This window comes from Paenibacillus sp. PK3_47, assembly GCF_023520895.1.
Lineage (GTDB): Bacteria > Bacillota > Bacilli > Paenibacillales > Paenibacillaceae > Paenibacillus_AQ.
The window spans coordinates 2,939,611-3,170,296 of the sequence record NZ_CP026029.1; the positions used below are offsets into that span (position 1 = coordinate 2,939,611).

Annotated in this window: 189 protein-coding genes, 1 tRNA gene and 3 riboswitches (2 of these 193 running past the window's edge); of the genes, 132 read left to right on the plus strand and 58 right to left on the minus strand. The window is 52.8% G+C overall.

Annotation, left to right across the window (positions count from 1 at the left end; translation table 11 throughout):
• A protein-coding gene (locus C2I18_RS13135; RefSeq protein ID WP_249901588.1) for an AraC family transcriptional regulator crosses the window boundary here: on the plus strand, nt 1–662 show its 3' portion. The gene continues 256 nt to the left of window position 1, outside the view; only the last 662 of its 918 coding nucleotides appear in the window; the start codon falls outside the window, past its left edge; its stop codon occupies nt 660–662.
• A 104-nt stretch (nt 663–766) separates the two neighbouring features.
• Here the strand turns inward: C2I18_RS13135 and C2I18_RS13140 are convergent, their stop codons facing one another.
• Entirely contained in the window at nt 767–2,557 is a 1,791-nt protein-coding gene (locus C2I18_RS13140) for a helix-turn-helix domain-containing protein (RefSeq protein ID WP_249901589.1), read from the minus strand.
• A 194-nt stretch (nt 2,558–2,751) separates the two neighbouring features.
• Here C2I18_RS13140 and C2I18_RS13145 point away from each other — a divergent pair.
• Nucleotides 2,752–2,835 (plus strand) — tRNA-Leu (locus tag C2I18_RS13145).
• Nucleotides 2,836–3,085: 250 nt separating this feature from the next.
• Complete coding sequence (locus C2I18_RS13150; protein WP_249901590.1) at nt 3,086–4,510, plus strand: VanZ family protein; 1,425 nt, start codon at nt 3,086–3,088, stop codon at nt 4,508–4,510.
• 82 nt (nt 4,511–4,592) lie between these two features.
• Here C2I18_RS13150 and C2I18_RS13155 read toward each other — a convergent pair whose 3' ends face one another.
• Nucleotides 4,593–5,501 (minus strand): helix-turn-helix transcriptional regulator, encoded by a 909-nt coding sequence (locus tag C2I18_RS13155; protein WP_249901591.1) that lies wholly within the window; start codon nt 5,499–5,501, stop codon nt 4,593–4,595.
• A 157-nt stretch (nt 5,502–5,658) separates the two neighbouring features.
• On the opposite strand from C2I18_RS13155, the gene C2I18_RS13160 reads away from it, so the two are divergent.
• The 16 genes from C2I18_RS13160 (at nt 5,659) to C2I18_RS13235 (ending at nt 30,861) form a co-directional block, all read left to right on the plus strand.
• Nucleotides 5,659–8,799 carry an alpha-mannosidase gene (locus C2I18_RS13160; RefSeq protein ID WP_249901592.1) on the plus strand — a complete coding sequence of 1,047 codons (3,141 nt, stop codon included), beginning with the start codon at nt 5,659–5,661 and terminating at the stop codon, nt 8,797–8,799.
• Nucleotides 8,800–8,818: 19 nt separating this feature from the next.
• The gene (locus C2I18_RS13165; protein WP_249901593.1) at nt 8,819–9,961 is read left to right on the plus strand and encodes a glycoside hydrolase family 88/105 protein; all 1,143 of its coding nucleotides are present in this window, start codon (nt 8,819–8,821) and stop codon (nt 9,959–9,961) included.
• Between the two features lie 238 nt (nt 9,962–10,199).
• On the plus strand, nt 10,200–11,246 hold the full coding sequence (gene iolG / locus C2I18_RS13170; RefSeq protein WP_249901594.1) for an inositol 2-dehydrogenase: 1,047 nt from the start codon (nt 10,200–10,202) through the stop codon (nt 11,244–11,246).
• A gap of 38 nt (nt 11,247–11,284) precedes the next feature.
• Nucleotides 11,285–12,097, plus strand: coding sequence for a 5-deoxy-glucuronate isomerase (gene iolB / locus C2I18_RS13175; RefSeq protein WP_249901595.1), 813 nt, complete (start codon nt 11,285–11,287; stop codon nt 12,095–12,097).
• A gap of 561 nt (nt 12,098–12,658) precedes the next feature.
• A complete protein-coding gene (locus C2I18_RS13180) occupies nt 12,659–13,672 on the plus strand; it encodes a LacI family DNA-binding transcriptional regulator (protein WP_342760343.1) in 1,014 nt (337 codons plus the stop codon).
• 1,521 nt (nt 13,673–15,193) lie between these two features.
• Entirely contained in the window at nt 15,194–16,219 is a 1,026-nt protein-coding gene (gene iolC / locus C2I18_RS13185; protein WP_249901596.1) for a 5-dehydro-2-deoxygluconokinase, read from the plus strand.
• A gap of 57 nt (nt 16,220–16,276) precedes the next feature.
• A complete protein-coding gene (locus tag C2I18_RS13190) occupies nt 16,277–17,737 on the plus strand; it encodes a CoA-acylating methylmalonate-semialdehyde dehydrogenase (RefSeq protein ID WP_249901597.1) in 1,461 nt (486 codons plus the stop codon).
• A 24-nt stretch (nt 17,738–17,761) separates the two neighbouring features.
• A complete protein-coding gene (gene iolD / locus C2I18_RS13195) occupies nt 17,762–19,717 on the plus strand; it encodes a 3D-(3,5/4)-trihydroxycyclohexane-1,2-dione acylhydrolase (decyclizing) (RefSeq protein WP_249901598.1) in 1,956 nt (651 codons plus the stop codon).
• A 115-nt stretch (nt 19,718–19,832) separates the two neighbouring features.
• Complete coding sequence (iolE, locus tag C2I18_RS13200) at nt 19,833–20,729, plus strand: myo-inosose-2 dehydratase (protein WP_249901599.1); 897 nt, start codon at nt 19,833–19,835, stop codon at nt 20,727–20,729.
• A 490-nt stretch (nt 20,730–21,219) separates the two neighbouring features.
• Nucleotides 21,220–23,421 carry a helix-turn-helix domain-containing protein gene (locus C2I18_RS13205; RefSeq protein WP_249901600.1) on the plus strand — a complete coding sequence of 734 codons (2,202 nt, stop codon included), beginning with the start codon at nt 21,220–21,222 and terminating at the stop codon, nt 23,419–23,421.
• A gap of 484 nt (nt 23,422–23,905) precedes the next feature.
• Complete coding sequence (locus tag C2I18_RS13210; RefSeq protein WP_249901601.1) at nt 23,906–25,522, plus strand: extracellular solute-binding protein; 1,617 nt, start codon at nt 23,906–23,908, stop codon at nt 25,520–25,522.
• Nucleotides 25,523–25,598: 76 nt separating this feature from the next.
• On the plus strand, nt 25,599–26,501 hold the full coding sequence (locus C2I18_RS13215) for an ABC transporter permease (protein ID WP_249901602.1): 903 nt from the start codon (nt 25,599–25,601) through the stop codon (nt 26,499–26,501).
• Between the two features lie 25 nt (nt 26,502–26,526).
• Nucleotides 26,527–27,399: a carbohydrate ABC transporter permease gene (locus C2I18_RS13220; protein ID WP_249901603.1), complete on the plus strand. Its 873-nt coding sequence runs from the start codon at nt 26,527–26,529 to the stop codon at nt 27,397–27,399.
• 37 nt (nt 27,400–27,436) lie between these two features.
• On the plus strand, nt 27,437–28,387 hold the full coding sequence (locus C2I18_RS13225; protein ID WP_249901604.1) for a sugar phosphate isomerase/epimerase family protein: 951 nt from the start codon (nt 27,437–27,439) through the stop codon (nt 28,385–28,387).
• Nucleotides 28,387–29,049, plus strand: a complete 663-nt coding sequence (locus C2I18_RS13230; protein WP_249901605.1) for a hypothetical protein — start codon at nt 28,387–28,389, stop codon at nt 29,047–29,049. The genes C2I18_RS13225 and C2I18_RS13230 overlap by 1 nt, the downstream gene beginning before the upstream one ends.
• A 54-nt stretch (nt 29,050–29,103) precedes the next feature.
• Nucleotides 29,104–30,861, plus strand: a complete 1,758-nt coding sequence (locus tag C2I18_RS13235) for a hypothetical protein (protein ID WP_249901606.1) — start codon at nt 29,104–29,106, stop codon at nt 30,859–30,861.
• Nucleotides 30,862–31,321: 460 nt separating this feature from the next.
• Here C2I18_RS13235 and udk read toward each other — a convergent pair whose 3' ends face one another.
• A complete protein-coding gene (udk, locus tag C2I18_RS13240) occupies nt 31,322–31,963 on the minus strand; it encodes a uridine kinase (protein ID WP_249901607.1) in 642 nt (213 codons plus the stop codon).
• A 194-nt stretch (nt 31,964–32,157) separates the two neighbouring features.
• Here udk and C2I18_RS13245 point away from each other — a divergent pair, with 194 nt between their 5' ends.
• Nucleotides 32,158–33,255, plus strand: coding sequence for a threonine aldolase family protein (locus tag C2I18_RS13245; protein ID WP_249901608.1), 1,098 nt, complete (start codon nt 32,158–32,160; stop codon nt 33,253–33,255).
• 67 nt (nt 33,256–33,322) lie between these two features.
• On the opposite strand, the gene C2I18_RS13250 is transcribed toward C2I18_RS13245, so the two are convergent.
• The 4 genes from C2I18_RS13250 to C2I18_RS13265 all read right to left on the minus strand — a co-directional run bounded on the left by C2I18_RS13250 (nt 33,323) and on the right by C2I18_RS13265 (nt 38,083).
• Entirely contained in the window at nt 33,323–34,837 is a 1,515-nt protein-coding gene (locus C2I18_RS13250) for an oligosaccharide flippase family protein (protein WP_249901609.1), read from the minus strand.
• A 44-nt stretch (nt 34,838–34,881) separates the two neighbouring features.
• Nucleotides 34,882–35,988: a polysaccharide pyruvyl transferase family protein gene (locus tag C2I18_RS13255; protein ID WP_249901610.1), complete on the minus strand. Its 1,107-nt coding sequence runs from the start codon at nt 35,986–35,988 to the stop codon at nt 34,882–34,884.
• Nucleotides 35,985–36,974, minus strand: a complete 990-nt coding sequence (locus C2I18_RS13260) for a glycosyltransferase family 2 protein (protein ID WP_249901611.1) — start codon at nt 36,972–36,974, stop codon at nt 35,985–35,987. The genes C2I18_RS13255 and C2I18_RS13260 overlap by 4 nt, the downstream gene beginning before the upstream one ends.
• Nucleotides 36,975–37,207: 233 nt before the next feature.
• Complete coding sequence (locus tag C2I18_RS13265) at nt 37,208–38,083, minus strand: aldose 1-epimerase family protein (RefSeq protein WP_249901612.1); 876 nt, start codon at nt 38,081–38,083, stop codon at nt 37,208–37,210.
• Nucleotides 38,084–38,297: 214 nt separating this feature from the next.
• On the opposite strand from C2I18_RS13265, the gene C2I18_RS13270 reads away from it, so the two are divergent.
• The 5 genes from C2I18_RS13270 to C2I18_RS13290 all read left to right on the plus strand — a co-directional run bounded on the left by C2I18_RS13270 (nt 38,298) and on the right by C2I18_RS13290 (nt 46,340).
• Nucleotides 38,298–39,521: a Zn-dependent hydrolase gene (locus tag C2I18_RS13270; protein WP_249901613.1), complete on the plus strand. Its 1,224-nt coding sequence runs from the start codon at nt 38,298–38,300 to the stop codon at nt 39,519–39,521.
• 191 nt (nt 39,522–39,712) lie between these two features.
• Complete coding sequence (gene ald, locus C2I18_RS13275) at nt 39,713–40,846, plus strand: alanine dehydrogenase (RefSeq protein WP_249901614.1); 1,134 nt, start codon at nt 39,713–39,715, stop codon at nt 40,844–40,846.
• Between the two features lie 1,062 nt (nt 40,847–41,908).
• Entirely contained in the window at nt 41,909–43,180 is a 1,272-nt protein-coding gene (locus tag C2I18_RS13280) for a PucR family transcriptional regulator (protein WP_249901615.1), read from the plus strand.
• A gap of 149 nt (nt 43,181–43,329) precedes the next feature.
• Nucleotides 43,330–44,052, plus strand: a complete 723-nt coding sequence (locus tag C2I18_RS13285; RefSeq protein ID WP_249901616.1) for a protein-glutamine gamma-glutamyltransferase — start codon at nt 43,330–43,332, stop codon at nt 44,050–44,052.
• A 248-nt stretch (nt 44,053–44,300) separates the two neighbouring features.
• Nucleotides 44,301–46,340 carry a collagen-like protein gene (locus C2I18_RS13290; protein WP_249901617.1) on the plus strand — a complete coding sequence of 680 codons (2,040 nt, stop codon included), beginning with the start codon at nt 44,301–44,303 and terminating at the stop codon, nt 46,338–46,340.
• Between the two features lie 88 nt (nt 46,341–46,428).
• On the opposite strand, the gene hflX is transcribed toward C2I18_RS13290, so the two are convergent.
• The 3 genes from hflX to C2I18_RS13305 form a co-directional block, all read right to left on the minus strand.
• Nucleotides 46,429–47,697: a GTPase HflX gene (gene hflX / locus C2I18_RS13295; RefSeq protein ID WP_249901618.1), complete on the minus strand. Its 1,269-nt coding sequence runs from the start codon at nt 47,695–47,697 to the stop codon at nt 46,429–46,431.
• Between the two features lie 540 nt (nt 47,698–48,237).
• Nucleotides 48,238–51,267, minus strand: a complete 3,030-nt coding sequence (locus tag C2I18_RS13300; RefSeq protein ID WP_249901619.1) for a DEAD/DEAH box helicase — start codon at nt 51,265–51,267, stop codon at nt 48,238–48,240.
• Nucleotides 51,264–52,910, minus strand: a complete 1,647-nt coding sequence (locus C2I18_RS13305) for an SWIM zinc finger family protein (RefSeq protein ID WP_249901620.1) — start codon at nt 52,908–52,910, stop codon at nt 51,264–51,266. Before C2I18_RS13305 ends, C2I18_RS13300 begins: the two co-directional genes overlap by 4 nt.
• Before the next feature lie 183 nt (nt 52,911–53,093).
• Here C2I18_RS13305 and C2I18_RS13310 point away from each other — a divergent pair, with 183 nt between their 5' ends.
• From C2I18_RS13310 to C2I18_RS13345, 8 genes are all read left to right on the plus strand, one after another.
• The gene (locus tag C2I18_RS13310; protein ID WP_249901621.1) at nt 53,094–55,445 is read left to right on the plus strand and encodes a helix-turn-helix domain-containing protein; all 2,352 of its coding nucleotides are present in this window, start codon (nt 53,094–53,096) and stop codon (nt 55,443–55,445) included.
• A 170-nt stretch (nt 55,446–55,615) separates the two neighbouring features.
• Nucleotides 55,616–56,647, plus strand: a complete 1,032-nt coding sequence (locus tag C2I18_RS13315) for a tripartite tricarboxylate transporter substrate binding protein (protein ID WP_481857940.1) — start codon at nt 55,616–55,618, stop codon at nt 56,645–56,647.
• Nucleotides 56,648–56,820: 173 nt separating this feature from the next.
• Nucleotides 56,821–57,825, plus strand: a complete 1,005-nt coding sequence (gene kdgT / locus C2I18_RS13320; protein WP_249901622.1) for a 2-keto-3-deoxygluconate transporter — start codon at nt 56,821–56,823, stop codon at nt 57,823–57,825.
• A gap of 186 nt (nt 57,826–58,011) precedes the next feature.
• Nucleotides 58,012–58,854, plus strand: a complete 843-nt coding sequence (locus tag C2I18_RS13325; protein ID WP_249901623.1) for a hypothetical protein — start codon at nt 58,012–58,014, stop codon at nt 58,852–58,854.
• Nucleotides 58,855–58,947: 93 nt separating this feature from the next.
• The gene (locus C2I18_RS13330) at nt 58,948–59,271 is read left to right on the plus strand and encodes a hypothetical protein (protein WP_249901624.1); all 324 of its coding nucleotides are present in this window, start codon (nt 58,948–58,950) and stop codon (nt 59,269–59,271) included.
• A 73-nt stretch (nt 59,272–59,344) separates the two neighbouring features.
• Nucleotides 59,345–59,920, plus strand: a complete 576-nt coding sequence (locus tag C2I18_RS13335) for an Ada metal-binding domain-containing protein (RefSeq protein ID WP_249901625.1) — start codon at nt 59,345–59,347, stop codon at nt 59,918–59,920.
• The gene (locus tag C2I18_RS13340) at nt 59,913–60,464 is read left to right on the plus strand and encodes a methylated-DNA--[protein]-cysteine S-methyltransferase (RefSeq protein ID WP_249901626.1); all 552 of its coding nucleotides are present in this window, start codon (nt 59,913–59,915) and stop codon (nt 60,462–60,464) included. Before C2I18_RS13335 ends, C2I18_RS13340 begins: the two co-directional genes overlap by 8 nt.
• On the plus strand, nt 60,445–61,344 hold the full coding sequence (locus tag C2I18_RS13345) for a DNA-3-methyladenine glycosylase family protein (protein ID WP_249901627.1): 900 nt from the start codon (nt 60,445–60,447) through the stop codon (nt 61,342–61,344). Before C2I18_RS13340 ends, C2I18_RS13345 begins: the two co-directional genes overlap by 20 nt.
• Before the next feature lie 29 nt (nt 61,345–61,373).
• Here C2I18_RS13345 and C2I18_RS13350 read toward each other — a convergent pair whose 3' ends face one another.
• Nucleotides 61,374–62,318 (minus strand): hypothetical protein, encoded by a 945-nt coding sequence (locus C2I18_RS13350; protein ID WP_249901628.1) that lies wholly within the window; start codon nt 62,316–62,318, stop codon nt 61,374–61,376.
• The gene (locus C2I18_RS13355; protein WP_249901629.1) at nt 62,275–62,868 is read right to left on the minus strand and encodes an RNA polymerase sigma factor; all 594 of its coding nucleotides are present in this window, start codon (nt 62,866–62,868) and stop codon (nt 62,275–62,277) included. Before C2I18_RS13355 ends, C2I18_RS13350 begins: the two co-directional genes overlap by 44 nt.
• A gap of 323 nt (nt 62,869–63,191) precedes the next feature.
• On the opposite strand from C2I18_RS13355, the gene C2I18_RS13360 reads away from it, so the two are divergent.
• On the plus strand, nt 63,192–64,088 hold the full coding sequence (locus tag C2I18_RS13360) for an alpha/beta fold hydrolase (protein ID WP_249901630.1): 897 nt from the start codon (nt 63,192–63,194) through the stop codon (nt 64,086–64,088).
• Between the two features lie 138 nt (nt 64,089–64,226).
• Here the strand turns inward: C2I18_RS13360 and C2I18_RS13365 are convergent, their stop codons facing one another.
• A complete protein-coding gene (locus tag C2I18_RS13365; protein ID WP_249901631.1) occupies nt 64,227–64,652 on the minus strand; it encodes a VOC family protein in 426 nt (141 codons plus the stop codon).
• Nucleotides 64,653–64,766: 114 nt separating this feature from the next.
• Here C2I18_RS13365 and C2I18_RS13370 point away from each other — a divergent pair, with 114 nt between their 5' ends.
• On the plus strand, nt 64,767–65,726 hold the full coding sequence (locus tag C2I18_RS13370; RefSeq protein WP_249901632.1) for a helix-turn-helix transcriptional regulator: 960 nt from the start codon (nt 64,767–64,769) through the stop codon (nt 65,724–65,726).
• 5 nt (nt 65,727–65,731) lie between these two features.
• Here the strand turns inward: C2I18_RS13370 and pdxR are convergent, their stop codons facing one another.
• The gene (gene pdxR, locus C2I18_RS13375) at nt 65,732–67,141 is read right to left on the minus strand and encodes a MocR-like pyridoxine biosynthesis transcription factor PdxR (protein ID WP_249901633.1); all 1,410 of its coding nucleotides are present in this window, start codon (nt 67,139–67,141) and stop codon (nt 65,732–65,734) included.
• 103 nt (nt 67,142–67,244) lie between these two features.
• Here pdxR and C2I18_RS13380 point away from each other — a divergent pair, with 103 nt between their 5' ends.
• The 4 genes from C2I18_RS13380 (at nt 67,245) to clpB (ending at nt 72,331) form a co-directional block, all read left to right on the plus strand.
• Nucleotides 67,245–67,799: a GNAT family N-acetyltransferase gene (locus C2I18_RS13380; protein WP_249901634.1), complete on the plus strand. Its 555-nt coding sequence runs from the start codon at nt 67,245–67,247 to the stop codon at nt 67,797–67,799.
• A 198-nt stretch (nt 67,800–67,997) separates the two neighbouring features.
• Nucleotides 67,998–68,462, plus strand: a complete 465-nt coding sequence (locus C2I18_RS13385; protein ID WP_249901635.1) for an Hsp20/alpha crystallin family protein — start codon at nt 67,998–68,000, stop codon at nt 68,460–68,462.
• Nucleotides 68,463–68,669: 207 nt separating this feature from the next.
• Nucleotides 68,670–69,641: a DnaJ C-terminal domain-containing protein gene (locus C2I18_RS13390; protein WP_249901636.1), complete on the plus strand. Its 972-nt coding sequence runs from the start codon at nt 68,670–68,672 to the stop codon at nt 69,639–69,641.
• Between the two features lie 47 nt (nt 69,642–69,688).
• Nucleotides 69,689–72,331 carry an ATP-dependent chaperone ClpB gene (gene clpB, locus C2I18_RS13395; RefSeq protein ID WP_249901637.1) on the plus strand — a complete coding sequence of 881 codons (2,643 nt, stop codon included), beginning with the start codon at nt 69,689–69,691 and terminating at the stop codon, nt 72,329–72,331.
• Between the two features lie 635 nt (nt 72,332–72,966).
• Here clpB and C2I18_RS13400 read toward each other — a convergent pair.
• Nucleotides 72,967–74,613 (minus strand): glycosyltransferase, encoded by a 1,647-nt coding sequence (locus tag C2I18_RS13400; RefSeq protein ID WP_249901638.1) that lies wholly within the window; start codon nt 74,611–74,613, stop codon nt 72,967–72,969.
• A gap of 209 nt (nt 74,614–74,822) precedes the next feature.
• Between C2I18_RS13400 and C2I18_RS13405 the strand changes: the two genes are divergently transcribed.
• The gene (locus tag C2I18_RS13405) at nt 74,823–75,269 is read left to right on the plus strand and encodes a hypothetical protein (protein WP_249901639.1); all 447 of its coding nucleotides are present in this window, start codon (nt 74,823–74,825) and stop codon (nt 75,267–75,269) included.
• Nucleotides 75,270–75,402: 133 nt separating this feature from the next.
• Here the strand turns inward: C2I18_RS13405 and C2I18_RS13410 are convergent, their stop codons facing one another.
• Nucleotides 75,403–76,242 carry an SDR family oxidoreductase gene (locus C2I18_RS13410; RefSeq protein WP_249901640.1) on the minus strand — a complete coding sequence of 280 codons (840 nt, stop codon included), beginning with the start codon at nt 76,240–76,242 and terminating at the stop codon, nt 75,403–75,405.
• A gap of 204 nt (nt 76,243–76,446) precedes the next feature.
• Here C2I18_RS13410 and C2I18_RS13415 point away from each other — a divergent pair, with 204 nt between their 5' ends.
• On the plus strand, nt 76,447–77,493 hold the full coding sequence (locus tag C2I18_RS13415) for an AI-2E family transporter (protein WP_249901641.1): 1,047 nt from the start codon (nt 76,447–76,449) through the stop codon (nt 77,491–77,493).
• 75 nt (nt 77,494–77,568) lie between these two features.
• On the opposite strand, the gene C2I18_RS13420 is transcribed toward C2I18_RS13415, so the two are convergent.
• Nucleotides 77,569–77,958, minus strand: coding sequence for a hypothetical protein (locus tag C2I18_RS13420; RefSeq protein ID WP_249901642.1), 390 nt, complete (start codon nt 77,956–77,958; stop codon nt 77,569–77,571).
• Nucleotides 77,959–78,208: 250 nt separating this feature from the next.
• Between C2I18_RS13420 and C2I18_RS13425 the strand changes: the two genes are divergently transcribed.
• The 9 genes from C2I18_RS13425 to C2I18_RS13465 all read left to right on the plus strand — a co-directional run bounded on the left by C2I18_RS13425 (nt 78,209) and on the right by C2I18_RS13465 (nt 93,309).
• Nucleotides 78,209–84,049: an S-layer homology domain-containing protein gene (locus C2I18_RS13425; RefSeq protein WP_249901643.1), complete on the plus strand. Its 5,841-nt coding sequence runs from the start codon at nt 78,209–78,211 to the stop codon at nt 84,047–84,049.
• A 152-nt stretch (nt 84,050–84,201) separates the two neighbouring features.
• Complete coding sequence (locus tag C2I18_RS13430) at nt 84,202–84,897, plus strand: response regulator transcription factor (RefSeq protein WP_249901644.1); 696 nt, start codon at nt 84,202–84,204, stop codon at nt 84,895–84,897.
• Complete coding sequence (locus tag C2I18_RS13435) at nt 84,894–86,360, plus strand: sensor histidine kinase (RefSeq protein WP_249901645.1); 1,467 nt, start codon at nt 84,894–84,896, stop codon at nt 86,358–86,360. The genes C2I18_RS13430 and C2I18_RS13435 overlap by 4 nt, the downstream gene beginning before the upstream one ends.
• Before the next feature lie 117 nt (nt 86,361–86,477).
• Entirely contained in the window at nt 86,478–87,602 is a 1,125-nt protein-coding gene (locus C2I18_RS13440; protein ID WP_249901646.1) for a TolB family protein, read from the plus strand.
• 824 nt (nt 87,603–88,426) lie between these two features.
• Entirely contained in the window at nt 88,427–88,972 is a 546-nt protein-coding gene (locus C2I18_RS13445; protein WP_249901647.1) for a MarR family winged helix-turn-helix transcriptional regulator, read from the plus strand.
• 215 nt (nt 88,973–89,187) lie between these two features.
• A complete protein-coding gene (locus tag C2I18_RS13450) occupies nt 89,188–90,642 on the plus strand; it encodes an aryl-sulfate sulfotransferase (RefSeq protein WP_249901648.1) in 1,455 nt (484 codons plus the stop codon).
• Nucleotides 90,643–90,672: 30 nt separating this feature from the next.
• Nucleotides 90,673–91,707, plus strand: coding sequence for an ABC transporter substrate-binding protein (locus tag C2I18_RS13455; protein WP_249901649.1), 1,035 nt, complete (start codon nt 90,673–90,675; stop codon nt 91,705–91,707).
• Between the two features lie 30 nt (nt 91,708–91,737).
• Nucleotides 91,738–92,514, plus strand: coding sequence for an ABC transporter ATP-binding protein (locus C2I18_RS13460; protein WP_249901650.1), 777 nt, complete (start codon nt 91,738–91,740; stop codon nt 92,512–92,514).
• Nucleotides 92,515–92,532: 18 nt separating this feature from the next.
• Nucleotides 92,533–93,309, plus strand: a complete 777-nt coding sequence (locus C2I18_RS13465; protein ID WP_249902112.1) for an ABC transporter permease — start codon at nt 92,533–92,535, stop codon at nt 93,307–93,309.
• Nucleotides 93,310–93,398: 89 nt separating this feature from the next.
• Here C2I18_RS13465 and C2I18_RS13470 read toward each other — a convergent pair whose 3' ends face one another.
• Complete coding sequence (locus C2I18_RS13470) at nt 93,399–93,776, minus strand: hypothetical protein (protein WP_249901651.1); 378 nt, start codon at nt 93,774–93,776, stop codon at nt 93,399–93,401.
• A gap of 160 nt (nt 93,777–93,936) precedes the next feature.
• On the opposite strand from C2I18_RS13470, the gene C2I18_RS13475 reads away from it, so the two are divergent.
• Nucleotides 93,937–94,173 carry a DUF6953 family protein gene (locus tag C2I18_RS13475; RefSeq protein ID WP_249902113.1) on the plus strand — a complete coding sequence of 79 codons (237 nt, stop codon included), beginning with the start codon at nt 93,937–93,939 and terminating at the stop codon, nt 94,171–94,173.
• Nucleotides 94,174–94,257: 84 nt separating this feature from the next.
• On the opposite strand, the gene C2I18_RS13480 is transcribed toward C2I18_RS13475, so the two are convergent.
• The 3 genes from C2I18_RS13480 to C2I18_RS13490 form a co-directional block, all read right to left on the minus strand.
• Nucleotides 94,258–96,585: a UvrD-helicase domain-containing protein gene (locus C2I18_RS13480; RefSeq protein WP_249901652.1), complete on the minus strand. Its 2,328-nt coding sequence runs from the start codon at nt 96,583–96,585 to the stop codon at nt 94,258–94,260.
• Between the two features lie 460 nt (nt 96,586–97,045).
• Nucleotides 97,046–97,501, minus strand: a complete 456-nt coding sequence (locus C2I18_RS13485) for an Imm30 family immunity protein (protein ID WP_249901653.1) — start codon at nt 97,499–97,501, stop codon at nt 97,046–97,048.
• Nucleotides 97,498–98,385, minus strand: a complete 888-nt coding sequence (locus C2I18_RS13490; protein ID WP_249901654.1) for a Cof-type HAD-IIB family hydrolase — start codon at nt 98,383–98,385, stop codon at nt 97,498–97,500. Before C2I18_RS13490 ends, C2I18_RS13485 begins: the two co-directional genes overlap by 4 nt.
• Nucleotides 98,386–98,691: 306 nt before the next feature.
• Here C2I18_RS13490 and C2I18_RS13495 point away from each other — a divergent pair, with 306 nt between their 5' ends.
• The gene (locus C2I18_RS13495) at nt 98,692–99,933 is read left to right on the plus strand and encodes a DUF445 domain-containing protein (protein ID WP_249901655.1); all 1,242 of its coding nucleotides are present in this window, start codon (nt 98,692–98,694) and stop codon (nt 99,931–99,933) included.
• Nucleotides 99,934–100,041: 108 nt separating this feature from the next.
• On the opposite strand, the gene C2I18_RS13500 is transcribed toward C2I18_RS13495, so the two are convergent.
• From C2I18_RS13500 to C2I18_RS13510, 3 genes are all read right to left on the minus strand, one after another.
• Nucleotides 100,042–100,368 carry a P-II family nitrogen regulator gene (locus tag C2I18_RS13500; protein WP_249901656.1) on the minus strand — a complete coding sequence of 109 codons (327 nt, stop codon included), beginning with the start codon at nt 100,366–100,368 and terminating at the stop codon, nt 100,042–100,044.
• Nucleotides 100,369–100,519: 151 nt separating this feature from the next.
• The gene (locus C2I18_RS13505) at nt 100,520–101,638 is read right to left on the minus strand and encodes a glycosyltransferase family 4 protein (protein ID WP_249901657.1); all 1,119 of its coding nucleotides are present in this window, start codon (nt 101,636–101,638) and stop codon (nt 100,520–100,522) included.
• 86 nt (nt 101,639–101,724) lie between these two features.
• On the minus strand, nt 101,725–102,543 hold the full coding sequence (locus C2I18_RS13510; protein WP_249901658.1) for a hypothetical protein: 819 nt from the start codon (nt 102,541–102,543) through the stop codon (nt 101,725–101,727).
• Nucleotides 102,544–102,831: 288 nt separating this feature from the next.
• On the opposite strand from C2I18_RS13510, the gene C2I18_RS13515 reads away from it, so the two are divergent.
• From C2I18_RS13515 to yfcE, 7 genes are all read left to right on the plus strand, one after another.
• Nucleotides 102,832–106,368, plus strand: coding sequence for a PAS domain-containing hybrid sensor histidine kinase/response regulator (locus C2I18_RS13515; protein ID WP_249901659.1), 3,537 nt, complete (start codon nt 102,832–102,834; stop codon nt 106,366–106,368).
• A complete protein-coding gene (locus C2I18_RS13520; RefSeq protein ID WP_249901660.1) occupies nt 106,365–106,988 on the plus strand; it encodes a C39 family peptidase in 624 nt (207 codons plus the stop codon). The genes C2I18_RS13515 and C2I18_RS13520 overlap by 4 nt, the downstream gene beginning before the upstream one ends.
• 128 nt (nt 106,989–107,116) lie before the next feature.
• Entirely contained in the window at nt 107,117–109,072 is a 1,956-nt protein-coding gene (pulA, locus tag C2I18_RS13525; protein WP_249901661.1) for a type I pullulanase, read from the plus strand.
• Nucleotides 109,073–109,579: 507 nt separating this feature from the next.
• The gene (locus C2I18_RS13530) at nt 109,580–109,906 is read left to right on the plus strand and encodes a PadR family transcriptional regulator (protein WP_249901662.1); all 327 of its coding nucleotides are present in this window, start codon (nt 109,580–109,582) and stop codon (nt 109,904–109,906) included.
• Nucleotides 109,906–110,889 (plus strand): permease prefix domain 1-containing protein, encoded by a 984-nt coding sequence (locus C2I18_RS13535; RefSeq protein WP_249902114.1) that lies wholly within the window; start codon nt 109,906–109,908, stop codon nt 110,887–110,889. Before C2I18_RS13530 ends, C2I18_RS13535 begins: the two co-directional genes overlap by 1 nt.
• Nucleotides 110,890–111,164: 275 nt before the next feature.
• Nucleotides 111,165–112,649, plus strand: a complete 1,485-nt coding sequence (locus C2I18_RS13540) for a glutamate synthase subunit beta (RefSeq protein ID WP_249901663.1) — start codon at nt 111,165–111,167, stop codon at nt 112,647–112,649.
• A 129-nt stretch (nt 112,650–112,778) separates the two neighbouring features.
• Nucleotides 112,779–113,321 (plus strand): phosphodiesterase, encoded by a 543-nt coding sequence (yfcE, locus tag C2I18_RS13545; protein WP_249901664.1) that lies wholly within the window; start codon nt 112,779–112,781, stop codon nt 113,319–113,321.
• A gap of 146 nt (nt 113,322–113,467) precedes the next feature.
• Here the strand turns inward: yfcE and C2I18_RS13550 are convergent, their stop codons facing one another.
• Complete coding sequence (locus C2I18_RS13550) at nt 113,468–114,871, minus strand: transcriptional regulator (protein ID WP_249901665.1); 1,404 nt, start codon at nt 114,869–114,871, stop codon at nt 113,468–113,470.
• 216 nt (nt 114,872–115,087) lie between these two features.
• On the opposite strand from C2I18_RS13550, the gene C2I18_RS13555 reads away from it, so the two are divergent.
• From C2I18_RS13555 to C2I18_RS13650, 20 genes are all read left to right on the plus strand, one after another.
• Complete coding sequence (locus tag C2I18_RS13555) at nt 115,088–116,119, plus strand: agmatine deiminase family protein (protein WP_249901666.1); 1,032 nt, start codon at nt 115,088–115,090, stop codon at nt 116,117–116,119.
• Nucleotides 116,120–116,160: 41 nt separating this feature from the next.
• Nucleotides 116,161–117,036, plus strand: a complete 876-nt coding sequence (gene aguB, locus C2I18_RS13560) for an N-carbamoylputrescine amidase (protein WP_249901667.1) — start codon at nt 116,161–116,163, stop codon at nt 117,034–117,036.
• Nucleotides 117,037–117,245: 209 nt separating this feature from the next.
• Nucleotides 117,246–118,061, plus strand: coding sequence for a basic amino acid ABC transporter substrate-binding protein (locus tag C2I18_RS13565; RefSeq protein WP_249901668.1), 816 nt, complete (start codon nt 117,246–117,248; stop codon nt 118,059–118,061).
• Between the two features lie 85 nt (nt 118,062–118,146).
• Nucleotides 118,147–118,794, plus strand: a complete 648-nt coding sequence (locus C2I18_RS13570) for an amino acid ABC transporter permease (RefSeq protein WP_249901669.1) — start codon at nt 118,147–118,149, stop codon at nt 118,792–118,794.
• Between the two features lie 14 nt (nt 118,795–118,808).
• Nucleotides 118,809–119,531 carry an amino acid ABC transporter ATP-binding protein gene (locus C2I18_RS13575; protein ID WP_249902115.1) on the plus strand — a complete coding sequence of 241 codons (723 nt, stop codon included), beginning with the start codon at nt 118,809–118,811 and terminating at the stop codon, nt 119,529–119,531.
• A gap of 152 nt (nt 119,532–119,683) precedes the next feature.
• Nucleotides 119,684–120,130 carry a tellurite resistance TerB family protein gene (locus tag C2I18_RS13580; RefSeq protein ID WP_249901670.1) on the plus strand — a complete coding sequence of 149 codons (447 nt, stop codon included), beginning with the start codon at nt 119,684–119,686 and terminating at the stop codon, nt 120,128–120,130.
• Between the two features lie 128 nt (nt 120,131–120,258).
• Nucleotides 120,259–120,855, plus strand: coding sequence for a TerD family protein (locus C2I18_RS13585; RefSeq protein WP_249901671.1), 597 nt, complete (start codon nt 120,259–120,261; stop codon nt 120,853–120,855).
• Nucleotides 120,856–120,892: 37 nt separating this feature from the next.
• Nucleotides 120,893–121,468 carry a TerD family protein gene (locus C2I18_RS13590; RefSeq protein WP_249901672.1) on the plus strand — a complete coding sequence of 192 codons (576 nt, stop codon included), beginning with the start codon at nt 120,893–120,895 and terminating at the stop codon, nt 121,466–121,468.
• A 38-nt stretch (nt 121,469–121,506) separates the two neighbouring features.
• Nucleotides 121,507–122,088, plus strand: a complete 582-nt coding sequence (locus tag C2I18_RS13595; RefSeq protein ID WP_249901673.1) for a TerD family protein — start codon at nt 121,507–121,509, stop codon at nt 122,086–122,088.
• Between the two features lie 141 nt (nt 122,089–122,229).
• A complete protein-coding gene (locus tag C2I18_RS13600) occupies nt 122,230–123,543 on the plus strand; it encodes a TerD family protein (RefSeq protein WP_249901674.1) in 1,314 nt (437 codons plus the stop codon).
• Nucleotides 123,544–123,571: 28 nt separating this feature from the next.
• Complete coding sequence (locus C2I18_RS13605; protein WP_249901675.1) at nt 123,572–124,321, plus strand: TerC family protein; 750 nt, start codon at nt 123,572–123,574, stop codon at nt 124,319–124,321.
• Nucleotides 124,322–124,524: 203 nt separating this feature from the next.
• Nucleotides 124,525–125,739: an HpcH/HpaI aldolase/citrate lyase family protein gene (locus C2I18_RS13610; RefSeq protein ID WP_249901676.1), complete on the plus strand. Its 1,215-nt coding sequence runs from the start codon at nt 124,525–124,527 to the stop codon at nt 125,737–125,739.
• Nucleotides 125,740–125,815: 76 nt separating this feature from the next.
• A complete protein-coding gene (locus tag C2I18_RS13615; RefSeq protein ID WP_249902116.1) occupies nt 125,816–127,111 on the plus strand; it encodes a phosphoribosyltransferase family protein in 1,296 nt (431 codons plus the stop codon).
• Nucleotides 127,108–128,256: a cysteine protease StiP family protein gene (locus C2I18_RS13620; RefSeq protein ID WP_249901677.1), complete on the plus strand. Its 1,149-nt coding sequence runs from the start codon at nt 127,108–127,110 to the stop codon at nt 128,254–128,256. The genes C2I18_RS13615 and C2I18_RS13620 overlap by 4 nt, the downstream gene beginning before the upstream one ends.
• A 2-nt stretch (nt 128,257–128,258) precedes the next feature.
• Nucleotides 128,259–129,092 (plus strand): HAD family hydrolase, encoded by an 834-nt coding sequence (locus tag C2I18_RS13625; RefSeq protein WP_249901678.1) that lies wholly within the window; start codon nt 128,259–128,261, stop codon nt 129,090–129,092.
• Nucleotides 129,089–130,144 (plus strand): ATP-grasp domain-containing protein, encoded by a 1,056-nt coding sequence (locus tag C2I18_RS13630; protein ID WP_249901679.1) that lies wholly within the window; start codon nt 129,089–129,091, stop codon nt 130,142–130,144. The genes C2I18_RS13625 and C2I18_RS13630 overlap by 4 nt, the downstream gene beginning before the upstream one ends.
• A 32-nt stretch (nt 130,145–130,176) precedes the next feature.
• A complete protein-coding gene (locus tag C2I18_RS13635) occupies nt 130,177–130,902 on the plus strand; it encodes a hypothetical protein (RefSeq protein ID WP_249902117.1) in 726 nt (241 codons plus the stop codon).
• A 12-nt stretch (nt 130,903–130,914) separates the two neighbouring features.
• Entirely contained in the window at nt 130,915–132,009 is a 1,095-nt protein-coding gene (locus C2I18_RS13640) for a toxic anion resistance protein (protein WP_249901680.1), read from the plus strand.
• Nucleotides 132,010–132,236: 227 nt separating this feature from the next.
• Nucleotides 132,237–134,699, plus strand: coding sequence for an S-layer homology domain-containing protein (locus C2I18_RS13645; RefSeq protein ID WP_249901681.1), 2,463 nt, complete (start codon nt 132,237–132,239; stop codon nt 134,697–134,699).
• A gap of 335 nt (nt 134,700–135,034) precedes the next feature.
• Nucleotides 135,035–135,832 carry a formate/nitrite transporter family protein gene (locus tag C2I18_RS13650; protein ID WP_249901682.1) on the plus strand — a complete coding sequence of 266 codons (798 nt, stop codon included), beginning with the start codon at nt 135,035–135,037 and terminating at the stop codon, nt 135,830–135,832.
• 93 nt (nt 135,833–135,925) lie between these two features.
• Here the strand turns inward: C2I18_RS13650 and C2I18_RS13655 are convergent, their stop codons facing one another.
• Nucleotides 135,926–136,372: a rhodanese-like domain-containing protein gene (locus C2I18_RS13655; RefSeq protein WP_249901683.1), complete on the minus strand. Its 447-nt coding sequence runs from the start codon at nt 136,370–136,372 to the stop codon at nt 135,926–135,928.
• Nucleotides 136,373–136,499: 127 nt separating this feature from the next.
• Here C2I18_RS13655 and C2I18_RS13660 point away from each other — a divergent pair, with 127 nt between their 5' ends.
• Nucleotides 136,500–137,372: a LysR family transcriptional regulator gene (locus tag C2I18_RS13660; protein ID WP_249901684.1), complete on the plus strand. Its 873-nt coding sequence runs from the start codon at nt 136,500–136,502 to the stop codon at nt 137,370–137,372.
• A gap of 120 nt (nt 137,373–137,492) precedes the next feature.
• On the opposite strand, the gene C2I18_RS13665 is transcribed toward C2I18_RS13660, so the two are convergent.
• Complete coding sequence (locus tag C2I18_RS13665) at nt 137,493–139,778, minus strand: TPM domain-containing protein (RefSeq protein ID WP_249901685.1); 2,286 nt, start codon at nt 139,776–139,778, stop codon at nt 137,493–137,495.
• A gap of 198 nt (nt 139,779–139,976) precedes the next feature.
• Nucleotides 139,977–140,120 carry a hypothetical protein gene (locus tag C2I18_RS13670; protein ID WP_249901686.1) on the minus strand — a complete coding sequence of 48 codons (144 nt, stop codon included), beginning with the start codon at nt 140,118–140,120 and terminating at the stop codon, nt 139,977–139,979.
• Nucleotides 140,121–140,425: 305 nt separating this feature from the next.
• Here C2I18_RS13670 and C2I18_RS13675 point away from each other — a divergent pair, with 305 nt between their 5' ends.
• Nucleotides 140,426–143,530 (plus strand): EAL domain-containing protein, encoded by a 3,105-nt coding sequence (locus tag C2I18_RS13675; protein ID WP_249901687.1) that lies wholly within the window; start codon nt 140,426–140,428, stop codon nt 143,528–143,530.
• A 49-nt stretch (nt 143,531–143,579) separates the two neighbouring features.
• Here the strand turns inward: C2I18_RS13675 and C2I18_RS13680 are convergent, their stop codons facing one another.
• Nucleotides 143,580–144,596: a GGDEF domain-containing protein gene (locus C2I18_RS13680; RefSeq protein WP_249901688.1), complete on the minus strand. Its 1,017-nt coding sequence runs from the start codon at nt 144,594–144,596 to the stop codon at nt 143,580–143,582.
• Nucleotides 144,597–144,886: 290 nt separating this feature from the next.
• A riboswitch (purine riboswitch) is annotated at nt 144,887–144,986 on the plus strand.
• A gap of 115 nt (nt 144,987–145,101) precedes the next feature.
• Here C2I18_RS13680 and C2I18_RS13685 point away from each other — a divergent pair.
• Entirely contained in the window at nt 145,102–146,538 is a 1,437-nt protein-coding gene (locus C2I18_RS13685; protein ID WP_249901689.1) for an NAD(P)/FAD-dependent oxidoreductase, read from the plus strand.
• Nucleotides 146,539–146,747: 209 nt separating this feature from the next.
• Nucleotides 146,748–148,238: a methyl-accepting chemotaxis protein gene (locus C2I18_RS13690; RefSeq protein WP_249901690.1), complete on the plus strand. Its 1,491-nt coding sequence runs from the start codon at nt 146,748–146,750 to the stop codon at nt 148,236–148,238.
• A gap of 341 nt (nt 148,239–148,579) precedes the next feature.
• Here the strand turns inward: C2I18_RS13690 and C2I18_RS13695 are convergent, their stop codons facing one another.
• Nucleotides 148,580–149,155 carry a nucleotidyltransferase family protein gene (locus C2I18_RS13695; protein WP_249901691.1) on the minus strand — a complete coding sequence of 192 codons (576 nt, stop codon included), beginning with the start codon at nt 149,153–149,155 and terminating at the stop codon, nt 148,580–148,582.
• Nucleotides 149,156–149,303: 148 nt separating this feature from the next.
• Between C2I18_RS13695 and C2I18_RS13700 the strand changes: the two genes are divergently transcribed.
• The 8 genes from C2I18_RS13700 (at nt 149,304) to C2I18_RS13735 (ending at nt 156,232) form a co-directional block, all read left to right on the plus strand.
• Nucleotides 149,304–150,965 (plus strand): sensor histidine kinase, encoded by a 1,662-nt coding sequence (locus tag C2I18_RS13700; protein WP_249901692.1) that lies wholly within the window; start codon nt 149,304–149,306, stop codon nt 150,963–150,965.
• Nucleotides 150,962–151,690, plus strand: a complete 729-nt coding sequence (locus tag C2I18_RS13705) for a LytR/AlgR family response regulator transcription factor (protein ID WP_249901693.1) — start codon at nt 150,962–150,964, stop codon at nt 151,688–151,690. The genes C2I18_RS13700 and C2I18_RS13705 overlap by 4 nt, the downstream gene beginning before the upstream one ends.
• A 125-nt stretch (nt 151,691–151,815) precedes the next feature.
• A complete protein-coding gene (locus tag C2I18_RS13710) occupies nt 151,816–153,093 on the plus strand; it encodes an L-lactate MFS transporter (RefSeq protein WP_249901694.1) in 1,278 nt (425 codons plus the stop codon).
• A 255-nt stretch (nt 153,094–153,348) separates the two neighbouring features.
• The gene (locus C2I18_RS13715) at nt 153,349–153,909 is read left to right on the plus strand and encodes an RNA polymerase sigma factor (protein WP_249901695.1); all 561 of its coding nucleotides are present in this window, start codon (nt 153,349–153,351) and stop codon (nt 153,907–153,909) included.
• Nucleotides 153,870–154,832, plus strand: coding sequence for a hypothetical protein (locus tag C2I18_RS13720; RefSeq protein WP_249901696.1), 963 nt, complete (start codon nt 153,870–153,872; stop codon nt 154,830–154,832). The genes C2I18_RS13715 and C2I18_RS13720 overlap by 40 nt, the downstream gene beginning before the upstream one ends.
• 175 nt (nt 154,833–155,007) lie before the next feature.
• Nucleotides 155,008–155,283 (plus strand): hypothetical protein, encoded by a 276-nt coding sequence (locus C2I18_RS13725; RefSeq protein ID WP_249901697.1) that lies wholly within the window; start codon nt 155,008–155,010, stop codon nt 155,281–155,283.
• A 91-nt stretch (nt 155,284–155,374) separates the two neighbouring features.
• A complete protein-coding gene (locus tag C2I18_RS13730) occupies nt 155,375–155,671 on the plus strand; it encodes a hypothetical protein (RefSeq protein WP_249901698.1) in 297 nt (98 codons plus the stop codon).
• Between the two features lie 417 nt (nt 155,672–156,088).
• Nucleotides 156,089–156,232, plus strand: coding sequence for a hypothetical protein (locus tag C2I18_RS13735; RefSeq protein WP_249901699.1), 144 nt, complete (start codon nt 156,089–156,091; stop codon nt 156,230–156,232).
• Nucleotides 156,233–156,313: 81 nt separating this feature from the next.
• Here C2I18_RS13735 and odhB read toward each other — a convergent pair whose 3' ends face one another.
• Complete coding sequence (gene odhB / locus C2I18_RS13740; RefSeq protein ID WP_249901700.1) at nt 156,314–157,618, minus strand: 2-oxoglutarate dehydrogenase complex dihydrolipoyllysine-residue succinyltransferase; 1,305 nt, start codon at nt 157,616–157,618, stop codon at nt 156,314–156,316.
• A 53-nt stretch (nt 157,619–157,671) separates the two neighbouring features.
• A complete protein-coding gene (locus C2I18_RS13745) occupies nt 157,672–160,542 on the minus strand; it encodes a 2-oxoglutarate dehydrogenase E1 component (protein ID WP_249901701.1) in 2,871 nt (956 codons plus the stop codon).
• Nucleotides 160,543–161,011: 469 nt separating this feature from the next.
• Nucleotides 161,012–161,096: riboswitch (cyclic di-GMP riboswitch) on the plus strand.
• Between the two features lie 28 nt (nt 161,097–161,124).
• Here C2I18_RS13745 and C2I18_RS13750 point away from each other — a divergent pair.
• Complete coding sequence (locus C2I18_RS13750; RefSeq protein ID WP_249901702.1) at nt 161,125–161,277, plus strand: anti-repressor SinI family protein; 153 nt, start codon at nt 161,125–161,127, stop codon at nt 161,275–161,277.
• 96 nt (nt 161,278–161,373) lie between these two features.
• Here C2I18_RS13750 and C2I18_RS13755 read toward each other — a convergent pair whose 3' ends face one another.
• Nucleotides 161,374–161,706: a helix-turn-helix domain-containing protein gene (locus C2I18_RS13755; RefSeq protein ID WP_249901703.1), complete on the minus strand. Its 333-nt coding sequence runs from the start codon at nt 161,704–161,706 to the stop codon at nt 161,374–161,376.
• Between the two features lie 438 nt (nt 161,707–162,144).
• Between C2I18_RS13755 and C2I18_RS13760 the strand changes: the two genes are divergently transcribed.
• The 4 genes from C2I18_RS13760 (at nt 162,145) to C2I18_RS13775 (ending at nt 165,349) form a co-directional block, all read left to right on the plus strand.
• Complete coding sequence (locus C2I18_RS13760; RefSeq protein WP_249901704.1) at nt 162,145–163,221, plus strand: hypothetical protein; 1,077 nt, start codon at nt 162,145–162,147, stop codon at nt 163,219–163,221.
• Between the two features lie 18 nt (nt 163,222–163,239).
• Nucleotides 163,240–163,836, plus strand: a complete 597-nt coding sequence (locus C2I18_RS13765) for a signal peptidase I (protein ID WP_249901705.1) — start codon at nt 163,240–163,242, stop codon at nt 163,834–163,836.
• An 86-nt stretch (nt 163,837–163,922) separates the two neighbouring features.
• Entirely contained in the window at nt 163,923–164,429 is a 507-nt protein-coding gene (locus C2I18_RS13770) for a TasA family protein (RefSeq protein ID WP_249901706.1), read from the plus strand.
• A 98-nt stretch (nt 164,430–164,527) separates the two neighbouring features.
• Nucleotides 164,528–165,349, plus strand: a complete 822-nt coding sequence (locus tag C2I18_RS13775; protein WP_249901707.1) for a TasA family protein — start codon at nt 164,528–164,530, stop codon at nt 165,347–165,349.
• Nucleotides 165,350–165,437: 88 nt separating this feature from the next.
• On the opposite strand, the gene C2I18_RS13780 is transcribed toward C2I18_RS13775, so the two are convergent.
• From C2I18_RS13780 to C2I18_RS13805, 6 genes are all read right to left on the minus strand, one after another.
• A complete protein-coding gene (locus C2I18_RS13780) occupies nt 165,438–166,415 on the minus strand; it encodes an aldo/keto reductase (protein ID WP_481857908.1) in 978 nt (325 codons plus the stop codon).
• Nucleotides 166,416–166,467: 52 nt separating this feature from the next.
• Nucleotides 166,468–166,701 carry a hypothetical protein gene (locus C2I18_RS13785; RefSeq protein WP_249901708.1) on the minus strand — a complete coding sequence of 78 codons (234 nt, stop codon included), beginning with the start codon at nt 166,699–166,701 and terminating at the stop codon, nt 166,468–166,470.
• Nucleotides 166,702–166,813: 112 nt separating this feature from the next.
• Nucleotides 166,814–167,368 (minus strand): PadR family transcriptional regulator, encoded by a 555-nt coding sequence (locus C2I18_RS13790; protein ID WP_342760344.1) that lies wholly within the window; start codon nt 167,366–167,368, stop codon nt 166,814–166,816.
• A 12-nt stretch (nt 167,369–167,380) separates the two neighbouring features.
• Nucleotides 167,381–168,895 carry an MDR family MFS transporter gene (locus C2I18_RS13795; protein ID WP_249901710.1) on the minus strand — a complete coding sequence of 505 codons (1,515 nt, stop codon included), beginning with the start codon at nt 168,893–168,895 and terminating at the stop codon, nt 167,381–167,383.
• A gap of 203 nt (nt 168,896–169,098) precedes the next feature.
• Nucleotides 169,099–170,937: a bifunctional diguanylate cyclase/phosphohydrolase gene (locus tag C2I18_RS13800; protein ID WP_249901711.1), complete on the minus strand. Its 1,839-nt coding sequence runs from the start codon at nt 170,935–170,937 to the stop codon at nt 169,099–169,101.
• A 262-nt stretch (nt 170,938–171,199) separates the two neighbouring features.
• Nucleotides 171,200–171,787: a DUF5317 domain-containing protein gene (locus C2I18_RS13805; protein WP_249901712.1), complete on the minus strand. Its 588-nt coding sequence runs from the start codon at nt 171,785–171,787 to the stop codon at nt 171,200–171,202.
• Between the two features lie 177 nt (nt 171,788–171,964).
• Between C2I18_RS13805 and C2I18_RS13810 the strand changes: the two genes are divergently transcribed.
• From C2I18_RS13810 to C2I18_RS13835, 6 genes are all read left to right on the plus strand, one after another.
• Nucleotides 171,965–172,303: a metal-sensitive transcriptional regulator gene (locus C2I18_RS13810; protein WP_249901713.1), complete on the plus strand. Its 339-nt coding sequence runs from the start codon at nt 171,965–171,967 to the stop codon at nt 172,301–172,303.
• A gap of 23 nt (nt 172,304–172,326) precedes the next feature.
• Nucleotides 172,327–172,527, plus strand: a complete 201-nt coding sequence (gene copZ / locus C2I18_RS13815; RefSeq protein ID WP_249901714.1) for a copper chaperone CopZ — start codon at nt 172,327–172,329, stop codon at nt 172,525–172,527.
• A gap of 111 nt (nt 172,528–172,638) precedes the next feature.
• Nucleotides 172,639–175,092 (plus strand): heavy metal translocating P-type ATPase, encoded by a 2,454-nt coding sequence (locus tag C2I18_RS13820; RefSeq protein WP_249901715.1) that lies wholly within the window; start codon nt 172,639–172,641, stop codon nt 175,090–175,092.
• A gap of 121 nt (nt 175,093–175,213) precedes the next feature.
• Nucleotides 175,214–175,933, plus strand: coding sequence for an oxygen-insensitive NADPH nitroreductase (nfsA, locus tag C2I18_RS13825; protein WP_249902119.1), 720 nt, complete (start codon nt 175,214–175,216; stop codon nt 175,931–175,933).
• Between the two features lie 366 nt (nt 175,934–176,299).
• Nucleotides 176,300–176,446 carry a hypothetical protein gene (locus C2I18_RS13830; RefSeq protein WP_249901716.1) on the plus strand — a complete coding sequence of 49 codons (147 nt, stop codon included), beginning with the start codon at nt 176,300–176,302 and terminating at the stop codon, nt 176,444–176,446.
• A 6-nt stretch (nt 176,447–176,452) separates the two neighbouring features.
• The gene (locus C2I18_RS13835) at nt 176,453–176,659 is read left to right on the plus strand and encodes a hypothetical protein (RefSeq protein WP_249901717.1); all 207 of its coding nucleotides are present in this window, start codon (nt 176,453–176,455) and stop codon (nt 176,657–176,659) included.
• Between the two features lie 1,435 nt (nt 176,660–178,094).
• On the opposite strand, the gene C2I18_RS13840 is transcribed toward C2I18_RS13835, so the two are convergent.
• The 7 genes from C2I18_RS13840 to C2I18_RS13870 form a co-directional block, all read right to left on the minus strand.
• The gene (locus tag C2I18_RS13840) at nt 178,095–178,673 is read right to left on the minus strand and encodes a DUF5823 family protein (RefSeq protein WP_249901718.1); all 579 of its coding nucleotides are present in this window, start codon (nt 178,671–178,673) and stop codon (nt 178,095–178,097) included.
• A gap of 6 nt (nt 178,674–178,679) precedes the next feature.
• Nucleotides 178,680–179,561 (minus strand): helix-turn-helix transcriptional regulator, encoded by an 882-nt coding sequence (locus tag C2I18_RS13845; RefSeq protein WP_249901719.1) that lies wholly within the window; start codon nt 179,559–179,561, stop codon nt 178,680–178,682.
• A 137-nt stretch (nt 179,562–179,698) separates the two neighbouring features.
• Nucleotides 179,699–180,472 carry an ABC transporter ATP-binding protein gene (locus tag C2I18_RS13850; protein WP_481857941.1) on the minus strand — a complete coding sequence of 258 codons (774 nt, stop codon included), beginning with the start codon at nt 180,470–180,472 and terminating at the stop codon, nt 179,699–179,701.
• Nucleotides 180,473–180,569: 97 nt separating this feature from the next.
• On the minus strand, nt 180,570–181,331 hold the full coding sequence (locus C2I18_RS13855; RefSeq protein ID WP_249901720.1) for an ABC transporter permease: 762 nt from the start codon (nt 181,329–181,331) through the stop codon (nt 180,570–180,572).
• The gene (locus tag C2I18_RS13860) at nt 181,328–181,618 is read right to left on the minus strand and encodes an MTH1187 family thiamine-binding protein (RefSeq protein WP_249901721.1); all 291 of its coding nucleotides are present in this window, start codon (nt 181,616–181,618) and stop codon (nt 181,328–181,330) included. Before C2I18_RS13860 ends, C2I18_RS13855 begins: the two co-directional genes overlap by 4 nt.
• Before the next feature lie 62 nt (nt 181,619–181,680).
• Nucleotides 181,681–182,748: an ABC transporter substrate-binding protein gene (locus tag C2I18_RS13865; protein ID WP_249901722.1), complete on the minus strand. Its 1,068-nt coding sequence runs from the start codon at nt 182,746–182,748 to the stop codon at nt 181,681–181,683.
• A 119-nt stretch (nt 182,749–182,867) separates the two neighbouring features.
• Nucleotides 182,868–182,979, minus strand: a riboswitch (TPP riboswitch).
• Between the two features lie 72 nt (nt 182,980–183,051).
• Complete coding sequence (locus C2I18_RS13870; RefSeq protein ID WP_249901723.1) at nt 183,052–184,512, minus strand: hypothetical protein; 1,461 nt, start codon at nt 184,510–184,512, stop codon at nt 183,052–183,054.
• A 246-nt stretch (nt 184,513–184,758) separates the two neighbouring features.
• Between C2I18_RS13870 and C2I18_RS13875 the strand changes: the two genes are divergently transcribed.
• From C2I18_RS13875 to C2I18_RS13910, 8 genes are all read left to right on the plus strand, one after another.
• Nucleotides 184,759–185,193: a pyridoxamine 5'-phosphate oxidase family protein gene (locus tag C2I18_RS13875; RefSeq protein WP_249901724.1), complete on the plus strand. Its 435-nt coding sequence runs from the start codon at nt 184,759–184,761 to the stop codon at nt 185,191–185,193.
• 143 nt (nt 185,194–185,336) lie between these two features.
• Nucleotides 185,337–186,374 (plus strand): EAL domain-containing protein, encoded by a 1,038-nt coding sequence (locus C2I18_RS13880; RefSeq protein ID WP_249901725.1) that lies wholly within the window; start codon nt 185,337–185,339, stop codon nt 186,372–186,374.
• A gap of 131 nt (nt 186,375–186,505) precedes the next feature.
• A complete protein-coding gene (locus C2I18_RS13885; protein ID WP_249901726.1) occupies nt 186,506–187,180 on the plus strand; it encodes a response regulator transcription factor in 675 nt (224 codons plus the stop codon).
• Nucleotides 187,177–188,607, plus strand: coding sequence for a sensor histidine kinase (locus C2I18_RS13890; RefSeq protein ID WP_249901727.1), 1,431 nt, complete (start codon nt 187,177–187,179; stop codon nt 188,605–188,607). The genes C2I18_RS13885 and C2I18_RS13890 overlap by 4 nt, the downstream gene beginning before the upstream one ends.
• Nucleotides 188,608–188,672: 65 nt before the next feature.
• The gene (locus tag C2I18_RS13895; RefSeq protein WP_249902121.1) at nt 188,673–189,584 is read left to right on the plus strand and encodes an ABC transporter ATP-binding protein; all 912 of its coding nucleotides are present in this window, start codon (nt 188,673–188,675) and stop codon (nt 189,582–189,584) included.
• Nucleotides 189,581–190,297, plus strand: a complete 717-nt coding sequence (locus C2I18_RS13900) for an ABC transporter permease (RefSeq protein ID WP_249901728.1) — start codon at nt 189,581–189,583, stop codon at nt 190,295–190,297. The genes C2I18_RS13895 and C2I18_RS13900 overlap by 4 nt, the downstream gene beginning before the upstream one ends.
• 2 nt (nt 190,298–190,299) lie before the next feature.
• Complete coding sequence (locus C2I18_RS13905; RefSeq protein WP_249901729.1) at nt 190,300–191,037, plus strand: ABC transporter permease; 738 nt, start codon at nt 190,300–190,302, stop codon at nt 191,035–191,037.
• A 135-nt stretch (nt 191,038–191,172) separates the two neighbouring features.
• On the plus strand, nt 191,173–191,538 hold the full coding sequence (locus tag C2I18_RS13910; RefSeq protein ID WP_249901730.1) for an ArsR/SmtB family transcription factor: 366 nt from the start codon (nt 191,173–191,175) through the stop codon (nt 191,536–191,538).
• A gap of 77 nt (nt 191,539–191,615) precedes the next feature.
• Here C2I18_RS13910 and C2I18_RS13915 read toward each other — a convergent pair whose 3' ends face one another.
• The 3 genes from C2I18_RS13915 to C2I18_RS13925 form a co-directional block, all read right to left on the minus strand.
• Complete coding sequence (locus tag C2I18_RS13915; protein ID WP_249901731.1) at nt 191,616–192,386, minus strand: CPBP family intramembrane glutamic endopeptidase; 771 nt, start codon at nt 192,384–192,386, stop codon at nt 191,616–191,618.
• The gene (locus tag C2I18_RS13920) at nt 192,367–192,912 is read right to left on the minus strand and encodes a PadR family transcriptional regulator (RefSeq protein WP_249901732.1); all 546 of its coding nucleotides are present in this window, start codon (nt 192,910–192,912) and stop codon (nt 192,367–192,369) included. The genes C2I18_RS13915 and C2I18_RS13920 overlap by 20 nt, the downstream gene beginning before the upstream one ends.
• A gap of 173 nt (nt 192,913–193,085) precedes the next feature.
• Nucleotides 193,086–194,096, minus strand: coding sequence for a cation diffusion facilitator family transporter (locus tag C2I18_RS13925; protein ID WP_249901733.1), 1,011 nt, complete (start codon nt 194,094–194,096; stop codon nt 193,086–193,088).
• 294 nt (nt 194,097–194,390) lie between these two features.
• Between C2I18_RS13925 and C2I18_RS13930 the strand changes: the two genes are divergently transcribed.
• Both C2I18_RS13930 and C2I18_RS13935 read left to right on the plus strand, forming a co-directional pair.
• Nucleotides 194,391–196,667: a heavy metal translocating P-type ATPase gene (locus tag C2I18_RS13930; protein ID WP_249901734.1), complete on the plus strand. Its 2,277-nt coding sequence runs from the start codon at nt 194,391–194,393 to the stop codon at nt 196,665–196,667.
• 183 nt (nt 196,668–196,850) lie between these two features.
• Nucleotides 196,851–198,920, plus strand: coding sequence for a methyl-accepting chemotaxis protein (locus C2I18_RS13935; RefSeq protein WP_249901735.1), 2,070 nt, complete (start codon nt 196,851–196,853; stop codon nt 198,918–198,920).
• A 70-nt stretch (nt 198,921–198,990) separates the two neighbouring features.
• Here C2I18_RS13935 and C2I18_RS13940 read toward each other — a convergent pair whose 3' ends face one another.
• The 3 genes from C2I18_RS13940 to C2I18_RS13950 all read right to left on the minus strand — a co-directional run bounded on the left by C2I18_RS13940 (nt 198,991) and on the right by C2I18_RS13950 (nt 201,251).
• Nucleotides 198,991–199,953 carry an L-lactate dehydrogenase gene (locus tag C2I18_RS13940; protein WP_249901736.1) on the minus strand — a complete coding sequence of 321 codons (963 nt, stop codon included), beginning with the start codon at nt 199,951–199,953 and terminating at the stop codon, nt 198,991–198,993.
• Nucleotides 199,954–200,266: 313 nt separating this feature from the next.
• Nucleotides 200,267–200,773: a CcdC family protein gene (locus C2I18_RS13945; protein ID WP_249901737.1), complete on the minus strand. Its 507-nt coding sequence runs from the start codon at nt 200,771–200,773 to the stop codon at nt 200,267–200,269.
• 217 nt (nt 200,774–200,990) lie between these two features.
• Nucleotides 200,991–201,251: a GlsB/YeaQ/YmgE family stress response membrane protein gene (locus tag C2I18_RS13950; RefSeq protein WP_249901738.1), complete on the minus strand. Its 261-nt coding sequence runs from the start codon at nt 201,249–201,251 to the stop codon at nt 200,991–200,993.
• Between the two features lie 279 nt (nt 201,252–201,530).
• Between C2I18_RS13950 and C2I18_RS13955 the strand changes: the two genes are divergently transcribed.
• Entirely contained in the window at nt 201,531–202,580 is a 1,050-nt protein-coding gene (locus C2I18_RS13955) for a lactonase family protein (RefSeq protein ID WP_249901739.1), read from the plus strand.
• Nucleotides 202,581–202,657: 77 nt separating this feature from the next.
• On the opposite strand, the gene C2I18_RS13960 is transcribed toward C2I18_RS13955, so the two are convergent.
• On the minus strand, nt 202,658–204,970 hold the full coding sequence (locus tag C2I18_RS13960; RefSeq protein ID WP_249901740.1) for an alpha/beta hydrolase family protein: 2,313 nt from the start codon (nt 204,968–204,970) through the stop codon (nt 202,658–202,660).
• 418 nt (nt 204,971–205,388) lie between these two features.
• Between C2I18_RS13960 and C2I18_RS13965 the strand changes: the two genes are divergently transcribed.
• From C2I18_RS13965 to C2I18_RS13980, 4 genes are all read left to right on the plus strand, one after another.
• On the plus strand, nt 205,389–206,513 hold the full coding sequence (locus tag C2I18_RS13965; protein WP_249901741.1) for a sulfate ABC transporter substrate-binding protein: 1,125 nt from the start codon (nt 205,389–205,391) through the stop codon (nt 206,511–206,513).
• 125 nt (nt 206,514–206,638) lie between these two features.
• The gene (cysT, locus tag C2I18_RS13970) at nt 206,639–207,490 is read left to right on the plus strand and encodes a sulfate ABC transporter permease subunit CysT (protein ID WP_249901742.1); all 852 of its coding nucleotides are present in this window, start codon (nt 206,639–206,641) and stop codon (nt 207,488–207,490) included.
• A gap of 204 nt (nt 207,491–207,694) precedes the next feature.
• Nucleotides 207,695–208,558, plus strand: a complete 864-nt coding sequence (cysW, locus tag C2I18_RS13975) for a sulfate ABC transporter permease subunit CysW (RefSeq protein ID WP_249901743.1) — start codon at nt 207,695–207,697, stop codon at nt 208,556–208,558.
• A gap of 104 nt (nt 208,559–208,662) precedes the next feature.
• A complete protein-coding gene (locus C2I18_RS13980) occupies nt 208,663–208,884 on the plus strand; it encodes a YezD family protein (RefSeq protein WP_249901744.1) in 222 nt (73 codons plus the stop codon).
• 117 nt (nt 208,885–209,001) lie between these two features.
• On the opposite strand, the gene C2I18_RS13985 is transcribed toward C2I18_RS13980, so the two are convergent.
• Nucleotides 209,002–209,310: a hypothetical protein gene (locus tag C2I18_RS13985; RefSeq protein WP_249901745.1), complete on the minus strand. Its 309-nt coding sequence runs from the start codon at nt 209,308–209,310 to the stop codon at nt 209,002–209,004.
• Nucleotides 209,311–209,576: 266 nt separating this feature from the next.
• On the opposite strand from C2I18_RS13985, the gene C2I18_RS13990 reads away from it, so the two are divergent.
• The 3 genes from C2I18_RS13990 to C2I18_RS14000 all read left to right on the plus strand — a co-directional run bounded on the left by C2I18_RS13990 (nt 209,577) and on the right by C2I18_RS14000 (nt 213,214).
• The gene (locus tag C2I18_RS13990) at nt 209,577–209,981 is read left to right on the plus strand and encodes a GNAT family N-acetyltransferase (RefSeq protein ID WP_249901746.1); all 405 of its coding nucleotides are present in this window, start codon (nt 209,577–209,579) and stop codon (nt 209,979–209,981) included.
• Between the two features lie 177 nt (nt 209,982–210,158).
• Entirely contained in the window at nt 210,159–210,791 is a 633-nt protein-coding gene (locus C2I18_RS13995; RefSeq protein ID WP_249901747.1) for an NAD(P)-dependent oxidoreductase, read from the plus strand.
• Nucleotides 210,792–211,579: 788 nt separating this feature from the next.
• Nucleotides 211,580–213,214: an NAD(P)H-hydrate dehydratase gene (locus C2I18_RS14000; protein WP_249901748.1), complete on the plus strand. Its 1,635-nt coding sequence runs from the start codon at nt 211,580–211,582 to the stop codon at nt 213,212–213,214.
• 10 nt (nt 213,215–213,224) lie between these two features.
• On the opposite strand, the gene C2I18_RS14005 is transcribed toward C2I18_RS14000, so the two are convergent.
• Nucleotides 213,225–213,683: a hypothetical protein gene (locus tag C2I18_RS14005; protein WP_249901749.1), complete on the minus strand. Its 459-nt coding sequence runs from the start codon at nt 213,681–213,683 to the stop codon at nt 213,225–213,227.
• Nucleotides 213,684–213,744: 61 nt separating this feature from the next.
• Nucleotides 213,745–214,644, minus strand: coding sequence for an SDR family oxidoreductase (locus C2I18_RS14010; protein ID WP_249901750.1), 900 nt, complete (start codon nt 214,642–214,644; stop codon nt 213,745–213,747).
• Nucleotides 214,645–215,134: 490 nt separating this feature from the next.
• Here C2I18_RS14010 and C2I18_RS14015 point away from each other — a divergent pair, with 490 nt between their 5' ends.
• The 3 genes from C2I18_RS14015 to sdaAA all read left to right on the plus strand — a co-directional run bounded on the left by C2I18_RS14015 (nt 215,135) and on the right by sdaAA (nt 217,281).
• The gene (locus C2I18_RS14015; protein WP_249901751.1) at nt 215,135–215,551 is read left to right on the plus strand and encodes a GNAT family N-acetyltransferase; all 417 of its coding nucleotides are present in this window, start codon (nt 215,135–215,137) and stop codon (nt 215,549–215,551) included.
• 144 nt (nt 215,552–215,695) lie between these two features.
• Complete coding sequence (gene sdaAB, locus C2I18_RS14020; protein ID WP_249901752.1) at nt 215,696–216,406, plus strand: L-serine ammonia-lyase, iron-sulfur-dependent subunit beta; 711 nt, start codon at nt 215,696–215,698, stop codon at nt 216,404–216,406.
• Nucleotides 216,403–217,281: an L-serine ammonia-lyase, iron-sulfur-dependent, subunit alpha gene (gene sdaAA, locus C2I18_RS14025; RefSeq protein ID WP_249901753.1), complete on the plus strand. Its 879-nt coding sequence runs from the start codon at nt 216,403–216,405 to the stop codon at nt 217,279–217,281. The genes sdaAB and sdaAA overlap by 4 nt, the downstream gene beginning before the upstream one ends.
• A gap of 13 nt (nt 217,282–217,294) precedes the next feature.
• On the opposite strand, the gene C2I18_RS14030 is transcribed toward sdaAA, so the two are convergent.
• Complete coding sequence (locus C2I18_RS14030; RefSeq protein WP_249902122.1) at nt 217,295–217,597, minus strand: hypothetical protein; 303 nt, start codon at nt 217,595–217,597, stop codon at nt 217,295–217,297.
• A gap of 93 nt (nt 217,598–217,690) precedes the next feature.
• On the opposite strand from C2I18_RS14030, the gene C2I18_RS14035 reads away from it, so the two are divergent.
• Nucleotides 217,691–217,888: a YwbE family protein gene (locus C2I18_RS14035; protein ID WP_249901754.1), complete on the plus strand. Its 198-nt coding sequence runs from the start codon at nt 217,691–217,693 to the stop codon at nt 217,886–217,888.
• A 122-nt stretch (nt 217,889–218,010) separates the two neighbouring features.
• Here C2I18_RS14035 and C2I18_RS14040 read toward each other — a convergent pair whose 3' ends face one another.
• Nucleotides 218,011–218,832, minus strand: coding sequence for an HNH endonuclease (locus C2I18_RS14040; RefSeq protein WP_249901755.1), 822 nt, complete (start codon nt 218,830–218,832; stop codon nt 218,011–218,013).
• Between the two features lie 205 nt (nt 218,833–219,037).
• Here C2I18_RS14040 and C2I18_RS14045 point away from each other — a divergent pair, with 205 nt between their 5' ends.
• The 8 genes from C2I18_RS14045 to C2I18_RS14080 form a co-directional block, all read left to right on the plus strand.
• Nucleotides 219,038–219,520, plus strand: a complete 483-nt coding sequence (locus C2I18_RS14045; protein ID WP_249901756.1) for a hypothetical protein — start codon at nt 219,038–219,040, stop codon at nt 219,518–219,520.
• A gap of 53 nt (nt 219,521–219,573) precedes the next feature.
• Nucleotides 219,574–220,596, plus strand: coding sequence for a LacI family DNA-binding transcriptional regulator (locus tag C2I18_RS14050; protein WP_249901757.1), 1,023 nt, complete (start codon nt 219,574–219,576; stop codon nt 220,594–220,596).
• A 76-nt stretch (nt 220,597–220,672) separates the two neighbouring features.
• Complete coding sequence (locus C2I18_RS14055; protein ID WP_249901758.1) at nt 220,673–222,010, plus strand: glycoside hydrolase family 30 protein; 1,338 nt, start codon at nt 220,673–220,675, stop codon at nt 222,008–222,010.
• A 98-nt stretch (nt 222,011–222,108) separates the two neighbouring features.
• A complete protein-coding gene (locus C2I18_RS14060) occupies nt 222,109–225,336 on the plus strand; it encodes a cellobiose phosphorylase (protein WP_249901759.1) in 3,228 nt (1,075 codons plus the stop codon).
• A 184-nt stretch (nt 225,337–225,520) separates the two neighbouring features.
• Complete coding sequence (locus tag C2I18_RS14065; RefSeq protein WP_481857909.1) at nt 225,521–226,513, plus strand: ABC transporter permease; 993 nt, start codon at nt 225,521–225,523, stop codon at nt 226,511–226,513.
• Between the two features lie 19 nt (nt 226,514–226,532).
• Nucleotides 226,533–227,423, plus strand: coding sequence for a carbohydrate ABC transporter permease (locus C2I18_RS14070; protein WP_249901760.1), 891 nt, complete (start codon nt 226,533–226,535; stop codon nt 227,421–227,423).
• A gap of 106 nt (nt 227,424–227,529) precedes the next feature.
• Nucleotides 227,530–229,227 carry a type 2 periplasmic-binding domain-containing protein gene (locus tag C2I18_RS14075; RefSeq protein WP_249901761.1) on the plus strand — a complete coding sequence of 566 codons (1,698 nt, stop codon included), beginning with the start codon at nt 227,530–227,532 and terminating at the stop codon, nt 229,225–229,227.
• Between the two features lie 108 nt (nt 229,228–229,335).
• Nucleotides 229,336–230,686 carry the 5' portion of a cache domain-containing sensor histidine kinase gene (locus C2I18_RS14080; protein ID WP_249901762.1) on the plus strand. It continues 548 nt past the right edge of the window, so 1,351 of the gene's 1,899 nt are visible here — the first part of the coding sequence; its start codon is at nt 229,336–229,338; the stop codon falls past the right edge of the window.

Below are 230,686 nucleotides of genomic sequence, written 5' to 3' on the forward strand. Positions count from 1 at the left end.
AGGAAGCGTTCTCGCGGGCTTTTGTCAAAGCCTTCAGGGTCACGCCCGGTGCTTACCGTAAGTCACCAAGGCCCATTCCGCTGGCCATCCGTGCTGAAGTATTCTCGCCTTATCACTATCTGATCAGGGAGCGCGATAAAATGAGGGAAGTTCATCTGCAGGAAGCGGAGATCAAGCTTGAATTCATACCTGCCCATAAGTTCATTGGGATATGGGATCTGAATTCGCACAACTACGGCGGGTTCTGGAATAACGGTCATGACTGTGACGAGATTGCCGGCACGCTTGAGAGTATGTCCCATCATACGCTTGCCGGACAATTGGGGCAGACAGCCGGATGGTTTTATCAGAATGGGCAAAAGGGGTATTTATACGGCATCCCGGTACCGGCAGATTACAGCGGAGAGATTCCTGAGGGCATGGAATGCAAAGAGATCCCGGCTTCGGAATATCTGGTCTTTTTTCATCCGCCGTTTGATTATCTCAAGGATAACGGTGCCGTGATGCGGACAGTGGAGCAGGTCGCCTGGAGCTATGATCCCGGGGTGATGGGATATGCCTGGGACGAGGAGAATAAGCAGGATTACCAGCGCCATTTTCCCGAGGGCTACGGCTATGCGGTGCTGCGGCCGGTGAAGAAGCTTAGCGGGATCGCGGAGTAAGCCGGCGGTTGTGGCTGGCTTTTAAGGAATGAACACCAGGTAGTAACAGAAACCCGTCCTTTATTCTTCAGTGTACTGCTGTGGAGGACGGGTTCAATGTATGTTTAACTTTCGGTAGGGATATTCAGGATCTGAGCGGCCAACTCATCCCCTCTGCGTTCTAAATTGGTTACGGTGTGCAGTAGTCCGGCCTGCTCCTCCCGGTGTTCCCGGTTCCAAAGCTGCTTGGCTGAAGAACTTCCCTGCAGGACAGCCGGTTCAGTCATATTTCTATAAAAATGATCAAGCAGCATATAAATTTGCCGATATATACCACCCAGTTCTTCCAGTACGGGGTGGGCGGAAGGGTTTTGTACATGCTGCAGTGACGCCTGCAAGTAAGCGGCAGCACTTCTGCGTGCATCGGTCAGTGCCATCATGCAAAAGTGATTCACACCGCCTCTGCGCGCGAAGGTCTCGTCATCAGCAGATTGGTACCATTGGTGATCTAGAAGCCCCTCCCGCCAGATCCTAAAAGCTGCATACCCCAGAGTATAGCTGTTGTTCACCGGGATCTGCATGGAGTCCAGCTTAATCCGAAGTGAAGCATATAAATTGTCCAGTGCAGAGGGAGCAGGGCTTAGGTCGTTTATCCGAATTAGCTTATACGGCCATTGGTCCACATACAGATAGCCTTTACTGATGTTCATATCTTCCTGAAACTCAGGATCATTCTTAAGTTCGTTAAAGGTCTCGTCATCAAAATAGCTCCGGCATAACAGGGTGCTGCCGTTGTCCAAATATCCGGTAATAACCCCCCACTCCGGCGCAACCCTAAGATTGATAGCAATCGGCAGTCGCCCCCCGCGGATACACTCCATGATTTTCTGCTTCTCCAGTTTACGTTCTTCCGGCGTAGGATGGCCTGCAAAGCTGGCATCAATCCCGAAGGCGCTGAATGCAGGGGTGGCATAGTCATAGGCAACAAGAGCATCGGCTGAGCTGTAATCCCATACCGGATCAAAGGCAATTCTCCAGCAAGCTCCCGAAACACCCATCACCTCTTCATAATTGGTCTCCACACCCATAGAGGACAATGATGTATAAAGAGCACCTGCCCAGGAACAATCCATACCTTTGCCAAAACTTAAACTTCCGATATTTTCGACAATATAATGATTATGGAGAGCTGCGCCTGTAAATAGATGGCTCTGATCCGGATTATAATGCATCACTCCACCCTCTGCACAGCTTACGGTATAGATACCTTCTGCATTCAAATAGACGAGCAGGAGATATTCATTGCCCTGATGATCAATCCGGCCAGGGAAAAACTCCTGGCTGACCGTGAATTGCTTCCACTGAAAATATGCATAGTGCTTCATTTTACTCAGAACATCGCGGCAGGCCAGATCATTACCGTAAGCGGCATAGATAATTTCTAATTTGTTGCTGCCAGTTTGGTATCCTTTTGAATGAGTATCTATAACGAGATGCTGGTCCATTAGTACATAATTGGAGTAGATGCCCGATGGTGTCTCGTATTTGACTATGAGCAACTTAGGTCTGTCGCTGTGAAGGTTGTAAGGAAAGGTCTGATCGCTGATGGTTAAAGAGAGCTGGTTACCGGTAATAAACTGGTTTATAAAATGGGTCACATCCAGATGCTCGTTTCCATCCGTGTAGACTGCAGAGAGGACAGCGAGCTCCTGCGGCAGCAGAATACTGTCAATGGAATGACCCAGAATACTGGAGAGCAGCGGCAAAGTAGCCGTTTCAGGAAGTGATCTGCCGGTTTCCCATTTCGATACCGCCTGGGCACTGACATGTAATTGTTCAGCCAACTGTTCCTGTGACAGATGTTTTTCTTTACGCAGCATGGCGATCCTTTTACCTACATTTTCAACATTGATCATATTTTCGTCTCCTGGATTAAAATTCGACGTCGTAATTTCATTATAATTCCATATGGCTTGATGACCAGCGATTAAAAGCGGTAAAAGCATCACTATACCTCAACCGCTAGTTGAACCAGTTTTTTTATAAAACCCCTTGCCATCCTCCAAAATTCATGATATATTATTTCTTGTGCTGCAAGAGATTTAAATTTGCGGTCGTGGCGGAATTGGCAGACGCGCACGGTTCAGGTCCGTGTGGTAGCAATACCGTGGAGGTTCGAGTCCTCTCGACCGCATCCTAATGAAGAAAGCTTCCGAGTTGTCCGTAAGGGCAGCCGGAAGCTTTTTTGTTGTAATGCGGGTAAAACAAAACATGCCATTACAGATCCTGAAGGGCTCCGTTCTTGCCTTATTGAGGCATGTCGCATATAGAAAATTCATTCAAATGCTGATACATAATGCGGGTTAGCTCCGTCTTTTATACAGTAGGCTTCTTAATTAGGAATATCATACAACCTGTCCTACGTAAAATGGGGGTAATATAACATGGATTTTCAAGGTGTAATCAGCGCGCTGCTGCCTATTCTGTCTAAGGTATTGATTGTTGGGCTGGCGGTTTTAGGAGCTCTGGGTCTCTCTTATACTTTATACCGCAAGAAGGGCGGGCAAAGAAGGCTACCGCTAAAAAAGTGCATAACCGCTCTATTGCTCATCATGTGGTTCGGTATCGTAATGGTGTTGACCACCTTTAGCAGGGGCCAGAACTTTGAAGGGTGGGTTAATTTCCGGCTGTTCAGCGGTTATCTAAGTGCCTGGCATCAATGGTCGCTAAGCGAGTTTCAGCTAATTATTTTTAATATGCTGATGTTCATGCCGCTTGGATTTCTAATTCCGCTTCTTGGGATGAGAACCCGGCGTTTTACTCGTGTGCTTTTGACTTCTCTGTTTGTCACCATCGGTATTGAGCTTTTCCAAATGATTAGCCGCAGAGGCATATTTGAGCTGGACGATATCCTGCACAACACGATTGGCAGTATAGCAGGCTACCTGATGATGAACGCCATATTAGACAGTGTAAAGCAGCGAAAGCTGGCTTTTCGTTCAGCAGGGCTTGCGCTATGCATTCCGCTGGTTTTTGTTCTATTGTTCACTGGTGCAATAGCCGTTTATCAGAATAAAGAGCTTGGCAATCTGTCCATCCGTCCGGCCATTAAGCAGGATATGCGCGAAGTCGGGGTTGAACTTAAGGCCGAGCTTCCGGAAGAGGCAGAGCCGGCGTCACTTTATGTCAGCGAAAGGATCTATGATTTGGAGTATGGAAAGGAGATGGCGGCACTTGTCGAGCGGTCCTTCGATCTGCAGCGTAAGGAGGAGAACCGGATTGATGGAATGAACCGGATCTGGTCATTCGTGGACCGTGACGGGAATCCGTACACCTTCAACTATAACTTAAAGGACGGCGGGTGGCAGTTGTATATCGAGGGCGACCGGAATCTCACGATGAGTGAAGCAGAAACAGCAGAGCATAAAGAATTCTATGAAAATTGGATGCGGTCCAACGATATTCTTCCGGAGGGCGCCGTCTTCAGCATACAGAGCGGGGATACGCTGAGATGGGATATTAGCCAACCTGTGGCCGCGATTGCGGAGAACGAGAAGGATTTTGCAGAGGGGATGATTATGTTGATTCCGTCTTCTGAGGGTCAGAAGGCTCCCCTCGATTTGTTCCATGCTATGAACGAGAATAAATACGTACGTAAAGCAGAGTTAATCAGCCCGGCACAGGCTTATGAGGAAGTCCTTCAGGGGAACTTCTATATATATAACGATTTGAAGAAAGGCGATTTGCTGCGCATTGAGCAAGTTGAGCTTGAGTACACCTATGATTCAAAAGGGTATTACCAGCCGGTCTACAACTTCAGCGGAACGGTGAACGGAGAAGATTGGAATACTCAAATACCGGCCATATAGAATTCATTGGATTCTAAAGGATAAAACTGCCCTAAGCTGTCATGGTTACTCATGGCAGCTTTTTTGTTCGGAGGTGTACGACTTAGTAAGATAACAGGGCTGAAGCCGGACTTGCGCTCTGCCCTTTGCGGAACTGTGAGGGGGACATGCCGCTGAGCTTATTGAATACTCGGTTGAACTGGGAGAAGCTGTTGAATCCGCACTGCCCGGCAATCACGGTAATCTTGAGCTTGCTGTAGATCAGCATCTGCTGGGCATTGCGCACCCGGGTCATCTGAATGTAGTCGGTCAGGGTGAAGCCGGTGATTGCCTTGAACTGATGCGATAAATAATAGGAGCTGATGTAAAATTTTCTGGAGATCGAATCGAGCGTCAGCTCCCCGCTGTAATTGCTGTGGATGTAACCGGTGATTGAATAAATTTTCTGTGTAAGGCTGTCCCCGATTTCCTCCTGCACATAGCTGTTCCGGCTCCGCTGCTGGTATAAAGCGCACAAAAACTGCTGGAACAGGCTGTGAATCAGCACAGGGTTCAGCGGGGAAGCGCTGTGGGACATCGTGAAAATAGCGTTAAGAGGCTCGAACACAGTTCTGCGGGGTTCACGGGTCAGGCGGTAAATCGGCACTTCTTCTTTAAAAGAGAGGAACATTTCTTTGTAGGCGGACTCAAGGCCCGGGATGTTTTTGGGCATGGCAAAGTTAATGATCAGCCGCTTATGCGGAGGGCCCACAGGATATTGGGTTTTATGCAGCAGATGCGGACGGAGCAGCACAATGTCGTACTGCCGGAGGGCATACATATTTCCCTCGATAACGTGGGTGGCCCTGGAATCCAGCAGAATATGAATTTCGTAAAAATCATGAAAATGCTGAAACTCCATATTGATGTCATGGGAGCGCTCGTCATAATCAAAATAATAAAACAGAGGATCGCCCGGAGCGTTGATGCGTACGCTATATCCTTGCTCATACAAAAGGTCGCTTTCAAGCATAACCGCACCGCCTTGTTTGTGGATTCCAACCCAATTATATGCCCCCAAAAGCAAGATTTGCAATAATCAGGGGATACAATAGCAAAAACAACGTAGTTTTTGAGCCCTGTTGTTTGTTATAGTCCAAGGTGAAAGCGGATACAGGAGGTGGAGTCGGATGTTTTGGACAGAGGAAAAGCTGGTGCGGCGTCAGGCTGAAATCGGAAAGTTCAGATACCGCAAGGTAATGGAGATTACAGAGCTGGAGTTTGCCGAGGATGAGGCTGGAGCGAATGGTGTATATCCCCGGGAGATTTCTTTCCATGATACCATCAGGCTGCAGGAGCGCTGGGCCGGACGGGATCTGTATATCTGGCTGCGGGCGGTGGTGAAGCTGCCTCCAAGCCAGAAGGGCTGCAAAATCGCCGGAATCTTTGACTTCGGCAAATCCGGAAGCTTCAATAATTCCGGGTTTGAAGCGCTGCTGTTTGTGAACGGAGAGCCCTACCAGGGCGTGGATAATAATCATAGAGAGGTTATTTTTAGCCAGGAATTAGGCGGGCAGACGGTGGAGCTGGTCTTTCGGCTGTGGTCGGGTCTGGAGGGCGGCGGGCCACCCGTTATCCAGGAGCATAAAATCAGCGAAGCCATGATCGGCTATCTGGACGAAGCCATTGATGATCTGTTCTTTATGTCCCAGGCGGCGCTTGACACCTGCCGGTATCTGGGCAGCGACCAGCCGGAGAAGCAGTGGCTCACAAAAGCGCTGAACGACGCCTTCCGCGAAATTGACTGGTCAGAGCCGGGATCGCTAGAACATAGACTCTCGCTGTACCGCGCGGGTGACAGCCTTAACCGGGCGGTTGAAGCCATGCCCAAAACCTTTGATGTTACGCTCACGGCACTCGGCCATACACATATTGATGTAGCCTGGCTGTGGCAGCTGAAGCATACACGGGAAAAGATTGCCCGTTCCTTCTCCACCGCGCTGCGGCTGATGGAAGAGTATCGGGAGTATCAGTTCATGCAGCCCCAGCCCCAGCTGTACGACTATCTGAAGAAGGACTATCCTGACCTGTACACACGGATCTCGGAGAAGATCAAGGAAGGCCGCTGGGAGGCGGAAGGCGCGATGTGGCTGGAAGCGGACTGCAATATTCCGTCAGGCGAGTCGCTGGTGCGCCAGATTCTGGCGGGCAAACGCTTTTTCCGGGAAGAGTTCGGTATCGAGAGCAAATATTTATGGCTGCCGGATGTGTTCGGGTACAGCTGGGCTTTGCCGCAGATTTTGCGCAAGTCAGGCATCGACACCTTCATGACGACCAAAATCAGCTGGAACCAGTTCAACCGGATGCCGCATGACACCTTCTGGTGGCGGGGAATGGACGGATCGGAGATCCTGACCCATTTTATTACAACCTCGGAGAAGAACGGGGCTCCTTATACGTATAACGGACGGATGACTGCAGGCCTGCTGCGGGGAATCTGGAACTCGTACCAGGACAAGGAGGTCAATGATCACCTGCTGTTTGCTTACGGCTGGGGTGACGGCGGCGGCGGACCTACACGGGAAATGCTGGAGCTGAGAAGGCGGTTTGATAAGCTTCCGGGAATGCCTGCAATCAAGACGGGCAGCGCCGGCGAGTATTTTGCGGGGCTTCAGGAGCGAATCCGGAATACAGACGGCTATGTGCATACATGGAACGGCGAGCTGTACTTTGAATACCACCGGGGCACCTATACCTCCCAAGCCCGCAATAAAAAATATAACCGGCGCCTTGAGCTCCTGCTGCGGGATGCCGAGTGGCTGCATACGCTGGCCGGTGTAAGAAAGGGAAATCTGGAAACTGCCTATCCGGCGGAGGAGCTGCGGGGCATCTGGGAGATCCTGCTGCGCAACCAGTTCCATGACATTATTCCGGGATCCTCGATCAAAGAGGTCTATGAGGACAGTGACCGGGAATACGCGGAAGGAGAAGAGCGGGCGCTGGTGCTGATTCACGGCAGCGGTCAAGCCGGGGATGATCATGTCAGCCGGAAGTATCTCACGCTGCTGAACAGCTCAGGCTGGGACCGTCCGCGTTATGTGGAGCTGCCGGCAGAAATGGCGGGCGGGGAGGCAGAGATCATCCGCGATGCAGATGGAATGCCTCTGGAGCAGCAGCGGACGGCGGACGGCGGCAGGCTGCTGTATGTCACCTCGGTGCCAGCACTTGGTACGGCGGTGCTGCAGGCCCAGGCGGAGGAGCAGGACAACACCGGAGCGGAGCACGGGGCAATGCTGGCAGATGCCGATGGCAGCAGCCTGAAGACACCTTTAATTGAGGTGACCTGGAACGAACAGGGGCATTTCACGTCCATACGCGACCGCGTTAACAGCCGCGAGCTTTTGGCGCCCGGGCAGCGCGGCAATGTGCTTCAGGTGTTTGAAGACAAGCCGCTGGACTTTGAGGCCTGGGATATAGATCTCTTTTACCAGGAGAAAATGAAGGAAATTACGCAGCTCGATGAATGCGCCCTGGTTGAAAACGGCCCGCTGCGCGCTGTTCTGCGCATGACCTGGAGCTACCACCGCACGTCGGTTACCCAGCACATCATATTTTACCGGGATACGGCCCGGATTGATTTCCGCACGGTCATGGACTGGCACGGGCATAACCAGCTGCTGAAGGTAGCCTTCCCGGTAGATATTCATGCGCTGGAAGCGACCTATGATATCCAGTTCGGCAACGTGAAGCGTCCGACGCACTGGAATACAAGCTGGGACTATGCCAGGTTTGAGACGGTGGGGCACCAGTGGGCGGATGTCAGTGAAACCGGGTATGGTGTAGCGCTGCTCAATGACTGCAAATATGGCTATGACATTAAGGACAGTGTGCTGCGGCTGACGCTGCTGAAATCGGCTGTCCATCCGGATCCGGAGCAGGATCAGGGTCTGCACAGCTTCACTTATGCGCTTTATCCGCACACCGGCGGTTTTGTCGAGGGCAGGGTGGTCCAGGAGGCCTGGGAGCTTAACAATCCGCTGCGTACGGTGGCCGGGAATCTGGGCGGAGCGCCGCTGTTCTCCATCAAGGGCAGCAATGTGCTGATCGATGCCGTAAAACGCTCGGAGGACGGCAGCCATGTCGTACTGCGCCTGCACGAATATGCCGGATCGCGTACACAAGTGCGGGTGGAGAGCGCCTATCCGCTCACAGCCTGGCAGGAATGCAATCTGATGGAAGAGCCGCAGGGAGAGTGGCGGGAGGATGACTTTGAGTTTCCGATCAAGCCTTATGAGATCAGGACATTCAGAATACAGATGGGGAAAGCATAGCCTTTAAAGGCAATCCAATATGGCTGAAGAAGGGACGGGGCGGCAAATGGACAACAGCTTGATTAACAAGGCGGAAATAACCGGGAAGCTGGATAAAGTGACGGAAAAGCTGCTGAGACTTGCGCGGCCGGACAACGAAGCGGAGATGCAAAGCCTGGGCGGGGATGCGGAACGGCGGGGCTATTTTGCCCGTGATTTCGGAATGGATGAATGGGACTGGCCGCAGGGCGTGGGGCTGTACGGGCTTCAGAAGCTTGGGCGGCTGTTCGGAGATGACCGTTACCGTGAATATGCCAAGCCGTGGATGGAGCGGCAGCTGAAGCTGGGGCTGCCCAGCCGGAACATTAATACAACAGCCCCGCTGCTGTCGTTAATGGAGCTTGCGGAGGCGGAGGAGCTGAGCCTGGACTGGGTCAACTGGCTGATGCAGGACCTGCCGCGGACGAAGGAGCAGGGCTACCAGCATGTCACCACAGGCGCTGTCAAACAGGAGCTCACGCTTCATGAGCAGGAAATCTGGATTGATACGCTGTTCATGGCAATTCTGTTCACGGCGAAGATGGGTGTAAAGTACGACAATGCCGGGTGGCGGGAAACTTCGCTGCACCAGCTGCTGCTGCACATTAAATACCTATATGACAAAAAGACGGGGCTGTTCTTCCACGGCTGGCATTTTGAGGAGCGGCATAATTTCAGCGAAGCCTTCTGGTGCCGCGGCAACGGCTGGTTCGCGCTCGGCCTGCCGGAGTACCTTGACCTGATGCGCCCGTATATTTCGGACGGCGTATTCATTTATCTCCAGCAGGTGCTGCAGGCCCAGGCTGAGGCGCTGCTGGCCTGCCAGAGCGGGGACGGGCTGTGGCATACACTGCTGGATGACCAGGACAGCTATACGGAGACGTCCGGCTCTGCGGCGATTGCTGCAGGCATTCTGCACGGTTCGCGCAAGGGGCTCCTCCCGGAAAGTTATGCAGAGCCTGCGCTCCGGGCCATCCGGGCGGTGCTGGGCAGAATAGATGATGAAGGCACAGTGCTTGGCGTATCCGGCGGCACCCCGATCGGTGTCCGGAAAGAGGACTACAAGGAAATTCTGATCGCCCCTATGGCCTATGGCCAGGCGATGGCTCTGGTAGCGCTCGGTGAAGCGCTGTATTACTGCTGAGGCTGAACACGGGAGGCTGCGGCTGTGTGCAAATCGTACAGAACATCGCGGTTGAGGTGGGTCTGATGAAATGCTGCGTAAGGCTATTTGCGATGGAATAATTATGGCCGGAATGTACTTTCAGTATAGCTGCATGCCACGGCAAAAGTATAAAAAATAATGCTTGTAGCTTTGGCACGGCTTGAAGTATACTGATCTCGGGATGGTTAAGCGCTTACTCCTGGGAGGATAAGCGAACATGGTAAATCCAATCGTAGTTGGCATTATCGGGGCTGGCCGGATCGGCCGCCTGCATGCGGATAATCTGCGTCTGATGCCGTCATTTAAGCTGAAATCTATTGCTGAGGCTATGGTCACTGAAGATTTGCTGGCCTGGGCAGAGAGCCGCGGCCTTGGTTCTATATTTGTAGACGGGGAAGAGCTGCTGCAGGACCCCGAGATTAACGCAGTGTTCATCTGCACGCCGACGGACTCGCATGCTTACTGGATTGAGCGGGCGGCCCGTGCGAAAAAGCATATTTTCTGCGAGAAGCCGATCAGCCTGTCTTCAGAGCAGACCAGCCAGGCGCTGCGTGTGGCAGAGGAGGAAGGCGTGCTGCTCCAGGTAGGCTTCAACCGCCGGATGGATCCGAGCTTCCGCAGGCTTAAGCAGCTGGTAGAAGCCGGAGAGCTGGGCAGTCCGCAGGTCGTAAAGATCACCTCCCGTGATCCTCAGCCGCCAAGTGAGGCATATGTGCTTTCTTCCGGGGGCATGTTCATGGATATGACGATTCATGATTTTGATATGGCCCGTTACCTGATGGGTGAAGAAGTGGTGGAGGTATATACCCGGGGTGCCAATCTGGTCGATCCGATGTTCGGCCGCTGCGGGGATGTGGATACAGCCGTTATTACGCTGACTTTTGAGAGCGGGGCTATCTGCGTCATTGATAACTGCCGGAAAGCTGTCTACGGCTATGACCAGCGTGTGGAGGTGTTCGGCTCCCTTGGTTCGGCCACCGCAGACAACTGCCGGGCGACCACAGTGGAGGTGTCCACCGCATCTTCGGTCACCCGCGATCAGCCGCTGCATTTCTTTCTGGAGCGGTACAACCAGGCCTTTACCGATGAGATTGCCGCTTTTGCCCGGTCGGTCAGTCTGAATGAGCCTGTGATCTGCAGCGGCCATGACGGGCAGCAGGCGGAGCGGCTTGCCGAAGCGGCCAGACAATCGCATCTGACCGGCCTTCCGGTCAAGCTGTCCAATGCTGCGAGCGGGGAAGTCGCAGCAGCACAAGCACTGTAAGCGTGTGCATAACCAGAGGACCGAGGAGGCCGATAACAATGTGCGATTTACTCATTAAGGGAGGGCAGCCCGGCAAAGACGGGCTTGTCGCGGCAGTGAGCAAGGAAAGTGCCGGATGGAAATACGTCGGCTTTGAAGTGTACCAGCTGCAGTCCGGCGGTGTGCTGAACCGCCGGGATGAAGAGAATGAAATCTGTCTGGTGCTGCTGGCCGGCAGGGCAGATGTGAGCGTGGACGGCCAGCGGTTCGAAGGCATTGGCGAGCGCATGTCCGTGTTCGAGGATATAGCCCCGTATGCGGTATATGTTCCAGCCGGGAAGGACTACGAGGTTAAAGCGTTATCCGAGCTGGAGCTTGCCGTCTGCCTTGCGCCGGGGAGCGGCAAATACGGAGCAAGGCTGATCGCTCCGTCTGATGCCGTGCCTGAAGACCGCGGCTTCGGCAGCATGTCGCGCCGGGTAGTGAACATTCTGCCTGAGCAGAGTGAAGCTGAAAGCCTGCTGGTGGTGGAGGTGCGCACAGGCGGCGGCAACTGGTCCAGTTATCCTCCGCACAAGCATGACCGGGATAACCTGCCTGCGGAGTCTTATTTGGAGGAGACGTATTACCACAGGGTAAATCCTGCTAACGGCTTTATTGTGCAGCGGGTGTACAATGACGACCGCAGTCTTGACGAGACGCTGGCCGTGCCCGACCGCAGCATTGTGCTGGTGCCTGAAGGCTATCATCCGGTATCTGCGCCCCCGGGCTATGATTCGTATTATCTTAACGTAATGGCCGGACCGGTCCGCACCTGGGTATTTCATAACGATCCGGATCACGAATGGCTGTTTGGAACACGCCCGGAGTAAGTCAGCCGGCAATAACGCAAATGCAGTGGCAGGGGGGCTTCCGGATACGGAGGCCTCTTTTGCGCAGTTGCCTGGGCAAATTGCCAGGCAGGTGTTGAGTTACCTGTGTCCGGCTGGTAGTGCGGACGGCCCGGAACTGCCTGAAACTGCCTGGAACTGCCTGGTGGCCGAGAGGGGGAGGCTTAGGCAGGCGGCTGGACTGAAGCTGTAACTGACTGAGGCTAACTGTGACTAAATGTAACTGAATGTGATGAGTGTAGTTGAATGTGACTGAGTGTAGCTGAATGTGACTGACTGCAAATGGCTGCAACTGACTGTAATTGGCTGTAACTGACTGCAACTAACTGACTGTAATTGGCTGTAACTGATTGCAACTAACTGACTGTAACTGGCTGTAAATGACTGCGGCTAGCTGTAACTGACAACTGGCTATAACTGATGTGACTAACTATAATTGACTACTAACTATAACTGACGTGACTCTGTGCTGCATAGACACTGCCGGACTAGTTCCCTATAATCGAGTTATACAACGGCAAGAACGTAAAGGCGGGCTTACAGATGATGAAACCTACCATATATGATGTGGCACGGGAGGCGGGCGTCTCTATTGCTACAGTGTCCAAAGTGCTCAACAATAACGGGAGAATCAGCGAGAAAACGCGGGAGAAGGTCCAGCGGATCATGGAGGAGCTGAATTATCAGCCAAGTCTGGTCGCTTCTGCGCTGACCAGCCGCCGGACAGGTACGATTGGCCTGATGATTCCGGATATCGCCAATCCTTTTTTTGCCGAGGCGGCCCGCGGTATAGAGGATTATGCCCAGGAACAGGGCAGCGATCTGATTGTGTGCAGTACGGACCGCAATGACGAGAAGGCGGAGCGGTATATCTCGCTGCTTCTGCGCAAACGGGTGGACGGCCTGATTATTGCTTCGCATATCGGAGAGCCGGATATGATCCGCCGCCTGCTGGCCGACAGGGTGCCGCTCGTGCTGTTTTCCGCAGATCTGCGGATGATCGAGAGCCACAGTGTCACGGTAGATGACTATAAGGGCGGATACCAGGCGACAGAATATCTGCTGTCCCTGGGGCACCGCAGGCTGGGCATCATTTCCGACAATCTGCCGGGGAGCAAGCTGCGCTCGGAGGGCTTCCTGGATGCGCTGAAGGATGCCGGAGTACCCTTCGGCAATCCGGCCAATATCACCCATACGTCGGCTACACTGGAGAACGGGCGCACAGCGGCTGCAGCTATGCTGGGCCAGGATGAGGAGCATCGGCCGACTGCGATCTTTGCCTGCAATGATCTGCTGGCAATCGGCGTGCTGAAGGAGGCACGCAGCAGAGGCCTGTCCATCCCCCGCGACCTGTCTGTCATCGGCTTCGACAATACGATGCTGGCCGAAATCTGCCACCCGGCACTGACCAGCATCGCCCAGCCCCTCCGCGAGATGACGGATCAGGCGATGGTGCTGCTGAACGAATCCATCGACAATCCGGACAGCCCCAAGCGCAAAATCATGCTGATGCCGGAGCTGGTTGTCCGCCACTCTACGGGCCCGGCACCGGATTGAAGTAATTGGCAGTGCTTTTCCTGCTGGAAGATGGAGCTTGGATGGCTTGAATAGCATGAGTAGCTTGAACAGCTTGAATGACTCGAATAGCTTGAGTAGCTCGAACAGCTTGCACAGCTCGAATAGCTCGAATAGCTCGAATAGCTCGAACAGCTCGAACAGCTCGGATAGCTTGAATAGCTGGCGCCGGATCGCTATGGCCCCTTACTTACACGAACGGGTGATCCAAATTGCGTTCTAATTAGGTTCAGCTTTGGGGATTCGTCAGAAAATAGTAATGGGGTGTGGCAAAGTCTGCATCAGCGAGAGAGCTGCAGCGCTTAATTGGATTTCCTCCACCTAATTCTGCTGTTTTTCATCATTTATGAGCTTTAGTTGGAAATTCTCCAGTTATTTGGGCGGATAAAGGCCTCGAAGGACTCATTCGGTACTTTTAAGTGGAGTTTTTCCAACAAGAATTGTAATACCGGGATTTATCGGAGGATTAGATGGAGAATTTCCACTTAGCTTAATCTATACGCGCTCCCAGAGACCATTTTCCATAACGCGGCTAATCAACAAGTCTGTATTTTCTGCAATATACGTACAGCACTTGGACTAATTTTATCTTAGCTATCAACATAACTGCACTCCATGCAACTAAAAGCCTCTATTCGCGCGCCGGGAGGCTTTTAATTGCATTTTCTGCAGTTAAAAAACGGCTTGAACGGGAAAAGGGGGCTTTGCCCCATTTTTAGCTGCACAGACTACAGTTAAAATCTCAAATCCGGCCGCTCACCTTGGTATAAGTGCAGAAAATACAATTAAACGCTGTGCATCCCCCCGCAGAGGTTGCCAGTTACTCCTAATAGGGGGCCAGTAACTCTTTGGTTGCCGGTTACTCCGTTTAGGAAGCCGGTAACTCTTATCATGCTGCTGATAACTCCTGGTAGTTTGCTAGCATCATAATTTCTGGTGATGGCCTGTTTCCCGTATAGCGGCGGGGGAACAGGCCTTTTTATGCGTGGCTGACCGTTTGTATACAGTATAAATAAAATTTTTAGTTAACGCTTTCAAAATTGTGATTGCCAAATCATAATTTCTGCACTATACTGAGAAAGAAAATTAGGTTAAGCGCTTACCCCACCCCACTGCTATTTAACAAATTAACTCTCAACACAAAGAGAATTCCACGGATTCTTTTTCGCTCAGTCTCTTCATTCGCGGCTATACTATTCCAGGTTTTTTGAGCAGCTGTTATATCAGATATTGCCCCGTAGGGCACGAGTAGTCCCGTTCACTGGAATTTATTCTCCTAATCAGGTTGAATTTGAAAACTCTGTTAATCTTTAAAAAACTCCAGATTTTTGGCGGTTGCGATGCTGATCCAGCGGATTAAGGGGAAGGAGAAGAAAACGAAAACAGCGGAATAAGGATTGCAAAAAGTGAAATAAAACGTCCCCGACCCTTAATACCTGGCTGAAGCTCCACAAACACTCATAATCGACACACTCACTGAAGCTTTGCTTAAGGAGGCTTATTATGAACGGTTTACAGTTTGATCCTGCCCGGCCCATGGATTTAATCGCCGTCGGAAGGCTCTGTATAGATTTAAATGCCAACGAAACCGGAAGACCGATGGAAGAGACGATGACGTTCACGAAATATGTCGGCGGCTCTCCTGCGAATATTGCGATTGGTGCGGCCCGGCTCGGAATGCGCACCGGGTTTATCGGCAAAATCGCCGATGACCAGATGGGCCGCTTCATCCGGACCTATCTGCAGAAGAACGGCATTGACGACAGTCAGGTAAGTATTGACCGTACCGGTGCAGTGACCGGGCTTGCTTTTACCGAAATACGGAGCCCGCAGGAATGCAGCATTCTGATGTACCGGGATAATGTGGCGGATCTGCTGCTTGATACGGAGGAGATCTCGGAAGACTACATCCGCCAGTCGAAGGCACTGCTGATCTCAGGCACGGCACTGGCCCAGAGCCCATCCCGCGAGGCGGTGTTCCTGGCGCTGGAATTTGCCCGCAAGCATAACGTTACCGTATTCTTCGATCTGGATTACCGCCCATATACCTGGAAATCGGCTGCAGAAACAGCTGTCTACTATAATCTGGCCGCAGAGAAATGCGACTGCATCATCGGAACACGCGAGGAATTTGACATGATGGAGAATCTGTACCATGCGGAGGGCGGAGATGATAAGGCAACGGCCGGCCGCTGGTTCTCGCATCAGGCGAAGCTGGTTGTGATCAAGCACGGCGGAAGCGGTTCGATCTCTTATACGGCGGATGGGCAGAGCCACCGGAGCGGTATTTTCCCGGCCAAGGTGCTGAAGACGTTCGGAGCAGGTGATTCCTATGCATCGGCTTTTATACACAGCCTTATGCAGGGCGCAACCGTAACGGAGTCCATGCGCCGCGGAAGCGCATCGGCCTCCATCGTAATTTCCCGCCACAGCTGCTCGGATGCCATGCCGACCCTGGAAGAGCTGGAGAATTTCCTGCAAGCCAACGAAGAAGTGGACTCTGCAGCGGACATTCGTGCCGCTCTGTAGCGGCAGCAGAACAGCTGCAATACATCATACATCATTAGAGCCGAAGGAGTGGTCAGGATGGAACAGCAAACGGTGCAGGTATTGAAGAATTATATCAACGGGCAATGGGAGGAGGCGGCTTCGGAGCAGACGGAAACGGTATATAACCCCGCCACAGGGAAGGAACTGGGCAGAGTGCCGCTGTCCGGCAAAGAGGATGTGGACAGGGCGGTTGCAAGCGCGAAGGCGGCTTTTGCAGACTGGTCCAAAACACCGGTACCGCGCAGAGCGCGGATCCTGTTCAAGTATCAGCAGCTGCTGGTGGAGCACTGGGATGAGCTGGCGGAGACCATTACGATGGAGAACGGCAAAAGCTTCAAGGAAGCCTACGGTGAAGTGCAGCGCGGCATCGAGTGTGTGGAGTTTGCAGCCGGTGCGCCGACGCTCATGATGGGCCGGCAGCTGCCGGATATCGCCACAGGCATGGAATCAGGCATGTACCGCTATCCGATCGGTGTGGTCGCCGGGATAACCCCGTTTAATTTCCCGATGATGGTCCCCTGCTGGATGTTCCCGCTAGCGATCGTCTGCGGCAATACCTTTGTGCTAAAGCCTTCGGAGCGGACTCCGCTGCTGGCGGCGCGCCTTGCCGAGCTGATGGAAGCGGCCGGACTGCCGAAGGGTGTGCTGAATGTGGTGAACGGTGCGCATGATGTAGTCAATGGCCTGCTGGAGCATCCCGATGTCAAAGCGGTCTCCTTCGTCGGGTCGCAGCCGGTTGCCGAGTACGTATACAAGAAGGGGACGGCCAACCTGAAGCGGGTTCAGGCGCTGGCAGGCGCGAAGAACCACTCCATTGTGCTGGCAGACGCGAATCTCGAAGCCTCGGCAGCGCAGATTGTGAGTGCAGCCTTCGGCTCTGCAGGCGAGCGCTGCATGGCCTGCTCGGTAGTTACGGTGCAGGAGGAAGCCGCAGATGAGCTGGTCTCGATCCTGCTGCGTGAATGCGACCGGATGAAGATCGGCAACGGCCTTGCGGAAGACACGTTCCTGGGACCGGTAATCCGTCAGGGCCACAAGGACAAAACCGTTGGATATATTGAGCAGGGTGTAGCCGAAGGGGCGAAGCTGCTCAGAGACGGCCGGGAGGATGCCGCGGTACGGGGAGAGGGTTATTTTATTGGACCGACGGTGTTTGACGGTGTTACGCAGGAAATGAAAATCTGGCAGGAGGAGATCTTTGCCCCCGTTTTGTCCGTGATCCGCGTTAAGGATGTGGAAGAGGCGGTGGAGATTGCCAATGCGTCACGGTTTGCTAACGGGGCCTGCATTTTTACAAATGACGGCGGCAAAGTGCGCTACTTCCGGGAGCATATCGAATCAGGCATGCTTGGCGTCAATGTCGGCGTACCTGCACCTATGGCCTTCTTCCCGTTCTCCGGCTGGAAGGATTCCTTCTATGGCGACCTTCACGCGAACGGCAGCGACGGTATCGAATTCTATACGCGCAAAAAAGTAGTCACTGCCCGCTGGCAGTAGAGATACGGGGAAGGAGGCAGTCATGTGGAAACGATCAGACTAACAACGGCGCAGGCGCTGGTGAAGTTTCTGGAGCAGCAGTATGTAGACTTCGGCGGCGGACCGGAGCGCTATGTACACGGGGTATTTACAGTGTTCGGCCATGGCAATGTGCTCGGCCTGGGGCAGGCACTGCAGGAAGCATCGGGGGCACTTACGGTCTACCAGGGAAGGAACGAACAGGGGATGGTCCATGCGGCGACTGCGTTTGCCAAGCAGAGCCGCAGACGGCGGATTATGGCCTGCACAGCTTCGGTCGGACCGGGTTCGGCCAATATGCTGACTGCTGCCGCTACGGCAACAGCGAACCAGATTCCTGTACTGCTGCTGCCGGGCGACACTTTCGCCACCCGGCAGCCTGATCCGGTGCTGCAGCAGATGGAGCATACTTACAATCTCTCGATTACCGTCAACGACGCCTTCAAGGCGGTGAGCAAATACTGGGACCGGATCTACCGGCCGGAGCAGCTGATGACAGCACTGCTGAATGCGATGCGCGTACTGACGGATCCGGCAGATACCGGTGCAGTGACCATTGCGCTGCCTCAGGATGTGCAGTCGGAAGCCTGGGACTATCCGGCCGAATTTTTCCGTAAGCGCGTTCACCGCGTAGCTCCGCGCCTTCCGCGGCCGGATGAAATTGCGGCCGCGGCGGAGCTGATTGCCGGCAAGCAGCGGCCGCTGCTGATCTGCGGCGGCGGTGTGCGCTATGCCGGTGCGGGAGCGGACCTGCGCGCTTTTGCCGAGAAGTTCGCGATCCCGTTCGGGGAGACGCAGGCCGGAAAAAGTGCAGTGGAAAGCAGCTGTGCCTTCAATCTTGGAGGCATAGGCGTAACGGGGAACGGCAGTGCCAATACGCTCGCTAAGGAAGCCGATCTGGTCATCGGAGTCGGTACGCGGTTTACTGATTTCACTACGGCCTCAAAAAGCCTGTTCGCCCATCCCGAAGTGGAATTTGTCACCCTCAATGCTTCCCCTTACCATGCTGCGAAGCTGGATGCGCTGGCGGTGGTCTGCGACGCTGCGGAAGGTCTCCGGGCGCTGTCTGCAGCTCTGGAGGAACGCGGATACCGCTCAGCTTATACTGATGAAATCGTATCGGCTCAGGATGCCTGGAATACGGAACGTCAGCGGCTGTGCGGTGTGGAATATAACATAAAGACCGAGGAGAACGGCAATGCGGCGCCGTTCGTGCCAGAGGTTGCCGGTCATCTCGATGAGAAGCTTCCAGAATATGCGGCTAAGCTGGATACCACGCTGGCCCAGACCCGTGCGCTCGGCATTATCAATGAATATATCCCGCAGGATGCCATTGTCATCGGGGCAGCGGGTTCGCTGCCGGGCGATATGCAGCGGATGTGGAAGGCGGCTGTGCCGGATACGTACCATATGGAATACGGCTTTTCCTGCATGGGATATGAAATCTCCGGTGCACTTGGCGTGAAACTGGCGGAGCCGGAGCGCGAGGTCTATGCACTGGTAGGCGACGGCAGTTATCAGATGCTGCACTCGGAGCTTGTGACCAGCCTGCAGGAGAACAGGAAGATCAACGTGATTCTGCTCGACAATGCTGGCTTCGGCTGTATCAACAACCTGCAGATGGAGCAGGGCCTGAACAGTATGGCGACTGAATTCCGCCACCGCGGCCCCGACGGGCGGATGAGCGGTGAACTGATGCGGATTGATTATGCAGCCAGTGCTGCCGGATATGGCGTGAAGACCTTCACTGCATCGACAGCTGAAGAGCTGCGCAGCGCTCTGGAGGGAGCCTTGAAGGAAGAGCATTCTACACTGATTGACGTCAAGGTGCTGCCAAAGACCATGACTCACGGCTATGGAGCCTGGTGGCATGTCGGTGTGCCGGAAGTGTCCGGCAGTGAAGCGGTGCAGGCTGCTTACGAGCAGAGAACCGGACAGCTGGAGAAGGCGCGCAGCTACTAAACGGAACGCTATGACGAAGAAGCTGCGGGTCGGGCTGCAGCGTTTGACGGGCAGGCGGGAATGCTGCAGTATTCCCGCCTGCCATATTTGTGAGAGATGGAAGGGGTAAATTCATATGTTCAAAGAGCATACGGTAAAGCTGGCGATCGCGCCCATCGCCTGGACCAATGATGATATGCCTGAACTGGGAGGCGGCAACACCTTTGAGCAATGCATCAGTGAGATGGCACTGGCCGGGTTCCAGGGAAGCGAGGTAGGCAACAAATATCCGCGGTCCCCTGAGCTTCTGCACCGGGCACTGAAGCTGCGCGGTCTGGAGATAGCCAGTGCCTGGTTCAGTGCATTTTTGACGACGCGCCCGTACGGGGAGACGGCTGCAGCCTTTTGCGCCCACCGTGATTTTTTGCATGCTATGGGGGCTAAGGTGATCGTGGTCTCTGAGCAGGGCCGGAGCATCCAGGGACAGATGGAAACCCCGCTGTTCGCCGGCAAGCCTGTATTCACGGACCCGGAATGGGCTCTGCTTGCTGAAGGCCTGGGCGGGCTCGGCCGCCTGGCGGCCGAGAAGGATATGTCGCTTGTATATCATCACCATATGGGAACCGGGGTACAGACGGCGGCTGAAATCGCCCGGCTGATGGAGCTTACCCATCCTGCTGAGGTTTCTCTGCTGTTTGATACCGGACACCTGGCCTTCTCGGGCGAAAATCCGCTGGAGGTGCTTACTGCCCATTTGCCGCGGATCAAGCATGTGCACCTCAAGGATATCCGTCCGCAGATCGTGGCGCGTGTCTCGGAGGAACAGCTCAGCTTCCTGCAGGCAGTCAAGGCAGGCGCATTCACAGTGCCCGGCGATGGGGCTATCCAGTTTGCCGAGATTTTTGCAGAGCTGGCCCGGTCCTCCTACACAGGCTGGTTTGTGGTGGAAGCCGAGCAGGACCCGGCGCTTGCTGATCCGCTTGAATATGCAATCAAGGCACGCCGGTATATCAAGGAAGTCAGCGGGTTGTAAAAGCAGCAAAGGCTTGTGCCTTGCAGCTGCCGGAATATACATGCGGGGCCGGCACAGCAGGGCTGTGTGCGCTCCGCCTTTTTACATGATGGCCGGCCATAGGTTGGATTCCCGCCAGTTCATTCGCTGTTTCAGCAACCGTCCGCCGGCGGAATCAGCAGAATGAAGTGGCGATAATCCAACCCGTAGCGAAATACTGGGAATCCGCCGCAGCCCGCTGATACACCTAACAACGGAAATCCCTGAACGGGGAAAAACGCAGTGAAAATCACTGATTTTCCCATGCCAGTTCGTTGGCCCGTTCCCTGTCCCATATGCTATAATGGCAGAAATTATTGACGCAATGCCCATTAATCCACGCTTGATCCTGTAAGCAGATGTATACTATGCGGCCGGACTGCGGCCTGTATTTTGACGGTTGTATAGAGGGGGTTGTCTATTGTTCCGTACCTGGTATCGCCGGTTGCTGCTATCCTACTTTCCAATTTTTTTGCTTACTGTAACGATTCTGATTTTTGCCTCCTTTGTGTTCATCAATGACATTTCACGTATGGAAACGAAGAAAGCGGACCGCATCTCCGCCAGCTACCTTGTAGATAATGTGGACAAAACGATCAGGGAAGTCGAGCTCGCGGTACTGGAGGCGGCCGAGCGCAGCGAAGCGTATAAGCTGTACTTCAACAACCAAAGTGAACCCGACCCGGGTGCTGTGTACGCTGTGGCCCAGAACCTGCGCAGTATGCTCCGTGAATCGTCCTACATTCAATCTATCTATCTCTATGACAAAAGGAATGAAAGCGTTTTAACAGAAACTGGATTAAAAGAGCTGTCCGGCTTTGTGGATGAAGACTGGATTCGCCGTATCAACTCCGGTTCTCTGCAGGAGGGCTGGCAGCCAGTCAGGGAGTATGACGATGAATTTATCGAGCGCACAGCTATCCGTGTGCTGACCATCAATAAAAATATGCCGCTGCCCTTCGGCTCGGAGGGTGTCCTGGTCATTAACATCAAGATGAGCGGGATTGAACAAATCGTTGACAGCATGGTCAATTCGCAGTTGTCTTTCCTGACCATTCTCGGCAGCGATGGAGAGGTTGTATACCAAGCCCATTCAGACAGTGAGGCCGCAAGGCAGGGCAAACCGCTGAACACGCTCTATCTGGACAGGCTCGGCTGGACCTTCTCCAGCGGGATTAAGGCGGGGAACCTGTTCGGCTGGGTATCGGTCATTTCCTATCTCTGGGTGGCGATTGCGCTTGGTACCGTCATCTGTGCGATTTTTTATCTGGTATATGTTACACGGCGCAACTATAAGCCTATTCAGGTCATTATGAACAGAATTGAAGGCCACCAGATCCGGAGCATGGACAACTCTACATACAGGCCGGATGAAATGAAGCTCATTGACGGTGTGCTGGAAGATTTGATTAACCATATGACCGATTATGATAAAAAAAGCAAGGAGAACCTGCTGCTGCAGCGCAGCCAGCTGTTCACCGACCTGCTTCACAGCGAGCGGCTGGAGCATGCCGCACAGCGGATGCAGGAGCTGTCACCGCTTACCGGTGCCCGTGATTCCTCACGGTTCATTGTAGTGCTCAGTGAAATTAACCGGTATGAGCAGGTTTTTCAGGACCGTTATACCCGGGGGGACCAGAACACGCTGAAGTTCGCCCTGATGAATGTCTTTCAGGAGCTTGCGCGAAGCAGCGAGCTTCAGGCCTGGGCGGAATGGATCGGTACGGACCGGGCGGCCATTTTGTTCCTGTCTGCGGACAGTGATGAAGAGATGCTGGAGAAGGTCCGCATGTTTGCTGCCGACTGCCGCTCCTGGGTAGAGCAGAATCTGCGGATTTCGCTCAGCTTCGGGATCGGGCCGGCGGCAGCCGGACCGGGCGCTATCCGGGATTCTTATGCCGCTGCGCAAAATGTGCTGCAGCATAAGCTGCTGATGCATGAGACCATCGCCCTGGCGGAAGGCGGCGAGAAACGAAAGCCGCTGCTTGAGACGTATAAGTACCTGCAGATGATCGCAGAGTTCGTCAAGCAGTTCCGGATGTCGAGCGGCCAGTGGCGCGAGCGGCTGGAGGAGATTTTTACGGCGTTCGAACGGGATTATCTGCAGGATGATGATATCCGCTCCCTCATTCAGGCCATGCTGCAGATGCTGAGCCGGGAGGTTGCCGTCATGTCGGAGCAGCTGCAGGACGAGCTGTCCGAGGAGAACGCCAGGGCCCGGCTGCAGCAGCTGGAGAAGGCGGAGTCTTTTGACGAAATGAAGGCTGTCCTCTCCGAGTATTTGACCGATCTGTTCCGCACATACGTCTCTGCCAGCGAGAACAAAAGCTACCGGGCTATGGTTACCGAAATGAAGAATTACATTGAAGAGAATTTCACCAACCCGGATCTATCGCTGAAGCACCTCAGCGACCGGTTTCAGGTGTCAGGCAAATATGCCAGCTATCTGTTCAAAATCGAATTTAACATGAAGTTCGTGGATTTTGTTACAGAGCTGCGGATGAAAGAAGCCGAGAGGCTGCTGCTCGAGACGGAAATGTCACTCCAGGATATCGCGCTTGAAGTGGGTTATGCCAATGCCATTACATTCGGAAGAGTATTCAAACGGGTTGCCGGAATTACACCGGGCGATTACCGTTCGTCCAGACGCGGCCGTACCAACATCAAGACATAGACTGGAGCACACGGGTTTCGGCTTGCGGATGAATCTGCATGGTTATTTTTTTGCTGTGATGTACAAGACCGTTTTCCGGTTCGTCAGACGCCTCCTTTGCAGGGCGCCAACACGGAAGCGGTCTTTATTTTAGAGCTGGAGGTATAAGGCCTGAAGACCTCTGACCTCCGGTACCAATTCATGCGAAAACAGTGCAGATTCCTGTAATGACGCGGGTTTTCGCACTTTGGAAAACGGTTTATTCTACGAAAACGGTTGGTCCGATAAACAGGAAGTCAGAAATTCCGGGGAGCAGGACATCCGAAACAGGTTTATTGTCAAGGTGCCGGCTTTCATGAAATACTGTGGTCATCCCGAACGGCAATCGGCCAGGCACCAGCCGGAAGGAACAGTTGATGAGAGAGCCGTACCGGGGATAGGTGGATAAGGTTGGGGGATTCATAAAGTCACCATTAAAGCCGACAAAGGCGAAGGAGATGGAACAATGACAGTGAATGTACAACAAAGAACGCTGAAGAAAGCAATGGGGATTGGATTAACCGCCGTAATGGGTGCTGCCCTGCTGGCTGGTTGCGGATCGGATTCAAATGGTAACACATCGGCAAGCGGAGGTTCCGCAGGAGAAGGAGGCAGCGGTAAGCGTGTCACCTTAAAAGTGGAGGTGTTTGACCGGGGGAACAGTCCGGCGCCTCATACGATCACCAACAACTTCCTGACTCAGTTTGTACAGGAAAATTTCGGTGATCCGAACAATATTGATGTCGAGTTTGTACCGGTTCAGCGCTCCGAGGAAGTTACGAAGCTGAACGTTCTGATGGCGAGCAAATCGGATGTACCCGATATCGTATTTACGTATGATTCCAGTGTGTTCTACCGATACGCCCAGCAGGGCGGTCTGACTGATGTCGGAGAGATCCTCGATGAACACGGGCCTAATCTGAAGAAATTCCTCGGTGAGGAGACGCTTTCCTACGGACAGATTGATGGCAAGCAGCTTTCCATTCCGGGCAAACGGGCAGTCACCGGGCGCTACAGCTCCTATATCCGTCAGGATTGGCTGGATAAGCTGGGCTTGCCTGTACCAACCACCACGGATGAGCTGTATACAACCTTGAAAGCGTTTAAGGAGAAGGACCCGGGCAATCTTGGAAGCAAAAATATCCCGATGGGTATGGCGCTCGCTCCGGCCCAGTTTGAAACCATAATTTATTCCTTCATAAAGCCGGTCAGAGGCGATCTGACCTATGGACAGCGTTATGAGCTTCCTCTGCACGAGGGCTTTAAGGATTCCATGCAATTTCTCAACAAGCTCTATAATGAAGGCCTGATCAGCAAAGATTTCAGCCTGGACGAAGATAAAACCCAGCTGGGCAAGGATCTGAATAACGGTTATATAGGTTACTGGTCAGATGATGTTGGTAACCTGGCTTATGCTGACGGAACGCTGGATGTCCTCTATGAAAATGTGGAGGGAAGCAAGATTACTGCTGTGGATGCTTATACCAATGCTAACGTTGACAACAAGCACATTAAATCCCGTTATGCCTCGAACGGCATGTACATCATGATTCCCAAGAGCAGCGAGCGGGCTGTGGAAGCTGTGAAGTATCTGGACTGGATGGCTTCGGACGACAATTTGATTACCATTTACAGCGGGGTTGAAGGCGAGAACTATGATATGGTTGACGGTATTCCGGTTGTTAAACCCGATGTGTCTAAAGAGTTTGCAGACCGGCTCTTCAACGGCGGCGACATGGCGATCATCTCCAACGGTAAAAACCTCGGAGACCAGGAGCTCAATCAGAAAGCATGGATCAGCGGTTTCCCGGAACGTCATAAGGAAATCCTTGAGCAGTCTTATGCCATCGCCAATACCGATACAGTCGGTCCGATTGTTTTTAACAATCCGATTGAAGCGGAGTCCAAGTATGGTACCACACTCAATGACAAGCTCGACGTAATTATCGTGAAGACAGCAATGGCTAAACCGGAGCAGTTCGAAGCGGTGTATGAGCAGGAAATGAAGGATTTCATGTCTCTCGGCGGAACCCAGCTTCAGGAAGAGCTGGAAGCAGCGCTGCAGGAACTGCCGGCACAATAAACAAATATAAAAGTGAGAACCGGAGGGAGCTGGCACGCCGCTTCGTCCGGTTTTTCTTCCCAAGGAGGGAACCGACTTGAGCAAAGCGAGCTATCTGAAGAGATATTGGCAACTGTACGCGCTGCTTTCGCTGCCTCTGATCTACTTTTTTATCTTCCGGTACGGTCCAATGTACGGTGTGCAGATTGCCTTCAAGGATTTCAATCTGTTTCAGGGCATCGGCGGCAGTGAATGGATCGGCTTTGATGCCTTCCGTGAAGTTTTTAACATGAGAGAGTTCTACACTGCACTGCGCAATACATTTATGCTGAACTTCCTGGATTTGCTGGTCTCCTTTCCGGCACCGATTATTCTGGCGATTATGCTGTATGAAATCAAGGGAGTCTGGTTCAAAAAAATCTCGCAGACCATTCTCTACATCCCCCATTTTATTTCCTGGGTTATCATCGGGGGGATTGTCTATCAATTGTTCGGCAACCAGTCCGGTATGGTGAACGGGGTGCTGGAAAGCCTCGGGCTGAACCCGATTCCGTTCCTGACTGAAAACAATCCGTGGCTTGTCACCTACCTGTTCACAGGGGTCTGGCAAAGTGCAGGATGGGGAACCATTCTCTATTTGGCAGCGCTTACAGGCGTGAACAGGGAGCTGTTCGAAGCGGCAGAGGTTGATGGTGCAACAAGAATGAAAAAGATCTGGTATATCACCCTTCCGAGCATCAAGCCGACGATCGTAACTCTGCTTATTCTCAATCTCGGCAAAATGGTCAGCATCGGCTTTGACCGCCCTTACATTATCGGGAATACAGCTGTACGTGAATATTCCGACGTGCTGAGTACTTTTGTCTACCGGGTCGGTCTGGAATCCGGCCAATACACACTGGCTACTGTAGTCGGTTTGTTCCAGGCTGTGGTCGGTCTGGTATTTATCCTCGGCTCCAACTATATTTCGAAAAAAATGACCGGCAACGGCATTATCTGATAAAGAGGGAAGGAGGCGGAGTACAATGAGTGAGCGTACTTCTAACCGGATATTCGATATCGTCAATATTACCTTTGTGGCCTTGTTCGTTTTGTTCTGTCTGGCTCCGTTCTTGCATGTTATTGCAGTATCGCTAAGCTCTAACCGGGCGATTACTTCCGGAGAGGTGACGATTTTCCCGATTGAAGTGAACTGGGATTCCTATGTTCAAGTGTTCTCGGACAGCGCAATGATCCGCTCTCTCGGTTATACGATTTATCTGACGGTGGCGACCACCTTGCTGAGTTTGCTGTTCACGATTGCCGCAGCCTATCCGCTGACCAAGGGCTACCTGAAAGGCCGCAAGACGTTTATGGTTATCATCATTATTACGATGTTCTTCAGCGGGGGGATTATTCCTGAGTATTTGCTGATGCGCGATTTAAGCCTGCTTGATTCGTCTTGGGCACTCATCCTGCCCGGCCTGGTCAGCCCGTTTAACCTGATCATCTTGATTTCCTTCTTTAATAATATTCCCCCAAGTCTGGAGGAATCGGCTGAAATTGACGGCAGCTCCTTCCTCCGTACACTTACTGGTATCGTCCTGCCGCTGTCCATGCCTGTGCTTGCCACGCTGGCGCTCTTCTATGCGGTAGGAAGATGGAACGGCTTCCAGGATGCCCTGATGTATATCAACAACCCGGATCTGTACCCGCTTCAGCTGAAGCTGTTCCAGATGGTCCAGAACAACATGGTCTCCGAGCTGACACAAATGGAAGGCGCAAACCGGACTCCGCTTACACCGGAGAGCCTCAAGGCGGCGACGGTAGTATTCGCTACAGTGCCGATTCTCCTGGTCTATCCATGGCTGCAGAAATATTTCGTCAGCGGTGTCATGCTGGGCGCAGTCAAGGGCTAAGCCCGGCAAGGTACATCTGCAGACAGGAGGGACTGGTATGGAGGACAAAGGGACATTCTCGTTCTCAAACTGCTGGAACATTAAGCGGCACACTGCCGGAGATGAGATGCTGAGGGAAATCCTCGGGCTCGGCTTCCGGCGGGTAGAGCTCAACTACAATGTGACTGAAGAGATGCTGGCGGCGATTGAGCCGATGATTGAGCGGGGGGAGATCGGAGTCTCCAGTGTCCATAATACCTTCCCCCATAACCCGGATCCCGATTACGGCACGGATTCCGTGCTCCTCGGGTTCGAGGACAAGGGCAAACGGCAGCGGGCGGTAGAGCTGCTGGTCCGCTCTGCCGGATACGCACAGCGTTACGGCGGTGAAGCTGTGGTTGTGCATCCGGGCGAAGTGCCGTTTCCGGGTAACGTCGCCAAAGAGCTGGAGCAAATCTATAGCGGACAGGGCAAAGAATCCGAAGCCTACCGGAGCAAATGGGCTGAGCTTATGGAACGCCGGTCGGCTTACAGCGCCGGTTATGTAAAGACCATTACCGAGAGCCTCTACGAAGTATGCGACAAGGCCGCTGCCCAAGGGCTGAACATCTCCTTCGGGATTGAGACGCGCTCCAGACCGCAGCAGATTCCCACGCTTGCGGAGGCGAAGACAATTATCGGAGCGCTGAAGGGGGCGCCTGTCGGCATCTGGTATGATACCGGCCATGCGATCATGATGGACCGGATGGGGCTGTATGACAGCGTCCGGGAAATGGAAGGGCTGATGGATGATATTGTCGGTGTACACATCCATGAGACCATCGGCCTCTCGGATCACTGGTGCCCTTATGTGAACAGCGGGGATATGAATTTTTACGATGCCTATCTGCCGATGATTGCGAGGGCGCGGGTCAAAGTGTATGAGCTGAAAGCAGCCTGCCGGCCGGAGGAAATTCATGAAAGCCACCGGCTGCTCACAGCCAAGCTTGCGGACAGGAGAAAGGCCTGATGCTGAATGCCGAAGACCGCCTGTTTGCCGTAAAGTATGCTCCGCGCCTTTTCTTTGATCTGAACGAGCCGTTCTTTCCGGTGCGTTTCGGCATCACGGTGCTGCGGGAGGATGGCGGTTCACCTTCCTTCCGGCGGCGTCTTTCCGTTAACCGGCCTGATGTGGAGGCAGTTGTAGAATATGCCATTTATTATGATTACGATATTCAGCATTTGTATGATCTGGAGCACGTATGGGTGTACATCGGCAGAAACGGCGAAGTGGCGGATGCGGAAGCAAGCTTTCACGGGAAATACCTGAAAAGCCTGCTGCACGGGTCCGCAAATCTTGAGGGCACGCGTGTCTCTCTGTATGTTCAGCCCGGCAAACATGCCCTTTCCCCGTTAGCCGAGGTTTTTGAGCTGCTGCCCGGGTTTGCCTCCTGTACGGAGGAGGGCGCCGGTGCGGACGGTCTGATCTACGGCGATTTTCTGCGCGGCATACTCACTACAGATGAGGACACGGACCGCCGGGTCCGCAGCTATCTCCAGACCTGCCGGTTCACGCCTTCCCTGTCTTATACGTTATGGGAGTATGGTGACAGGGAGGAATTGTTCGTCTCTTGGGAAGAGCTGCTTGCGGAAATTCCCGGCCGTATCCGGCGGGAGCTGGCACGGCTGTAGCGCAGCCCGACTATCACCCGGACTTGGAGCAGAATGCATATAGGAGGAATAGTAATGTACAAGCAACTGGTGGACAGCAACGACAGAGCGGTAGAGGCAGGACTGCCCCGGCAGGTGCTTGATCCGCAGAGCCGGTATTATGGAGGTACCATTGACCCGTATACGGGTGTGTCCTGGGTGAATCATACGACCGGCACGCCGACCGAGATGTGTTATTGGGGAGCTGCACTGGCGAACCCGGATTCTGCCTATTACCGTGATGAGCAGCTGCTGTCCAGGCTTCTGCTGGCGACAGAGTTCGTGCTGCGCATGCAGCATGCAGACGGCACAATCTCCCCGGGCTGGACGAATTATCACTCTCCGCCGGATACAGCTTTCGTCATTGTGGGCTATGCCCAGCTGTACCAGCTGCTGTCCCGGCAGGACTGGGCTCTGCTTCAGCCCGTGCTGGACAATATGCGGCTGTTCCTGGAACGAACGATTCCCGCGATGCTTACCGGCGGAGGGCATACCCCGAATCACCGCTGGGTTATTTGTGCGGCGCTTGGCTATCTTCATGAGCTGTTCGGCTTAGAGGAATTGTCCCTGCGGGCGGATCAATGGCTGGCGGAAGGCATGGATATTACACCGGACGGGGAATGGACGGAGCGCAGCAACGGCATTTACAGTGCAGTCAGTGATATTATGCTGATTCATGCCGCCCGTCTGCTCGGCCGCCCGCAGCTGCTGGATCCGGTGCGCCTGAACCTGCGGATGATGGTCTACCTGGTGCATCCTTCCGGCGAGGTTGTCACCGATTACTCCGGGCGGCAGGATCTGGGTGTCTATCATGATTTGTCCCCTTATTATCTGCCGTACGCCATTCTGGCCCGTCTGGATAACGACGAAATCTTCGCCGGCATGGCGGAATGGGCCGGACAGTCGCTAAGCAACCCGGGGGTCTGCTCCGTGAACGTGCTTGTACGGATGCTGCTGGAGCCGGAGCTGCAGCAGCCGCCTGCAGTGGCATCTGCACTTCCGGTAAATTATGAGACTGTTCTGAACGGTGATTTTCTGCGGAATGATTATCTGCTGGGGATGGAGGCAACTGGCCATTACGGGCGGATATCCCACAGCCGGCTGCATACGGATTTCGGGGCGCCGGTGGCCCGCTATAGGGATGGGGATACCAGCATGACGCTTATTACCGAGACGCCGTCCTTCCTGGCACTCCGCCACGGTTCTGTAAGGCTGCTGGCTGTGCAGCTGGCGTCTTACTTTAATCCGGGATATGTGCCGATGCAGGAGATGACCCGGCTGCCGGACGGTTACCGCCTGGCCGGTGAGCAGAAGAAAGGGTATTACGGGCCTGTGGAAGCTGCGCAATTGCCGAAGACCTCCGGATCCCCGGTCAGTCCCTGGTATCTGCTTCCCCACCAGAGCCGTCTGCTGACTCATGAGCAGATATTCCGTGCAGAGGCGCAGGTGCAGCGGACGGATTCAGGCTGGACGCTTCATCTGCATGCTGAGGAGCCGGCTGAAGTGATGACACAGCTGTCCTTCATTTTCGGCAAGGAGGGAAGCTTCACTTCAGGAGAGCTGCAGCCTGCCGGAGACGATTGTTACCTCTGGAGCGGCGGCAGGCTCCGCTATACCTGCGGGGAGGACTGGATTGAACTGACAGGAGGGGAGCTGGGCCATCTGGCAACCACGGTGCGCGAAGCCAGACTGCAGGATAACTGCAAGGCGGTGCTGGTCAATATGATGACCCCTTTTGACAAGACGGTCACCATCACGCTGTCGCCTTCATTGTCTAAAGGGCAGACACTCTAAACAATGAATTCATTTATGATGACTCCGCCGTTCTGAATCTAAATTATAATCCCCTTTTACCCGAAAACCGCCGGCATCTCCGATGCCGGCGGTTTTCGGCTTACTAATAATCTCTGATGCTGCTCCCTATTGGTACAGGTCAAGCGAAGTGGAATTTCTCCATTTAATTCCCGGGAAAACAACAGGATTATAAAACTAGTGGGAAAATCTCCACTTAAATGTACTAGATTAGCCTCCAAAGGCACGGTTTCATCGAAATAACGGGAGTATTTCCAACTAAATCTCATAAATAATGAAAAGTGGAAGGTTTTAATGGAGGAAATCCAACTAAGTTTTTAGCACCCTTTATGAAACAAAATGTAGTTCCATCAACGTTTAAACCAAGCTGCCGGATGATCCGGAGCGCACCAAAAAGACTGCCCGGGGAGCGGACAGCCTTGGTATGACGCACTATAACAGTTTAACGGTTGCTTCCGCTCCACTGCTGATCACCTGACAAGTATTTGGCAGTTAATACAGACAGCAGCTCGATGCCGACTTCATTCTGTCCGCCTTCAGGGATGATAAGGTCTGCATATTTTTTGGACGGCTCGATAAAAGCCTCGTGCATCGGCTTGACGGTCGTCAAATATTGCGTGTGGATCGAACGGATGGTCCGGCCGCGTTCTTCAATGTCCCGCAGCACCCGGCGCAGGATGCGCACATCCGGATCGGTATCCACGAATACCTTGATGTTCAGCTTCTCGCGAAGCTTCTCATCGGAAAGCACATGCAGCCCCTCTACAATAACGATGTGATTGGGCTTTAGCTCGACCGTTTTGTCCGTAAACCGGGCATGTACCGTAAAATCGTACACAGGTGCAAACGCAGCTTGTCCGGATTTCAGGCAATCCAGATGCTCAATCAGCAGCTCGGTGTCGAAAGCCAGCGGATGATCGTAATTAATCGCACTGCGTTCATCCATGCTCAGATAGGAGTGGTCTTTATAGTAGTTATCCTGAGATATGAACGTCACTTTGTCAGTTCCAAGACGGTCAATGACGGAGCGAGCTACCGTCGTTTTACCGGAGCCGGTCCCGCCGGCGATACCAATAATAAGCATGGTGTGTACATAAACCTCCCTAAGCAATTGCCTTTGCAATTCCAATATTGTAGCACAGCGGTTAACTTATTTCACCCCGAAAAGGCGGGAATAAACCGTGAACTTTTAAAAAAATGAGGATTGCCGGCGGAAAATGATATAATTTGCTTAATTCGAACAGTTTTAGCGGAATGCGAAAGGGGAATATTACCACGATGGACCATAAGACAACACTGCAGGAAGCCTTTAATGAAACTTCAGTTCAGCTGGCCGGACATGGCAAAAGGGATGCCGGAGTCCTAAAAAAAGCTTTTGTAGATATTGAAGACACTCTCAGCAGCGATATGTACGGAGAGGGCAAGGTAATCAGTGATTTCGAAGCGGAAATGGCGGAGGTGCTGGGCAAGGAAACAGCGGTATTTTTCCCCAGCGGTACGATGGCCCAGCAGATTGCTCTCAGGATCTGGTGTGACCGCAAAGAGCTGAAGACGGTGGCTTACCACCCTTTGAGCCATCTGGAGATTCATGAGCAGGACGGGCTTAAGGAGCTTCATCACATCCGGACTGTACTGCTTGCGGACAAGGACCGTTTAATTACACTGGATGATGTAAAAAATATGGAGACGAATATCGCCTGTCTTCTGCTGGAATTGCCGCAGCGTGAAATTGGCGGACAGCTGCCGGAATATGACGAGCTGGAGGCCATTTCCGCCTACTGCCGCAAGCAGGGAATTATCCTCCATCTGGATGGTGCCCGCCTGTTCGAGGTGCTGCCGTACTACGGAAAGACAGCAGCTGAAGTATGCAGCCTGTTCGACAGCGTGTATATCTCAGTGTACAAGGGCATTGGCGGGATTGCCGGCGCGGTTCTGGCGGGAAGCAGAGACTTTACAGCGGAATCGAAGATCTGGAAACGGCGGCATGGCGGAGATCTGATCAGCCTGTATCCGTACATTATCCCGGCCAGACACTATTTCCGGCAGAGAGTGGATAAGATGGGGCAGTATTATGAGGAAGCCATGGAGCTGGCAGTCTTGTTCAACAGCTGTGCCAAAGTATCTACACTGCCTGAGGTGCCGGTATCCAACATGTTTCATGTGCGCTTTGCCCTCCCGGCGGAGGCCGTGGAGCCGCTGCTGATCAAGCTTTATGAGGAGACCGGGGTAGGGTTGACCGGCCGGCTGAAAAATACCGGTGACCAGTCCTGCTCCTTCGAACTGAGCACAGGCGACCTGTACGGCAGCATTCCCAAAGACAAAGTGAAAGCGGCCTTTGCACTGCTGGACAAGTTGATGCAGGAAGCGCAACACTGAAATACGGCACCGTCCCTGGTATAGGACGGTGCCGTATTTTTTACATACCGGGAGGTCTTCAAACCCCCTAGGTCTGGCTCCGCAGAACCGCTTTTCTCATCGGACCCTTGACGATCAGCTTCTCGTCCGCATTCATGCTGAAGGTCCACATGGTGGCCGCGTACAGCACCGAATACAGGATCACATACAGGCCAAGCTGGAGATAGGAGCTGATGCTCACATAGGTCAGCAGGAATCCGCACACACCAGAGAGCAGTACAACCGGAATGAAAACTTTAATGATTTCCTTCCAGAAATAAGCGATGTCGAATTTCAATTTATATCTGTAATAGATATTGTTCAGGATGACATTGACGATCATCCCTGCAGCAGTTGCAATCGCACAGCCGGTAATTCCCCAGACCCGGATAAATATCAGGGTCAGGATTATTTTCAGAACGGCAATCGAGAAATAGATCAGGGCTTTCACCTTGTGCCTGTTCATGGCTTCCAGCATCGTGGCGAACAGTGACTGGACGATCGAAGTGATCTGCGGAATGATGATGATCAGGGCGATCGTGTATGCATACCGGTACCCTTCACCCAGCCAGATCAGAATAAAAACCTGTCCGAACAGCACGAACCCCGACACAATATACCCTACAATAAGCGCCTGGATTCTGCCGATCCGGACGAGCTCAATCATGAGTGTAGCCTGATTAGCGCCTTTGACAATCATCTTCGTAAGCTTGGGCAGATAAAAGCTGGACAGCACATTGGAAAAGTTCATGATGTACGTATTCAGCTGGGTGGAAATTGCATAGATCGCAATCGGCGTCGCCCCGAGGAACATACCGATGATCAGCGGATCGGCATTCGTATACAGCTGAAAGGCGATGGACGACAGTAATATGTAGGAAGAATAACTGAACACTTCCTTGAACAGCTTGGAATCGAATTTGCTGAATTTCACAACAAGCTTCATTTTATATCTGCAGACAAAGTAGTTGGCCAAGCCGATGATAATATTCAGTCCAAGGGCTACGGACACCATTCCTACCGATCTGAAGCCCATAATCAGGACCAGCACCATCATCGCCGGAGAAATAACGACCCGCAGCAGATTGATGATCTTAAGATAAACAAACCGTTCATAAGCGGTTATGATGGAACTGTAAATGTTCATCGGGAATGAAATAGCCACATTGACCGCGGCAATGATGAATATGGTCCTGAGGATGCCAAGCTCCGATTCATTCAGACTGGTAAAAATAGATTCGAAATTAAACACCAGAATCAGGCTGGCGAGCAATGAAATGAGGCCGATCCCTGAGAACAGAATCAGAAACATCCCGTTGATGTTCCGCTGGCCAGTGGTATCATTCTCGGAAATATACTTGGAATTGAACCGGACGACCGCACTGCCGAAGCCGAGGTCCAGCAGGACAATATAGGCAATAATCGAGTTTACCAGTGAAAATAGCCCGTATTCCGATTTCCCCAGGGTCGAGACGATAAACGGCGTCGAACCCAGGGAGATGATTACACCCAGAAAGACAGAGAGGTAGGTGATAATCGCAGCAAGTCTAATATTGGTTTTCAAGGGTACATCGCTTCCTCGCTACAGAAAATGTCGTGGTGGACGCTCTAAGCCGTCACGATGGATGAAGGATTGAATTCATCTTTTTTAGCCGACATGGCTGCAATGATCTGGTTATAATGCTCAGTGGAGAAATCATTATTGTATCTCGGAGCCGGAATCTTGCTCAATTCTTCAATTAATTGCGGAATATCATTGATGTCATGAGTGAATTTGATATACCCGAGATGTTTGATCCATTCGTAGCTGCCCACGACTTTATAGTTATAATTGCCGAGCGCAATGCACGGAGTGGAAGTAATAGCCGCAAAAATCATCCCGTGCAGCCGGTCTGTAATGACAAGCTCCGCCTCTTTGAACTGGTTCCACAGATCATACAGTTCCTTTTCCCGCTCCTCAACCGAGATATAGCGGATGATGCAGGTATCGGAAGACGTAATCCGGTCAAAAGCTTTGGAGACGCTGTCCTGAATAATCTGCTTCTCCGTCTCGTTGAAGATACTTTCTTTATCCGCTCTGATGCACAGGAGGGCTCCTTCGCGTTTACGGGTCGGCTCAGTAATATCCAGCGACATTACAATGTCCGGAGTCAGCAGCACATCGTTGTTTTTGAAGTTTTCTTTCATGATCTCGTACGATGTTCTTTCTCTGGCTACCAGCGTCAGGTCCTTGTGGGCACTGTAAAGGCTTTGTGTTTTCTTGAACTCCTTGCGGCCGAGCTCGGTATCTCCAAAGAAGATGGTCTGAGGGAAAAGGATGATTTTGTTGTTGGGGAATTTGGTGATGATCTTTCTGCGGACTTCTTCTTCTCTGAAATATTCAATACCGAAATTTCCGCCGCCCTGGAGGACAAAGATGTCATCCGGAGTGGAGTATTGCTCAAGGCACTTTAAATTATAAGTCAGCCTGTCAGCTACAATCTCGATCAGGGTGTAATCAGGAAAAGCCTTCTTGAGGAATTCCATCTGACCCATGGTGATTGCATGATCGCCAAGATTATCGTGTTCGGGAGAGCCGACTACAAAAATGGCTTTGGATTTGCTCTTGTACATCTCCCGGTTGACTAAAAAGCCTTTATAGTATCGGTAGACTTCATTATTGCTCACATAATTCCGGAAGGATAACGGCAGCATTTTGTGAATAATTTTGGTCATGTCAGGTTACTTCCCTTCAAACGAAGTTTTGATTGATACAGCATCCGGTAGGCTTTAGAACTTGTGAGGATCAGTAAAGAAGCTATTTTCATTTGTCTGCTGATGCTGTTGTTACGTCTGATTTCTTTTATATGTCTGCTGAAGAAGCTTCCCAGCTCTGCAAGAAACTCTTTATTGACTTGGGTTTCTCCGGCGATCATCTGGAGATTGCACAGCTCGATGCCTTCAGTTACATTCCGGGCCAGGGATTTTTCAACAGCTTCGGGATAGTCTTTATCCTTAATTGCCTCGTATAATTCCTGCCAGGCGCAGATCCGGTCATAATATTTGGCATTATTCATTTCGCCGGTGATGCTGTCGCCCCTACGCAGGTACAGATATTTGGGTGAATCGAGGGATACGACCTTGTCCGCCTGAAGGAACAGCTTGAATGTCGCAAACATGTCTTCAAAATATCTGCCGACCGGGTATCTTACCTTCTTGAAAAGCTCAGCCCGGTACAGCTTATCCCAGGCAAGATTTTTGATTTCGGTATCTTCCAGCAGCTTTTTAAAGGCTTCCTGGTTGTTATATACACGCACTTCGTGGGTAAATTCCTTATCAAGATAGACGCCGTCCTGTACCTCATAATGGCCGCACACGACAATATCTGCTTTATGGGCTGTTATCAGTCCATGCATGGACTCGTACATATCGGGTTCGATCCAGTCATCACTGTCTACAAAGCCGATGTACTTTCCTTTGGCAATCTCAATCCCGTAGTTCCGGGCATCCGACAGTCCGCCGTTTTGTTTATGGATTACCGTGACGCGCGGATCCAGTTCCTTGTAATAATCGCAAATCTCACCACACTTGTCAGGAGAGCCATCGTTTACAAGAATCAGTTCGAAGTCTCTGAAGGTCTGTGACAGGATGGAATCGACGCATTTCTTTAAATACATTTCAACTTTATAGATAGGCACGATGATGCTTATCTCCGGTTTCATGCAACAATCACTTCCTTTCAAAATAACAGTCGACTAAAATCAGAGACGGGCGCATAAATAGGAGTGTGCAGACGTATGTAGTCAACTCGGCACAATGATTTGTTATCATATTACTATCTGGGTGAAAAGATTGTATATACTACTTTAGTTTACTTATAGATACAAAAAAGGGGTGCTGCAAAAGCCGGAAAACGGCTGATTACAGCACCCCTTCTATCTTTTACAGGGCTGATTTACACGATTGCAATGTTCAGCGAGCTGGTGTGCACACTGCCTTCCGGCAGGGCAATTACTCCGGTTTTGTCCTGCAGCCGGCCGGTGAACTCCTCCCCGTCCGCGATACCCTGCCATGGCTCGATGCACACAAAAGGTGCGTTTTTAGGCTGCCAGATTCCCAGGTCAGGGAAGCCGCTGGAAGTAACCGTAACACTCCTGTCCGTAAGCTTGCTCCGGAGTGCGATGCTGCGGGATTGGACGTTCCGGAAGACCAGTGCACCTTCCAGAAACATCTCGTGCGAAAGCGGGAGAATGTTCTCGCCGCCCAGAACCGGTTCGCTTTTGCCGCTGACCACAAGTCCCGCATCGGTCAGGAACAGCCGCTCGAGCTTCTCCTGCTCTGAGAATTCCAGATAGTAATCCGTGATCGTTCCCTGTCCGTCCAGCGGGCAGTTGAAGGCCGGATGGGTGCCCAGCTGGAAGAAGATTTCCTGATCATCTGTATTCTCTACGCGGTAGCTGATTTCAAGGGTGCTGCCAGTCAGCGTGTAAGTGAGCAGCAAGTTGAACTTGTACGGATAGCTGGACAGGGTATGCTCATTCTCAGAGAGCAGGAATACAGCACGCGTGCCGTCAGCTTCTACCACTTTGAATTCGCTGCGCCGGGCAAAGCCGTGATTGCCGATTGTATAGGTATGGCCGCCGGTCCGGATCTCGCCGTCCCGGGCTGCGCCGATAATCGGGAACAGTACCGGAGAACGGCCTGTCCAGAATTCTGCATCCCCGCTCCACATGTATTCGTTGTTCGTGTCCAGTGTCTTGAAGCTGATCAGCTCCGCTCCAAGCGGGCTGATCACAGCTTCGGCGGTTTCGCTGCGTAATATGGTATTCATTTGTCAGTACCCCTTCCATCCTAACTTAAATATGATTCAGGTTTCACATCGTGGCAGCTCATATTCTACCAAACTCTTCCGCAGTGTTCTAACAGAACGTGAACATTTAACAAAAATAATTATGACAGACTGTACAATGACTCTGAAAAGGATTGGTATAACATATAAAGAAAGCAATAATCACACGATCGTCCGATGCGGAGGGGGATATGACATGCAGGTGCAGAAGGTATTGGTGAACGGCGAAAGGCTGAAGAATACGATTGAGGCTTTTGCTGACTTTGGACGTACGGAGAAGGGCGGCGTAACGAGGCTGTCCCTGTCGGAGCAGGATGTGCTGGCGCGGAATTACTTCCGTTCCTGCTGTGAGGAGCTTGGCATGTCTGTGCGGATAGACGACTTGGGGAATATGTATGGCACATATGCCGGGACGGAAGACGCACCGCCTGTCGTGATCGGCTCCCATCTGGATACTGTCAAGAAGGGCGGCAGGTTCGACGGTGTGCTTGGTGTCATTGCCGGACTTGAAGTGGTAAGGACGCTGGCGGATCACGGGATACAGCCGCGTCTCCCGGTAACCGTTATGAATTTCACCAATGAGGAGGGCGCACGCTTTGAGCCTTCCATGATGGCCTCCGGGGTGCTATCCGGCAAATTCGACAAGGAGGAGATGCTGAAGAAGAGGGACACGGAAGGCACTGCCTTCGGTGAAGCGCTGGAAGCGGGTGGTTATGCAGGTGAAGCCGGGAACCGGATCAAGGAGGCGGCGGCCTATCTGGAACTGCATATCGAGCAGGGCCCGGTGCTGGAACGGGAAAAGCTCGACATCGGGCTTGTGGACTGTGTGGTCGGCATGGCCTGCTACGAAGTCGAAGTCACGGGCGAATCGGACCATGCCGGCACGACACCGATGGATATGCGCAGGGATGCCTTGTTCGCTGCGGCTGACCTTATTACAGAGCTGCGGCGGAAGCTGGGTGTGCTTGATCCGGAACTGGTGTACACCATGGGCAGAATGAACGTGCTTCCGAACATCCATACGGTCATTCCGAACAAGGTGATCTTTACCGTCGAAGCCAGACACAAGAACATGGATATTGTCCGCGAGGTCGAAGAGATCATCAACAGTCTGCCGGAAGAGCTGCTGGAATGTACAGTTTCCAAGAGAAAGCTGTGGGGCCGTGAGACGGTATGGTTTGATGAGAGCATATGCGCCAAGGTAGAGGAAGCGGCAGTCGCTTTAGGTTATTCCCATAAAAAAATGGCCAGCGGCGCAGGGCATGATGCCCAGTTCGTGGCCGGATTTCTGCCGTCAGCGATGATCTTTGTGCCAAGTGTGAACGGTAAAAGCCACTGCGAAGAGGAGCTGACCTCATACGGCGATTGCGAAAAAGGTGTAAATGTAGTGCTGGAAACCGTATTGTCGCTTGCTCTCTAAAGCCGGGTTTAGCCGGGAGACACCAGAAATGGTGTCTTTTTTGCTGTGGTTATGGGGTGCGGTCATTAAGTGCATTGTGTAAAAACACAATCATGGCAGATAAAGTTTTTAAATTTACCCAAAATGGCAAAAGAAGCCTTATGTTATTATTCTTAACATAAGAGATGTACACAAGACGGGAGAGATGAACAATGATTATTGGAGTGCCGAAGGAAATCAAAAACAATGAGAACCGCGTGGCCATTACACCGGCCGGAGTGGTCAGCCTGACAGCAGAAGGACATAAGGTGCTGGTAGAAGCCGGAGCGGGACTCGGCAGCGGATTTCCGGACGAAGAATATGCCGCCGCCGGTGCGGAACTGGTAGAAGAGGCCTCTTCCGTATGGGCTTCCGCCGAGATGGTCATGAAGGTCAAGGAACCGCTGGAGAGCGAATACGCCTATTTCCGTCCGAATCTGATTCTCTTCACGTACCTGCATCTTGCACCGGAGCCGGCACTTGCGGCGGCACTGAAGAACAAGGGTGTCTTCGCCATCGGATACGAAACCGTTGTGGATGGACGTACACTGCCGCTGCTGACGCCGATGAGTGAAGTGGCCGGCCGGATGTCCGTCCAGCTTGGCGCGCAGTTTCTGCAAAAGAACTACGGCGGACAAGGCATTCTGCTCTCAGGTGTTCCCGGTGTCAGCAGAGGCAAGGTCAGCATTATCGGCGGCGGTGTAGTGGGCACCAATGCGGCCAAGATGGCGATCGGACTTGGAGCTGAGGTGACCATTATTGACCTGAGTGCAGACAGACTCCGCCAGCTGGACGATATCTTTGGCACACAGATCAGCACCCTGATCTCGAACCCGTACAATATCGCCAAAGCGGTAGCTGAAGCGGATCTGCTGGTCGGTGCAGTGCTGATTCCGGGCGCAAAAGCGCCGAAGCTGGTAACGGAGGAAATGGTCAAGACCATGAAGCCCGGCTCCGTCATTGTCGACGTAGCCATTGACCAGGGCGGAATTGTCGAGACAATTGACCGTGTTACCACCCATGACCAGCCGGTCTTCGAGAAGCATGGCGTGCTGCATTACTCGGTCGCCAATATGCCGGGCGCGGTTGCCAAAACTTCAACCATTGCCTTAACAAATGTCACCGTTCCTTACGCGCTGCAAATTGCGAACAAAGGGGTATTTCAGGCCATCGAGGACAACGCCGGCCTGAAGAGCGGCGTGAATGTAGCCGGCGGCAAAATCACCTGCCAGGCCGTGGCCGAAGCTCTTGGGGAAGAGTACTTCACGGTTGAGCAGGCCGTGGAGCAGGAGTTTACGCTGATCTAGTGGGTACTGCCCAAAGACAGCTGGTTAACTTACAGAGAACAGAGAAAAAGCGTGCTGCGATAGAGGGAAGAGCTGCTAAAGCACATAGATGAATAGCCAAGCAGACGGGCTGGGGCGGATAATTTAACTGCTGCAAGGGCAGTGGACAGAGAGCAGCGGGTAGAGAGTAGAGAGTAGAGAGTAGAGAGTAGAGAGTAGAGAGCAGCGGGTAGAGAGTAGAGGTCAGAGAGTAGAGAGTAGAGGGCAAAGGGCAGAGGGCAGAGGGCAAATATAGCGGGGTCCGGTGAGTAATCACCGGGCTTTTTTTATCGTGCAAATATGCTCTCTTCCCCCGCTGCGAAGGCTCACGGCTGGAGGGAGAGGTATAAGTACCTCTGAAATCAGCAGAACCAGGCAACTGGGCGAAACGAGAGGTATAAATACCTCTAAATTCAGCAGAACCGGGCAACTGGGCGAAATGAGAGGTATAAATACCTCTGAATTCAACGGAACGGGGTAAATGGGCGAAATGAGAGGTATAAATACCTCTGAATTCAGCAGAACCGGGCAACTGGGCGAAACGAGAGGTATAAATACCTCTGAATTCAGCAGAACCGGGCAACTGGGCGAAATGAGAGGTATATATACCTCTGAATTCAACGGAACGGGGTAAATGGGCGAAATGAGAGGTATAAATACCTCTGAATTCAACGGAACGGGGTAAATGGGCGAAATGAGAGGTATAAATACCTCTGAATTCAGCAGAACCGGGCAACTGGGCGAAATGAGAGGTATAAATACCTCTGAATTCAGCAGAATCGGGCAACTGGGCGAAATGAGAGGTATAAATACCTCTGAATTCAGCAGAACCGGGCAACTGGGCAAAATGAGAGGTATAAATACCTCTGAATTCAGCTAAGCGTGGCGGGCCGGATGGGCCCAGTTCATAATTGCTTTTACAGTAAAGAGATCCTAAACCATGTCAGGTTTCATCTCATATAACAGTAGCCAGCCGCGTTCAGGAGTAATATAATGTAAACTACGATACAAGATTCGGCTATTCTGCGGGTTGGGGTGGGAATAATGACAGTTTCAGAGCCAACATTTGACCGTTTTTTTGACAGCATGGAATCCCTGGCGGACACCATCAGTGAATCCTTGCAGGCCCAGGTAACCATAGAGGACAGCAACCATCATGTCATCGGCTACAGCTCCCATCAGTTTGAGAGTGACCCGGCCCGCATTTCCACGATTATCGGCAAACGTGTACCCAATACAGTAATCATTGGCCTCCGCAAAAAAGGCGTGATGCAGCAGCTGGAGAATGCCGCCCATCCTATCCGTATTCCTGCAGTAATGGAGGTTGGACTAGGGCCGAGGCTGGCGGTGTGCATCAGACATCAGCAGGAGATTCTCGGCTACATCTGGGTGGTGGACAGAGGGAATCTCACTGCCGGGCATGCGGAGAAGGTAGTGGAAAAGGCAGCAGCCATCGCCGCACGTTATCTCCTGAAGCAGCGCGGCTGGAAGCTGAAGCAGGACAAAACGCATGAGGATTTTTTCTGGAAGCTGCTGACCTCGCATTACGAAAGTGAGCTGCGCATCCGCCAGGAAGCAGAAGACTGCTCTATTGTGCTGCCGGAGAGCTATTACATAGCAGTGCTGGAGAGCAGCCGGACCGCAGATGACCGTTTCCTGCTGAAGCTCCGCCAGACGATAGATGCCAGCTCCGGCTACCGGCTGCTGCTGCTGACCGCTGAGCATAACCGGGTGATTCTCCTGTTTACATCAGTTTTTCCGGGAGAAGGGAGACAGCAGCTGTCTTCCTTTCTGCACAAGCTGGTTCAGGATATGGGAGGTGAAGGCTTCGCAGCAACTGCGGGCTGCAGTTATTTGTACAGGGAGTATACATGCGCCGCAGCGGCTTATCATGAAGCGCTGGCGATCCCGGAGCTCAAAAAGCTGCTGCCCTACCACACCCGGGAGCTGCTGCTGTATGAAGAGCTTGGGTTCTGGGCGTTTATTCCCGTCATGCTGGAGCAAAAACGCAAACAATCCCGCCGCAGTCCGCTGCTCTATCCGCTGTGGATGCATGACCGCGAACATAAAAGTGATTTGCTCAAGACCGTCGCCGTCTATCTGTCACTGAACGGCAGCCTGAAGGAATCCGCCGCCTTTCTGCACATCCACACCAACACGCTGATGTACCGGCTGAACCGGATCACCGAGATTACAGGAAAAAGCCTCAAAGAGACAGACTACCGGACTTCGGTATACCTCGATATTTTGACTGAGGAGACCGCGCAGCTGAACCGCTGGTTTCAGGGAATTCCGGAAGATACAGAGCAGATATAAGAACAGCCTTCAATCAGCCTTCAGTCAGTCCCTGATACGGGGCTGATTTTTTTTGTACATAAACCTTGCCGCTGCCCCGCACCAACCGCGGGCCCGACACGTACAATAACCTATATTTTATGGATGGATTATGAAAGGGGGAAGCGCAAGTGGGGATTGGATATGGCATACCCGCTGCTTCAGAGTTTGAGCGGAATATGCGTGAGGAAATTCTATCGACAGCCAGAGTGATGGATGCTGGCGGCACAACCTTTTCCTCGTTTAAGAACTCCCGCTGCAATCCGAAGTACTGGATCCGGACGAACAATGGAGGATTTCAGCTAAGGAATGATGTAAGACCTTCGGATGCAATCAGCGATATTTTTGAGAATGGAAGACTGTATGCCTTTGAATGTGCAATGGCCATGGTGATGATCCTTTATAAAGCAACAATTGAAGCCATCGGGGAGAACGCCTTCAACCGGCATTTTACGGATCTTTTTCTGTGGGACTGGAATTATGACAGCAATCTGAGGATGATTACAACCTTTGAAAAGTCGGATATGCAGCCGGGGGACATCGTCTATTTCAAGAATCCGGACCATGATCCGGAGAAGCCGGAGTGGCAGGGAGAGAATGCTGTAATGCTGGGGTATGGCCTGTATTACGGGCATGGGCTGGGCATCAAGGACTCCGAGCAGATGATTGCCGCACTGAATAGAAAAAGGGTGCCGGGTAGCCGGATCTCCGCCTATTTAACGGATGAAGCGCTCCACCCCGATTTTGCATACATTCAGTCACTGGCGACCCGCTCCGGCGGGCCTGGTTTGCAGAAGAGAAGTGCACAGCATGCGATTTTCTCGCGCATTGGCGTGAAATCATACATTAAATAACCGGAAGCTGCTTCAGCTGCAGACCGGACCGGAAAGGGTGATCACCTGGCAAAGGGTGGTTGCCTTTTTTGCGTAAATGCCGGGCGGGAGGTCTGGGCGGAAGGGGTTACTTTGTGCGAAGAAAGGTTGTCTTACGTCCACACCGGAAGGGGAAGAACGGAATATTACTATATTAAATCTTTTGACACCTTAGTGTGCTGCTAGATTTGAGACTGTTCATAATCTAAGTTAGAAGGAGAGTTGATGGAATGAGCTTTTTATCCACGGGTCCTATCGAAAACAGCATCTCATCAGCAACAGGCCTGAGATCGACCCAGCAGGTTACCATCAAAATTGACAACCTGAGTGATGCCGCGGAATCCACTGTTCTGATTCAGGGATATTATATGAACGGAACGCGGACGCTGTATGTCAGCCAATTTTTGAATGTGGCTCCGAATCAGGTGATTACCAGTGATTATTTTGCCGATTTTGACGCTTTTGAGTTTCTGTTCACAACTCAGGCTGTCAACCCGGCTGAAGATCCGATCCAAATTTCCTTCTGGGGGAAAGACGGCTCCGGCCAGCTCGTTTCAGCCCACCGGCTCGTTTCCTCTGAATTGCTCGGAGAGATTCCCGGCATTACCGGCCCGGCCGGGCCAACCGGCGCGACTGGAGCGCCTGGAGTCACCGGTGCAACGGGAGCCACGGGCGCAGGTGTAACCGGCGCGACTGGAGCAACCGGTGCAACGGGAGCCACGGGGGCGACGGGCTTAGGTATAACAGGTGCAACGGGAGCAACCGGTGCAGGCGTAACTGGTGCAACTGGGGCAACAGGTGCAGATGGTGTGACGGGAGCAACGGGAGCCACCGGTGCCACCGGTGCGACAGGAGCAGGCGTCACTGGTGCCACCGGAGTGACTGGTGCAACGGGAGCGACGGGCGTTGGGGTAACAGGAGCAACGGGTGCAACCGGTGCAGGCGTAACTGGTGCAACTGGGGCAACAGGTGCAGATGGTGTGACGGGAGCAACGGGAGCCACCGGTGTCACAGGGGCGACTGGAGCAGGCGTCACTGGTGCCACCGGAGTGACTGGTGCAACGGGAGCGACGGGCGTAGGTGTAACAGGGGCCACGGGGGCAACTGGCGCAGGCGTAACTGGTGCAACTGGGGCAACAGGTGCAGATGGTGTGACGGGAGCGACCGGTGCCACCGGTGCGACTGGAGCAGGTGTAACTGGTGCCACCGGAGTGACTGGTGCCACCGGAGCGACGGGCGTAGGTGTAACAGGGGCAACGGGTGCAACAGGTGTAAGCGTAACTGGTGCAACAGGAGCGACTGGTGCAGATGGCGTGACGGGAGCAACGGGAGCTACCGGTGCGACTGGAGCAGGTGTAACTGGTGCCACCGGAGTGCCTGGTGCCACCGGAGCGACGGGCGTAGGTGTAACAGGGGCAACGGGTGCAACAGGTGTAAGCGTAACTGGTGCAACAGGAGCGACTGGGGCAAATGGCGTGACGGGAGCAACGGGAGCTACCGGGGCGACTGGCGTAGGTGTAACTGGTGCCACCGGAGTGACTGGTGCAACGGGAGTGACTGGTGCAACGGGAGCGACGGGCGTAGGTGTAACAGGTGCAACGGGTGCAACTGGTGTAGGCGTAACTGGTGCAACAGGAGCGACTGGTGCAGATGGTGTGACGGGAGCAACAGGTGCCACCGGTGTAGGCGTAACAGGAGCAACAGGCGCAACAGGAGTAGGCGTAACAGGTGCAACAGGCGCAACAGGAGTGGGCGTGACAGGTGCCACCGGTGCGACCGGACCGGATTTTGCCTCTGAAGGATTCTCGGCATTCCTGCCTGCCTTGTCAGTTACAACCAGCCAACAGCTCACTGGCTGGAGTGTGGCCTCCCCGTATTATGACAGTGCTACATTTGACCAAGCTGCAGGGAATTACACTGTCCCGGCAACCGGCAGATATTCAATTGAAGCGACAATCAATTACTCGACAACAGCGGCAATTTCACTCAGCTTGGGCGCGGGGGTGGATCCGGCTTTCGTCGTGCGGAGAACTTCCCCTGTGACAACGGATTTGGTGAGCGGGTTATTCCCGCTGCTGAACGTTAACGTAGCACTTGTACTGACGCTGCGGACGATCCTGGGCAACGGGACGGTGACCATGAACGGCGAATTCGAACTAAACGCAGGCGATGTGATTGGTCTGTTCTATGCTGCCGACGGTTTAACTATTCCGATTGACCTGGGAAGCAGTTCTGCGGGTATCGTATGGTCTGTCCATAGAATCGCTTAAGTCCGGTTGCGTGTTTTTATAATAATAAACAAAGGAGCTGCGCCCTGGTCATCAGACCTCTGGGCCAGCTCCTTTGCTGCATCATTTTTTATTGCTGAAGCTCAACGAAGTCCCCGCGGAATCTTTCGTAGTCGGCAGCTCTGCATTCCAGCAGCAGCCTGGTGCCCTGCTCTTCGTAGCTGATCTTCTGCACATGCGCATGTTCGTTAAAATACGAAACAATGCTGCCGCGGTCGAATGGAACCAGAATTTCACACTGGACATAATCATTGAACACATGCTTGCGGATCAGGCCGGTCAGCTCGGCGATTCCGCTATTTTTTTTGGCCGAAAGCGTGACCGAATCTCCCTCAACAACCGGGTAGGTTTTATCAGTCAAATCAGCCTTGTTATAAGCGTATACGGTCGGAATCCCGTCTGCGCCAAGCGCCTTCAGCGTTTCAGCGGTAACAGCCATATGCTGCTCATGCTGCGGGTCGGAAATGTCGACCACATGAATAAGCAGATCGGCTTCAGTCACTTCTTCAAGTGTCGAGCGGAATGCTTTGACCAGATGATGGGGCAGCTGGCTTACAAAGCCTACAGTATCTGTTAACAGAAACGTCTTCTGATCCGGCAGCTTAATGCTGCGTACCGAAGTTTCGAGGGTGGCGAACAGCATATCCTTGGCAAAAACCTGCTTGCCGGTTCCAGGGTGATAGGTCTCTACCATAACATTCATCAGGCTGGACTTGCCGGTGTTGGTATAACCTACGAGACAGATAACAGGTACCTCGTTCTTATGCCGCTGCTTACGCTGAATCTGGCGTCTGGCAACCTGGGTCTGCAGCTCGGTCTGCAGGGCAGAGATTCGTTCCTCAATCCGTCTGCGGTCGAGCTCCAGCTTGGTTTCACCGGCGCCTCTATTCTTGAGGCCGGCTCCGCCGCCCTGTCTGCCGAGCGATTCACGGAGTCCGGTCAGCCGCGGAAGCATATACTGGAGCTGGGCTACTTCCACCTGAAGCTGGGCTTCCTTGGTTTTTGCCCGTTCTGCAAAAATGTTCAGAATCAGGATTGTCCGGTCAATCACCTGACGGTCCAGCGACGACTCCAGGTTACGGATCTGGGAGGGTGTCAGCTCATCATTAAAAATCACAATCGTATCTTCGTCTTCCAGCAGCAGGGACAATTCCTGGATTTTCCCCGTGCCGATATAGTGTGAAGGGTTGATCCGGCTGGCCTTCTGGCTTAATTCGCCGATGACCCTGATATTGCAGGCTGCTGCCAGATTGCGCAGCTCCTCCATAGAATAGGCAAAGTTCGTTTCTTTCTGCAGCTCCACGCCGACAATAATTGCTTGTTGTTGTACAGATTCCATATATTTTTCTACCTCCTGAAAGTTGGATTAGGGCATAGGGATACTTTGCAGCAGGATTCGTACATCGCAGGCTCCAGGCTCATGATCACCGGATAATGAACATGGGAATACAAAAAAACACAGGCAGGCTGCCTGTGCTTATATTAGAGGACAACAGAATAGGGGATGAACATGAAAAGCCATCTTCCCTAAGGCATTCCATAGAAGAGGAGGACAATAGACCGGTAGTAACAGCGTAAATGAAACAACAGAAAAAAGCTGCTCCTGCTGCTGCGGTAACCGGGTTCCTGTTCCTATGGATGTACATATTCCTAAAGGCGTATGCGGCGAAATCAAGTGTCCGCCGGTTAAATTGCATTTGCGGGTTGCCTTTGAAAATGGACAGACCTATCCTGAGTCCTCTGCACAGGGCAGAGCTTTAGCGCTATTCGAATCGATTAGCCGCGTAAAGTACGAATCCGGATAAAATCTATCACGAGCAACCCTCCGTTCCTAAAAGTTGAGTACAGTGTACCACATCAGTAAAATGTTGGCAACCGGTTAACCCATCCACTCCCGCCGCAGCGTGAACAGATCCTTCAGGGCATCCGTGGACAGCTCGGTAATCCAGCCCTCGGAGCTTGAAATCACATCATCGCTGAGCTGCTGCTTGCTCTCCAGCATCTCGTCAATGCGTTCCTCCAGCGTCCCCAGCGAGATGAACTTGTGCACCTGCACATCCCGCGTCTGGCCCATGCGGTAAGCGCGGTCTGTGGCCTGGTTCTCCACAGCGGGATTCCACCAGCGGTCGAAATGGAAGACATGATTGGCAGCGGTCAGGTTCAGTCCGACGCCTCCCGCCTTAAGTGACAGGATGAACACATTCGGCTGACCGGAAAGGTCTGAGGCCGCCGGAGAACCGGCAGGCGGTGCCGGCGTCTGGAACTGTTCGATCATGCGGTCGCGGGCACTTTTGGAAGTGCTGCCGTTCAGGTACAGCACCGGCTCCTGCAGCTCCTGCTGGAGTACAGCCTGCAGCATCTTGCCCATGCCGACATATTGGGTAAAAATCAGGCAGCGCTCGTTCTCCTCGCGCAGCTCACGCACCATGGCGACCAGCCGCTCAAGCTTGGCGGAACGTTCAATCAGGGCAGCGGTATCCAGCGCGCCCTCCTGATCAGGATCAGACAGGGCCTCCTTGGTCAGCAGCAGCGGATGATCGCAGAGCTGCTTCAGACTGGTCAGTGCTGCCAGTATAGCCCCTTTACGTTCAATACCCTCCAGCTTCTGCATCCGTTCCAAGAGACCGTTAACGTTCTGGTCATACAAGGCGGCCTGTTCAGCCGTGAGGTGGACATAGGTTTTCATCTCGTTCTTATCCGGCAGATCCAGCTGAATCGACGGGTCCTTCTTCTTGCGGCGGAGCATGAAGGGCTTGACCAGCTTTTGCAGATCAGCAGTCTTCTCGGCATTGCGTTCCTTCTCAATCGCATTTGCGAACCGGTCCTGGAACGCCTTGGAGCTGCCCAAATAGCCGGGGTTAGTGAAATCATAGATCGACCACAGCTCGGAGAGCCTGTTCTCAATCGGCGTGCCGGTCAGGGCGATCCGGTGCAGTGCAGGGAAGCTGCGGACTGCCGCCGACTGCTTCGTTCCGGCGTTCTTGATATTCTGCGCTTCATCCAGGCAGACGGCCGCCCAGGTGAACTGCTTCAGCAGCTCCTGGTCGAGCGCGGCCGTGGCATAGGAGGTCAGGACCACATCAGCCTGTGATGCGGCGCCGTAGAAATATCCGGCATCCAGCCTGCGGCTTCCGTAGTGCAGCATCACATTCAGGGACGGAGCAAAACGCCGCAGCTCCTTCTGCCAGTTGCCGAGTACGGAGGTCGGGCAGATGATCAGCGCGGGCCAGTCCGGCGGGTCTGTCTGCCGCACTGCTGATTGGGCGCTTCCGTCCAAGGCAGCAGTGGTCTGCAGCTCCTTCAGATGAAGAAGATAGGAGATCAGCTGTACGGTTTTGCCGAGGCCCATATCGTCGGCCAGACAAGCACCGAGGCCAAATCGGCGGAGGAAGGCCAGCCAGGCGAAGCCTTCATGCTGGTAGCTTCTCAGCTCGGCATGCAATCCGGCCGGAACCTGCGGCTTCGGCCATTCGGAACGCTGGCCGAGCTGGCCGATGAGCCGGACGAGATGCTCGTTCAGCTCGACCTCCAGCCGGAAGCGGACGGCCTTTTCCTCTGCGTCCTCCGCTGCGGCTTCCGCGGCCTCCTGTTCATCGCCGCTGCCGAGCAGGTGCAGCTGCAGCACATCCTGGAAGGACAGGCCCTGCGACTTGTCCATGCCGGCCATGGCCCGCTGGATCTGGGCCAGGAGGGCCGGGTCAAGCGGGATCCACTTGCCCCTGAAGCGCACGAGCCGCTCGCCGCGCGCGACCAGCTCGGCGAACTCCGCCTCCGAGAGGTCGGCGTCGCCGATGGAGATGCGCCAGTCGAAGTCGACCAGCGCATCCAGCCCGAACAGCGATGCGCCGCCGCGGTTGCCCTCGCCGGAGCTGATCTTGGCGCGCAGGCGCGGCTTTTTGCGGCTGGCGGCTTCCCACCACGCCGGCAGCAGCACCTGCCAGCCGGCTTCCAGCAGGCGCCGGCTGTCCTGCGTCAGGAACCGCCAGGCGATGTCATCGCCGAGCGGTTCGCCCAGCACATCGTGCCCCTGGCCGATGTGCCCGGGCAGGCTGTCGCGCAGACGCGACAGCCACCCGGAGGCGCGCTCGTGGACGTGGGGCGTCCACGCTGCGGGCCACTGGCCATGCGGCTCGCCGTCCCCGGTGAGCCGCAGCGGCACAAGCGCGGATTCATCGCGCTTGTCCTGCAGGAGCAGGCGGAGCCGCCAGTGGCCGACGGCCTCGTCCGGCTCCAGCAGCTGCAGGGCGGGGCGGAACGGCGCCATGTCCGCCTTCCACCCGATGGACATCAGCCAGCTGTCATCGTCCATGCCGGCTGAGGCGGCGCTGCCGCTGCTGCTGAACAGCAGCGGATATTCGCTGCGCAGGTCTGCGGCTTCGGCCTCCGTGCCGTAATAGCGCTGGAACACCGCCGCCGAGAAGGCGGAACGCAGCCCTTTGGACAGGGCCGGACGCTGCTGCAGGCCCAGCAGCGCCGCCTGCACATTCCCGCGTCCTTCGGCCAGGAGCGCAAGTGCCTTGTCATCCCAGTTCCACTGCAGCTGGCCTTCGCGGTAGGCCTCCAGGCTGGGCGCATAATCTCTCTCCTCCAGGAGCCCGGCGATTACAGGTGCCAGCTCTGTCAGCAGGGCCGCATCCCCCTGCCAGCTCCAGCTGACATGCCGCAGCAGCTTCAGCTCAGCGAAGAACGGAATAACCTGCTCGGCAGGCAGAATGACGAGATCGACACCGTCGGCATTCTGGAGCGTCAGCTCTGTTCCATAGAAGGATTCTTCATGCCACGAAAACAGCCGTTGTTTAAGCTGGACACCGGGCACATAATCATCCCTGTCATCGATACCGTAGATCAGTGCATCGCCGTACTGGCTTAAGGCAAGCTGAACGGTGATGTTGCGCATCGCTTTGCTCATGGGATCAGCTTTCCTTTCCGCAGCTCTTCCAGCAGGGCGCGCAGCCTGCTGTATTTGGCGGTGAAGGATTCCAGAAATTCCTCCCACCGCTCCTCGCGCTTCAATTTTTTGTACAGCTTGGCCAGACGCTTGAGCAGCTTCACAGCCGCTTTGTAGCTGTGCCGGTTCTTCTCCAGCACGAACCGCTCGACGGCCTGGTGATAGAACGGCAGCAGCAGCTGCGGCGCATTCTTCTCCACCGGCTGCAGATCGCTGACCCGGAAATCGGAAGGCGCCTTGCCGGAGGACAGCTGAAAGTCCATCCATTCCTGCCATTTCTCATAGGCAAGCAGCCTGTCATCGTAAATCTCCCGGGACAAGGGCAGCATGCCGGCCAGCGTATCCCACATCATGGGCTCGGCCTCCGGCATGTGCCGTACCGTTTCATCCCAGTAGCCGGCATACTCCCGCAGATTATAGAGGCGGCTGGTCAGCAGCGGTCCGGTTTCCCTCAGCCAGGCTGCAAGCCGGGACCACTGCCCGGCTTGCTTCAGCGGAGCGAGGAAGCCCATAAGCTCGCCCGGGTATACGCCGGGCCGCTCGCCCGCCTGTCCCAGCAGCTCCAGGGCTGCCCGGTCATCCTGCAGATAGTAATGCATCCGGCTCTCTGCCAGCAGCAGGGCATGGCGGGAGCCGGCCGCGCCCAGCTCATCTTCCATCAGGCGCAGCGCCTGCAGCTCTTCTGTATAGATGGTCTGGTCCTCTGCATTCGGAACAATCCAGTTACACCAGACCAGATCATAACACAGGGAGTAATAGGGCTGTTCGCGTGAACGTTCACGCGGTTCAGTCAGCATCTCCCGCCGCAGATAGGTTAAAGTATCCTTGACCACCGGCCAGCTTTCCGGTTCTTCAGGAAGCGGCAGCGCGCGATTCACGAGGCCGGTTATGGATTCCTGCAGTTCAGCGACAGCGATGGAAGTGTAGTAACCAAGTGAGGAGTAGCCTGTATTTGAGACCGCTCCGGGAATATGGAGTGTATTAGGCTTCAGAAGACTCTCCAGTACAAAGAGATGGGCATGCAGTTCAAATAGGAGCATGGCTGCAGAAGAGAGCCGGGGCGCGTTCGCCAATATGTTCTCCAGCGCCTTGCCGGTATAAGACGGATTACGTACAGACTGGGCCAGCGGGGCTGTTGCCAGAGTCATATATTCCCGCCACTTTTCCAGATCTGTTCCCTCACGGATAAGAAGGGAGAGCTGCTGCAGCCGCTCCTTCCGCGAGCTTCCTTGAACAGCTGCTCCGGAGGCTTCTTCGGCCTTAAGCCGGCTTGCGGCCGACTTGGCGTTGGCAATCAGATGCAAAGGCCGCTCCTGGGACTCGGCATAGCCCATCAGTACGGCTGCCATGTGCTTGCAGGGCTTGGGCTCTGTACAGCTGCACTCGCTGCCGGAGAGGCTGTCCGTTTCCATGACTACACTGTAGTCCTCTTTGCCTTCAACCAGTGCCATAACGGTCTGTGCCGAGACCATCCGCAGAGCCCGGACTTTTTTCTGTTTATAATATTGAAACCCCCGTTTGAGGGTCAGATCGTCAAAAAGATAGGCCACGTCCGCAATGAGCTTGTCCCATCCGGCATCATTCATGGCATAGTTAGGCTGCATGTCAATTCTTCTCCTGTGGCAAAAATGTTCTTGAAACGGGTACTGTCCTGTAAAGGCCAGCAGGGCCGTTCATCTTGCAATTATACCATCTATGACAAGTATATCCCGCTTTCTGTGAAAAGTTAGCAGGTATGACGTGCTGCATATTGAAGTAATGAGAGACATGATACGCTAAGGACTTGCATGAAAAGAGAACTGCGGAAGGATGAAGCTGCACCCATGCTGCGATTTCAATTAAAATATCTGCTTAACAACAGACAGACCCGGCTGATCCTGTTCCTGACCGTCAGTGTGTCCCTGCTGATTACGATGATCGGCCTGTTTTCTTATAGAGAATACCGCAAAGCGCTTGATACCGAGCTGAACACGCCGAATGTCGAGCTGCTGCAGATTAATATGGATGTGCTGGGCCGGGCATTCCGGGAATCGGACGATAAAGCGGTGGATTTGTCGTTTCATCCGGCGGTCCACAAATTTATGGATGCAGATACGGCGGATAACGAAGGCATTGCTGCCGAGCCGCATAATTACCTGACTACGCTTGCTACCGAGCCGGAGGAGCGCTCCATCAGTGTCATCAAATTCCGGGACCAGTCCGTTCTCTCCAGCCGCTACGGCTACCGGGCAGACTGGGAAGAAGCGCCGGAGCATGAGTGGAGCGGGTGGATCAAGGAGCTTGAAGACAAGCCGCTTCTGATCAAAAGAAGGCAGTATGCCGGAAAAGACTCCCGGCTCAGGGGCACGGAGCTGCTCTCGCTGGCCCGGCCGATTGTCCGGGACGGTGAAGTGGCCGGTGCGGTACTGATCGACCTGGACTATGACCGGCTGTTCTCCAAAATGTACACTCATCTGTCCAGCTATCAGCTGGTGTACGATCTGGAAGGGGCGCTGATTTATCCCAAGCTCAATCTTCCTTTTCCGGAAGAGGATATGGATGAGGTGCTGACCCGGATTGATGTCAGTCCCTTTGCACACGTGGAGATCGAAGGGCAGGCATATATGGCCAACCAGACCTTTTCCAATGTTACCGGCTGGCGGATGGTCTCCCTGGTGCCGATGGAGCAGCTGCTCAAAAATGTCAAAATCGCCCGCAACATTATGCTGATGCTGTCATTGATCTCCATCGCTATCGGCTGTTCTGCCATCTATTATTACAATTTCGCCGCCTTCCGGCCGCTGAAGCGGATCAACAAGCTGCTGATTCCCGACCCGGCAAGAGCGGCACAGGGCAATCTGTACGATCTGGAGCCGGTGATCAGCAAGCTGGTCGGTGATTTCCAGAGCAAATCTCTGGTGGCAGAGTGGAGTCTGCCGGAGCTGCGCTCCAAATTCGTGAACGATCTGATTACCCGCAGCATCGGAACCCAGGAGACGCAGACCAAATGGCAGCATTACTTCAATGACTGGTCGGACGGGCCGTTTGAGTGCCTGCTGATCTCCATAGACCGCCATTCTCAGTGGACATCCGCTTATATGGAGGAAGATCAGCTGCTGCTGAAATATGCAATGAACAATATCGTATTTGAGCATTTTGAGCCGGGCTGGCGTACAGTGACGGCTTCTCCCGGAAAAGACAGCCTGTTCGTGCTGCTGCAATCCAAAACGGGCGGAGAACACGGGCTCACTGAAGATGCCGGCAGGCTGATTAGTATCTTGCAGGAAGTGCTGAAAATTTCGGTTTCCATCGGGACCGGCGAACCGGCAGCTTCGCTGGCCCAGGTTGCCCGGTCATATACAGGGGCTGAACTGGCTTTATCCTACCGTCTTTATGAAGGGTACGGACGAGTGCATGAATTTGCGTCAAAGTCTGACCCATGGGATGAAAGCGGTGCGGCCGATGATGTCTGGAAGCAGGAAGTGCTGCATGCGCTGAAATCCCCGGATGCGGATACAGCGCTGCAGTGGGTGCACAGATGGTCGGCAGATACCCGCAAGAAGGCGGTGCCGCCGCAAAAGGTTTTCCGTTCCGTAGATGATCTGCTGGAGGAAATCCTGAATATATCAGCAGCGGGCGGCCACAGGCTTCCTCCGGAGTTGGCGGATTATACACGGCACCAGGTAACGACTATGGACTTGTCAGATATTGAAGGTATGCTGTGCAGTATAGTTGTTCATATGGCGGAGGTTCTTGGTGTGCACCGGCAGTCCAAGGAGTATCTGATGACCCAGGAACTGATCAAATATATGGAAGATAATCTGCAGCATAATATCGGCCTGCAGGATATCGCAGCGCATGTGAATATGGGAGTATCATCGGTCAGCACAATTTTTAAGGAAGAGACAGGAACAACCGTCTATGATTATCTGACCAGTCTGAGAATTGATAAGGCATGTGAACTTCTGCAGGGAACCGGTCTGAAGATTGCGGAAATTGCCCAGCTCGTAGGCTACCAGAATGAGAACAGCTTTATCCGGGCCTTCCGGAAGGTGAAATCGATCACACCGGGCAGGTTCCGGGAGAGCAGCAAATATCCCAATGAGTATGCAGATCAGCCAAAACCGCGCCATTCCGGCGTTTTTGAGGACCCGGAGTAAGATTATACGATTGAACGGGACCCCCCGATAAGCTAATGTTCTACTTAAGAAAACATTCACAGCTGGTGACATCCGGCTGGCATTGAACAAAAGTTCGGGGGTGACAAATTAAACCTGAGGCCGCTTTTTATCTACATGGTTCTGACCGGCCCAAGGTTACATTTCTTAATATCAGGGAAGAGGGATGGTCTGTGAAACGGACGACAAAACTGGGAATCGGAATAGCATTTTCCCTTGCAGCATTGTTCATCGTGCTTCTATCCGGCCGTCTGACCGGCACGGATCACAGCGGAAACAGCGGAAGCGGTGATTTTCCCAAAAAGCCGGTTACCTTAATCGTGCCTTATGCTGCAGGAGGGGGAACGGATACCACGGCAAGAGCCTTGGCCAAAGCGACAGAGAAGTTTCTGGGACAGCCGATTGTTGTGGTTAACCGCACCGGCGGCGGGGGTTCCGTGGGGCTTATGGAAGGGGCGAATGCCAAAAGTGACGGATATACGGTCACGTTTCTTCCGGCGGAGCTGACGATTTTACCGCATCTGGGGCTGCTGCCGATTACCTATGAGAAGTTCAAGCCGATCGCCCAGACGAATTTTGACCCTTCTGCCATTACCGTGAGAGCTGAAGCGCCATGGCAGAACGTAAATGAGTTTCTCGACTTTGCGAAAGCGCATCCAGGGGAATTGAAAATGGGGAACGCAGGAACGGGAAGCATCTGGCACCTGGCTGCTGTAACACTTGAGCGGGAATCAGGCGTGGAGTTCGCACATATTCCTTTTGAAGGCGCCGGACCTGCTGTATCCGCACTTATGGACGGGTTCGTCGATGCAGTCCCTGTAAGCCCTGCCGAGGTGAAAAGGTATGTGGATGAAGGGAAGCTGCGGACGCTCGCGGTCAACGCGGATAAACGTTCCGAAGCGCTGCCCGGTGTACCGACGCTGGAGGAAGAGACCGGGATCCATGTGAACTTCACCAGTACATGGCGCGGCATCGCCGTACCGAAGGATACACCGGACCGGATCGCATCACTGCTGACAGAAGCATTTATCAAAGGAACCGAGGACAGATCCTTCCGCGAGTATATGCGGGTGAACGGGCTGGGGCTGCAGGTAACGGACGGCAAGGCTTTTTCAGGGCAATTGAAGGAAAGCAATGACTTGTTCTCCAAAATGATCCCCGAGCTTGGACTGAGCCGTAAGTGATCTGAAAGCGCCGTCAAAATCAAGCAAACATTCTTCTTATGAGTCCGCTGCCTGCGGTTTGGCTGCAGGAGCGTGTACACTCATAGGCCGGTTTGCTGTGCCCTCTTGCGGAAAAAAGTTCAATTTTATGCAGGAAATATTAATTTTTTTAAGAAGAAAGGCTGGAGACAACTATGAAAATTAAAAAAGCGTTAGACCGGATTCCCGGAGGGATGATGCTGGTACCACTGTTCCTGGGGGCCATCATTCACACTGCTTTTCCGACTGCAGGCGATTATTTCGGCGGTTTTACCAAAGGACTGATGACAGGAACTGTACCGATTCTCGCAGTCTGGTTCTTTTGTATGGGAGCCGCAATTGATGTGAGAGCTACAGGAGCAGTGCTGCGTAAATCGGGTACTCTGGTGCTGACCAAGATCGCCGTAGCCTGGGTAGTCGCGATGATTGCGATCCAGTTCCTGCCGGAGGGCGGAGTGCAGACCGGATTTTTTGCCGGCTTGTCGGTGCTTGCGCTGGTCTCTGCAATGGATATGACGAACGGCGGACTGTATGCTTCCATTATGCAGCAGTACGGCACCAAAGAAGAATCCGGCGCATTTGTCCTGATGTCACTGGAATCCGGACCGCTGGTGACCATGCTGATTCTCGGAAGTACCGGCGTAGCCGTGTTTGAACCGCATGTATTTGTCGGCGCTGTGCTGCCGTTCCTGATCGGTTTTATTCTGGGTAACCTCGACCACGATCTGCGGACTTACTTCGGCAAAGCTACACAGACGCTCATTCCTTTCTTCGGCTTTGCGCTGGGAAGCTCCATTGACCTTGGCGTCATTCTGGACACGGGCCTGCTGGGTATTCTGCTGGGCGTACTGGTAATTATAATCACCGGTATTCCGCTCATTCTGGCTGATAAATTCATTGGCGGAGGCAACGGAACCGCCGGAATTGCCGCCTCCAGTACCGCCGGAGCAGCTGTTGCCAACCCGATGCTGGTAGCGAACATGAAGCCTGAATTCCTGCCGGCCGCCGAGACGGCGACTGCGCTTGTAGCAGCAGCGGTTATTGTCACCTCCATTCTGGTGCCGATCATCACCGCCTACTACTCAGACTTTATGAAGAAAAAGAACCCGCCTGCAGCCGACAGCCCGTCAGATGCTGCTGCTCAGAAAGCAGCGATTTAATAACATCCTTTAACAACGCAAGTTAGTGGATTTATAAATATATATTGCTTACCCTTGCGGGACTTTCCGGATGCCTTTTACGGCTGCTCCGGAGGGTCCTTTTTTAGTGGACTGCCAGGCTTTTGTCCGGGACCATTTTCATGCGGGCTGGCGCGTCGGTGGATGAAGTGTATAAGTACCTTTGAATTGAGCAAAAGTGGCCTGATGGCGCGAATGAAAGGTAAAAGTACCTTTGAATTCGGCGAAAGCGGGCTGATGGCGCGAATGAAAGGTAAAAGTACCTTTGAATTCGGCAAAAGTGGCCTGATGGCGCGAATGAAAGGTAAAAGTACCTTTGATTTGGCCAGAAGTGGGCTAGTGGTGCGAATGAAAGGTAAAAGTACCTTTGATATCGTCGAAAGCGGGCTGATGGCTCGAATGAAAGGTAAAAGTACCTTTGATTTGGCCAGAAGTGGGCTAGTGGTGCGAATGAAAGGTAAAAGTACCTTTGAATTCGGCAAAAGTGGCCTGATGGCGCGAATGAAAGGTAAAAGTACCTTTGATTTGGCCAGAAGTGGGCTAGTGGTGCGAATGAAAGGTAAAAGTACCTTTGATATCGTCGAAAGCGGGCTGATGGCTCGAATGAAAGGTAAAAGTACCTTTGATTTGGCCAGAAGTGGGCTAGTGGTGCGAATGAAAGGTAAAAGTACCTTTGAATTCGGCAAAAGTGGCCTGTTGGCTCGAATGAAAGGTAAAAGTACCTTTGAATTCGGCAAAAGTGGCCTGATGGCGCGAATGAAAGGTAAAAGTACCTTTGATATCGCCAAGAGTGGGCTGATGGCGCGAAGGAATTGTAAAAGTACCTTTGATATCGCCAAAAGTGGGCTGGTAGCGCGAATGAAAGGTAAAAGTACCTTTGATATCGCCAAAAGCGGCCTGATGGCTCGAATGAAAGGTAAAAGTACCTTTGAATTCGGCAAAAGTGAGCTGATGGCGCGAATAAAGTGTAAAAGTACCTTTGATATCGCCGAAAGCGGGCTGTTGGCGTGAATGAAGTGTTAAAGTACCTTTGATTTGGCCAGAAGTGGGCTGGTAGCGCGAATGAAAGGTAAAAGTACCTTTGATTTCAGCAAATGTAGCCTGATGGCGCGAATGAAAGGTAAAAGTACCTTTGAATTCGGCAAAAGTGGGCTGATGGCGCGAATGAAGTGCAAAAGCACCTTTGATATCGCCAAAAGTGGGCTGATGGCGCGAATGAAAGGTAAAAGTACCTTTGAATTCGGCAAAAGTGGCCTGATGGCGCGAATGAAAGGTAAAAGTACCTTTGAATTCGGCGAAAGTGGGCTGATGGCGCGAATGAAAGGTAAAAGTACCTTTGATATCGCCAAAAGCGGGCTGATGGCGCGAATGAAAGGTAAAAGTACCTTTGATATCACGTCACTCAGCCGCGCACCCCGGCTGTCGTAATCTTGCTCTCCTATTCCAGAGTGCTGCATAAGCGATAATGAATCGTTTATACTGGCGGTAAGAGGTGATAGGCATGGAGCAGGCGTTATTTGAGCGGATTTATGAATCGGTTGTGCGGCGGGAGCCGACCTATGATGGCGTCTATTATACAGCGGTGCTGACGACACATATTGTCTGCCGCCCGTCGTGCCGGGCGCGGACGCCCAAGGCCAGTAATGTTGTATTCTACGGATCTTTGGAGGAGGCGACAGAGGCCGGATTCCGGCCCTGCAAACGGTGCCGTCCCGAGGCGGGCGGTGTGCTCCGGCCGGACGCGGTGCTGGCAGCGGAAGCAGACAGGCTGATGGAGATGCAGTTCGGGCAAAAGCTCACGCTCCAGATCCTTGCCGGACAGCTGAAGGTCAGCCCGTTCCATCTGCAGCGCACCTACAAGCGGGTCACCGGGCGGTCGCCCGCTGAGCAGATGGACCGGCTGCGTATCGAGAAAGCCTGCGCCCTTCTGGCAGATTCAGCGTTAACCGCTGCAGAAGTAGGACAAGCGGTAAGCTTCCGCGGGCCGTCCCATTTTACAGCCTGGTTTACGCGCAAAACCGGCCTCCCGCCCACAGAATACCGCATTCAAACCCAAGGAGGGACTTCTCATGAGTGAAGTTACGATATATCATCATACCCTGAACCTGGGGAACAGGGACTGGACACTCTGGGCTACAGATAAAGGCCTGATCCGCCTGTCCTTTGGGCGGGAACAGGAGCTGGCGGCATCCTGGCTGAAAAGCTATGCTCCGCTGTACCGTTATCAGGAAGCCCCCGAAGTGTTTGAACAGATTGGAATTGCCCGGGAAATGGAGAACTATTTTGCCGGAGCACGGGTTACCTTTACGGGTATTCCTCTGGATGTCTGGGGAACCCCGTTTCAGCGTGAGGTCTGGACCGGGCTGTCCACAATTCCGCATGGAGAGGTTATTACTTACCGCGAGCTTGCCGGGAGAATCGGCAGGCCGCTGGCGATGCGGGCAGTAGGGACGGCGAACGGGCAAAATCCGCTGCCGCTCATTCTGCCCTGCCACCGGGTCATCGGCACGAATGGAACATTGACGGGCTACCGCGGCGGACTCAAGCTGAAGCAGGAGCTGCTGTCATTGGAAGGGATTACTCATGTGGGGGATAAGGGACATGAACGATTTGCTTTTTGAGCTGCCGCTGCCGGAATATTTTGATTTTGGCGTGTGCCTGGAATATCTGAACCGCTCACCGCTGGAGTGTCTCTACCTGACCGATCAGGAGGGGATCACACGTTATTTCAGCCTGGAAGAGGGGCCTGTCCTAATCCGGCTTACTGTGCCTGCAGGAGACAAGCTGCGGGTAACACTGCTGCATGGGGAGCGTCCCGGACCTGACGCTGCGGCATGGCTGGCCCGCTATATCAGGGAATGGTTCGATTTGGACCGGGATCTCGCCCCCTTTTACCGGATAGCTGCTGCTGATCACCTGCTGCAGTCCTTGGCAGAGCTTCACCGCGGCCTGCGGATTGTCGGTATTCCCGACCTGTTCGAGGCGCTGTGCTGGGCCATTCTCGGCCAGCAGGTCAATCTGGCGTTTGCCTACAGGCTCAAAAAGCAGCTGACTGCCGCTTACGGTAAATCGCTGGAGTGGGAAGGGCATATCTACTATGAGTTCCCGGCTCCGAAGGCGTTCGCGGATGTGCAGCTTGAGGAGCTCTGCGCCCTGCAGCTGACCCGCAGCAAAGCGCGGACGGTGCTGGAAGTAGCTGCACTGATTGCAGGCGGACATCTCAGCCGCGAAGAGCTGCTGGCCATGCCTTCGCCGGAGGCTGCCGAGCAGCGGCTGCTTCAAATCCGCGGAATCGGCCCCTGGACCTCACAATACGTACGGATGCGCTGTCTGGACGATACTACTGCGTTCCCGGTAGGAGATGTCGGGCTGCAGAATGCGGTCAAATTCCTGACCGGCATGGACCGGAAGCCGACCGCTGCCGAGCTACTGGAGCTGGCAGAGCCTTGGCGCGGGTGGGAAGCTTACGCCACCTTCTATCTGTGGCGGGCCTTGTATTAAAAGTATATCCACGGCAGCACTATTCCGGCTTACTTCAGAAACGGTGCTGCCATCCCGAGCATCTCTTCTTTACTGAAATACTGCCCGCTCATCTCGTGCATCTCATACAGGATATTCTCCTGCCGGCCCGGAATCCCGGCTGACCATGCCAGGCTGTTGCCGCCTTTATATTTGGTGTAGACCATTTCTACGCCCTGGAAGACCAGCTTTTCTGCGGTGAATTCAACCTGTTCATCCATATAGGCCGTAACTGGTCCTTTGGTTCGTGATATGTGTACAGTAATTTCTTTATCTCCCTGCCGGTAGGCTGCTGTAAGGTTATCAATTTGATCTGACAGCTCCACCGGAAGCATGGCATAATCCTTGCCGGATTGCTCTGTCTGCTTACGCAGCTTGTCCGCTGTAGCTGCCGCTTCTTCTGGAGCAGGAGGATTCACCAGATTAACCGGCATATACCGGACTGATGCGCTGTGGAAGGAATACCCGCCGGCAAGCTGCTCTGCAATCTTCACGGATTGTCCTGACAGCTTAGACTGCAGTACAGACCAGTCGCTGTAGGTTACCGGCTTCAACCGGGTATCTGTCACACCCTCAGGATTGTGGGGGATAACATAAAAGATGGCCGCTGTACCTTCTTCCAGCAGCTTTTCCCCTAATTCCCTGCTGAAATCAAGCCGCTGTATCTCTTCCTCTTGCATTGCCGGAAACTCTGCGGCGGGCTTAACCTGATAAGTAACATCCCCGTTCTTGTTGCTCAAGCTCTGATAGTGTACTGCGGCAAAGCCGGAGGAGGCTGTCAGCAGCATTCCCGTAATAACCATAACTCCAACCTTGTACCGGTACCGCATATTCACACGCTCCTTTTGCTGTTGTTCCGCATATAGCTGTTTCATTACACGCCCGGACAAATCGACATCTCCAATATCCTTCTTAAGAAGGATTTCTTTCAATTCCTTTTCTTTGTAAGGCAGCATAATGATCCTCTCCTTTAGCATCCATATAGTATTTCCGGAATTTTTTAGCGCTCCGTTCGTACCTTTTCCGCAGACGGGTGCTGCTCTGATGCAGAATCAGGCTGATATCCTGATAGCTCATTTCCTCCACGCTGCGCAGGATTAGCAGGTTCCGTTCTTCCGCCGACAGCTTTGCCATCGCCCGCTGGACCTTTTCATCAGGGTACTTCGCCTCGATCTGCTGATCGACCGGCCTGTACTCCTTCTCATCCTGATAGAAAAGGCTCAGAGCTTTCGCCAGCTTCCGTCTGCGGAGCACATCAATACACTGATGGTAGGCTATCTTGTACATCCAGGCTGCGAACGGCACAGCAGGATTATAGGCGGCTAAGGAACGGTAGGCTTTAAGAAAAACCTCCTGGGCACTGTCCTCTGCTTCCGGATACGAACCAAGCATATGGCAGCAGTAGAGAACAATCGGTTTCTGATAGAACAGCAGGATGTCTTCGAACTTATCAATATCACCAGCCAGCACCTCGCTAATGGTCTTCTGCAGAACTGCATCCTCCAAGGCTGTTCACCTCCTTTCAATCTGTACAACGGATGGCCGTCCGGGGATGTGACATTTTTTTATTGAAAGGAAATCGGAATGTAATAGATCGGGCTGAATCCGGATTTGCCGCCGGCAGGCACTTTATTAAGTTTAAACGAAATTTAAACAGGCACTGCCCCTAATTTTAACCTGCACTTTTTACAATGGGGAAAGGTTGAGAGAAGGGGGCTGTACATGTAATGAAAACAAAGAAGAAGCCTGGCCCGGTAAAGAGGTTCATCAGGAGTATCATAGTATTATTAGGGGCAGTTGTACTTTTAACCGTATCTTTTAACAGTATAATGACCATGTATGAGCACAGGCAGTATCCGGCGTGGGGCAGGTATGTGGAAGTGAAAGGCAAGAAAATGCATATCTACACCAAAGGGACAGAGGGCAATACCATCGTGATGTTACCCGGATTGGGGACGGCGGCGCCCGTGCTCGATTTTGAACCTTTGGCAGACAGGCTGGCTGTACATAATAAGGTAGTGGTCGTGGAACCCTTCGGGTACGGCTGGAGTGATCTGACGGATGAAGAGCGGACGGTGGATCATATCGTGGAGGAGCTCAGAAGCGCGCTGCAGCAAGCGGACATTCCAGGCCCGTACACGCTGCTGCCCCATTCAGCTTCCGGCATTTACAGCCTGTATTACGCCAATAAATATCCTGACGAAATCCAGGCCGTTATCGGGATTGACATCACCCTGCCGCAGGCAGTGGAGTATTTCGGGGAAACCGTTCCGCAGATGCCAAAGTATATGAGCTGGATCGCACCCAGCGGTGCAGCAAGGCTTGCAGCGTATATCATTCCGTCAGATCTTCTGCCGGCCGCCGATAAGGGTACGTATTCTGACGAGAACCTGAAGCTGACCAAAATGATCACCGCCTGGAAGGCCTACAACAAAAGCGTGGTAAATGAAGCGGGAGAACTCCGGAATAACATTGAGGCCACCAAGGATATGGCTTTTCCGTCCGGTTTGCCTGTGATGATATTTGCTGCAGAAAGGGATAAAGCCAGCACAGACGGCAGGACCAACATTACCTTCTACGATGAACAGCTCCAGCATGTGCAGAGCCATCAGCTCATTCCGTTAAAAGGCCATCATTATCTGCATTGGACGCATTTTCAGAAAATGGCTGAGGATATAGATGCATTCCTGCAAGCAGCCCGGGCGCAAAAAGACGGCGTTTCATAATGAAACACCGTCTTCCGGTTGTCCCCACAGCAGACATTCATGCCGCTCCTTTCGCGGCACTTTAGACGATGAAATTTCGAGGCTTCTATAACAATGTCCTCACTGCGGACACTGTTATTTCAGGATAGATAATGTATTTTAGCGCGGTCTTTTCGTAAATATCTGAAAATCTACTCCGAACTTGTCGGTCACCATACCGTAGGCAGGACTGAAATAGGCCGGACCCAGCTCCGCCACTACCTCGCCGCCCTCTCTCAGGGCATTATACAGCTGCCGGGCATCTCCGGCATCCTCCACTGTCAGGCAAATGTTGATCCCGTTGCCCCGGCGCAGCGCCTGACCCTTGTCCAGATCCGCTACAAAAATAGCAGCATCCCCCACCTTCAGTACAGAATGGGCAATCTTTGCCTTCTCTTCCTCGGACAGCGGAGCATCCGGGTTCTGCGGGCCTTCACCAACAGTCTGCATAAAGAGCAGCTGGGCCCCCAAACTCTCCTGGTAAAAAGCGACTGCTTCCTTTGCTGTGCCCTCAAGCAGAATAAACGGATTTAATTGGATGTTCATGATCTGATCCACTCCTTGTGATTAAAGCGCCCGGTGCTGCTGGGCTTTAACGTAAGTGTAGATTATAATAGTGACAACTCTTGTCACTAATAATAATTTTAATGGAGTAATTTCATGTCAAAATCAAAACGTCTGCTGGATCTGATGATGACCGTTAACCGTAAGCGTAAATTCACCGTCAAGGAGCTGGCACAGGAGTTTGGCGTCTCCTCACGGACGATTCTCCGGGATCTACAGGAGCTTAGCGAGCTTGGTGTGCCGCTGTACTCCGAGGTGGGGCCGCATGGCGGATATCAGGTGCTGAACGAAAGAGTCCTGCCGCCGATTGCTTTTACGGAGGAAGAAGCGGTGGCGATTTTTTTTGCCAGCCATGCCCTGCGACACTATAAATATCTGCCCTTCAAAGCGGAATCGCAGTCCGCGCTGCACAAATTCTATCATTACATGCCCGGAGATGTCCGCGACCGGATGGATGAAATGAAGCACCGGATTGATTTTGTGATCCCTGCAAGACAGGCGGAGTTTCCGTATCTGTCCATTCTGCTGGAGGCGGCTGCAGGGCAAAAAGTGCTGCTTATTGACTATGAATCGAGCGGACACAGGTCACAGCGGCACATTCAGCCAATCGGCATTTATGCCAGTAACGGCCTGTGGTATTGTCCGGCGTACTGCTATGAACGGAAGGACATCCGCGTATTCCGCTGTGACCGGATCTATTCAGCCGGGTACGATCCTTCCGGGCTTAAGCCGCACGATCTGAGACATGTCCACCTGGGGAATAAGGACGAATACAGCGGTATTAAACAGCCGGAAGAAGCAGAACAAATCCGTATTTGTGTGGATTTGGAGCCGGAGGCCGTTCAGGCCTGCGAAGGGGAACTGTGGGCTGCGGGACTGCTGCAGACCTTTACGGACGGTTCGGGCCGGCTTGAAGGTCATGTGCCGGAAAAGGACCTGCGGTTTTTTGCCGGATTCATCCTTGGACTCGGAACAGGCGCCACCGTGCAGGAGCCGCCCGGGCTGATCGGAGAGCTGAAGAAGAGGCTGGCTGAAATCCTGAACAAATATAAGTAAATCTCCTACATTCCCCAGACCTCCGCCAAGCGGCGGATTCCCTCTTCAATTGCATCCTCGGGAATGCCGGCGAAGCCGAGAATGAATTCGGGTTCGTCATTCCCGGGATGCTCCCACCAGGTATAGGACATCGGAGTGACTCTTATGCCTTCCGCTGCTGCGGACGCCGCAAGCGCTCTTGCACTGCCGCCGCTCCGCAGCTTCAGCAGGATATGAAAGCCGGCATCCCTGCCGCTGATGACTGCCTGGTCCCCGAAATGCTGCTGAATGGCACGCAGAAGAAGGTCATGCTTGCGCTGATAGAGCAGCCGCATTTTCCGCAAATGCTTCCCGAAATGCCCCCGTTCCAGAAAATAATGCAGCGCAATCTGGTTGAGCCGGGAGGCAGAGTGCTCCAGGTACAGCTCCCGGGCCAGGCTGTGATACAGCGGCAGCAGCTCCTGCGGCAGCACCATGTAATGAATACAAAGTGCAGGCGCAAGCGACTGGGCAAAGCTGCACATATAGATGACCGGGCTGTTCTCCAGCAGCCCCTGCAGCGCAGGAATCGGGCGTCCGTGATAGCGGAATTCACCGTCGTAATCATCTTCGATAATGTAGCTGTGCGTAGAACGGGCCCAGTCCAGCAGGGCATGCCGTTTGGATATTGGCATCGTGATCCCCCGCGGGAACTGGTGGGAGCTGGAGATGTAGACCAGGTCTGCCCCGCTCTGGCGCAGCTTCTCTGCATCCAGCCCGTCCTCCTGCAGCGGAACAGGAAGGATTTCATACCCGCTGCGCCTGAAGGCTGCAGGTACGAGATGGTACCCCGGATCTTCTATAGCCAGACGGCTCCTTCTGCCCTGCAGCATCAGGCACAGAATTGAGCACAGCGTATACTGGTCTCCGCCGACCACGATCTGCTCTGCAGTACAGCGCAGCCCGCGGAACTGCCGGAGATAGGCGGCGATGCTGGCGCGCAGTGCAGGCTCACCCTGCGGATCGCCGTACTGCAGCAGATCCGGATTGCTGAGCTGCTCCTGATAGAGGCTGCGCCACATTTTGTGCGGAAACAGGGAAAAGTCATTTTTAGAGATATGAAAGTCATAGGCATATTCTGTGGAATCACGCGGGGTAATCCTGGGCGCAGCCGGCGCCGGCAGCTCTGGCGGCTTGTTGCCGCTGAACATATGCATGGGCTGTACATAGCAGCCGCTGCGCGGCCTGCTTGCAATGAAGCCCTCCGCCAGCAGCTGCTGATATGCCAGCTCGACAGGGGTGGTACTGATTCCGGCTTGTGAGGCCAGTGTGCGGATGGAAGGCAGGCGGGTGCCTGCCGGCAGCGAGCCGCTGCTGATTTCTTTTGCAAAATAATCATAGAGCTGGATGTAATATGGAGTGTCACTGTGTTCATTAAGGCCGGGCACAAGCAGCATAAGCGCCTCCAATCTGTCCTTTGGAAATAAACGTTTTTGTATATTTTAAAGTATACAGTTTTGCCATAGCATAGAGCTATAGAAAACGACAGGAGATGGAAAGATGAGCAGCTATTCAGGATTATTGACAGGGGACAAGGTGTATCTGCGCCCGCTTAACGGAGAAGACGCCGAACTGTATTACCATATGTTCTATGATGCGGAGACCCGCCGGCTGACCGGAACGCAGAAGCATATTACCAAGGAGGGGATTGTCCGGTACATTGACCGCAAGGCGGATGATGACAGCAGTGTGCTGCTGCTGATTGCGCTCCGGGAGAATGATGAGGCAATCGGTGATATTGCGATCCAGGACATGGACCGGAACAACCGCACGGCGAATATCCGGATTGCCATCGGCGACAGCCGGCACCAGGGACAAGGCTACGGCAGGGAAGCGCTGTTGCTGATGCTTGATTACGGGTTCGGGATTTTGAATCTGCACCGTATCGAACTGGAGGTGTTTTCATATAATAAGCGGGCTATGCATGTCTATGAGAGCATCGGCTTTACCCGTGAGGGTGTACGGCGGCAGGCGCTGTTTTATGACCATGCGTACCATGATGTGATTATGATGAGCATGCTGGAGAATGAGTACAGAGCGCGTTATTTTGCATAAAGGTCAAAATAGGTCAAATAAATGATAAACACTAAAATTTGTAATAAAATTAAGCCGAAATGCCGGATTTTCCCGGTTTTTCGGCTTATACCGGTTTTGTCATCCGGCAGGAAGGAATCTATAATAAAGCCATAAGGTCAAATAAAGTCAAAGTCAAATTGACCGCAAACAAAAGTCAAAATGAGAGGAGAATGGAACATGTTTGATTTGGTCCCTTTTGGAAAACGCAGAGAGGATGCTTTTGGAATGCTGGCGAAGTCTTTGAATGATGTATTCAGCGACGATTTCTTTGCCCCGATGAAAAGCACAACCTTGTCCTTCCGGACTGATATCCGCGAGAACGAACAGGCTTATCTGATCGAGGCGGAACTGCCGGGCTTCAAAAAAGAAGAAATTGACATTGATTATGCCAGCCCTTATTTGACGATCAAAGCGGTGCGCAGCGAGAACAGCAGCGAGGAGAACGAAGAGCATCAGGTGGTACGCCGGGAACGCCGGTACGGGGAATATGTGCGCCGGTTCTATGTGCAGGATATCGCCGAGGATGGCATCCGCGCTTCGCTGAAGGACGGCCTGCTCTCCCTGGAAGTCCCTAAACGGCAGAAGCCGCAGGGCAGACGCATCGAAATTCAGGACGGCGGCTCTGAGCAGGGAAATAACTGATGGGAGCGTTCCAAGCCCGTAAACCGCGGCTGAAAAAGGGAGCAGAGGCCCGGGCGGCCCGGACCGCCCGCCTTCATTAATCTTGAAGATTCGGCAGCGGATAAGCGGGCTTTTCACATAGCACTATCATAAAGGCGCATTGTAGTGGGGATTTACGCTATGGTGCGTCTTTTGCCGAGATAAGCCCTGAAAAGGAGGAGGATACCTTTGGCGGCCAAAACCTATTATGAAGCGCTCGGTGTGAGCAGGCAGGCCTCCAGGCAGGAGATCAAAAAAGCCTATCAGCAGCTCGCCAAAAAGTGGCATCCTGATGTAAACAAGGCGCCCGAGGCGGAAGCGAGATTCAAGGAAGCTGCAGAAGCCTATGAGATATTGGGCAGCGAGGAAAGGCGTAAAGCGTATGATGAAGAGCTCCGTTACGGATCCGGCGGGGCCGGTCCGGGGCGGGCTGGTGCATATCGTGAGGGGCGTGCTCCTTTTGGGGCAGGCTTTAGCAGCGGCGGCTTCTCCTTCGAAGGCTCCGGACTTCCCGAGGAGGATATCTTCGGCATGTTCTTCGGGGGCCGGGGGGCTGGCGGGCGTCCGGGATTTGATTTCTTCTCCGGGGGCAGCGCCGGCGGCGGTCACAGCATGATGCAGGCCCAGCTTGAAATTACACTGGAGCAGGCGTATAAAGGCGGGAATGTGAGAGTACAGCTGGCTGGAAGAGATGTAATGGTCAGTATTCCGGCCAAGGCTGCAGAAGGAACGGTAGTCCGCGTGTCCGCAGGCGGAGCCGGTGCAGATCCGGGCGGCGATGTGCTGATTGAGCTGCACCTCCTGCCGCATGACATTTATGAGCCCGATGGAGGAGATCTGTACGGCACAGTGGAGATTGCCCCTTGGCAGGCCGTCCTCGGCGGAGAGGCCAGGGTGCCGCTGCCGGACGGCAGCAGCGTGAAGCTGAAAATTCCGGCAGGAATGGCCGGAGGGCAGACGCTCCGCCTGCCCGGTAAAGGGCTGAAGACCCCGGCGGGCGGATATGGGGACATCCTGTTCAGGGTGGAGATCATTATTCCTTCAGAAACTACAGAAGCCGAGAAGCGGCTGTATCGTCAGCTGGCTGAAGCATCCGGCTATAAGGCCGGTGCCAGGCGCCAAGGAACTGCAGACAGACAGCGGGCTACGCGGACCGGGTAATTCTTAATATAGAAGCATCACATAATAACGGAAGGGTGATGGGAAGTATGGACTTTAATAAGCTAACACAAAAACTGCAGGAGGCGGTCGCTGCGGCACAGTCGCTGGCCGCGTCAGCCGGGCATCAGGAGATTGACCATCTTCATCTGCTGAAGGCGCTGCTTCAGCAGCAGGAGGGTCTTCTGCCGCGCCTGCTGCAGAAGATGAATATTCCTGCAGCCGGACTGCTGCAGGATACGGAGGAGCTGCTGCAGCGGAAGCCGGGCGTCAGCGGCTCGGGTGCGGGAACCATGCGGCGGTATGCTTCCGCTTCGCTGATGGCCGTGCTGGAGCAGGCCGAGCAGGAAGCCGCAATGATGCAGGATGAATTTGTTGCCGTGGAGCATGCCGTGCTCGCCATGGTTTCGGACTCTGGCAGCGCAAACCGGGAGCTGCGCGGCATCTTTACCAGCAGGGGCGTGACCCGCGAGAAGCTGCTGGCGGTACTCGCAGACATCCGCGGACATCAGCGGGTGACGAGCCGTGAGCCGGAAGCCACGTATGAAGTGCTGGAGAAATACGGGCGCGATCTGGTGGCTGAGGTACGGGCGGGCAAGATTGACCCCGTGATCGGCCGTGACGGGGAGATTCGCCGGGTCATCCGCATCCTCTCCCGCAAAACGAAAAACAACCCGGTACTGATCGGAGAGCCCGGCGTCGGGAAGACAGCAATTGTGGAAGGCCTGGCCCACCGGATTGTCCGCAAGGACGTGCCGGAGGGGCTGAAGGACAAAACAATTTTCTCGCTGGATATGAGCGCGCTGGTGGCCGGGGCAAAATACCGCGGGGAGTTCGAGGAGCGGCTGCAGGCTGTGCTGAAGGAAGTCAGTGAGAGCGACGGCCGGATTATTCTGTTCATCGATGAGCTGCATACCATTGTGGGAGCGGGCAAGACAGAGGGTGCCATGGACGCCGGGAATATGCTTAAGCCGATGCTGGCCCGCGGCGAGCTGCATTGTATCGGGGCGACAACACTGGATGAGTACCGCAAATACATTGAGAAGGACCCCGCACTGGAGCGCCGCTTCCAGCAGGTGCTGGTCAGCGAGCCGGATGTGGAGGATACGATTTCGATTCTGCGCGGACTCAAAGAACGTTTTGAGGTGCACCACGGGGTGAAAATCCATGACAGCGCACTGGTCGCCGCAGGAGTACTGTCCAACCGGTATATTACGGACCGTTTCCTGCCCGATAAGGCCATCGACTTGGTCGATGAAGCCTGCGCGATGATCCGCACGGAGATTGATTCCATGCCGGGGGAAATGGATGAGGTGACCCGCCGGCTGATGCAGATGGAGATTGAAGAGGCTGCCCTGAAAAAAGAAACCGATGAGGCCAGCAAGCGCCGCCTGGAATCTTTGCAGCGCGAGTTAGCCGACCTCAAGGAGAAGCATCTGGGCATGACCGCCCGCTGGGAGAAGGAAAAGTCGGCCATTCAAGGTATCCGCGAGCTGAAGAAGCGGCTGGAGCAGGCCCGCAAGGACCTGGTGGACGCACAGGAAGAATACGATCTTAACAAGTCAGCCGAGCTCAGCTACGGCATTATCCCCGATCTGGAGCGGCAGCTGAAGGCGGCGGAGGAAGCCGCACTGCAGGACCAGGACACGCGGCTGCTGCGCGAGGCGGTAACAGAAGAAGAGATCGCCGATATTGTGTCCCGCTGGACAGGAGTCCCTGTAAGCAGACTGGTGGAGGGCGAACGCGACAAGCTGCTGCGGCTGGAGGAGACGCTGCATGAGCGGGTAGTCGGGCAGGAGGAGGCTGTATCCCTGGTCGCCGACGCTGTGCTGCGGGCGCGGGCGGGCATCAAGGATCCGAACCGGCCGATCGGCTCGTTCCTGTTCCTCGGACCGACCGGTGTCGGCAAAACCGAGCTGGCCAAGGCGCTGGCCGTCTCGCTGTTCGACCGCGAGGACGGTATGATCCGCATCGACATGTCGGAGTACATGGAGAAGCACAGTGTATCCCGCCTGGTCGGTGCGCCTCCGGGCTATGTCGGCTATGAGGAGGGCGGCCAGCTCACTGAAGCGGTCCGCCGCCAGCCGTATACGGTCGTGCTGCTGGACGAAGTGGAAAAGGCGCATCCGGATGTCTTCAACATCCTGCTGCAGCTGCTTGATGACGGGCGGCTGACCGATTCCCAGGGCCGGATCGTCGACTTCAAGAACACGATCATTATCATGACCTCGAACATCGGCTCGCCGCATCTGATTCAAGGCACGGATGACAACGGTGAGCTTACGAAGGCCGTCAAGGACCGCGTCATGCAGGAGCTGCGCGGGCACTTCCGGCCGGAGTTCCTCAACCGGGTCGATGATATTGTGATGTTCAAGCCGCTGACGCTGGACGAGATCAGCCGGATTGTCGTGAAGCTGGCCGACGGCCTGCGCCAGCGCCTGGCCCAGCGCGGTGTCGGCCTTACCCTCAGCGAAGCTGCGGTCCGGTTCATCGGCAAGGAAGGCTTCGACCCTGTATACGGTGCCAGACCGCTGAAGCGGTTCATCCAGCGCAGCCTGGAGACCCCTGTTGCCCGGGCACTGATTGCCGGGGAAGCGGTGGAAGGCTCCGTGCTGGAGGTTGACGAAGCCGGGGGCGAGCTGAAGGTGTCCATCGCTGCGCCGCAAGCTGCTGCACTGTCAGGAACCGTGTAACAGCGGGGCAGGGGGCTCACAATTTACTGACAGCTCTGTAGTTGAAGTATCCAAAAGCGTCCGAAGCCGTTAAGGCCGGACGCTTTTTGGGTTGCAAGCAGCACCGGCCAAGCCACATCGGCCAAATTGCACCGGTTCAGGGACTGGGCGGACGCATAAGGCTGCCCGGCGCGTCCCTCCAGGCTAAAGGACGCTGCATGCATTATATGCCCCGTCCTTTTCAGGCTACATTATATGTCTCGTCCACTTTCTCACGCTAACGGACACAGCGTCCGCTATTTGCCGGAAATCGCCCCGTTTCCACTGCTAACAGACCGTAGTTCCCTTATTTCGCCAAAATGGTGGATAAACAACGCCCTTTCGGATGAAATAACGGATCTAGGGTCCGTTAGCATTTCAAAACACACCTCCAGCGTAAAATAACGGATCTGGTGTCCGTTAGCAATAGCATTGCCAAGTAACCAATACGTTTTAATATGCGTGAGGCGACAGGTTGAAGTCGGCAGTAGTTAACGCGGTGTCGTATGAAATCAAAATCACATAACAGGCTGTCGAGACTTTCTCAACAGCCTGGAAACTCCCCCTGATCTGCGCCAAATCCCCGCTCCTTACGTGAAAACTCCAGCTATCTCCGCTCACTCCACCCAAGGCACCAGCCTCGGATGCTGATCCAGGATGGATTGATACTGTTCTTTCCAGCCGTACTGGCCGTCAGGGTCAAGCTGCATGTAACGCATATATTTATCCAGCCGCAGATCGGCACGTGACCAGCCCAGATGCTTCAGCCGCAGATTGCTGAGCTGGTGGGGGAGCTCGAAGATATTCTCCGGAAGGCGTCCGCAGTGCTGGGGAAGCTCATTCCATGCATATTGGAAATCCTCCCGGTAACGCAGCAGAAACGGACGGTAGCTCTGGTGCGAGCGCCAGTACACATCCTCCCGGTAGTGCTGCTCATCCCAAAAATCATAGAGGCGGAAGCAGAATAAATCACAGCTGCCGTCCTGCAGCAGTGAATGGATATCTTCCGCGAACCGGGCCTCAAAAAGCTCATCCGCATCCAGGCTCAGAATCCATTCGGGCTTGCTCTTTACTACTTCTGCCCACTGCTGCTTACGCAGCTCGGATTCATTGCTGAACTTGGAAACCGTATTGTGCACGAGTACCAGAGGTATCCCCTGAAGCTCCTCCCGGCAGATATCTGCCGTGTTATCCGTGCTGCAATCGTCAATAATTACAGCTTCGTCGATATATTTACGGTGCTCGCGCAGCACCTGGCGCAGAAAGCGGCTGCCTTCATTTTTGACGACCATCGTCAAGGTCAGCTTGGGCCGCTTGGGACCCACTTGCACTATACTCCCTGCAGTAACTTGTGGTGCCGGAGCAGCTTCAGCGCCAGCCGGCTCCTGGCCATCCGCCGCAGTACGTTCCCCGGCATCTGCCGCAGCCAATTCTTCCCCATTTTCCACAGCCGTAGCCGTCATACGGAGATATTCATCCACCTTGCTGAGATCACTGTCCCTGTAAAGATGCAGCGCAGGATAATGGGTATCCACATACAGCGGAATGCCCAAGGCTGCGGCCCGGATGCAGAAATGGCGGTCTTCTCCCCAAAAAGACACGTTCTTGATCGCGTCATAGCTCACCCCGGCTTCAATGGCCCTGCGGCTGATTAACGTGCAGGCGCCGAGACCCCCGACTTCGTAAATTCCCGGCTGCTGCAGCCTGTACAGAAATTCATGGAATCTGCGGTTGATTTCCTCCTGGCCAAGCTTTTCGCCCGGTACAGCATCCCACTGGTTGTACTCGTCATGCATCCATACCTGCGGCTGGTGAAGGGTATCCGGCTGCCACTGTGTCCAGAAGATTTCAGAAATAATATCTTTCCGCGTTCCAATCAGATGCAGAGCAGTATCCGGGTGAAGGACCAGGTCGGAGTCGACGAGGAAGAGATAGTCGTAACCGAAGGTTTCTGCCCGGCGGATCATCAGATTTTTGAATCCGGCGACCTTCCAGACCAGGGCGGAGTTCCAGTAATGGGTGGTGTCATTGCGGACATAGGTATCGTGAAAGCCCGAAGTCTGGAGGAACACTTCCTTCCTGTTCCGGGCAAATTCCTGCAGCAGCAGGCTTGACTCTTCCTGGTCATTATCATCAATGAAATAGTAATCCAGCTCAAAGCCGCTACAGTTCAGGCGCTTCAGCGAATGCAGGAACTGGCGCAGCACCGGCGGCTTTTGATGAACCGGGCTGCCAAGCAGTACACGTGTCACGGTTCCGCTCATTCCCCGCCACTCCCGTACAGAGTCATCATGTATAGACCATCCCCTTGAATTGACAAATAAATGATATAAATTATATGTATTCAATATATTTAGAGAGGTACTGGACTAACCCTGATTTTTAAAAAAATAGCATGAATAAAGGATTTGTTATAGGTGGAGGTACTGGTGTACACTTTAGGGGTGCATCAACATGTATAGGGGGTCTCACAATGACAGAAGTATTGAACAAGGTCAAACTATCGCAATGGGATGCCCTGCTGCTGGAATCCCTGCGGAGCCGGGGCTGGTCTGATGAGCAGCTGCTGGACATCACCGGGGCAGCTGAGCTGCCGGCCGACGAAAGCGTATTTCAATTTGATTATCAGCAGCTGCAGGCCACGGCCAAAGCCCAGCCGGAGGAATACCGGCAGGCCGTAACGTCTGGCTACCAGATTAAATATAATACGCTGCGCGGCATCCGCAGCTGGATTGTTGTTGCACTCGGCATAGAGGGCCAGCTTGAGCTGGAGGCAGGAAAGGAAGCCGTAGAGGTGGCACTTACGGATGCCGAGAAGGAACGGCTGGAAGAAGTACTGTCCTTTGGCTGGCATATTGTACCTGTAGTCTCTGAAGACCGGGGCCCGGCACAATACCGGATTGAGCCTGTCCAGCGGTAACCGTGAACTCATTTTATGTATTTTACAGCGCACAGAAAGATTGCCCCGGGCCTGGGATGCCGGAGCAATCTTTTTTGCATGCATGGGGGGATTGGAATCATACAATAGATATATATGCAGCTTGTATAACAAACTACATATTAAGCATAACCTTGCGGGTCCTCAGCACTCCGTCCAAGCCGGTCGGGTCATTGCTGACCTTGCCGGCTGCGAATGCCTCCGCCCGCTCTGAAGTGCGGATCCGCAGCGGCTTGGTCTCCATATGCACCAGCTCCCACATCACACCGGCAACCGAGGCTGCAGTCTGCGGCTCCGCATTCCGCTGCAGAAATGCTGCAGTATAGGCATCGGCAACAGGCTTGTATTCATCCTCCAGTATGCCGCCGGTATCAGCTATATGATCGAGTACCGTTTTGTTAAACTCTGTGGCAACGGCACCTGGTTCCAGCAGCGTAACATCGATATTAAAGCGCGGCTTGTAATAGGTCGCCAGGCTTTCCAGCAGCCCTTCCACAGCGAACTTGCTGGCACAGTAGATCTCATTCATCGGCTGTCCCACAAGACCGCCAACACTTGAGGTTGCTATAATATGCCCGCCGCGGCTCTTGGTCAGCAGAGGCAGTGCGGCTCTGATGGTATGCATCACTCCGTACACATTGGTATCAAAGACCCGATGTATGTCACTAAAAGGTGCCTGGCCAAGTGCCCGTATGTAACCGAACCCGGCGTTGCAGAACAATACGTCCAGCTTGCCGTGCTCACGGCTGATCTGACGCATTAACTGTTCCATGCTTTCGGGCTCCGTAACCTCCAACTCCACGAACTGCAGGTTTTTTTCATCTTTGTACAAGGACTGATCGCGTTCCGGATGGCGTGTTCCGGCATAGACGGTCCATCCTTCCCGGGCGAACCGCAAAGCGGTTGCCAGGCCGATACCCGATGAAGCGCCGGTGATACATATGATTTTGCCCATAAAGATAGCACCTCCAATAGTCAGAAATATTTATTTAATTTTAAACGTTTTTTTGACACATTATAACATAGAGGCCGGTTGTTACAGGAGAAGTTGACATTATATTTTGTTTTCCGCGGTTTTAGGACGTTCTTTATTGCTATAATTGAATTTATTACGGTAGACTATATTTGAGGTTTAGTCGCAAGCGAATGGAGAGGAACAATGGAAGTATTCAAGCGTTATTACGCAAATTTAACCATCCGGCGGTTTATGATTCTGGTGTTGATCGGCCTGCTGCTCTACAGCATCAGGGATATGCTTAATTTAGTGCTTCTGACGTTTCTGATCGCTTATGTCATGAACAGCTTTCAGGTACTGCTGAGCAAGCGGATCAGCCGTTACGTCAAGGTGAACAGCAAAGTGATTATTGTCATTTTGTATCTGGCGCTAATTGCGCTAATTGTAGTTTCACTGGTCAAATACCTGCCCAAGGTCTTCGAGCAGATCAAGCAGTTAACCACGTTTCTTTCGAATTTGACCCCTGCTGACATCCCCCAGAACCAGATCACACAATATTTGTTCAGCATGCTCAAGGATTTGAATTACCAGTCTTATATGAAAAGCGGTATTGATTATGTGCTGAAAATCAGCAACTGGGGAACGACCTTCGTATTAGCTACCATCCTGAGCTTTGTCTTTATTCTCGAAAAGAACCGGATTGTCAGCTTTACTACCCGTATGCGCAACAGCAAGATTTCCTGGTTCTATGTGGAGCTGGAGTATTTCGGCCAAAAATTCATCTCCTCCTTCGGTAAAGTCATTGAGGCGCAGATTCTGATCGCCTTGTTCAATACATGCTTTACGGTTATCGGACTTTGGATTCTGGGTTTCCCTTATCTCTTCGCCCTGTCGATTATGATCTTTATGCTCAGCCTGATTCCGGTGGTCGGCTTCGTCATCTCGCTGATCCCGCTATGCATTATCGGTTACAACATCGGCGGACTTACAATGACCATTTATGTACTGGTAATGATCGCCGTCCTGCATTTCATGGAGGGATATTTCCTTAATCCGAAGCTGATGTCCTCCAAAATGAATCTCCCGATGTTCTACACCTTTATCGTGCTGCTGTTCTCCGAGCATTATATAGGAGTATGGGGACTCATTCTCGGCATTCCGATCTTTGTCTTCTTCCTGGATATTCTGGAGATTACCCGGGACACCCCGAATACCCCGGCCAGTGAGGAACAGCAGCTTATCCACAAATAAATCAACCCGCCAGCGCTTCTGTTGAAGTGCCGGCGGGTTTTTTTGCCGTATCTATGAAATTTGTTATGTAGCATTTTAACCGAAGGAGGTCTGGGCACTCCGGGTTACGACCTCCGTTAATTCAGCCTTGTAAGCCGTATACTGCCGGGCTGAAATGCTGCCGCTGGCCAATCTGGCCTCAAGCTGTGCTGTCAGCTGGGCAACCTGGAGATTAATCACGCTATCAATGTCCCCGCCTTTTTCACCGGCAATATTCTTAAGGGATTTACCGTTATACAATGCTTCGTACAATTCCTGATCAGAAGTCTGGCCCAGTGCAGTAAGCAGCTCATCCTTCTCGGCCACCCCGCTGGTAGACCATTTGGCGACCGGACTCGCGGTCACGGCAGGCTTGCCCCAGGCAGTTCCTCCAAAGGACATGGCCACAATCATAGTTCCGACAATCATTACTCGTCTGATGTTCATTATTTATTGCTCCTTCCAATTCCAGTATTCCGCTATTAAATCAAGGTCGTTATTGAAGTGTGGACACTAGCTTAAGTTCATTGTAAAGGAGGTACCTGATAGCAACCTTAAATTAACTTTAAGATAGTCTAAAGATTTACACAGCTTTGACAGCGCGTTAATATAACCGCCGTATACTTTTGGAATTGGCCGTGATTTTGCATATTTATGCAAGTTACTTCAAATTACAGATACGGGGAGTGTACACAAGTTGAGAATTTCAGCACAGAATAGTAAACGGCTGTTATCGGGACTGGTTGCAGGCAGCATGCTGCTAGGCGGTGCAGCGCCTGTCGGCTATGCCGAGGAACTGCCGGAGCAGACCCCTCAAACGTCATCAGAGCTTCTCACCTTACTGACAGAAGGAGCCCAACCGCTGGCGGAACCGGGCAAAGAATCCGTAACAGCTGCTGTATACGCGGCGCCGGCCAAACCAGGGTCACTGCTGATTACAGAGCTTGTTCCGGATACCAAAAATTTGAACAGTGCCGACGGTTATGAATTTGTTGAAGTCTACAATAACACGGACGAGCCTGTTAATTTCAAAGACTACTATTTCTTTTATAACGATGTGAATAACTGGACCTATGCAGAGGATGCTGTCATTCCGGCCCGCGGAAGCATTGTATTCTGGATTATGAACGGTTCCAATCAGGAGGCAACGGCGGCGCAGTTCAATGCCAACTTCAATCTTCAGGTTCCGCTGGAGGAAGGGGTTAACCTGTTCCGGATTAACGGCGGAGGAGGAATGGCTAACGGTTCGCCGCGCAATCTGCAGATCAAGAGCAAGGACGGAGATGCACTGATTATTTCCGTTTCCTATGCCAAGGAGCATGTTAAAGAGAATAACGGAATTGTGTACCAGTATCCGGCTTCCGGCGGTACGGCCATGACGCTGATGCCTGAATCCGGCACGATCCCGGCCACGCCGGGATCGGTAATGCCGGGACAGATTACCGCCCCGGGACCGGCAGCAGAAGAACCGGCAATCATACATACCCCGCAAGCAGCAGTTGACCCTGCAGATCTCGCCGTCAATGCCTCGGTTGCCAATCTGCAAACCGAGGGAGGAGTGCTGCCGGCTGTAGAACTGCTGTACCGCTCACCTTCACAGCTGCGGGATACCGTAATTACCATGACGCGGACAAGCGCAGGGGAGTACAGTGCAGTTATTCCGGCTGCTGCCCTTGAAGAGCCGGAGCTGAACTACAGCATCCGGGTGAAGAATGTTACCGAAACCTATTCGGTTCATGTGAATTTACCGGAATTCGATTCTCAGGCAGTGCCTCCGCTGCTGGTGACAGAACTGCTGCCGAACTCGGCGAATGTCGCGGGCACGAATACGGACGCTTTTGAATTTATCGAAATCTATAACAACACCGACCAGCCGGTTGATTTCAAGAACTATAAGATCTACTACCGCTACCCTGATAAGGGTCCTGAGGCTGATGTGAAGTGGCCTTCAACCCGGGAGAGCATTGTCATCCCGGCGCAGCAGTCGGTTGTGTTCTGGGTCATTAACAGTGCGAATGCGGCATATACCGCCGATGATTTTAACCAGGCTTTTAATACCAGCCTGGTCGAAGGCACGAATCTGTTCCTGATCAAAAGCGACGGTATGGCCAATTCCGGACGGCGCGCGGTTGTCATCAAGAGCAATACGGAAAAAGAAATTTCCTCCGCCTATTATGATGCCGATACTCTCTACAATGGCGGGTCCAAGGGCGATGAAACCAAGGAAAACAGAGCGCTTCAGTACAAGTATCCGGTGAACGGGGCAGGCAAAATGCTGAAGATCAGCTCAGGATCAGCGCTTCCATCCCCGGGAATTGCAGATGTGCAGCAGGTTCCGGCTACGCCTGTTCAAGTTGTACCGGACACTGAGGAGCCTGTAGTCACTGACCTGACCGCAGTTACTGAAATTGCGCAGTCGGAAAGCCTGGATTTGAAGGCTTTTGCTGATGATAATAGGGGGATTACATCCCTCGAGGTCAGAGTGGCTTCGGACAAGCATCCGGAATATGTCAGCCATAATCTGGCCCAGGATTACAATGACAGCCTGTACCATTTCAAGCTGCCTTCAGCGGATCTGATCGGCAGGCAGGAAATCTCTTATTATTTTGTGGCTACAGATGGAACCTATGAGGTTCAGTCTCCTGTAACCAAGGTGAAGGTTACCGGCGGTCCGGACCGGTCACCGCTTCGCCTCAATATCAAGGAAGGTGCGCTGCTGCAAGGTACGGTTACTGTAAAAGGAACCTCGGCTACGGCAGCCGCTGACGAACTTAGCTTAAGCATTGACAGCAAAAAAACAGAGGACAACTTGACCTATAACACGCTTGAGAATGATGCCTATTTTGTTTTTGACGCCAAGAATGTCAATTACTATTTCAAAAACGGCATTACCATGGGCCCCGAAGAGCTGGGTGATGAGAGTATTCTGTATACCTTTATGGACCCGATTACCTCTTATACGACGCTGACGTTCCCAATTGCGGCTTCGGCGCTTAAGGCTGGAAAGGACAACGTGATCTACATCCGTGCAGGCTCGAAGTCTTCTCCGTTTGATCCGCGCCCGGAAGAGAACAAGGATGATTTTGAGGTGAAGAATATCCGCCTGCTCCAGGCGGACGGGACGGAGATCTGGGATCCGGCCTACAGCGAGCGTGATAAAGAAATCAAGATGGGCGACACCCCTGGTAGATTTCCTTCCATCGGCTTCCAGTTTGATCTGAGCCAGGAGCTGCTCCGCTCCAAAGCCTATGAATGGAACACCACCGGGGTGCCGGACGGTCCCCATACCCTGTCCCTGAACCTCGGCAATGAGACAGTGGAGTCAGAGGTAACGGTAGACAACACGCCACCGACAATTAAGACGACAGTGGAAGAGGGGCAGAGCTACCGCGGCAGCTTCGAGATTGATGCAGACATTCAGGATGTGTATGCCGGTGTCGATCAGGTTGAGGTGAAGCTTGATGGAGCGGCAATTGAACTGCCTTATGCCACCTCATCCGGTGAATTATCCGGCGGAGACCACCGTTTGTCGATAACAGCGGCTGACAAGGCGGGCAACAAGGCTGAGAAGGTGATTACCTTCAATGTGCCGGAAGAAAATCCGCTGGCACCGCAGCTTGTGGCACCAGGCGAGGGGACGGGCGGTACAGGCGTGAACCCGAACCTTACAGTGAGGGTAGAGGACCCTACAGGCGATAAGCTGAATGTAACTTACTATCAAGGTTTCAAGTATGACGGTAACCATCCGGAGCAAGACTTCTCCGGCTTCAAGAATGCTTCTGATACAGAGCCGCCGAAACAGCCGGTTCCTGCGGGAGAAGAAGCGCTTAGCAGTGAAGAATACAGCAAGGTGAGCGCGGTGGACGGCGATTATCTGATTAACGATGCTGTAGAACAGTTCCCGTATCAGCGTTATGAAATTGATCTGGATGAGTCCGTTAAAAAAACCGACCGTGTGGATGTGGAGTGGCAGGGCGGTTCTCTCCCGGGCCGTAAGGTAAGCCTCTATGCGTGGAGTCCTAAAGGCGGGAACTGGGTACTGCTGGATCACCGGATCGCCGGGGAGGAGGACTTCCAGCTGAAAGCAACCGTGACAGCCGGAGCTTATGAGGCTGACGGCAGAATCTCAGTGATGGTGCAGGATGAGATCGCAGCAGCTGTACCTGCACCTGAGGTTCCAGCCACAGTTACAGGGGACACTTACGATTTCTCCTTTGTGTGGATGTCGGACACCCAATATTATTCGCAGAGCTATCCGCATATTTATCAGAAGAATGTGAAGTGGATTGCGGACAATAAGGACAGCCTGAATCTGAAATATGTCATTCATACCGGCGATGTCGTTGATAAGTCCTACCAGGAATATCAGTGGAAGGAAGCCGACCGGAATATGAAGGTGCTGGAGGATGCGGGTATTCCTTACGGCGTTCTTGCCGGCAATCATGATGTGGGCCATCAGACCGGGGATTATGCGAAATTCTGGGAGTATTTTGGCGACTGGAGATTCAAGAACCTGCCTACCTTCGGCGGCTCTTATGAGAACAACCGGGGGCACTATGATCTGGTATCAGCGAACGGCAATGACTTTATCATCGTTTATATGGGCTGGGGACTGGCTGACAAGGAGATTGATTGGATGAATGAGGTGGTAGCCCGTTATCCAGAGCGCAAAGCCATTCTGGCTCTTCATGAATACCTGCTGGTGTCGAACAACCGTGCACCGATTGCCGATGAAATCTTTGAGAAAGTGGTTAAGCCGAACAAGAACGTAATTGCTGCGCTGTCCGGGCATTATCATGATGCAGAGCTTAAGGTGGACCCGCTGGATGACGACGGTGACGGCGTACCTGACCGCAATGTGTATCAGATGCTGGCAGATTACCAGGGAGCTGAGGAGGGCGGCCTGGGTTACATCCGGCTGCTGCAGTTTGATACGGCCAGCAATCAGCTTCATGTAAAGACATATTCTCCATATCTTGATGATTACAATTTTTATGATCAAAATGAACATCCCGGCAAAGACGAGTTCACGCTCGATTTGAACCTGCAGCCGGTAACCAAACGTGTAGCGACAGATTACATCGGTGTGAAAGTATACAGTGATCAGGAGATTGCCGTGAAAACCGCTGTGGAAAGCGGCAGCGAAGTATCGGCAGTCTGGAATAATCTGCAGCCGGACAGCTACTACCAGTGGTATACCAAGGTAGAGGACGGCAGCACAGGCAGCGTGCTGTCCGACATCTGGGGATTCTATACCGGAAAAGCGGAAGTAACGCCGGCGCCGAGTCCGGAAGCCACACCGGCTCCGACATCTCCGGCTGGAGGATCGGGAGGAGTGCCGGCGGCAACAGCTACACCGGCTCCAACCGCCAGTCCGGCAGCTGTTAAAGGCAGCATTCAGCTGGGCAAGGGCAGTGACGGCAAATATACCGCTGATCTGGCAGCATTCCAGGCCATGATACAGGGTTCGGAAAACGGCGCTGTCACGATTATTGTAGACGGGGAAAGTAATGCACAGGAGCCTGTCCAGCTTGCATTGGACGCAGCAGGGGTGAAGCAGGCTGTAGAGAGCAACAAGGCGCTGACGATCCGCGCCTCGGGCATGGAGCTGACGCTTCCGGCAGCCTCCATGCCGGAAATACCTGCGGGCAGCGGACAGCTGCTGCTAAGCCTTGATACAGCTCTGACAAAAGCGCTGCAGCAGACGATTCAGAACAGCAGCAGAAGTCTCGCCGGTATCAGCGGGCCAAAAGCTGCCATCACACTGGAGTTCAGAACATCTGTTGGCGGCACTGAAACTGCAGTTCATCAGCTGAAGGGCGGCGTAACGGTTACCTTGAAGCTGACTGAGGAGCAGCTTGCTGCACTGGACACAGATTATGCCGGTGTTTATTATGTGGACGGTAACAGCCTGCAGTATATGGGCGGAAAGTTCGATAATAACACCGTGAGCTTTACGACGGATCACTTCTCGACGTTTGCAGTGATGGAATACCGCAAGTCGTTCAGTGATGTGAAGGGAAGCTGGGCAGAACCGTTCATCACCAAGCTCGCGGCCAAGCATATTATTACAGGTGTGGACGAGAGCCGCTACCAGCCGCAGGCCAGTGTGACCCGGGCAGATTTCGCCGTACTGGCGATTCGCGCTTTGGGGCTAACAGGAACTGCGCAGACAAGTTCTTTTGCGGATGTACCGGCTGGGGCTTACTATACTTCAGCGCTGGAGAAGGCAGCAGAGCTTGGGTTCATGGAAGGCAATGGCGGCAGGTTCCGTCCTGCAGACACAATTACGCGTGAAGAAGCAGCGCTTGTTCTAAGCAGAATGCTGCAATACAACAATAAGCTGCAGCCCGTGTCCTCTGACGCGGCCGTGAATTTCACAGATATGGCCAGCATTTCTCCATGGGCGAAGCAGGCGGTTAATGACCTGCAGTCTATGGGATTGATCAGCGGAAAAGGCGGCAACAGCTTTGATCCCCGCGGTAAAGTGACCCGGGCGGAAACAGCAAAGCTGATCTACGGATTGCTGAATAACTAAATCCGGAAAGCAAAAGCAGGCAGAGACGGCTCTGGCCTGCTTTTTGCTGTCTGCAGCCACAGGATATTTTGGTCTGGCGGCCAAACAAAGGTATACTAACAGCAATAGAACCATGCTGCGGGATCGAAATTCAGAGCAAGAGGGTGACCCTGATGGATAAAAGGATACTGGTTGTCGATGACGAACAGAGCATTTCCAGCGCAATCGCCTACGCATTACGACGCGAAGGTTATGAAGTGGATACAGCAGCCGATGGCGAAGAGGCGCTCTCGAAGGTGCAGACCTTCCGCCCCAATGTACTGGTGCTGGATGTGATGATGCCGAAGCTGAGCGGTTACGATGTCTGCCGCAAGCTTGAGGACCGTGATGATATCGGCATTATTCTGCTGACTGTCAAAAATGACATTGTGGATAAAATCGTCGGTCTGGAGCTCGGCGCAGATGATTATATGACCAAGCCGTTTGAGATCCGTGAGCTGCTGGCCAGGGTCAAGGCCCTGCTGCGCAGGCTGGAGAAGAAGTCCGGTGAAGAACGTAATGGCGTAATGGAGTACGGAGCGCTGCAGGTCCATCCCGAGCGGCGTACAGCCGAGCTTGGAGGTGCAGCTCTGGAACTGACTCCCAAGGAGTTTGATCTGCTTCTGCTCCTGCTCTCCCATCCGCAGCGGGTCTATATGCGTGAGGAGCTGCTGGAGCAGGTGTGGGAGATGGACTATGCGGGGGGCACGCGGACGGTCGACATACATATCCAGCGTCTGCGCAAAAAACTGGGTGACCCGTACCAGAATATTCTGCAGACGGTGTATGGGGTAGGTTATAAAGCTGTACCGGCGGGGAATTTATCATGAGGTTCAGCATTAAGCTGAAATTCAGCCTTTTCCTTGCGGTGCTGCTGATTCTGGCGATCAGTGTGCTGAGTTACTTCGTGCTGCGCGGTGTTGAGCGCAATGAGCGGAACCAGACAGAGCATGTATTGGCCCAGTATGTCAAAACCGTTAATTTACGGGTGAAGCAGACGTATTATACAGGGGCCCGGCTGGAGCCGCAGATGTTCATGCAGACGCGCGGCAGGGTACTTGCCTCAGAGCTGGCCGGATTTACGGGTCTTGAAGTCACGCTGTACGATGCCGAAGGGCAGCAGGTAGGTACCTCGATCCAAGGCGAGACGGTGCAGCCTGTACAGGATGTCAGCGGTGCGCTGGGCTTTGCGCTCAGCAACCAGATTGCTTACTTGAATAAGGGCGACACACTCCTATACCTCGCTCCGCTGCAGGGACCGGATGCACAGATGGGCGTGGTGCAGCTGCAGTATTCGCTGAAGGATTCACGGAGCTTCCGGCAGACGCTGTTCAATTTGTTCCTGACTACAGGGGCGGCGGTGCTGGCCCTCAGTTTCATCATAGGTTATCTGTATTTTAACCGCGCCGCCGCTGCTATCGGGCGGCTGAAAAAGGCGGCGGAATCCATCCGGCGCGCCGATTATATCTCTGCTCCGCCGCTGACCCGCAGGGATGAACTCGGCGAGCTGGGGGAAGGCATTTATTTTATGAGCAGAGAGATTGAGTCCAGCATTGCCGCCAAGGATGAGGAGCAGCGTAAGCTGCAGCTCGCTGTCACCAAGCTTCAGGCGCTGGAGCAGCAGCAGAAGCAGTATATCGGCAATATCAGCCATGAATTCAAAACACCGCTGACCTCGATTAAGGCTTATGTGGATCTGCTGGATATGTATGATGATGATCCCAAGCTGCTGCTTGATGCCAAGGCCAATATCGCCAAGGAGACCCAGCGGCTGTATGAAATGGTAGAGAAGGTGCTGCAGCTGACTGCGCTGGAGAAATATGATTTTGAGTCCCAGGCGGAACGGCTTGAGGCGGCGGAAGTTCTGCGGGATATTTGCGGACGGATGAATGGCAAGGCTGAGCGTTATGGGCTTCAGATTACGCTGGATACCGAGCCGGCGCATATTTGGATGGACAGGGAGAGCTTTATGCATATCTTTATCAATCTGCTCGACAATGCGATCAAATATAATGTTCCTGGCGGGAGTATTCATGTATCCTGCAGGACAAAGGAAGAGCGGGTGTGGATTACGGTTGAAGATTCAGGGATAGGCATTCCGGAAGAAGCGCGGGACAAGATCTTTGAGCCTTTCTATACCGTCAACCGCGACCGTTCCAGACAATCGGGCGGAACCGGGCTTGGACTGTCACTGGTACGCAATCTGGTAGAGAAACAGAACGGGACCATTACGCTGCTGGAAAAAGGCGGGGAAGGTTCAGCGTTTCGGCTTTCTTTTCCGGCAGTACCGTAACAGGTCTCTTGATCAAATATGCAGGCATAAGTTTACAAGCTGGAAACAGTTAGCGATCCTTTGGAAATACTCTTCGGGTAGACTTGGAGCAAGTTACAACCAGTAGGGGGAACAGCTATGGATTCTGAAATTAAGTGCAGCTGGAGCAGGATAGGGCTGATCACCTTAAGTGTGGCGGTACTGCTGACTGCGGCGGCCTGCAGTACCGGAGAAGCGGAGACCCGCCGGATCGTGGAGCAGTCGGGCACCAAAATTACCGTAATGGATAATACCAGCGAATCAGTCTATACCAAACTGCAGCTGGAAGGTATCGATAAGATTGAACATGTGCGCGGCCTGGACTGGGCTGATGAAGACAGCATTGTAGTAGATAAGGAGAACCGTGCGCTTAAGCCTGAGACCGTGGAAGGGCAGGAGCGTTACCCGCATAATCTCTACCTCCGCGATCTTCCGACAGGCGGCGAGACGCCGCTCGCGGAAGGCAGCAAAAATTATGGCGCCGCCCAGCTGTCGCCTGACAGAACGCATCTTCTGTACATGGAGATGGAGGATTTCGCCGGTTTTGGCTTTATCATGGACCTGGAGACAGGCAGGTCGGTCAAGGTGAATGACATGCCCTTTCGCAGCGAGGAAGGCAAGTGGGCCGATAACGGGCATTTTATTTTTCCCGATATGGAGGGGGCGATCCGCAAAGCTGATGTTAACGGTACCCAGGAGACGGTTGTGAAACCGGAAGGTACGTATGTTCATGAAGTCGTGCAGTCAGGGAACACAGTCTACTATGTTATGGGCGAAGATATGGGGCTGTATGCGTACAACACGGAGACACAGGAATCCAGAGAAATTCTCCAAAATGTGGCCTGGGTGATTCCGTCGCCGGACGGCAGCAGACTGGCGATTGTCAAACGGACCGAGCCGGGGGAGATGGTGCTGATGCTTACCGATACGGAAGGCAATGAACAGCAGTCCCGGCTGGCTGCCGGGCAGCAGATTTACGGCACAAGCTGGTCGCCGGACGGCAGCAAGCTGGCGTATTCACTGACCGCCGCCGATGCCGGCTCGGACCAGGACGGTGTATTCATTACCGAAGTGGAGACAGGCGAACAAACGCAGATCCTTAGTGATATTGAGGCGTCCAACCCGCTGCGCTGGAGCCCTTCCGGCAAAAAGCTGCTCGCCGCATCGGCAGTGCTTAAAGATGATGCCTATCAGGCTATTACCTATGTAATCAGATTATCGTAAGAGGGTAGACAATGAAGAGGGCAGTTCTCTACAGCTGTAAAAAAAGCTGCGGGAAACTGTCCTTTTACTTTTTGGATTTTCCAGGGAAGGGTAGAATGCAGCGGGGATGCTGCTGATTTAATGAGGATTACGAAGGCGCCGCTACCGGGCGGCAAGAAGATTTATTGCGTTTCTTTTCCTGCATGTCTGTTGATTTGTCATAAAAAGGTGCTTTAACTGGCTGAATTAAGTGCTCCAGAGCTTAAGTGGATTTCCTCCGCCTAATCCGGTTCCTTTTCATCATTTATGAGCTTTAGTTGGAAATTCTCCTGCTATTCGGGAAGATAAAGGCTTTCAGAGCCTCATCGGGTACATTTAATTGGAGTTTTTCCCGCTAGTATTGTAATAACGGAATTTACCAGAGGATTAGATGGAGAAATTCCACTTAGCTTGATCTGCTCACGCTCCCCAAGACCATTATCCATAGTTACAGCTAATCAACAGGGCGGAAAAAAACGCTCACCATCTATTTTCTTTCATCGGCCTTCCTGTAAATCAATCCTGGTACAATACAAAATTATAAATTCACACTTGACAGGTGGGATTAAAGGGGTATATGATTACAGCAATAGTTCACCGCTAATTAAATGAACAGTGAAATAATAATTTGAGCCGATTGGACCGCCAAAGGCTCCCGCATCACTACCCTATGGAGGGAGTGTGCCGGGAGCCTTTTTTGATGTATCTGAAATTTAGGGCCTGCGCAAAGTACCTGAATACGCATCAAGGCAGTGCTTCACTTTTGGGGGAGTATTGGTTGGCAGGTGGGCAGAAGGTGGGAAAGGATGACGGATAAGCAATGGGAGCAGCTGGAGGAAGCCGACTATCTGTTCCGCAGAATGGTGCGGAGATTCGTCAAGGAGCGCGACCGCGTAAGTGTGGAGGGGATAACCCTGCCCGGAATGCTGATTCTTCAAAAGATTATCCGTGACGGGGAGCAGCGGCTTGGCGATCTGGCCGAGCAGCTCGACTTCACGTCCGGTGCGATCACGGCGCTGAGCGATAAGCTGGAGGCTGGAGGATTCACGGTCCGCAGGCGCAAAGAGGATGACCGCAGGACGGTGCTGCTCGACATTACTGCCGAAGGCCGGGAAATGGTCCGGCGTAACGGCAATATCGGGGACCGATGTATTACGCTTCTGTTCGAGGGATTTACGGAGGAGGAGCTTGCAGAGCAGAGCCGCTTTTATGAGCGGATTACCCGGAATCTGGAGGGATTCTCCGATACTCTGCTTAAGCTGGCGCAGCACAATGCCGAAGCTCCGGCCCCTCCGGGTCTTGAACAGAAGCCGCGGAGATCCGCGTCAGAGAACAAATACCTTAACTACTGATAACAACGAAGAAGATTTATAAAGCGGGTTTTGTACGAAGTCGATTCAATGAAGTAATCCTAACAAAACTTAAGCAAATGCTTCCGAAGCGAGTTTTGTCGAAGCCAATTCAATGAAGTAATCCTAACAAAACTTAAGCAAATGCTTCCGAAGCGAGTTTTGTACGAAGTCGATTCAATGAAGTAATCCTAACAAAACTTTAAGGAGAGATGATCATGGGACATTCAACCATTTACCCGACTGGAGCAACTGTATTTAACCCGGCCAAGGCATGGAGCGGCTATACCGTCTATCAGGCAGGCGAAGAGGGAGTCGTGCTGATCGATATGAACGGCAAAGAGGTGCATCTGTGGAAGGGACTGCTGGGTTTCCCGGCCAAAATCCTCCCCGGAGGCTACGTGCTGGGCAGCACGGGCAGAAGAGATCCAAAGTTCGGCATCCAGGATAATGTCGATCTGGTGCAGGTGGATTGGGACGGCAATATTGTCTGGAAGTTTAACGGCTATGAGCACATTGAGGACCCCGGCTATGAACCGCTGTGGTATGCCCGCCAGCATCATGACTATCAGCGGGAAGGCAATCCGGTAGGCTACTATGCCCCTGGCCTTGAACCTAAAGTACACAGCGGCAAAACGCTGATCCTCGCCCACAAGAATCTGCATAATCATGAAATCTCCAATAAAGAGCTGCTGGATGACACGATTATCGAAGTGGACTGGGAAGGAAATATCACCTGGGAGTGGCAGGCCAGCGATCACTTTGCCGAGCTCGGGTTTGATGAAGCGGCCCGCAATGTATTGTTCCGCGATCCCAACACCCGTTCCTTCGGTCACTTGGGCGGCGGTGTAGGCGACTGGCTGCATATTAACTCGGCTTCCTATGTAGGACCGAATAAATTTTATGATAACGGAGACGAGCGTTTCCACCCGGACAACATTATCTGGGATGCCCGTGAAGCGAACATTATCGCCATCACCGACAGAGCGACGGGAGCCATTGTCTGGCGGCTTGGACCGGACTACTCCCTGCCTGAGGTGAAGCATATCGGCTGGATTATCGGCCAGCATCATGCCCATATCATTCCGAAGGGCCTGCCGGGTGAAGGCAACCTGCTCGTATTTGATAACGGCGGCTGGGGCGGTTACGGACTGCCGAACCCTGCATCCCCTTATGGCCAGAAAAATGCAGTACGCGACCACTCGCGGATTCTGGAGATCAACCCGGTAACGTTCGAGATCGAGTGGCAGTACACTTCGGCGGAAGCCGGATTCTCTGTCCCTACCGACTCCTATAAATTTTACAGTCCGTACATCAGCTCGGCCCAGCGCCTTCCGAACGGCAATACGCTGATTACAGAAGGCTCAAACGGCAGACTGTTCGAGGTTACAGCAGAGCATGAAATCGTCTGGGAGTATATCTCTCCTTACACAGACCGCAGAAATACGAATATGGTCTACCGTTCCTACCGTGTGCCTTATACGTGGGTACCGCAGATCGAGAAGCCGCAGGAAACCGCAATTGATCCGATAGATGTAACCACCTTCAGAGTACCGGGTGCCGCGCCGAAGGGCTCGGATTCTGTAGTAAGTGTAGCGACCACGCTGCCGTTTGTGGAGGGAGCCGCCTGTGTCGCTACGGCAGATGAGGGTGTCCTTCAGAACAAAGGTTAGACTATTACTCAAACAAAGAGGTGAATCGTTTTGAAAAAAACAGGAACATGGTATAGTTCAGCCTTTCTGCTCTTATCCTTATCACTTGTTGTTATTCTGTCCGGCTGCAGCTCCAAGGGAGATGCGGCGGCTTCTGAAGGAGCTGCAGGCAGCCAGCCCGCAGCCTTAAAGATTAAAATCGCCGACACCAACACCAACCCGGTTTTCCGGGTTGCGGCGGATAAGGGATTTTTCAAAAACCATGGCATTGACGCGGAAATCATCACTTTCGCATCTCCGGCAGAGGGCGTAAACGCCCTGTTTATCAAACAGGTGGATGTAGCGTACGGTGCAGATTTTCCGGTGCTGAATGCAGTGTCGAAGGGCGGATATTCCATTATTGCTTCCGCAGGCCAGGCTACAGATCAGGCCGCTGCAGCCTGGAAGCTTTACGTAAGGGATGAAATCAAGTCTGCGGCAGATCTGAAGGGCAAGAACCTCAGCTTTATCCGGGGAACCTTTATTCCGTATCTGTGGGATGAGTATCTGAAAGAGCAGGGGGTTGCACTAAGCGACGTAACTCTGACTGGTCAGGGCGGTTTTGATGAAGCCTTTATTGCGCTCAAGCAGGGTGACATTGATGCGGCCTGGGTGATCGGTTCGGCGCTCGTTGACAAGCTCGCTGCGCTGGAAGGCGTGCATGAGCTGAGCGATATGTCCAAAACCCCTGTGCGGCTCGGTATGGGAATTGTAAGCGGAGATGAATTTATTAAAGGAAATCCGGAAGGGATCGGCGCATTCCTGGCAGCGGTGGATGAAGCCTCAACTTATGCCCAGGAGCATCCTGAGGAAGTGGCAGAGCTGATGTACAGGGAAGTGAAGCAGCCGAAGGAGAATACGCTGAAGGATCTGCCTTTAAATCCATGGATCATCGGCTTCACCCCCGCAGCTTATGAAAGTCTGGCCGGCCAGAAGAAATACATGATCGAAGCGGGAATCATCGAGAAGGATTTTGATCTGGAGAGCACCATTCATCTGGAGCCGCTGAAGCAGGTGCTGCCGGATACAGTGACTTACGGTAATTAATATCAACCAACTTTTTCAGGAGGTGTCCACATGGCTTTAACTGCCAGGCAGAATGCCATCCATATCGAGCAGCTGCGCAAAAGCTACAGCGAACCTGCAGCCGGAGACGTCCATTACATTATCAAAGATGTCAATCTTGTGATTAAAGGCGGGGAGTTTTTCGTACTGCTCGGCCCGAGCGGCTGCGGAAAATCGACACTGCTGAATATGATTGCCGGGTTCGTCTCCAAATCTGGAGGCAACCTGCGGGTGGATAATGTGGAAGTGAACAAACCCGGACGGGACCGTGCCGTTGTATTCCAGCAGGCGGACTCTTCCCTGTTCCCGTGGCTGACCGTGCGTGAGAACGTGGAGTTCGGACTGCGGATGAAAAAGACGCCCAAAGGCGAGCGGCGCAGCATTTCGGACCGGTATATCGGTCTGGTCGGCTTAAAAGGCCATGAGGAGAAATACCCCAAGGAGCTGTCAGGCGGCATGAAGCAGCGTGTGCAGCTGGCGCGGGTGCTGGCGAACGATCCGGCCATTCTGCTGATGGATGAACCGTTCGGTGCGCTGGATGCAATGACCCGGCGGACGATGCAGAAGGAGCTCGTGAACATTTGGCGCGAGACGCACAAGACCGTAATTTTTGTGACCCATGATATCCAGGAGGCACTGCTGCTTGGTGAACGGATCGGCATTATGTCTGTCGGCCCATCCTCGAACATTACCGATATTTACGACAACACGCTGCCTTTTCCGCGGGATGTCGCCTCACCGGAGTTCTACTCGCTGTACAACCAAATTCAGGGCCATTTCGAAGAATAGGATAGGGTGTGAAGCATGATGAAGTGGATTGAGAAAAAATGGGTTTCCGTCACGCTGCTGTGGCTGGCCGCACTCTGCATCTGGCAGCTTGGCGCGCTGATCTACGGACCTGACGTCATTCCCGGACCCTGGGCTACGCTCCAGGGCGGACGGGAGCTGATTGCGGACGGGACGCTCATGCAGTATATCGGAATCAGCTTTTACCGTGTGCTGGTCGGGTGGGTGCTGGGCAGTCTGCTGGCCATTCCTGTAGGTCTGATTATCGGAAAGGTCCATGTGATCCGTATTTTCGCGGAGCCGTTCCTGAATTTTATCCGGTTCATTCCGCCGATCGCCTTCATCACGCTGTTCCTGGTCTGGTTCGGCATCGGGGAGCAGTCCAAAATCGCGCTGATCATGTACGCAACCTTCTTCATTGTCGTGCTGAATACGCTGACTGGCGTTATGTCTGTCGAGGAGGATAAAATCCGTTCCGCCCGCAGTATGGGGGCAAGCGAGTGGCAGATTCTGCTGCACGTCATTGTTCCGGCTACGACCCCGTATATTTTTACCGGTGTGCGTCTGGCTATGGGGACTTCCTATATGGCGATTATCGGGGCGGAAATGATTGCTTCCAACGAAGGTGTAGGCTATCTCATCTGGAATTCGCGGCTGTTTTTCCGGACGGACTGGATTTTTGTCGGGCTGTTCTGCCTGGGTTTTATGGGCTTTTTTACAGACCGGCTGTTCAATTGGTTCGGCCGCAAGGTGCTGTACCGTTACGGTGTGGTTAGTGCGGCGGCGCGGAAGCGGTAGTCTCTATAAAGAGCGGCATATTGATAAAGCAGCGGCCTGGAACAGCGGGCGGCTGCCCTGCTGCGTTGCAGCCGGGGCATAGCTGCAGCTTATGTGCGGTCTGCTGTCTTTTGGCCAAACACAGAGATTGCCGACTGAATCACAAAAGAAGCATACAGGCTGAAGATATACAAAGCTTCCAGTTTATAGGCAGGCAGCGCGGTGAGCAGCAGTCCGGCACTGTTAAACAGTGCAAGCCGTAAAGCAGTAGAGCGGCACAATTTCGCCAGAGCAAAATTCAGGACACTCACGACGAGGTTATAGAAGTAGACAAGGAGAAAGATAAGCAGAAAATCAAATCCCCAGGAAACCACAAATGAGCCCCAGTGAATGAATGAAGCGGCTATACCTGCAAAGATGAGGCTGACGACCAGTGAGATAACCGTTGTATTTAAAAAAAGCTCCCGATATGCCCTGTTCATGTTCATTATTGATCCCTCCATACTGCTGGAAACCTTTAATTCTGTACATAGTGACGCTTGAGAACCATTTAAGTTTCTAAGGATGGTGCAATTTCCCGGACGGGCTGCTGTTCATGGTATAATGGGAAGGATTCAGGCGGTACTATTGAAAGGGGCATTGCTCTATATGGAAGTAACAGCGCAGGAAGTAGCCGAATGGATGGTCAAGGAGATCCGATTCACCGGAACCCTTCACCAGACGGCCGCGATTGAATATGTGAAGGCAAACTTTGGGGAGCAGTTCGTCTTTGTGAACGAGAACGGCAACGCCTCATTATCCAAGGATGTGAAGAAAGCTTTCCGCAAGCTGCACGGCGGGAGAATTGCCTGGGACCGTGACGGATTTATGTGGGCCTGGACCTGATCCCTTTCTTTGCGGGCGGACAATATACAGTCATTATAAAGAGACCGTTGCGGTGGGCGCAACGGTCTTTTTGATATGTGCCTGCTACACAGGAACCTCCCGGGTGCTCTTCTCCATGGGGGAGCTGCAGAGCGGACAGGGCTTGGAGGACAGATGGTCCTCGGCCCCGCCGGCCTTCATCCGGGTCCAGCCCTTGCAGGCTGCGCTGGCGCAGTTCCAGACGGGAACAGTGTGGGTTCTTGTTCCGGAAGGCCTGCCCCCTGGCCGTACCGCCGCCGCCGGCCGGCTGCGGGGGCCCGACGCTGCGGAAGGAGCGGAGGCTGGTGCAGCTGAACGGAAAGCGGAGAGCATGAAGCGGGAGACTTCCGCCTTTTTGCCGCGGTGTCTTGCCGGGGAGCTGATGAACAGCTCCTCCCGGGCTCTTGTAACCGCTACGTAAGCCAGTCTGCGCTCCTCCTCCAGCGCCGCCATGGCAGCATTTGCCGCAGCCTTGTCGACTACTACGGCTCCGGACCTGGCCGGTTTCCGCTCCTTCAGCCGTTCGCTCTCCAGCGCAGAGCTGTGCGGAAGAATGCCTTCGGAGGCCCCGATCAGAAAGACTACGGGGAATTCCAGTCCCTTGGATTTATGGATGGTCATCAGGGCTACCCGGTTGCCCTGCTCCTTGAGACCGGGCTGGCGGCTCAGTTCGCTGCGCTCGGTAATATTATCGATGAACTCCAGAAAGACGGGAATGCTGCTGAACCGCTCCGCCGAAGCTTCAAGCTCGTCCAGCATTTCCTTCAGCGTCTCCCGGTGCAGGGTAGCCTGATGGCGCTCATTGGCTTCAATGAAATGATCATAAAATTTCGTGCGGATCTGGCGGATCGCCTGCAGCGGAGTTACACCGGCAAGTCCGCGGATCAGCTCCAGCCGTTCCCGCAGCTTCGCGCCCTTGAAATCCTCCATCCCCGGCAGCGAGAGCAGATGGATCAGCGGTCCCTGCTTCGGCTGGACTGCCTCCATCCGGCGGATGTGCTCCATCCCTTTCTCCCGGTTCATGTACAGCGTCGGCAGGATGTTCTCCATGGCGGCGAAATCACGCCGGTTCATCGACAGCCGCAGATGGTCCAGTACAGGTGAAATGAGCCAGTGCTCATACAGCAGCTGGCCTTCCCCGTAATCAACATAGGGAACATCCCGCAGCAGCAGGCGCTCCAGAATGGCCCGGTTGCTGCTGGATGCCCGGTACAGCAGGGCGAAGTCACGGTATTCCCTGTCTCCGCTGCTGACCTCGCTGATGATATGCTCAATAATCTGCTCGGCTTCCTCGTCTGCAGTCTGCGGGCGGAAATATCGGGGCTGGCGGCCGGTGCCCCTTGCCGCCTGCAGGGTCTTGGAGCGCCGCCGCGTGTTATGGCGGATAATCCCGTTGCCCAGACCGACAATCGCCGGTCCTGAACGGTAATTGATGTCCAGAGTGATCACCTTAGCATTCTTGTACAGCTTCTCGAACTCCAGAATGAACTCGCTGCGTGCCCCGTTAAAGGAGTAGATCGTCTGGTCATCATCGCCGACCACCATCAGATTCTGCTGCGGGTAGGCAATCATTTTGACGAGTTCATATTGCAGCGCATTCGTATCCTGGAACTCATCCACCATTACATATTGATATTTCTGCTGCAGCTCCTGCAGCAGGACAGGCTGCTGTTTAAGCATCCGGTAGGCGAACAGCAGCACATCATCAAAATCCATTTTGAAATGATCGGTTTTCCACTGCTCATAACGCAGCAGAATGGCCTTCATTTCCTGCTCGGCCGGCGTATTCTCCGGCAGTTCCTCCGGTTCACCCATATTCATTTTGCAGGAGGAGAGCAGGGCAAGCAGCGTCTCCGGGGGATAGGCGTCCTTCGGCAGGCCAAGCTCCCGCATAATCTGCTTCAGCAGAATGTGCTGGCGCCGGGTCTCAGAGAAGATATCCTGCTGCAGCCCCTGGCGGCGCAGGAAGTACAGGAAGAAGGAATGGAAGGTGCGGGCCTGCAGCCGGGCAGCATCGTCCTTGCTCACGCCCGGCAGCAGGGCGATCCGCTCGCGCATTTCCGCTGCTGCCTTGCTGGAGAAGGTCAGCAGCAGCAGCCGGCCTGGCGCAATGCCGCGCACAGACAGCAAATAACCGGTTCTGCAGATCAGCACCGAGGTTTTACCGGAGCCGGCTCCGGCCAGGGTCAGCAGCGGTCCCTGGAAATGCCGGACGGCGGCGATCTGCGGCTGGTTCAGCAGAATTCCGCCTTCCTCCAGCCTGCGGAAGTAAGCGGCATCGGCATCCTCCGGTTTTACCATTTCGCGGCTGGTCCGTGCCGACGCTACCGCGGCCTGGGGGATGCGTTCGCCGCTGGCGCCCAGCGGTATATTATGAAATAAAAGCTTGTTCATTGAATTCACCTTCGTTTATTAACATTGCAGTTATAAAGTTATAGTCAGGATTTTAGCCAATCTACACTATACCACTGTGTTTCCCTCTCTGTATAGAAACCCGGAGGCTGTTATTTTGAAAGAAATGCTGGAGAAATAAGCAAAATTTGCTGGAGGGTGAGATGAAAAATCAAATAACTGCAGAGCTCAGAATGTAGAGGGTGGGCGGGACTAAGGATGAGAGGGCTGGTGGAGTGAATGGGGACATGCGGAAACTCGATAATATGCAGGGCAGGCCGGGCCAAGGCTCCAGTGGCTGGAATCCATAGCAACTGATCGACACCCACGGCCGAGTTTACATACACTTGGTCTTTTGAGCGCCGCAGGGGCACAATGTATTAGAAACTCCGCATACACTTGGCCCTTTTGTGGCCCAACGGCACGGTATACACGGTATATAGGTTATTCCGTGCGCCCGGCGCTATTTTATCCTGCTAAGAATGTAATTGGCCTTACGCTCGAACCTGCGGGGATTCTCCTCTTTGATTTCCTCCAGCAGAAAGGCGAGGCTCCGTTGTACCTGCGGCGGCATGCCGCTGGCAATAGCGGCGTAGTCCTTGAGCCAGTGGTCTTCATTCAGTATTCTCTTGTTCAAAATAATGGCCCAGTTGCGGGCCGTTTCCAGCATATCCGGCAGCGACTCCAGCAGCTGGGTCAGATACATTTCCTGCTGGTAGCTCTCTACAAAATGCACGAGGCTGAACATAACCTCCTCCTGCTCGGTTTCGTCGTCGAACACTTTGAAAATCTGCCGGATGACGTCATCCTCCATATTACCGGCCAGACCCTCCAGTGCCTGATCAAACCGCTCGAATTCAAGCTCCGTACGCAGCAGCCGGTTCTCATACAGCTGGGCAATTCCGGGATACATGATCATTGAACCTTACCTTCCGGGTCCTGCTGCTTCTCCAGAAGATGCCGCAGTCCGGCGGCGACACCATGCTCTGCATTGCTCAGTGTAATGAAATCGGCGGTTTCCTTGAGAATCGGAGCGGCATTCTCCATCGCAATTTTATAACCGGCCATTTCAAACATCGGCAGATCGTTGTAGCTGTCGCCCATTACGGCCACCTGTTCCGGCGGGATGCCGAAATGGGCGGCAAGCATGCCGACAGCGGCGCCTTTATTAGCATCCTGATGGTTGACTTCAATATTGTTCACATGGGATGCGGTGATGATCAGGCCGGGAATGGCCGCAAACCGTGTCGAGGCTTCCTTCAGCAGCTCCCGGTTCAATGAAAAAGCCAGCGTTTTATAGATGACGTTCTCCTCTTTGCTCCAAATCTCTTCCATGCTCTCTACATAGGTAACAGCGGCCTGCTGAAACTGCTGGTCGATCATCGCCTTCAGCAGCCAGCTGACTTCTTCGGGTACCTCTTCATCGCTCAGCGAGGATAACTTCTCCAGCCTTACCCGCTTGTTAAGCTCTACATACACATTGTCTTCGGTATACACCTCGTAATACAAATCGGGTATTTCATTCATCCAGCGCAGTGCAGGAATGATGTCTTCTTTGTTCAGCGGCTTGCTCGCCGCGATAGTCCGGTCAGGCAGTGTCACTACCGCTCCGTTCAGGCTGACTACAGGGCATTCCAGGTCTGCCAGCCGCAGCTGCCGTTCAGCATCCATATATGAGCGTCCGGTGGCGATCATTACAATATGCCCCAGCTTCTGTGCCTGAACAATGGCTTCCCGGTTCTCGGGGCTAATATTGCCCTCCTCATTCAGCAGTGTTCCATCCATATCAAGTGCAATCAGCATGATGTTATACTCCTTTTTTTGCGTATTGTGGTAAAATGGTGCCCCTTCATGGGCCGTGAAATCGTTGCTTGTATCTTATCATTAATTATCTGAAAGTAAAAAATCCATTTTCAAGCAGATGTGATAAAAAGGCTGCAGCGGGGTAATAAAGGGGGCTTTCGAAAAATGATTTCACACGTGGTACAATGGGATTCAGACCAACAAGCGAACGGCCGGGTTATGCAGGCCGCGCCCTGCTGACCGGGACTGGGGTGTTTCGCCTGTCCGCAGAAAGTGCAGCTTGAGTTGTATGTAGGGGGGATAGCAATGAAATCCAGGAATTTAGCTACTATATCGCTTGCCTTTATGGCCTGCGGTTTTCTGATTACCCTGTTTTTACCGGAGAATCTGGCAGTCATTCTGCTGAGAGGAGGCTTCGAGGCGGGGCTTGTCGGCGGGATCGCCGACTGGTTTGCAGTTACCGCATTGTTCCGTCATCCGCTGGGCCTGAAGATACCGCATACTTCACTTCTGCTCAAGAACCGGGATAAGATTGTGCAGTCACTGATCTCGGCCATGGAGACTGAACTGCTGAACAAGCAGAGCATTGAGAACAAGCTGGGCAAAATCAAATTTGTCAGGCTCGGCAGCACAATGCTTACGAAGTTTCTGGCGAGAAGAAAGGTCAGAACTGAAATTTTGCAGCAGGCCCGTGCTGTAGTGCTCCGGCTTCCGGTAGAGAAGGCGGTGCCTTACCTCCAATCAGCCGCAGCGGATTACCTCCGCCAAGCTGAGCTTGGTACTGCGGCTGATACGATCCTTACCAGACTGATGAATGACGGCAAGGATGTTGCCGCACTGGATTACGCGCTTGAAGGGATTTCGGGCTGGAGCAGCCGTCCTGAAACGAAAGCCCTGCTTGGCAGGATCGCCAGTGAAAAGCTGGCGGAAGTGAAGCTCGGAGGACTCAAGGGCATGGCTTTTCAGGCTTTTGTCGGATTTGTGGATGCCGATATGCTGGGAGAAATGCTCCAGGGCATGCTGCAGTCCGGAATCCGTGATTTCCGTGAGGAGGACAGCCCGTACCGTGAGCAGGTCATCCGGGAAATCCGTGTTGCCCTGTTCCAGCTGGTGAACGATGAGTCTAAGATTGCACAGCTCAAGGAGTGGGCGCTCGGCGAGCTTCAGGGAGAAGCGGCAGGAGAGTTCGTGCAGCAGCAGCTGGAACTGCTCCGCGGCAAAGCCGTTACATTGCTGGATGAAGAAAGCGCTGCTGGGGGCCGCAGGCTGTTCTCGCTGTACGCCATGCTTGTTCGCCGCATCAGCAGGGAGCAGGAATGGATTCAGAGCTGGGAAGACCGGATCCGCGGCTCGCTCCTTTCCTTTGTCGAAGCCAATCACTACCGGATCGGAGTTCTGGTCAAAGAAAACCTTGATCAGATGGACGATGCAACCCTGGTGGACATGCTGGAGAGCAAGGTGGGCAAGGATCTGCAGTGGATTCGTGTCAACGGCGCAGTTTGCGGCTTTGTAGTAGGCCTTGTGCTTACGGTAGCCCAGCTGTTTTAAAGAACGGAAGATAAAGAGGCAGCATAACACCTCTGAAGGCAGGCTTGCCGACAGAGAATGTTATGCTGCCTTTTTCCATTGAATCTGTGGACCGCTGCGTAATGCTGACTACAGCAGATTTTTACCGTTACTGATGGTGAAGGCCTCCAGCACCGGGAGTACAAAGATTTTGCCGTCACCGAAGGAACCTTGTTCACCGGTCCGCGCGGTTCTCATGATAATGCTGATGACATCCTCCTTCTCATCATCATTGATTACGATCATCAGCATCTTTTTGGAGATTTGATTGTAGTGGTTGGTTCCCACCTGAATGCCCTTCTGTTTGCCGCGTCCCAGCAGATCCATCTTGCTGATCGAGGGAAAGCCCGCGAGCATCAATTCCGCCATAACTTCATCCGCCTTCTCGGGCCTGATGATTGCCTTAATCATTAACATCACAATGCACCCTTTCTACAGCCAAAAATGTGTTGTAGGGGTAGCCTTAATGGCGACGCTTACAATAACAATATAATATTGGCTGCCTGCCATATCCTGCGATAAGGGTCACAAATTCCATCTGACACTTTGTCGCATGGCAGAGAAGCCCTTACTGCTGACTCCCCTGCTTCTGCGGCAAAATGGAACGGTAACGTTCCTCCAGCTGCTGAGCGGTATGCTGCCACTCGAAGGTCCGCAGCGCGTCGCTGCGCCCCTGCATGCCAATCTTTGCCGCCAGCCCCTGATTGCGTGCAATCCGAAGTATCGTTCTGGCAAAAGGGGCTGCCTCACGGTAATGCTCAACCAGATAACCGTTTCGGCCCGACTCAATGATCTCGCGGATGCCTCCGTTACTTGAAGCAATGACCGGCAGCCCCGAGGCCATAGCCTCCACATTTACGAGACCAAAGGATTCATGTCTCTGGGAAGGGCAGACGAAGCAGTCGGCAGCCTGATACAGGCCGTGAATATCCTCATGGTTGATATTGCCTGTAAAAGTCGCGGATACGCCCAGTCTCCGGGCCATTAATTTCAGCCGCCGCACATATTTGGGCTTGCCGTGTCCGGCAATAATCAGATGGGCCGGCAGGCGCTTATTTAGAAGGGCTGTAGCCCGGATCAGCACTGGAACGCCTTTGCGCGGGATTAACCGGCCGACAAACAGTACGGTGAATACTGCAGGAAGCCCGTAGTGCCTGCGGAGCCGCTGCCGCTCTGCGGCTTCAAGAGGGGTGAAGCGGCTCAGGTCTGCGCCGAGCGGGACCACGCTGAGCTTCCTGCTGAGGCCGGGAAAACGGCGGCCAAGCTTATGCTGCAGCGAGCGGCTGTTGACGGCAATAATGTCAGCTCTGGCAAGACTGCGGGCAATTCTGGATTCCGCGGGCACGAATGTCAGCGAGTGAAGGAAGAGCAGCACAGGGGTCCGGGGATGCTGCCGTTTCACGGCTGCCATCAGCAGCGGACGGTTATCAATCTGGATGACATCGAAGGATTCCTTCTCCAGAAATGTAAGGACAGAAGCTTCATAACGGGCGGGGCTGCCTGAAGGCAAGCGGCAGATTCTCACCTGCTCCAGCTCGGCCGATTCAGGCAGTCCCGGTGATTTCCGGCTCAGAACAGTTACTTTGTGCCTGCGGGCCAGCTTCCTGGCAATCGCCCAGATGCAGATCTCCACCGAACCGTTGCCCGGTACCGGAAACTGCTCCGGCGCTATGATACAAATATGCATGGTGTAAGCCTCCTCAAGGCCAGCTGTCGGACATCACTCTACCTACCATATGCGGGCTGGCAGAAGGAAGATACAACGATAAGGGATTAAGCGGCAATTTGTCTGCCGGTACTTGATATCACTGCGGCAACCTTCTGCTCCAGTTCAATAATCCTCTGCTTGCAGGCGTTCATTTCACGGTATCCGGACAGGAGTGAGGACAGGGATGATGCAGTCAGAGAAGTATTTTGCTTGCGGATCGCTGTCTTGAACTCGCTGAAGTCTGCAGATATCCTTTTGTTAAGCGAAACGGCGACACTTTTCTGGGATTTGATAGAAGCCTGCGGGCTTTCAATACCGGAGAGTATTTTACGGGCGGCGGTCATTTTTTGGGTACGCGCATTCTTGGCGGCTTTCAATTGCGCTTCCTTATCACGGATATCCTGGCGGGCCAGCTGGACAAGAATCTTCATGGCATCTGCCTGGCTCTTCAGCACGGAGTTCAAGGTTTTGTCCTTCAGCCCCTTGAGCAGCGTGATCCGGCGGTTAAGTGCTGTGTATTGATCAAATAAGGGCTGATAACGCTGTTTGGTACTGTTTAGAGAAGCGGTCAGCTGGGTAACAGTAGACTGGTCAATCTCCTTTATTTTTTCTTTTACAACAAGTAATGCCTGTGTATTACTGTCATGAAGCCTGCGGATCTGTGCTTCGTGGTTGTCATAGAGTGTAGCTAGTGCGGAGAGATCACTGTACTGGCCCTTCAGCCGGGTTCTTGCGGAAGTATCGGCTGTAGCGGCAGTCAGTTCAAAAGAGGCCTGAATGGAAGGGGTAAGCACTATACCCGAGGCTGCAGCCGGACCGGCTGCAGCCAGCATTGCAAGCAGGAAGGCCAGCAGTGCCAGGGAAACTGTCTTAAGCTTGTTCATCTAATATCCTCCTTCAGAATTGTAACTCTGCAGACAACAAAAAACACCCGCAGCAAAGGCAATTAAGCCTTCATTACGGGTGCTTCCATCGTAACAGGTCACGTATTAAAAATATTAATCCACACTATAAAGCAATTGTAAATAAACGTCAATAATTACAATTTTATTTTTTTGATTTTTAACCTTGCTTCTCATTTCTTCCGCACTGCTCTTATCGTATACTGAGGTTAACAAGACAACATAGAGTCAGCACAAGAGCGGCTCATAAAAAGAAAGGAGCCTTGTTTGATGGATAACTTGGCAGGTAACGGAGGTATTCTTGATCAGGCATTCATGTTATCTCCTGTGGGAATGGCCATACTGGCCTTTGAACAGGAGAAATGGATAAAGGTCAATGCCGCTTTTTGTACAATTCTCGGCTGCAATGAATCCGAGTTTCTTGCCGGTGCTCTGTTAGGCGGTGAGAAGGCTCCGCAACAGGAGTTTGACGGGCTTTCTTTTAGAGAAATAATTAAAGGGCTTTCGCTTTCATCAGGCACACCGCAGACCCGGGAGCAGCGGTTCATCAACCCTGCAGGCCGTCCCGTATGGCTGTCTCTAACGTTTGCATGGCTTGAGGAGGGCAAGGCTACTTCACATATTATTGTATATGCACAGGACATTACCGACCGGAAAATCGCGGACCAGCTGACTGTAGACAGCCGCGATCTGTACGATTTGTTTATAAAAAATGACCAAAGCATGATCTCCTTCACCCAGCCTGACGGAACATTAAGCTTTATTTCCCCCTCTTCTTTGACACTGCTCGGCTACGAGCCGGAAGAGATAATTGGCAGGAACAGGCTGGAGTTCTATCATCCTGACGACACCCCTGAAATGGTGAAACCGGATGGTCTCTTTAAGAATGATATATATACCCGCCGTCTCCGCCATAAGGAAGGGCACTATTTATGGTTCGAAACCTCCTATCATGTCATCCGTGATACGGATAATGAAGTGACGCGCATTATGGGAATAGGCCGTAATGTGACCAGCCGCAAGCAGAGCGAAGAGGCCCTGGCCATGGCCCAGAGGATTGCCCGTATCGGCTCCTGGGTCTGGGACTTATCGAAGGACAAGCTTTCGTTTTCGGAAGAACTGCGCCGTATACTGCAGTATAGTGTTGATACGTCTGAAGTGGATTACGAGACATTTAAAAAGCTGGTTCATCCGGAAGACATCGGGGACATGTATGAGAAAGTACAGAAGGCTCTGACCAAGGGCGAATCGGGAGAATCTATCTATAGGCTGATACTTCCGGATGCCACTATAATTGCGGTGAATATCCAGTGGGACGTGGTCCTGGGGCCTTCCGGCGAGCCGGTTCAGCTGATCGGCATGATGCAGGATATCACCGAACGGCAGCAGATGGAACAGCAGCTGATCGAGAATGAGCGGAACTACCGGCTGATGTCGGAACATTCGCTTGACCTCATCTCACGTCATACCATTCAGGACAGCATCTTTGTGTACTGTTCTCCGGCCAGCCGTTTTCTGCTCGGATATGAGCCGGAGGAGATGCTCGGCACCAGCGCCTATGATTATTTGCATCCGGATGATGTGAAGAGAGTGGAAGAGCTGATGGTACAGAGTGAGAAAGACCGCTTCATCCCGGTCATTTCCTACCGTTACCGCCGCAAGGATGGAAGTTATGTCTGGTTTGAGACGAAGAGCCGGTATATTTTTGATGAGCAGGGAGAGATTGTGGAGATTATTGCTGTGGGCCGCGATATTTCGGAGCGCAAGCAGTTTGAGACGAGGCTGCAGGAGAGCGAGCAGCGGTATAAATCACTATTCGAGTACAACCCTTCGGCGGTATATTCCATGAACCTGCAGGGCGATTATTTGACGGCAAATGCCAATTTGGAGAAACTGACGGGTTACTCTCTGGAAGAACTAATAGGGATGTACTACGGGCCGATCGTACATGAGAAGGACCGTGATAGAACACAATATCATTTCACGCTGGCCAGCCAGGGCATGCCTCAGAGCTATGATCTGACGCTTATTCATAAAGACGGCCATCTTGTGGAGATCAATACAATCAATATTCCAATTATTGTGGACGATAAAGTGGTGGGGGTCTACGGTATTTCACGTGATATTACCGAGCGTATCCGGTATACGGAGCAGATTGAGAAGCTGAGCAATGATTACACGCTGATTCTGAATGCGGTCTCCGAAGGCATATTCGGCCTTGATACAGAGGGGAGAATAACCTTCATTAATCCGGCGGGCGCCCAAATGCTTGGCTTTGATTACGTTAACGTTATGGGCCATCCTTATCTGGACCGTATCCAGCAGACGGCACTGGACGGTGTCTATTACTCCTCACAGGAATCGCCGCTGATGCGTGCAGTGCGGGCCGGAGAGTCCTATCAGAGCAATGATGCTGTGCTGTGGCGTAAGGATGGTTCGAGCTTTCTGGCTAATTGTCAGGTTACACCGCTGTTTGACAAAGGTGAGCGCATTGGAGCGGTTGTAGTATTCCGTGATATTACTGATGAGAAGGAGATTATCCGGGCCAAGGAATCTGCTGAAAAAGCCGATCAGGCCAAGTCAGAGTTTCTGGCAATTATGAGCCATGAGCTGCGGACGCCGATGAACGGTATTATGGGGATGACGGATCTTCTGCTGGAGACCGAACTTGATGAGGAGCAGCTCGGATATGCAGAAATTATCAGCCAGAGCAGTGCTTCCCTGCTGCATATTCTGAATGAGATTCTGGATTTCAGCAAAATTGAAGCCGGCAAAATGACCCTCATGCATGAGCCGGTTAACATAGACTGGGTTGTAGAAAGTGTCAAAGAGCTGTTCCACCCCCAGGCTAATGAGAAGAACATTGAATTGTTCTCGGAGATCACCCCGGATGTTCCTGAACTGATTATCAGTGATGCGGCAAGATTGCGTCAGATCCTGGTTAATCTGGTCGGCAATGCGGTTAAATTCACCGATCAGGGAAGGGTGTCCATCCGGGTTGAGACTGAGTTTTGCTCCAATCATAATAAGCTGACACTGAAGTTTAATGTGCGGGATACGGGAATCGGCATTGCTTCCGAGAAACAGTCCCAATTGTTCCAGTCCTTCTCCCAGCTGCATCCGTCCATTAACCGGAAGTATGGCGGTACCGGGCTGGGATTGTCCATCTGCAAGCGGCTGGTTGAGCTTATGGGCGGTGCAATTGCTATGGACAGTATAGAGGGAGAAGGCTCCAACTTTTACTTTACCCTCCCTCTGGATATCGACTATGACCTGGATGAAGAATTGAAAAATACAGCCGGGACCGGTGCAAGACAGGGCAGTAGAGGAACAGGGGCAGCCGACAGAAATCCCTACACTGCCGAGAAGAGCGGGGAAGGCAATCTGCTGCTTCCGGAAGGCAGCTCCATGCCTGAACCGAAATACGGCCCGCTGCAGATTCTCGTTGCAGAAGATCATCCGGTCAACCAGAAACTGATTCTGACCCTTCTGCAGAAGAGGGGATATTCTGCGGATCTGGCGGAGAACGGGCAGCAGGCGCTTGATGCAGCATTGCGGAAGCCGTATGATCTGGTGTTTATGGATGTACAGATGCCTATAATGAGCGGATTAACCGCAGCAGCCAGGATAGTGGATCAGACCCGGGAAGCTGACAGGCCGTTTATTGTTGCTGTAACTGCATATACGCGGCTTGAGGACCGGGAACGCTGCAGGGCGGTAGGCATGGAGGATTTCATCAGCAAGCCGATTATCAGCTCCGAGATTGACCGGATCCTGCAGCAGATGCAGCAGAAAATATCGATATGATGCGAACAAAAACACAGCATAAGCTGAATGCCGTACCCTATACGCAGTGGGATCCGGGGGTCGAATCACCCGGATCTGCATGCGGACCGGCCACGATGGCTGCACTGATGGAGTACTGGTCCACCCGCAAGGGCCGGACCTTTATTCCCGGTGCGGGGCATTTTGAATCCAAAGCAGCGCATATCAATTACATATACAGCCATCATGGGGGAAGACCATGGGGAATGAGCGTGCGCGGCTTCAGTAAAGGGATTAAAGCTTATATCAGCTCTGCTGCTGCAGGCGGTCATTCTAACGGGAGGAGAATAACTACAGCTGTTTTTAATGATCTGGAGCGGTATAAGCAGGAGATTCATGCAGACCGGCCGGTTGCGCTCAAATTCGATAAATGGACGGCACTCCGCTGGCGGGGGCGGTATGCATACGATTACCACTGGGTGCTGGGCATCGGTTATGAGGATAATGATGACGGGCAAGAGGCGCAGCTTATTATTCATGACAACGGTGTGCGTTACCAAGGCGGCGGTTTTTCACCCGGCAGGGAGCGGAGAATCCCGTATGACAGAAACAAAGACATTATTTCTATGGTGGCTTTGAACATTGGGGAAGATGACAGATAAAGTCTGAAAATTTCAACTCTGGTAAAAAAGCAAACAGTCGCCAAAAAAAGTTTAATACAAACGTTTGCACGCACCTGAGTTTGGGGATATAATTCCTAGTAAATAGAGGATGAAGGAGTTTGGTTGCCATGTCCGTACAAAAAGAATCGAAAGAACCGATATTTTATGGCGACCCGCTGGCTACCGGCGGTATTTCCGTGTTTGCTCAGGAATTTGATGAACTGTTCAGCTATGAGGGCGATGATCTGGGAGTAAGGTATACTCCTTCCAGCTCCGTTTTTTGCCTGTGGGCACCCACCGCCCAGGAAGCAGAGGTTATGCTTTATGATTCCTGGCAGGATACAGCCGGAGTCGCTCTGCCTATGACCCGTGATGTCCGGGGGACCTGGAGACTGACGGCCGCCGGGGATCTTGAACATAAATTTTATACCTACCGTGTGCGCATTGGCGACCGGTGGAATGAAGCGGTAGACCCTTACGCACGTGCAGTCGGTGTGAACGGGGATAGAGGAGTCATTCTGGATCTCAGCAAGACGGACCCGGAACGCTGGAATGAAGATAAGCCGCCTCTGGCTGATGCTGTGGATGCCGTGATTTATGAACTGCATCTGCGAGACTTGTCGGTTCATCCTGCAAGCGGTATCAAATACAAGAGCAAATATCTGGGGCTGGCAGAAGAAGGCACGCGCGGACCTGAAGGTATTCTTACAGGCCTTGATCATATTGCGGATCTCGGAGTTACGCATGTGCAGCTGCTGCCTGTCTATGATTATGCTACAGAGAGCGTCGATGAGACGAAGCTGGATCAGCCTCACTACAATTGGGGTTACGATCCCAAAAATTATAATGCTCCTGAAGGCTCCTATGCCACTGACCCGTATAACCCTGCACTGCGTATCCGTGAGCTCAAAACCATGATCCAGAGGCTGCACGACCGCGGGCTTCGCGTCATTATGGATGTTGTATATAACCATGTGTATGACGGGTATCTCGTCAATTTCACCAAGCTGGTTCCAGGATACTACTTGCGTTACACAAGTGACGGAAAGCTGTCGAACGGCTCCGGCTGCGGGAATGATGTGGCTACCGAACGGGCGATGATGTCGCGTTTTATTGTGGAGTCGGTGCTGTATTGGGCCAAGGAATATCACCTTGACGGTTTCCGCTTTGACCTCATGGGATTAATGGATATTGATACGATGAATGAAGTCCGCCGCCGCCTGGATGAGCTGGATCCATCGATTATCACAATCGGCGAGGGCTGGAAGATAGCGACGGAGCTTCCGGCAGAACGGCTGGCTACCATGGACAACGCTTCTATGCTTCCGGGGATCGGGCATTTTAATGATAAATTCCGGGATTCGGTTAAGGGCAATATTTTTGAATTTGAGGAACCGGGATTTATCGGCGGGCTGCCTGGTCTGGAGACGGTGGTGAAGTCAGGAATAGCCGGGGGTATAAAATACAGCGGGACCTCGGGATATTTTGCTGATGAGCCGCAGCAGTGTGTGAACTATGTCGAATGCCATGATAATCATACTTTGTGGGATAAAATCGTATTGTCATCCGAAGGGGAAAGCAATGAACGCCGCAAGGCCATGCACCGCCTCGCTTCGGCTATGGTACTGACCAGCCAGGGGATTCCGTTTATCCATGCAGGGCAGGAATTTATGCGTACAAAAGACGGCACCGAGAACAGCTATAAATCCCCTATAGAGATCAACCGGATGGACTGGGAGCGGTGTGCTGAGTATGCAGAGGATGTAGCTTATATGAAAAGGCTGATAGCCCTCCGGCGCAGCCATCCGGCTTTCCGTCTGCGCAGCGCAGAGGAGATTCGTGCAGGGCTGGTATTTGAGAAGGCGCCGGCCGGCACGGTCGCCTATACCCTGCGCAATCATGCGGGAGGCGATCCGGCAGAGCATCTGTATGTGCTGTATAACCCGCATGCTGCTGAGCTTACATTGAACCTGCCACAGCTGGGTGAATGGACCTTGGCGTTCGGTGAGGAGCTGGTGACCAAGCTCGAAGGAGACAAACTGACGGTTAAAGGCATTGGAATGGTCGTGCTGGCTGTAGAGTAGTGTTGTCATTTACCATGTATAGAGACGAGGCTGTCCCATAAGTAGAAATTCTACTGGTAGTGACAGGCTCATTCTCTTCTCAAAAGTCTAAAATTTAAGCAGAGCAGCGATTCTCCTCTTATTGGAGAACCGCTGCTCTGCGTTTTTAGTCATTTGCAGCTTGTGTCAACAGATTATGGGCGAACGAAAGCCCACCGGCCCCGAGCGTCACTTTTCAATGCCGCGAAGCGTCGACCCAAGTGGACACGTACATCCTACTCCAAACCAAGGGGGGCGTCCCAACAGCCGGTTCACGGCTTTTCGGGCACCCTCGTTTTTGTGCTGCAGCCCAAACAGCCTAAATTTCCAGACGCTACTTCACCTGTCGTAGTAATTATGCTACAATGCAATTACTACGACAGGTGAAGTAGTCGAAAATCTGGAACCTTAAGCCCCTGCCGCAAGTCAATTTTTTCATAAAGCCGCTCAACAAAGACTTAGCTCACATAACTTTAAGGAGGGCAACTATTGATCAGCAGTGATGTTATCCGCGGATATAACGATACGCTGATCCTCTACATGCTTCTGGATGGGGAATCCTACGGCTACGAGATATCCAAGAACATAAGGAAGCTGTCGGAGGAGAAGTACGTGATGAAAGAAACGACACTGTACTCTGCGTTCACCCGGCTGGAGAAGAACGGGTATATCGACTCTTTTTATATGGACGAAACGTTCGGGAAGAGACGGACTTACTATCGCATCACTCCGCTGGGGCTGGCTTACTACAGGGAGAAATGCGAAGAATGGAAGGTCACGCAGGAGGTCATTAACAAATTTATTAAGGAGCTGTGATGAACATGGATACGATCATGGGGTACTTGAACAATATGTTTGCCTCCCTGCCCAGGACAGAGCAGACGTATAAGCTGAAGGAGGATCTGCTCTCCGGGATGGAGGATAAGTATTATGAGCTGAAAAAGGAAGGCAGGTCAGAGAACGAAGCTGTCGGCATCGTTATTTCCGAATTCGGCAACATCGATGAACTGATTGCGGAGCTGGGACTTGAGCAAGCCCGTGAGGAAGAATTTAATCTCCCTGTGCTGTCTGATGAAGAGGTTACGGGCTACATGGCTGCCAAAAAAAGATCCGGTCTCCTGATCGGACTCGGTGTAATGTTCTGCATCGTCGGCGTGTCCCTGCTAATCCTCATTTCCACACTTGTGGAAGAGGGGGTGCTGAGCTCCTTCGTATCGTATGATGCCGGCAACATTCTGGGCCTGATCGCCCTGTTCATCCTGCTGGTTCCGGCTATCGGGATGTTCATCTACAGCGGTATGAAAATGGATAAATATAAATACCTGGAGAACGGTTTTCATCTGCCCTATCATTTAAAGACAATGGTGGGCCACAGGCAGTCTGCTTTTTCCGCCACCTACAACTTGTCGCTTATCCTGGGAGTATGCCTGTGCGTGCTGTCCCCGGTGCCTGTGTTTATTACCTCTGTCTTTGGTGATCTGGCATCAACGTATGGTGTGATCATGCTGCTGGGAATTGTCAGTGTTGCCGTGTTCCTGTTCATTTATTACGGCAGTATCCGCGACAGTTTTGCGAAGCTGCTTGAAGACTCCCGTAAAATTAAAGCGGACAAAGAAGAGGACCGGGTCATTGGAGCCGTTGCCGCATTTATCTGGCCGCTCGCAACCGTCATTTTTCTGATCAGCGGCTTTGTGTATGGACAGTGGCACATTAACTGGGTTGTATTTCCGGTCACGGCGCTTCTTTTCGGAATGTTCAGTGCCGTCTACAGTATCCTGAGGGGAAAAGAAGCTTCCTGAATATGATCATCCCCTTCAAAAAGGTGACATTGCTCATGTCGGGCTGCCGAGGATTGATGATAATATAAAGGCATTTATTTCCCATTACAATCTGTGTGACAGGCCTGTACGGCGGAGCTTTTCGCGACGGGCTGCAGGCTGTCGCTTCGCTGCTTTACAGTAGCAGATTGATAGTCGGTGACAGAAGAGTATGTTTCTTTTTGGAGCCGAATGTGGGCAAGTATGCCGCCCCGGCGTTACCGGCGGCCAATCAGAGAGACTCGGAGGATGACAGAATGGGTAAAGCAACCGGATTTTTGGAATATCAGCGGCAGACTCCTGCGGAGTGTGGCCCTTTGGAACGGATCAGAAACTGGGATGAATTTTCAGTTCCTTTGGATGAAGAGAAACTGAAGGAGCAGGGGGCGCGCTGCATGGATTGCGGAACACCGTTCTGCCATGTAGGACGCCTGCTGTCCGGGATGGCTTCCGGCTGCCCGCTGCATAATCTCATTCCCGAATGGAATGACATGGTTTACCGCGGCAACTGGAAAGTGGCCCTGAAGCGTCTGCACAAGACCAATAACTTTCCGGAGTTCACGGGACGCGTCTGTCCGTCACCTTGTGAAGGTGCCTGTACTGTCGGGCTGCACGGCAAGCCTGTAACCATTAAATCCATTGAGAAGTCGATTGTAGACAGAGGGTTTGCCGAAGGCTGGATTGTGCCGGAGCCGCCTTTGACCCGCACAGGCAAAACAGTGGCAGTCGTCGGCTCCGGCCCTGCGGGGCTGGCCTGTGCCGCCCAGCTTAACAAAGCAGGTCATAATGTCACCGTCTACGAGCGGGCGGACCGGATCGGCGGTCTGCTGACCTACGGCATACCGAATATGAAGTTGGACAAACAAACGGTGCAGCGGCGGGTAGATTTGCTGGCTGCCGAAGGCATCCGCTTCGTGACCGGCACGGAAATCGGCAGGGATATCCCGGCTGCACAGCTTCAGGAAGAGCATGATGCAGTCGTGCTCTGCGGCGGATCGACTCAGGCCCGTGACCTTCCGCTGGAAGGCCGTGAACTGCAGGGGATTCACCAGGCGATGGAATTCCTTACACTGAATACCAAGAGTCTGCTCGATTCAGGATTGGCTGACGGTGAGTACATCTCCGCAGCCGGGAAGGATGTTGTTGTCATTGGAGGGGGAGACACCGGTACCGACTGTGTAGCAACCTCCATCCGCCACGGCTGCCGGAGCGTCGTTCAGCTGGAGATTATGCCAGAGGCCCCGCTCACCCGTCAGCCGGGCAACCCTTGGCCGGAATGGCCGAAGGTGCTGAAGGTTGATTACGGGCAGCAGGAAGCAGCGGCCCTGTACAAGGAAGACCCGCGCCGCTATCTCGTTTCCACCAAACGTTTTGCCGGTGATGACGGAGGCCATGTGCAGGAGCTTCACACAGTGCGTATCGAGTGGGTACGCAATGAGCAGGGCCGGATGGTGCCTGTAGAAATTCCGGGCAGCGAAGAGGTGATCAAGGCCCAGCTGGTGCTGCTGGCCCTGGGCTTTACCGGACCGGAAGAGACTGTGCTGAACCAGCTTGGTGTAGACCGTGATGAGCGTTCCAACGCCAAGGCGGAATTCGGGCTGCAGGCCACCAATGTGAATGGCGTATTTGCCGCTGGAGACATGCGGCGCGGCCAGAGTCTAGTCGTCTGGGCAATCAATGAAGGCCGCCAGGCGGCACGTGAGGTAGATATCTTCCTGATGGGCTCCTCCAATTTGCCGTAAGCAGAAGCTGAATTCCAAAGTGTATGGATGGACGCCCTCCGGGGCGTCCCTTTGCGTTGCGGAGCAGGAATCATCTGATGATTACATGCTACAATGAGCATAGTAGAGGGATGAAGGAGTGAATTGATTATGAAACTGATGTTTATTTCCGATATACACGGGTCTCTATACTGGCTGGAGCGCGCCCTGGACAAGGCGGAAGAGGAAGCGCCGCATACGCTTGTGATCCTAGGGGACTTTCTGTACCATGGGCCGAGAAACCCGCTGCCGGACGGCTATGACCCGCAGGGCGTTGCCGCGCGGCTGAATGCTTACGGGAAATCGCTGGTTGCCGTACGCGGCAACTGTGATGCCGAGGTAGACCAGCTGCTGCTGCAGTTCCCGATGATGGGAGACTACGTGCTGATTCTTCATGAAGGCCGGAAGATTTATGCTACCCATGGTCATGGCTATAGCATTGACCAGCTGCCGCCGCTTGCCGAAGGAGACGTGTTTATTCAAGGCCATACCCATCTGCCTGTGGCTGACGTCAAGAATGGTATCACTGTGCTAAATCCCGGCTCCATTGCTTTGCCCAAAGAGAACAATCCGAACTCCTACGGGGTGCTGGACCAAGGCGTATTTACAATCAAGGACTTTGAGGGGAATACGGTAACAAGCATCAGGCTGTAAGAGCCGGCATACAAAAAGAGCTGTGCCTGAAGCACAGCTCTTAATGAATTAACCGTTATTAACTGCCCCAGCCATGGGTCAGAGGTGTTAATACGGAGTTGCTTCCGCTGATGTCTGCCGCAGGAAGAAACAGCAGGAGCGCTGCACTAACCATTAACGCGGATACAATTATACTTCTCTTCATTGATTCTCTGCACCTCACTAATACGATTTGTATAAAGTTCGATATGCCGGGGCGATGCCGAAATCCGGTATTTCTCAAATAAAGCCACACATCTGACAATACACGAATCACTTTTGATGTTGACCGCCATGTCCAGACTTTCTAATAAATAATCGAGGCCGGTGTCCAGTCTGTTTGCTCTCAGGTGGTATACGGCTAATTCGATTGAAAAATTGGCATACCTGTCATTGGTCAGCTGAAGGTTGTATCTGCCCAAGGTGCTGTGCTGCTGCCTAAATGATATATAAGAATGAAAACGCTCAAGTATGTCATCAACATTGAATCTGTAGCGGTTAGCCGCCTGTATGATTTTGAATAAAGCCGGAAAAATCTCATTCTCCCGTGATTCTACGTATTGCACATACTCTGGAAGTACGTCTGCCTGCCCGTCCATAACGCGGTACAAATAGGTATTGGCAGTGGCCCATTCCTTGAACAGATCCATAACCCGCTGTTCCTCTGCGCTGGGTCCAGCTTTGATCCAATCCATATTGGCATACAAGGACGTATAATGCAGCGCCTTGGCATAATCTCCCCGCTCATCACTCACTCCGGCCTGAATCAGGTATGCATACAAGATATAATAAATAAGCGGCCGGACCGGTTGCTTGTACGCGGCTTTCTTCAAGTATTTATACTGCAGCCGGGCTTTGGAGCCCAGCCGCTCAGCGAGCTCCTCTGTCTTATCCCAGCGGTGCAGGGAGGCGAAGACATCGGCAAGATGCTTGAGCGCATCCAGCTGATCCGCTTCGTCCAGCCGCTCCACATAGGGCTCGAACTGATTTGCGGCATGCAGATTGGCTTCCTGGTTATCACTTAGGCCAAGGATAAACAGCCGGTATTTGCAGAGGGCCAGACGCTCAGAATGCTGAAGTCTTTCGCCTTCGGCAACACTGGCATAGATTATCGCGGCTGCAGCAAGCCTGTCCTGATGGAACAGCTCCTCGGCCATATCAAACAGAAGAGGCAGATAGATCAGATTGTCCATAATATGCTGAACCACACGTTCAAGCGAACCCAGCTTGCCCAGTTCTGCACAGCGCTTCAGCAGCGGGCTGATTCTCCGCCAATCTGCAGCAGCATTAATGATGTAATTATCTATATACAGGTCATAGAAGTATCCCTCGGTTTGCCCCATTGTCTCGGTAATCCGGTCTAACTGCTGGACTGCAATGGGACGATGGCCGTTGATTACATTACTAAGTGTGCCGGAATTCATTCCGGACAGCCCGGCGAATTTGGATATTGTTAAAGCTTGGCCCTTGATGTAATCTTCAAGCTCTGCAATGATTGTAGGTGCGGATTCCAAGGCATGACCACCTTTCATGCTAAAAATACTATCAATGTAATTATATACCTTTTATTATTATTCAAAATAAATCACCGGTCAATGTTATAAATAAGACATCGGTGTGAAAAATAATCTTCCGGCCATTGCCGGCTTCTGGCAATTGAGCATACCCCCATATTATTGTATGATGGGTAAGGAGCTTTTGGGGAATCCTCCGGGTTCCAAATATAAATGTGCAGAGGTAACTGACGAATGTATCCTAAAGAGTTGAACTATAGAATGCCGGCGGAGTGGGACAAGCATGAGCGGACCTACATTTCCTGGCCGGTGCAGGCATCCATGGTATTCCCGGACAATTATGAATCCGTGAGCCGCGGATATGCCGAAATTATCTCGGCCATTGCCGAGTTCGAACCGGTGACGGTCATTGTGAATCCGGAAGAGCTGGAAACGGTCCGGCAAATGAAGCTGGGAGACAATGTGACGCTGCTGCCTGTCCGGCATAATGATGCCTGGCTGCGTGATAACGGGCCGACCTTTGTTGTTGGTGAAGGCGGCGAGCTTGCGGGTGTGAACTGGAAGTTTAACGCCTGGGGCGGCAAATATGCGCCTTGGGATCTGGATGACAATGTGGCTCCGCAGATTCTGGAACAGGCCGGCATCGGGCAATTTGACGCACCGCTGGTAATGGAAGGCGGCTCCATTCATACCGATGGAGAAGGCACGCTGATTACTACAGAGGAATGCCTGCTTCACACGAACCGCAATCCGGAGCTGAGCCGGGAAGAGATTGAAGAATATGTGCGGAAATACACAGGCGCAGAATCGATCATCTGGCTGAAGCGCGGCCTCAGCGGTGACGAAACCGACGGCCATGTTGACAATATTGCCTGTTTTGCTGCACCAGGTAAGGTTATTATACAGGTATGCGGCGATCCGCAGGACGAGAATTATGAAATTACCCGGGAAAATCTGCGTATACTTGAGAATACGGTAGATGCCAAAGGACGCAAGCTGGAGATTGTACAGATCCAGCAGCCCCCGCGTGTGGATTATGACGGCAGCCGGCTGACACTGAGTTATTTGAACTTCTATTTCGTGAACGGCGGCATCATCCTGCCGGTGTTCGGGGGTACAGCAGCGGAGACGGACAAGCTTGCCGAGCAGACACTTGCCGGCCTGTTCCCGGACCGCAGAATCCGTACCGTGAACGGCAACGGAGTGATCGCCGAAGGCGGGAACGTGCACTGCACGACCCAGCAGATGCCTGCGCGGAGAGCGTAAGAAGACGGCAATCCGGACAATTATTTGCAAGGAGGACAACCATGAGAAAAGTAACAGTAGCCGCGACACAAATGAGCTGCTCCGGCGACATTGATGAGAATATCCGCAAGGCTGAAGTCCTGGTCAGAGAAGCGGCGGCCCAGGGCGCACAAATTATTTTGCTGCAGGAGCTGTTTGAGACTCCGTATTTCTGCCAAAAAGAGAAATCCGATTATTATGCTTACGCGACCGAGCTTGAGCAGAACAAAGCGGTGAACCACTTTAAGGCCATTGCCAAGGAACTGGAAGTAGTGCTGCCGATCAGCTTTTATGAGAAAAAGAACTACGCCCGCTATAACTCGCTTGCAGTGATCGATGCAGACGGTACAGTTCTGGGCAAATACCGCAAGAGCCATATTCCGGACGGTCCGGGCTATGAAGAGAAATTCTATTTCAATCCGGGGGATACCGGATTTAAGGTATGGAATACCCGCTATGCCAAAATCGGCGTCGGCGTATGCTGGGATCAATGGTACCCTGAAGCCGCGCGGGTCATGAGCCTTATGGGTGCAGAAATTCTGTTCTACCCGACCGCGATCGGCTCCGAGCCGCAGGACGGCTCCATTGATTCCAAGGATCACTGGCAGACCTGCATGCTGGGCCATGCGGCGGCGAACCTGATTCCTGTCGTTGCCTCTAACCGGATCGGCGAAGAAAGCGACGAAGAGTCCAGCATCAACTTCTACGGCTCCTCATTTATTGCCGGACCGCAGGGCAACAAGATTGTGGAAGCCGGACGGGATGAGCAGGCGGTACTGGTCAGCGAATTTGATCTGGACGCGCTTGAGGTGGGGCGGATCGAGTGGGGAATTTTCCGCGACCGCCGGCCGGAGCTGTACAGAATGATCGCTTCGTATGACGGAGATCTGACTTTTTAATGAATAAGAATTAGTATATGGTACAGCCAAAAGGCACTGTCAGAGATCATGATCTCCTGGCGGTGCCTTTTTTTGTGTGCAGCAAATGTTACAATACATTGATAATATGTAATATAACATGACATCAATAGGAAAAGTTAATTGTCACTACTGCTTTATTCTGTTAAAATCTCTTTAAGTTATTTACAAATAAGTAGGGGGACTGGAGAATGGGATGGAATAAAAAGTGGGCTATGTCAGCTTTTGTGGCAGTTTTGACTCTGACGTTGGTGGGGTGCGGGGCAAATAATAATGCCGGAAGCGGAAGTGCCGGGGGAGAAACGATCAAATTTGCCAGCGATGCAAGCTATGCTCCGATGGAGTACATGGATACGGACAAAATCATGGGCTTTGACATTGATTTCATCAATGCCGTTATGGAAGAAGCGGGCATGGAGCATACGGTTACGAATACAGGCTGGGATACGATGCTGACAAGCGTACAGCAGGGCACGGACTATCAGGCTGGCATTTCCTCGGTATCCATCACAGAAGAGCGCAAGGAAACCTACGACTACTCAATCCCTTATTTTGAATCGACCAATATGATTATGGTGAAGGAAGGCAGCGACATTACAAGTGCGCTTGATCTGAAGGATAAGGTTGTTGCTGTACAAGGCGCTACGACTGCCGATGATCTGATGAGCGGGATTATGGGAATCGACAATACCAATCTGAGACGCTTTGACAGCAACGCGATGGCGCTAATGGAATTGAATGCCGGGGGTGCGGATGCGGTCGTTGCCGACATTGCTATCGTGAATGAATATATCAAGAACAACCCGAATGAGAAGCTGACAGGGATTATAGACAAGGAGAACTTCGGCTCTGAATACTACGGCATCCTCTACCCTAAGGGCAGTGAGCTCAAGGCCAAGCTGGATCCGGCGATCAAAACCATTATCGAGAATGGAAAATACACGGAAATCTACAAAAAGTGGTTCGGCGAGGAGCCGGATACAGCGGTACTTTTGAGTGCGGAGTAAGCAGGTTTAGGGACAATCGGGCATGCGTAATGATTGCTATTGCGCATGCTTCTTTTTTGGATACAGAAAAGAAGGGAAGAATTCTATGGATTTCAGATTCGACATCATTGCTCATTATTTGCCGGTCTTTCTGAGAGGGACACTGTTTACAATCGGGGTATCCATCGTCTCCATTCTGATCGGATCTGTTCTGGGCCTGGGGATCGGGTTCGGTAAAATGGCGCCGAAGGCCATCTTCCGCTGGCCGTTCCACACCTACATCAACTTTTTCCGGGGAACGCCGCTCTATGTGCAGATTCTGATCGTCCATTTCGGGGTGATTCCGGCGTTTTACGGAACGACTAATGTTCTGCTGACCTCGTTTGTGGCCCTATCCTTGAACTCGGCGGCTTATTCCGCAGAAATATTCCGCGCCGGTATCCAGTCCATCGACCCCGGTCAGCGGGAGGCGGCTTTATCGCTCGGGATGACCAAATGGCAGGCTATGCGCTTTATTATTTTGCCGCAGGCCATCAAACGGATGGTTCCGGCATTCGGTAATGAATTTATCGTCCTCGTCAAAGACTCCTCCCTGCTGGCGCTGGTGGCCGCACCTGAAATTATGTTCTGGAGCAACACAATGAAAGGCCAGTACTTACGGATATGGGAGCCCTATCTGACTGCGGCACTTATCTATTTCATTCTTACCTACTCACTCAGCAAGCTGCTCAATTATATTGAACGGAAGGTGTAGCCGCTATGGAGCCTATGATCTCGGTACAGCATGTACATAAATCCTTCGGAGCCCATAAGGTGCTTACAGACATCAATGTCGATATTCACAGCCGGGAGGTTGTGGTGGTGATCGGTCCGTCGGGCTCGGGCAAATCGACCTTTCTGCGCTGCCTTAATTTGCTGGAGCAGCCGCAGGAGGGGGATATTCTCATTGAAGGCATTTCCCTGATGTCCAAGAGCACAAGGATTAACGATATCCGCAAAGAGGTTGGCATGGTGTTTCAGCAGTTCAATCTGTTTCCGCACAAAAAGGTCATTGAGAATATTATGCTTGCCCCCATGCAGGTCCGGAAATGGCCTGCTGGGCAGGCACGGGAAAAGGCGCTCGGGCTGCTGCAAAAGGTTGGTTTAAGCGAAAAAGCGGAAATGTATCCGGCGTCTCTCTCAGGCGGCCAGGCCCAGCGTGTTGCGATTGCGCGTGCGCTGGCGATGGAGCCGAAGATCATGCTTTTTGACGAGCCGACCTCTGCACTTGATCCGGAGATGGTTGGCGAAGTGCTGGGCGTTATGAAGGACCTGGCGCGTGAGGGGATGACGATGGTTGTAGTCACACATGAGATGGGGTTTGCCCGTGAAGTGGGAGACCGTGTCCTGTTCATGGAGCAGGGGGCTATAGTGGAGGAGGGTACTCCCGGGCAGCTGTTCGTCAATCCTTCGCATGAACGGACTCAGGAATTTCTGTCCAAGGTTTTGTGAAAATCTGCCAAACTAGAATATTGTATTTCTATGCGTTATATTAAAAGAGCAGGTCTATGTATCGACAAATTCACAGTTAATCTGCTGAATTAAGAGAGGAGGCTCTGTAATACCTTATTTATCATCATTTGAAATGATAGAAGGAGAATACGATGAGCACATTTAAAAATTGGCTGAACACTACTAAAAGCGGATTGACCGAACAAGTTAAGAAGTTTAAGAATAAAGATTTTATGAATGCGGTGGTTGCGGGCTGTGCCCTGGTTGCTGCAGCAGACGGCAAAATTGATGATACAGAGAAGAACAAAATGGCAGGATATATGAACCTCAGCAATGAGCTTAAGGTATTCGACATGAGAGAGGTCATTGCCCAATTCAATTTCTATGTCAGCAATTTCGAGTTTTCCCCGGAGATCGGCAAGCAGGAAGCGCTTAAGGCCATCGGCAAATTCACCGGCAAGCCTGAAGTGGGACGTGTAATTGTAGGCGTCTGCTCTGCGATCGGTGCGGCTGACGGAGATTTCGACGAGCATGAGAAGGCTGTTGTACGGAATATCTGCGGTGTGCTGGGCCTGAGCCCAAGCGAGTTCAGCCTCTAATATTCCAATTATCGTTCACTGCGTTAATCAGTTGAAACGAATTCGCTTCTCTGCCGTATGAGTGATATGACATCCTGGATGTCAGTTTTTCAGGCTGTGATTCTTTTTGGAAACGGAGGTACGTAAAGTTGGCTGGAATTAATCTGGTAAAAGGACAGAAGATCGATTTAACAAAAGGAAACGCCGGACTTTCTAACGTCATTGTAGGTTTGGGCTGGGATCCTGCTGAGCCTGCCCGCGGATTCTTCGGGATGAAGAAACAGGCGAATGTGGACTGTGACGCTTCGGCGCTTCTGCTCAGTGAGAACGGCAAGCTGATCAACAAGACGAACCTGGTGTGCTTCCACAACAAACAGAACCCCAACAATTCCGTTGTTCACTCCGGTGACAACCTGACTGGTGACGGGGATGGCGATGACGAGCAGATCAAAGTCAATCTGAAGGAAATTCCTGCCGATGTGCATAAGGTTCTTGTCGTAGTGAATATCTATGATGCCGTGAACCGCAAACAGGATTTCGGAATGATCAAATCTGCGTACATCCGCATCATCAATGCAGCCGGCAACAGCGAGCTGGTCCGCTTTAACCTTACGGACAATTACACAGGTTTCACTGCGCTAATCTGCGGCGAGCTCTACCGCCATGGAGGAGAATGGAAGTTTGCCGCCGTCGGCGAAGGCTCCCATGCGGCACATATCAATCAACTGGCTGAACGATACATCTGATACTAATAAATCAAATTGAAGAAAGAAGGGCTATTACATGGCAATTAACTTATCCAAAGGGCAAAAAATCGATTTGACGAAAAGCAATCCGGGTCTGTCCAAGATTAAGGTCGGCCTCGGCTGGGATACCAACAAATACGACGGCGGCAAGGATTTTGACCTCGACGTTTCCGTATTCCTGACCAATGCAAACGGTAAAGTGGATAAAGAGAGCAACTTCATTTTCTTCAACAACAAGCAGAACGAAAACGGCTCCGTAGTGCACGCCGGTGACAACCGTACAGGTGAAGGCGACGGGGATGATGAAGTTATTGATGTGGATCTGAAGAGCATTCCTGCTGATGTAGACAAGGTTGCTTTCACGATCACGATCTATGATGCAGAATCCAGAAGCCAGAACTTCGGACAAGTATCCCGCTCTTATGTGCGTATCGTAAACGAAGTCAACAATGAAGAATTGATCCGTTTTGACCTCGGTGAAGATTTCTCTGTGGAGACTGGCGTAGTGGTTGGCGAACTGTACCGTCACGGTGCGGAGTGGAAGTTCAACGCCATCGGTGCCGGTTACAAAGACGGTCTGGCCGGTCTGACACGCGATTACGGTCTGCAATAAACGTTTTACCAAAACATTAATGAAAGCAGGTACTGCCAGTGACAATCAGTCTTTCCAAAGGACAGCGGATCGATCTCACCAAGACGAATCCCGGTCTGACGAAGGTAGTGGTGGGTCTCGGCTGGGACACGAATAAATACAGCGGCGGCAAAGAGTTTGACCTGGATGCATCGGCATTTCTGCTGCATGAGGACGGCAAAGCCAAAGGCGAAGATGATTTCGTATTCTACAATAATCCTGCAGGCGGCTCAGCCTCTGTAACCTACACGGGCGATAACCGTACAGGTGAAGGCGACGGGGATGATGAACAGATCCTTGTCGATTTCAGCAAAGTTCCAGCGCATATCCAGCGTATCGGAATCACAGTAACCATTCATGATTACGAAGCGCGCGGACAGAACTTTGGACAAGTCTCCAATGCGTTTGTACGTGTCGTAGATGCTTCCGGCGACCGCGAAGTACTGCGCTACGATCTCGGGGAGGATTTCTCCACAGAGACGGCGGTAGTCTTCTGCGAATTTTACCGTCATGGAGCGGACTGGAAATTCCAGGCGGTCGGGAGCGGCTTCGGCGGCGGCCTGAGTGCTTTGTGCAAAAACTACGGACTGGATGCGCAGTAACGATTCAGTTGACTTGCAGGCGGGATCTTCAACGATCCTGCCTTTTTATAACTCTAACAGAAGCGGGTGCCGTCCTTTACAAGGATGACGCAGCCGTTTCTTCTTGGCTCTTATCCCTTGATAAGCAAAGGTGGCGTAAGAATGAATGAAGTCGTGAAAGGCCAGAAAGTGGACCTGACCAAAGGGAACCCGGGACTTGCGTCCCTTGTGGTAGAGATCGGGTGGCAGGCCCCGCCCTCCATAGAGATTGATGCCTCTGCGTTTCTGCTGGGAGCACAGGGCAAAGTGAGCAGGGACGAAGACTTGATCTTTTATAATAATCCGTCTACACCGTACATCAGGTATAAGGATATACCGGGCGCGCCATCAGGCGGCCTGAAGCATTTTGAAATCGGGCTGGACAGAATTCCTCCGGAAACTATGAAAATTGCTTTTGCCATGACTATTTATGATGGTGAGAACCGCAATCAAATGTTCGGACAGGTAAGCGCAGCCCAGTGCCGGATTATGAATCAGGCTACAGGTGCAGAACTGCTCCGTATTAATCTTGGAAATCATTTCTCTGCGGAAACAGCTGTTGTAGTAGGAGAATTATATAGATACAGCGGTGAATGGAAATTCAGCGCGATTGCAGCCGGTTATAACGGCGGTTTGAAGGCCTTATGCGGCAGCTACGGGATTGAAGTTGAGGAGGAGCCGGCGTCTGCCCCGCCCAAGCCTGAGCCTCCAAGGCCGGCTCCGGTACCGCCTGAGCCCGTGAGGCCGCCTGAGCCTGAAGTGCGGAGTGCTCCACCGGCTCCGGAGGTTCCGCAAGTCCCAAGCGCTGAAGAGACTACTTCCGCTGCGCCTGCGAATCTCAATCTCAGAAAGATTGAGCTCAAGAAAAAAGGGGATTCCATCAACCTGAAGAAATCCTCGTCAGGTCTGGGGGAAGTGCTGATCAACCTGAACTGGAACCAGAAGCAGGGCGGAGGACTATTCAGCCGTAAAGGCGGCGTGGATCTGGATCTGGCCTGCCTGTACGAGCTGAAGAACGGCAGTAAAGGGGTTGTCCAAGCGCTGGGGAATGCGTTCGGCAGCCTTCAGCAGCCGCCTTACGTCATGCTGGACGGAGATGACCGGACCGGCTCCGTAACATCTGGCGAGAATTTGCGTATAAACGGCAGTAAGCTTGCAGAAATAGAACGAATTTTAATCTTTTCTTTTATCTATAAAGGGGTTACCAACTGGTCCGAAGCGGATGGGGTTGTCACCATTACGCAAAGCGGGGGTCCGGATATCATCGTAAATATGGATGAGCATAACAACCGCAAAGGCATGTGCGCCATTGCACTGATCCGGAATGTAGGCAACGAGACATTCAGCATTGAACGTCTTGTCCAATACTTCAGCGGCCATCAGGAAATGGATCAGGCTTATGGATGGGGGCTTCGCTGGGTAGCCGGCAGCAAATAATTGATTTTTTCCGGAGGCGCATTTTGAGATGGGTTGGTTTAGTGATTTTTTCAGAAGCATCAGTGAGAACTACGGGCATTTCTTCTCATGGAGCGATATTGTAGGCACGCTCTCTGATCCGGTGAGCTGGGGGATTATCGGCAGTCTGATTTTACTGGAGGGTCTCCTGTCTGCGGATAATGCGCTTGTGCTGGCGGTGATGGTAAGGCATCTGCCGAAAGAGCAGCAGAAGAAGGCTTTGTTTTACGGCATTCTTGGGGCGTATATCTTCCGGTTCCTGGCGATCGGGCTGGGAACGTTCTTGATTAAATTTACGCTGGTTAAGGTGCTTGGGGCTCTTTATCTCTTCTATATCGCTTATAAAGGATTATTCAAGGGTCATCCAGAAGAAGAAGGAGAGGAAAAGACAAATAAAGGCACCTCGTTCTGGAAGACGGTACTCCTGGTTGAGTTAATGGATATTGCCTTCAGCATCGACAGCGTGGTGGCTGCATTCGGCCTGAGTGACCAGGTGTGGGTCCTGTTCCTGGGCGGGATCCTCGGCGTGTTGATGATGCGCGGTGTGGCCCAGGTCTTCCTGAAGCTGATCGCCAAATTTCCGGAGCTGGAGCAGACCGCATTTATACTGATTGCGCTTATTGCCGGCAAGATGTTTGCGGGTGCCTTCGGTTATGAAATGCCGCATGTGGTGTTCTTCACGATTCTTATCGCAGTCTTTGTAGGAACCATTCTTTACAGCTCCGGCAAGAAGAAGAAGGAATTAAACGGGAAAGCGTAACGCTCCTATCTTTTATAGGGGGATAAGCCCTTTTCCGGATAAACGTATATTTACAGCATGGCCTTTTCTAGTATTTGAGAACGCCGGAAGCCGTCTCCAAGGGGGCGGCAAAGCCGGTTATACCGCTCTCTGTGCGGAAAAGGCCATTTGTTTTGCGGGATTTGTTTTGCTGGCGTGTTGCAGAACTATTAGGGGGAAGGTCTTTGAGATATTTTGATTACCTGACGAAAGAACAGGAAAATTCTTTGTTTTATGTTCCGCCGGTTGCATTTAATCATAACACGCACAAGGAACTGCTGGCTTATGCTGTCGGAGCTGCTCTGTATATGCCGGCCACCCGGTCCAGTGTTGCTGACGATATCCTCAAGCTGAGAGCTTCCGGGCTGGTAACAGTCATTATTGATCTGGAGGATGCGATTGGTGACGGGGAGGTGGACTATGCCGAGGAGTCGGTTGTAAGGCACCTTACGTCCCTCTCGGCTTATGGCAGGGATGAGGCGGATACCGGCAAAAGCCTGCCGCTGCTTTTCATTCGTGTGCGTAACCCGGAACAGCTGCGGCAGATGATTTTCCGTCTTGGCTCACTGATTACAATGTTGACCGGTTTTGTCTTCCCCAAATTTTCTGTAGCTAATGGTGTAGATTATTTTGAAGCGATTGCAGATTATAACAGCTCGCGCAGCTACGAAGCACCGGTGCTCTACGGGATGCCTATTCTGGAGAATGCCCCGATTATTTACCGGGAGAGCCGGCTGGACAGCCTGCTTGCAGTGCGGGATCTGCTGGGCAATTACCGCGATTATGTGCTGAATGTCAGAATCGGGGCAACCGATTTCTCCAGCCTGTTCGGACTCCGCCGCAGTCCCGATATCAGTATTTATGATCTTGCGCCTATCCGTGACTGTATTTCAGAAATCATCAATATATTCGGACGGGTGGAGGAGGGATACGTCATTTCGGGTCCGGTGTGGGAGTATTTCGCCAGCAAAGGGCAGGGACACCGGGTGCTGCGCCCGCAGCTGAGGCAGACTCCGTTTGAGGATACTTACGGTGAACAGGGCCGGGAGATGCGCAACAATTATATCTCCAGCGCGCTGGACGGCCTGATCCGGGAAGTCATTTTGGATAAAGAAAAAGGTATTGTCGGCAAAACGATTATCCATCCGTCCCATCTGAGGCCTGTGCAGGCGATGTATACGGTCATGCATGAGGAGTATGCGGATGCATTGAGCATTGTGGAGAGCAATGACGGCAGCCGCGGTGTTTTTAAAAGCGAGTACTTTAACAAGATGAATGAAATCAAGCCGCATTTAAACTGGGCAAAACGTATTTTATTACGATCTCAAATATACGGGGTGTTACATGAACAACAGCATTTTGTCGGATTACTGCCCGAGAACGAATACACACACGTTTAATATTGTCGAGAACCTGCAGGTTACGGTAACCGAAACTTCCAACCCCTTTCATATTCCTGTCCAGTCCTTATTCGCTATGGCTGCCCGTATCAATAAAAAACGGTCCTTTCTCTTTGTCAGCAGGGTGCTCGGCAAGCATATTCCTGTAAATCCGTATACTCCGCTGCTTGGCGGTGCTGCGCTTGCCCTGCTGCTGTATCGTGAAATGAACGGGGGGGCTGCAGATACTGATTCAATGGAAAAACTGCTTGAACAGGCAGTGGATGGCCTTATAGATCCTTCCCGTGCGGAAGAAGCTTACCGGGCATTGCTGTCAGCACGGCTGGTTCTTCCCCGGCCTGTCGTCTTTATCGGTTTCGCCGAGACAGCTACCGCGCTGGGGCACAGCATGTACAATATATTCGCTGATCATGCTTCCTACATCCATACTACGCGTGAAGATATTCCTGAGATGGAGCCGGTCGTCAGCTTTGAAGAAGAGCATTCGCATGCGGTGGATCATCTCGTGTATGCCCTGAACACCGGGATGCTGTCCGGAGAGGAACCGGTTGTACTGGTGGATGATGAGATTACGACCGGCAATACGGCAATCAATACGATCCGCGACATCCAGTCCAAGTTTCCGCGCCGGGAATATGTTGTCGCTTCTCTGCTGGACTGGCGGAGTGAACGCAATATTCAGGCATACCGGGAGCTGGAGGAGGAGCTAGGCATCCGGATTACAGCCTTGTCCCTGCTGCAGGGCAGTATTGAGGTGACAGGAACGCCGCTGCTGGATGCCGCTGCAGGGAACGGACAGCTTGCCTGCGCTTCTGAAGTTCCTGTTGTAACCACTTATGTGGCGGACGGGCTGGAGCGGCTGGAGGTAAGTTCGGCAGATTCTTATGGGGAAGTTAATCATTCTCCGTATCTGAAGCTGAGCGGCCGGTTTGGAATGGAATCGTGTGACAATCAGCTCCTGGATGAGGGTGCAGCGCGGATAGCTGCCCGGCTCTGCAAGCTGCGGGAGAGTTCAAACGCACTGGTTATGGGTGTCGGAGAGTTCATGTACCTTCCTATGCGTGTAGCGGCAGAGATGGGTGAAGGAATATCCTATCAGTCCTCGACACGCAGTCCGATTTATCCTGAGGCCAGGCCGGATTACGGTGTTCACAGTGCGGAAGCTTATCCTTCGGCCGGAGACCCGGCAATCCGGAACTATATTTATAATATTGCTCCCGGCCAGTACGGCGATATTTTCGTACTGCTTGAGCGGGATGTCCCCCGCAGCAGGATAGAGCCGATGACGGATGTTCTGAAGTCGCTGGCCGGCAACAAAGTGCATCTCATTATACTCGGTGCCCGGCAAGAAACGGAGGCGGCCTGCCCATGAAGGGAACAGATGAAGCCAACCTCGGTACAAGGATAGTGCCTCCTGCCCCGATCGGCAGCTACCCGCCTTCAGATGTCCGGTTCCTGCTCAAGGATCTCAGCGATATCCGGCTGGAGCAGGGAACGGCGGAACGGGAAAAGGCTATCCAGTCCGGGGTGAGCTATTCCGAAATGCTTCCGGTAGAATACCAGCCGACAGCGCAGTATATAGATCTGTTTCAGGAGACACTCCGGGAATCGGCTGCCAAGGTCGCTTTTGCCGTCGCGGTTGTCTCTGAAATGATCGTATCCAGACGGGGGACAGGCAATACGGTGCTTGTCTCTCTGGCCAGAGCCGGTACACCGGTCGGTGTGCTGATCAAACGTTATATCGCCTGGAGATATGGTGCAGACCTGCCGCATTACAGCATTTCTATCATCCGCGGAAAAGGGATTGACGAGAATGCGCTCCTCTACATGCTGCAGCAGCATGGCCGGGATGCTGATTTGCAGTTTATTGACGGCTGGACAGGCAAAGGTGCAATCCGCCGGGTGCTGATAGAGTCCTGTGCAGAGTTCTACACCAAATACGGGGTTGCCCTGAATGATGATCTGGCTGTACTGGCGGATCCGGGACATTGTTCCCAGACCTTCGGGACAAGGGAAGATTACCTGATTCCGAGCGCCTGCCTGAATTCTACCGTATCAGGCCTGATCAGCCGTACCGTACTGCGGGAGGATCTGATCGGTCCGGATGATTTCCATGGGGCAAAATATTACAGGGAGTGGCTGGACAGCGATCTGTCAGGTGCTTTTATTGAAGCCATTGTTCCGCATTTTGCTTCTGTGGCGGAAGAGGCGGCAGGAGCTGCCGCAGAAATGCTGAAATCTCCGCCCGAGGTTACCTGGCAGGGCATGGAGGACATCCGGAGCATTCAACAGACCTTCGGCATAGATAACCTCAATCTGGTTAAGCCGGGAGTCGGTGAAACTACACGCGTACTGCTGCGGAGAGTACCCTGGAAAATCCTCGTTGATAAGACAGACAATCCGAATCTGCGGCATATTATGCTGCTTGCCGAAGAACGCGGCGTTCCGGTGGAGGTCTATCCGGGTCTTACCTATTCATGCTGCGGTATTATAAAACCGCTGAAAGGGGGGGCCTGAGTGTGATCTATGCCAGTGATTTGGATCGTACGCTGATCTACTCCCTCGGTGCGCTTAAGGTGCCGGAGGATTCTCCGGGTCTTGTGCCCGCCGAAATTATTGACGGGAGAAATGCCTCTTATATTTCACAGGGGGCGCTGGATTTGCTGAGGGAGCTTACTGCGAGCGTTATTTTTATGCCGGTGACTACGCGTACCATCGCGGAGTACAGGCGGATCAACCTGTTCCAGGAGACGATCATTCCGGATTATGCTGTCACCAGCAATGGCGGCAATATTCTGGTCAGCGGGGATGTGGATCTGGAGTGGAGGGCGCATATCGGCAGGCTGGTGGGGCTCAACTCTGCAGAGGCCGGGGAGGTCCGTACGATGGTCCGGGCGGTCGTGCGCCCTGAATGGATTATCAGCGAACGGTATTGCGATGAACTTTTCTATACTTATATGGTTTACCGCGACTTATTGCCGCTTGATGAGATCAACCACATGGCTGAGCGCCTGAACGAAATCGGCTGGAAGGTTTCGCTGCAGGGGCGGAAGCTGTACGTGGTTCCCGAGGCGGTTAACAAAAGCGACGCCATTATCCATGTCCGCCGTACCGTGCATTCCGAGCCGATGGTTGCATCCGGTGATTCCCTGCTGGACAAGTGTCTGCTGGAGAGCGCCGACTATGCCATAGCCCCGCGTCACGGAGAAATATTTGCCGAGCAGCAGGCCTCTCAAGTAAAATTGAGTTATCCTTTTACAGAGCTGGCGGGTGTGCATGCCGGACATGAGATCATGCAGTATGTTCACAAGATTTATCACAATCTGACGACATTGGGAGTTGGACCACAATGAAAAAGGTAAATATTTATTTCAACCGCTGGTTCTCCGTGGCTTATCACTATATGAATCTTCTGCGGAACAATGAGGACGGCGTTCCGGTCCAAATCTTTGCCACCCATCCCGATATCCGGCATATGTCGCTGCAGGGCGCGGACATTGCCGGGACTGAGCCGGCGCTTAAAGGGATAGAATATGTACAGTTCTGCGTTGATTACTGCCGCCGCAATGAGATTGATATTTTTATTCCCCGGCTGCATATGATGGATATTGCGCTGCATGCCGCCATGTTCGAGGCTGTTGGCACGAAGGTGCTTGTCTGCCGTGATCTTGATCTGCTGGAAATGATTCTGGATAAGGGCAAGTTCTACCGCCGGGTCCAGGAGACCGGAATTATGGAGATTCCTGAATACCATGTTGTGAATACAGCGGAGGGGTTCAAGGAAGCTTATGAGGATCTGACAGCCAAAGGCCTTAGGGTCTGCTTTAAGCCAACTGAAACCGAGGGCGGCTTGGGCTTCCGGATCATCAACAACAGCCGCAGCCCTCTGGAGGAATTGTTCGGTTATGTAACGCAGAATATTTCATTTGATGATGCGTACCGGATTCTTGCCGGAGCCGAAACCTTCCCGGATCTTATGGTAATGGAGCTGCTTGAGGGCTATGAATACAGCATAGACTGCCTCTCGGACAGGGACGGCAATCTGCTGGCAGCGGTGCCGCGGCGCAAGGACAGCGGGCGCCTGCGGGTAATGGAGCACATTCCTGAGCTTGAGGCTATTGCAAGAAATGTAGCTGAGACTTACAAAATTCCTTATAATTTCAATATACAAATGAAGTACAGCGGCGGAGTTCCCAAGCTGCTGGAGATTAACCCCCGGATGTCCGGAGGGCTGCATGTATCTTGTCTGACAGGCATTAACTTCCCGTACCTGGCGGTCAAAAGTGCGCTTGGCGGTGAAGTTCAGCCCGTACGTTTCACCCATGATCTGCTGGCCAGCCATGTGGAGCAGCCGATGATCATGAAGGTACACGACGAATCCGTAGTTACGGACCGCGTGAATTGAGCGCCTGAGCAAGCGCACAAGAGGTGAGGATCATTTATCTGAAATCTAAAGTATTACTGTATGCAGGTGCCGGTTACGTTGCAGCTCTGCTGACGAGCAGTTTCCTGCCCGAATTTCTAACGCTGCTGCTGCCGGTTGCCGGCGCCGCTGCAGGGATTGCCAGCAGCGCACGCACCAAAGTTAACCTGCCGGCAGAGGTTCTTCCTGCCGGGCAGCAGCCGGGTAACATCTCTGCCGCAGCTCCAGTACCTGCAGTTACGGGGCCCGGAGCAGGCAGTGCGGCTTCTGCAGCCCCGGCTGCAGGTACAGTTGAACAAGCTGCCCCTGCTTCCGGAAGACGCGGGGAGGCCAGAGTCTCGGCGGAATTTGCCCCTGTGGTAGAGTACCTGGGGATTCTGGAGGATATGATTATATCCGAAGGGCAGAAGGATACGCTTGATAACGAGATTGTCGAGAAGTCACTGGCGCTTTTTGCCAGACTCCAGCATGTCATTCCGCTGCTTGAAGAGCTGGGGAACGGTGAAATCAATCATACGGTGCGCAGGCTGGTGCTGAAGGACCTCAACGCTGTTATCAATCCGTTTTTGCGGCTGGGCGGCGAGGCCAAATCGAAAAACCGGAGAATGCTGCTGAACGGTCTGAGGGATGTGGATTCTAAAATATCGGATATCGCCTCAACGATCGAGCACAAAGACCTGATGGAACTTCAGACCAAGGCGGAACTGATTCATCAACGGTACAGCAGTTCCGAATTATAGGAGGGAAACCACATGTCCACGCAGTACATTGAGCTCAAAAAAGAAGATGAGCAGAAGGTTGTCGAAGAAGCCTCACAGCTGATAGAGCAGGTTGCCAAGACGGATACCGTAGCGCTGGATTCCTTGATGGATGATATCGGCAGGCTCGGGGTGAAAACACAGGAGAAGGCAGGACAGACGCTGAAGCTGCTGGACCGCCCTGTGAATGACCTGATGTCCGGCAAACGTGTAGAAGTGCCCAATATGATCATGAAGCTGCGAAATGAATGTGAAACGCTGCAGCAGAGCAAAAATGTCAGCTTTTTCGGCAAAATGCTGCGCAAGAGCCCGCTCAAAAATTATGTCTACAAGTACCAGTCTGTACGTACAAATATTGATGCCATCGTTACCGGTCTGCGTGACGGCCGGGATACGCTCGAGGAGAGCATTGTCAATATGCGCCAGCTGAAGCGCACCTCCATGGAGGAAATCTACAACCTGCAGACCAAAATCGCCTTCGGCAACAAGCTGAAGGAACTGTTCGAAATTGAGATTGCCAAACCGGAGAATGAATTCCGCAAGGCGTATCTGGAGCGTGGTTTGCGCAAAGTGATGGTGCGGATTCAGTCCATGACGGAGATGATCCTGCTCTACAATCAGGCTATCGCTGCTACGGATATCATCAACGACAACAATGATAAATTGATCGATTCCGTTAACAACGCAATTGACAAGACCTCTAACCTGATCACCGTGTCGGCGATGATTGCCATGTCCCTTGCTGATCAGGAGAATGTGATTTCCGCTGTCGAAGCGACGAACAAAACAATCGAGGACCAGTTCAAGGAAAATGCCCGCCTGCTGCGTACTACGACTGAAAAGACGACAGAGCTTCTGTCCAAACCTTCGATGTCACTTGAAGCTGTCAATCAGGCAATCGGTGATCTGCTGAGTGCCCTGGATACTTCCGAGCAGTCCAACCGCCGGATTATTGAGAGCTGTCAGGATTACACATCCAAAATGACAACGATTAATACACAGCTGAACAACCGGCTCGGCCTGAATGAGGCTTCCCAGCCGCAGGCGTTGAAGCAGGCTGAAAGCGGATTGAGCAGCTTTTTGAACTAGAATCGCGAGATGAAATTCATAAGAATTAGAGGTCAGGCCCGCTGAATTATTCAGCGGGCCTGGCTGTGTTAATCTATTTCTATTTTATTAGAATATATTTTATTTACTAATATTTTCATATCAGCTATTATGGAAATGCCTTCCTGCATTAAAATGGGAATAAGCTGCAGCGGCAAAGATTTTATTATGGCTGTTCTATTGAGAACGGCACAGGAGGAAATGAAAAGATGGGCAGGAAGTTTCGGGGGGCATTGGCAGGTATACTGGGGGTTAGCATGCTGCTGGGATCATTAGGAGCAGCGCAAGCACAAAGCAGCGGCAGTGATTATAGTGGCCACTGGGCTCAGAAGACGATTGAAAGCTGGCTGGAAAAAGGAAATCTGAAAGGGTTTCAGGATGGGTCCGTCAAACCTAATCAGACCATTACACGAGCAGAGTTCATGACGCTGGTCAACCGGTCGTTTGGTTTCACCGCAGAGGCTGACGTGAATTTTTCGGATGTCAATTCTGCAAGCTGGTCTTACAGCGAAGTGGCCAAAGCGGTTGCCGCAGGTTACATACAAGGATACAACAATGAGATACGCCCGAATGCGCCCATCAACCGTCAGGAAGCGGCTGTTGTGGTTGGCAAGCTGCTGCAGCTTACTGAGGGTGATATCAATGATTTACAGGTTTTTAGTGATGCCGGAACCATTGCTCCATGGAGCAAGGCAAGCGTGGCGGCAGCGGTAAAAGCAGGAATTCTAAAGGGTTATCCAGACGGCACGTTTGCGCCTCAGCAGGCGCTGACACGTGCAGAGTCTTTAACATTGATTGATAGCGCAGCAGCTCAAATGGCCGTGTCTCAGCCGACAACAGCTCCGGCAGCACCTGCGTCAGCGTCACCATCAGCAAGCCCAACATCCAGTCCGGTGCCTACTGCGACGGCGGCTGCAGTTGCTGTTGGAGGCGGCGGTGGTGGAGGTACAGGTGGCGGAGGAGCGCCGGCCCCGGCGATACCCGGACCTACAGCAGCGCCTGAACCAACCCTGCCGGTAAGTGATGTTCCTTTGCTTGATGTTCATGTTAAAGCCTCGCCGTCTTATACTGTAACCAATTCCGTATATCTGGAATTCGACTATAGCCGGGTGCCTGCATCAACGCTTAGTGCCGGTAAATATGCTGCTTATTATGTAACTAGAACACCTATTACTTCTGAAGATCTTGAATGGGAGCTTAATAACAAAAGATATATAACGCTTTTACCGGCCCTTTTCTATGCATCAAAACCCTATGATAAAGTGATCGTACCTAAAAAAATTGTAGAAACAGCTGGCGATTATTATGTGACAGTCATCATTAAGGGGGACTCGCAGCCCATTGGTTACTACTCACAAAAGATAAATCTGCAGCCCTCGGATTCAGGAGTTTCCGGTGAGTTTGTGAAGCTGGAAAGCGGCGTTTCGATTAAACAAGAAAAACAAGAATTTGATACCTATAGTAATGGAGGTACGCATTATTCGGATGTTGTAGATGTTACGTACGCGAATAAACAATTAAACGGAAAGGCGGTATATTACTCAGTTTCACCAAAATATACAGCAAGTATTAATACTAACCGCACTCTGAATGAGCTGCTGTCAGCCTCTCTTTATCTGTACACAAGCCAAAAGATCCGGTATGTGGGAAGTGGGTATCCGGTATATGAGCCTATGGATGAGATTCCCTTAGCTCGTGAACGGTACCAAACTGAAAAGTTTTATAATGAACAAAATTATACTGTTATTTTTTATGATAAAGATTTGCAGGCCATCGGCTATTACGAAGGGGAGGTACAGCTCAGCGATGAATTAGCAGTCGAGGCTGCAGAGATAAGAATAGATCAGATTGGGAGCGGGCTGGCACTGAGTCAAGAGAATACTATTATGAGGGCAGCAAGGGCATTCTCCAGACTGAATGATGACCTTAAAGCCCAAATCAGCCAGTATCGTCAATCCACACTGGACAATGCGCTGGACCAGCTTGAAATGGAGCAAAGCTCTGGCCCTCTGGGGAATACCCTTCCCTTGGTATCTTCCAGAATTTTCACTTCTTACATGACCCTTAATGGAGCTATTTTAACCGCATACTCTGAAGATCTGAACACGCAGGCACAAAGTATCTCCTTCTATATTACTGAGAATCCAATTACCAATTCAGACCTCGTTGTCCCTAGCACTTACGGTAGACAGCCTTATTCTAGTTTAGTGGAACTTCCTGTCCCGGATTTACAAGGAGATTATTACGTAACAATAGTGCTCTATGATGAAAATAATCAGCCTATCCGTTATGCAACCCAACCGCAAAAATTGACTAAAGTAGTTCCGGTATGGGACAAGAATGCGGAAAAAATTGAGAATGAAATCATTTTGGAACGAGACTATAAAGATGGCAGCCGCATTGACTACGCGATTTTCCAGGATTACGTGCGGACACATCCTGAAGCAAAGTACGTTACAGCAATATCCAGGTCGGAGATCGGAGAGCGGAGCTTTACAGTTGAGCATGCATTGCAACAGACCCGGCCTTACTATCACAGCAGCAACCAGCATCTCCAATTGTCCTATCAACCTGACCTGAACTTGGCCGGTCTAACCGAAGATTACATCGTTATTTTCTACGATAAGGATTTGAAGGTTGTCAGCTACTACATCGGAAGCCTGGCTGGTTAACATTCATTAGCCATACAGCGCTCATATTGCCCTGCTTTCCGGAATAAGTTGTCACTGAGGCAACTTGGGAAGGAAGCGGGGGATGCTATGATATTGGGGTGTCTGATCATTGTGCTGATGATCGCAGCCAGCAGCGGGAAGGCTGAGGCTATTGCCAGGCTGAATGATGATGGAGATAGCTGATGCGAGCGGAGATGACATTTCTTTTTTAAAATATTGATAAAATTCATCCGCTGTGGTTCAAGTAATTTCCAGCGGTTTATTGGGTATAATAACCCAAAGGCTGTAGGCAGCCGCTATTATTGCTGAAAATACGATGCTAATGCGGAGGTTACATGGAGAACGAGGCACTGTTGCAGGTTGAGAAACTGGCACTCAAGAAACAGCGGATTTACCGGCAAAGTGTTGTCCGCTATATCGCAAGAGCAATGCTGGCCAGTATGTTTATCGGATTTGGCGTCATCGTGGCGTTCAAGACGGGGAATTTCTTCTACATGGAGCAATCTCCTATGACGTATCCAATGGCTGCGATTACGTTCGGTGCGGCTATTATCCTGATCTCCTACGGCGGAGGGGATTTGTTCACCGGGGACACCTTTTATTATTCGTACGCTTCCTTGAGAAAAAAGATGAAGTGGACTGAGGCTGTACGGATGTGGGTAGTCAGCTACATCGGCAATATCCTTGGGGCAACGGCTTTTGCGCTGCTGATTTTTCTGACGGGACTGTTCTATGATTCCAGTGTGAACGGATTTCTGCTGAATGTGGTAGCGCACAAGATGGAGGCACCGGCGATGGAGCTGTTTTTCCGGGCCATTCTTTGTAACTGGCTGGTCTGTCTTGCCTTTTTTGTTCCGATGTCGATGAAAGGCGACGGAGCCAAAATGTTTGCCATGATGCTGTTCGTATTCTGCTTTTTTATCTCCGGGTACGAGCACAGTATCGCCAATATGTGTACGTTCGCGATCGCGCTGGTACTGGATCATCCGGGAACCATCTCCTGGGGCGGGGTCGTACACAATCTGGTGCCTGTTACGATCGGCAATCTGATCGGCGGGGGCGTATTGATGGGCGTTATGTATTACTATGTGAATAAGCCTTTTCTGGATGAAGATCATTCTGACAAGCACTGATATGTAAAAAACAGGCCTGTTTTCCGCTTCAATGCGGATTAGCAGGTCTGTTTTTGTATATTTCGCAGCAGCTGCAGAATTACGCGGCCCAAGTTACATGGGCGGCATAGCATAATATAGTGGCGCTGCTTCACGCAGCGTACCCTCCAGTTGCCCGCCCTCCTTACGCCAATACTCGATGCCCCCGAGCATCTCCTTTACCTGATAGCCCTCAGCGGCAAGCCTGGCCGCGGCTTTGCTCGCGCCGTTACAGGCCGGGCCCCAGCAGTACACCACCAGTACATCTTCCGTAGAGAGCACATCTGCATTGCCGGAAATCCGCCCGGAAGGGATGGACACTGCACCAGGCAGATGGGCCTCCTCGTAAGAACGGGTATCACGGACATCGACCAGCCTGAACCCGGTGATTCCTTCGCGCAGATCATAAGCTACATCCGCTACATCTGTCTCAAAAGACGCCTTGGCTGCAAAATATTGAAAGGCATCTTCAGGTGCTGCAGCAGCGGCTGCCAATATCTGAGATCGCGGCTTCATATTCATAAATAACTCCTCCTTCAGGAATGCGGAAATGGATGATAATAGTATTGTATAATGTAATCTAAATTGGAGTTATCTATAGTATTTAATGATAACTATCGAAATTATTAATAATTCAAGGAGCCGTGCCATGGAGTTAACTTATTTGCGGACTTTCTGCGAGGTGGCAGACAGCGGAAGCTACACACGGGCAGCAGAAAAGCTTGGCTATGCCCAGTCCAGCGTCACTGCCCAGATCGCCAAGCTTGAAGAAATTTATGGTGAGGTGCTGCTCGAACGTTCAGGCAGAGGGATGACTCCAACCTTTGCGGGGAACACGCTCCTTCCTTATGCCAGGCAGATGCTCGCGCTCAGCAGGGAAGCCAAAGGAGCAGTGTCCGGCGGGGAAACAGGTGTACTTGCCATTGGCTCGATTGAGACACTGGCGGCTTACTATCTGCCTCACCGGCTGTACAGGTACAGGGAGCAATATCCCGGTATGCAGCTGCGTGTACAGCCTGGCTCAGAAGTGCAGATCATCGCTGATGTCAAAGATAAATCTGCCGATTTCGGCCTGATTTTTGATGTGCCTTATGAGTCTGAGGAGCTGGTCACCGTGCAGCTGCGCCAGGAGCAGCTGTTCCTGATCCTGCATCCGGAGGGTCCCCTTGCGCAGGAGCCGGAGATTGCACCGTCCGTGCTGGAGGGCGAACCGCTGGTACTGACAGAAGACAGCTGTACATACCGGAGAATGCTGCTGCAGGAGCTGAAGCAGGCCGGCATTATCCCCCGGATTGACATGGAGTTCGGAAACCTGGAGGGAATCAAACAGGCGGTAAGGCACCGGTGGGGAACGGCTTTTCTGCCCCGTTATGCTGTGGAGGAAGAACTGCTGAGTGGAACGTTAATCGGCAGGCCACTTGCAGGCGGGCAGGAGAAGTTTTACATTCAGCTGATTTACCGCAAGGACCGCCGGATTTCACCGGCGCTTGCCGATTTTATTGCCTGTATGGAGCGGCAGTAAGATAAAGGGAAGCCCGGGCGCATTGAAAACCTCCAGCCGTTACGGCTGGAGGTTTGTTCGTCGTTCTGAATGCTGTGTGATGGATTAACTATCCTATTGTCAGCATGGAGTTTTCCGGTTCTACCACTTGGAACCGCCGGAAGAATTTCCGCCGGATCTGCCTCCGCCGCCCCATGAAGAGCCGCCGGAGGACCGTCCGCCCCCGCCTCCGCCGCCCCATGAGGAGCCTCCGGAGGATCGTCCGCCGCCGCCAAACCCGCCGCCGAATCCGCCTGGCGGACCGGAGCGCCGGCGCGCTTCTTCTCTGCGCTGCTGCTCACGCAGCATGGCGAGCTGTGCCTGGCGCTCCTGCTCTTCCTTCTGGCGGACAAGCCGGTTCGCTTCCTCTACAAAAGAGGAGATCTGTGAAGCGTAGGAGCGGCCTAACGCTTCAAGCTCGTCGAGATTGTAAGGTCTCATAGATAAAAGCTGCTCCAGCTGTGCATATTCCGGCAGCATAGAAGCATGGAAACGGGTCCTGGAGGGAATGCGTCTGCTTTCCAGCAGCTGCTGTGCTGCCTCTGCCCGTCCTTGGCCCTCGATAAATACGCGCTTGACGGCTTCGAGCCGCTGGCCGAGCGCCTCCAGGTGCTCGCCCACTTCATTAAACTGGCGTGCCGTCTCTTCCTGCAGCGTCAGCAGCTTGTCGATCCCGCTGCGTGCATTGTCGTATTCTCCGCGCTCGTCACTGGTCCAGGTCTCCAGCTGCGGCACTTCGGCTGCGCCCTGCCGCAGACTTTCGCCTGCCTGTCTCAGCGTATCCTCCAGGCTGCTGACATACTGCTCCGCAAAACGGTTCCGCGCTTCGGCAATACCGGCCTGCAGCTCATTGCGGCGGGCGGTCAAAGCGCTCCATTTGCTGCGGATCGTCTCCAAGTCCCTCCGGTTGTTCTGACGGATCAGGGCCTGGCGCTCAGTCATTGCTATAGCTTCGGCAACCAGCGAATCCATCGTCGCGGAGATTTTACGGACTTCATCCATATCTCCGCTGCGCAGCGGTGTCTCAAGCGTATCTGCTGCGGAACGGGCCTGCTCCAACTGGTCATACGGCTTAACCTTCATATTCTGCAGGGAGTTCTGCGCAATCAGGCCGGCAATCTTCTCCCTGGCCGCAGCCAGTACGCCGGGAAACTGATTCAGTTTGGCGTCGTAAATTTCAACATCCCGCAGATCCTGTTCGATCTGCTCCTGGCGGTCCTGGGCTTCTTTGGTGATATTCTGTGCAGCAATCGGATCAAAAAGCTCCAGCTGGTCTGCTTTGGCAGTAGACTCGGCCAGTTCCATGAGATCCTCGGCAATTTCCTGAAGCTTAAAGCCAGTATCCTTAATCGCATTCTGCAGCTGTCCATCGAGTTCAGGCGCGTCCTTCTTAAGTTCGCTGATATGCTGCTTCACATTGCGGTCGGCCTCACTGACGACGGCAATTTTCTGTTCTTCCTCCTCCAGCGCCGACCGGAAGGAGTTTTCCGTTGCCTGCAGCTCTGCGCTGGCCGCTTTGAGTGCTGCCAGACGGTAGAATGGCGGCAGAACATCATGGTTTGCGGCCTGCAGTGCAGAAATTTCAACCAGCTGTGAAGACAGCCGTTTGGAGATCCCTTCGACCATCTCCCCGGTTTTGCCTTGTACAATACCTTGAAACGGCTGCAGCGATTCAAGGGCCCGGTTTGCCCTTACGAGCAGATCACCCAACTGCTCCTGCCGGGCCTTGAGCTGTTTGCGCCGGCTGAGTCCGGTGAACACGATATACAGCAGAAGTGCCAGCACAATAACTCCGGCAGCAATGCCGGCCACTGTGAACAGCGGGAAGCTTCTGCCGGCGCTGCTGTTACCCTGCGGTAATCCGCTTGTACCGGCAGCACCGCTGCCGGACCCTCCGCCGGAAGCACTCCCCAGAGAATCGAGTCCGGTAATCAGAGAGCTGACGCCTCCGGCAAAGTCGCCGTCGCGCGCATAAGGAATAAAATAAGTGTCCAGCAATCCGGTAATGGCCGCGCTTCCTGAGGCGCCTCCCTGGCTGCGGGACCAGGCATTCAGTGAGGACTGCAGCCCCGGATTATTAAAGTTCAGTTCAATCTGCTGATCGCCGGCAGAAATCAGGAGCAGAATGTCCCGGGCGGTCAATCCCCAGGATTCATATACGTTGGTGGCATAATCTGAAGCATTGTTACCTCTCAGTGAATCTACAGTCAGTACATGGAAGGTGTAACGGTCCCGCTGGACCGTTTCATTCAGGCGCGCAATTTCCTGCGCAGAGAACAATCCTGCCTGGTCTGTAACAAGTCCCTGCTGAACCGGAATCCCGGCGGCGTAGACAGCGGGCATCCAGAGCAGACTGATGAACAGGAATACCATAAAGTATTTTTTCACACGGACACGCTCCGATCTAACGAGATGTTGTTCAGTGTATGATGCTGATTATTATACTATATCATTAAACATCCCACGCTCCACGGATGCACCCTGCCGGTAATCTCCCGGCTGAATCAACAATCCATCCTTTTCATTATTCCTGTAAGACAATAAAAAAAACCGCCCCGTACCGGAAGCGGCTTAAAGATATCTATTTTATCTGGTTTGCAGGCAGAGTATATATTGCAGTCTGGACTTAATTTCTTTTTGCCATTTCAAATCTCCGACCTTTACAGCAAGATTGAGCAGATCCAGATAATCATCAACCTGCAAAGCAGTCCGTCTAGTGGCTGAGTTCATGGTTGTTCAGTCTCCTTTAATTCAATATAGTAAAGTGAACTTATCGACGTTATTTTAATAATGAGAATCATTATCAACCGTTACTGTTATTATCCACATTTTCCGTCCAAAAAGCAATATAAAAATAAAGGTTCTTACTTTTTTTATTTTAATCCGGGTAAAAGCCGGGGGGAGTTGCACATTTTATCATATTCTACAGCAGAAGAAGCAGGAACCCTACCATATTTTGTCGAATACTCCTGTTATAAGTGCGCTTAGCCGATTTTTTTGAATAAAGGAGAATTGCGATGAAGCGGTGTAAAATCATGCTTCTGATTAGCATTGTGTTCATGCTTGCAGCCCCCGCTGCCGCTCACGCTGAAAGGCAAAACATAAGATACCAGGCAGAACTTGATTATCCGCCCTATAAATACATACAGAACGGATATCTGACCGGCTTTGATATTGACCTGACGAGCATGATTTTTGAAAAGCAGGATTATCTGATTCAGTACAGCACCGGCGATTGGGAGAATACGCTCGGGCTGCTGCTTGAAGGAAAGGTTGATACAATCGGCCTGATGGCGGTAACAGAGGACAGGAAAAAGAACGCGCTGTTTTCCAAGCCTGTATTCAAAACCTACATATCCGTCTATTCGAGGCAGGCGCTGAAAGAAGAAGTGAAACTAAGCACATTGCAGAAATATAAGATAGGCGTAGGCAAGGACCAATATTCCGCTTCTGTACTGAGAAACAAGGCGGGAATCTCGGAATACATAGAATATGATACTGTACCGGACGCGCTCGTGGCACTGCAGCAGGGGGAGATCGATCTGCTGTTCGAGAACCAGGGCGTTGTGGATTACCTCATCGTCGAACGGGGGCTTACAGGCAATATTGTCAATAAAATGAAAGATTTATATCCGGAGGAGGTGGCCTTCGGGGTCAGTAAATCCTCACCGGAGCTTGTTTCCTACATAAATGCACGAATTAACCGGCTGCAGCGCTCCGGCGCTTTTGAAGAGCTGTACCAGCAGTATTTTTTCTCCCATTCCGATTATTACATATCTATGGTTCAGGGCAGGGTTATATCCGGCATAGCCGTCGGCTTCTGTATCCTGTTCTTCGGAATCGTCTTCATCCGGATGTACATCAGGCGTTTGCGGCGTACCATTCACTCTGAACAGGAGTTTTTTGAGGATGTTATAGAACATACCGGGATGATTGTCTGGGCAGTTCAAGGCAACAAAAAAACGGTGCGCTTTAACCAGTATGCCGAAAAAATGACCGGGCTCAGCGAAAAAGAGGTGCTGGGCAAACCTATTGACGAGCTTCCCGGTCTTGAAGGCAGCGCGGCCTTGTTCAGGGAGCTGCTCACCCGGGCGGTGTACAAGGACTATGCGAATGATGTGGAGCTGAAGCTTCCCGATTATTCGCCTGAAGCCCGCTGTTTCGCGATCCGCACCACTCTCATTAAGGGAATGGATCAGCAGGCTGAAGATATATTCGTTCTGGTGGGACTGGACATCGATGACCGTAAGCAGAACGAACTGAAGCTTCAGCTGAGCTACGAGGAGCTGGAGGCTACTTATGAGGAGCTGACGGCAACGGAAGCAGAACTGCAGGAGCAGCTGCATAAAGTCAGTCTCAGTGAGCGCCGTTTCCGGCTGGCTTCCGAGGGCTCGGGGGCATATATGTGGGAGCGGGATTGGGTGACCGGCGAATACAAGCTGTCCGAGCGCTGGTATGAGGTGATGGGCTACACCGAAGAGGAGATCAATTCCTTTGAAGGCGGGGTGCTCAGCATCATTCATCCGGATGACCAGGATTCTGCAAACAAGGCCAGACTGGAGCATCTGAGCGGTCTGACCCCGATTTATGAGACGGAGTACCGAATGCGCACCAAAGACAATATCTATATCTGGTTCGAGGTGAGGGGCAAGGCAATCGTTGATCCCAAAGATAATATTCTATTGTTCCTGGGATCCCTTATTGATATAAGCAAGCGCAAGCAGACCGAGTTCAAGCTGAATAACAGCTATCAGGAGCTCGAGGCTACATATGAGCAGTTAACGGCAACACAGCAGGAGCTTGTAGAGCAGTACGACATGCTGCTGGAGAACCAGAAAAATATGCACCGCCTGGCGTATGTGGACTCCCTGAGCAACCTGCCCAACCGGCTCTGTCTCCTGGAGGCGATGGAGGATTATATCCGGAAGCCGGGCGGACAGGCAGCGCTGATGTTCGTGGATACGGATAATTTCAAATTTATCAATGATACGCTTGGCCATAAGTCAGGGGATATCCTGATCCGGCAGGCCAGTGAGCGGCTGCAGTCGCTTGTTCCCGAGGGAGTGATGCTCTCCCGGCTCGGCGGTGATGAATTCGTTATTTTTATTAAGGATGCCAAGCAGCGCGATAAGGTGATGGAGTTGGCGGAGGATATTATGCACGCATTCCGTAGATCCTTCCTGATCGGCGAGAGCAAGCTGTATGTTTCCACAAGTATCGGAATTTCGTTCTATCCGGAAGACGGAGAGACTGCGGAGGAAATTCTGATGAATGCCGACGTGGCGATGTACCGGGCCAAAGAGGAAGGTAAAAGCACCTATGTCGTGTATGACAAATCGATGCATACGCCATTCAATGAACGGATGACGATCGAAAAGCACCTGCGCAGTGCAATGATCAACGATGAGTTCGAGCTGCATTATCAGCCGCAGGTGGACATCCGGACCGGACGAATCTCCGGGTTCGAGGCCTTGATCCGCTGGAACAGCCCGGTCCTGGGCTTTGTATCGCCGCTGTCCTTTATCAAGGTTGCCGAGGATTCCAGGCTCATTATCTATATTGGGGAATGGGTGCTCAGAGAAGCCTGCAGCTTCATCAAAAATGTGCAGGAGCTTACGGGCACTCCTTATAAAATATCGGTCAACATTTCTGTAATCCAGCTGCTGCAGGACGATTTCGTAGAAATGGTACTGAACAGCCTGGAGGAAAGCGGGCTTCCGGCGAACAGCCTGGAGCTGGAAATTACAGAATCCATTTTTATGGAATCCTTTGAGAGTACGGTCAGTAAGCTGGAGTTCCTTAAGTCACGAGGAATCCGGATTGCGCTGGATGATTTCGGGACAGGCTATTCTTCCTTGAGTTACTTGCAGCAGCTGCCGATTTCCACACTCAAAATGGATAAAATCTTCATTGATTCTCTTGCGGACCGGGAATACAGTAAATCCTTCGTTCAGACTATCATTGCACTGGGCCATAATATGGGGCTGGATGTGGTAGCTGAGGGAGTGGAGGACAACAGTCAGCTGGCGTTTCTCTCAGAAGCAGGCTGCGACAAGGTTCAGGGGTATTTGATCAGCAAGCCGGTGCCTCAGAAGGGCGTGCACGAGCTTCTCGGACGGCAGCGGCATTATGGCGTATAACAGTACATAAAAAGCGGGCCCGGACTAATATGTCCGCGGCCCGCTTTAATTACATTACGACAATTCTGTTCTTGCCGGTATTCTTTGCTTCGTACAAAGCATCATCAGCCTGCTGAAAGATGGAGCTCTTGGTATCTCCCCTTGTAAAATCATGCATTCCGATACTTACAGTGACGGATTGGCCATCCATTTCAGCCACAGGCATCCCGGATATTCCTGTCAGGATACTCTCCATGATTTTACTTGATTCCTTCAGTGACTTTGCTGTAAGAATCACAACAAATTCCTCACCGCCATAGCGTGCGGCAAAGTCATCCGTTCCAATATTCTTCAGCATAACGCCAGCAACCTGCTTAAGCACAATATCTCCTACCCAGTGTCCGTAACGGTCATTTACTTTCTTGAAATTATCTATATCCAGCACAGCCAGCTGCATGGGAAAGGGGTTGCTCTGCTGATGCTCAATCAGCCAGCCCAGATATTCATGGAAGGTTTTGTGATTGTACAAATCCGTGAGCGGATCGATCTTCGACAGACGGTCCATGATAATATTCTGGATCCGCAGATCCTGCTCCGATTTCAGGGAATTCTCCAGTGACTGCATAAGATCCAGACCTCTCCCGATCACGAGAAACCCGGCAACAGAAGTTCCCGCGAAGATAAGAGAGATAATGATGTATTCAATCCGCAGTGAGTAATCATATGCAGAGGTATCCAGAAACAGGATTATGCTGTAGATCAGACATACCGCTGAAGAAGCCGTCATATAACTTTTTTTGAGATAAATCATGGATACAAGCAGAGGAATCAGCATAATCAACGGCTTGACATGATATTCCGGGCTAAGGTTGGTGATCATCAGGATAGCGTAGAGATGGCTTGCGACGATAATTGAAAATTCAGAGCAGGAGGGCTTCCACCTGTGGATAGCTTCTAAAGTCAATATCAGGATAAGCGCAATGGAATTCGGGATCAGCACATGGAAAATGTAATACTGCCTGCCCGTGAATTGGGCGAGGTGGCCCCACATGGAGGAGGAGACAAATAACTGAGATGCAAGGTACACAAGCAGAACCATCCAGAATGCATTGAGGAGCAATCGGTTCCAAAAAACCTCACGAGGAGTCGGTGACTGAATATGCATAAGCTGTTCCTCTTTTCCGGGGCAATACCTCTATATATTCGACAAATAGTTCTTTTTTCCTTCACAAATCACATGAGGGGTAAATGTTCGGTTTTTGCGTTTGTTATCTAAGTGTATAGCACATATATAGATTATAATATAGTAAAACACGAATTATTATAGATATTTTCATTGACACATTCGTTTGTGTCCGGTAAAATTCTTTTTGGCTGATAAATAACAGATTAACTGTTCGTATATCCTCAATGATAAGGTTTGGGGGTTTCTACAGGGAACCGTAAATTCCTGGCTACGAATAGGGTGCATTTTGCATACCTATAATAGTCCGGGATTTTTTTGTGTTGTACTTACAGAAACCTACAAATACTTGGAAACGGATATCGCCTGTTACCAGAAATAGGCCGACGTTTCTTCCCAGGAGGAACAAATGAGCAAATATGATGTGATTGTCGTGGGTGCCGGCCCGGCCGGAATATTCGCCTGTTATGAACTGACTCTTAAGGCGCCTGAGCTGAAGGTGCTGCTTGTAGATAAAGGCCATGATATTTACCGCCGCAGCTGCCCGATCCTTGAGGAGAAAATCAAGCTCTGCCCGCCTGCGGCCGGACGCAAGGAATTTGCCGGCTGCCTTCCGGCTTGCTCGATTACAGCTGGATTCGGCGGAGCGGGTGCGTACAGTGACGGCAAGTTCAACATCACGACAGAGTTCGGCGGATGGATGACGGATTATCTAGCCCCTTCCAAAGTGCAGGAACTGATTGAATATGTAGACGGCATTAACCTTGAGCACGGGGCTACTCCGAACATTACCGATCCGACCACCGAGAGTATCCGGAATATTGAGCAGCGTGGTTATGCTGCAGGCCTTAAGCTGCTGCGGGCACAGGTGCGGCATCTCGGGACGGAGCAGAATCTGGAGATTCTCAAATCCATATACGAATATCTGAAGACACGTATAGATATGCTCTTCAAAACAGAGGTGCAGGACATTGTAACCGTGAAAGAAAACGGCTCCCACCGTATCACGGGCATCACGCTCAAGAACGGGGAAGTCTTTGAGGCAGATAAAGTCATGATCGCTCCGGGGCGTGACGGCTCAGCCTGGCTGACCGAGGTGCTGAAGAAACGGCGCCTCAAGATGTATAATAACCAGGTTGATGTGGGTGTACGCGTGGAAACCTCAGACGTAGTGATGCGGGAGATCAATGAACATCTCTATGAGGGCAAGTTTATTTTTAATACCTCTGTAGGAACACGGGTCCGCACGTTCTGCAGCAATCCTTCGGGACATGTAGTCGTGGAAAATCACAGCGGCGTTATGGCGGCTAACGGACATTCCTATAAGGATCCTGCGCTTGGCTCCAAGAATACGAACTTTGCCCTGCTGGTCTCGCATACTTTCACCGAACCGTTTGACAAGCCCAACGAATATGCCAGAGAGATATGCAAGCGTGCGAACGATCTGTCGAACGGGGGCGTAATTGTACAGAAGTACGGCGATATCCTGCGTGGACGGCGTTCCACTGAAGCACGGATCAAGGAAGGGTTCCTGGAACCGACGCTGAAAGAGGCAGTTCCGGGTGATCTGGGGCTGGTTCTTCCCTACAATACGATGAAGAGTCTGATTGAAATGGTTGAGGCGCTCGAAAAGGTCACCCCCGGCATTGCTTCTGAGCACACGCTGTTCTATGGTGTGGAAGCAAAGTTCTATTCAGCCCGTCCGAAGCTTACTGAAAACCTGGAGACAGAAATCTCCGGGCTCTATTGCGGCGGAGACGGAGCGGGAATTACCCGCGGCCTGGCGCAGGCCGGAGCGGCAGGAGTCTGGATTGCCCGGGGGATGCTGGGCCGTGCCGGGTTGTAAGAGCTGCGGTTAAAATAATAAAGGCAAAAAGGTGCTGTCCTGAAGCGCATAGCTGCTGCTTCGGGGCAGTTCTTTTTATAGGGGCAATGGATAATTTTGATGACATGGAGTATTCCTTTTCAATATCCGCGCTGATATAATGTTAGAATACATAACATGAACAGAGTGGAGTGGAAGTGGACATGCAGGTTCTTCGGGGGAAGGGTATCTTGGTTGTTCTGTTGCTGCTGCTGGTTGGTCTTTACGGGTTGTGGATTGACATGTTATTTGTACACAAGCTTGTGTTTCTGCTGCTCACGGCTGCGCTGTGCTGGATAGCACTGGGTGCATACCGCAGCGCACTGCATAAAGACGAATTACTTGCGGAAGCAAGAAGCCGGGTAGAGCTGCTCGGCAATGAGATAGTAGTCACTTCCGACAGGCTGCACGGGGCGCTGGAAGAGATCAGCCGTCATACGGAGGAGCTTCAACGGACGGCGGATTATTCCCATGCTTACGAGGTGGACCTGAAGAATCGAAGCAATGAGGCCAGGGCCAATATAGAAGGCGCCTTTGCCACAATGGGCGGTGTGGCGGCTGTCACCGCACATATCACCGAGCTGACTGAAAGACTCGGGACAAACATGGAGGGTGCCCGTCAAGGAATGACTGAAATGGTCGGTTCACTCCAGAAGACGGATAATGTAATGGCAGAGCTGCAGAGCCGGAGCGGTGAGATGCAGAGCAAGTTCGCAGAGCTGAGCGGCCGTATCGCCATGGTGGAAGAGATCAACACGATGATTGTGGGGATTGTGAACGAGACCTCGCTTCTCGCGCTGAACGCTTCAATTGAGGCGGCACGGGCAGGAGAGCAGGGACGGGGCTTTGCAGTCGTTGCCGGCCGGATCAGACAGCTCGCTGATCAAAGCCGAAGCTCAGTGGAACGTTCCTCGGACGTTCTGCTTGATATCAACACCGGCGTCCGGCAGGTGCTGGAATCCGTAACCAAGGAACAGGCGGCAGTTGCCCAAGGTGTGAGTGAGGTCGCCGCAGTGAAGCTTCGTCTGGAGGATATCTCGGCAAGAGTCGAAGAAGTGGGTCAGGCAGTAGCAGAGACCGTGGCTGAAGCTTCGCGGCAGAGCGGCCTGATCGAAGAGGTAACCGGGGAACTTAGCGGTGCTGTAGGGATTGTAAATGAGACGATTGCCGGAGTCGATCTCACTTTGGAACAGGTTACGCGGCAGCGGACCCAGATCGGCCAGCTGAATGAGATCAGTGCGAGCCTGCTCACCGAATCACAGGCGCTGCAGCAGTCGGTGAACAGCATTGCCGGCCGTGAGGTTATAGAGCTTGGGCAATATGCAGCACGGCTGGAGGAAATGCAGAGTCTGCTGCAGGAGATCAGCACCAGACAGGAAATGTACTCTCCCGACACCGCAAGCCACAGCAGTGTGCTTGGTGCCTGTATCCGCAGGGTGCCTGACGTTCAGGCAATCTGGTCCAACCGCACGGATGGCACATTTGTTTTCTCCGAGCCGGCGGCCGGGCTGATGAATGCCAAACGGCGTGACTGGTGGAACGGGGCGATGAACGAAGGGCAATATGTATCACAGCCTTATGTATCGGCGATTACGAAACAATCCTGCATTACACTTTCCAGAGCCATCCGGGACGGGCGCGGGGAGATTGTTGGGGTGGTCGGCATTGATTTGGCTGTTTGATGCTAAATAGAATGAATTTTGAACCTTTTGAAGCAAAGGTCCAGTCGCAACTACAGTGAATATTTGGACTTCCGGCCGCTGTTGTCTGCAGATTTCTTGATTTTAACTGCTTTCAGCAGTGGAAATCCACAGACAGCTTATGCTTACGATGCCAGCTTTCCTTTGGAAAGCTTTCAGGCGAATGCTAACGCTCCTACAGTTCCAAAACTCCCTTCCGTCACTCCTTTTCTTTACTCGAATGTTCAAGATCAATCTATATAGCGTTTTTTATATGTAGGAAGGTAAGAAGAGCAGCAGGCGCTCCGGTGAATCCGGGGCCAGCTGCTCTTGTTTTTTTACATTCAGTGAAAAGAAGTGACCGTCAGCCCGGGCCAGACAGCCTGCCAATTTTTTGCGGCTATACGCTTTTCGTAAATATAACGGATTTGCGGGTTGGCTTTAAAATGGGGTGTAGGCCGGAGTTTCAGGTGGATTACATCGTGAACCCCGTGGGGTGCAGCGAGCAAAACCTCTCCATCACTGTCCAGCGACAGACCGAGCGCAGTGGCGGTTTCGGGAAATTTGGACATGCCGTCTGCGGCCGATGAATAAGGCGGGAGATTGTTGAGTTTGTGCATTCTGGCCTGATTTTTGACCGACCAGGGAGCGGAGGGATACAGCCTTCTCAGCCTTTCTTCATGGATCTTTTCCGTTTCTTCGCGGGCATCATCCGGGTCATAGTAGATGACATCAATATCCGGCAGGGGAGTTCTGGCTGTAAAGCCGTGCTGCACGTCCCATACCTTGGAGCGGACAAAGCCGGCACATACCCATGAATCGGGCAGCGCAAGCTCTTTTACAACAGCCAGAATGCTCATCATCCAGGCGTCTTCTTTTACAACGCGAATGATATCTTCCTCATTATGTATTTTTGGCATACAGACCTCCAGGTCACAGCGGATGATAAAGGCTTATTATAAATGGTTTTTACAGAAATAGGTACTGTGGAAAGAGTGTATAACCGATTGCTATTCCAAAAGGACAAACTTATAATGTACCGATAGATTGACCTTTGGAGGATTTACCATGCACAATAACCTATCTATACTGCTGCAGCTGTTCGAAAGGGCGGCGCTGCTGCTGATGTGCCTGTTTGTGCTGACCCGGCTGCCGCGGTTCAAGGAAATGTTCAGCAAGGGTGCATATGCCCCGCAGGAGCTTGCCATTGTAACCGTAATATTCAGTCTGTTCGCTATCTTCGGGACCTACAGCGGAATTAATGTCGAGGGGTCACTTGTCAATGTACGGATTATTGCAGTCATGGCCGGCGGGATTCTGTTCGGTCCCTGGGTCGGCTTGATTACAGGAATTATATCCGGTATTCACCGTTTTCTGATTGATATCGGCGGTGTGACCTCACTGCCCTGTCTGATTACAAGCATCATAGCAGGTATTGTCTCAGGTGTCATTTACCGACGCACTGTGGCGGAGCGGCGCTGGATGGCCGGCATTCTCGCCGGGATGGCCTGTGAAGCACTGACAATGGTTCTGATTCTGGTCATGGCTGATCCTTCATCGCTTGGTGTGGAGATCGTGTCGAAGATTGCTTTTCCGATGATTGCCGGACAGATCAGTGTCGGTCTTATTATTATGCTTGTCCAGAGCGTCGAAGGGGAGAAGGAACGCATTGCCGCGAAGCAGTCCAAGCTGGCGCTGGATATCGCCAACAAGACCCTGCCTTATTTCCGCAGCATCACTCCCCGTTCATTGCGTATGATTTGCGAAATTATTAAAGAAGATATCGGAGCGGATGCGGTCGCCATTACCGATACAGGGCACATCCGTGCGTATGTCGGCGTTGGCGAGGAATACTATGCGGAGACCGACGATATTATCAGCGAGGAGACGAAAAAAACGATCACCAGCGGTGAAATTACGATCCGTGATGATGATACGGAATATATGAACCGGGCGATCCGGTCCCTGATCATTATTCCCCTCAAGGAAAAGGGTGAGGTGACGGGAGCGCTGAAAATCTACTACACCAAAGCCCATAAAATTACCTATTCCCTGCAGGCGATGGCGGTTGGCCTGTCGCAGATGATCTCCACCCTGATGGAGGTATCGCGGGTCGAAGGTATTAAGGAAATGGCCAACAAGGCGGAGCTCAAGGCGCTGCAGACGAGCATTAATCCGCATTTTCTGTTTAATGCGCTGAATGCGATTGCCTCACTGACCCGCACCGATCCGGATAAGGCCCGGGAGCTGATCGTGAATCTGTCCGGTTATATGCGCTACAATCTGGAGCTGACCGATGAGTTCATTGACATCCGGCGAGAGCTGCAGCAGGTTCAGCAGTACGTGGAGATTGAGAAAGCACGTTTTGGCAGCCGGCTGTGCGTGGAGTATGACATTGATGAGGTGGAGGTGCGCATTCCGAGCCTGATCATTCAGCCGCTGGTGGAGAATGCGATTGTTCACGGGATTTTGAAGGAGAAGGGAACAGGTACAGTGACGCTTTCGGTAAAAGATCACGGCAATCTGGTACGGATCGGCATCACCGATACCGGAGCGGGCATCGCCCCGGAGACGATTGAGAAGGTCTACAGCGGAAGCATGCCGGATAACAAAATCGGGCTGTACAATGTGCATCAGCGGGTGAAGCTGATTTATGGCAAGGGGCTCAGTATCCACCGGCTGGATAAAGGGACGGAAATTTATTTTGATGTCATGAAGGAGAAGGTATGAGAGCCATAATTGTAGAGGATGAAGTGCTGGCCCGGCAGGAGCTGGCTTTTCTGATCGGGGTACACAGTGATATCGGCATTGCTGCAGAATTTGAGGACGGGCTGGATGCGCTGAAGTTTCTGCAGACCGAGGAGGTCGATGTGATTTTTCTGGATATTAATATTCCCTCCATTGACGGTGTGCTGTTAGCCCAGAATATCAGCAGGTTCTCGGTCAAGCCGTATATCGTGTTCATTACAGCCTATAAGGAGCATGCCGCCGATGCCTTTGAGATTGAAGCGTTCGACTATATTCTCAAGCCCTACAGTGAAGCGCGGATCAAGGCGATGCTGAACAAGCTGGAAGGGGCATTCGCGGCCCGCAGCCGTCCCCGGGAGGAAGGCCAGAGTGCGGTCAGCAACAAGGTTAATCTGTGGAAAAATGAAAAGATTATCGTCGTCGATGCCGACGAAATTTATTATGCTTCAGCCCAGGAGAAAACAACAAGCGTAATGACCAAAGGTGAAGAATACGTCATGGCCCTGAGCATCAGCGAGTTTCACAGCCGGCTGCCGCAGGACCTTTTTTTCCGCTGTCACCGTTCCTATATCGTCAACTTGTCCAAGATCAAGGAAATCATCCCCTGGTTCAACAATACGTATCTTCTGCGCCTTCGCGATCTGGACTTTGAAGTGCCTGTCAGCCGCAGCAAAGTGAAGGAATTCAGGCAGCTCATGCGCATATAAATGCATTTCATTCCTTGAACCCGGCATCTCGTTCCGGATTTCTCTCAGCAAAGCCCGGATTCGCTACAATAAAGAGGCAAAGAAAGCCCTTGCAGCGAATCCTGAGAGAAAGAGGGAATGACCCCATGACTACGACTTCGGCCGCCAGCAAACGCTGGATGATCGTACTAGGTACGGTAATTATGCAAATGGGACTTGGCACAATTTATACCTGGAGTTTATTTAATGCCCAGCTTGTCAGCAAATTCGGCTGGGAGCTCAGTGCTGTTTCGATAACGTTTTCAATCACCAGCTTTGCCCTGGCCTTCGCCACGTTGTTTGCAGGAAAGCTTCAGGACAAGATAGGCCTGCGCAAGCTGACTGCTTCTGCCGGAATTATGCTGGGACTGGGTCTGATGCTCAGTTCTCAGGCCAGCTCTCTTCCGATGTTCTATCTGCTGGCCGGCGTAGTCGTCGGTTATGCTGACGGAACGGCCTATATTACTTCCCTGTCCAATCTGATTAAGTGGTTTCCGAAGCACAAAGGACTTATCTCCGGCGTATCCGTCGGCGCTTACGGCACAGGCAGCCTGGTCTTCAAGTATATTAACGGCAGCCTGATTGAGTCTGCAGGGGTGTCGGACACCTTCCTGTACTGGGGCATGATTGTTATGGTCATGGTGGTTACCGGTTCCCTGCTGGTCAGAGAAGCTCCGGCAGCAGTGTCCGCCGGGAGTTCAGCACAAGGTGAAACACAGCCGGCACAATCTGCTGCTGCGGCCAAAACAGGCATTCCGGTGAAGGATTATACAGTAAAAGAAATGCTGCATACCAAAGAAGCGTATCTGCTGTTCGTTATTTTCTTCACAGCCTGTATGAGCGGCCTGTACCTGATCGGGATCGTCAAGGATATCGGGGTAACGCTTGCCGGTCTGGATGCAGGGACAGCAGCCAATGCTGTAGCGATGATTGCGATCTTCAACACGGCAGGCAGGCTCGTGCTTGGTGCATTATCCGACCGGATGAACCGTCTCACGCTGGTCAGCCTTACGCTGGCAGTCACTGCTGCAGCAATGCTGACGCTCAGCTTCGCGGATCTTAGCTACGGCCTGTTCTTCACCTGTGTAGCTGCGATTGCATTTTGCTTCGGAGGTAATATTACGGTCTTTCCGGCAATTGTCAGTGATTTCTTCGGACTGAAGAACCACAGCAAGAATTACGGTGTAGTCTATCAGGGCTTTGGCATCGGCGCACTGTCCGGATCCTTTATCGCCGCTTTCCTGGGCGGGTTCCAGCCGACCTTTATCGTCTTCGGCGGATTGTGTATTCTGTCCTGTATTCTCGCCATATCCCTGAAGCCGCCGGGACAAAAGCAGGCCAAAGAAAAGGAAATGAGCCTGAAGCCTTTTGGACGCATGGCTTAACCCAATATAGAAAAGTGTCGGCTTAGCAACTACAATAAAATACAGAGAGCTTGATGCAAGCACAGCAAATGGACATCGTGAAGCCCCGGGGCTTCCGGTGTCCATTTGCTTGTTTTGGTTGTTTATTATGAAGATTAACAGCCGGAGGGGGCACTTTTTTGCCATGTTGAGGTGTTATAGAGATATACAAACCGAAGAAAGGAGCTGTTGGCGACGAAACAGGAGAATTTACCTGATAAACAGCAAGTAGAAGCTGTGATTCTCAGTGTGCAAAACGGGGACACCGGGCAGTTTGCTTTTATCGCTGAAAGCTTTCAGCAGCCGGTCTACCGCTACTGCTGCCGTCTGCTCGGGAACAGGCAGGATGCCGAAGATGCAGTCCAGGACATCTTGGTCAAAGCTTACCAGTCTCTCGGGCAATATAAGCCTGATGCGGGCTTCTCGGCCTGGCTGTACAAGATTGCCTGCAACCATTGTCTCAATCTGCTGCGCAGGCGCCGGCTGCAGAGGCATGTCATGCGGATATTCCGGCCGGAGACACTGGCTGCAAGCGCTGAACAGACATTGGAAGAGCGGTTGTACAGTCCCTCTCTTGAGCTGGCGCTGGATAAGCTTACCTTGGAGGAGCGGAACATCCTTGTTCTGCGGGTATTTGAAGAGCTGACATTTCTGGAAATGAGCCAAATTCTGAACATCAGCCCCAATGCGCTGCACAAGCGGATGGAGCGGATCAAGCGGAAAGTAAGGGAGACGATTATGTCAGAGGAGGGGATATCTTGGAACGAACCGGAATCCATAATGAGTACGAAGATATAAAAGCAGCAGCACTTCCCGAGGGGCGGTTGCCTGCCATTGAAGTGACGGGGCGGGTGATGGCCCGTTTACGGGCGATGGATCATCGCCAGAACACGCGGGGGATCCGGTTTGCCGGTAAAACAGCCGCATTTTCAGGAATGATGGTTATGCTGCTGCTGGTTGCTGTAACGGCTTACGCTGCCTCGGAATATATCCAGATCCGCAATGCAGCCGGCACAGTCAAGGTGCAGCACACTGCACCGGATCCGGTGCTGCCGGGCGGAGGAGCCGAGGACAAGTATATGCATAAAGCCCTGCGTTTTGCCGAGCCGGGCCAAATGATCGCTTATTATGCCGCAGGTTCAGGAGACACGGAGGCTCCGCTGCGGTTCGCCTTTAAGGAGCAAAGGCTGACTGATTATTCTGTATTCCTGGAAGAGATTAAACGGACCGGGGCGCCTCTGCTTCCCGGAACAGCCGGGGATTACAGCTTTGAATACGGCTCTGTATATGCGCGTTATCCCAATGCAGAGGAAGTGGACAGCGCCGTGCTGTACCAGGAGACACTTGAAGAACTGAAGGGACGGGCGAAGGCGTCCGCAGACTCCGGGATGTTCATGAAGGCGGTGCCTTGGACAGAGGCAGGAGGGATTAACGCCACTTATACCAAGGACGGAGCGATGGTTGGAATCTCAGCCAGCCTGCTGAACGGCGGCTTCATGCAGGTGCTGCAGCAGCCGGACCATACCGTGACCAAGGTTAAAGTGGAAGGCAGAGAAGTCGTTTACAATCAAGTGATCCGGCCGGAAACCGGCTACCATTACCTGAACTGGTACAACGAGAAGCAGGATGCCTATTACACACTATCCACCTACGGTGACCGGGAACTGACTAAGGGTCAGCTGCTGGAGCTGGCGGGCGATCTGATCCGGGGCGGACTGTAGGCCGGGGCGCGGTGGGAAGGGAGTGGACTGTGCCTGGGTGCGGTGAGGGTGGAAAGGAACGGACAGTAGGCCGGGGTGTGGTGAGGTTGGGGAGGGAGTGGATTGTAGGCAAGGGTGCGGGACGGTGGGAGGGGAGTGGACTGTAGGCCGGGGGGCGGTGGCGGTGGGAAGGGGAGTGGACTGTAGCCGAGGTGATGTGACGGTGGGAGGGGAGTGGACTGTAGGCCGGGGTGCGGTGACGGTGGGAAGGGAGTGGACTGTAGGCCGGGGCGCGGTGAGGGTGGGAAGAGATTGGACTGAGTGCCGGATTGATGCTGCTGAGCATGGGTTCATCTCGTCTGCAGCGACCATTTATCATTTATGGCGCCCCTTGCTCTACAGCGGCTCTCTCTCTACAGCGGCTCTCTCTCTCTACAGCGGCTCTCTCTCTACAGCGGCTCTCGTTCTATAGCATCCCTCGCTCTATAGCGCCCCCTCGAGGAATGTCAGGAATGTGAGGCAGAAATGTCTTTGATTTTGAGCTTTGTGGGCAAAAGGCTGGAATGAAAGGTAGAAATGCCTTTGATTCAGAGTTTTGTGGGCAAAAGGCTGGAATGAAAGGTAGAAGTACCTTTGATTTTGAGCTTTGTTGGCAAAAGGCTGGAATGAAGGGTAGAAGTACCTTTGATTTTGAGCTTTATGGGCAAATGGCTGGAATGAAGGGTAGAAGTACCTTTGTTTTTGAGCTTTATGGGCAAAAGGCTGGAATGAGGGGCAGAAGTACCTTTGATTTTGAGCTTTGTGGGCAAAAGGCTGGAATGAAGGGTAGAAGTACCATTGGTTGGGAGCTTTGTGAGTAAAAGGATGGAATGAAGGGTAGAGTTACCTTTGGTTGCAGGTAGTATGGTACACGGCTATGGCTGGAATGAAAGGTGGATGATTGAGGGGGTTATTCAGACCATTTTATTAAGCCGGGTATGCGCAATAGTATCTATTTACCGGATATGCATGCTCATTCAAATAGTATTCAATGAAAGCTCGATTCTGTTCCATTGCATTTTGTGCTGCCTTTTAATTAGCGGTGTTGTGGAAAACTGTCTCGGTGAGCGTGTAACGGTTAAATTAAGTGGATTTTCTCCCTATAATTCTCCGGTAACTAGCGGGATTACAATACTAGTCGGAAAAACTCCACTTAAATGGACGGAATGAGTCACCAAAGGCCATTATCCGTCCGAATAGCAGGAGAATTTCCCACTAAAGCTTATACATAAGGGAAAATGATTAAATTAGGTGGAGGAAATCCAATTAAGCTCTGTAGCAAGCGCCGTAGCCCTCCCACCATTGCAGACTTCATCACCACGCCTCTATACTTGCAGAAAAACGTTATAGATCAGCTTTCTCCGGTTCTGGTGCTGAACTGAAAGAGGGATAAAAGGACAATACAGATGTCCTTTTATCCCTCTTTTAATTGTGAATAATGAATAAGTCAGTAAAGCAGCCAGTTAGCCTTCCAGCAGCAGCGCTTCCGGATCTTCCAGCAGCTCCTTGACCTTGACTAGGAAGCTCACGGCTTCCGAACCGTCAACAATCCGGTGATCGTAAGACAGCGCAATATACATCATCGGACGGTTAACAGTTGTTTCTTCGTCCAGGGCGATCGGGCGCAGCTGGATTTTGTGCATGCCGAGGATTCCGACCTGCGGTGTATTAAGGATTGGCGTAGAGAGCAGAGAGCCGAATACGCCGCCGTTAGTAATCGTGAAGGTTCCGCCCTGAAGCTCCGGCAGGCTGAGCGTATTGGCCCTCGCCTTGGAGGCCAGCTCGCCGATCCGTCGTTCAATTTCAGGGAAGCTGAGCCGGTCTGCATCGCGGACAACCGGCACAACCAGCCCTTCCTTGGCCGCAACGGCAATGCCGATGTCATAGTATTTCTTGATCAGCAGATCCTCGCCGTCGATCTCGGCGTTCAGCAGCGGATAGGCTTTGAGCGCGCCGATCACCGCCTTGGTGAAGAAGGACATGAAGCCGAGTCCGACATCGTGCTTCTCTTTGAAGCCATCCTTGCGGCGTTTGCGGATGTCGAGAATGGCCGTCATGTCCACCTCGTTGAAGGTGGTCAGCATAGCCGCGCTCTGCTGCGCTTCGACGAGGCGGCTGGCAATGGTCAGCCGTCTGCGCGACATGCGCTTGCGCTCGACGGCTTTGCCGTCCTCCTGCGGCGCTTTGCCCGCCGCAGCTGCCTTCGCCGGCTCAGGCTTCGCCTGCGGCGCCGGAGCTGCCGGCGCAGCGGCCCCCTGGCCGGCTGCGCCATGGCCGTTCACATCGGCCTGGCCAATCCGGCCGATAGGGTCGCGGGCAGAGACCTCGCCGAGGTCGATGCCCCGCTCCCGTGCAAGCTTGCGCGCCCCCGGCGTAGCCAGGGCCGCAGTGCCTGCAGCCGCGCCTTCGGGAGCGGCTGAGGGAGCAGCGGCAGGAGACGCTGCCGCTGCAGGTGCCGGTGCAGCGGCGGCCGGAGCCGCGCTGCCGGCAGATTCTGCCGCCTCGGGCTTGCTGCCCCCGGCGGCTCCGCCTTCGCCTGCGCTGATGATGCCGATGGCTTCGCCAACGGCTACATTCTCGCCGGCCTGGCGCAGGATGGAGGAGATGACGCCATCCTCCTCGGCGCTGATTTCAAGATTGACCTTGTCGGTTTCAAGCTCTGCCAGCACATCCCCCATGCCGACGGTGTCGCCTTCTTTAACCAGCCATTTGTAAATCGTTCCTTCAGAAATGGATTCGCCCAGATCGGGTACTTTGATTTCGGACACAGCTGTTACCTCCCCAAATATATTGGTTAACGCTATCGTGACACCGTCCCCCTTCAGGAGGACGGTACAGCCGCTTGTACTTGTGAATTGGACTTCAGGGCTTCTGTAACAATTCTACGCTGCTCGAAAGTATGAACGTCGGCATAACCGCTGGCCGGGCTGGAGCGTTCCGGACGGCCGATGTATTTCACCGTAACATTCTGCGGGGCGATGGCGCGCAGGCGCGGTTCGGTATAGCTCCAGCCGCCCATGTTCTTCGGCTCTTCCTGTACCCAGACAATCTCCTCCAGGGAACGGAAGGAGCTGAGGTGGGCAGCCAGCTCCCGTTCCGGGAACGGGTACAGCTGCTCCAGGCGGAGAATGTGCAGCCACGACCAGTCTTTGCCGCGTCCTGCTTCAAGCTCGGTCTGGAGATCAATCGCCACCTTGCCGCTGCATACGACCAGCCGCTTCACTTCACCCGGATTGCCGCCCAGAAGCGGATCCGGAAGTACTGCCTGGAAGCTGCCGGAGGCAAGCTCGGTTGCCGGTGAAGTGCTGCGGGTATTGCGGATCAGGCTCTTCGGCGCCATAATCACCAGCGGCCGGGCATCGGGCTCACCGCACAGGGCTGCCTGGCGGCGCAGCAGATGGAAGTACTGGGCGGCACTGGTCAAATTGGCTACCGTCCAGTTCTCCTCTGCTGACAGCTGCAGGAACCGCTCCAGCCTACCGCTGGAGTGCTCAGGGCCCTGGCCCTCGTAGCCGTGAGGCAGGAGGATGGTCAGATTGCTGCGCTGTGTCCATTTGGCACGGCCGGCAGCGATGAACTGGTCGAAAATGACCTGCGCTGCATTGGCGAAATCGCCGTACTGTGCTTCCCAGAGGACAAACGTCTCCGGAGCAAACACGTTATATCCGTACTCGTAGCCGAGGACCGAGGCTTCCGACAGCGGGCTGTTGTATACGCCGAAGGAGGCTTTGGAATCCTTGAGCTGATGCATCGGAGAGAACAAATCTCCGGTCTCGCTGTCATGCAGGACGAGATGGCGGTGTGCAAAAGTGCCGCGCTGGGAATCCTGGCCGCTGAGCCGGATCGGCGTACCGTCTTTCAGGATCGAGGAGAAAGCCAGCGCTTCCGCCAGAGCCCAGTCCACCCGTTCGCCGTCATTCAGGGCATCCTTGCGGCGCTGCAGAATCCGCTCCAGCTTCGGATAGACCTTGAATCCATCCGGCACAGACAGCAGTTCACGGTTAATCTCCTGCAGGCTGGTCAGCGGTACAGCTGTTGTGCGCTGTGCACCGGAATCCGCATCCAGCGGAACCGCAGTTTTGGATTCCCCGTTTTTGTGCTTGCCGTCCTTCATGATATCAAAAGCCTTCTGCAGAACGCTTTCCGATTCACTGAGCATTTTGCCGACATCTTCCGCTGTGAGAACCTTCTCGCGCTGCAGGCGTTCAGCGTACACTCTGTATACGGTAGGGTGATTTTTGACCTTGCTGTATACGAGCGGCTGCGTCGTTTCGGGATCATCCATCTCATTGTGGCCGTGGCGGCGGTAGCCGATCAGGTCGATCAGGAAATCCTTTTTGAACAGGTTGCGGTAGGCACAGGCAAGACGGACAGCTGCAATGCAGGCTTCGGGATCATCGGCATTCACATGGACGATCGGGATTTCATAACCTTTGGCCAGGTCGCTCGCATAATGGGTGGAGCGGGAATCTTCGCTTTCGGTCGTGAATCCGATCCGGTTATTGACGATAATATGCACCGTGCCGCCGTTCTGATAACCTTTCAGTTTGCTGATATTAAGTGTTTCTGCGACAATGCCTTCACCAGGGAAGGCGGCATCCCCGTGCATCAGCACAGCCATGGCTTTGCTTGTGTCCAGCTTAGGCAGGCCTGGTGCGCTGCGGTCCTCTTGGGCGGCACGTGTGAAGCCTTCGACTACAGGGTTAACGAACTCCAGATGGCTCGGGTTATTGGCCAGCGTGATACGGGTGCGGACCGTCTCGCCTTCGCGGACAGCGCGGTCAGCGCCAAGATGATATTTGACATCCCCGGTCCAGCCGTAGTTGATGCCCATGGAGCCCTCGGAAGGGAACAGCTCCTTGTTCGGCGAATGATGGAATTCCGAGAAAATAATATCATAAGGTTTACCTAAAATATGCGCCAGCACGTTCAGGCGTCCGCGGTGGGCCATCCCCATGAGAATGTGCTCGGCACCGTCATGTGCGGCGGCACGCACGATTTCATCCAGCATCGGCACAAGCGCGTCGTTGCCTTCTATACTGAAGCGTTTCTGGCCGACGAAGGTTTTGTGGAGGAAGGTTTCGAATTGTTCCACCTGGATCAGCCGGTTCAGCAGCTCTTTGCGCTCGGTATTGTTCAAGGGTGCCGGGGAGCTTGTGGACTCCGCCTGGCTGTTCAGCCAGCGCAGCTCCTGCTCGTCGCGTACATGCCCGAATTCATAAGCAATGGTCTGTGTGTAGGCCTGGCGCATCCGGTGAACGGCATCCCAGGCGGTATGGACATCATCAGGGGCGTTCTCCCAGATCAGTGAGGCCGGAAGGGCAATCAGGTCTTCACGGGTCAGATCATAGGTTTCGTATTCCAGCCATTTAGCCATGGGGTTCTTTTCGGCGCGTTCCAGTGGATCAATGTTGGCGGCCATATGGCCATGTATGCGAATGTTGGCGATCAGCTTGGAAGCTCTGACGGCTTTTCTGAGCCATTCTGTGTTTCCTGAAATTGCAGGCTGCGGTGCCTGCACGGTATCCGGTTCCAGTGGAGGAGGGCCGGAGATGGTAAACAGATCGCGGTAATTTTTTTCTACTGAAAAAGGATCCTTCAGAAACTGCTCATACATTTCTTGAATGTAGCCCAAATTCGGTCCGTAATACTTGCTCCAAACGGATTCATTATAGGGTTCTTTGGCTGCCATGAATACATCCTCCTAACGGATGAACCCCACTCGCGCCAATATCGTGTCGGCACTTGGTGGAGCTGCGATGTTTGCGGTTTCATTCCTCATCCTATTGTGCTACTTTCAAGGCCTGTAATCAATTCATACTTGTGTTTATTCCAATCGCAAAAAGGTATGATTCAGTCCATTATTCATACGTAACTATTATGATTCGGCACAATTCTGATTTCACGCCCGCAGACCTGGGTAATTTATTCTATAAACTGCACATTTAGAATAACTCCTTCCTCATACATAGGTGTAAGGACATAATATAATTAAACCATTCGTGAGATTTAGACAAGCTGCCTGCAAATTTAGCCAGGATTTTTCAGTTAAAATCATATAATAGTTCCATAAAACGACACACTTTTTTTGACCGTCATTATATAATGTTATTGCAGATAGCGGTTTCATGAATTTATAGCAGATCCTTTCATATGAAGGATCCAGTAAAGGGTAAACCTGCTGAAAGGCAGGGGCACAAAGTCTCGGGTCTAATGTAGCAATACTACGACGGCCGGACTGCCTGGGGACGTGAAAATCTTAGGAGGAGATTTCTTGGATAAGTCCAACCAGGGGGACAACGGAGAACTGCAGACAGCTGAGCTTGATTTGGAATGGGTCTATTTATTGATGTCGGCAAGAAATGCGGGCATCAAGGCAGATGAGATCCGCCAGTTTTTCAACGAAAAGATGCTGCAGGCGATGTAGCGGGGCAATTCTTGAGCAGACCGGTTGTACATAATGCAGGAAAAGGGCATGGCGGATGACCGCCATGCCCTTTTCTGTGCGCAGCACCAGTGCTGCTCATGAATCCTTCTGATCCAGCCGCCACTTTTGATAGTCCAGAAACTCCTTGAATTCCCGCTTGCTTATCCCTGAAGCCATAGCTTCCTGTACGAGACGGAACCATTCTCCGTCGAGAGACGATTCCTGGACATCAGCAGGCTCGCCGTAGAGCAGGACATGGATGGATACCTGAAGCGCGTCGGCGATTTTTTCAATGAATTGAATAGAGGGGTTGGATTGAATATTTCTTTCCACATTGCTTAAGTATGATTTCGCCACATCAGCTTTGTCCGCCAGCTCCGATAATGACAAGCCTTTCTCCAGACGGAGGCGGTGAATGCGACTTCCCATATTATCTGGCACGATGACTACGCCCTCCGCACTTTTTTATAACAGTATAACAAATAACCATACCCCGGACAAAGCACAAATCCATCAGAATTAACGGTTAATCCGGCAGCGTGTCACAATAGTTGACTTCGCGTATTTCCGCTTGTTCTAATCCTTTTCAGATCGTCATTGTTTTAACTCTTATTTGAGGAATGTTCTTTAAAAAGTACGATATCTTAAGAAAAAGGAAGGAAAACGGAGCAGATAGCGGCTAATTTGTTCTTTATAACGAATATCACTGTGAAATGGGATTTTAAATTTTCAGGATAGCTGGCATATACTTATGCCAAGGTTCTTAATAACGAACGATAATTGTTCGTCATAAAGACTGATCAGCACAGGGTTGATAGATGAATTTGTCTGCAGGGAGTCCTGCGGACAACCAAAGGAGAGACTCTTGTGAGGCTTTCACGAACCTCCCGTAAAAGAAACAGCCGCCGCCGGTATATCCTTCCCCAGCTTGCCGGAATTGTGGTGATCTCTGCGTATGGCATCAGTCAGATCACTGCACCGACGTACGCTCTGCTCACCAGCAGTGTTACGGAGGAATCCGGTATTGCGAGTGCCTTTGTTTTCCCGAGCACTGTGGACAGAATCGCGGATCAGGCCAGTGAAGCAATGAACCGTGCTGCCCTGCAGCGTGACGGGGTGCGTGAAGCATTGGCCGGCATGGCGGATAGCATTATGGATTCCGATACTGCAGAGACACTTGCACTGGGCATTGAAGATGCCGCCGATCAGGCACGCGGTGCTGCCGCTTCAGCAGCAGAATTGCTTGCCCGGCTTGAAAGCTACGCTTCCCGTTCGCAGCAGGAGCTGGCCTGGCAAAGGGATGAAATTAACCAGAGGCTTTCACCTTCCGGAATCAGCTTTGAACAATTAACTGCTGCGCAAAACAACGATAATACGACATTTGAGAATCTGTTGATTCAGAGCAATCTGACCATAAGCGAATTTCAGGAGATGGTGCGGAAGCTGGCCTCCATTATGCGGGTCGATGCTTACGTTCAGGCCGCATACCAGCAGGCGTTAACAGCGTCCGAACAGGCTGGCGGCTATGCAGAGGAAGCTGCAGGGCTGTATGGGCAGGCAGCGGATACCCTGCTGAAACTGAAAGCAGCCGAGGCGAAAGCAAAGCTCGAAGCTGAGGAGAAAGCGAAGCTCGAAGCCGAGGAGAAGGCGAAGCTCGAAGCTGAGGAGAAGGCGAAGCTCGAAGCTGAGGAGAAGGCGAAGCTCGAAGCCGAGGAGAAGGCGAAACTCGAAGCCGAGGAGAAGGCGAAGCTCGAAGCCGAGAAGAAAGCGAAGCTCGAAGCCGAGGAGAAAGCGAAGCTCGAAGCCGAAGAGAAAGCGAAGCTCGAAGCTGAGGAGAAGACGCAGCCGGATGTGCAGCTGCCTGCAGAGCCGGATGTACCGGCTGCGGACAATAATGCTGAAGGAATATCCGTAAAGATAGGACAACAACAAAACGTATTTTAAATAAGGAGATGCCTCAAAGTGATACTCAAATGGACCCGTAATGTGCTTATGTATGTTCTGATACTGATGTTTCTGCTTCTGCTGGTCTCAGCAGTAACCAGCCGGATCAACGGCGGAAAGCCCAAGATTCTGGGCAAAGAAATCCTGACTGTCCTGTCCGGTTCCATGGAACCCGGGATCAAGACCGGTGCAGTCATTGCGGTTAATCCGGTTAGAGGCGAGGAACAGCAGGGTGCCTTTAAACCGGGGGATGTAATTACTTACCAGGCGCTCGACGGATCAGGCAGCCTGATCACCCACCGGGTTGTAAGTGTAAGCGGAGAAGGGCCATCGCTGGCCTATATCACCAAAGGCGATAATAACGACGCACAGGACCCGGCGCCGATTCCTGCAGGAAATGTGATTGCAAGCTACGCTGATTTTACGGTTCCTTTGGTCGGTTATTTCATGAACTGGGTGAAATCGACCGCCGGCATCATCATTGTCATGATCATCCCGGGACTTTACCTGGTGATCTCGTCCATTATTACGGTCTTTAAATCGATCATGCGCATGGATGATTCTGCGGAGCCGCAAATCGTGCCCGTTGAATCTCCGCCTGTAACGAACGGTTGATGCTTCCTCTAATGCAGTTAGGGAAGATTCAATAAATATTCCATATTAATTCTCCAAAAATGGAGATCAGGAGGAGACAAATTACAATGACGAATCTCAAGAAAACAATGGCAATGGCAATGGCAACTACTGCACTGGGTGCAACTTTAATTGCCGGAGGATCCTTCGCGATCTTTACAAGCTCCGCACAAAATACAGGCAATACCTTTGCAGCGGGCACATTGAAGGTTGATATCGATAAACCGGACGGCAAGCTGGCAGTCGGCTATTTCACCATCATAAACTGGGCGCCGGGAGACTCTGAGATTCAGCCGGTTGTTGTATCCAACAAAGGTACGCTTGAGCTGCGTTATGACCTTGCCCTGGCGGTAGGCGGCGACCTTGGAACAGGTGCACACCCGCTTGTGATTTCAGCGTACGCTGATGCGGCCGGAACTGTACCGCTTCCTGTTAATGACCGTGTCCTGGCCGTTGGCGGCTCGGAAACCGTCTATGTCAAAGTGGAATTCCCGAAAGATGCCGGTAACGAATATCAGGGCAAAAAGGGAACAGCCAGCATTAAGGTAGAGGCAGAACAGACCAAAAACAATTAAATTCAGAGAAGGCAAAACAGCCATAGTCCATTTCCTTCCACACCATAAATCATTTAAAGGGGGCAGAGGCCCCCTTTTTACTAAGGAGAGCTATTAAAATGATGAAAAAGAGAAAGATGCTTATTACCGCAATTTCCTCCATTGTTCTGCTCTGCGCCGCGATCGGCGGGGGCACTTATGCCCTGTTCACCAGCTCGGCTCAAAGCACAGGCAATACTTTTGCTTCCGGAACGCTGTCCTTGAGCACCCACCGTAATGACGTGCCGGTTGAAGGCCCGATGTTCTATACCGATGATTCCGATGCCGGACGTATGGGAACCGGACTGTGGGCACCTAAAGATACCCATACCCGTGCGATGCTGATCAAGAATACCGGAACCTTGGATGCCAAATTAACCGACTTGTTGGCTATTCCGGAAGGAACGGCTGCACAGCAGGCGGATGCGCTAGCTTTTGGCGAGCAGGCGGTGGTTACTGTAGCGGCGCTGGCTGCACCGGATGGTGTAACACTGAACGCCGATGCCCTCAATGAAGTGAACGAAGCTGCGGATCGGCTGTTCAAATCATTGATCAACGGCCCGGGCTTTATGAAGGCACTAGCACGCAGCGGACAGGAAGCCTTCGCCATTGCCAGAGAAACTGTGCTCGACTGGACGTACGAGGTGGACAATAACGGACAGCCGGTCCGGGTTGGCGTGTCCGATGCCTATGTAGGTACCCTTAAGGATCTCTACAACGGCGGTGCCGGCCGTGATGCCAACCTGCCCAACCTGATCCTTCCTGCCAAAAAGACGATGCATCTTGCGTATAATGTTACCTTTGTCGATGATGCCGGCCTGGCGTTTGATAATGATACATTGCAGGGCAAATCGGTGAATTTCACCTTCAAAAGCAGCTTTGAACAGGTGAAAAATAACTAAAGGCATTCCGCATACAAAAGCGCCATCTCCGGTTATTTGAACCGGAAGATGGCGCTTTTCGTGATGAGGCGGAATCCGGCCTGTCCGCTTACGGCAGCTTCTCTCCGCGTGAGCTGATGTACAGCTCGTACCATTCCTTACGGGTAAGCTCCACCTTGTCCGCCCCGCCGCAGGCTTTAATCCGCTGCGGATTGACTGTGCCGATAACGGGCTGGATGGCCGCCGGATGAGTCATCAGCCAAGCCAATACAATGGATTCACGTGTAGTCCCCTTCTGCTCAGCCAGGAATTGAACCATCGCTGCAGTGTTCACCACACTCTCCGGCTGGCCTTCCAGCGAACGCCCGCTGAACATTCCCTGGGCCAGCGGCCCCCATGCCTGCAGCTGGATATTCTCCATACGGCAGTGTTCCACCGTTCCTTCCGGGAAGGTAATGTCCTTCCAGGGCTCACGGTTCACGCTGACCATGGCATCAAGCCAGCTGATCTTGGCCAGGCTCATATGCAGCTGATTGACAATGAAGGGTTCTTCGCAGTAGTGCTGCAGCAGCCGGATCTGGGCGGCGCTCATGTTGGAGACCCCAAAATGGCGCACCTTGCCGGAGGCTTTGAGCTGATGCAGCGCCTCGGCAATCTCTTCAGGGTCCATCAGCGGATCAGGCCGGTGCAGCAGCAGAATATCAATGTATTCTGTCCCCAGCCGTGACAAGGTACCGTCAACACTGTTGAGGATATGCTCCCTGGAGATATCAAAGGTGTTGCTGGTATCCCCCGGTTCAATCAGCTTGATGCCGCACTTGGACTGAATAATCATCTCTTCCCGCAGACCGGGGCGCTCCTTAAAGATTTGCCCGAATACCTTCTCGGCCTTACCGCGGGTGTAAATATCGGCATGGTCAAAAAAGTTGATTCCAATGGACAGTGCGGCATCCAGTGCCTCATGTCCCTGTCTGACGTTGTCAGCGGTAACCGGCTCGCGGTCCCAGCCTCCGCCCAGCCCCATGCAGCCCAGGGCAATGCGGCTGGCGGGAATTCCGCGTGTGTTGAGTGGCAGCGTTTTCAGCAATATCATCCCTCCGTGGCAAAATGATTACGGCTTTCAGGGATATTGTACACTCTTAGAAGCCGGTATGGTACTTCTTGTCACTGGAGGAGCGGTGTTTAGTGCCTTCCTTGTCCTTCTCTTCCTCCTGCTCAAGCTTCAAATCCTCCATCGGAATCGGATCGACATGCTGCTCGCTTTCATGCATATCGAACAGGCTGGGGTTCTCTGTCGGATACTGCTCGGGATGGTCCCGGTTATTATCCTGTAAATTGTTGTCCTTGAGTTTGTTGTCCTTATCGCTGTTCATGTGTATTCCTCGCTTTCATGTTGGATTGGTCTGTCTGACAGAAGTTGCGGTTTGCTCGTTAATAAACGGATTACTGACCCGCTAAACAGCAAAGAGGCCCCGAAGGGCCCCCTTACAGATCAAGCGGTGTTCCAAAGTCATTAAGTTTGCGGTCCGCAACATCCTTTAGGAGCCGTTTAAGCCAGTTCAGTTCAGTCAGGCTGTGCTCATATCTGCCGTACATTAAATGCAGTGCCGAACGGGGGACAACATACCGATGCTCCTCGTATACCTGATAAGCGTAGTTGACCTGATGTTCGATCTCACGGATCCGCTCCTCCAGCAGCTTCTCCACTTTGCTCTGATCGATATGCCTTGAGAGTGCCAGAGCCATGTAAAGCGGGTGAAAGACAGGATCAGTCTTCTTGATCTGCTGGACAATAAGCTGCTCGAACAATGCTTTTCCTTTGCCGCTGATCCGGTAAATCGTTTTGTCCGGACGGTCGCTGCTGGATATGGTCTCCGTGGCATGAATATGCCCCTCCTGTGCCAGCTTGTCGACAGCATAGTATAAAGAGCCCATCTGCAGCTTCATCATCTGATCATAGCTGCGCTCCTTCATCACCAGCATCATCTCATAGGGATGCATATCCCGCTCGAGCAGCAGGCCGAGGATTACCAGTTTCATGGACATGCCGGATTATCCTTTGACCGGCTGCGGATCTTTGGGGGCATCGGTGAGCCGGTCTTTGGGCATCAGCAGCACAAACGCAAGTCCCAGCACTGCCGGAACCAGCGCCCACAGGAAGGTCTGGGCGATGGAGTCAGACAGCGATCCGGTGATTTTCTCCAGCACCGGGGCAGGAATCTGCGCGCGGGCCTCCGGTGTCAGGGCTGCCTGCGGATTGCCGTAGGATGCTGCCTCGCCGCTTCCGCCAAAGGCGCTGCCAAGGCTGTCTGCAAAGCCGTTGCGCTGAATGATGCCGAAGATGGTAATGCCGAGCGTCATGCCCAGCGAGCGCATAAAGGTGCTTGTAGATGTAGCCGAACCACGCTTACGCATATCGAAGTGATGAATTGAAGACATGCTGAGCACAGAGAAGGAGAAGCCTACACCGAAGCCGGTCAGCGCCATATAAGCGTTGAGCGCAAAGCGGGAGGTATCAGGCGACAAGGTGCTTAGCGAGAAGACACCGGCCACAAAGCAAACCGCAGACAGCAGCATGATATTGCGGAAGCTGGTCCTGGTAGTCAGCAGCCCGCCGGTCTGGCTGCCGATGACTGTACCGATCATCATCGGCATCAAAATCAGTCCGGAGTTGGTTGCCGACCCACCGAATACCCCCTGTACGTATATGGGAATGTACACGGTTGCCACGATGAAGGTCGAACCGTAAAACAAGCCGATGATGCTGCTTGTCGCAAACAGCCGTTTGCCGAACATGGCAAAGGAAATAACAGGTTCCGCTGCTGCACGTTCAATAAAGAGGAAGGCAACCAGCAGTACCGCAAAGCCTGCGAAGAGGCCGAGAATGACTGAAGAGTTCCAGGCATACTGATTGCCGCCCAGTTCGAGTGCGAACATCAGACAGATAATAGCTCCGACAAGAGTGAAGGCTCCGCCCCAGTCAATGCGCTGCTTGGCATGGGAAACAGATTCCTTGTAAAACATGGTGATCAGAATAAAAGCAACGATCCCGATCGGCAGATTAATGTAGAAGATCCATTGCCAGCTTACATAGTCAGTAATGTAGGCACCCAGCAAAGGACCGATAACACTGGAGATGCCGAATACGGCACCGAAGAGTCCGGTCAGCTTGCCTCTTTTTTGCGGGGGATAAATATCGAACACGATGGTAAAGGCAATCGGCATCAGCGCACCGCCGCCTATCCCCTGAATGGCCCGGTAAATACTGAGCTGGGTGATGCTGGTTGCCGTCCCGCACAGGGCGGAGCCGATCAGGAACACAATAAGGCCGAAGATGAAAAACCGTTTGCGCCCGTACATGTCGGACAGCTTGCCGAAGATCGGTGTTCCCGCCATGACCATTACCATGTAAGCCGAAGTGACCCAGACAATTTTATCGAGTCCGCCAAGATCGGCAACGATGGTGCCCATAGCTGAAGCTACAATGGTATTGTCCATGGCGGACATCAGTATACCAAGCAGCAGGCCGACAACTACCAGCTTGAGATTGCTTTCTTTTGTATGCATGCGTCTCGCAGGCTCCTTTTCCATTCATTTATGAACATCCGTACTAGAGACGGTGAGCAAAAATATTATATTCAAATTTGAATAGGGGGGCAAGAATTATTTTGACTGCTGTTCTACTGCTTCTATTTTGCACATTTTATGAGGAGTCTAGACGATAGCAGGAAGGCAGAACATAAAAAAGCCCGTCCGGAGAAAATCCTGGGCTATACAGCTGGATCTCCGGCACGGGGCTCTCTGGATTCGATATATCTGATAAAAAACTCTGTCAGCTCAGGATCAAACTGGCTTCCCGCGCAGGCTCTGAGTTCAACGATGGCTTCCTCAAAAGATTTGGTCGGCTGGTAAGGCCTCTCGGTGGTCATGGCGTCAAAGGAATCTATAATGGTCAGCATCCGGCATAAGCGGGGGATTTCCTCGCCTTTGAACCCGTAAGGGTAGCCCTTGCCGTCATACCGTTCATGGTGCAGCTCGATGTAGGGCGCGAGATCCTTGAATTTTTCATTCGTAAGCGCCATTTTTTTGCCCCAGGTCACATGCCATTTGACCATTTCCCATTCTTCCGGCTCCAGCTTGTCCTTTTTGTTGAGAATGCCCCAGGGGATCTCCAGCTTGCCGATGTCATGAATAAGTGCGCCTAAGGTAAAATGTCTTTTGGCAATAGGATCGATGTCCAGCAGTTCACTGATATCCATGGCGTAGCGGAAGACGCGTTTGGAATGGCGGAAGGTCTCCATATCCTTGTACATGAACAGGTTCAGCTGCTGCTCAATGTCGCGGACATCCTGGCTGAAATCTATTTCCTGCTCCAGCGGAGAGTGCTCGCCATAAATATGAACCGTATTTTTGCCCTGGTGTTTGGAATAATAGAGCGCCTGGTCGGCATGATCCACAAGCTGGGATTTGTCATGAATATCGCTGCTGTAAGAAGCAATCCCGGCCGAGAAGGCCAGGCAGCCAAGCGGGAAAATTTCGACCCCGGAAAAAGGGCTGTTGTTCAGTTTTTTGCGCAGCTGGTCGATATATATACGCGCTTTCTGGCTGTCGTAACCCGGCATGAGCAGCGTGAATTCCTCTCCGCCGTAGCGGGCGGCAATCGTGCCTGCATTCAGTGATTCACTTTTCAGTGTCTCGCCGACAAAGGTAATCAGCTTGTCTCCCTGAAGATGACCGTAGTGGTCGTTATATTTCTTAAAGTCATCAAGGTCGATCATCGCAAGCGACAACGGGGTACCGGCGGACCTTGACTTCTGAATTTCCTGTTCCAATACTTCTTCAAAATAACTATGGTTAAACAATCCGGTCCGCTGATCCGTATTAGCCCGTTCTTCAATGCTGCGGTACATGGCGAACAGTTTCCTGAAGGATTGGGAGAGCAGCACGGCTAGGCACATAAAGAGCATCAGGCCGAGAACCTGATTGTGATAGACAAGCACAGTTAACACAAGGGAAAGCGCTAAAGAGCACAGAAAGACAAACACTGAATCCTTGATAATATCTTTGATCGTCTCGAAAAGTGTACCTCTGTACAAAATATAATAGTACAAGCCGACCAGCAGGGTATTAACAGCGAAATAAACCGTCAGCACAATAAGATACGTAAATAGCTTCGTGTTAATCAGTGCGCCTGGATTTCCTCCGAGGTACTGGAACAAAGTACTTGATACAGTAATCATAATGCAGTAGATGGAGAAATTGGTAAGGTGCTTCCACCAGGATGTATTGCGGTCAATAATAACGAAAAACAAGCAGTTGAATAATAGTACCGTAAGTGTGAAACTGGTACCGAATATAAATATACAAGCCAGATAGACTGATGAATCCATCGACAACTCATTGCCTTCCGGCGGAAGCTGTATCATGAAGAAGTTGAGAATCAGACAGGCGCCGGTCATTGCATAAACCCATACCCAACTTGTCGGTTTGTAATGGAAAAATTCAAATCCGTTTGTATAAGAAAAGAGGCCAATTCCGATCAGACATACCATCAATGCATAAATATGGCCTGAATCCAAGGATGCGGCAAATGATTTGAGTTTTGACATGAGGACCCCTCTTTATTATTCAAAATATTCCTTTGTACATAATAAAGGTTTTAGGAATAAATGAATAGCTATACTAAAAAAAAGAATAGGCGGGGGCTCCGCCTATCTTCGGTTTGAAACATTAATGTCCGCCGATCTTAAATCCTGAAGTAAGCGCGATAACTACGGAAGCAACAATGATTGCATTGATTGCCAGACGGGAGTAGCGGATGCCATCCAGTTTCTTTTTCAAGGGAATTCCTCCTTTCATTGACTTAGCGGTTTATCCCTGCACTTCGGGCTGTGATTTCAGGTCAGCTGCAGCAGGTGTCATGATATGCAGGATGTATAAAAATATCCCAAGATTCATTACCACATCACCTATGCTGATTGCCTGGGTACGAGGATAAGGGCTGGACAGGGGAATTATGTCGCCCAAAAACGACAGGCGGGTTGAAGCGTCCATAAGATAATGCTTGGTTACCGCATCACCGCTCTGCAGCATCTCGAGGTAGACCGGTTCCAGTACAGACGCCGCCTCGTAGGATACAGGCATTCTTCCCCCGTTGACAAGCATCACCAGAAAGTTGAGGAAGACGCCTGCCATCACCAGCCAGAATCCTTTGCTATGCCTGTTAAACCATAAAAAAATCAGCCCCACCACATACACAGCGATGTAGATATATCCGCTGGCTGCGGCTACAATGGACGACCGCTCTTGAATATAAAACATGAAGAACTGGAATACCAGAAGCAGCGGGAACATCCATCCTGCCTTAAGCCTGATGTTGCTGAACTGGACGAGGCCGTGTTTCAGGCCGCCTCTGAAGAAACCTACAATTAACCCGAGAATAATGCCATCGTAAACCATTAGCTTACCTGCCTCTGTTCAAAGATTAGCAAATATGTAAATTTTGGTCCGCCTGAATCATTTGATTCGCTATCTTTCGTCATAATCCCTTTTTTTCCAAATATAATTTTTTCCTTGACATACCCCATGGGGGTATATTAAGCTTGATTTGCAGCCAGGATATAAGGAGGTAAGGTTATGGCGAAAGATAAGAAGCTGTCTCCTGAATCATGCGATAGCGGCTGTCATTCACCGGGGGAACGCAAAAGTCATCATTCAGCGGAGTTCAAGGCCGGACTAAGCAGCCGTCTCAACCGGATTGAGGGACAGGTCCGCGGGATCAAGGGTATGATTGAGCGGGACACCTATTGTGACGATGTGCTCAACCAGCTCGCTGCAGTACAGGCTGCACTGAACGGTGTAGGCAAGCTGCTGCTGGAAGGCCATATGAAGAGCTGTATTATTGAGCGGATCGAAGCCGGAGAGCATGAGGTTATTGATGAGCTGCTGGTTACGGTTAACAAGCTGATGAAATAAGATACTTTTTAGGAGGGTGTATCATGTCAAATGCAACTTTAAATGTAGAAGGAATGTCTTGCGGCCACTGTGTAAGTGCTGTGGAGAAAGCGGTAAGCGGTGTTGGGGCAGCTGCCAAGGTTGATCTGTCCAGCAAGACAGTAGCCGTTGAATATGATGAGAACAAAGTCAGCCTCAGCACAATTAAAGAAGCTATTGAAGATCAAGGGTATGACGTAGTTTAAGGCATAGGCGAAAATTTCAAGGCTTGGAGCGGAGATCTGCAGGATCTCCGGGTGCCAATGCCTTTTCTTTTACAAAAGATTATACCCCGAGGGGGTATGGAGGTGTGCATCATGGAAAAAACTTCGGAATCCGCCATCCGGCAGACGACACTGCAGATTACCGGCATGACCTGCTCGGCCTGCGCGGCCCGGATTGAAAAAGGACTGTCCCGGATGGAAGGAGTCTCACGGGCGAATGTTAACCTGGCGCTTGAGCAGGCGTCGGTCGGCTATGATCCCGGCGCTACAGACGTACAGCAGATTGAAGAGAAGATCCGTTCGCTTGGTTACGATACGGTAAAGGAAGGGGCGGATTTTGACATCTCGGGCATGACCTGTGCGGCCTGTTCGGCCCGGATTGAGAAGGTACTCGGACGCATGCCCGGAATCGCGGCAGTGAATGTCAACCTTGCCTTGGAGACGGCGCATGTGGAATATAATCCGGGGACTGTGAGCACGGCTGAGATTATGGAGAAGGTAAGCAGCATCGGATATAAAGCGGCACTCAAGCAGGACCGGCAGGACACGGCTGACCAGCGGGGGCAGGAGATTATCCGCAAACGCAATAAATGGATCATCTCCGCTGTTCTGTCTTTCCCGCTGCTGTGGGCAATGGTGGGACACTTCTCTTTTACACAGTGGATCCCTGCGCCTGATTTCCTGATGAACCCCTGGTTTCAGCTGGTTCTGGCAACTCCCGTCCAGTTCATTATAGGCTGGCAGTTCTATGTAAGTGCCTATAAGGCACTGAGAAACGGCAGTGCAAATATGGATGTATTGGTGGTGCTGGGGACTTCGGCCGCTTATTTTTACAGTTTGTATCTGACGGTTGATTCGCTGGGAATGAGCGGGATGAATCATACGGTAGAGCTGTATTATGAGACGAGTGCGATTCTGATTACGCTGATTCTTGTAGGCAAATGGTTCGAGGCCTTGGCCAAAGGGCGCTCTTCGGATGCGATCAGAAGCCTGATGGGCCTGCAGGCGAAGACTGCACTGGTCATCCGTGACGGTGCCGAGATGAGTATTTCAGTGGAAGAAGTCATTCCGGGGGATATTGTCCTGGTGAAACCGGGAACGAAGATCCCCGTGGATGGAGAAGTTATAGAAGGTTTGTCATCTGTGGATGAGTCGATGCTGACAGGTGAGAGCATTCCGGTAGAAAAGAAGACCGGGGACAGTGTAATCGGGGCTACGCTGAACAAGAACGGGATGCTGAAGATCAGGGCCCGCAAGGTGGGCCGTGATACTGCCCTGGCGCAGATCATCAGGGTGGTGGAGGAAGCACAGGGGTCCAAGGCGCCCATTCAGCGGATTGCTGATGTGATCTCCGGCATTTTTGTGCCGATCGTAGTCGGCATTGCTGTGCTGACGTTCATCATATGGTATATCTGGGGGGCGCCCGGAGAGTTTGCAGATGCTCTGGAAAAAGCTATAGCCGTACTGGTTATTGCCTGCCCGTGTGCGCTGGGTCTTGCTACGCCGACTTCCATTATGGCAGGTTCAGGCCGTGCCGCAGAGTTCGGCATTCTGTTCAAGGGCGGCGAGCATCTGGAAGCCGCCCAGGGCATCCGGACAGTTGTGCTGGATAAGACAGGTACGGTTACGAGCGGCAAACCGGTGCTGACCGATATTATAACTACTACAGGCATTGCCGCGCATGGCAAAGTGCTGGCCGAGAACCGGCTGCTGGCGGTTACCGCAGCAGCGGAGAAGCTGTCCGAGCATCCGCTGGCCGATGCCATCGTGGCCGGAGCAGCAGCACGCAGCCTGGAGCTTCCGGCGGCGGAGCAGTTCCAGGCTGTGCCGGGCAGAGGAATTTCCGCGGTGGTTGACGGACAGACTGTCCTTGTAGGCACACGCCGGATGATGGAGGACAGCGGTGCCGACACCGGAGCGTGGAGCCAGCTGATGAGAAAGCTGGAGCAGGAAGGGAAGACAGCCATGCTGGTTGCCGTAGACGGAACCATCGAAGGGATTGTCGCGGTGGCTGACACGATCAAGGAAACCTCGAAGGCAGCAGTTGCCAGACTGCATGCGATGGGTATTGAAGTCGTAATGATCACGGGGGACAACAAGCTGACTGCCGAGGCCATTGCCGGGCAGGCCGGAATCCGCACAGTGCTTGCTGAAGTACTGCCTGAAGGCAAAGCAGCGGAAATCCGCAGACTGCAAGCCGGCGGCAACAAAGTGGCAATGGTCGGGGACGGCATCAATGACGCTCCGGCCCTGGCGACGGCGGATACAGGCATGGCGGTCGGAACCGGAACTGATGTGGCGATGGAGGCGGCTGATATTACGCTGATGCGCGGCGATCTGATGAGCATCCCTGATGCCATTCTGATGAGCCGCAAGACGATGGCCAATATTAAGCAGAATTTGTTCTGGGCGCTCGCTTACAATACAATTGGAATACCGATTGCGGCACTTGGCTTTCTGGCTCCATGGCTTGCAGGCGCAGCAATGGCATTCAGTTCGGTATCGGTTGTGCTGAATGCGCTCCGCCTGCAGCGGGTCAAGCTGTAAGCAGTCAGAAGCAATCTATAAGGAGTGAGTCAAAATGAGTAACGATCAGAATCAGGAATCGCCGGCAAGCCCGGTAACTGCGGAGGGCAGTGTAGCGGGTAATGACACACTCTCCCTCTTAATGAAGCATACTTCCGTCCGCCAGTTTCAGGACAAACCGGTGGGCGAAGAGCAGCTTGCCGCCATCATCGGGGCAGCACAGATGGCTTCCACCTCCAGCAATGTCCAGGCGTACAGTGTCATTGCAGTTACGGAGCCTGCGCTTAAGGCGCAGCTTTCGGGACTGTCGGGCAGCCAGGCCTATATTGAGCAGTGCCCGGTGTTCCTGGTATGGTGTGCCGATTTGTACCGGCTGCGGGAGACGGTGAAGCCTCATCTGCAGGATGCACCTTCTTATGAGGACACCATGGAGAACCTGGTTGTGGCGACTGTGGATGTCGCCCTGGCCGCGCAGAATGCGGCAGTTGCCGCCGAATCGCTGGGGCTGGGCATTGTCTATATCGGCGGAATCCGCAACAATATTGCGGAAGTGTCGGAGCTGCTCGGCTTGCCTGACCTGGTGTACCCGGTGTTCGGCATGTGCGTAGGCTATCCGGCGGGAGTTAACGGACTGCGCCCGCGTCTGCCGCTGGAAGCCGTGCTGCATCATAACGGCTACGACAAGGAGAAGACGGAGACACAGGTTGCAGCCTACGACAAGGTAAGCAGCGAGTATATGCATAAGCGGACCGGCGGCCAGAATGACACCCCTTGGTCGGTTATGATGGCCAAGCGGCTCGCTGAGCCGACTCGGCTGCATATGAAAGAGTTCCTTGAGGGTAAGGGGTTTATGCAGCGGTAACTGTGTCTGCCGGAATGCTGGCCTGGAAAGGGCAGTATGTGATGGGTAACTTATGGCAGATGGCTGATGACCACGGCAAAGGGGAAATGGTAAATGCCGTAGGCATACCGCTCATTGCACAGCTGCTATGACGGGAGCCGGGAGAGATGAAGGATTGTTGCATAGCCGCTAACTGATGGGAGAGCCCGCGATTTCATAGAGTAACTTGGAGCAAGCATGGCCTACCCGGGTAACCGGGGGCCATGCTTTTTGCGCTGCTGTGGTTGAGGGGCCTGGGAGATGGTTTGGCTAAGGGGCGGGGAGCTGCTGTCATCCTCGTAGCTTACAATAGGGTGGTGGTGAAGCGGAGGGTGGGGACCGTCGGGGTTGTTCGAAATCAACGGGAAAATTCCCGTAGAAATGATTGAGTGGTTTGTTTTGAGTGAAATCAACGGGAAAATTCCCCTAGAAACGGGCGAGTGGTTTGGTTTGAGTGAAATCAACGGGAAAAGTCCCGTAGAAATGGGCGAGTAGTTTGTTTTGAGCGAAATCAACGGGAAAATTCCCGTAGAAATGAGCGAGTGGTTTGTTTGGAGTGAAATCAACGGGAAAATTCCCGTAGAAATGGGCGAGAGGTTTGTTTTGAGTGAAATCAACGGGAAAATTCCCGTAGAAATAGGCGAGTGGTTTGTTTTGAGTGAAATCAACGGGAAAATTCCCGTAGAAATGGGCGAGTGGTTTTTTTGAGTGAAATCAACGGGAAAAGTCCCGTAGAAATGAGCTAGTGTTTTGTTTTGAGTGAAATCAACGGGAAAATTCCCGTAGAAATGAGCTAGTGTTTTGTTTTGAGTGAAATCAACGGGAAAAGTCCCGTAGAAATAGGCGAGTGGTTTGTTTGGAGTGAAATCAACGGGAAAAGTCCCGTAGATTTTATTCCGTACAGTCGCAAAGTAGCTCGGATCGCACAAGCCAAGAGTATTTAATACCCTTGAATCCGGCCGACAGCACGAAATGGGCCGAATGAAGAGCACAAATACCTCTGATTCCGGCCGACAGCGCGAAATGGGCCGAACGAAGAGCACAAATACCCTTGAATCCGGCTGACAGCACGAATTAGGCAAAATGAAGAGCACATATGCCCTTGAATGCAGCCGACAGCGAGAATTAGGCGAAATGGAGAGCACAAATACCCTTGATTCCGGCCGACAGCACGAATTAGGCAAAATGAAGAGCACATATACCCTTGAATCCAGCCGACAGCGCGAATTTGGCGAAATGGAGAGCACAAATACCCTTGAATCCGGCCGACAGCACGAATTAGGCGAAATGGAGAGCACAAATACCCTTGAATCCGGCCGACAGCACGAAATGGGCCGAATGAAGAGCACATATACCCCTGATTCCAGCCGACAGCGCGAAGTTGGCGAAATAAAGAGCACAAATACCCTTGATTCCCCACCTTACGTCGCCTCTTCCACCTCCGTCCCCGCCGTATCCCCCTCATGTCCTCCGTCCCAGCCGTATCCCCACCATGTCCTCCGGCCCCACCACCCGGCCTAACCATCCAGCCCCAACCATCCAGCCCTCCATCATGTCTTTTCTCTCAATCCTCCCCAAATGACACAGGCACTTCGTTATCGGTGGCACTCCTAACTAATGCTAGGCCGTTGTTCCTCATGTCATTGAGATATCAGGATACCTGCACGAAGGTTACCTAAATGGAGCATGTCATCGAAAGAAAGAGCGTCAGCAGAGTGTTTCAAGGCATAGTTGGGGTAGGCGGCATTAACTTCACCGCCGGTTATAAGCTCATTCACAGCAATTCCCGGCCCTGTCCAGGGCCGGGAAATCAACGATAACCGCCATGCTGCTGGAGCTAATCGAGCTCTCGGCAGGACAAGTGACAGTCTTTCAACTAACGACTATATAGATTGAACTTGAAAATATCTTATAAGGGAAGAGGGACGGAGGAGAAGGTTGGAACTGTAGAGCGATAGCGCCCGCCTGAAAGCTTCCGTAGGAAAGCTCGCTTCGAAAGCATAGGCAGCCACCGGACTTCTACCGTGACGGCAACAGCGGCCGGAAGTCCAAACATTCTCTGGAGTCAACCTAATTCCAAAATAAAAAAATCACAGGTTCAATCTATATAGCACCAAAGAGCAGATTAAGGGAAAGGAACGTGCTAATCAGAAGCCCCGTCCCCGGTTAAGACAGGGTTCTCTTCTGGCCTGTCGAAATGGAACAGGACCAGCATAATAACAGAAACGGCTGTGATCAGCGTTACCATAAAAGCCCGGGTGACCTGAAACAATCCATCGGTTAATGGGAGCAGCCCCATAAAACAAAGGATGTTCATGATCACGGCCAATCCCAGCATCACCGGAAACTGGTGGTTTTTGTTCTGTATTTTCTTTTGCAGCAGCTCCCTGAAGCCTCCAGTCAGAACAAAAGCTGTGGTGATGATCAGCGATATAAAATAATCCTGGAAACCGGAAGTGGTGATAAAGGCATCGTCAACAATGAAGGTAAAGAATCGGGACAATAAAATTCCTGAGAGGATGAGCACTGCAAAAGCAGCCATATTCTCCGCAAAATGCTCCGTATAGCTTTTGGCAGGCCTGGATAAACGGTAGCTGACCGTCACCTGCACAATGTGCACTGCAAGCAGCAGCACCATCCATTGGTAATAAAGCGCCGGCAGACTTCCGGAGAACAAATCGATGAAATAATTAACCGCCACTTTGATCATTTCAATAAGCATGCGGCGTTACTCCTCAAAAGAAAGATTGACCGGCTCGTCCAAAAGCTCCTGCGTGTAATCAAGATTTGTCGTTGGCGTATGGTCATCCACTTCCTCAAACCTTAACTCATCTACCCACACTTGCCCGCGTCCGGACAGCAAAACGCCAAAGGAGATGGATGTGCTGTTATCCGGCACGTCTAACACAATGGCGTAGTGATTCCATTCGGTATCACCGGTAACGGGGCGGTTGCTCATATTATCGAACTGCACGATATCGCCCAGGCTGTTGTCCACTCTCATCCAAAATCCGCAAAAGACGCTGACCCCTGCACTTTTCAGAAACCCTGACAGCTTGATCCGTTTACCGAGATATTTATCCGCTTTGAACTGCTGCATCATGGTGGCAAATTCATCATCCGCTTCAACCGTGACTGACTTTAAAAACCCTGAAGCTTTCCCTTTGTGAAACGTTTTGCGGTCCAGGCCGATCCCATAATTGAACGGGTGACTTCCGCTTAAGAACCATCCTTTGAGCTTTTCTTCTGTTTTCAAACCGGATTCCTCCTTTTGATGGGTAAGGCTGCCGATAATTTTCCGGTATTGTCCGGGCGGCAGGTGATAATATTTTTTGAATGCCCTTGTAAAAGCTTCTTGTGATTCAAACCGGTAATACACAGCGATATCGATAATTTTCTCCCCGGTGTACAGCAGGATGTTGGCAGCGTCAGCGATTCTCCGGTAGCGGATATATTCGGATAATGTCACGCCGACCTCTTTCTGAAAAATACGGTGGTAATGATACTTGGAAAAGCCGATGAAATTTGCGATGCCCTCCAGCGATAACTCTTCATGCAGGTTGTTTTCGATATACTGGATCGTTTTTTGGATCATGGCGTTATACTTCATGGTCTCAGCCCCTCTGTAATGAAGATTATCAGAATCCCGCCGGCTGGTTTTGATATTTATTGCTTTTATAACACAAAAAAGCTCTGTCTTCCCGCTAACCGGGAAGACAGAGCTTTATTATCTAAGAGCAGGCAGGCCTACCGGCCCTTCGCCTGCTCCTCCCGCATCCAGTCCGACAGCTGGCGGCGCATCTGCAGGAATTCGGGCGAATCCGTAATTTCCTCGCGGCGAGGCCGGGGAAACGGGACGTCAACCGTATGGAGGACGGAGCCGGGCCGCCCGGAGAATACATAGATGCGGTTCGAGAGCAGCAGGGCTTCTTCAATATTATGGGTGATGAACAGCACGGAGCGGCGGTTCGCCTCCCACAGCTCCAGCAGCCAGCGCTGCATATCGCTGCGTGTGAGCGCATCAAGCGCGCTGAACGGCTCATCCAGGAGCATGAGCTCCTGCGGTGCAAGCAGTGCGCGCAGGAACGCGGCCCGCTGCTGCATGCCGCCGGACAGCATATGCGGATAAGCCTTCTCGAAGCCGCCGAGTCCGACCTTGGCCAGCCAGTGGCGGGCGGCTTTACGGGCCCCGGCATCCGGTGCGCCCTTCAGCTCCCCGGCCAGCAGGACGTTGTCCTCAATGCTGCGCCAGGGGAATAGCGCCGGCTGCTGCGGCATGTAGCTGATCTCCCCGCGCTGGCCCGTGACGACGCGGCCGTTCATGCTGACGGTTCCGGTATCCGGCGTCTCCAGGCCGCCGATGATATGGAACAGCGTGCTTTTGCCACAGCCGGACGGTCCGACGATGGAGACGAACTCCTGCGGCTGTACGGTCAGGGATACGTTGTCCAGTACACGGGTCTCGCGCCGGCGGTGGGTAAAGGCTTTGGAGATGCCGCTGACCTCCAGGGCCGGCGGCATCCCCGGGGCAGCGGAGCGCCCCGCGCTTTTTGCGGCCGCTTCTGTTACTTGAGACATGTGGGGCCTCCTCCTTTCAGGACAGGTTTTATTTATAATATCAGGAGTTCTTGCGCGGCTTCCAGCGTACGAGCCATCTCTCCAGCAGGGCAATCAGTGCAAACAGTACAAGGCTTAAAAAGACGATAATGGCAATGGCGACAAAGACGTTATCTGTACGGTAGGCAGACTTTTGAAGCAGCATGTAATAACCGAGTCCTTTATCAGCGCCAATCCATTCGGCGACAACCGCGCCCATTACAGCATAAGTCGCTGAGATTTTGAGGCCGGAGAACACGGCAGGCAGGGAGCCGGGCAGCTCGAGCTTGCTGAAGATCTGCCACTTGTTCGCACCGGCCATCTTCATATAGTTCATCATGGTCCGGTCGCTCTGGGCAAGGCCGCTCATGGCAGCGACAGCTACAGGAAAGAAGCAGACCAGCGTGATCAGCACGATCTTCGGCAGCAGGCCGAAACCGAACCAGATCACCAGCAGCGGAGCAAGGGCGATGGACGGCACGTTCTGGCTGAGAATCAGCAGCGGATAAATCGCCCGCTTCAGCCAGGGCAGCAGATGCAGCAGCAGGGCCACAATCAGTCCGGCGCCGGTACCGACAGGAAATCCGATGAGGGTTAGACGCAGGGTAGCGGCAGTATGCGACCAGATGCCGGCGGCATTATCTGCGGAGGCGCGGAATATTGCGTCCGGACCCGGAAGCAGCCATGCTTCTATATGAAATAAGGACACGGCAAGCTGCCAGATCCCGAGAAATAAGATGACCGCCACTAAGGGCGGCCAGATTTGTCTCCAATGCGATCTCACCGGTATTTCTCCGTCAGCTTATCCATGCTGATGCCGTTTGGATTATGGGCAATTTTGATCTGCGAGATGACGCTGGGGCTGCCGGCTTCAACCAGTGCCTCGTGCATCTGCCGGACCACTTCAAGCAGCTCGGTGATTTCACCTTCCATCGTTGTTTCCAGCGGATGAACCTGGTGCTTCACGCCCGACTTTTGAATGACCTCAATAGCTTTGTCCACGTAAGGAATAGAATCCTCGCCGTTTGGTGTTTTTGGAATCACTTGAATGCTAAGCAGTGTGTTTGCCATAATAATCAGTCCTCTCAGTATAATGGTGAAGCAAATTAGTTATTAATCAGATCAGCAATGCATCATTCCGCCGGCAAAAATTCATTCGTAAACGCACTTTCTGCATCCAGCGGCTGCTCCAGCAGCTTCAGGTCATACATCCAGTCCGCGTAATTCTGCCAGACTTCCGTCTTTTGCTCTCCCCAGCGGGCGGCATCGTCCTTGTATTTCGGGCTGAGCCATTTCTGGCTGGCCAGGACAAGCTCGGGATCAAGATCAGGTACAGCTTTGGTTAGAATCGCAGCGGCTTCCTCCGGATTATCGATGGCGTACTGATACCCTTTCGACGTAGCCTGAAGGAATGCCTTTACCAGCTCCGGATTATCGGATATCACCTTCTCGCTTGTCGTCAGCACCGGTGTATAGTAGTCGAGCTGCGGCGCATAATCCTTGAGGTACAGCATGTCGAGCGGTTCGCCCCGCAGTTCAGCTTCCACCCCGGTCCAGGCGTAGAAGATCCAGGCGAAATCAATATCCCGCTTCACGGCGGTAAAATAATCGGCTTCTCCGATATTCACCAGCTTGACCTTGGTTACATCGCCGCCTTCAGGGTCCATGATCGCTTTCATGGCCGCTTCTTCGGCCGGTGAGCCCCAGCCGCCGTAAGTCTTGCCCTCAAAATCCTTAGGCGAAGTGATATTGCGGTCCTTCGGTGCCGCAAATCCCGATGTATTATGCTGGATGATGGCGGCAATCGAAACGAGCGGCACGTTCTGCAGACGGGCCAGCGTCAGCGCCTCCTGGGCGCTGATGCCGAATGCGGCTTCGCCCGAAGTAACCATAGTATCGGCACCGGCTGCTCCGGGGGATACGATCTCTACATCAAGCCCGGCTTCCTCGTAATAGCCGAGGTCTTTGGCTGCATAGAGGCCGGTATGATTCGTATTAGGTGTCCAGTCCAGTGCGACCTTGACCGGTGTCAGCGCTGCCGGTGCATCTGTCCCGGCCTCCGCTGCTTCAGGAGCAGCAGTGCTGTTCCCCGTATTGTTCGAAGCAGACGTGCTGTTGTTGCCGCCGTTAGAACCGCATCCGGCGGTAACTGCAGCCAGAATACAGATGAGGCAGAGCATCATTACTTTTTTGACTCCCATTTCGCTTGTTCTCTCCTTTTCAGCAATCCCTGGCCTTCCAGATTCAGAATAATCCATACCAAAAAGCGCCCCGGAGACCGGGACGCTATCACGCTTGCGCAAGGGCTCAGGCCGCACTAAGGCCTTAAGCACATCAATTCCTACGCTGGCATTATCCAGATCAGGTATAAGGGTCAGTATCTTACGGGATACAATCTCAGCCGGCCATCTCCAGCACCCCTGGTTCTATGAAGTTACGGGTATTGCACTATTCTTACGCTGTATTATAGACGCCTGTTCCGGAGTTGTCCAGTAGCAACGCTGTCAATCCTGGCTGTACCGGCGTTTCCGGCGCCGGCTGCGGATTCCGGTCCACAGCTCTCTCAGAGTCAGGACAAGGCTGACTGCAATGCCGGTGAAGGTGATGAAGAGGGCGATATATTCAAACACGGAGTAATCCTGAAGCTTGCTCCAGTCTATGTTTCCTTTTAAATCCTCAATGACCTGGTTCATTCCGTAAATGCCGCTGATCACTGTAAATACAGTCAGGAAGAACAGCAGGGTATCCCGGCGTTTGGCCTGATATTTGTCCTGGTACTGGAACAGGTCATTCAAGGTGGATTTTACCTCATCAAAAAGGGCATCATTGCCGTAGACCTTGCGCAGCTGGAAAAAAATCTCCCGGCCCTGCGACTGCGAAATCAGCTCCAGAAAATAAAACTTGGCTGAAAACTTGTTGATCAGGAAAATCAGTGTCTCAATCTCGTCATTATCATGGTTAATGCGCAGACGGGAGTGCATGTTGGCCAGCTTGAGCAGGACGATCTTGTGGAATAAGCTTAGCAGCAGCCCGTAATAATATTCACCGTACATCTGGTTGGCAAGCCGCGTGGCAATTTTCCCGTCCGCCCGTGACAGGCAGCAGAACGTCTGATCATTTGTTACATAGTAGGTGTCCGGCCCCCAGCGGTTATATACATGCCCCCTGCAGTATTCACTGATGTAATCCGGATCGCTTGCACTGATGTAAGGGTTGCCGTGTTTATCCATTCCGTCCAGCTGCGAGGCGCGGAAGCACAGCTCATCGGTAAGCTCATCCGCATCATCCTGCCGCTCAAAACCATAGAAGGCCTGAACAAGCATCCGCTCATCGACGAAAAAAGGAAGGGTCTCAAAATATGCGCCATGAATTTCAGAAGAATCCATAAAGTTATCCAGTCCGTCTACGAGATGCCTGAACACAAAGTCTTCGACCTGCTCGTAAAGCTTGCCGTCACAGTGAATATGGGCTGTCGAATCCCAGCTGGATACATCCTCCAGCGTACGGAAGCGGTCAGCGAACTCCATGACTGTGCTGAACGGCAGCGATTCCTCCTCCAGCCGGACACGTATGGTTAAGAAGCCGAGCTGGAAGGGACAGAGAAATATATCTGTCGAGAGCACGCGGAACGGTACAGACTCCTGGGTCATCTCTAATACACACGACAGATCGTTTACCCGGGAAAACCGGCGGAAGGAATCCGCGTCTTTTTCCCGCGGAAAGAGCACATGGGCTGCAAAGGGCAGATAGCTGCGTTCCATCATTTCATGGGAAACACAGTAGCCATCGCCGTAATAGGCATCTTCCAGCTCTTTATTATCGAGAAAAAAACGGGTATATCCATCATCCTGAAGGTGACGGATGAGCGTTGTATCTTCCCCGTCCTTGATGGAAAAAGGGAAGATGAACTGCAGCAGTGCGGTATGTAATGCCGGTTCTGAGGTTGAGGAGAATGGCCTGGACATAGCGGTTTCCAGCCTCCTTTATTCTCGTATTTTTATGAATGCATTCCATTATATTACCCCAAATTCCTTGATTCCAAGCTCTATCAGGATAACCTCATCTTTGTAAAGGCATTCACGGAAATGACCCGGATTCAAGATGAACCGGACGGGTACACTATATTAGATACAGCTTCACGACAACTTAAAGCCTGCAGATGTGGATATATTTACTTATATGCACATCATTCTGAAAGGAGAATTTCGCCAATGGATAATCAGCAGCTGGAGCAGACAATCATTAAAGTGCTGGATGACAACAAGTTCGGGTCCTTCGGCACGATCGAGGCCGGTAACAAACCAAAGGTGCGGTACATGGCGGTATTTCATGACGGACTGAGCATTTATCTGGCTACCAGCCGGAAGACGCATAAGGTGGAGGAGCTGAAGGATAATCCGAATGCTTTTCTGCTGCTTGGATATGAAGAAGGCGGCGGCAAGGATGTGCTGGAGATTGAAGCCACGGTCGCTGTCACAAAAGACGAAGGACTGCGGTCCAAAGTATGGAATGAATCACTGGAAAAGTGGTTTGCAGGGCCGGATGATCCCGATTATGTCATTCTTGAACTGACACCTTCACGTATAGAGTACTACGGCAAGGATGAGCAGAATGGGGTATGGAGCTCTCCTGCGCAGTCTAATTAACCCTGTTTTATGAAATCTGTGCCGCCCTGTAAACTGATGTTTACAGGGCGGCATTTTTACTGTCCGGAGCATAGCTGGCTGCTGGTAAATCATGCTATAATGACTAGGCCCCATTCGACAATTCAAGGCCAAGGAGGACAACTATGAACTGCAGTGAGTGTGCTGTGATTGAACCGGTGGAGGACGAAGGAACAGTTAAGTTCAGGCCCTGTCCCGCTTCGCTTGCGGAGGCTGTAAGGGCCGCAGGAATCATAATTACGGACAACAGAGGGACAGGTACAATTACATATGCATCGCGTGAAGAGCTGATGAATGTATTGAAGCTACTGGGAGAATTGGAGATGCGGCATGCTGCACCGCTTGCGGTATCCATCAGCGGCGCAGCTGACCGTGTATCCGTGGAACGCTGGTTATCCCTAGAGCAGATAAATGTCCGCTTTGCCAATGACAATCTGATCGATATTATTGCGGGCCATAATTTTTGCAGCCATATGCAGCCGATTGTTAACTTCAATGAAGAGATTGTCGGCTTTGAGCTGCTGCTGCGGCCGCTGCCGCAAGGAAGCCCGTTTAAGCCTTATGAGCTGTTTGAAGTTGCCCGTCAGACGGGATTTCATTCCTTTCTCGACCGGGCTGCGCGCATCTCGGCAATCGAGACCGGGGCGAGAATGCTGCCCAAAGGGATCAAGCGGTTCATCAATTTCCTGCCTTCATCGATTTACAACCCCAAGTACTGCCTCACGCATACTTTTGAGGCCATTGACAGGCTGGGCCAGGACCCGCAGGATTTTGTATTTGAGGTAGTGGAGACAGAGAGCATCCGTGATATCAGCCAGCTTCAGTCGATTTTTTCTGAATACCGCAGACAAGGGATGAAGGTTGCACTGGATGATGTCGGTGCAGGTTATTCCACGGTGGAGGTCATGACCAGCCTTCAGCCGGACTATGTAAAAATCGACCGTGATCTGATCAGCTTCTGTGATGAAGATGCCGCCAAACAGAAGATAATTTTTGAAATCCTGAATCGGGCCTCAAGCTTTGGAGCACATGTGCTGGCCGAAGGCATCGAACGGCGGGAGGAGTTCCTGTACTGCCGGGAGCAGGGCATCAATCTGGCGCAAGGGTATCTCTTCGGCAAGCCGGAGGACAAGCCGCCGGTTCATTTTGAATCTATCGTATAAGCACTTGCTATCTCTATATAATCCCCGGAGCGCAGACGGATACATCAGCTGCAGGCTTGCGGGGATTTTATTATTGTAAGACTATATGTAAAATATGATTAATTCTGCCGGAAGAAAGGACTTGAAGCTGTATGAGCGTTACGCTGCTGTATGTGGAGGATGACCGGGAGATCGGCAGTGCAGTATCTGCCGACCTGCGTGAACGGGAGTATGCTGTCCGCTGGCTGGAGAGCGGGGAAGGGGCGGTGGAAGCTGCCGCAGGCTGCCAGCTGGCCATTCTGGATGTTATGCTTCCGGGCCTGGACGGATTTACCGTAGGACAGCGGCTGAAGCGGGCCTATCCTGCCCTGCCCATTATGATGCTGTCCGCCCGCGCCTCTATTGACGATAAGCTCCAGGGGCTGGATTTTGCCGATGATTATTTGACCAAGCCGTTTCATCCCGATGAGCTGGCGGCAAGGATTGAGGTGCTGTTAAGACGTACGGGAGCTGCGCAGCCTTCGCCGCTGGCCATCAAGCACCTTATCGTTTATGAGGGGAACAATGTCATCAAGGAAGCGGCGACCGGCAAGGAAATCGTCCTGACCGGCAAGCAGTTCCAGATTTTCTTTTACCTGCTCCGCCATCTGGGCCAGATTCTGACCAAAGAGCAGATCTATGAAGCCGTCTGGGGCGAGAGCTATATTGAGGGTGACAAAACTCTTATGGTACATATCCGTTATTTGCGGGAAAAGCTGGAGCTTGATCCGGCGGCTCCGGAGATCATTGAGACCGTTAGAGGAATCGGCTACCGGGTGAGGGCATGAGGTGGCCGGAGCGTCTGTTCAAGCTCCGCAGCTCACTGCTCTCCCGGTATCTCATTATTATTATCTCCGCACTGCTGTTTATTCCCGTTGTTATACCGCTGACCTTGCTTGTTTATGGTCTGGCCGGCGGGCTGCTGCAAGAAGAAGCGCCGAAGAAATACGGGATATACTCCCACATCGGAGGGCTGGAGACCATGTGGCATGAGGAGGCAGAGGGGCTCCTCGGCCAACCGCCGCAAGCCATCAATGCAAGGCTGCAGGAGCTTAGCGAAGCTTATCCGGAGGCTACCCTGTTTTGGGTGGACAATCAAGGGAAGACGATGCTGAAGCTTGTACCCGAAGGACCTGAATTTACAGGTCCGGAGGAAACCTGGGAGATTCCGGCGCAGTGGAGTGCCGCGGAAGCGGTCGATTTCATGAAGATGAGCACGGAACTGGATCCGTTGGCGATCGTTGCCTTTATAGGGGACCGGGCGGAGGCACAGCAGGGCTTTATGGTCATGCAAATTCCAGCAGCCGTCAGGGATGAACAGCAGGTTCAGAGCCTGGGGCTGTGGTACAGCATCGTGCTGCTGCTGATTTTTGCCCTGTTCATTGCCATCTCCTGGCTGTTCTTTATCGGCATCCGCAGACGGCTGCTGCGGCTGCAGAAGGCGATGAGCTTTACAGGCGGAGAAGGAATCCCCGAGGCCATTATAACCGGCAAGCCGGATGAGATCGGCCGTCTTGAGGAGGCTTTTAATACAATGGTTACTGAACTTCATGCCAGCCGCGCACGGGAAGCGGAGGAAGAAGGGCTGCGCAAACGGCTCGTTGCCGATCTGTCACATGATCTGCGCACACCGCTCACCGTCATCCGCAGCCATCTTCATGTACTGGGGAAGGAAGAGCTGTCTCCGCGGGGGCAGGAGTCACTTGATTTGATGGATGAACGCATTGCTGCACTCAGCGTCCTGATCGAGAATCTCCTCTCCTATAATCTGCTCAGCAGCGGGCGGATCAGGCTGAACCCGGAGCGAAGGGATATACTGCGGCTGCTCCGCGAAAGTGCTGCGGCCTGGTATCCGCTCTGGGAGAAGGAAGGCTTTGATGTTGACATCAATCTGGAGGGGGAGCCTTTATACTGGACAGTCGATGACAGCTGGTTCCGGCGTATACTGGATAACCTGTTCCAGAACATTATGCGTCATGCCCGCAGCGGGCTGTATGTCGGTGTTTCAGCAGAGGTGCGGGAGGGGCACCGTGTTATTGTAATCTCGGATCACGGGCCGGGAATGGAGAACAGCTCTGAATTCAAAGGGGCAGGCCTAGGCCTTTCCATCGTTAACCTGCTGATTGAGCGGATGGGGCTGCAGTGGAAGACGGACAGCACAGAGCTTGGAACTTCTATCCTCATCTTTCAGCCGCAGGACAAAAATTTAAACTAAATTTAAACTTGCCCGCCCTGCTCCTTTAACCTTGAGGCGGTATGCTGATTACCGAGGTGAAGGAAATGAAGCATACCGTGATCGAGACAAAGGATTTACTTAAAGAGTACCGCGGCAGAGCTGCGGTGGAGAGGCTCAACCTGAATATAGGCAAAGGACAAATTTACGGCTTTCTGGGGCCTAACGGCGCCGGTAAGACAACGACGATCCGCATGCTGCTTGGGCTGATCAAACCGACATCCGGCCGGATTGAAATCTTCGGCCAGGAGCTCACAAAGCACAGGATGCAGATACTCCGCAAGGTGGGCTCGCTTGTAGAGTCGCCTTCGTATTACGGTCATCTAAGCGCTGTGGACAATCTGGAAGCGATCCGGCGGATTCTCGGGGTGCCAAAGCAGCGGATCCGCGAGGTGCTGGATATCGTCTCGCTGACCGGAGAGGAGAAACGCCCCGTCAAGGGCTTTTCACTCGGCATGAAGCAGCGGCTGGGCATCGCTGCGGCCCTGCTCGGAAGCCCGGAGCTGCTGATTCTCGACGAGCCGACCAACGGGCTCGATCCTTCAGGGATCCAGGAGATCCGCTCGCTGATCAAGCGGCTGCCTGAAGAACAGGGCATCACCGTTCTTGTATCCAGCCATCTCCTGAGCGAAATTGAGCAAATGGCTGACACGGTAGGCATTATCCGCCAGGGCCGGATGGTGTATCAGGATACCATTGCCAATCTGCAGCAGCAGGCCGCAGGGGATATCCGGCTCGCCGTATCCGAGCCTGAAGCTGCACTGGCGCTGGCTGAGCGCAGAGGCTGCGGAGGAGAAATGCAGGAGGGCCGGCTCGTTCTGCCCAGAATGAGTGATGCCCGCGTGGCTTTGCTGGTCAAGGAGCTGGTAGGCAACGGACATGCCATCTACCGGGTGGAGGAACACAGGCAGTCGCTGGAGCAGTTCTTCCTGCAGGTTGTCGAGGGAGGGGCATCATGATGTGGCGGGCGCTCTCGGCGGATTGGCTGAAGATCCGCGGCAAAGGGCTGTGGTTTCTGGTCTTTCTCGGCCCGCTCGGGCTGCTGGCCATGCAGGGACTCAACTTCGGACTGCGCTATGATTATCTTACAGATCAGTACCGGGGCGATCTTTGGGGTGGACTGCTGGACAATCTGGCCAGCTTTGTACCGGTGGCACTGTATCTCGGCGGTACGCTCATCTGCTCACTGATTGCGAATGTGGAGCATCAGATGAGCTCCTGGAAACAGCTGCTGGCTCTGCCGGTCTCACGGACTGCTGTGTTTATGGCCAAGCTGCTGCTATGTCTGCTGCTGGTTGCGGTGTCCTGCGCACTGCTCTCGGCCGGAACGGTGGGCCTCGGCTTTATCCTGGGCTTCGGGGCTCAGCCTGTCCCTTACAGCGATGTGCTGCGGATCAGCTTTGCATCCTTTGCGGCTGCGCTGCCGGTCATTGCCCTGCAGCTGTGGTACTGTCTGTCGAGGCGCAATCAGACACTGCCAGTTGCGCTGGGGATTACTTTGTCACTGGTGAGCCTGTTCTCGATGAGTTTATCCGAGTGGTTTCCTTTGAACTGGTCTTCCCTGGCCTGGAGTGCTCCCCGGCCCTGGCTGTTCAGTGGGGCAGGCCTGCTGCTTGGCATGATCGTGCTTCTGCCGGGAGCGGTACATTTCGCGAGAAAGGACGTGGACTAGCTATGGCAACCTTCTGGAGAATTCTTTCAGCTGAACGGCTGAAAATGTCAAAATCCTATGTCTGGGTGCTGATGGCGGGCAGTCCGGCCATCGCCCTGCTTCTTGGGGCGCTCGCGGATATGCAGGAGGAGGAGCAAGTGACATGGCAGGTGCTGCTAAGTGTAATGTCCATGGCGCATGCCATGCTGTTTCTGCCTATACTATCGGGGATATTTGCAGCCCTGGTCTGCCGGGCAGAACACAGTGACGGAGGCTGGAAGGCACTGCTGTCGCTGCCGGTAACCCGAAGCTCGGTATATCTGGCCAAATATACCCTGATTATGGGGATGCTGGCTGCTGTGCAGCTGCTGTTTCTGGCGGCACTGCTGGGCATCGGCTTCCTGCGGGAGGCGGAGGGGCCTGTGCCCTGGCCGCTGATCCTCTCCAGCGTTTTTGGCGGCTGGTTTGCCTGCCTGCCGCTGGCGGCGCTGCAGCTTGGCGTGTCCCAGGGCTGGGCCAGCTTCGGTGCACCGCTGGCGGTGAATGTCAGCCTGACGCTGCCGAATATTCTGATCGCCAATTCGGCAACTTACGGCCCTTATTATCCCTGGGTGCAGCCGCTGCTGGCCATGTCGCCATTCGGGGAAGAGCAATTCGGAGCATTTAACCTGCCGATGGAGACGCTGATGCTTGTGGTGCTCGGCAGCCTGCTGCTGTTTCTGTCTGCCGGGCTGATTTCCTTCTGGCGCAAGCCGGTCTAGCTGCCGCGGCTTGAGTGCTGTCTGCGGATTCCTCCGGCCTTTCATGGACATCGGGATAAGTTTTTTCTATAATTAATCGTAGAAGATCTTATTAAGACCGGTGACACCGGATAAGCATATGGAGGAGGCCAGGGCATGGAATCTGCAGCACTTGAAGAATGCGACAACACATGCAACGGTTCAGAGCTTGAGCCGGAAGCTGCGGCGCTCATTCTGCCTGACCGTGGAACAACGGACAAAATGGCGGAGATGTTCAAAGCGCTGGGTGACCCGACAAGGGTGCGGCTGATTTATGCATTGTCACAGAGAGAGCTGTGTGTGCATGATTTGTCTGTCATCCTCGATATGGGGCAATCGGCGGTATCCCACCAGCTCCGGTATTTGCGCAACCTGCGGATTGTGAAGCGCCGGAAGGAAGGCAAGACCGTATATTATTCACTGAATGACGCGCATGTGGAGCAGATTTTTCTGCAGACACATGAGCATATCAGGCATGAATAGATTCTCTTAACAGAAGAAACCGTCCTTGCGCTGTTCAGCGGGAGGGCGGTTTTTTGCATGCATATGGGAATCACATATTAACTCGCCTGTTTCACAGGTATGGAGGAGGCAGGTTTGCGGAAAGACAGGATCAGCCAGAAGCAATGTGCAGCCAGCACAGCCAGAATAAGCAGATCGATGAGCAGATCATACCCCGATAAGGTGCTGGAATTGGCATTGCCGACAAACTGGATGAAATTATGTATGAAGTGGAAAAAGATTAACGGAAGAATATTGTTGTTCTTGAGCATCAGGAGTACAAGTACAGCGCCGATCAGCAGGGCATAGACCACTTGCAGCACAGTTTGGGGGACGCTTTGGCCGCCGATTGCATTTAGCATATGGGTGACGGAGAAAAGAATACTGGAGGTGATGACCGCAGTTGTGACCCCTTTTGCCAGCAGCGTCTTGAAGATCAGTCCGCGGTACAGCGTTTCTTCCACAAAGCCAACAAGCAAAGTAAACGCCAGATAATACATGACTTCGGAGATGCTGATGTCCTGAAACCCTTTGAGCAGAATAATCAGCAGAATGATCAGCAGCGGCGCGTAATACTTCCGGTTCTCTGAAGGAATTGTACTCAGCGGGCGAAAGCCCAGATACCCCCATTTGCGCTTCAGCGTCATATATAGAACCAGGGCCAATGCAATCGGAATAAAGGCAAACAGGGCAGGTGAATATTCAAGCTCATTCATAGTTACATAAGCTCCGGCGGCGATCAAAGCGAATGTAAGCAGCACTTCAATAATAACGACAGTTAATACGGGACGCTTTTGTGAAAAAGATGCCTTACTTTGCGGATTCATCATGTTTCAAATCCTTCCTCTCCTTAATATCCTTCAGCCACTGCTTTTCCATTTCAAAATGCTTCAGCCCGTAAGACAGGACGGACAGACGGTAGTGATAATCTCCGGGATTCGGAAGATGCTTCAGCTCCTCCGCCACAATGCCCTGAACCGTCTCCAGCGTCCGGATTTCCTGCTCGGTCTTGAACAGATATTCTCCCAGCCGGAGCTGGCGGGTCTCCTCATCCAGATAATCATAAAAGAAAATACGGATCAGCTGCTCATTGCGTCCTCCCTGGGACGGTCCGGCCAGCCAGTCCAGAAAATGCTTCTGTCCGCTTGGCAGCAGTGTATACAGCTTCTTGTTCTTGCTGTTATCCGTTTCGGTCAGGGAGACCAGTTCCTTATCACTCAGCCGCTTTAATGCGGGATAAAGACTGCCGTAGCTGGCTGTGTAAAATGTGCCTACAGAGCTGTCGATATTCTTCTTCAGGTCGTAGCCGCTCATTGTCCCTTCCATCAGCAGGCCCAGGATGATATTTTCAAGCATTTGCACACCTCAATGTATCTATTTGATATATCAACTCGATATGTTTATAATTACATTTATTTGAATAATAGTCAAGGATTATTTTGGATAAAATAAACAAATCAAAAAAGCTGCTCCTGTCGCATTCCGGAGGAATGCTGGAACAGCTTCATCATATGGGACCGGTGTTTAATTTATACCTTCAGGTTCCCGTGCTTCAAGGAGGAGTTCTCGATCTGCAGCGTCGCATGCTGGATGCCGAACTTCTCTTCCACCAGAGTGACTGCCTGCTGGAGAACAGTCTGGTGATCCTTGTGGTCCTCAATCAGCAGATGGCCGCTCAGCGCATCCAGACCGGAAGTGATGGACCAGATATGCAGGTCATGCACATCGATTACCCCGTCAATCTGCAGAAAATCCTCCTTAACCTCGTTGATGTCCACTGAAGGCGGAGTACCCTCCATCAGAATGTGGAAAGCCTGCTTCATTACGCCCCATGCTCCTCTGAGGATCAGCAGGGCTACAATGACACTGATGATCGGATCAGCGATATACCAGGAGAACAGCTGCATAATGAGCCCGGCCAGCAGCGCGCCCACCGAGCCGAGAGCATCGCTGATGACATGCAGATAAGCGCTGCGGACATTGATGTTCTCTTTGACATTGCTCTTGCGCATCAGCGACCATGCACTGATCAGATTGGCCAGCAGGCCGACTGAAGCAATGATCATCATGGTGCCGCTGGCCACCTCCGGAGGTGCAGAGAAGCGCTGGTAGGCTTCCCACATAATAAACCCGGCAATGACGAACAGTGTCACTCCATTGAACAATGCAGCCATGATCTCGAACCGGTAGAATCCATAGGTATTTTTCCGGGAAGGGGGCTTTACGGCAAAGATCATCGCCACAAGGCTCAAAGCCAGCGAAACCGTGTCGCCAAGCATATGCCCGGAGTCTGACAGCAGGGCAAGACTGTCTGTAATCAAGCCGCCGAAGAACTCCAGCAGCATAATGCCTCCGGTGATGATAAGGGCGATGACCAGCCCTTTTTTGCTGTCAGGTGCATGGGAGTGGCTGTGGCCATGAGCATGACTGTGGGAATGGTTATGCCCGTGTCCTTGGTTATGTACATTTTGATGCGAATGGCTGTGAGGATGTTCATCCTTGTGATCGTGCCCGTGGTCATGATGGTGGTGTTTGTTCATGATAAGTACCCCTTCCGAAATACATATGAATGATTGCTCATATGTTAATAATATAACCGTAAATCATGAATTACAAGACCTTGCTTATGAAAAAAACTGGCGGTTTACAGCAAGGCCTGCCGCAGCTGTGGAATGCCTCCAAACCTTTCGGCGGCGATCACCTTATCTTTTTAAACAAATGAATGAACTATGCAGCGGTTCATTGACACTCCAAGTTTCAGGGGCATATAATATGCGTAAGTAAACATATGAACAAATACTCATATATAGATTTTACCAAAGGGAGTGAGTGTTTTGAATACGGCGGAGGGACAGATAAGACGTCAGTGGGTACTTGAGGGCCTGGACTGCGCAAATTGCGCGCTGAAGATCGAGAACAAGGTGAAGAAAATTGAGGGTGTCTCCTCCTGCTCTGTGAATTTTGCCATGAAGATGATGACGCTGGAGACCGCTGCTGCTTCTGCAGATACGGTGTCGGAGGAAGCGAAACGGACCGTGACTTCGCTTGAGCCCCATGTGAAACTGAAGGAAGTGCAGTCCGGAAAGAAAAGGGTAAAGTCCCCGGTCTTAGTTCATGGAGCCCGCACTGCAGAGGGGCATGTACACAGTCACAGTCATGATTCTGCGGCAGGGCATGAACATCATCATGAAGCGGATGGCAGCCATAGTCATGATCAGGCAGAGCATGGCCATTCCCACAGCCATGAGCACGGGGAAGGCGAAACAAGGCGTATTCTGCTGCGGCTCGGCGGGAGTATTGTGCTGGCTGCTGCCGGCATGTTTTTGCCTGTCAGCGGGAGTGTGGAGCTGCTGCTGTTTCTGGCGGCTTATCTGATTGCCGGTGCGGATGTCATCCTCTCGGCAGGACGAAATATTGTCCGAGGCAGGGTGTTCGACGAGAACTTCCTGATGGCGCTGGCCACGATAGGGGCATTTGTCATCGGCGAATATCCGGAAGGCGTCGCGGTTATGCTCTTCTATCAGATCGGTGAGCTGTTCCAGGGAATGGCGGTTAACCGTTCGCGCCGTTCGATTACCGCGCTGATGGACATCCGGCCGGAATTCGCCTATCTCCAGGAAGGCGGAAATCTGAGACGTGTCTCCCCGGAGGAAGTTGCAATAGGTGACATTATCAGGGTCAAACCGGGTGAGAAGGTTCCGCTTGACGGAATCATTATTGAGGGCAGCGCCATGATGGATACCTCGGCGCTGACCGGTGAATCGGTGCCCCGTTCAGCAGGGCCGGGCAGCGAGGTGCTCAGCGGATTCATTAACCGCAACGGCGTGATTACGGTCAAGGTCACCAGGGAATTCGGAGAATCAGCAGTTTCAAAGATCCTTGAGCTGGTGCAGAATGCTTCCAATAACAAAGCAAAAACTGAAAATTTTATTACGCGATTTGCACGTTCCTATACACCGGTTGTAGTCATTACAGCGCTGCTGCTCGCTGTCGTTCCGCCGCTTGTCATCAGCGGCGCCGGCTTCCAGGACTGGATCTACCGGGCATTGGTCTTCCTTGTTATTTCCTGTCCTTGTGCGCTGGTTGTATCTATTCCGCTCGGGTTCTTTGGAGGGATTGGCGCAGCATCGCGGAGCGGAATTCTCGTCAAGGGCAGCAATTTCCTGGAGGCACTGAATGATGCGAAGATTGTCGTCTTCGACAAAACAGGGACGCTGACCAAGGGCCAGTTCAAAGTGAACGGGCTTTACCCGTCCCCGGGGATGACCGAAGCTGAGCTGCTGGAAACAGCCGCTTATGCGGAGAGCCATTCCAGCCACCCGATTGCCGAATCGGTCCGTGCGGCCTATGGCAAAGAGATTTCCGACGGGGCAGTTACCGATTATGATGAGATTTCAGGACACGGGATATCGGCAACCGTGAACGGCAGAGCTGTGCTTGCCGGAAATGCACGGCTCATGGAACGTGAGGGGATTAGAGCCGCGGCTCCGGAGCAAACCGGAACAGTCATTCATCTGGCAGTAGATAAGCTGTATGCCGGATACGTCGTCATAGCCGATGAGGTGAAGGATGATGCCCTTCAAGCGATTCGCGCGCTGGAGGCCCAGGGAGTCCGCAAGACGGTTATGCTGACAGGAGACTCTGCATCAGTCGCGGAAGCTGTCGGGCAGCAGCTGGGAATCGGGGAGGTACACGCCGGGCTTCTGCCCCAGCATAAGGTGGAGGCCATTGAACGGCTCGAGAAGGAGAAACAGCCGCGGGAGAAGATTATTTTTGTCGGTGACGGGATTAATGACACACCGGTGCTGGCCAGAGCTGATGTCGGCATAGCCATGGGCGGGCTGGGCTCGGATGCAGCAATTGAAGCTGCGGATGTGGTTTTAATGACCGATGAGCCTTCAAAGGTCGCCGCTGCCATCGGAATTGCCAGACGTACACGGCGGATTGTGTGGCAGAACATCATTTTTGCGCTGGGGGTAAAAGGAATCTTCCTGCTGCTGGGCGCCTTCGGCATCGCCACGATGTGGGAAGCGGTATTCTCGGACGTGGGGGTTACCGTACTGGCTGTGCTTAACAGTATCCGGGCGCTAAAGCCGCCTAAGATGGTATAAAACTTTAAATAATAACGTCATATGGGCAAATATGAAAAAGTAAGCCTTTTAGAACCCAATATATGGGTCTTGAGGCTTATTTTTTATTTTGTTCCTAATACAATTTGTCTGTTTCTGCCGATATAACAATAAGGATTTACAGCAATTGGAAGACTGTGATTATTACTGCTGGGAGGAACTAAAGTGGAACAGAAGGAACCCGAGGGAATGAAACGCAAAAAAATGAAAATGAATGAAAAACCGCGAAAATTGAACAAGGCAGCATCAAAACCGGACAAGCCAGCCTCCATCCAGAGAAAATGGTCGGCGGTCATACTGGCCATAGCCATTGTACCGCTGCTGGGAGCTACGGTCTTTTTTATGCAATACTTTGGCGGTGTGGTGAAGTCGGACAGTAAAGAACAGGCACAGAGCATTCTGGACATGAATACTTCAAGGCTGGGGGAATGGCTGCAGTCCAAGACAACAAGAGTACAGGGGCTTATTGCCGCACATCCGGAGTTTGACCCTTCCAGGCCGCAGACGATTTTTCCCGTGGTGAAGGTGCTGGAGGAAAGCGACAAGCAGGCGGAAGGCTACAGCGTAATTAATAAGGACGGCGTGCTGATCAACGCGATGAATCTGACCGCAGATATGGGAACGGCTGATTATTTTCTGAAGGCCAAAGAAAGCCTTGCCCCGGCTGTGGCAGACATGTCGTTTCTTGAGCCGCTGAATAAATATATCATTCCGGTAATCGTTCCTGTTGTTGATGAGGCGCAGCAGTTTTCAGGAGGGGTGGCTTTTTCAGTTACACCGGAAATTATCATTGAGATGGCGAAGAACATCCATGTTGCCGAGACCGGATACGGCTATGTGATCTCGGGAAAAGGTGAATACTATACATATACGGATACAAGCCGCATTGGAAAAAATATTGCCGACTATGCCCGGGAACCGCAGGTAAAGAAGGCTGTAGATTCCATTCTTGGACGCGAGAGCGGTACAGAAACCTATGAAGGGGAAAACGGCGAAACCATAATTACATATTTCAAAACCGTTCCGGGAACGGATTGGAAGCTGCTGATCAGTGTTCCCGAAAGCGAAATTTATGCCAAGGTCACTTCAGCGCAGCAGCTGGCCGTTATATTCGGAATTATCGTCATTCTGATTGTAGTATTGGTCTCCTTGTATCTGACACGGCGGATTGTAAAACCGATTGTAGCCGTATCCGGTGTGATGGCAAGAGTGGCTGAAGGCCGGCTGGGTGAGCGGGTAGCGGTCCATTCCAATGACGAAATCGGACAGATGAGCCGCAGCATTAATCATATGATCGAGTCGCTGGCCGGGATTGTCAGCAAGATCGACACTACGGTGGCGGAAGTAGCCGTGTCTGCCGAAGGGCTGCTGGATTATGCCAACCAGTCGTCCGGCACATCAGCTGAGATTGCTGTAGTGATCCAGGAAGTAGCAAATGGAATGGAAGAGCAGTTCAGGGGGTCAGAGCAGTCAGCACGGGCTACGGAAGAGATGGCGATCGGGCTGCAAAGGATTGCCGAATCCTCTGTAAGCGTGTCGGATCAGGCCGAGGCAGTCAGCACGGAGGTTGAGAACGGTTATCTGGAAATCCGGTCCACGCTGGAGCAAATGACAGTGATCAGTGCTGCGGCAGGCCAGACGGCAGAACTGATCGGCTCCCTCTCCCGGCAGTCCGAACAGATTGGACAAATCGTCGATGTAATTTCTGAAATCGCCAATCAGACCGGGCTGTTGTCCTTGAATGCTTCGATTGAAGCAGCCAGAGCCGGTGAGCATGGGCGGGGTTTTGGTGTCGTGGCGAATGAAGTGAAGAAGCTGGCGGAGCGGACGAATACATCTATTGTACATATTATCGATGTAATCAAACAGATTCAGGCTTCGACTGCAGATGCTGCTTTGTCGATGGAGAAGAGTATTGCCGAAATTGGTGACGGTATGGGCAGGATGAAGAATGTCGGTGCAGCCTTTGAGCATATCCGCTCCTCAATGCGCGAAGTCTCACTGCAGATCCAGGATGTGTCGGCTATCAATGAACAGATGTCTGCCGGTACAGAAGAAATTACAGCCTCAGTCTCCGATATGCTGACCATTGCCAAGACTTCAGCTGATAATGCACAGTCGGTCGCCCGCGCCTCAAGCGACCAGAAGGAGCTTATGAACAAGGTTGTAAATTCTGCGGAATCATTAAATATGATGATGTCCGAGCTGAAGCAAGAGATTGAGAACTTCCGGTAATTAAAAAGGATGGACAAGAAATCCCCCTCTGCCCATGAAGCGAAGTGAGCGAAGGGGGATTTCTGGTTTTCTAGACGGTCTCTTCCAGATTCAGACGGTTGATGCTGGACCGGATAATGCTGCAGGAAGCATTGAATTTGGCATACTCCTCTTCGCTGAGATTCAGCTCAAGCAGCTCCTGAATCCCGCTGCCGCTGATGATAGCCGGCGCCCCTGCGCATACATCATACTGTCCATATTCGCCGTTAAGGATGGCGGAGACGGCAATGATCTTATGTTCATCGTTCAGAATGGAGCGGGTGATGTAAGCCAGCGCACTGCCGATGCCGAAATGCGTAGAGCCTTTGCGTGTGAAGATCTCCCACCCGGCATCCTTCGTCTTGCGGGCCAGGTCATCCAGGTCCAGATCCTTGAAACGTTCGCGGTGCTGCTGCATAATCTGCAGCAGCGGCTTGCCGCCGATCGTTACATGCGACCAGGCGACGAACTGGGATTCGCCATGCTCGCCAAGCGCATAACCGTTTACGCTGCGGGGATCAATGGAGAATACATCCGACAAAAGCGTCTTCAGGCGGGAAGAGTCAATGGAGGTTCCGGTGCCGATGACGCGGTGGCGGGGCAGCCCGGATATTTTCCATACCATATAGGTAACAACATCGACTGGATTGGCAGCCACCACGAAGATGCCGTCAAATCCGCCGGCCATAATTTCTGTAACAATACTTTTAGTAATCACTGCAGCATCGTCCAGGACGTCCATTCTTGTCTGACCCGGCTTGGGGTTGGCGCCTGCTGTCAGAATAACGACATCCATTGCACCGCAATCCGCTGCAGTACCTGCATATACTTTGGTGCGCGTTCCGGTGAAATCCATGCAGTGCGAGAGGTCCAGCGCCTGTGCCATGGCGCGGTCATAGGTGCGGTCGACCATCATGATCTCATCACAAATAGCCTGGTTAACCATAGAATAAGCACAGCTGGAGCCTACCATGCCGGAGCCGACGATCGCCACTTTTCTCGATTTCGTTTTCAATTGCCTGATCCTCACTCTCTGAAAGTAATACCTGGTCTGCTCTTCCATGCCGAAGCCGTTCATGCAGCTGTCCGTGGAAGATCATGCTAAGTATGCATATATTTTAACTGATCTGACCGCAAGTTACCTGACATGGATATGAAATAACACGGGAGTTACATGCTTTTTCGGACACAAATATCATGTGAAGTGAGGTATTTCCGGGCGGTTTATATCTACATTGTATGCAGACCATCAAAAAGAGAGCTTACCGGCATTAAAAAAGAGCATTCACTACGCCCCGTAGGCCTGTTGAATACTCTTCCGTTTCTGGTTACCCCCGCGGATGCGCAATTGTTGGCTCGGGCGGAACCATACGGGTGTAGCGTCTGTACATAAACACTCTCCAGTGCAGAATCATGCCGAAGGCCAGAATAAAGAATAAGCCGCCGGACTGCGGAATGGAGATGTACCGGTTAATAAATTCATGCAGCAGCGTGCGGACCAGCAGCAGTCCGAGCAGAATAAAGGCAAAGCTCTTGGAGCGCCGGGCGTAGATCTGGCCGTCCCGTTGCTCGAATTTTGTGGTGCTTATCAGCGGATAGGCAAAGATGAACCAGCCGATCAGGAAAGCGGCAGCTGCCCACCATAACGGAAACCGGACTTCAGGTACAACAAACATGGCAAAGCCGGTCGACATGCCGAGGGGAGGAATCCATATTTTGCGGATCGTCACCGGGCGGTCACTTGCCTTCAGACGGATGAAAATAACCATCAGCGCCATAAACAGGGCTCCCACTGTAGAGCCTATATGCAGAAGCGAGGGGTTAATGTTGCCCATGATTCACGTTCCTCTCTGTGATTTGTATCACTTATTTCATTATTATAACAGAAAGAAGAGGGCAATACATTGAATGGAATATGGCGATTGGACCAATACAGCACCGCTTATGTAAGCCGCGTTTTTCGCACAATAAACCCGCCAGGGGATACCCTGGCGGGTTTATCAGCAAGTAAGTTTGCAGCAAATACAGATTTCGTTCTATCCATATATGCTATTACGAGCGGCTGCGTCCACCGACCGAGCGGAGGATCAGACTGACAACAAAGATCAGTACGATAGCTCCGATGAGTGAAGGGAATACGTAGAAGTCACTTACCCGAGGACCCCATTCTCCCAGCAGCATGCCGCCGAGCCAAGAACCGAGGATACCGGCGATAATGTTACCGATAATACCTCCCGGAATGTCTCTGCCCATAATCAGACCGGCCAACCAACCGATAACGCCGCCTACAATCAACATCCATAAAAAACTCATTGCAATTCAGCTCCTTTTGTGTTTGTGTATCGTTCGATGGTAACTATTAACCTCATGTTCGGCATTTAAACCATGTGTAAAATATTGCCGTAGATCTTGTAATCAGTATTTCAGTATGCCCTAAAATATGCAGTTTAACCCCGTTGAGGTGCTGGGTATATAAACATGTTATAGTAAAAATCAAGGACAGATGAAGCTCCGTCAGAGGGCTGACATGAGTGAACTTCATGCTGTTCAGGGTATATATATAGTAATAGGGAATCATAAGGAGATGAAGCTATGGAACAGCCTAATGAAGTATTATTTTATGCCGGGACTTATAATTCCAAAGAAGAAGAAGCTATTCTGCTGGGGGCCCTGAACAAGGATACAGGGGAAATGAGGATTTTGCACGGAACCAGGGGGATAGAGGGGCCATCCTATCTGGCAGTCAACAGTACAGGAGATGTGCTGTATGCAGTAAGCGAGCAGGATGAGGGTGAGGTTCATGCCTTTGCGATTGATTCCGGCAGCAAAGCGCTGACTCCGCTTGGCTCAAGACCTACAGAAGGCGGCGCTCCCTGTTATGTATCCATAAGCCCGCAAGGTGACTACATATACGTTGCCAACTACTCAGGTGCCAATGTGAACATCTTCCCTGTAAGTGATAAGGGTTCAATTGGGGAGATGTCGGCCCAGGTCCGGCATGAAGGCTCGGGAATCCGTGCAGACCGCCAGGAAGCGCCGCATCCTCATTCAGTAATTCCGGACAGTACAGGCAGGCGCGTACTGGTCTGCGATCTCGGCCTTGATCAGATCGTGATCTACCGCAATGAGGACGGTAAGCTGGTTACACACCGTGAAGTGGCACTTCCTCCGGGTTCGGGACCGCGCCATCTGGCCGTCCATCCTTCGGGACAGTGGATTTACCTGATTAACGAGCTGAACAGCTCCATCACGGTTTTTGCCAATGATGAACAGCAGGGAGATCTGAGGATTCTGCAGAATGTAAGCTCCTTGCCGGACAATTATACTGCCGGCAGTGACGACACGGCTGCAGATATCCATGTATCCCCGTGCGGACGGTTCCTGTACGTCTCCAACCGCGGGCATGACAGCATTGGATTGTTCCACATTGACGCTGAGACAGGCTTGATCGAGCCTGCTGACTGGGTGAGTGCAGGCGGGCGGACGCCGCGCAATTTTGCCATTATCGGCGGGATGCTGCTGGCCGCCAACCAGAACAGTGATAACATCGTCTCCTTCAGAATCGACAAGGAGACCGGCCGGCTGATTCCGACCGGTAATGAGCTGGCAGTTCCGTCCCCGGTCTGCCTGAAATCCCTCTAAAAATGAAGAGCCGTCCCTTCCACCGGTAATGGCGGAAGGGGCGGCTTTCGGATTTTTAAAATAAATATGAGTTCTGGTTAATGCAAGCCTTCAATGCCTACAGGAGCGCTGTAGAAGCCGATATCATCCAGCATGATTTTGTCGCCGGATTCCTGTAAATAGAATGTAACTTCAGTCAGATTATCCGGTTCAAGCGCCGGCTCTTCCTCCAGAAACAGCTCAAACGGCAGTTCATAGGTCTGGAACACCGCTTCCGATACATCGCCGTATTTGCCGTCACTCATCCGCTCCTCCAGCCATGGATTCAGAGTGAACTTAGTCTGCGGCAGCGGCATAACGTCCATAACCTCATCCAGAGGCAGGCGCGCAGTCACATTATTGCCGTCCGTAATTTCAACTTCAACATCGGGTGATAATGAACCCTCTGTTTCAGTGCTGCCCGCGTTATCCGTATCATCATCCCCGTCATCTTCCTCATTATAACCGTTATGGTTGGCCATGGAGAAGGTGAGTCCTTCAGCAGCGCTGCGGGCAATGTCCGAGGACACGTTCTCTTTGAGTCTGATCGTATATGAAGCTTCGCCGCTCTCATCCGCTGTCCGTTCCAGCAGAAGGCCGTAGGTGGCTTTGCTCTTGGACTGGCGGTCCTTGGCCGTCTCTTCGCTCCAGGTGAGACCCTCGGCTTCAGCTGTTCCGCCTGCAGCCGTGTTCTTGTTGCGGTCTTCGTCAAAGGCGGCTACCGGAATGTATCCCCCGCTCTGGAACCGGTTATAGTAAGCGGTATCCGGCAGCCAGCCGGCACCGGTGCGGTAATCGCGGAACAGCTCCTGATACTGGATTTTCCCGTGCAGGGTCGTCTCGAGAAATGCCGATACATAGACCTTGGCGATCTGCCGCTGCTCCTCTCCGTCCATAATCCCGGCACGGCTGAGGAACAGCCCGGCCGGCAGCGACTGGTCATACAGTCCCCAGTCTGTGTTGAACTGGCTGTGATTGGCATCTGCGATGTACAGCGAGCTCTTAAAAGCATTCGAGCCGCGCGTATAACTTGCGCGTATATACTGCCTGTCACCGTAGAAATCATGAACATCGCCGTCACGCGCACCCTGCAGAGTCAAATAATTCACATCAACCAGCTTGGCCGACTGCTCATCGATTAATTTATCTGTAGGCGCCAGTGCAATAACGGATTGGATCCGGAACTGCTTCGCCGCAGCCAGCGCGGGATCATTCTTGAACCAGCGGGCGGCATCCGCAGCCATGGCTACGGCCTGTCCTCCGCGGCTGTGCCCCAGCAGGGCGGTCCGGGTATAATCGACTTTACCGTAAAAAGGATTCCCGGGTTTCTCTGCATAGCCGGCAATCTGCTCGAGATGCTTGAGGATCATCCATGTGCGTGCTTTAAAATCATTATCGGGAATGCCTGACCATGCTGAATAATTCAAAAAATTCTCATCCAGAGAGACTGCAATAAAGCCCCGGCTGGCCAGCAGCTCACCCAGGTAAGCATAACCTCCGTCAGAGTAGTCCTCCATCATATGGTTGCCGTGCACCATCAGCACCAGCGGAAAGGGACCGGTGCCATCCGGCATCCATACCCGTCCATTTAGAGGCAGCGATTTGTAATCGAAGCCCCAGAACAGGGTCCGGAGCGTGGGCCACTTAGAGATATAGGCGGAAGCATCCACCGGGGAAGACTCCAGTGTGACTTCCCGTCCGTACTCGGCGCGGTGCAGATCCCGGCCGCTGCCATATGTGAAGTTATAGTATGTGTAATCCCCGGGTTCAGCAGGGTCCGCGGCGGAAATCGACCCAATATCAGCATTCGCGGACGGGGCAGTGTCCTGGACGGCCCCGCTGGAACTCCCGTAAGACAAAACCAGCGGTGACAGGACAATTGCAATTGTCAGCAGCAGTCCGGGCATTATCCGTCTGCAGCGGAGCAGGCCTGCCGCAAGTCCGGCAAACGCGCCGGCAAGTGACGCAATTCCTGCAATAACAGCGGCTGCCTCCGGTTCGAAATCGGCGAAGTACAGGATTAGCATAACCGCTCCGAATGCGCTGAGCGAGGCTCCCGCAAACAGCCGGGGGACCGGAATCCCGGCAAGTGCCAGCAGCAGGGCAGCTGCATTGCCGGCAAGGGCCAGTCCAATCGTACCAGCCCCGGCGGCAAGGATTAAATCCGCAGCGGTTCCCAGGCCGGTGGGGATGCCCAGAATGGCTGCCATAAATATGAGAACACTTACAGCCCATGGGCCTGCGAGTGCCATTCTCCAGAGCGCGGTGTCATACCGGTAGGTTTCCTTGATCCGCTTTGCAATGTTACTTCCAATACGCCTGTACAGCCGCGGCCGCTGCGGCGCAGGAGCATACTCCAAATCCATTCCCATGATTGTCGCCCCCGGCATTTAAGCAGTGATTTCTTCTGTCTTTTTTTGACCTATAAGATGTAGCAATAATATTACATTTAGAGCCCCAATAACAAGTGGGTCTTGCAGGAACAGCCGCCATCTGCTGCCGGGGGACGGGGAACTGCAGGACCTTGATTTTTTTTTGAAAAAAAGGTTTGACAGGGCATGGAGCATTCAGTATTATGTCTGTATAACCTACTAATTAGGTAGGAATAATTGTATAAGAGTTCTTACCGTACCGACGGAGGAACGCCCGGAGCAGGCTCGCAGATACGTGTCATATGACCGATTTGACCTGCCGAACCCGGGCATTCCTCCGTTCTTTTTTTGCAGCATGAACCTTCAGAGAAGTTGGCAGGCCTTAAATGTAAGAGAAAACATGGGGGAGTGATTGGTGATGAAAAAAGGGATCAAGAAGGGGCTTATCTCCGGATTTACACTACTGTTGACGGTGGGGCTCACTGCTTGCGGAAGCAATAATACTGCCAATAACAACGCAGGTTCTTCAGCGGAATCAGCGGGATCCGGGAATGCTGCTGCCACTCAGGCAGCTGCTGCAGAAGCAACCAAAGCGCCGGCTAAAGACCCGGTGGAGCTGCTGAATGTATCTTATGATCCTACGCGGGAGCTTTATGAGAGTTACAACAAGGCATTTGCCGCTTACTGGGAGCAGGAAACAGGCCAGAAGGTTACGGTCAAACAGTCGCATGGCGGATCAGGTAAACAAAGCCGTGCCGTAATTGACGGTCTGGAAGCAGATGTAGTAACACTCGCACTGGGCTACGATATAGACGCACTGCAGGAAACCGGCCTCATTAATGAAGGCTGGCAAAATAAATTTGAGCTTAACAGCTCGCCGTATACTTCGACAATCGTATTCCTTGTCCGCAAAGGCAATCCGAAAGGCATTCAGGACTGGCCGGACCTGCTTAAGGAAGGCGTAGAAGTGATTACACCTAACCCGAAAACCTCCGGTGGTGCTCGCTGGAACTATCTTGCCGCCTGGGGCTACGCCCTGGATCACAATAACAACGATGAAGCTAAAGCACAGGAATTCGTCCAGGAGCTGTTCAAGCATGTACCGGTGCTGGATACCGGGGCGCGCGGATCGACGACCACCTTTGTAGAGCGCGGAATTGGCGATGTGCTGATTGCCTGGGAGAATGAGGCGTACCTGTCCATCAAAGAGCTTGGCCCCGATAAGTTTGAAATCGTAAATCCGTCCGAGAGCATTCTGGCCGAGCCGCCGGTTGCGGTAGTCGACAAGGTGGTGGATAAAAGAGATACACGCGAGGTATCCGAAGCCTATCTCAATTACCTGTACAGTGAGGAAGGACAAAAAATAGCCGCAGAAAACTACTACCGTCCTACCTTGGAAAGTGTGAAGGAACAGTACAAGGAGCAGTTCCCGGAAATCAAGCTGTTCACGCTGGCCGAGAAATTCGGGACATGGAAAGAAACGCAGGAGAAGCATTTCAATGACGGCGGAATCTTCGACAAAATTTACGTTCCGGGCAGCTAAAGAGGCCCGGATAAAGCTGGGGCCTTCATGCCCCGGCTTTGTAATGGATTCCGGCAGGCGCAGAGGGTTCAGGAAAGTTGTCCCGTGAGGGTGCTGATCGGCCTATAAGCCGAAGGCAGGAAAGGATGAAGACGTACATGAATGTCACTACTACGGCTGTTGCGCGGCGCAAGCTGCTGCCCGGCTTCGGAATTACGATGGGCTATAGCGTACTGTATTTAAGCCTCGTCGTTCTGCTGCCGCTCTCAGCGCTGCTGTTCAATTCCACCGGGCTGACCTGGGGGAAATTCTGGGATGTAGCTACAGACCCGCGGGTGCTGGCTTCCTACCGGGTCAGTCTGACGACGGCAGCCGCTGCGGCATTAACCAATGCTTTTTTCGGCCTGCTGCTGGCCTGGGTTCTGGTGCGTTATGAGTTTCCGGGCAAAAGAATTTTCGATGCGCTGATCGATCTCCCGTTTGCGCTTCCGACAGCTGTAGCGGGTGTCTCCTTAACCGCGCTGTATTCCCAGAACGGCTGGATCGGTTCGCTGCTTGAACCCTTGGGGCTGAAGGTGGCCTTCACGCCGCTGGGCATTACGCTCGCGCTGATGTTTATCGGCATTCCCTTTGTAGTCCGTACTGTACAGCCCGTGCTGGAGGATCTCGACAGAGACATGGAGGAGGCTTCGGCTACATTGGGTGCGGGACGCTGGCGTACTTTTACGCGGATTGTCCTGCCGGAGCTGCTTCCTGCACTGCTCACCGGCTTCGCGCTGGCCTTCGCCAGAGGGATCGGGGAATACGGCTCGGTAGTCTTCATCTCCGGCAATATGCCGATGCGCACAGAAATTGCCCCGCTGCTGATCATGACCAAGCTGGAGCAGTTTGATTACGCCGGAGCAACGGCAGTAGCCCTGCTGCTGCTGCTGATTTCCTTCCTGATGCTGCTGGTCATCAACATGCTCCAGCGCTGGGCACGCAAAAGCTCGCGGTAGGCGCAGAGACTGGCGGGAAATACGGATATGCTTCCGGGATGGGGGTAACGCTCACAAAAATTAAGCGTATGCTTCCGAAGTGATTTTTGCCGAAGTGAGTCAAAGAAGCGGTTCTTGCATAAATTAGGCGTATGCTTCCGGGGCGATTTTTGTACGAAGTAAGTTCAGAAGGTAACGCTCACAAAAATTTCGGGAGGTAATCACATGGCGGGTACTGTTCCTGTCTTCGCAGCCGGGCGTAAAGCCGGCGTATCCTCTCCGGCAACGAACGAGTCACCGGCCGTTAAATGGCTGCTGATTACTGCCGCCGGGCTGGTCCTGTTGTGGCTGATTGTCCTGCCGCTGGTCGTCGTGCTGACGGAGGCGCTGAAACGTGGCCTGGACGTATACTGGGCGGCACTGACCGACCCCGACGCCGCATCGGCCTTAAGGCTGACGCTGCTCGTAGCGCTGATCACCGTTCCGCTGAATACAATATTCGGCGTGGCGGCAGCCTGGGCGGTCACCAAGTTCCGTTTTCGCGGCAAAGGATTTCTGATTACCCTGATCGATCTGCCGTTTGCCGTGTCGCCGGTCATCGGGGGGCTGATATTTATCCTCGTGTTCGGTTCGCACGGCTGGTTCGGTTCCTGGCTGAGCGATCATGACATCAAAATCGTATTTGCGCTTCCGGGGATTGTGCTGGCCACTTTGTTTGTTACCTTTCCTTTTGTAGCCCGTGAGCTCATTCCGCTGATGGAGGATCAGGGGACACAGGAAGAGGAAGCAGCGATTACACTGGGCGCGCGTGGCTGGCAGATTTTTTGGCGTGTGACCCTGCCTAATATCAAATGGGGCCTGTTATACGGGATCATTCTCTGTAATGCACGGGCGATGGGCGAGTTCGGTGCGGTGTCGGTAGTCTCGGGGCATATCCGCGGAGAGACAAACACGCTGCCGCTTCATGTCGAAATTTTATACAATGAATATCAGTTCTCGGCATCGTTCGCGGTAGCCTCACTCCTGCTGCTACTGGCGCTGGTCACGATGATCGTCAAAAGCTGGCTGCTCCGCAAAAATGATCATTGACAGCCGTTTTGGTTCCATGCTAAGTTAAAACACAGTAAACAAGTTGGTAATAACGGGATTCAAGGCGGAGAATACGCCCCTATCCGGGGAAAGGGAGGCTGGAAATGGCTAAACCACTGAAAGTGGATGAGGTATGGCTGGCGCGGATTGCAGGACTTCTGGATGACATGGAGTTCGGCTCGCTGCACATTGTGGTGCATGAAGGTCAGATTGTGCAGATGGAACGTACGGAGCGCAAACGTTTTGAGAATAGCACAGCAAATGCACGTCATAGTGGAGAGACCGGACACCGGCGTACCGATACCCGTTCTGCGGGACGCGGATAGAAGACCATTGGCCCTTATATTTTTATAAAAGCTTTATAATACAAAAAAAGAAAGGCCTTCATCGCGAAGGTCTTTCTTTTTACGTTATGGCGGCCTGGAACTGCCCAAGCTGCCTGTTTAGTAGTGCGGACGTCTGCGGGAAGAGGAGATCCCTTCGATAAGCAGAACCAGTGCGGTGACAGCGTGCATAAACCAGCCGACAAAAGGAATGAGAGCAACGACCGAGGTCACAACCCCAATGGCGTTACCGATGAACGGGCCGCGTTCTCTAAGCAGGATCACAATCGCTGCCGCATGCAGTAAAAAGGCGATTCCGAGCGGCGCCCAGCCGTAGGAAACAACAAAAGCCCCTCCGATAAACGGTATGGCCATAAAGGCCTCCAAAGTAAAGGTGCCCCACTTGAAAAGCTTGCCTAAAGAAGTCATAAATCCTTCATCCTTTCCTGTCAGTAATGGTATCAATAAAACGATCCTGTCATTTGCTGCGGTGAATGCACGGAACCTGCCGCGTTATTAGTGTATTAAACTCTTTTCTTGTTGTACGTCCCAGAGGCGGCTGACGTTTCAAAACTCCGCTAACGTCCGGGAAGCGGCTGCCCTTGTCTCCGGCAGGCGCAGTCGTATATAGTCATGTATACTGGTAACAGTATGGGCGGTGCAGCAGAAATAGTACATAAGGGGAGCTGAAGGAAATGGGCAATATTGAAATCAGGCATGAGCCTCCTGCAGTGGAGCAATATCTGGCGCTGCGGCTGGAAGCAGGACTGAGTCCGATGAGCGCTGAGGGGGCGGCGGCTGGACTTCCGCGGTCCTGTTTTGCAGTAACATTGTATGAAGGTAACGTACTGGTCGGCATGGGCCGTGTGATCGGGGACGGCGGCTGCTTTTTTCAGGTAACAGATATTGCGGTTAAGCCCTCCTGCCAGGGCCGCGGTCTGGGAAAGCTGATTATGCGTGAGATCAGATCCTATCTGGATACGGTTCCGCAGCAGACCTATGTCAGTCTGATTGCCGACGGCGAGGCGTCCAAGCTGTATGCACAGTATGGCTTTGTTCCGGTTATGCCGGAGTCGCAGGGTATGTTCCTGCGGCGTTAAGAGAGGAATGAGCATACGCTTCAATGTAATTAAGGCGGGCATTCTACAGAATAGGCAGCTTAAATCCTCCCGCCCCGTACCAGTGAGGATGATGCGGCATTTTTAGGCGGGACGGTTTCAGATAGTGACTATGGGATAAATTAGACTTAAGGCATGCAGAAAGCGAGGATATAACAGATGGATGTTGTAGTACTAGGAGCGTCAGGAAAGATTGGACGGGCTATTGTGCAGGAGGCGTTAAAAAGAAAACATGAGGTGACGGCCGCAGTACGCAATCCGCAGTCAGTGGATATGGAGCATGAGCGTCTGAAGACTGCAGCCGTTGATATATTGGATCCGGATTCGGTAGCCGCCGTTGTCCGTGGACATGGCGAGGTGATCAGCGCCTTCGGGCCGAAGCCGGGACAGGAGAATGATCTGCTCCTTGCGGCAGATTCGCTGCTTCAGGGGCTGCGTACCGCCGGTGTGGAGCGTCTGATGATTGTCGGCGGAGCCGGCAGCCTTAAGACAGAATCGGGAGAGCTTCTTATGGATACAGCCGGGTTCCCGGAGTCCATCCGTCCGCTGGCTGCCGCCCATGAGCAGGCCTATATAAAGTACAAGGAATCAGAGCTGGATTACACATACATCAGCCCTCCGGCGGTCATTTCACCGGGCAGGCGGACAGGCAATTTCCGTATCGGCCTGGACCGGCTGATTGTGGACGAGGAAGGCCAGAGCAGCATCAGCATTGAGGATTTTGCGGTAGCTGTCGTCGATGAGCTGGAGGAAGGGAATTTCAGCCGGGAGCGGTTTACGGTGGCTTATTGATTTGTTGGTGTGAGGAGGCGGGGTAGGCTGCGGCAGGCGGGGGGATGGACGGAGGTAGAGATTGGAGATTTATTTGGAATTTATTGAAGGTTGGAGCCGGTCTGGGAAGTGAAAAGTCAAAAGTCAGAATTTCTGGGCTGAATGGGCTATATCTTACGTCTCGTCGGGCCATACTCCAATCTGCAATCTGGTATTAGCTGTTCTATAGAAAGCTGTTACAGGGGCGGGCGTACAGGTCAAGCTAAGTGGAAATTCTCCATCTAATTCTTCGATAAAGACCGGTATCACAATACTTGATGGAAAAACTCCACTTAAATGTGCCGGCACAGTCTCCAAAGGCCCTTATCCGCCTAAATAACGGGAGGAATTCCAACTAAAAATCCAAAATGATGAAAAAGAACGGAATTAAATGGAGGAAATCCAACTACGTTTGTGACACTCTCTCTGATTCAGCTTTGCCACGGCAAACCTGCACTTTTTCCAATAAATGTTCTTAAAACGGGCCGGGAACTGAATCTTTTGCAGTTTTACAGCAGAATGCAGGGGAGCGGGTTTTGGTCCGAAGCGCTGTATGAAATTCAATACTGCGATTCCCCGTTGCCGTCCGGGGCAGAGGTGCTTTTATCCGAGCGGCGCCGCCTCTGAAGCAAACATGGGCACGAAGCCCTTGGGCGGCTTTTACTCAGCTGATCAGGAGACTTGAAGTTTGTCGCGCTGGTGCCATACTTCCGGCAAACGCCGGAAATTGGAGAAACTCCGCTGATATGGAACGAAAGAGGTGTTCTGTTATGGATCTGGTGACTGCGGAAGAAATGCGGCAGCTTGACCGCATGACGATTGAGCAGCTGGGCATTCCTGCGATTGCGCTGATGGAGAATGCCGGGCGGGCGATCGCCGAAGAGATTATCGCGCTGTGCAGGCGCAGGAATGCGGCCGGCGCCGAGGCTGCCGCCGGTCTTGGAACCGGCGGCCCGGGCGTTCAGCCGCCGGGCTTTACGGTCAGCGGCGACGAAGCGCTGACCCTGGACCATGCCGAAGCCGAGCATTGGCTCATCCTCGTCGGCAAAGGCAATAACGGCGGCGACGGACTGGCCGCCGCCAGACACCTGCGTGAGGCGGGCATCGCCGTCACGCTGGTGTACGCCGCCGCGCCGGAGTCGCTGGCGGGCGAAGCCGCCCTGCAGCGGGATGCCGCTGCAGCGATGGGCGTCCCCGCCGCAGTCCACGGCAGGGACGCGGTGGACTTTGCCGCCTGCAGCGGCATTGTGGATGCGCTGCTCGGCACCGGCAGCGCGGGTGCCCCGCGCGGTGCCTATGCGGAGCTGATTGCCGCAGCGAACGCCAGCGGCAAGCCCATTGTGTCCGCGGACATCCCGAGCGGGCTGGACGCGGACACGGGGGAGACGCATGAGCCGTGCATTCATGCGTCGGTGACCGTGTGCCTCGCGCTGCTTAAGCGCGGGCTGGTGCAGTATCCCGGCGCGGAAGCTGCCGGGAAGGTGGTGGTCCGCTCCATCGGCATTCCCGCTGGCTTGGCCCGGACCTCCGGCGTGCAGGCCAGCCTGCTGACGCCGGAGGTGCTGCGGACACGTCTGCAGGTCGACGTGTCGCGCCGCCGCTCGCCCGAAGGCCACAAGGGCACTTACGGGCATGTCCTGCTTGCGGCGGGCAGCATGAACATGAGCGGCGCCGGGCTGCTTGCCGCCCGGGCGTCGCTCAGGATAGGCTGCGGCCTGGCCACCTGGGCGCTGCCCGGGAAACTGCTGCCGCAGGTGATCGGAGCCGTCCCGGAGATTATGCTGGCTCCTGCCGGCCGGGCGGAAGACGGGGACTGGAATGCCGGCACGGCTGCAGAAGTGCTGAAGCTGAGTGCCGGACGGGATGTCACGGCTGTCGGGCCGGGGCTCGGCCGGTTCGAAGGTGACCGGGAATGGCTGCGCACTTTATGGGAAGGGATCGGCTCCCCGCTGGTGATTGATGCCGATGCCCTGAATATATTGGCGGATGCGGATTACGGCGCATGGGCAGAGCGCAGCCACCCGGTAATCCTGACACCGCATCCGGGAGAGATGGCCCGGCTGGCGGGCCTTACTACAGCAGAGGTTCAGCGCGACCGGATCGGCCTGGCGCTGGACTATGCCCGGAAGCATGCTGTCATTCTGGTGCTGAAGGGGGCGCATACCGTAATTGCAACACCAGAAGGACAAGCCTATGTAAACATCACAGGCCATCCGGGAATGGGGACCGGCGGGGCGGGCGATGTGCTGACAGGCATGATCTCAGGTCTGCTGGCACAGGGACTGGAAGCTGCGCAGGCAGCAGCTTTTGGCGTATATCTGCACGGACTGGCCGGTGAGCGGGCAGCCCGTAACCGTCATGATCCTTCGGCCATTATTGCCGGAGATATTATCGAAGCGCTCTGAGCGCGGCGTTTTAGAGCAGCAGCAGGCAGAGCAGCGGCACGAACAGCGAGAACACGGGGAGCAGGAAGGGATGGCGTTCACCTGCCAGCTGGGCCAGGCGGAACAGCAGCAGCACCGCGATACCGGCAATGCCGCAGGTTATTGCATCCAGCCCCTGTTCGGAGGCCAGCCACAGGCCGGCGCCGAAGCCGGCAGCGGCATACAGCACCAGAGCCGGGCCGAGGGAAGAGGAGCGGAACATGTTCAGCAGCAGGTCCGCCAGCAGCGCTGCAGGCAGTCCGTAGGCGTAAATAGCGTAAGGAACAGAGACCGGCCATCCCTCGGGGACTCCACCGGTGTGCGGAAAGAACAGCATCAGAATGGCAACCAGCATGAAGGTCAGGCCGGCAGCCGACAGCTTGGCCAGTGCGTACAGACCGGCAGAAAGACGAACGGACGGAAGTTCATATCCTTTAATTTTGTTCATCATCACTACGTCCTTTCAAGGTGGGTAAGGAAGCTGCCGGGGACAGGCATTGTCCGGCGGCTCTTTAGCTTGTAACCATGTCCCCTCCGTTAACATGAATACAAGTGCCTGTCACGTAAGTGGAGTCGGGACCGGCCAGATAGACATAGGCTCCTGCCAGCTCGTAAGGCTGCGCCGCACGCCCGAAAGGCGTATCCGTGCCGAACACACTGACCTCTGCAGCCGAAAAGCTGGAGGGGATAAGCGGTGTCCATACGGGGCCGGGCGCAACGCTGTTTACACGGATTCCGTCATCAGCCAGCGACAGGGCAAGAGAGCGTGTGAAGGTGACGATCGCCCCTTTGGTAGCGGAATAATCAATCAGCTCCTTATGGCCCTGATAAGCGGTAATTGAGGCTGTGTTGATAATGGAGGCACCCCGCTTCAAGTGGGGCAAAGCGGCCTGGGCCAGAAAAAAGAACGGGAAAATATTGGTCTGGAACGTCTGGTAGAGCTGTTCCTCTGAAATATCCAGAAGGCTCTGCTGCGGATACTGTACGGCATGATTATTCACCAGAATGTCCAGCCTGCCGAAAGTGCGCACAGTCTGCTCTACCGCCTGAAAACAGCACTGCTTGTAGCGTAAGTCCGTCTCAATTCGCAGGCAGCGGCGTCCCAGCTCTTCAATGCGCCGCTGCGTGACTTCGGCATCCGAGGCTTCATAGAGATAGGCTATGGCGACGTCGGCTCCCTCTTTGGCAAAAGCAATGGCCGCAGCCTTGCCGATTCCGCTGTCCCCTCCGGTGATCAGGGCAACCTTGCCTTTGAGCTTTCCGCTGCCGCAGTGTTCCGGATTTTCGCTGATCGGGCGGGGTGACATAAGGCTTTCAAGTCCCGGCTGACGGTCCTGATGCTGCGGGGGAAAGGCGACAGGCTGCTTGCGGCATACCGTCTTTTCCCCGTAATAGGGATAAATGGGGTTCATTACACTTATCGTCCTCCTTGTGCTCTGTCTTTCTGTATATTGGTATGCATGCGCCCAGAAAAGCGTGCGCTGCTGCAGGGGAAGGCCGGCTTGTGTTTAGAGGGTTAGGGGAGCAGCGGCAAGCCAACCGGTGCATGAATTTCGCGCCGTCCGCTTTGATCAGATACTATGCCAGGCTAACGGTCTGTAGATCCGTTATTTCTGTCATAACGCTTCTTTTTCACAGCTAAAGGACCGTAGTCCTTTATTCCTTCACAAAAAGGTGTTTTAGCAAGGAATCTTGTTCAATAAGGGAGCTGAGGTTCGTTAGCCGCTCAAACCGTTCTCTTTTGCAGACATAAGGGAATCTGAGTCCGTTAGAGACAGAGGCGTAGTTGATGGAACGAAGCAGAGTATGGGGGAGCGTCTTGTTTCAAGACCTGTTGAAGTTGTGAGGTGGCGGATGGCGCGGGCTGCGGGATAGAGAAAAAATCAGGAAGTTGGGAAGCTTATGAATTACAGGCCGATGATTGCAGAGGATTACGAAGCCGCATACCGGCTGTGGGAGAACACTCCGGGGATGGGATTAAGCGAAGCGGACTCCAAAGAGGAGATTACCCGCTATCTGGAGCGCAATCCCGGGCTTAGCCTGGTATGTGAAAATAAAGACGGTTCACTTGCCGGAACCGCTATGTGCGGCCATGACGGGCGCAGAGGGTACATGTATCATGTCGCGGTAAGCAGCGAGTGCCGCGGCATGGGGATCGGGCGGGAACTCGCAGCCCGCTGCCTGGAAGGCCTGCGGAATGCGGGAATCGTGAAGTGCCATTTGATGGTTATTGAAGACAATGGGCCGGGACGCAGCTTCTGGTCAGGCATCGGCTGGCAGGAGCGGGACGGTATTGTGCTTTTTTCACAGAACTGCTGATTTACCCGGAAACTGTTACCCGTCAATGCCGCAGATCCGCAGTTCCATCCGCTGACAAGTAATGTAATGGGTGTAGCTTCGGCTTCCGTGCAGTATAATAGTTGGGCAGTATATTGCGAAAGCTGAGAGCGGGAGATAAGATCTATGCGTTTTAAAGATGTTTTTTCAATTATAGGGCCGGCCATGGTCGGTCCTTCCAGTTCGCATACAGCAGGAGCGGCACGGATCGGCAGAGCGGCCCGCCAGGTGCTGGGCGAGCTGCCGCGTGAGGCCGAGGTTATTTTTTTCGGTTCTTTTGCCGCAACTTATCAGGGACATGGTACGGACAGGGCAATCGCCGGGGGACTGCTTGATTTTGCAACCGATGATGTACGTCTGCCGGGCTCCATAGAGCTTGCAGCTGAAGCCGGAATGGAGATTTCTTTCCGGCAGGGGGCAGGCCTGTTTCCCCATCCCAATACGGTCCGTCTGCGGCTGGTCGGCAGCAGGACAGGAACTGAGCTGACGCTGACAGGGATCTCGATCGGAGGAGGCAATATAGAGATTGTGGACATCGACGTGTTTACGGTGAAGCTCACCGGTATGTACCCGACGGTGCTGATTCAGCATATGGATTACCTGGGCGTACTCGCCAGCGTTACCGATGTGATGCGCCGGGGTGAGTTCAATATCGGGCATATGTCTTTGGACCGGAAGAACCGCAGCGGTGCTGCATTAACGGTATTGGAGCTGGATGAAAGTGCCACGGCGGAGCTGCTGCAGGAGCTGGCCGCCCTGCCGGCTGTGAAATCCGTGAAGGTGGTTGATTTGAACGAAGTTACGCAAGAAGAGAAGGGGAAGGGAAGCACGTCATGAATTTTCAAACACTAAGCCAGCTGGCGGTATTATGCGAAGAGCGCGGAATGGGAATCGGGGCGCTTATGCTGGAGGAGCAGAGTGCGGAGTCCGGCCGCTCCAAGGAACAGGAATTTGCCACGATGAGCCAATATTACGGAGTGATGAAAGAAGCGGTCCACCGCGGCATGCATGAAGATACCACTTCACGCAGCGGCCTGACCGGCCTTGATGCACAGCGGGTGGCTGCCTACAATGCGGCGGATGAGCCTTGTCTCGGCGGACCGGCCGGCAGTGCTATGGCCTATGCCTTGGCCGTATCGGAAGTGAATGCTTCCATGGGGCGCATTATTGCTACTCCGACTGCCGGCTCCTGCGGGATCATTCCCGGTGTATTCCTCAGTTGCCAGGAGCGTTTTGACTGGGATGATGATTATATGGTATCCGGATTGTTCGCGGCGGGAGCAATAGGCTATGTTATCGCCAACAATTCCTTTGTATCCGGAGCAGAGGGCGGCTGCCAGGCTGAGGTCGGATCGGCTATCGGCATGGCGGCAGGCGCTCTGACTGAGCTGCGCGGAGGAACGCCTGCGCAGGCGGTGCATGCCGTAGGTCTTGCACTGAAGAATACCCTTGGCCTGATCTGTGATCCGGTGGGCGGCCTTGTGGAAATCCCGTGCATTGTAAGGAACGGCTTCGGTGCCGTGACCGCGCTCGCCGCCGCCGATATGGCACTGGCCGGCGTGCACAGCGTTATTCCTTCGGATGAAGTGATCAAGGTGATGCTGGAGGTCGGTTCAGCCATGCCGGAGAAGCACCGGGAGACGGCCGGAGGCGGGCTCGCCCAGACTCCGACCGGCCGCCAGATCATGAAGGATTTGCGGAACCAAAAATAATCCGCCTGTTTGTTTACAGCATCCGGAAGCGTTCCAGCTGCTCCCATAAGCCCTCCTGCCGGAGGATTTCCGGCTGCTTCGGTCCCATGAGATCGAAGTGGGGGAAAGGCTTGCGGTTGTGGATGTATTGTGCGGGCAGGCCATGGGACTTGCACCAGCTTCTCAAGCGGTCCAGATCGCTGCAGCCTACCTTGGTTACTGTTGTAATTCCCGGAAACCGGGGGTCAATCCAATAATGAGTCAGGAACGCGATCTCTCCGGCAGAGACCGCCTGTTTCCACTGGTTTAATTCTTCTCTGCTGATTCCGAAGGCCATAGCTGTCTCATCCTTTGTTTGGTCAGTAAAATTTGTGATTTGCGGCATGAACATCACAGAGCGGGCTGCCCGCTCCCGAAAGGAGGGGATTGTATGAACGGCCAGCTTAGAGCAGACATCCGGCCCGGGCTTGAGGTCGATATTGTGCTGAAGCAGGATCAGGCCTCAGGCAAGCTTACACACGGCACGGTCAAGGACATTCTAACCAACTCGCCGCGTCATCCGCACGGCATCAAGGTACGGCTGACAGACGGCCAGGTTGGAAGAGTGAAGAATATTACTGTTAAATGACAGATGTCTATATTTGAATTTATCACAAGCGCTCCGGTCAGGCTGCTGTCCCTATTTGGAACAGCATGCCCGGTCTCCGGGAGCGCTTTTGGTGCTTGACCGCGGCACCCGAAATGAAAGGATTATTGGAGGGAACGGCCCATAAACTCCTCCACATCACGGTCAGCCTTGGTCTGGTTGCACAAATTGCAGGCACAGACACAGTTATCTGGCGTGGTGTGCCCTCCCTTGGCACGGGGCAGAAGGTGGTCGATGGTATCCCCGTATAATCCGCAAAAGTAACAGGTGTAATTATCCCTGGTCAGGATCATATTCCTGAAGTCTTTATTGCTGTACAGGCGGCGGATCGTGCGGCGGTTAACAACCACTGCCGCATGCTCCTTCACGAGCGTCACCGCAAGCTCAAGGTCAATCTCCTGATGCCAGCGGCGCCCTTTGTCACTGTGGCCGCGCATCAGAATCATTCCCTTGAAGGAAGGCGTAAGAGCAGAGGCATCCTGCGGATCAGGTCTGGCCCCCTGCGGGTAAGGCTTCCGGTGCTGCTCGGTGCCGCGGTGGCGGGATCTGCCCTTGGCTCCCGGAGCCGTCTGTCCGGCCTTGATGTCTTTGCTGCGCTCCGGCAAGGAGTGCAGATGGGCTTTTGGCCCTGGCTGTGCAGATACGGCCGGAGCCTGGGGGATCTGCGCCGTCTGTCTTTTCTTTTTACGCTTTGCAGGCGCAGCTTCCAGGTCCTGCACCGGCACAGCCGCTGCAGTGTCAGGTGAACGGGACAGGGCAGCTGAGCCCGCAGCCGCCTGCTGCTTCCGGCATTCCCGGCAGGCCCCCCGGCGGGACTGCCCTTTGGACCTTTTTCCGGTCCGTCTGCGGAATTCAGAGAGCGGCTTATGCCCGTGGCAGTAAGCGCATTGCTTGGTTAGTGACGGTGACGGTTTGTTTTCGGTCATAGGTATGTGTGAAGGGAAGCCTTGCGGCAGCCCCCTGTCTCCTTATTTGTTCTGGTAACATTAGTATAACGTAAAGCGCGCCGCTTCACACCGCCTGCCGAATAAGCCTGTTCCCCCTTCATGTGTGACATCTGTCTTCGCCAGGGGGAGGAAAAACCTGTAAACTCTTCTGGAGATTCTTTAATTACATGAAATGGGGGATTGTATGGCGAACAGCGGGAAAAGGCCGGGAGCTGTAATTGTTCTGTATATTTTGCATGCTTTTCTGGGAATAGGGGCGATAGGCGGAGGACTGATGCTGATTGCCGACCCCAGCGGAGAGATGATGGGCATGCCGGCCTCTGTCCTCGAGAGATCACCTTTCGGGAGCTTTATCATCCCGGGTATTCTGCTGCTGCTCATCTTCGGGCTGCTGCCGCTGCTGGTGCTCTATGGACTGGTCAAAAAGCCGCAATGGAGCTGGGCCGAAGCGCTGACCCCCTTCCGGAAGCTGCACAGCAGCTGGTCGCTTTCGCTCTACATCGGCTTCGGGCAGATCATCTGGATAATGGTGCAGACTTACATGATGAATGCGGTATCTGCGGTCCATGTGTTCTACACTGGTCTGGGGATGCTGATCCAAGCCGTGACACTGCTGCCTGCGGTTCAGAAATATTTTATGCTGGACGGCCGTAACGAAAGAAGTTAGAATGGCAGTGAACAATTAAAGGGCTTACATTTGAGTCGGGGGAGTGAACCGGATTGACTACCATATATGATATTGCCAAAAGAACCGGTTACTCGCCGACGACGGTATCCAAGGCATTCAATAACTATTCCGATGTGCGGGAAAAGACGCGGGAGGAAATTCTGCGGACTGCCCGGGAGATGGGGTATCTGCCCAATGCCCATGCCCGCACGCTGACCACCAAGAAATCCTGGACCATCGGCGTATTGTTCGTGGAAGGCACAGGGGCGGGCTTCCGTCATCCATTTTTCGGTGCGGTCATTGAGAGCTTCAAGCAGGTTGCCGTAGCCAAAGGTTACGCCCTTATGTTTATCTCAAAGGATGTCGGCGGCAAGAAAAGCGGATATCTGGAGAACTGCCGGATTCATGGAGTCGATGGAGTGGTTGTATTTCTCTCTGAGTATGATGACCCTTATTTCAAGGAACTGCTGGAGAGCAATATCCCTACAGTTATCCTGGACTATGAGACAGCCTTATCCCATACGGTCTGTTCAGATAACGCAGCGGGTGCACAGCTGGCCGTGGAATATCTGGCTTCGCTCGGACACCGGAGGATTGCCCATATCAGCGGGGGAGAAGATACCTTTCCTGGACGGCAGCGTGAGCAGGGGTACAGGACAGCGCTTGAGCTTCAGGGGCTCGAAGTGCGGGAGGATTATATTGCCCTCGGTGCTTTTTATTCGCGGGAGGCCGGCTATGGCGCTATGCAGAGTCTTCTGGCGCTGCCGGAACGTCCGACAGCCGTCTTCGCTTCGGGTGACCTGCTTGCTTTGGGTGCGGTGATGGCTGCAAAGGACCAGGGACTGTCCGTTCCAGGGGATATTTCCGTTATGGGCTACGACGACATTGAGTTAGCCGGCTATGTTACACCTGCTTTGACGACAATCCGCCAGGATACCACAATGCTTGGTACAAGGGCTGCGGAAATTCTGCTCTCTTCGATCGGCAAAAGCCGGGAAGGACATGAAGCGCTGGTGCTTCCTGTTGAAGTCGTGGTGAGGGAATCCTGTGCGCCTCCAGGCGGCAATGAAGTTTGACGCCTGGGCAATTTTTTTTCTCAACAATCGAAACCGGTTTCGATTTGCAACCAATTCTTTCAGGGAGATGAATGGAATGGCCGCAGTTACAACAGTGGTAACCGCAAGAGATACGGGAGAACGGCTGAGCGCCAGGGAAGGCATCGTATTTCAAAGGTGTGAAGCCGGACGGAAAGCGGATGTGCAGCTGGATCCGGAGCAGGCGTACCAGACAATCATCGGTTTTGGAGGCGCTTTTACAGAGGCGGCAGCCTATACGCTGTCACGGATGAGCGCCGGACAGCAGGCTGAAATCATCCGCCGATATTTTCATCCGGAAGAAGGATTGAACTACAGCATGGGGCGTGTGCATATTCACAGCTGTGACTTCGCGCTCGGCAATTATACGTATGTGCAGGATGAGGATACAGAGCTGGCCAGCTTTGATATTTCCAGAGACCATAAGTGGGTGCTGCCGATGATCAAAGAGGCCATGGCGGTAAAAGGCGGCCCCTTCACGATGCTGGCCTCCCCATGGAGCCCTCCGGCCTGGATGAAGAGTAACGGGGAGATGAACAACGGCGGTTCGCTGAGGCCGGAATATGCGAAGGTATGGGCGCGATATTATACGAAGTTCATTGAGGCTTACCGCAAGGAAGGCGTTCCGATCTGGGCAGTTTCGGTGCAGAATGAGCCGGCTGCGGTACAAACCTGGGATTCCTGCATATACAGCGCTGAGGAGGAGCGGGATTTTGTCAAAAATCATCTCGGCCCGGCCATGCACGCTGCTGGGATGGATGATGTAAACATCGTGATCTGGGATCATAACCGCGACATTATGATTGAACGGGTAACCCCGATTCTGTCTGATCCGGAAGCTGCAAAGTATGTATGGGGTACCGGGTTTCACTGGTATGGCGGGGAAGAGTTCGGCAAGGTGGCCAAGACCCATGAGCTGTTCCCCGATAAGCATCTGCTGTTCACGGAAGGCTGTCAGGAGGGCGGTGTACGGCTGGGCGAATGGTTCACCGGAGAACGTTACGGCCGCAATATGATCGGCGACCTGAACGCGTGGACGGAGGGGTATCTGGACTGGAATCTGGTACTGGATGAGACCGGTGGACCGAACCATGTCGGGAACCTCTGTGATGCGCCGGTCATTGCCGATACCGTAACGGATGAGATTCATTTCAACAGCTCTTATTACTATATCGGTCATTTCAGCAAGTTTATAGCGCCGGGTGCCGTGCGGATCGGGCTGGAGTCAGCGGCGGAAGATGTGCTGTCGACCGCGTTCCGCAACCCTGACGGAAGCATCGCTGTGGTGCTGATGAATGAAGGCGAAGTGGACCGTACCGTAACGCTCGGTCTGGGGGAGATGCTGGCTGAATGCCGGCTGCCGGCTCACTCCATCACAACACATGTAGTTAGATAAGTGAAAACCAGGCTGAATGCTTCCGAAGCCGATTTTGCACGAAGCACGAAGCATATCGCTTTGAATTAACGCTCACAAAACTTTCAGGAGGTTCTATCATGAGCAATTATTATTTTGATAACGGTACTTTTGTGATGGAGGGGTTCCACGAATCCAAACCGTTTGCCAGCTTTCTTCCCGGACTCGCGGGGCTGAAGGGCATTCCGATGTGGACGTTCTATGTGAACCGGGGACAGGGGGTGTGCAGCTTCGGGGTCCGCGACAAAAACTCACCGATCATGGAGTTCTCGCCGGCAAGTATTTCTTATAAGAATGTAGCCGCTACAGGCTTCCGGACCTTCCTGAAGCTGGGGAATACCGGGGAGATGTATGAGCCTTTTCAATCCTCGCGGCCGGATGCCGCACTCCGGCGGACGATGACGATTCATCCGAACGGCCTGACCATAGAGGAGTTGCATGAAGGGCATGGACTAAGAACGAAAGTACATTATTTCAACCTGCCGAATGATGATTATGCCGCACTGGTCCGCCGGGTTGAGATTGAGAACACAGGCACTGCAGAGCTTGAGCTGGAGCTGCTTGACGGTCTGCCGGAGATCCTTCCCTTCGGTGTGGCGAACGGCGGTTACAAGGAAATGGGCAACCTGCTGCGCAGCTGGATGGACGTCTACAATCTGGAGAACGGGATTCCCTTCTACAAGCTGCGCTCCAGTACGAACGATGACGCAGAGGTTAGTGAAATTACAAGCGGGCATTTCTATCTTTCCTTTACAGGCGAAGATGAACAGCTGTCTCCTATCGTAGATTTCGAGCTTATCTTCGGGGGGAATACCTCGCTTGCCTTTCCCGACCGCTTCGCCGAAGTGAGTCTTGCGCAGCTGCTGGAGCAGCCGCAGTATCCGGTAAACAAGGTACCCTGCGGCTTCAGCGGGCTTGCGCGGAGGCTTGCACCAGGAGAGCGGCTTACCGTAAATACGATCATCGGGCATGTCAGCGACATTGCCAGGATTAACAATAAAGCTGCTGAACTCAGCCGTGATGCCTATATTACAGCCAAAGCCAAGGAGGCGGCCAGCCTGACCGAAGCGTTGACTGCAGACATCGCTACCCGCACTTCTTCAGAGCTGTTCGATGCTTACTGCCGGCAGTCTTATCTGGACAATTTTCTGCGCGGAGGCTATCCGTTTATCTTCGATAACGGGGGAGACGGCTTTGTTGTGCATCTCTATTCCCGCAAGCACGGCGATATGGAGCGGGATTACAACTTCTTCTCGCTGGCACCGGAATATTATTCCCAGGGCAACGGAAACTTCCGCGACATGAATCAGAACCGGCGCAACGATGTGTTCTTCCACCCGCAGGTAGGCAGCTTCAACATCAGAATGTTCTACAGTCTGATCCAGGCAGACGGTTACAACCCGCTGAGCGTGCAGGGCACCAGCTTTGAGATTGTTCCGGGCAAGGAGGACAGCCTTGCTGCCTTTATTACTGAAGCTGCAGAAGATCATCAAGAGGAGCTAGGCAGGCTGTGCGCCGCCAAGTTTACGCCCGGCAGGCTGATCAATTACATTGCCGATCACAATGTGAAGCTGAATGTAGGAGAGGAACAGTTCCTCAGCGGAGTGCTGGCCCTGTCACAGCAGAATATTGAGGCATCCTTCGGTGAAGGCTTCTGGTCTGATCACTGGACATACAATCTGGATCTCGTGGAGGGCTACCTGGAGATTTTCCCGGATAAACTGCAGGAGCTGCTGTTCGGGGATCAGACTTTCACCTTCTATGACAGTCCGGCTTATGTGCTGCCGCGCAGTGAGAAGTACGTGCTCAGCAAGGGGAAGGTCCGCCAGTACGGCGCCCTGCTGGAGGATGAAGAGAAGCTGCACCGGCTGCAGCGCAAAGCGGCTGATACCCATTGGCTGCGCACAGAAGGCGGATTGGGGGAGATCTACCGCACCAGCCTGTTCGTAAAAATGGTGTCTCTGGCCCTTAACAAATTCGCCACTTTGGATCCATACGGCATGGGTGTAGAGATGGAAGGCAACAAGCCCAGCTGGAATGATGCCATGAACGGGCTGCCGGGATTATTCGGCTCCGGCATGAGCGAGACGTTCGAGCTGAAGCGGATGGTGGCCTTTTTGCTGGAAGCGCTGGAGGATAAAGACACGGCTGCCGGAAGTGCGGCTTTCCCGGTTGAGATGGCCTGGTTCCTGGAGGGTACTCTTGAGGCTGTGAATGCCGTATTGGCAGAGGAAATTTCCCAGTTCCAGTACTGGGATCAGGTGGCTTCGGCCCGTGAAGCTTACCGGGAGAGCGTACGCTTCGGAATCAGCGGGGAAGAGCGGGAGGTAGCCTTTACCTTGATCCGTGATGCGCTGGGCAAATTTATGGTGAAGCTGGATCAGGGCATCAGCAGGGCTGTTGAACTGGGCGGTGGCCTGACCCCGACTTATTTCCGCTTTGAAGCGGTGTCCTTCGAGCCGGTTACAGATGATGCAGGGAAGCCGCTCATCAGCGGCTACGGTCTTCCGAAAGCGAAAGTGCTGGAGTTCAGGGCTTATGCGCTGCCTTACTTCCTGGAGGGGCCGGCCCGCTGGCTGAAGACGCTGGAGAGCACTGATCAGGCAAGGGAAATCTATACCCGGGTGAAGTCAACAGAGCTGTTCGACCGCGTCACTTCGATGTACCGGACCTCGGTTTCGCTTGAGGAGGAGTCGCATGAAATCGGGCGGATCCGGGCGTTTACTCCCGGCTGGCAGGAACGGGAGTCCAACTTCCTTCATATGTCCTACAAGTATCTGCTGGCGCTTTTGAAATCAGGATTATATGAGGAATTCTTCAGCGAGATGCGGACCTCGCTCATTCCGTTCCTGGACCCGGCTGTATACGGACGCAGCACCTTGGAGAATTCCTCGTTTATTTCAACAGGAGGAAATCCGGACCCGCATACGCATGGCCGGGGCTTCGTAGCCAGACTCAGCGGGTCTACCGCAGAATTCCTCAGCATGTGGAAAACAATGATGGCCGGAAGCACGCTTTTCTCGGTAGAGCAGGAGGAGCTGACGCTGACGCTGTCACCAGCGCTGCCGGGCTGGCTGTTCGATGAACAGGGCACGCTGTCATTCACTTTCCTCGGGGGCACCGAAGTCACTTACCATAATCCGCGGCGTGCCGATACCTTTGGTGCTGATCCGGTGGTTATTACCCATCTGACCCTGGTCTACCGGGATGGTACTGCCGGGGAGATTGCCGGCCGTCAGCTGCGGGGGGCGGAGGCGGAAAGGCTCCGCAGGGGCGAAGTGGCCTCCATTCTTGCGGTTATGGCATAGACAGACCATCAGCTTGACAGACGGCTTAGGGGACGGCCTGTCCCCTTTCTTTTTTACAGCCGAAAAATGAGCCCCCAAATACGAAATCTGAACCCTAGCGCAAATACGCCAACCCAACTACAATAAATACATAGAGCTGAAAGCGCTTTACACATAAAAACAGATAGGTATTCTGGAGGTCCATATGATGGAGAAAAAAAGAAATGCCGATGTAAATCCGGTCCTGATACCGCCGCTTCCGCCCGTAATCGAAACCGGTAAAGTTAACAAAAGCCCGCTCTGGAAAAGGCTTCTGGCTCAGAAGCATTTGCAGACCATGGCACTGCTCGGCGTGGTGTGGATGATTATTTTCAACTACATTCCGATGTACGGGCTGATCATTTCCTTCAAGGATTACAACATCGTCAAATCGATTGCCGAAGCGCCGTGGGTCGGACTTGAGCATTTCAGAGAATTTCTGGATGACGACGATCTGCCGAATGTAATCAAGAATACGCTCGGCATCAGCCTAATCAAGCTGCTGGTCGGATTTCCGCTGCCGATCATCTTTGCACTCTTTCTTAATGAGGTCCGTTCCCTCCGCTACAAAAAGGCGATCCAGACAATCTCCTACCTGCCGCACTTTCTGTCATGGGTAGTCCTGGGCGGGATCCTGGCGACTTGGCTGGCCGATGTGGGGATTATCAACAACATTCTGCTGGCGCTCAACGTCATTGACAAGCCGATTACTTATCTGGCAGAACCCAGCTATTTCTGGACGATCATCATTACCTCCGACATCTGGAAGGAGCTCGGCTGGTCGGCCATTATCTATCTGGCGGCAATCGCCGGAGTATCGCCGGAGATGTATGAAGCGGCTACAATTGATGGAGCCGGACGTTTTCAGAAAATGTGGTATGTCACACTGCCGTCGATCCGCTCAACCATCAGCATTCTGTTTATTCTTGCAGTCAGCGGTGTGCTCAATTCCAACTTCGACCAGATCCTGGTTCTGCGGAATTCACTTAACGACAGTGCAAGTAATGTTATCGATTACTATATCTACTATACAGGGATTGTCTCCAACCGCTTCTCCTATTCTGCGGCGGTCACCTTGATAAAGGCAGTCATCGCACTGATTCTGCTGCTGATTGCCAACCAGGTATCCAAAAAAATCAACGACACGTCGCTGTTCTAGAAGAAGGAGGATCTAAATCATGTTTTCTCTCAAACGCAAAACCTTAGGCGAGGCTGTATTCGACACCGTCAACAATCTGATCATGCTGTGCATCTGCTTTATCACTCTCTACCCGATCTGGTATGTGCTGGTTAATGCCTTCAACGACGGGAACGACGCCATGCTGGGCGGAATTTACTGGTGGCCCCGGATGTTCAGTCTGGAAAACTTCGACGCGGTATTCGCCAGTCCCGGCATTATGACGGCGATGGGTATTACAGTAGCCAAGACAGTGATCGGCGTGGTCGTTCACGTGTTCTTCACGGCGATGGTAGCTTACGCGCTGTCCCGCAAAGGCCTGATCGGCGGCAAATTCTACATTCTTCTCGGTACGATTACACTGTTCTTCAACGGGGGACTGATTCCGACCTTCCTGCTGAACCGGGATCTTCACCTGCTGGATAACTTCCTGGTCTATATTATTCCTGTAATGTTCAGCTTCTTTGACCTTATTATCTTCATGACCTTCTTCCGGGAAATTCCGGATGGGCTTGAGGAAGCGGCGCGGATTGACGGTGCCAATGACTGGTCGATTCTGCTGCGGGTGGTGCTTCCGGTATCGATGCCGGTCATTGCGACCATCGCCCTGTTCCACGGGGTGTACCAGTGGAATGACTATTTTGCAGGTATCATCTACATCAACAACCCGGATCTGCAGCCGATCCAGACTTATCTGTTCCGTGTGGTGGCCCAGTCCAGCTCCAACCAGATGATGGTCGCTGTGCAGGGCAGCGCTGCTACAAGAACCGTAACTTCCCAGTCCATCAAGCTCGCAACCATGGTTGTCACCACGCTGCCGATTGTCTTTGTCTATCCGTTCCTGCAGCGCTATTTCGTTAAAGGCATGATGATCGGTTCCATCAAAGGCTGATCAGCGGCCGTATTACACCGGTAACTCCTCCGGCATCCGCATTCTGCGGACCCGGGGTTGAGCTTATAACTAAATTCATAACATTTTAGAAAAGGGGTAAATAAGCATGGGCATGAAACGCAAGCCAAAATCCATGGTGCTGCTCTTGAGCCTGATTCTGGCATTATCGGCAACAGGCTGTGGAAATGGTAACAATGCCGGTAACAATGCCAAGGAAAACACGGGGAACAGTACGAACACAGCAGCAACAGAAAAGCCTGCTGCTGAGGCGACTGCTGCACCGGTATCCGCAGATGAGCCGGGCTGGAAAAGCGATACTTCACCAATCACCTTCGACTGGTATTTGAACTTCTCCTGGTTCCCTAATAAATGGGGCGTAGACCCGACCTCGCAGTATGTAACGAAAAAGACAGGGGTTAATATCAACTTTATCGTTCCTGCGGGCAATGAGAATGAAAAGCTGAACACCATGATTGCTTCCGGCCAGCTGCCTGATTTCATTACACTGGGCTACTGGGAAGATGCCATCAAGAAAATGATTGAGGGCGAAATGGTGCTTCCGCTCAACAAGCTGGCAGATGAATATGATCCGTACTTCTACAAGGTTTCCGATAAAGATAAGCTCGGCTGGTATACTCAACCGGACGGCAATGTATACGGTTATCCGAACTCTTCCTCTTCACCTGCCGATTATGAAAAATATGGCGAAAACTATGTATCCAACCAGACCTTCGTAGTGCGCAAAGATATTTATGAAGCGATCGGCAGCCCGGATATGCGCACACCGGAAGGCTTCCTGAACGCACTGAAGATGGCACAGGAGAAATTCCCGCAGGTTAACGGCCAGCCGCTGATCCCGCTCGGCCTGCATGAATTTACTGAGAACGGCAACGACTCCCTGGAAGGCTACCTGCAGAACTTCCTGGCGATTCCTTGGGAAAAGGACGGTAAAGTGTATGAGCGCGAAACCGATCCTGAGTACATCCGCTGGATGAAGACGCTCCGCCAGGCCAACCAGGACGGACTGCTGGCTAAGGATATTTTCATCGACAAACGGGCTCAAATGGAAGAAAAAATCGCTCAAGGCCGCTACTTTGCCATGCTGTACCAGCGTACAGACTTTGCTTCCCAGCTTGGAACGATCTTCCAGAAAAATCCTGAGCAGACCTACATTGCTGTAGACGGTCCTTCCAATACTGCACTGGATCAGCCTACGCTGAACGGTCCCGGGATCTCCGGCTGGACGGTGACCCTGATCTCCAAGAATGTAAAGGATAAAGCACGCGCCATCAAATTCCTCAGCTATCTGAACAGTGAAGAAGGAAATAAAGATTTGTATCTGGGTGAAAAAGGCGTCAGCTATGATACAATTGACGGAAAAGACCAGTTCCTTCCTGAGGCATTCGAGCTGATGAACAGTGACCGTGCGGCATTCGATAAGCAATATGGCTCCTCTTTCACCTTCTGGATGATGCAGAACACGAACATCACCGATCAATGGGCGCCTAAATCGGTAGAACCGTTCAAGCAGCTGGAAGACTGGACCCGCGGTAAGGCGATCAACACCTCCGAGTTCCAGCTGATTGACCCTACCGGCAACTCGCCGGAAGGCATTATTGCTACTGAGCTGAAAAGACTCCGCGGCAAAACGATGCCGAAGCTGCTGATGGCCTCCTCCGATGCTGAATTCGACGAAATCTGGAATGATTATCTCGCGAAGAAGGAGAAAGAAGGCTTTGCCACCTTCGATGCCTACAGACAGGGCAAATATGAGGAGAACAAAAAGAAACTCGGTATGGAATAGTATCAATTAAGACCCAATGGCCCGCTGACCGCGGGCTTTTGGGTTGTTTGCTGCAAATCTAGAGATTTACATGTTCTACGCAATAACGCAGGTAACGGGAGAGTGCGTATGCATAAACGGATTAAAGAGCTTTGGAGTTCCTTCAGCTACTGGTGGGGGCGCAGATCGCTGCAGAGCAGGCTGGTTGCCGCGTATATTTTTATTATTCTGGGCCCCAGCCTGCTGGTCTCCGTGTACTCCTTCAGAACGATCAACAATACGTATGTCCGCGATGCGGTGGACAAGAATGATTACCTGCTGCAGATGGAGAAGCTGCATATCGTTAACCAGATTGAAGTGATGGAGCGGGCAGCCCAGATCGCGGATTCTGACAAGGATGTGAAAAGCTATCTGTCCAACGGAAGTGCCATGACGCTGGGGGAGCTTGTGGATTTTAATACATCTACGTTTATCAACCTGAGCCGCATCCAGCTGAACAATCCGGGCATTGAGCATCTGCGGCTGTACTCGAACAACGAGAGCATGTATGAGATCTGGCCGATTATTCTGCGTGAAGACCGGGTGTACAAGGAGCCGTGGTATCAGGAAGCGCTGAAGCTTGAAGGCCGGGAGCTGTGGGTATTCCAGAACAATGACCCGGATGTGATGCAGCGCTACGTAAACCTGATGACGGAGGGGCAGCCCAAGGTGTCGCTCCTCCGTGCCATCAGCATTCCTGCAGGGCATCATGTCGGTATGATCCAGGTTGATATGATGCTGAACAATTTTACTCCCAAAACCTACACTGAGGTACGGGACAACCAGTCCCAGATGTTCATTGCCGATTCCGGAATGCGGCTGTTTACGCGTACGGATCAATCGTTTACGGAAGAATACAAAAATTTGGAGCATGCGATTGATGAACGGCTGCAGCACTACCGGGACACCGGGCAATGGAATATCCATTACAAAGAAAACGGCAACTCTTTCCTGCTGATTCATACACCGCTGGAGCGGATTGGTGCTTCGCTGATCAATGTGGTATCCATGGAGGATGTGATGAAGCATATCTCCCAGACCCGCAATCTGCTGATTGGCGCCAATATCGGCTTTATTTTTCTGGTGACTGCCATTGCTTATGTAATGAATGCTTTTATCCTGAAAAATCTGCGTCATTTGACCGAAACGATGAAAAAGGTGCGTAAAGGTGAGACCTATACGGGAATTACGATCCGCGGCGGCGGCGAGGTCGGCGAACTGGCACATCACTTCTCCAAGCTGATGAACACGGTGAATACACTGGTCGCCCAGGCTGTACACAAGCAGGCGCTGTCCAAGGAGGCTGAGCTGCGCACGCTGCACAACCAGATCGATGCCCATTTTCTCTACAATACGCTGGAGAATATCAAAATGCTGGCAGAGATTGAGAACCAGCGGGAAATTTCGGATGCCCTGACCTCGCTTGGCGGCATGATGCGCT

Excerpts from the sequence above, each read along its gene's own strand:
- C2I18_RS13140 (WP_249901589.1), bottom strand. The coding sequence starts at position 2,557 with ATGATCAATGTTGAAAATGTAGGTAAAAGGATCGCCATGCTGCGTAAA.
- C2I18_RS13150 (WP_249901590.1), top strand. The coding sequence starts at position 3,086 with ATGGATTTTCAAGGTGTAATCAGCGCGCTGCTGCCTATTCTGTCTAAG.
- C2I18_RS13155 (WP_249901591.1), bottom strand. The coding sequence starts at position 5,501 with ATGCTTGAAAGCGACCTTTTGTATGAGCAAGGATATAGCGTACGCATC.
- C2I18_RS13160 (WP_249901592.1), top strand. The coding sequence starts at position 5,659 with ATGTTTTGGACAGAGGAAAAGCTGGTGCGGCGTCAGGCTGAAATCGGA.
- C2I18_RS13165 (WP_249901593.1), top strand. The coding sequence starts at position 8,819 with ATGGCTGAAGAAGGGACGGGGCGGCAAATGGACAACAGCTTGATTAAC.
- iolG (WP_249901594.1), top strand. The coding sequence starts at position 10,200 with ATGGTAAATCCAATCGTAGTTGGCATTATCGGGGCTGGCCGGATCGGC.
- iolB (WP_249901595.1), top strand. The coding sequence starts at position 11,285 with ATGTGCGATTTACTCATTAAGGGAGGGCAGCCCGGCAAAGACGGGCTT.
- C2I18_RS13180 (WP_342760343.1), top strand. The coding sequence starts at position 12,659 with ATGATGAAACCTACCATATATGATGTGGCACGGGAGGCGGGCGTCTCT.
- iolC (WP_249901596.1), top strand. The coding sequence starts at position 15,194 with ATGAACGGTTTACAGTTTGATCCTGCCCGGCCCATGGATTTAATCGCC.
- C2I18_RS13190 (WP_249901597.1), top strand. The coding sequence starts at position 16,277 with ATGGAACAGCAAACGGTGCAGGTATTGAAGAATTATATCAACGGGCAA.
- iolE (WP_249901599.1), top strand. The coding sequence starts at position 19,833 with ATGTTCAAAGAGCATACGGTAAAGCTGGCGATCGCGCCCATCGCCTGG.
- C2I18_RS13210 (WP_249901601.1), top strand. The coding sequence starts at position 23,906 with ATGACAGTGAATGTACAACAAAGAACGCTGAAGAAAGCAATGGGGATT.
- C2I18_RS13220 (WP_249901603.1), top strand. The coding sequence starts at position 26,527 with ATGAGTGAGCGTACTTCTAACCGGATATTCGATATCGTCAATATTACC.
- C2I18_RS13225 (WP_249901604.1), top strand. The coding sequence starts at position 27,437 with ATGGAGGACAAAGGGACATTCTCGTTCTCAAACTGCTGGAACATTAAG.
- C2I18_RS13230 (WP_249901605.1), top strand. The coding sequence starts at position 28,387 with ATGCTGAATGCCGAAGACCGCCTGTTTGCCGTAAAGTATGCTCCGCGC.
- C2I18_RS13235 (WP_249901606.1), top strand. The coding sequence starts at position 29,104 with ATGTACAAGCAACTGGTGGACAGCAACGACAGAGCGGTAGAGGCAGGA.
- udk (WP_249901607.1), bottom strand. The coding sequence starts at position 31,963 with ATGCTTATTATTGGTATCGCCGGCGGGACCGGCTCCGGTAAAACGACG.
- C2I18_RS13245 (WP_249901608.1), top strand. The coding sequence starts at position 32,158 with ATGGACCATAAGACAACACTGCAGGAAGCCTTTAATGAAACTTCAGTT.
- C2I18_RS13255 (WP_249901610.1), bottom strand. The coding sequence starts at position 35,988 with ATGACCAAAATTATTCACAAAATGCTGCCGTTATCCTTCCGGAATTAT.
- C2I18_RS13260 (WP_249901611.1), bottom strand. The coding sequence starts at position 36,974 with ATGAAACCGGAGATAAGCATCATCGTGCCTATCTATAAAGTTGAAATG.
- C2I18_RS13265 (WP_249901612.1), bottom strand. The coding sequence starts at position 38,083 with ATGAATACCATATTACGCAGCGAAACCGCCGAAGCTGTGATCAGCCCG.
- C2I18_RS13270 (WP_249901613.1), top strand. The coding sequence starts at position 38,298 with ATGCAGGTGCAGAAGGTATTGGTGAACGGCGAAAGGCTGAAGAATACG.
- ald (WP_249901614.1), top strand. The coding sequence starts at position 39,713 with ATGATTATTGGAGTGCCGAAGGAAATCAAAAACAATGAGAACCGCGTG.
- C2I18_RS13280 (WP_249901615.1), top strand. The coding sequence starts at position 41,909 with ATGACAGTTTCAGAGCCAACATTTGACCGTTTTTTTGACAGCATGGAA.
- C2I18_RS13290 (WP_249901617.1), top strand. The coding sequence starts at position 44,301 with ATGAGCTTTTTATCCACGGGTCCTATCGAAAACAGCATCTCATCAGCA.
- hflX (WP_249901618.1), bottom strand. The coding sequence starts at position 47,697 with ATGGAATCTGTACAACAACAAGCAATTATTGTCGGCGTGGAGCTGCAG.
- C2I18_RS13300 (WP_249901619.1), bottom strand. The coding sequence starts at position 51,267 with ATGAGCAAAGCGATGCGCAACATCACCGTTCAGCTTGCCTTAAGCCAG.
- C2I18_RS13305 (WP_249901620.1), bottom strand. The coding sequence starts at position 52,910 with ATGCAGCCTAACTATGCCATGAATGATGCCGGATGGGACAAGCTCATT.
- C2I18_RS13310 (WP_249901621.1), top strand. The coding sequence starts at position 53,094 with ATGAAAAGAGAACTGCGGAAGGATGAAGCTGCACCCATGCTGCGATTT.
- kdgT (WP_249901622.1), top strand. The coding sequence starts at position 56,821 with ATGAAAATTAAAAAAGCGTTAGACCGGATTCCCGGAGGGATGATGCTG.
- C2I18_RS13330 (WP_249901624.1), top strand. The coding sequence starts at position 58,948 with ATGGCGCGAATGAAAGGTAAAAGTACCTTTGAATTCGGCAAAAGTGGG.
- C2I18_RS13335 (WP_249901625.1), top strand. The coding sequence starts at position 59,345 with ATGGAGCAGGCGTTATTTGAGCGGATTTATGAATCGGTTGTGCGGCGG.
- C2I18_RS13340 (WP_249901626.1), top strand. The coding sequence starts at position 59,913 with ATGAGTGAAGTTACGATATATCATCATACCCTGAACCTGGGGAACAGG.
- C2I18_RS13345 (WP_249901627.1), top strand. The coding sequence starts at position 60,445 with ATGAACGATTTGCTTTTTGAGCTGCCGCTGCCGGAATATTTTGATTTT.
- C2I18_RS13350 (WP_249901628.1), bottom strand. The coding sequence starts at position 62,318 with ATGCTGCCTTACAAAGAAAAGGAATTGAAAGAAATCCTTCTTAAGAAG.
- C2I18_RS13360 (WP_249901630.1), top strand. The coding sequence starts at position 63,192 with ATGACCATGTATGAGCACAGGCAGTATCCGGCGTGGGGCAGGTATGTG.
- C2I18_RS13365 (WP_249901631.1), bottom strand. The coding sequence starts at position 64,652 with ATGAACATCCAATTAAATCCGTTTATTCTGCTTGAGGGCACAGCAAAG.
- C2I18_RS13370 (WP_249901632.1), top strand. The coding sequence starts at position 64,767 with ATGTCAAAATCAAAACGTCTGCTGGATCTGATGATGACCGTTAACCGT.
- pdxR (WP_249901633.1), bottom strand. The coding sequence starts at position 67,141 with ATGCTGCTTGTGCCCGGCCTTAATGAACACAGTGACACTCCATATTAC.
- C2I18_RS13380 (WP_249901634.1), top strand. The coding sequence starts at position 67,245 with ATGAGCAGCTATTCAGGATTATTGACAGGGGACAAGGTGTATCTGCGC.
- C2I18_RS13385 (WP_249901635.1), top strand. The coding sequence starts at position 67,998 with ATGTTTGATTTGGTCCCTTTTGGAAAACGCAGAGAGGATGCTTTTGGA.
- clpB (WP_249901637.1), top strand. The coding sequence starts at position 69,689 with ATGGACTTTAATAAGCTAACACAAAAACTGCAGGAGGCGGTCGCTGCG.
- C2I18_RS13400 (WP_249901638.1), bottom strand. The coding sequence starts at position 74,613 with ATGAGCGGAACCGTGACACGTGTACTGCTTGGCAGCCCGGTTCATCAA.
- C2I18_RS13405 (WP_249901639.1), top strand. The coding sequence starts at position 74,823 with ATGACAGAAGTATTGAACAAGGTCAAACTATCGCAATGGGATGCCCTG.
- C2I18_RS13410 (WP_249901640.1), bottom strand. The coding sequence starts at position 76,242 with ATGGGCAAAATCATATGTATCACCGGCGCTTCATCGGGTATCGGCCTG.
- C2I18_RS13415 (WP_249901641.1), top strand. The coding sequence starts at position 76,447 with ATGGAAGTATTCAAGCGTTATTACGCAAATTTAACCATCCGGCGGTTT.
- C2I18_RS13420 (WP_249901642.1), bottom strand. The coding sequence starts at position 77,958 with ATGAACATCAGACGAGTAATGATTGTCGGAACTATGATTGTGGCCATG.
- C2I18_RS13430 (WP_249901644.1), top strand. The coding sequence starts at position 84,202 with ATGGATAAAAGGATACTGGTTGTCGATGACGAACAGAGCATTTCCAGC.
- C2I18_RS13435 (WP_249901645.1), top strand. The coding sequence starts at position 84,894 with ATGAGGTTCAGCATTAAGCTGAAATTCAGCCTTTTCCTTGCGGTGCTG.
- C2I18_RS13440 (WP_249901646.1), top strand. The coding sequence starts at position 86,478 with ATGGATTCTGAAATTAAGTGCAGCTGGAGCAGGATAGGGCTGATCACC.
- C2I18_RS13445 (WP_249901647.1), top strand. The coding sequence starts at position 88,427 with ATGACGGATAAGCAATGGGAGCAGCTGGAGGAAGCCGACTATCTGTTC.
- C2I18_RS13450 (WP_249901648.1), top strand. The coding sequence starts at position 89,188 with ATGGGACATTCAACCATTTACCCGACTGGAGCAACTGTATTTAACCCG.
- C2I18_RS13460 (WP_249901650.1), top strand. The coding sequence starts at position 91,738 with ATGGCTTTAACTGCCAGGCAGAATGCCATCCATATCGAGCAGCTGCGC.
- C2I18_RS13465 (WP_249902112.1), top strand. The coding sequence starts at position 92,533 with ATGAAGTGGATTGAGAAAAAATGGGTTTCCGTCACGCTGCTGTGGCTG.
- C2I18_RS13470 (WP_249901651.1), bottom strand. The coding sequence starts at position 93,776 with ATGAACATGAACAGGGCATATCGGGAGCTTTTTTTAAATACAACGGTT.
- C2I18_RS13475 (WP_249902113.1), top strand. The coding sequence starts at position 93,937 with ATGGAAGTAACAGCGCAGGAAGTAGCCGAATGGATGGTCAAGGAGATC.
- C2I18_RS13480 (WP_249901652.1), bottom strand. The coding sequence starts at position 96,585 with ATGAACAAGCTTTTATTTCATAATATACCGCTGGGCGCCAGCGGCGAA.
- C2I18_RS13485 (WP_249901653.1), bottom strand. The coding sequence starts at position 97,501 with ATGATCATGTATCCCGGAATTGCCCAGCTGTATGAGAACCGGCTGCTG.
- C2I18_RS13490 (WP_249901654.1), bottom strand. The coding sequence starts at position 98,385 with ATGCTGATTGCACTTGATATGGATGGAACACTGCTGAATGAGGAGGGC.
- C2I18_RS13495 (WP_249901655.1), top strand. The coding sequence starts at position 98,692 with ATGAAATCCAGGAATTTAGCTACTATATCGCTTGCCTTTATGGCCTGC.
- C2I18_RS13500 (WP_249901656.1), bottom strand. The coding sequence starts at position 100,368 with ATGTTAATGATTAAGGCAATCATCAGGCCCGAGAAGGCGGATGAAGTT.
- C2I18_RS13505 (WP_249901657.1), bottom strand. The coding sequence starts at position 101,638 with ATGCATATTTGTATCATAGCGCCGGAGCAGTTTCCGGTACCGGGCAAC.
- C2I18_RS13510 (WP_249901658.1), bottom strand. The coding sequence starts at position 102,543 with ATGAACAAGCTTAAGACAGTTTCCCTGGCACTGCTGGCCTTCCTGCTT.
- C2I18_RS13515 (WP_249901659.1), top strand. The coding sequence starts at position 102,832 with ATGGATAACTTGGCAGGTAACGGAGGTATTCTTGATCAGGCATTCATG.
- C2I18_RS13520 (WP_249901660.1), top strand. The coding sequence starts at position 106,365 with ATGATGCGAACAAAAACACAGCATAAGCTGAATGCCGTACCCTATACG.
- pulA (WP_249901661.1), top strand. The coding sequence starts at position 107,117 with ATGTCCGTACAAAAAGAATCGAAAGAACCGATATTTTATGGCGACCCG.
- C2I18_RS13535 (WP_249902114.1), top strand. The coding sequence starts at position 109,906 with ATGAACATGGATACGATCATGGGGTACTTGAACAATATGTTTGCCTCC.
- C2I18_RS13540 (WP_249901663.1), top strand. The coding sequence starts at position 111,165 with ATGGGTAAAGCAACCGGATTTTTGGAATATCAGCGGCAGACTCCTGCG.
- yfcE (WP_249901664.1), top strand. The coding sequence starts at position 112,779 with ATGAAACTGATGTTTATTTCCGATATACACGGGTCTCTATACTGGCTG.
- C2I18_RS13550 (WP_249901665.1), bottom strand. The coding sequence starts at position 114,871 with ATGAAAGGTGGTCATGCCTTGGAATCCGCACCTACAATCATTGCAGAG.
- C2I18_RS13555 (WP_249901666.1), top strand. The coding sequence starts at position 115,088 with ATGTATCCTAAAGAGTTGAACTATAGAATGCCGGCGGAGTGGGACAAG.
- aguB (WP_249901667.1), top strand. The coding sequence starts at position 116,161 with ATGAGAAAAGTAACAGTAGCCGCGACACAAATGAGCTGCTCCGGCGAC.
- C2I18_RS13565 (WP_249901668.1), top strand. The coding sequence starts at position 117,246 with ATGGGATGGAATAAAAAGTGGGCTATGTCAGCTTTTGTGGCAGTTTTG.
- C2I18_RS13570 (WP_249901669.1), top strand. The coding sequence starts at position 118,147 with ATGGATTTCAGATTCGACATCATTGCTCATTATTTGCCGGTCTTTCTG.
- C2I18_RS13575 (WP_249902115.1), top strand. The coding sequence starts at position 118,809 with ATGATCTCGGTACAGCATGTACATAAATCCTTCGGAGCCCATAAGGTG.
- C2I18_RS13580 (WP_249901670.1), top strand. The coding sequence starts at position 119,684 with ATGAGCACATTTAAAAATTGGCTGAACACTACTAAAAGCGGATTGACC.
- C2I18_RS13590 (WP_249901672.1), top strand. The coding sequence starts at position 120,893 with ATGGCAATTAACTTATCCAAAGGGCAAAAAATCGATTTGACGAAAAGC.
- C2I18_RS13600 (WP_249901674.1), top strand. The coding sequence starts at position 122,230 with ATGAATGAAGTCGTGAAAGGCCAGAAAGTGGACCTGACCAAAGGGAAC.
- C2I18_RS13605 (WP_249901675.1), top strand. The coding sequence starts at position 123,572 with ATGGGTTGGTTTAGTGATTTTTTCAGAAGCATCAGTGAGAACTACGGG.
- C2I18_RS13615 (WP_249902116.1), top strand. The coding sequence starts at position 125,816 with ATGGCTGCCCGTATCAATAAAAAACGGTCCTTTCTCTTTGTCAGCAGG.
- C2I18_RS13620 (WP_249901677.1), top strand. The coding sequence starts at position 127,108 with ATGAAGGGAACAGATGAAGCCAACCTCGGTACAAGGATAGTGCCTCCT.
- C2I18_RS13630 (WP_249901679.1), top strand. The coding sequence starts at position 129,089 with ATGAAAAAGGTAAATATTTATTTCAACCGCTGGTTCTCCGTGGCTTAT.
- C2I18_RS13640 (WP_249901680.1), top strand. The coding sequence starts at position 130,915 with ATGTCCACGCAGTACATTGAGCTCAAAAAAGAAGATGAGCAGAAGGTT.
- C2I18_RS13645 (WP_249901681.1), top strand. The coding sequence starts at position 132,237 with ATGGGCAGGAAGTTTCGGGGGGCATTGGCAGGTATACTGGGGGTTAGC.
- C2I18_RS13650 (WP_249901682.1), top strand. The coding sequence starts at position 135,035 with ATGGAGAACGAGGCACTGTTGCAGGTTGAGAAACTGGCACTCAAGAAA.
- C2I18_RS13655 (WP_249901683.1), bottom strand. The coding sequence starts at position 136,372 with ATGAATATGAAGCCGCGATCTCAGATATTGGCAGCCGCTGCTGCAGCA.
- C2I18_RS13660 (WP_249901684.1), top strand. The coding sequence starts at position 136,500 with ATGGAGTTAACTTATTTGCGGACTTTCTGCGAGGTGGCAGACAGCGGA.
- C2I18_RS13670 (WP_249901686.1), bottom strand. The coding sequence starts at position 140,120 with ATGAACTCAGCCACTAGACGGACTGCTTTGCAGGTTGATGATTATCTG.
- C2I18_RS13675 (WP_249901687.1), top strand. The coding sequence starts at position 140,426 with ATGCTTCTGATTAGCATTGTGTTCATGCTTGCAGCCCCCGCTGCCGCT.
- C2I18_RS13685 (WP_249901689.1), top strand. The coding sequence starts at position 145,102 with ATGAGCAAATATGATGTGATTGTCGTGGGTGCCGGCCCGGCCGGAATA.
- C2I18_RS13695 (WP_249901691.1), bottom strand. The coding sequence starts at position 149,155 with ATGCCAAAAATACATAATGAGGAAGATATCATTCGCGTTGTAAAAGAA.
- C2I18_RS13700 (WP_249901692.1), top strand. The coding sequence starts at position 149,304 with ATGCACAATAACCTATCTATACTGCTGCAGCTGTTCGAAAGGGCGGCG.
- C2I18_RS13705 (WP_249901693.1), top strand. The coding sequence starts at position 150,962 with ATGAGAGCCATAATTGTAGAGGATGAAGTGCTGGCCCGGCAGGAGCTG.
- C2I18_RS13710 (WP_249901694.1), top strand. The coding sequence starts at position 151,816 with ATGACTACGACTTCGGCCGCCAGCAAACGCTGGATGATCGTACTAGGT.
- C2I18_RS13730 (WP_249901698.1), top strand. The coding sequence starts at position 155,375 with ATGAAAGGTAGAAATGCCTTTGATTCAGAGTTTTGTGGGCAAAAGGCT.
- C2I18_RS13735 (WP_249901699.1), top strand. The coding sequence starts at position 156,089 with ATGATTAAATTAGGTGGAGGAAATCCAATTAAGCTCTGTAGCAAGCGC.
- C2I18_RS13745 (WP_249901701.1), bottom strand. The coding sequence starts at position 160,542 with ATGGCAGCCAAAGAACCCTATAATGAATCCGTTTGGAGCAAGTATTAC.
- C2I18_RS13755 (WP_249901703.1), bottom strand. The coding sequence starts at position 161,706 with ATGGGAAGTCGCATTCACCGCCTCCGTCTGGAGAAAGGCTTGTCATTA.
- C2I18_RS13770 (WP_249901706.1), top strand. The coding sequence starts at position 163,923 with ATGACGAATCTCAAGAAAACAATGGCAATGGCAATGGCAACTACTGCA.
- C2I18_RS13775 (WP_249901707.1), top strand. The coding sequence starts at position 164,528 with ATGATGAAAAAGAGAAAGATGCTTATTACCGCAATTTCCTCCATTGTT.
- C2I18_RS13785 (WP_249901708.1), bottom strand. The coding sequence starts at position 166,701 with ATGAACAGCGATAAGGACAACAAACTCAAGGACAACAATTTACAGGAT.
- C2I18_RS13790 (WP_342760344.1), bottom strand. The coding sequence starts at position 167,368 with ATGAAACTGGTAATCCTCGGCCTGCTGCTCGAGCGGGATATGCATCCC.
- C2I18_RS13795 (WP_249901710.1), bottom strand. The coding sequence starts at position 168,895 with ATGCATACAAAAGAAAGCAATCTCAAGCTGGTAGTTGTCGGCCTGCTG.
- C2I18_RS13800 (WP_249901711.1), bottom strand. The coding sequence starts at position 170,937 with ATGTCAAAACTCAAATCATTTGCCGCATCCTTGGATTCAGGCCATATT.
- C2I18_RS13805 (WP_249901712.1), bottom strand. The coding sequence starts at position 171,787 with ATGGTTTACGATGGCATTATTCTCGGGTTAATTGTAGGTTTCTTCAGA.
- C2I18_RS13810 (WP_249901713.1), top strand. The coding sequence starts at position 171,965 with ATGGCGAAAGATAAGAAGCTGTCTCCTGAATCATGCGATAGCGGCTGT.
- copZ (WP_249901714.1), top strand. The coding sequence starts at position 172,327 with ATGTCAAATGCAACTTTAAATGTAGAAGGAATGTCTTGCGGCCACTGT.
- C2I18_RS13820 (WP_249901715.1), top strand. The coding sequence starts at position 172,639 with ATGGAAAAAACTTCGGAATCCGCCATCCGGCAGACGACACTGCAGATT.
- nfsA (WP_249902119.1), top strand. The coding sequence starts at position 175,214 with ATGAAGCATACTTCCGTCCGCCAGTTTCAGGACAAACCGGTGGGCGAA.
- C2I18_RS13840 (WP_249901718.1), bottom strand. The coding sequence starts at position 178,673 with ATGCTTATTGAAATGATCAAAGTGGCGGTTAATTATTTCATCGATTTG.
- C2I18_RS13845 (WP_249901719.1), bottom strand. The coding sequence starts at position 179,561 with ATGAAGTATAACGCCATGATCCAAAAAACGATCCAGTATATCGAAAAC.
- C2I18_RS13850 (WP_481857941.1), bottom strand. The coding sequence starts at position 180,472 with ATGCCGCCGGCCCTGGAGGTCAGCGGCATCTCCAAAGCCTTTACCCAC.
- C2I18_RS13860 (WP_249901721.1), bottom strand. The coding sequence starts at position 181,618 with ATGGCAAACACACTGCTTAGCATTCAAGTGATTCCAAAAACACCAAAC.
- C2I18_RS13865 (WP_249901722.1), bottom strand. The coding sequence starts at position 182,748 with ATGGGAGTCAAAAAAGTAATGATGCTCTGCCTCATCTGTATTCTGGCT.
- C2I18_RS13870 (WP_249901723.1), bottom strand. The coding sequence starts at position 184,512 with ATGTCCAGGCCATTCTCCTCAACCTCAGAACCGGCATTACATACCGCA.
- C2I18_RS13875 (WP_249901724.1), top strand. The coding sequence starts at position 184,759 with ATGGATAATCAGCAGCTGGAGCAGACAATCATTAAAGTGCTGGATGAC.
- C2I18_RS13880 (WP_249901725.1), top strand. The coding sequence starts at position 185,337 with ATGAACTGCAGTGAGTGTGCTGTGATTGAACCGGTGGAGGACGAAGGA.
- C2I18_RS13885 (WP_249901726.1), top strand. The coding sequence starts at position 186,506 with ATGAGCGTTACGCTGCTGTATGTGGAGGATGACCGGGAGATCGGCAGT.
- C2I18_RS13890 (WP_249901727.1), top strand. The coding sequence starts at position 187,177 with ATGAGGTGGCCGGAGCGTCTGTTCAAGCTCCGCAGCTCACTGCTCTCC.
- C2I18_RS13895 (WP_249902121.1), top strand. The coding sequence starts at position 188,673 with ATGAAGCATACCGTGATCGAGACAAAGGATTTACTTAAAGAGTACCGC.
- C2I18_RS13900 (WP_249901728.1), top strand. The coding sequence starts at position 189,581 with ATGATGTGGCGGGCGCTCTCGGCGGATTGGCTGAAGATCCGCGGCAAA.
- C2I18_RS13905 (WP_249901729.1), top strand. The coding sequence starts at position 190,300 with ATGGCAACCTTCTGGAGAATTCTTTCAGCTGAACGGCTGAAAATGTCA.
- C2I18_RS13910 (WP_249901730.1), top strand. The coding sequence starts at position 191,173 with ATGGAATCTGCAGCACTTGAAGAATGCGACAACACATGCAACGGTTCA.
- C2I18_RS13915 (WP_249901731.1), bottom strand. The coding sequence starts at position 192,386 with ATGATGAATCCGCAAAGTAAGGCATCTTTTTCACAAAAGCGTCCCGTA.
- C2I18_RS13920 (WP_249901732.1), bottom strand. The coding sequence starts at position 192,912 with ATGCTTGAAAATATCATCCTGGGCCTGCTGATGGAAGGGACAATGAGC.
- C2I18_RS13925 (WP_249901733.1), bottom strand. The coding sequence starts at position 194,096 with ATGAACAAACACCACCATCATGACCACGGGCACGATCACAAGGATGAA.
- C2I18_RS13945 (WP_249901737.1), bottom strand. The coding sequence starts at position 200,773 with ATGGGCAACATTAACCCCTCGCTTCTGCATATAGGCTCTACAGTGGGA.
- C2I18_RS13950 (WP_249901738.1), bottom strand. The coding sequence starts at position 201,251 with ATGAGTTTTTTATGGATGTTGATTGTAGGCGGCGTTATCGGTTGGTTG.
- C2I18_RS13955 (WP_249901739.1), top strand. The coding sequence starts at position 201,531 with ATGGAACAGCCTAATGAAGTATTATTTTATGCCGGGACTTATAATTCC.
- C2I18_RS13960 (WP_249901740.1), bottom strand. The coding sequence starts at position 204,970 with ATGGGAATGGATTTGGAGTATGCTCCTGCGCCGCAGCGGCCGCGGCTG.
- C2I18_RS13965 (WP_249901741.1), top strand. The coding sequence starts at position 205,389 with ATGAAAAAAGGGATCAAGAAGGGGCTTATCTCCGGATTTACACTACTG.
- cysT (WP_249901742.1), top strand. The coding sequence starts at position 206,639 with ATGAAGACGTACATGAATGTCACTACTACGGCTGTTGCGCGGCGCAAG.
- cysW (WP_249901743.1), top strand. The coding sequence starts at position 207,695 with ATGGCGGGTACTGTTCCTGTCTTCGCAGCCGGGCGTAAAGCCGGCGTA.
- C2I18_RS13980 (WP_249901744.1), top strand. The coding sequence starts at position 208,663 with ATGGCTAAACCACTGAAAGTGGATGAGGTATGGCTGGCGCGGATTGCA.
- C2I18_RS13985 (WP_249901745.1), bottom strand. The coding sequence starts at position 209,310 with ATGACTTCTTTAGGCAAGCTTTTCAAGTGGGGCACCTTTACTTTGGAG.
- C2I18_RS13990 (WP_249901746.1), top strand. The coding sequence starts at position 209,577 with ATGGGCAATATTGAAATCAGGCATGAGCCTCCTGCAGTGGAGCAATAT.
- C2I18_RS13995 (WP_249901747.1), top strand. The coding sequence starts at position 210,159 with ATGGATGTTGTAGTACTAGGAGCGTCAGGAAAGATTGGACGGGCTATT.
- C2I18_RS14000 (WP_249901748.1), top strand. The coding sequence starts at position 211,580 with ATGGATCTGGTGACTGCGGAAGAAATGCGGCAGCTTGACCGCATGACG.
- C2I18_RS14005 (WP_249901749.1), bottom strand. The coding sequence starts at position 213,683 with ATGATGAACAAAATTAAAGGATATGAACTTCCGTCCGTTCGTCTTTCT.
- C2I18_RS14010 (WP_249901750.1), bottom strand. The coding sequence starts at position 214,644 with ATGAACCCCATTTATCCCTATTACGGGGAAAAGACGGTATGCCGCAAG.
- C2I18_RS14015 (WP_249901751.1), top strand. The coding sequence starts at position 215,135 with ATGAATTACAGGCCGATGATTGCAGAGGATTACGAAGCCGCATACCGG.
- sdaAB (WP_249901752.1), top strand. The coding sequence starts at position 215,696 with ATGCGTTTTAAAGATGTTTTTTCAATTATAGGGCCGGCCATGGTCGGT.
- sdaAA (WP_249901753.1), top strand. The coding sequence starts at position 216,403 with ATGAATTTTCAAACACTAAGCCAGCTGGCGGTATTATGCGAAGAGCGC.
- C2I18_RS14030 (WP_249902122.1), bottom strand. The coding sequence starts at position 217,597 with ATGGCCTTCGGAATCAGCAGAGAAGAATTAAACCAGTGGAAACAGGCG.
- C2I18_RS14035 (WP_249901754.1), top strand. The coding sequence starts at position 217,691 with ATGAACGGCCAGCTTAGAGCAGACATCCGGCCCGGGCTTGAGGTCGAT.
- C2I18_RS14040 (WP_249901755.1), bottom strand. The coding sequence starts at position 218,832 with ATGACCGAAAACAAACCGTCACCGTCACTAACCAAGCAATGCGCTTAC.
- C2I18_RS14045 (WP_249901756.1), top strand. The coding sequence starts at position 219,038 with ATGGCGAACAGCGGGAAAAGGCCGGGAGCTGTAATTGTTCTGTATATT.
- C2I18_RS14055 (WP_249901758.1), top strand. The coding sequence starts at position 220,673 with ATGGCCGCAGTTACAACAGTGGTAACCGCAAGAGATACGGGAGAACGG.
- C2I18_RS14060 (WP_249901759.1), top strand. The coding sequence starts at position 222,109 with ATGAGCAATTATTATTTTGATAACGGTACTTTTGTGATGGAGGGGTTC.
- C2I18_RS14065 (WP_481857909.1), top strand. The coding sequence starts at position 225,521 with ATGATGGAGAAAAAAAGAAATGCCGATGTAAATCCGGTCCTGATACCG.
- C2I18_RS14070 (WP_249901760.1), top strand. The coding sequence starts at position 226,533 with ATGTTTTCTCTCAAACGCAAAACCTTAGGCGAGGCTGTATTCGACACC.
- C2I18_RS14075 (WP_249901761.1), top strand. The coding sequence starts at position 227,530 with ATGGGCATGAAACGCAAGCCAAAATCCATGGTGCTGCTCTTGAGCCTG.